The 230,686-nt window shown below is 45.5% G+C and carries 205 protein-coding genes, 2 tRNA genes, 3 rRNA genes and 3 pseudogenes (2 of these 213 only partly in view); 82 read left to right on the forward strand and 131 right to left on the reverse strand.

Features of this window, described 5'->3' with window-relative positions; genetic code table 11:
• From PGW99_RS08600 to dapE, 3 genes are all read left to right on the forward strand, one after another.
• Positions 1–570, forward strand: the 3' portion of a protein-coding gene (locus PGW99_RS08600; protein ID WP_273777267.1) for a DUF1853 family protein. Its footprint begins 315 nt before the window's first position; the window shows 570 of its 885 coding nt (coding positions 316–885); its start codon lies off the left edge, out of view; the stop codon is at positions 568–570.
• A 91-nt stretch (positions 571–661) separates the two neighbouring features.
• Positions 662–802, forward strand: a complete 141-nt coding sequence (locus PGW99_RS08605) for an entericidin A/B family lipoprotein (RefSeq protein WP_273777268.1) — start codon at positions 662–664, stop codon at positions 800–802.
• 116 nt (positions 803–918) lie between these two features.
• Positions 919–2,052, forward strand: coding sequence for a succinyl-diaminopimelate desuccinylase (gene dapE / locus PGW99_RS08610; RefSeq protein WP_273777269.1), 1,134 nt, complete (start codon positions 919–921; stop codon positions 2,050–2,052).
• Positions 2,053–2,110: 58 nt separating this feature from the next.
• Here dapE and PGW99_RS08615 read toward each other — a convergent pair whose 3' ends face one another.
• The 6 genes from PGW99_RS08615 to pilG all read right to left on the reverse strand — a co-directional run bounded on the left by PGW99_RS08615 (position 2,111) and on the right by pilG (position 10,345).
• Entirely contained in the window at positions 2,111–2,575 is a 465-nt protein-coding gene (locus PGW99_RS08615) for a hypothetical protein (RefSeq protein WP_273777270.1), read from the reverse strand.
• A gap of 4 nt (positions 2,576–2,579) precedes the next feature.
• Positions 2,580–7,118 carry a hybrid sensor histidine kinase/response regulator gene (locus PGW99_RS08620; protein WP_273777271.1) on the reverse strand — a complete coding sequence of 1,513 codons (4,539 nt, stop codon included), beginning with the start codon at positions 7,116–7,118 and terminating at the stop codon, positions 2,580–2,582.
• 166 nt (positions 7,119–7,284) lie between these two features.
• Positions 7,285–8,976 (reverse strand): methyl-accepting chemotaxis protein, encoded by a 1,692-nt coding sequence (locus PGW99_RS08625; protein ID WP_273777272.1) that lies wholly within the window; start codon positions 8,974–8,976, stop codon positions 7,285–7,287.
• Between the two features lie 47 nt (positions 8,977–9,023).
• A complete protein-coding gene (locus PGW99_RS08630; protein ID WP_273777273.1) occupies positions 9,024–9,560 on the reverse strand; it encodes a chemotaxis protein CheW in 537 nt (178 codons plus the stop codon).
• A gap of 3 nt (positions 9,561–9,563) precedes the next feature.
• Entirely contained in the window at positions 9,564–9,932 is a 369-nt protein-coding gene (locus PGW99_RS08635) for a response regulator (RefSeq protein WP_273777274.1), read from the reverse strand.
• Between the two features lie 29 nt (positions 9,933–9,961).
• Positions 9,962–10,345 carry a twitching motility response regulator PilG gene (gene pilG / locus PGW99_RS08640; RefSeq protein WP_273777275.1) on the reverse strand — a complete coding sequence of 128 codons (384 nt, stop codon included), beginning with the start codon at positions 10,343–10,345 and terminating at the stop codon, positions 9,962–9,964.
• Positions 10,346–10,630: 285 nt separating this feature from the next.
• Here pilG and PGW99_RS08645 point away from each other — a divergent pair, with 285 nt between their 5' ends.
• The gene (locus PGW99_RS08645) at positions 10,631–11,275 is read left to right on the forward strand and encodes a hypothetical protein (protein WP_273777276.1); all 645 of its coding nucleotides are present in this window, start codon (positions 10,631–10,633) and stop codon (positions 11,273–11,275) included.
• A gap of 262 nt (positions 11,276–11,537) precedes the next feature.
• Positions 11,538–13,253 (forward strand): proline--tRNA ligase, encoded by a 1,716-nt coding sequence (locus PGW99_RS08650; protein WP_273777277.1) that lies wholly within the window; start codon positions 11,538–11,540, stop codon positions 13,251–13,253.
• Between the two features lie 61 nt (positions 13,254–13,314).
• Here PGW99_RS08650 and dcd read toward each other — a convergent pair whose 3' ends face one another.
• Complete coding sequence (dcd, locus tag PGW99_RS08655; RefSeq protein ID WP_273777278.1) at positions 13,315–13,884, reverse strand: dCTP deaminase; 570 nt, start codon at positions 13,882–13,884, stop codon at positions 13,315–13,317.
• Between the two features lie 274 nt (positions 13,885–14,158).
• Between dcd and PGW99_RS08660 the strand changes: the two genes are divergently transcribed.
• On the forward strand, positions 14,159–14,719 hold the full coding sequence (locus tag PGW99_RS08660) for a DUF2062 domain-containing protein (protein ID WP_273777279.1): 561 nt from the start codon (positions 14,159–14,161) through the stop codon (positions 14,717–14,719).
• A gap of 46 nt (positions 14,720–14,765) precedes the next feature.
• On the opposite strand, the gene apbC is transcribed toward PGW99_RS08660, so the two are convergent.
• Positions 14,766–15,992: an iron-sulfur cluster carrier protein ApbC gene (gene apbC, locus PGW99_RS08665; RefSeq protein WP_273777280.1), complete on the reverse strand. Its 1,227-nt coding sequence runs from the start codon at positions 15,990–15,992 to the stop codon at positions 14,766–14,768.
• 388 nt (positions 15,993–16,380) lie between these two features.
• Here apbC and metG point away from each other — a divergent pair, with 388 nt between their 5' ends.
• Positions 16,381–18,438 (forward strand): methionine--tRNA ligase, encoded by a 2,058-nt coding sequence (metG, locus tag PGW99_RS08670; RefSeq protein ID WP_273777281.1) that lies wholly within the window; start codon positions 16,381–16,383, stop codon positions 18,436–18,438.
• A gap of 38 nt (positions 18,439–18,476) precedes the next feature.
• Here metG and PGW99_RS08675 read toward each other — a convergent pair whose 3' ends face one another.
• Positions 18,477–19,154 carry a DUF1345 domain-containing protein gene (locus PGW99_RS08675; protein ID WP_273777282.1) on the reverse strand — a complete coding sequence of 226 codons (678 nt, stop codon included), beginning with the start codon at positions 19,152–19,154 and terminating at the stop codon, positions 18,477–18,479.
• A 119-nt stretch (positions 19,155–19,273) separates the two neighbouring features.
• Here PGW99_RS08675 and PGW99_RS08680 point away from each other — a divergent pair, with 119 nt between their 5' ends.
• Complete coding sequence (locus PGW99_RS08680; RefSeq protein ID WP_273777283.1) at positions 19,274–20,146, forward strand: 1-aminocyclopropane-1-carboxylate deaminase/D-cysteine desulfhydrase; 873 nt, start codon at positions 19,274–19,276, stop codon at positions 20,144–20,146.
• A 54-nt stretch (positions 20,147–20,200) separates the two neighbouring features.
• Positions 20,201–21,400, forward strand: a complete 1,200-nt coding sequence (locus tag PGW99_RS08685; RefSeq protein ID WP_273777284.1) for an NAD(P)/FAD-dependent oxidoreductase — start codon at positions 20,201–20,203, stop codon at positions 21,398–21,400.
• Between the two features lie 4 nt (positions 21,401–21,404).
• On the opposite strand, the gene PGW99_RS08690 is transcribed toward PGW99_RS08685, so the two are convergent.
• The 3 genes from PGW99_RS08690 to PGW99_RS08700 all read right to left on the reverse strand — a co-directional run bounded on the left by PGW99_RS08690 (position 21,405) and on the right by PGW99_RS08700 (position 24,220).
• The gene (locus PGW99_RS08690) at positions 21,405–21,578 is read right to left on the reverse strand and encodes a hypothetical protein (RefSeq protein WP_273777285.1); all 174 of its coding nucleotides are present in this window, start codon (positions 21,576–21,578) and stop codon (positions 21,405–21,407) included.
• A 373-nt stretch (positions 21,579–21,951) separates the two neighbouring features.
• Entirely contained in the window at positions 21,952–23,685 is a 1,734-nt protein-coding gene (locus tag PGW99_RS08695; RefSeq protein WP_273777286.1) for a mechanosensitive ion channel, read from the reverse strand.
• A gap of 250 nt (positions 23,686–23,935) precedes the next feature.
• Positions 23,936–24,220 (reverse strand): hypothetical protein, encoded by a 285-nt coding sequence (locus PGW99_RS08700; RefSeq protein WP_273777287.1) that lies wholly within the window; start codon positions 24,218–24,220, stop codon positions 23,936–23,938.
• Positions 24,221–24,376: 156 nt separating this feature from the next.
• Between PGW99_RS08700 and PGW99_RS08705 the strand changes: the two genes are divergently transcribed.
• Positions 24,377–24,799, forward strand: coding sequence for a hypothetical protein (locus PGW99_RS08705; RefSeq protein ID WP_273779485.1), 423 nt, complete (start codon positions 24,377–24,379; stop codon positions 24,797–24,799).
• Positions 24,800–24,887: 88 nt separating this feature from the next.
• Here PGW99_RS08705 and PGW99_RS08710 read toward each other — a convergent pair whose 3' ends face one another.
• Complete coding sequence (locus PGW99_RS08710; RefSeq protein WP_273777288.1) at positions 24,888–25,649, reverse strand: ferredoxin--NADP reductase; 762 nt, start codon at positions 25,647–25,649, stop codon at positions 24,888–24,890.
• 85 nt (positions 25,650–25,734) lie between these two features.
• On the opposite strand from PGW99_RS08710, the gene gigC reads away from it, so the two are divergent.
• On the forward strand, positions 25,735–26,622 hold the full coding sequence (gigC, locus tag PGW99_RS08715) for a LysR family transcriptional regulator GigC (protein ID WP_273777289.1): 888 nt from the start codon (positions 25,735–25,737) through the stop codon (positions 26,620–26,622).
• Between the two features lie 55 nt (positions 26,623–26,677).
• Here the strand turns inward: gigC and PGW99_RS08720 are convergent, their stop codons facing one another.
• The 16 genes from PGW99_RS08720 to ndhC form a co-directional block, all read right to left on the reverse strand.
• Positions 26,678–27,385 carry a cold shock domain-containing protein gene (locus tag PGW99_RS08720; RefSeq protein WP_273777290.1) on the reverse strand — a complete coding sequence of 236 codons (708 nt, stop codon included), beginning with the start codon at positions 27,383–27,385 and terminating at the stop codon, positions 26,678–26,680.
• Positions 27,386–27,472: 87 nt separating this feature from the next.
• A complete protein-coding gene (locus PGW99_RS08725) occupies positions 27,473–27,766 on the reverse strand; it encodes a cold shock domain-containing protein (RefSeq protein WP_273777291.1) in 294 nt (97 codons plus the stop codon).
• Positions 27,767–27,849: 83 nt separating this feature from the next.
• On the reverse strand, positions 27,850–28,485 hold the full coding sequence (gene upp, locus PGW99_RS08730; RefSeq protein ID WP_273777292.1) for a uracil phosphoribosyltransferase: 636 nt from the start codon (positions 28,483–28,485) through the stop codon (positions 27,850–27,852).
• A gap of 110 nt (positions 28,486–28,595) precedes the next feature.
• The gene (nuoN, locus tag PGW99_RS08735; RefSeq protein ID WP_273777293.1) at positions 28,596–30,089 is read right to left on the reverse strand and encodes an NADH-quinone oxidoreductase subunit NuoN; all 1,494 of its coding nucleotides are present in this window, start codon (positions 30,087–30,089) and stop codon (positions 28,596–28,598) included.
• Between the two features lie 3 nt (positions 30,090–30,092).
• Positions 30,093–31,700, reverse strand: coding sequence for an NADH-quinone oxidoreductase subunit M (gene nuoM, locus PGW99_RS08740; RefSeq protein WP_273777294.1), 1,608 nt, complete (start codon positions 31,698–31,700; stop codon positions 30,093–30,095).
• A gap of 1 nt (position 31,701) precedes the next feature.
• Positions 31,702–33,591 (reverse strand): NADH-quinone oxidoreductase subunit L, encoded by a 1,890-nt coding sequence (nuoL, locus tag PGW99_RS08745; RefSeq protein WP_273777295.1) that lies wholly within the window; start codon positions 33,589–33,591, stop codon positions 31,702–31,704.
• Complete coding sequence (gene nuoK / locus PGW99_RS08750; RefSeq protein ID WP_004987386.1) at positions 33,588–33,896, reverse strand: NADH-quinone oxidoreductase subunit NuoK; 309 nt, start codon at positions 33,894–33,896, stop codon at positions 33,588–33,590. Before nuoK ends, nuoL begins: the two co-directional genes overlap by 4 nt.
• A complete protein-coding gene (nuoJ, locus tag PGW99_RS08755; RefSeq protein WP_273779486.1) occupies positions 33,896–34,414 on the reverse strand; it encodes an NADH-quinone oxidoreductase subunit J in 519 nt (172 codons plus the stop codon). Before nuoJ ends, nuoK begins: the two co-directional genes overlap by 1 nt.
• Positions 34,414–34,956, reverse strand: a complete 543-nt coding sequence (nuoI, locus tag PGW99_RS08760; protein WP_273777296.1) for an NADH-quinone oxidoreductase subunit NuoI — start codon at positions 34,954–34,956, stop codon at positions 34,414–34,416. Before nuoI ends, nuoJ begins: the two co-directional genes overlap by 1 nt.
• 18 nt (positions 34,957–34,974) lie before the next feature.
• Positions 34,975–35,991, reverse strand: coding sequence for an NADH-quinone oxidoreductase subunit NuoH (nuoH, locus tag PGW99_RS08765; RefSeq protein WP_273777297.1), 1,017 nt, complete (start codon positions 35,989–35,991; stop codon positions 34,975–34,977).
• 2 nt (positions 35,992–35,993) lie between these two features.
• A complete protein-coding gene (nuoG, locus tag PGW99_RS08770; protein WP_273777298.1) occupies positions 35,994–38,684 on the reverse strand; it encodes an NADH-quinone oxidoreductase subunit NuoG in 2,691 nt (896 codons plus the stop codon).
• A gap of 11 nt (positions 38,685–38,695) precedes the next feature.
• Complete coding sequence (gene nuoF, locus PGW99_RS08775) at positions 38,696–40,027, reverse strand: NADH-quinone oxidoreductase subunit NuoF (RefSeq protein WP_273777299.1); 1,332 nt, start codon at positions 40,025–40,027, stop codon at positions 38,696–38,698.
• On the reverse strand, positions 40,024–40,533 hold the full coding sequence (gene nuoE / locus PGW99_RS08780; protein WP_273777300.1) for an NADH-quinone oxidoreductase subunit NuoE: 510 nt from the start codon (positions 40,531–40,533) through the stop codon (positions 40,024–40,026). Before nuoE ends, nuoF begins: the two co-directional genes overlap by 4 nt.
• Before the next feature lie 14 nt (positions 40,534–40,547).
• The gene (gene nuoC, locus PGW99_RS08785) at positions 40,548–42,335 is read right to left on the reverse strand and encodes an NADH-quinone oxidoreductase subunit C/D (RefSeq protein WP_273777301.1); all 1,788 of its coding nucleotides are present in this window, start codon (positions 42,333–42,335) and stop codon (positions 40,548–40,550) included.
• An 85-nt stretch (positions 42,336–42,420) separates the two neighbouring features.
• Entirely contained in the window at positions 42,421–43,098 is a 678-nt protein-coding gene (locus PGW99_RS08790; protein WP_273777302.1) for a NuoB/complex I 20 kDa subunit family protein, read from the reverse strand.
• 6 nt (positions 43,099–43,104) lie between these two features.
• On the reverse strand, positions 43,105–43,656 hold the full coding sequence (gene ndhC, locus PGW99_RS08795) for an NADH-quinone oxidoreductase subunit A (RefSeq protein ID WP_273777303.1): 552 nt from the start codon (positions 43,654–43,656) through the stop codon (positions 43,105–43,107).
• A gap of 435 nt (positions 43,657–44,091) precedes the next feature.
• Here ndhC and PGW99_RS08800 point away from each other — a divergent pair, with 435 nt between their 5' ends.
• Both PGW99_RS08800 and PGW99_RS08805 read left to right on the forward strand, forming a co-directional pair.
• Positions 44,092–45,513 carry a GGDEF domain-containing protein gene (locus tag PGW99_RS08800; protein ID WP_273779487.1) on the forward strand — a complete coding sequence of 474 codons (1,422 nt, stop codon included), beginning with the start codon at positions 44,092–44,094 and terminating at the stop codon, positions 45,511–45,513.
• A 91-nt stretch (positions 45,514–45,604) separates the two neighbouring features.
• Positions 45,605–45,961, forward strand: a complete 357-nt coding sequence (locus PGW99_RS08805; protein ID WP_273777304.1) for a hypothetical protein — start codon at positions 45,605–45,607, stop codon at positions 45,959–45,961.
• A gap of 26 nt (positions 45,962–45,987) precedes the next feature.
• Here PGW99_RS08805 and bfmS read toward each other — a convergent pair whose 3' ends face one another.
• Both bfmS and bfmR read right to left on the reverse strand, forming a co-directional pair.
• Positions 45,988–47,640, reverse strand: a complete 1,653-nt coding sequence (bfmS, locus tag PGW99_RS08810) for a sensor histidine kinase BfmS (RefSeq protein WP_273779488.1) — start codon at positions 47,638–47,640, stop codon at positions 45,988–45,990.
• Between the two features lie 47 nt (positions 47,641–47,687).
• A complete protein-coding gene (bfmR, locus tag PGW99_RS08815) occupies positions 47,688–48,404 on the reverse strand; it encodes a response regulator transcription factor BfmR (protein WP_273777305.1) in 717 nt (238 codons plus the stop codon).
• 575 nt (positions 48,405–48,979) lie between these two features.
• Between bfmR and PGW99_RS08820 the strand changes: the two genes are divergently transcribed.
• The 4 genes from PGW99_RS08820 to PGW99_RS08835 all read left to right on the forward strand — a co-directional run bounded on the left by PGW99_RS08820 (position 48,980) and on the right by PGW99_RS08835 (position 53,686).
• The gene (locus PGW99_RS08820) at positions 48,980–51,808 is read left to right on the forward strand and encodes a ribonucleoside-diphosphate reductase subunit alpha (RefSeq protein WP_273777306.1); all 2,829 of its coding nucleotides are present in this window, start codon (positions 48,980–48,982) and stop codon (positions 51,806–51,808) included.
• 130 nt (positions 51,809–51,938) lie between these two features.
• Positions 51,939–52,112, forward strand: coding sequence for a hypothetical protein (locus PGW99_RS08825; protein WP_273777307.1), 174 nt, complete (start codon positions 51,939–51,941; stop codon positions 52,110–52,112).
• 17 nt (positions 52,113–52,129) lie between these two features.
• Positions 52,130–52,267 carry a preprotein translocase subunit YajC gene (locus PGW99_RS08830; protein WP_273777308.1) on the forward strand — a complete coding sequence of 46 codons (138 nt, stop codon included), beginning with the start codon at positions 52,130–52,132 and terminating at the stop codon, positions 52,265–52,267.
• A gap of 135 nt (positions 52,268–52,402) precedes the next feature.
• Positions 52,403–53,686: a ribonucleotide-diphosphate reductase subunit beta gene (locus tag PGW99_RS08835; protein ID WP_273777309.1), complete on the forward strand. Its 1,284-nt coding sequence runs from the start codon at positions 52,403–52,405 to the stop codon at positions 53,684–53,686.
• Between the two features lie 151 nt (positions 53,687–53,837).
• Here PGW99_RS08835 and PGW99_RS08840 read toward each other — a convergent pair whose 3' ends face one another.
• On the reverse strand, positions 53,838–54,761 hold the full coding sequence (locus PGW99_RS08840; RefSeq protein ID WP_273777310.1) for a DUF4231 domain-containing protein: 924 nt from the start codon (positions 54,759–54,761) through the stop codon (positions 53,838–53,840).
• Between the two features lie 9 nt (positions 54,762–54,770).
• A protein-coding gene (locus tag PGW99_RS08845) for an IS3 family transposase (RefSeq protein ID WP_100223103.1) occupies positions 54,771–55,909 on the reverse strand; the annotation gives its coding sequence in 2 pieces (ribosomal slippage) (positions 54,771–55,651 and positions 55,651–55,909; 1,140 coding nt in all).
• Positions 55,910–55,959: 50 nt separating this feature from the next.
• Between PGW99_RS08845 and PGW99_RS08850 the strand changes: the two genes are divergently transcribed.
• The 3 genes from PGW99_RS08850 to PGW99_RS08860 all read left to right on the forward strand — a co-directional run bounded on the left by PGW99_RS08850 (position 55,960) and on the right by PGW99_RS08860 (position 58,654).
• Positions 55,960–57,255, forward strand: a complete 1,296-nt coding sequence (locus PGW99_RS08850) for a helix-turn-helix domain-containing protein (RefSeq protein ID WP_273777311.1) — start codon at positions 55,960–55,962, stop codon at positions 57,253–57,255.
• A 224-nt stretch (positions 57,256–57,479) separates the two neighbouring features.
• Entirely contained in the window at positions 57,480–58,076 is a 597-nt protein-coding gene (locus PGW99_RS08855) for a hypothetical protein (protein ID WP_273777312.1), read from the forward strand.
• Between the two features lie 14 nt (positions 58,077–58,090).
• Positions 58,091–58,654: a 3'-5' exonuclease gene (locus PGW99_RS08860; protein ID WP_273777313.1), complete on the forward strand. Its 564-nt coding sequence runs from the start codon at positions 58,091–58,093 to the stop codon at positions 58,652–58,654.
• A 103-nt stretch (positions 58,655–58,757) separates the two neighbouring features.
• Here PGW99_RS08860 and lysM read toward each other — a convergent pair whose 3' ends face one another.
• From lysM to PGW99_RS08890, 6 genes are all read right to left on the reverse strand, one after another.
• Positions 58,758–59,267, reverse strand: a complete 510-nt coding sequence (gene lysM, locus PGW99_RS08865; RefSeq protein ID WP_273777314.1) for a peptidoglycan-binding protein LysM — start codon at positions 59,265–59,267, stop codon at positions 58,758–58,760.
• A gap of 196 nt (positions 59,268–59,463) precedes the next feature.
• A complete protein-coding gene (gene acpP, locus PGW99_RS08870; RefSeq protein WP_273777315.1) occupies positions 59,464–59,700 on the reverse strand; it encodes an acyl carrier protein in 237 nt (78 codons plus the stop codon).
• Positions 59,701–59,784: 84 nt separating this feature from the next.
• Entirely contained in the window at positions 59,785–60,519 is a 735-nt protein-coding gene (gene fabG / locus PGW99_RS08875) for a 3-oxoacyl-ACP reductase FabG (protein WP_273777316.1), read from the reverse strand.
• Positions 60,516–61,502: an ACP S-malonyltransferase gene (fabD, locus tag PGW99_RS08880; RefSeq protein ID WP_273777317.1), complete on the reverse strand. Its 987-nt coding sequence runs from the start codon at positions 61,500–61,502 to the stop codon at positions 60,516–60,518. The genes fabG and fabD overlap by 4 nt, the downstream gene beginning before the upstream one ends.
• Positions 61,503–61,652: 150 nt before the next feature.
• Complete coding sequence (gene rpmF / locus PGW99_RS08885; RefSeq protein WP_000290730.1) at positions 61,653–61,838, reverse strand: 50S ribosomal protein L32; 186 nt, start codon at positions 61,836–61,838, stop codon at positions 61,653–61,655.
• Between the two features lie 76 nt (positions 61,839–61,914).
• On the reverse strand, positions 61,915–62,475 hold the full coding sequence (locus tag PGW99_RS08890) for a YceD family protein (protein ID WP_273777318.1): 561 nt from the start codon (positions 62,473–62,475) through the stop codon (positions 61,915–61,917).
• 97 nt (positions 62,476–62,572) lie between these two features.
• Here PGW99_RS08890 and PGW99_RS08895 point away from each other — a divergent pair, with 97 nt between their 5' ends.
• From PGW99_RS08895 to rluB, 5 genes are all read left to right on the forward strand, one after another.
• Positions 62,573–63,235, forward strand: coding sequence for an elongation factor P hydroxylase (locus tag PGW99_RS08895; RefSeq protein ID WP_273777319.1), 663 nt, complete (start codon positions 62,573–62,575; stop codon positions 63,233–63,235).
• A 93-nt stretch (positions 63,236–63,328) separates the two neighbouring features.
• Positions 63,329–63,946 (forward strand): L-threonylcarbamoyladenylate synthase, encoded by a 618-nt coding sequence (locus PGW99_RS08900; protein ID WP_273777320.1) that lies wholly within the window; start codon positions 63,329–63,331, stop codon positions 63,944–63,946.
• A gap of 231 nt (positions 63,947–64,177) precedes the next feature.
• Complete coding sequence (locus tag PGW99_RS08905; RefSeq protein WP_273777321.1) at positions 64,178–64,969, forward strand: segregation and condensation protein A; 792 nt, start codon at positions 64,178–64,180, stop codon at positions 64,967–64,969.
• On the forward strand, positions 64,966–65,556 hold the full coding sequence (gene scpB / locus PGW99_RS08910) for an SMC-Scp complex subunit ScpB (RefSeq protein WP_273777322.1): 591 nt from the start codon (positions 64,966–64,968) through the stop codon (positions 65,554–65,556). The genes PGW99_RS08905 and scpB overlap by 4 nt, the downstream gene beginning before the upstream one ends.
• 41 nt (positions 65,557–65,597) lie before the next feature.
• A complete protein-coding gene (rluB, locus tag PGW99_RS08915) occupies positions 65,598–66,578 on the forward strand; it encodes a 23S rRNA pseudouridine(2605) synthase RluB (protein WP_273777323.1) in 981 nt (326 codons plus the stop codon).
• Positions 66,579–66,629: 51 nt separating this feature from the next.
• Here rluB and bioD read toward each other — a convergent pair whose 3' ends face one another.
• The 6 genes from bioD to ftn all read right to left on the reverse strand — a co-directional run bounded on the left by bioD (position 66,630) and on the right by ftn (position 71,885).
• A complete protein-coding gene (gene bioD / locus PGW99_RS08920; RefSeq protein WP_273777324.1) occupies positions 66,630–67,283 on the reverse strand; it encodes a dethiobiotin synthase in 654 nt (217 codons plus the stop codon).
• Positions 67,280–68,047, reverse strand: a complete 768-nt coding sequence (gene bioC / locus PGW99_RS08925) for a malonyl-ACP O-methyltransferase BioC (RefSeq protein ID WP_273777325.1) — start codon at positions 68,045–68,047, stop codon at positions 67,280–67,282. Before bioC ends, bioD begins: the two co-directional genes overlap by 4 nt.
• Complete coding sequence (locus PGW99_RS08930) at positions 68,044–69,201, reverse strand: 8-amino-7-oxononanoate synthase (protein WP_273777326.1); 1,158 nt, start codon at positions 69,199–69,201, stop codon at positions 68,044–68,046. Before PGW99_RS08930 ends, bioC begins: the two co-directional genes overlap by 4 nt.
• Positions 69,188–70,483: an adenosylmethionine--8-amino-7-oxononanoate transaminase gene (gene bioA / locus PGW99_RS08935; protein WP_273777327.1), complete on the reverse strand. Its 1,296-nt coding sequence runs from the start codon at positions 70,481–70,483 to the stop codon at positions 69,188–69,190. Before bioA ends, PGW99_RS08930 begins: the two co-directional genes overlap by 14 nt.
• A 96-nt stretch (positions 70,484–70,579) precedes the next feature.
• Positions 70,580–71,305 (reverse strand): alpha/beta fold hydrolase, encoded by a 726-nt coding sequence (locus PGW99_RS08940; RefSeq protein ID WP_273777328.1) that lies wholly within the window; start codon positions 71,303–71,305, stop codon positions 70,580–70,582.
• A gap of 115 nt (positions 71,306–71,420) precedes the next feature.
• On the reverse strand, positions 71,421–71,885 hold the full coding sequence (ftn, locus tag PGW99_RS08945) for a heteropolymeric bacterioferritin subunit Ftn (RefSeq protein WP_273777329.1): 465 nt from the start codon (positions 71,883–71,885) through the stop codon (positions 71,421–71,423).
• Positions 71,886–72,409: 524 nt separating this feature from the next.
• Between ftn and otsB the strand changes: the two genes are divergently transcribed.
• Together otsB and PGW99_RS08955 are read left to right on the forward strand one after the other, a co-directional pair.
• Entirely contained in the window at positions 72,410–73,255 is an 846-nt protein-coding gene (gene otsB / locus PGW99_RS08950) for a trehalose-phosphatase (RefSeq protein ID WP_273777330.1), read from the forward strand.
• Complete coding sequence (locus PGW99_RS08955) at positions 73,243–74,652, forward strand: alpha,alpha-trehalose-phosphate synthase (UDP-forming) (RefSeq protein WP_273777331.1); 1,410 nt, start codon at positions 73,243–73,245, stop codon at positions 74,650–74,652. The genes otsB and PGW99_RS08955 overlap by 13 nt, the downstream gene beginning before the upstream one ends.
• A gap of 52 nt (positions 74,653–74,704) precedes the next feature.
• Here PGW99_RS08955 and PGW99_RS08960 read toward each other — a convergent pair whose 3' ends face one another.
• The 6 genes and pseudogenes from PGW99_RS08960 to PGW99_RS08985 form a co-directional block, all read right to left on the reverse strand.
• Positions 74,705–75,898, reverse strand: a complete 1,194-nt coding sequence (locus PGW99_RS08960; protein ID WP_273777332.1) for an MFS transporter — start codon at positions 75,896–75,898, stop codon at positions 74,705–74,707.
• Positions 75,899–76,164: 266 nt separating this feature from the next.
• Positions 76,165–78,195 carry an NAD-dependent DNA ligase LigA gene (ligA, locus tag PGW99_RS08965; RefSeq protein WP_443098191.1) on the reverse strand — a complete coding sequence of 677 codons (2,031 nt, stop codon included), beginning with the start codon at positions 78,193–78,195 and terminating at the stop codon, positions 76,165–76,167.
• Between the two features lie 83 nt (positions 78,196–78,278).
• Positions 78,279–79,229 (reverse strand): cell division protein ZipA C-terminal FtsZ-binding domain-containing protein, encoded by a 951-nt coding sequence (locus PGW99_RS08970; RefSeq protein WP_273777333.1) that lies wholly within the window; start codon positions 79,227–79,229, stop codon positions 78,279–78,281.
• Between the two features lie 4 nt (positions 79,230–79,233).
• Positions 79,234–82,686 carry a chromosome segregation protein SMC gene (gene smc, locus PGW99_RS08975; RefSeq protein WP_273779490.1) on the reverse strand — a complete coding sequence of 1,151 codons (3,453 nt, stop codon included), beginning with the start codon at positions 82,684–82,686 and terminating at the stop codon, positions 79,234–79,236.
• A 10-nt stretch (positions 82,687–82,696) separates the two neighbouring features.
• Positions 82,697–83,367: pseudogene (locus tag PGW99_RS08980) on the reverse strand (GntR family transcriptional regulator).
• Positions 83,368–83,551: 184 nt separating this feature from the next.
• The gene (locus PGW99_RS08985) at positions 83,552–84,355 is read right to left on the reverse strand and encodes a sulfite exporter TauE/SafE family protein (protein ID WP_273777334.1); all 804 of its coding nucleotides are present in this window, start codon (positions 84,353–84,355) and stop codon (positions 83,552–83,554) included.
• Between the two features lie 28 nt (positions 84,356–84,383).
• Here PGW99_RS08985 and PGW99_RS08990 point away from each other — a divergent pair, with 28 nt between their 5' ends.
• Positions 84,384–85,133, forward strand: coding sequence for a biotin--[acetyl-CoA-carboxylase] ligase (locus tag PGW99_RS08990; protein ID WP_273777335.1), 750 nt, complete (start codon positions 84,384–84,386; stop codon positions 85,131–85,133).
• A 17-nt stretch (positions 85,134–85,150) separates the two neighbouring features.
• Positions 85,151–85,897 carry a pantothenate kinase gene (locus PGW99_RS08995; RefSeq protein WP_273777336.1) on the forward strand — a complete coding sequence of 249 codons (747 nt, stop codon included), beginning with the start codon at positions 85,151–85,153 and terminating at the stop codon, positions 85,895–85,897.
• A 55-nt stretch (positions 85,898–85,952) separates the two neighbouring features.
• Here PGW99_RS08995 and ffh read toward each other — a convergent pair whose 3' ends face one another.
• Complete coding sequence (gene ffh, locus PGW99_RS09000; RefSeq protein WP_273777337.1) at positions 85,953–87,365, reverse strand: signal recognition particle protein; 1,413 nt, start codon at positions 87,363–87,365, stop codon at positions 85,953–85,955.
• A 147-nt stretch (positions 87,366–87,512) separates the two neighbouring features.
• Here ffh and PGW99_RS09005 point away from each other — a divergent pair, with 147 nt between their 5' ends.
• The 3 genes from PGW99_RS09005 to PGW99_RS09015 all read left to right on the forward strand — a co-directional run bounded on the left by PGW99_RS09005 (position 87,513) and on the right by PGW99_RS09015 (position 90,151).
• Positions 87,513–88,319, forward strand: a complete 807-nt coding sequence (locus PGW99_RS09005) for a cytochrome C assembly family protein (protein ID WP_273777338.1) — start codon at positions 87,513–87,515, stop codon at positions 88,317–88,319.
• A 227-nt stretch (positions 88,320–88,546) separates the two neighbouring features.
• Positions 88,547–88,978: a hypothetical protein gene (locus PGW99_RS09010; protein ID WP_273777339.1), complete on the forward strand. Its 432-nt coding sequence runs from the start codon at positions 88,547–88,549 to the stop codon at positions 88,976–88,978.
• A gap of 228 nt (positions 88,979–89,206) precedes the next feature.
• Positions 89,207–90,151 carry a tRNA-dihydrouridine synthase gene (locus PGW99_RS09015; RefSeq protein ID WP_273777340.1) on the forward strand — a complete coding sequence of 315 codons (945 nt, stop codon included), beginning with the start codon at positions 89,207–89,209 and terminating at the stop codon, positions 90,149–90,151.
• Positions 90,152–90,242: 91 nt separating this feature from the next.
• On the opposite strand, the gene PGW99_RS09020 is transcribed toward PGW99_RS09015, so the two are convergent.
• The 12 genes from PGW99_RS09020 to PGW99_RS09075 all read right to left on the reverse strand — a co-directional run bounded on the left by PGW99_RS09020 (position 90,243) and on the right by PGW99_RS09075 (position 99,029).
• On the reverse strand, positions 90,243–90,833 hold the full coding sequence (locus PGW99_RS09020) for a LysE family translocator (protein WP_273777341.1): 591 nt from the start codon (positions 90,831–90,833) through the stop codon (positions 90,243–90,245).
• 339 nt (positions 90,834–91,172) lie between these two features.
• Entirely contained in the window at positions 91,173–91,529 is a 357-nt protein-coding gene (locus PGW99_RS09025; protein ID WP_273777342.1) for a ribonuclease E inhibitor RraB, read from the reverse strand.
• A gap of 77 nt (positions 91,530–91,606) precedes the next feature.
• Positions 91,607–91,957, reverse strand: coding sequence for a DUF488 domain-containing protein (locus PGW99_RS09030; protein ID WP_273777343.1), 351 nt, complete (start codon positions 91,955–91,957; stop codon positions 91,607–91,609).
• Positions 91,958–91,975: 18 nt separating this feature from the next.
• Positions 91,976–92,422 carry an SRPBCC family protein gene (locus tag PGW99_RS09035; RefSeq protein ID WP_273777344.1) on the reverse strand — a complete coding sequence of 149 codons (447 nt, stop codon included), beginning with the start codon at positions 92,420–92,422 and terminating at the stop codon, positions 91,976–91,978.
• Between the two features lie 166 nt (positions 92,423–92,588).
• Complete coding sequence (locus PGW99_RS09040) at positions 92,589–92,957, reverse strand: ribonuclease E inhibitor RraB (protein ID WP_273777345.1); 369 nt, start codon at positions 92,955–92,957, stop codon at positions 92,589–92,591.
• A 177-nt stretch (positions 92,958–93,134) separates the two neighbouring features.
• Positions 93,135–93,851 carry an SIMPL domain-containing protein gene (locus PGW99_RS09045; RefSeq protein WP_273777346.1) on the reverse strand — a complete coding sequence of 239 codons (717 nt, stop codon included), beginning with the start codon at positions 93,849–93,851 and terminating at the stop codon, positions 93,135–93,137.
• 162 nt (positions 93,852–94,013) lie between these two features.
• Positions 94,014–94,679 carry an RluA family pseudouridine synthase gene (locus PGW99_RS09050; protein WP_273777347.1) on the reverse strand — a complete coding sequence of 222 codons (666 nt, stop codon included), beginning with the start codon at positions 94,677–94,679 and terminating at the stop codon, positions 94,014–94,016.
• A 307-nt stretch (positions 94,680–94,986) separates the two neighbouring features.
• The gene (locus PGW99_RS09055) at positions 94,987–95,670 is read right to left on the reverse strand and encodes a DUF421 domain-containing protein (RefSeq protein WP_273777348.1); all 684 of its coding nucleotides are present in this window, start codon (positions 95,668–95,670) and stop codon (positions 94,987–94,989) included.
• A 101-nt stretch (positions 95,671–95,771) separates the two neighbouring features.
• Entirely contained in the window at positions 95,772–96,086 is a 315-nt protein-coding gene (locus PGW99_RS09060) for a hypothetical protein (protein WP_273777349.1), read from the reverse strand.
• A gap of 95 nt (positions 96,087–96,181) precedes the next feature.
• Entirely contained in the window at positions 96,182–96,433 is a 252-nt protein-coding gene (locus tag PGW99_RS09065) for a hypothetical protein (protein ID WP_273777350.1), read from the reverse strand.
• A 403-nt stretch (positions 96,434–96,836) separates the two neighbouring features.
• Positions 96,837–97,544: a DUF1003 domain-containing protein gene (locus tag PGW99_RS09070; protein ID WP_273777351.1), complete on the reverse strand. Its 708-nt coding sequence runs from the start codon at positions 97,542–97,544 to the stop codon at positions 96,837–96,839.
• Positions 97,545–98,141: 597 nt separating this feature from the next.
• Complete coding sequence (locus PGW99_RS09075; RefSeq protein WP_273777352.1) at positions 98,142–99,029, reverse strand: DMT family transporter; 888 nt, start codon at positions 99,027–99,029, stop codon at positions 98,142–98,144.
• A 423-nt stretch (positions 99,030–99,452) separates the two neighbouring features.
• Between PGW99_RS09075 and ygfZ the strand changes: the two genes are divergently transcribed.
• Together ygfZ and PGW99_RS09085 are read left to right on the forward strand one after the other, a co-directional pair.
• Positions 99,453–100,175 carry a CAF17-like 4Fe-4S cluster assembly/insertion protein YgfZ gene (gene ygfZ, locus PGW99_RS09080; protein WP_273777353.1) on the forward strand — a complete coding sequence of 241 codons (723 nt, stop codon included), beginning with the start codon at positions 99,453–99,455 and terminating at the stop codon, positions 100,173–100,175.
• Between the two features lie 195 nt (positions 100,176–100,370).
• Positions 100,371–101,177, forward strand: coding sequence for a tetratricopeptide repeat protein (locus PGW99_RS09085; protein WP_273777354.1), 807 nt, complete (start codon positions 100,371–100,373; stop codon positions 101,175–101,177).
• Between the two features lie 72 nt (positions 101,178–101,249).
• Here PGW99_RS09085 and PGW99_RS09090 read toward each other — a convergent pair whose 3' ends face one another.
• Positions 101,250–102,368 carry an NADH:flavin oxidoreductase/NADH oxidase gene (locus tag PGW99_RS09090; RefSeq protein ID WP_273777355.1) on the reverse strand — a complete coding sequence of 373 codons (1,119 nt, stop codon included), beginning with the start codon at positions 102,366–102,368 and terminating at the stop codon, positions 101,250–101,252.
• 232 nt (positions 102,369–102,600) lie between these two features.
• Between PGW99_RS09090 and mutM the strand changes: the two genes are divergently transcribed.
• Both mutM and PGW99_RS09100 read left to right on the forward strand, forming a co-directional pair.
• Entirely contained in the window at positions 102,601–103,455 is an 855-nt protein-coding gene (gene mutM, locus PGW99_RS09095) for a bifunctional DNA-formamidopyrimidine glycosylase/DNA-(apurinic or apyrimidinic site) lyase (protein ID WP_273777356.1), read from the forward strand.
• Complete coding sequence (locus tag PGW99_RS09100) at positions 103,452–103,736, forward strand: peptidylprolyl isomerase (RefSeq protein WP_273777357.1); 285 nt, start codon at positions 103,452–103,454, stop codon at positions 103,734–103,736. Before mutM ends, PGW99_RS09100 begins: the two co-directional genes overlap by 4 nt.
• 49 nt (positions 103,737–103,785) lie before the next feature.
• On the opposite strand, the gene PGW99_RS09105 is transcribed toward PGW99_RS09100, so the two are convergent.
• The 3 genes from PGW99_RS09105 to typA form a co-directional block, all read right to left on the reverse strand.
• On the reverse strand, positions 103,786–104,118 hold the full coding sequence (locus PGW99_RS09105) for a gamma-glutamylcyclotransferase family protein (protein ID WP_273777358.1): 333 nt from the start codon (positions 104,116–104,118) through the stop codon (positions 103,786–103,788).
• Positions 104,119–104,241: 123 nt separating this feature from the next.
• On the reverse strand, positions 104,242–104,676 hold the full coding sequence (gene mscL / locus PGW99_RS09110) for a large conductance mechanosensitive channel protein MscL (RefSeq protein ID WP_273777359.1): 435 nt from the start codon (positions 104,674–104,676) through the stop codon (positions 104,242–104,244).
• Between the two features lie 165 nt (positions 104,677–104,841).
• Positions 104,842–106,677: a translational GTPase TypA gene (gene typA, locus PGW99_RS09115; RefSeq protein ID WP_273777360.1), complete on the reverse strand. Its 1,836-nt coding sequence runs from the start codon at positions 106,675–106,677 to the stop codon at positions 104,842–104,844.
• Positions 106,678–107,352: 675 nt separating this feature from the next.
• Here typA and PGW99_RS09120 point away from each other — a divergent pair.
• On the forward strand, positions 107,353–108,372 hold the full coding sequence (locus tag PGW99_RS09120; RefSeq protein WP_273777361.1) for a class I SAM-dependent methyltransferase: 1,020 nt from the start codon (positions 107,353–107,355) through the stop codon (positions 108,370–108,372).
• Between the two features lie 199 nt (positions 108,373–108,571).
• On the opposite strand, the gene omp38 is transcribed toward PGW99_RS09120, so the two are convergent.
• The gene (omp38, locus tag PGW99_RS09125) at positions 108,572–109,672 is read right to left on the reverse strand and encodes an outer membrane protein Omp38 (protein ID WP_273777362.1); all 1,101 of its coding nucleotides are present in this window, start codon (positions 109,670–109,672) and stop codon (positions 108,572–108,574) included.
• A 347-nt stretch (positions 109,673–110,019) separates the two neighbouring features.
• Between omp38 and PGW99_RS09130 the strand changes: the two genes are divergently transcribed.
• The gene (locus PGW99_RS09130; RefSeq protein WP_273777363.1) at positions 110,020–110,541 is read left to right on the forward strand and encodes a GspH/FimT family protein; all 522 of its coding nucleotides are present in this window, start codon (positions 110,020–110,022) and stop codon (positions 110,539–110,541) included.
• 115 nt (positions 110,542–110,656) lie between these two features.
• Here the strand turns inward: PGW99_RS09130 and PGW99_RS09135 are convergent, their stop codons facing one another.
• From PGW99_RS09135 to PGW99_RS09145, 3 genes are all read right to left on the reverse strand, one after another.
• Positions 110,657–111,148 carry a DUF934 domain-containing protein gene (locus PGW99_RS09135; protein ID WP_273777364.1) on the reverse strand — a complete coding sequence of 164 codons (492 nt, stop codon included), beginning with the start codon at positions 111,146–111,148 and terminating at the stop codon, positions 110,657–110,659.
• A complete protein-coding gene (locus PGW99_RS09140; RefSeq protein WP_273777365.1) occupies positions 111,141–112,784 on the reverse strand; it encodes a nitrite/sulfite reductase in 1,644 nt (547 codons plus the stop codon). Before PGW99_RS09140 ends, PGW99_RS09135 begins: the two co-directional genes overlap by 8 nt.
• A 179-nt stretch (positions 112,785–112,963) precedes the next feature.
• A complete protein-coding gene (locus PGW99_RS09145; protein ID WP_273777366.1) occupies positions 112,964–114,085 on the reverse strand; it encodes a CaiB/BaiF CoA transferase family protein in 1,122 nt (373 codons plus the stop codon).
• A gap of 217 nt (positions 114,086–114,302) precedes the next feature.
• Between PGW99_RS09145 and PGW99_RS09150 the strand changes: the two genes are divergently transcribed.
• Both PGW99_RS09150 and PGW99_RS09155 read left to right on the forward strand, forming a co-directional pair.
• Positions 114,303–115,313: an AraC family transcriptional regulator gene (locus tag PGW99_RS09150; RefSeq protein WP_273779491.1), complete on the forward strand. Its 1,011-nt coding sequence runs from the start codon at positions 114,303–114,305 to the stop codon at positions 115,311–115,313.
• A gap of 280 nt (positions 115,314–115,593) precedes the next feature.
• The gene (locus PGW99_RS09155; protein WP_273777367.1) at positions 115,594–115,857 is read left to right on the forward strand and encodes a hypothetical protein; all 264 of its coding nucleotides are present in this window, start codon (positions 115,594–115,596) and stop codon (positions 115,855–115,857) included.
• An 89-nt stretch (positions 115,858–115,946) separates the two neighbouring features.
• On the opposite strand, the gene PGW99_RS09160 is transcribed toward PGW99_RS09155, so the two are convergent.
• Together PGW99_RS09160 and PGW99_RS09165 are read right to left on the reverse strand one after the other, a co-directional pair.
• Complete coding sequence (locus PGW99_RS09160) at positions 115,947–116,516, reverse strand: hypothetical protein (protein ID WP_273777368.1); 570 nt, start codon at positions 116,514–116,516, stop codon at positions 115,947–115,949.
• A gap of 84 nt (positions 116,517–116,600) precedes the next feature.
• Entirely contained in the window at positions 116,601–117,824 is a 1,224-nt protein-coding gene (locus tag PGW99_RS09165) for a class I SAM-dependent methyltransferase (protein ID WP_273777369.1), read from the reverse strand.
• A gap of 93 nt (positions 117,825–117,917) precedes the next feature.
• On the opposite strand from PGW99_RS09165, the gene trhA reads away from it, so the two are divergent.
• Together trhA and PGW99_RS09175 are read left to right on the forward strand one after the other, a co-directional pair.
• Positions 117,918–118,565, forward strand: coding sequence for a PAQR family membrane homeostasis protein TrhA (gene trhA, locus PGW99_RS09170; protein WP_442784377.1), 648 nt, complete (start codon positions 117,918–117,920; stop codon positions 118,563–118,565).
• A gap of 80 nt (positions 118,566–118,645) precedes the next feature.
• A complete protein-coding gene (locus PGW99_RS09175) occupies positions 118,646–119,959 on the forward strand; it encodes an MFS transporter (RefSeq protein ID WP_273777370.1) in 1,314 nt (437 codons plus the stop codon).
• A 59-nt stretch (positions 119,960–120,018) separates the two neighbouring features.
• On the opposite strand, the gene PGW99_RS09180 is transcribed toward PGW99_RS09175, so the two are convergent.
• Entirely contained in the window at positions 120,019–121,029 is a 1,011-nt protein-coding gene (locus tag PGW99_RS09180; RefSeq protein ID WP_273777371.1) for a metallophosphoesterase, read from the reverse strand.
• A gap of 103 nt (positions 121,030–121,132) precedes the next feature.
• Between PGW99_RS09180 and PGW99_RS09185 the strand changes: the two genes are divergently transcribed.
• On the forward strand, positions 121,133–122,764 hold the full coding sequence (locus PGW99_RS09185) for a phospholipase D family protein (protein WP_273777372.1): 1,632 nt from the start codon (positions 121,133–121,135) through the stop codon (positions 122,762–122,764).
• Here the strand turns inward: PGW99_RS09185 and PGW99_RS09190 are convergent.
• Entirely contained in the window at positions 122,757–123,599 is an 843-nt protein-coding gene (locus PGW99_RS09190; protein ID WP_273777373.1) for a lysophospholipid acyltransferase family protein, read from the reverse strand. The genes PGW99_RS09185 and PGW99_RS09190 overlap by 8 nt on opposite strands.
• A 379-nt stretch (positions 123,600–123,978) precedes the next feature.
• Between PGW99_RS09190 and hflX the strand changes: the two genes are divergently transcribed.
• Genes hflX through PGW99_RS09205 form a run of 3 tightly spaced genes read left to right on the forward strand, consistent with a single transcriptional unit; the run spans position 123,979 to position 126,407 of the window.
• Entirely contained in the window at positions 123,979–125,319 is a 1,341-nt protein-coding gene (hflX, locus tag PGW99_RS09195; RefSeq protein ID WP_273777374.1) for a ribosome rescue GTPase HflX, read from the forward strand.
• Between the two features lie 35 nt (positions 125,320–125,354).
• Complete coding sequence (locus PGW99_RS09200; RefSeq protein WP_273777375.1) at positions 125,355–125,726, forward strand: hypothetical protein; 372 nt, start codon at positions 125,355–125,357, stop codon at positions 125,724–125,726.
• A gap of 12 nt (positions 125,727–125,738) precedes the next feature.
• Positions 125,739–126,407, forward strand: a complete 669-nt coding sequence (locus tag PGW99_RS09205) for an LrgB family protein (protein ID WP_273777376.1) — start codon at positions 125,739–125,741, stop codon at positions 126,405–126,407.
• 48 nt (positions 126,408–126,455) lie between these two features.
• On the opposite strand, the gene PGW99_RS09210 is transcribed toward PGW99_RS09205, so the two are convergent.
• Genes PGW99_RS09210 through pdxA form a run of 3 tightly spaced genes read right to left on the reverse strand, consistent with a single transcriptional unit; the run spans position 126,456 to position 129,098 of the window.
• Positions 126,456–127,295 carry a symmetrical bis(5'-nucleosyl)-tetraphosphatase gene (locus PGW99_RS09210; RefSeq protein WP_273777377.1) on the reverse strand — a complete coding sequence of 280 codons (840 nt, stop codon included), beginning with the start codon at positions 127,293–127,295 and terminating at the stop codon, positions 126,456–126,458.
• A 1-nt stretch (position 127,296) separates the two neighbouring features.
• Positions 127,297–128,109 (reverse strand): 16S rRNA (adenine(1518)-N(6)/adenine(1519)-N(6))-dimethyltransferase RsmA, encoded by an 813-nt coding sequence (gene rsmA, locus PGW99_RS09215; RefSeq protein WP_273777378.1) that lies wholly within the window; start codon positions 128,107–128,109, stop codon positions 127,297–127,299.
• A gap of 20 nt (positions 128,110–128,129) precedes the next feature.
• Complete coding sequence (pdxA, locus tag PGW99_RS09220; protein WP_273777379.1) at positions 128,130–129,098, reverse strand: 4-hydroxythreonine-4-phosphate dehydrogenase PdxA; 969 nt, start codon at positions 129,096–129,098, stop codon at positions 128,130–128,132.
• A 219-nt stretch (positions 129,099–129,317) separates the two neighbouring features.
• Here pdxA and rplM point away from each other — a divergent pair, with 219 nt between their 5' ends.
• The 5 genes from rplM to PGW99_RS09245 all read left to right on the forward strand — a co-directional run bounded on the left by rplM (position 129,318) and on the right by PGW99_RS09245 (position 132,080).
• Entirely contained in the window at positions 129,318–129,746 is a 429-nt protein-coding gene (gene rplM, locus PGW99_RS09225; protein ID WP_273777380.1) for a 50S ribosomal protein L13, read from the forward strand.
• A 12-nt stretch (positions 129,747–129,758) separates the two neighbouring features.
• On the forward strand, positions 129,759–130,145 hold the full coding sequence (gene rpsI, locus PGW99_RS09230) for a 30S ribosomal protein S9 (RefSeq protein WP_273777382.1): 387 nt from the start codon (positions 129,759–129,761) through the stop codon (positions 130,143–130,145).
• Positions 130,146–130,314: 169 nt separating this feature from the next.
• Positions 130,315–130,965, forward strand: coding sequence for a glutathione S-transferase N-terminal domain-containing protein (locus tag PGW99_RS09235; RefSeq protein WP_273777384.1), 651 nt, complete (start codon positions 130,315–130,317; stop codon positions 130,963–130,965).
• A 12-nt stretch (positions 130,966–130,977) separates the two neighbouring features.
• Positions 130,978–131,406 (forward strand): ClpXP protease specificity-enhancing factor, encoded by a 429-nt coding sequence (locus PGW99_RS09240; protein ID WP_273777386.1) that lies wholly within the window; start codon positions 130,978–130,980, stop codon positions 131,404–131,406.
• Positions 131,407–131,426: 20 nt separating this feature from the next.
• The gene (locus PGW99_RS09245) at positions 131,427–132,080 is read left to right on the forward strand and encodes a hypothetical protein (protein WP_273777388.1); all 654 of its coding nucleotides are present in this window, start codon (positions 131,427–131,429) and stop codon (positions 132,078–132,080) included.
• A 102-nt stretch (positions 132,081–132,182) separates the two neighbouring features.
• Here PGW99_RS09245 and PGW99_RS09250 read toward each other — a convergent pair whose 3' ends face one another.
• The 6 genes from PGW99_RS09250 to PGW99_RS09275 form a co-directional block, all read right to left on the reverse strand.
• Positions 132,183–133,544, reverse strand: coding sequence for an MFS transporter (locus tag PGW99_RS09250; protein WP_273777390.1), 1,362 nt, complete (start codon positions 133,542–133,544; stop codon positions 132,183–132,185).
• Positions 133,545–133,917: 373 nt separating this feature from the next.
• Positions 133,918–134,032: ribosomal RNA gene (gene rrf / locus PGW99_RS09255) — 5S ribosomal RNA — on the reverse strand.
• 170 nt (positions 134,033–134,202) lie between these two features.
• Positions 134,203–137,089: ribosomal RNA gene (locus tag PGW99_RS09260) — 23S ribosomal RNA — on the reverse strand.
• Positions 137,090–137,461: 372 nt separating this feature from the next.
• Positions 137,462–137,537, reverse strand: a tRNA-Ala gene (locus PGW99_RS09265).
• A 38-nt stretch (positions 137,538–137,575) separates the two neighbouring features.
• Positions 137,576–137,652, reverse strand: a tRNA-Ile gene (locus tag PGW99_RS09270).
• 61 nt (positions 137,653–137,713) lie between these two features.
• A 16S ribosomal RNA gene (locus PGW99_RS09275) occupies positions 137,714–139,250 on the reverse strand.
• The 16S, 23S and 5S rRNA genes sit together here with 2 tRNA genes alongside, the layout of an rRNA operon.
• Positions 139,251–139,753: 503 nt before the next feature.
• Between PGW99_RS09275 and PGW99_RS09280 the strand changes: the two genes are divergently transcribed.
• From PGW99_RS09280 to PGW99_RS09310, 7 genes are all read left to right on the forward strand, one after another.
• Positions 139,754–140,674, forward strand: a complete 921-nt coding sequence (locus PGW99_RS09280; protein ID WP_273777392.1) for an MlaA family lipoprotein — start codon at positions 139,754–139,756, stop codon at positions 140,672–140,674.
• Positions 140,675–140,786: 112 nt separating this feature from the next.
• On the forward strand, positions 140,787–141,755 hold the full coding sequence (gene gigA / locus PGW99_RS09285; protein WP_273777393.1) for an RsbU family protein phosphatase GigA: 969 nt from the start codon (positions 140,787–140,789) through the stop codon (positions 141,753–141,755).
• Between the two features lie 113 nt (positions 141,756–141,868).
• Entirely contained in the window at positions 141,869–142,390 is a 522-nt protein-coding gene (gene gigB, locus PGW99_RS09290) for an anti-anti-sigma factor GigB (protein WP_273777394.1), read from the forward strand.
• A 21-nt stretch (positions 142,391–142,411) separates the two neighbouring features.
• Positions 142,412–143,236 carry a carbon-nitrogen hydrolase family protein gene (locus PGW99_RS09295; RefSeq protein WP_273777395.1) on the forward strand — a complete coding sequence of 275 codons (825 nt, stop codon included), beginning with the start codon at positions 142,412–142,414 and terminating at the stop codon, positions 143,234–143,236.
• 8 nt (positions 143,237–143,244) lie between these two features.
• Complete coding sequence (locus PGW99_RS09300) at positions 143,245–143,634, forward strand: DUF4951 domain-containing protein (RefSeq protein WP_273777396.1); 390 nt, start codon at positions 143,245–143,247, stop codon at positions 143,632–143,634.
• 321 nt (positions 143,635–143,955) lie between these two features.
• Positions 143,956–144,759 carry a hypothetical protein gene (locus PGW99_RS09305; RefSeq protein WP_273779493.1) on the forward strand — a complete coding sequence of 268 codons (804 nt, stop codon included), beginning with the start codon at positions 143,956–143,958 and terminating at the stop codon, positions 144,757–144,759.
• A gap of 9 nt (positions 144,760–144,768) precedes the next feature.
• Positions 144,769–145,692 (forward strand): mechanosensitive ion channel family protein, encoded by a 924-nt coding sequence (locus PGW99_RS09310; protein WP_273777397.1) that lies wholly within the window; start codon positions 144,769–144,771, stop codon positions 145,690–145,692.
• On the opposite strand, the gene PGW99_RS09315 is transcribed toward PGW99_RS09310, so the two are convergent.
• Positions 145,682–148,516, reverse strand: a complete 2,835-nt coding sequence (locus PGW99_RS09315) for a DUF2339 domain-containing protein (protein ID WP_273777398.1) — start codon at positions 148,514–148,516, stop codon at positions 145,682–145,684. The two genes, PGW99_RS09310 and PGW99_RS09315, sit on opposite strands and share 11 nt — an antisense overlap.
• Positions 148,517–148,694: 178 nt before the next feature.
• Between PGW99_RS09315 and polA the strand changes: the two genes are divergently transcribed.
• On the forward strand, positions 148,695–151,457 hold the full coding sequence (gene polA / locus PGW99_RS09320; RefSeq protein WP_273777400.1) for a DNA polymerase I: 2,763 nt from the start codon (positions 148,695–148,697) through the stop codon (positions 151,455–151,457).
• Positions 151,458–151,512: 55 nt separating this feature from the next.
• On the opposite strand, the gene PGW99_RS09325 is transcribed toward polA, so the two are convergent.
• The 5 genes from PGW99_RS09325 to ppx are packed head-to-tail and all read right to left on the reverse strand — an operon-like array spanning position 151,513 to position 156,636.
• Positions 151,513–152,082, reverse strand: coding sequence for a YggT family protein (locus PGW99_RS09325; RefSeq protein WP_273777402.1), 570 nt, complete (start codon positions 152,080–152,082; stop codon positions 151,513–151,515).
• Between the two features lie 26 nt (positions 152,083–152,108).
• Positions 152,109–152,942: a pyrroline-5-carboxylate reductase gene (proC, locus tag PGW99_RS09330; protein WP_273777403.1), complete on the reverse strand. Its 834-nt coding sequence runs from the start codon at positions 152,940–152,942 to the stop codon at positions 152,109–152,111.
• A gap of 24 nt (positions 152,943–152,966) precedes the next feature.
• A complete protein-coding gene (tilS, locus tag PGW99_RS09335) occupies positions 152,967–154,322 on the reverse strand; it encodes a tRNA lysidine(34) synthetase TilS (RefSeq protein WP_273777404.1) in 1,356 nt (451 codons plus the stop codon).
• A complete protein-coding gene (locus tag PGW99_RS09340) occupies positions 154,259–155,080 on the reverse strand; it encodes an acetyl-CoA carboxylase carboxyltransferase subunit alpha (protein ID WP_273777406.1) in 822 nt (273 codons plus the stop codon). The genes tilS and PGW99_RS09340 overlap by 64 nt, the downstream gene beginning before the upstream one ends.
• Before the next feature lie 35 nt (positions 155,081–155,115).
• A complete protein-coding gene (gene ppx, locus PGW99_RS09345) occupies positions 155,116–156,636 on the reverse strand; it encodes an exopolyphosphatase (RefSeq protein WP_273777407.1) in 1,521 nt (506 codons plus the stop codon).
• Between the two features lie 274 nt (positions 156,637–156,910).
• Between ppx and trxA the strand changes: the two genes are divergently transcribed.
• The 3 genes from trxA (at position 156,911) to PGW99_RS09360 (ending at position 159,464) form a co-directional block, all read left to right on the forward strand.
• On the forward strand, positions 156,911–157,237 hold the full coding sequence (gene trxA / locus PGW99_RS09350; protein WP_273777408.1) for a thioredoxin: 327 nt from the start codon (positions 156,911–156,913) through the stop codon (positions 157,235–157,237).
• A 319-nt stretch (positions 157,238–157,556) separates the two neighbouring features.
• The gene (gene rho, locus PGW99_RS09355) at positions 157,557–158,819 is read left to right on the forward strand and encodes a transcription termination factor Rho (protein ID WP_273777409.1); all 1,263 of its coding nucleotides are present in this window, start codon (positions 157,557–157,559) and stop codon (positions 158,817–158,819) included.
• Positions 158,820–159,224: 405 nt separating this feature from the next.
• Positions 159,225–159,464: a hypothetical protein gene (locus tag PGW99_RS09360; protein ID WP_273777410.1), complete on the forward strand. Its 240-nt coding sequence runs from the start codon at positions 159,225–159,227 to the stop codon at positions 159,462–159,464.
• A 172-nt stretch (positions 159,465–159,636) separates the two neighbouring features.
• Here the strand turns inward: PGW99_RS09360 and PGW99_RS09365 are convergent, their stop codons facing one another.
• Genes PGW99_RS09365 through pheS form a run of 3 tightly spaced genes read right to left on the reverse strand, consistent with a single transcriptional unit; the run spans position 159,637 to position 163,326 of the window.
• The gene (locus tag PGW99_RS09365) at positions 159,637–159,933 is read right to left on the reverse strand and encodes an integration host factor subunit alpha (protein WP_273777411.1); all 297 of its coding nucleotides are present in this window, start codon (positions 159,931–159,933) and stop codon (positions 159,637–159,639) included.
• On the reverse strand, positions 159,930–162,311 hold the full coding sequence (gene pheT / locus PGW99_RS09370; protein ID WP_273777412.1) for a phenylalanine--tRNA ligase subunit beta: 2,382 nt from the start codon (positions 162,309–162,311) through the stop codon (positions 159,930–159,932). The genes PGW99_RS09365 and pheT overlap by 4 nt, the downstream gene beginning before the upstream one ends.
• 34 nt (positions 162,312–162,345) lie before the next feature.
• On the reverse strand, positions 162,346–163,326 hold the full coding sequence (gene pheS, locus PGW99_RS09375; protein ID WP_273777413.1) for a phenylalanine--tRNA ligase subunit alpha: 981 nt from the start codon (positions 163,324–163,326) through the stop codon (positions 162,346–162,348).
• A gap of 156 nt (positions 163,327–163,482) precedes the next feature.
• Here pheS and PGW99_RS09380 point away from each other — a divergent pair, with 156 nt between their 5' ends.
• Positions 163,483–164,547: a hypothetical protein gene (locus tag PGW99_RS09380; protein ID WP_273777414.1), complete on the forward strand. Its 1,065-nt coding sequence runs from the start codon at positions 163,483–163,485 to the stop codon at positions 164,545–164,547.
• 59 nt (positions 164,548–164,606) lie between these two features.
• Here the strand turns inward: PGW99_RS09380 and rplT are convergent, their stop codons facing one another.
• Entirely contained in the window at positions 164,607–164,966 is a 360-nt protein-coding gene (rplT, locus tag PGW99_RS09385; RefSeq protein WP_273777415.1) for a 50S ribosomal protein L20, read from the reverse strand.
• A 12-nt stretch (positions 164,967–164,978) separates the two neighbouring features.
• Positions 164,979–165,173 carry a 50S ribosomal protein L35 gene (gene rpmI, locus PGW99_RS09390; protein ID WP_001096359.1) on the reverse strand — a complete coding sequence of 65 codons (195 nt, stop codon included), beginning with the start codon at positions 165,171–165,173 and terminating at the stop codon, positions 164,979–164,981.
• A gap of 236 nt (positions 165,174–165,409) precedes the next feature.
• Between rpmI and PGW99_RS09395 the strand changes: the two are divergent.
• Both PGW99_RS09395 and PGW99_RS09400 read left to right on the forward strand, forming a co-directional pair.
• Positions 165,410–166,670 (forward strand): annotated as a pseudogene (locus PGW99_RS09395) (MFS transporter).
• Between the two features lie 132 nt (positions 166,671–166,802).
• A complete protein-coding gene (locus tag PGW99_RS09400; RefSeq protein WP_273777417.1) occupies positions 166,803–167,567 on the forward strand; it encodes an energy transducer TonB in 765 nt (254 codons plus the stop codon).
• Between the two features lie 50 nt (positions 167,568–167,617).
• Here the strand turns inward: PGW99_RS09400 and PGW99_RS09405 are convergent, their stop codons facing one another.
• Positions 167,618–168,238, reverse strand: coding sequence for a glutathione S-transferase N-terminal domain-containing protein (locus PGW99_RS09405; RefSeq protein ID WP_273777419.1), 621 nt, complete (start codon positions 168,236–168,238; stop codon positions 167,618–167,620).
• Positions 168,239–168,571: 333 nt separating this feature from the next.
• Here PGW99_RS09405 and PGW99_RS09410 point away from each other — a divergent pair, with 333 nt between their 5' ends.
• On the forward strand, positions 168,572–169,045 hold the full coding sequence (locus PGW99_RS09410) for an Hsp20 family protein (RefSeq protein ID WP_273777420.1): 474 nt from the start codon (positions 168,572–168,574) through the stop codon (positions 169,043–169,045).
• A gap of 57 nt (positions 169,046–169,102) precedes the next feature.
• On the opposite strand, the gene infC is transcribed toward PGW99_RS09410, so the two are convergent.
• Both infC and thrS read right to left on the reverse strand, forming a co-directional pair.
• Positions 169,103–169,654: a translation initiation factor IF-3 gene (infC, locus tag PGW99_RS09415; RefSeq protein WP_273779494.1), complete on the reverse strand. Its 552-nt coding sequence runs from the start codon at positions 169,652–169,654 to the stop codon at positions 169,103–169,105.
• 5 nt (positions 169,655–169,659) lie between these two features.
• On the reverse strand, positions 169,660–171,582 hold the full coding sequence (gene thrS / locus PGW99_RS09420) for a threonine--tRNA ligase (protein WP_273777421.1): 1,923 nt from the start codon (positions 171,580–171,582) through the stop codon (positions 169,660–169,662).
• A gap of 401 nt (positions 171,583–171,983) precedes the next feature.
• On the opposite strand from thrS, the gene PGW99_RS09425 reads away from it, so the two are divergent.
• Positions 171,984–173,642 carry an acyl-CoA synthetase gene (locus PGW99_RS09425; RefSeq protein WP_273777422.1) on the forward strand — a complete coding sequence of 553 codons (1,659 nt, stop codon included), beginning with the start codon at positions 171,984–171,986 and terminating at the stop codon, positions 173,640–173,642.
• A gap of 154 nt (positions 173,643–173,796) precedes the next feature.
• On the opposite strand, the gene yjgA is transcribed toward PGW99_RS09425, so the two are convergent.
• The 13 genes from yjgA to cysM form a co-directional block, all read right to left on the reverse strand.
• Positions 173,797–174,333, reverse strand: coding sequence for a ribosome biogenesis factor YjgA (gene yjgA, locus PGW99_RS09430; protein ID WP_273777423.1), 537 nt, complete (start codon positions 174,331–174,333; stop codon positions 173,797–173,799).
• Positions 174,334–174,335: 2 nt separating this feature from the next.
• A complete protein-coding gene (locus tag PGW99_RS09435) occupies positions 174,336–174,605 on the reverse strand; it encodes an HPr family phosphocarrier protein (protein ID WP_273777424.1) in 270 nt (89 codons plus the stop codon).
• Entirely contained in the window at positions 174,602–175,453 is an 852-nt protein-coding gene (gene rapZ, locus PGW99_RS09440) for an RNase adapter RapZ (RefSeq protein WP_273777425.1), read from the reverse strand. The genes PGW99_RS09435 and rapZ overlap by 4 nt, the downstream gene beginning before the upstream one ends.
• A gap of 23 nt (positions 175,454–175,476) precedes the next feature.
• Positions 175,477–176,325 carry a pantoate--beta-alanine ligase gene (gene panC, locus PGW99_RS09445; RefSeq protein ID WP_273777427.1) on the reverse strand — a complete coding sequence of 283 codons (849 nt, stop codon included), beginning with the start codon at positions 176,323–176,325 and terminating at the stop codon, positions 175,477–175,479.
• Positions 176,326–176,328: 3 nt separating this feature from the next.
• Positions 176,329–177,138 carry a 3-methyl-2-oxobutanoate hydroxymethyltransferase gene (gene panB, locus PGW99_RS09450; protein WP_273777428.1) on the reverse strand — a complete coding sequence of 270 codons (810 nt, stop codon included), beginning with the start codon at positions 177,136–177,138 and terminating at the stop codon, positions 176,329–176,331.
• A 44-nt stretch (positions 177,139–177,182) separates the two neighbouring features.
• Positions 177,183–177,671, reverse strand: a complete 489-nt coding sequence (gene folK / locus PGW99_RS09455; RefSeq protein WP_273777429.1) for a 2-amino-4-hydroxy-6-hydroxymethyldihydropteridine diphosphokinase — start codon at positions 177,669–177,671, stop codon at positions 177,183–177,185.
• A complete protein-coding gene (gene pcnB, locus PGW99_RS09460; RefSeq protein WP_273777430.1) occupies positions 177,668–179,128 on the reverse strand; it encodes a polynucleotide adenylyltransferase PcnB in 1,461 nt (486 codons plus the stop codon). Before pcnB ends, folK begins: the two co-directional genes overlap by 4 nt.
• 134 nt (positions 179,129–179,262) lie before the next feature.
• The gene (locus tag PGW99_RS09465; RefSeq protein ID WP_273777432.1) at positions 179,263–179,598 is read right to left on the reverse strand and encodes a ComEA family DNA-binding protein; all 336 of its coding nucleotides are present in this window, start codon (positions 179,596–179,598) and stop codon (positions 179,263–179,265) included.
• Positions 179,599–179,632: 34 nt separating this feature from the next.
• Positions 179,633–180,448, reverse strand: a complete 816-nt coding sequence (gene mazG / locus PGW99_RS09470) for a nucleoside triphosphate pyrophosphohydrolase (protein WP_273777433.1) — start codon at positions 180,446–180,448, stop codon at positions 179,633–179,635.
• A gap of 121 nt (positions 180,449–180,569) precedes the next feature.
• Complete coding sequence (locus tag PGW99_RS09475; RefSeq protein ID WP_273777434.1) at positions 180,570–182,876, reverse strand: RelA/SpoT family protein; 2,307 nt, start codon at positions 182,874–182,876, stop codon at positions 180,570–180,572.
• 32 nt (positions 182,877–182,908) lie between these two features.
• Positions 182,909–184,300, reverse strand: a complete 1,392-nt coding sequence (rlmD, locus tag PGW99_RS09480) for a 23S rRNA (uracil(1939)-C(5))-methyltransferase RlmD (RefSeq protein ID WP_273777435.1) — start codon at positions 184,298–184,300, stop codon at positions 182,909–182,911.
• Between the two features lie 9 nt (positions 184,301–184,309).
• The gene (locus PGW99_RS09485; RefSeq protein WP_273777436.1) at positions 184,310–185,125 is read right to left on the reverse strand and encodes a 3'-5' exonuclease; all 816 of its coding nucleotides are present in this window, start codon (positions 185,123–185,125) and stop codon (positions 184,310–184,312) included.
• Between the two features lie 15 nt (positions 185,126–185,140).
• Entirely contained in the window at positions 185,141–186,070 is a 930-nt protein-coding gene (gene cysM / locus PGW99_RS09490) for a cysteine synthase CysM (protein WP_273777437.1), read from the reverse strand.
• A 154-nt stretch (positions 186,071–186,224) separates the two neighbouring features.
• Here cysM and PGW99_RS09495 point away from each other — a divergent pair, with 154 nt between their 5' ends.
• From PGW99_RS09495 to rsfS, 5 genes are all read left to right on the forward strand, one after another.
• A complete protein-coding gene (locus tag PGW99_RS09495) occupies positions 186,225–189,035 on the forward strand; it encodes a GacS-like sensor histidine kinase (RefSeq protein ID WP_273777438.1) in 2,811 nt (936 codons plus the stop codon).
• A gap of 114 nt (positions 189,036–189,149) precedes the next feature.
• Positions 189,150–189,938, forward strand: a complete 789-nt coding sequence (locus tag PGW99_RS09500) for a crotonase/enoyl-CoA hydratase family protein (RefSeq protein ID WP_273777439.1) — start codon at positions 189,150–189,152, stop codon at positions 189,936–189,938.
• A gap of 10 nt (positions 189,939–189,948) precedes the next feature.
• Positions 189,949–190,815, forward strand: coding sequence for an NAD(P)-dependent oxidoreductase (locus PGW99_RS09505; RefSeq protein WP_273777440.1), 867 nt, complete (start codon positions 189,949–189,951; stop codon positions 190,813–190,815).
• Between the two features lie 27 nt (positions 190,816–190,842).
• Entirely contained in the window at positions 190,843–191,637 is a 795-nt protein-coding gene (locus tag PGW99_RS09510) for a hydroxypyruvate isomerase family protein (protein ID WP_273777441.1), read from the forward strand.
• A gap of 78 nt (positions 191,638–191,715) precedes the next feature.
• Complete coding sequence (rsfS, locus tag PGW99_RS09515; RefSeq protein ID WP_273777443.1) at positions 191,716–192,117, forward strand: ribosome silencing factor; 402 nt, start codon at positions 191,716–191,718, stop codon at positions 192,115–192,117.
• Between the two features lie 67 nt (positions 192,118–192,184).
• On the opposite strand, the gene PGW99_RS09520 is transcribed toward rsfS, so the two are convergent.
• The 5 genes from PGW99_RS09520 to PGW99_RS09540 all read right to left on the reverse strand — a co-directional run bounded on the left by PGW99_RS09520 (position 192,185) and on the right by PGW99_RS09540 (position 197,223).
• A complete protein-coding gene (locus PGW99_RS09520; protein WP_273777444.1) occupies positions 192,185–192,808 on the reverse strand; it encodes a hypothetical protein in 624 nt (207 codons plus the stop codon).
• 10 nt (positions 192,809–192,818) lie between these two features.
• On the reverse strand, positions 192,819–194,153 hold the full coding sequence (locus PGW99_RS09525; RefSeq protein WP_273777446.1) for an ammonium transporter: 1,335 nt from the start codon (positions 194,151–194,153) through the stop codon (positions 192,819–192,821).
• A 152-nt stretch (positions 194,154–194,305) separates the two neighbouring features.
• On the reverse strand, positions 194,306–195,757 hold the full coding sequence (locus PGW99_RS09530; protein ID WP_273777447.1) for an NAD(P)(+) transhydrogenase (Re/Si-specific) subunit beta: 1,452 nt from the start codon (positions 195,755–195,757) through the stop codon (positions 194,306–194,308).
• Between the two features lie 12 nt (positions 195,758–195,769).
• Positions 195,770–196,084 (reverse strand): proton-translocating transhydrogenase family protein, encoded by a 315-nt coding sequence (locus PGW99_RS09535; RefSeq protein WP_273777448.1) that lies wholly within the window; start codon positions 196,082–196,084, stop codon positions 195,770–195,772.
• A gap of 11 nt (positions 196,085–196,095) precedes the next feature.
• Complete coding sequence (locus PGW99_RS09540; protein WP_273777449.1) at positions 196,096–197,223, reverse strand: Re/Si-specific NAD(P)(+) transhydrogenase subunit alpha; 1,128 nt, start codon at positions 197,221–197,223, stop codon at positions 196,096–196,098.
• 236 nt (positions 197,224–197,459) lie between these two features.
• Here PGW99_RS09540 and PGW99_RS09545 point away from each other — a divergent pair, with 236 nt between their 5' ends.
• Positions 197,460–198,386 (forward strand): DMT family transporter, encoded by a 927-nt coding sequence (locus tag PGW99_RS09545; protein WP_273777450.1) that lies wholly within the window; start codon positions 197,460–197,462, stop codon positions 198,384–198,386.
• 157 nt (positions 198,387–198,543) lie between these two features.
• Positions 198,544–199,734, forward strand: a complete 1,191-nt coding sequence (locus tag PGW99_RS09550) for an MFS transporter (protein WP_273777451.1) — start codon at positions 198,544–198,546, stop codon at positions 199,732–199,734.
• Between the two features lie 13 nt (positions 199,735–199,747).
• Here the strand turns inward: PGW99_RS09550 and PGW99_RS09555 are convergent, their stop codons facing one another.
• Positions 199,748–200,389: a hypothetical protein gene (locus PGW99_RS09555; RefSeq protein ID WP_273777452.1), complete on the reverse strand. Its 642-nt coding sequence runs from the start codon at positions 200,387–200,389 to the stop codon at positions 199,748–199,750.
• Positions 200,390–200,596: 207 nt separating this feature from the next.
• On the opposite strand from PGW99_RS09555, the gene dusA reads away from it, so the two are divergent.
• Positions 200,597–201,601 carry a tRNA dihydrouridine(20/20a) synthase DusA gene (gene dusA, locus PGW99_RS09560; protein WP_273777453.1) on the forward strand — a complete coding sequence of 335 codons (1,005 nt, stop codon included), beginning with the start codon at positions 200,597–200,599 and terminating at the stop codon, positions 201,599–201,601.
• Between the two features lie 120 nt (positions 201,602–201,721).
• Here dusA and PGW99_RS09565 read toward each other — a convergent pair whose 3' ends face one another.
• The 9 genes from PGW99_RS09565 to PGW99_RS09605 all read right to left on the reverse strand — a co-directional run bounded on the left by PGW99_RS09565 (position 201,722) and on the right by PGW99_RS09605 (position 215,177).
• Complete coding sequence (locus tag PGW99_RS09565) at positions 201,722–202,162, reverse strand: hypothetical protein (RefSeq protein WP_273777454.1); 441 nt, start codon at positions 202,160–202,162, stop codon at positions 201,722–201,724.
• A gap of 118 nt (positions 202,163–202,280) precedes the next feature.
• Positions 202,281–203,051 (reverse strand): tRNA threonylcarbamoyladenosine dehydratase, encoded by a 771-nt coding sequence (locus tag PGW99_RS09570; RefSeq protein WP_273777455.1) that lies wholly within the window; start codon positions 203,049–203,051, stop codon positions 202,281–202,283.
• 113 nt (positions 203,052–203,164) lie between these two features.
• Complete coding sequence (gene acnA, locus PGW99_RS09575) at positions 203,165–205,921, reverse strand: aconitate hydratase AcnA (protein WP_273777456.1); 2,757 nt, start codon at positions 205,919–205,921, stop codon at positions 203,165–203,167.
• Positions 205,922–206,043: 122 nt separating this feature from the next.
• Entirely contained in the window at positions 206,044–206,868 is an 825-nt protein-coding gene (locus PGW99_RS09580; RefSeq protein ID WP_273777457.1) for a TatD family hydrolase, read from the reverse strand.
• Positions 206,869–206,871: 3 nt separating this feature from the next.
• Positions 206,872–207,810, reverse strand: coding sequence for an RsiV family protein (locus tag PGW99_RS09585; RefSeq protein ID WP_273777458.1), 939 nt, complete (start codon positions 207,808–207,810; stop codon positions 206,872–206,874).
• A gap of 85 nt (positions 207,811–207,895) precedes the next feature.
• A complete protein-coding gene (locus PGW99_RS09590) occupies positions 207,896–208,702 on the reverse strand; it encodes a hypothetical protein (RefSeq protein WP_273777459.1) in 807 nt (268 codons plus the stop codon).
• A 71-nt stretch (positions 208,703–208,773) separates the two neighbouring features.
• Positions 208,774–210,366 carry a peptide chain release factor 3 gene (locus PGW99_RS09595; protein ID WP_273777460.1) on the reverse strand — a complete coding sequence of 531 codons (1,593 nt, stop codon included), beginning with the start codon at positions 210,364–210,366 and terminating at the stop codon, positions 208,774–208,776.
• A 98-nt stretch (positions 210,367–210,464) separates the two neighbouring features.
• Positions 210,465–212,567 (reverse strand): putative bifunctional diguanylate cyclase/phosphodiesterase, encoded by a 2,103-nt coding sequence (locus PGW99_RS09600; protein ID WP_273777461.1) that lies wholly within the window; start codon positions 212,565–212,567, stop codon positions 210,465–210,467.
• Between the two features lie 426 nt (positions 212,568–212,993).
• Positions 212,994–215,177: a carboxy terminal-processing peptidase gene (locus tag PGW99_RS09605; protein WP_273777462.1), complete on the reverse strand. Its 2,184-nt coding sequence runs from the start codon at positions 215,175–215,177 to the stop codon at positions 212,994–212,996.
• A gap of 199 nt (positions 215,178–215,376) precedes the next feature.
• Between PGW99_RS09605 and nagZ the strand changes: the two genes are divergently transcribed.
• The 5 genes from nagZ to pta all read left to right on the forward strand — a co-directional run bounded on the left by nagZ (position 215,377) and on the right by pta (position 222,182).
• Positions 215,377–216,396: a beta-N-acetylhexosaminidase gene (gene nagZ, locus PGW99_RS09610; RefSeq protein WP_273777463.1), complete on the forward strand. Its 1,020-nt coding sequence runs from the start codon at positions 215,377–215,379 to the stop codon at positions 216,394–216,396.
• 272 nt (positions 216,397–216,668) lie between these two features.
• On the forward strand, positions 216,669–217,934 hold the full coding sequence (locus PGW99_RS09615; RefSeq protein ID WP_273777464.1) for a glutamate-5-semialdehyde dehydrogenase: 1,266 nt from the start codon (positions 216,669–216,671) through the stop codon (positions 217,932–217,934).
• 103 nt (positions 217,935–218,037) lie between these two features.
• A complete protein-coding gene (locus PGW99_RS09620) occupies positions 218,038–218,457 on the forward strand; it encodes a hypothetical protein (protein ID WP_273777465.1) in 420 nt (139 codons plus the stop codon).
• A 313-nt stretch (positions 218,458–218,770) separates the two neighbouring features.
• Positions 218,771–219,988, forward strand: coding sequence for an acetate/propionate family kinase (locus tag PGW99_RS09625; RefSeq protein WP_273777466.1), 1,218 nt, complete (start codon positions 218,771–218,773; stop codon positions 219,986–219,988).
• 49 nt (positions 219,989–220,037) lie between these two features.
• Complete coding sequence (gene pta, locus PGW99_RS09630) at positions 220,038–222,182, forward strand: phosphate acetyltransferase (RefSeq protein WP_273777467.1); 2,145 nt, start codon at positions 220,038–220,040, stop codon at positions 222,180–222,182.
• Between the two features lie 49 nt (positions 222,183–222,231).
• Here pta and PGW99_RS09635 read toward each other — a convergent pair.
• Positions 222,232–222,868, reverse strand: a pseudogene (locus PGW99_RS09635) (class I SAM-dependent DNA methyltransferase).
• Positions 222,869–223,052: 184 nt separating this feature from the next.
• Here PGW99_RS09635 and PGW99_RS09640 point away from each other — a divergent pair.
• Positions 223,053–224,579 carry a fumarate hydratase gene (locus tag PGW99_RS09640; RefSeq protein ID WP_273777468.1) on the forward strand — a complete coding sequence of 509 codons (1,527 nt, stop codon included), beginning with the start codon at positions 223,053–223,055 and terminating at the stop codon, positions 224,577–224,579.
• 133 nt (positions 224,580–224,712) lie between these two features.
• Here PGW99_RS09640 and clpX read toward each other — a convergent pair whose 3' ends face one another.
• The 3 genes from clpX to tig form a co-directional block, all read right to left on the reverse strand.
• The gene (clpX, locus tag PGW99_RS09645; protein WP_273777469.1) at positions 224,713–226,026 is read right to left on the reverse strand and encodes an ATP-dependent protease ATP-binding subunit ClpX; all 1,314 of its coding nucleotides are present in this window, start codon (positions 226,024–226,026) and stop codon (positions 224,713–224,715) included.
• A 29-nt stretch (positions 226,027–226,055) separates the two neighbouring features.
• The gene (clpP, locus tag PGW99_RS09650; protein ID WP_273777470.1) at positions 226,056–226,661 is read right to left on the reverse strand and encodes an ATP-dependent Clp endopeptidase proteolytic subunit ClpP; all 606 of its coding nucleotides are present in this window, start codon (positions 226,659–226,661) and stop codon (positions 226,056–226,058) included.
• Between the two features lie 185 nt (positions 226,662–226,846).
• Positions 226,847–228,181: a trigger factor gene (gene tig / locus PGW99_RS09655; RefSeq protein WP_273777471.1), complete on the reverse strand. Its 1,335-nt coding sequence runs from the start codon at positions 228,179–228,181 to the stop codon at positions 226,847–226,849.
• 825 nt (positions 228,182–229,006) lie between these two features.
• On the opposite strand from tig, the gene PGW99_RS09660 reads away from it, so the two are divergent.
• On the forward strand, positions 229,007–230,686 hold the 5' portion of the coding sequence (locus PGW99_RS09660; RefSeq protein WP_273777472.1) for a TonB-dependent receptor. The gene runs 588 nt beyond the window's last position; the window shows 1,680 of its 2,268 coding nt (coding positions 1–1,680); its start codon is at positions 229,007–229,009; its stop codon lies off the right edge, out of view.

Consider the following 230,686-nt stretch of genomic DNA (forward strand, 5'->3'; position numbering starts at 1 on the left):
TATCATCCCTATCAGCTACTCGGACACAGTATTCAGAAAATAGAAGGTGCCAAAACACGAGGAGAGCTGGATTTTCTGTTATTGAATCAGGACAGCAAATGTATAGAACACTGGGAAGTGGCGCTCAAATACTATCTGGCCGAGGGCAATTTTTTACTGCAGCAATGGTTCGGCCTGAATCGAAATGACACCTTAGCCAAAAAGCTGCGTCACTTCACCGAAAAACAATTCCAGTTTACCGATGCATTAGGCTACAACATTGAACGTCGTGTTGCAGTGATGAAAGGTCAATTATATCTGCCCGATCATCCCAACATTTCAGCCATTGAAACGATTGCTCCCTGGATCAATCTGCAGCGGCGTGTAGGCTTATGGGGTACAAGCATTCCAACACAGTCTTTTTACCGCCTGCAACGACACGAGTGGTTATGTCCAAATGCAACTGCCACAGCATTGCCTGCCAAATGGTGGACAGATGGACTGTATTATCAACCCGAGCGACAACAATTTTATATGTACCGTCATCCAAATTTATTACTGCCGGGTCGAAGCCAACTGAACAACATTTGATAACGTTTTTATAATCAAAAGTGTCTATTTTCACTGCTGGGTTTTTCTTAACCTGAAGTAACAACACAATAAATCCAATGTGGAGTTGATCATGAAAAAAATACTTGTTGCATCGATGCTCATGGCTTTTGTATTGACGGGTTGTAATACCTTTAAGGGTATTGGTGAAGATGTTTCCAAAGCCGGCCAAGCCGTCACCAATACGGCGGAAAAGACAGAAAATAAAATGTAATCTGTGTCTTGTGCAAAGAAACCTTATCAAACCGATAAGGTTTTTTTCTAGGAAAATTCCCATTCCTGACTATATTCCCCTATCATATCCGGCAAATTGTTAATTCTTTTTCCGGTATGAACCACTCAGACACACTAGAATTTAGTCTCCAGTTACTGCGCCAGCCTTCAGTAACACCTGTTGATCATAACTGCCAGAACATGATGGCAGAACGTTTGGCCAAAATTGGTTTTCACATTGAACCGATGCGTTTTGAAGATGTGGACAATCTATGGGCACGTCGTGGTACTGCATCACCAGTGTTCTGTTTCGCAGGTCATACTGATGTCGTTCCTACAGGTAATTTAGAGGCGTGGAACTCTGATCCATTTGCCCCTGAAATTCGTGACGGCAAATTGTACGGTCGTGGTAGTGCGGATATGAAAACTGCTCTGGCCGCCATGGTCGTGGCTTCTGAACGTTTTGTCGCAAAACATCCCGATCACAAAGGTTCTATTGCCTTTTTGATCACTTCAGATGAAGAAGGTCCATCTATCAACGGAACGGTCAAGGTGGTTGAAACCCTAGAAGCCCGTAATGAAAAAATGACCTGGTGTCTCGTTGGGGAACCATCGAGTACAGCACAACTGGGGGACATCATTAAAAATGGCCGTCGTGGTTCATTAAATGGTGTGCTAACCGTCAAAGGAAAACAAGGGCATGTGGCCTATCCACATCTTGCCATCAATCCGATTCACACGGCATCGCAAGCGATTGCTGAACTGTGTGACACAGTTTGGGATCAGGGTAACGAATATTTTCCAGCCACCTCTTTCCAAATCTCCAATATTCAAGCCGGCACCGGAGCGACCAACGTTGTACCGGGCAACATGAAAGTCACTTTTAACTTCCGTTACTCAACCGAAGTCACCGCTGATCAGCTCAAAGCACGCGTACTTGAACTGCTCGATCGTCACGGTGTTAACTATGAGATTGAATGGACGCTTTCTGGCTTACCGTTCCTGACCCCGGTGGGTGAACTGGTAAATGCTGCTAAAACAGCGATCAAGAATGTGACGGGTGTTGATGCTGAACTATCAACCAGTGGCGGAACTTCAGATGGTCGCTTTATTGCACCGACCGGCACACAGGTTCTTGAGCTCGGTGTACTGAATGCGACCATTCACCAGATCGATGAACATGTAAATGTGGCTGATTTGGAGCCGCTCGCGGAAATCTATGAACAGATTTTACAGCAACTGCTCACCTGATTCGTAGAAGACATAAAAAAGGAACTCTACGGAGTTCCTTTTTTATTGGAGAATTCGGTTATTCTCCCAAACCCAAATCTTTTTGAATCTGACTCAGGTTCGGAACATGAAAAATCTGATCTGCCATACGTACGTATTGGTAAATGCTTGGATCATCACTTTCACGTTCGTCGTCAACCACTTCCGAAATACGGATACGGATCGTATTTGGCATCGCATCACAGAGTAATGCGAAACGTTGACTTGCCTCTTCTCCTTCAACCACCAAGGCCACCCCGGTGGTATTAGCAGGATCATTGACCGCATACACAGGAAGTTCAACATCATGCCAAGTGACACTATCAACCTGTGTAGAGGTATCAAGTGCTGACAAAACAATGTTTTGTGGTAGCAACATCGGTTCCTTGTCATAACAATGAATGATATAGGCATCGATAAATCCGGTGGATACCGTAATCAGGTGTTGCAATTCTTGCTGGTTAATCTGCTTGAGTGCCGAATTAAGCGTCGGTGTTTGGCTCATCGTCTTATCCTCGTGCAACGGCTAACAGTGTTTCAATATTTTCCAGCAATTCATCTTCCTGGAACGGTTTACCCATATAGTGTGACACGCCTAAGCTGAATGCCCGCTCACGGTGTTTTTCACCGGTACGCGAAGTAATCATGATAATCGGCAAATGCTGGTGAATGTCATGGTGACGAACCAAGTTGGTCACTTCAAAACCATCCATCCGTGGCATTTCGATATCTAACAACATCAGATCAGGTTTGACATTTTCTAGCTGCTCAATCGCATCCACACCATCTTTGGCGGTCACCACATCATAACCATTACGCTCCAACAGACGTGATGTCACCTTACGTACAGTCACCGAGTCATCCACAATCATGATCAAGCGGCGTTCATCATGATGACGGTGTAACTCACGCACATCACCCCCCTGTTTAATACGCTGTGTCGTTTGAATCTGACGCGCAATATTCTGACCGTCGAGAATCAAACACACCTGACCATCACCGAGAATTGTCGCACCTGCAATGGCACCAATACTATCAAACTGCTGACCTATCGGTTTCACTACGATTTGCGCACGTGAACCAATCAACTGATCAACGAGCAAGGCGATGGTTTGTCCTGTGGATCCTTTAATCAACAACACCGGCAAGGAGTGCATCACGCCACCCAAACGTGGTGTTGAATGGTTGCCGACAAATTCCGACAAGTAACGTAATTTGTAACTGGTCTGGTCGATCGTGAAGAAGTCATCTTTGCTCTGGAAGTACTCTTCCAGTGCTGCAGGTGAAATACGTACAATACGTTCAATTTGCGCCAATGGTAAGGCAAATTGCTGATCACCTGCTTTCACCATCAAGGCATCACTCACCGCTACCGTGGTTGGTACACGAATGGTAAAGGTTGTACCCTGACCGAGTACCGATTCAACAGAAACGTGACCACCCAGCGCCTTGATATCGCTTTGTACAACATCCAATCCCACACCCCGTCCAGAAATCTGGGTAACAGCTTGTGCGGTGGTAAAACCTGGATGGAAAATTAACTGTAGAATCTCTTGTGATTCAAGATGTTGATCCGCTTTAATCAAGCCAAGCTGTAAGGCTTTTTGCTTGATTTTCTCGACATCAATCCCTTTACCATCATCACTAAAGGTCACCACAACATCCGTGCCCTGACGGGTAATGTTCAGCTCAATCAAACCAGTTGCCGGCTTGTTCAATTCTGCACGACGAGGTTGATCTTCCAGACCATGGTCGATCGCATTACGTAACATATGCTCAAATGGTGTTACCAGACGCTCGAGAATAGTGCGGTCCAATTCACCTTCGGTATTCTGTACCACCAACTCTGCTGGACGGTTTAACGTCGAGGAAGTTTGACGCACAATACGTTGCAAACGTGGCAGTAAACGCGAGAATGGAACCAAGCGGGTGCGCATCAGACCTTCCTGAATCTCAGCCTGAATACGTGATTGTTGTAATAACAGACCTTCAGTATCACGGATTTTTTCCGCCAAAGTGGTCTTAAAGTCGACTAAGTCCGAAGCTGATTCCGCCAATGATTTTGACAACTGGTTCAAAGAGGAATATTGGTCCATTTCCAGCGGGTCAAAGTCTTTGTAACGTGAAGCCTCATCACCGTGCTTGGCAATGATCTGACTTTCCAATTCGCCTTCCATACGACGCAACTGATCCGCCAAACGCTTGATGGCCAATTCCATATCGTTCAGGGTATTGCCGAGTTGCCCCAGGTCCATCTCGATACGCGAACGGTTAATTGCATTCTCACCGGACAAGTCGATCATTTTTTCAACCAAATCAGCTGAAATACGGATCATCTCATTATTATTGTCCAGTTGTTGTGTGCTGTCCCATTCACCCTGCATCGATGGAGGTTCTGTACCATCTCCCTGCACGAATTCAATATTGACTGGTGTATTCAGCAAGTCCGCCTGCGTTACTTTGCTCGGCAGCTGCACGCTAATATCTACAAACTCAATACTTTCAAGGTTGTGTTTAAGCGGATAGAAATTGTTGTAATCCTGCTGGAAAATTGCCTGTCTAAGCCACTGCAGCGTGGTTTCCAACAAGGCATCGTAGGCATTCGAGTTAAAGTTATGTAAACCAATTTTCTCAAATACAGTTTCTAACTGATAACCAATAACGGCGATTGGCTCAAGTCCAACCATCCGTGCACCACCCTTCAGGCTGTGAGCTGTACGCTGTAACTGTAGCAACAGACTACGGTCATTACGCTGTTCAAACCATTGCTGTAACAAGCTCTCTGCAGCTTCTAGCAATTCTTCTGCTTCTTCATGGAAACTTTCTTCCACAATCGAACGCATCTGCTGATCTTCAGCAAATACCAGAGAAGCAGCTTCCGTGAATTCTTCATTCACTCGATCTTCAGGCTCATCAAGCAGAGCATCATCAGCAACAGGGGTTAATGGCGTAAAGCCACCCATATCAGCCGTTTCAGTAGCGAATAAGGCTTCAGCCTGATGAATCTCTTCAATTTGCTCGATTTTCTCAGCTGGTTCAACAAGGCATAGCTCATCCAGAATCTCATGCACACTGGACAATTCTGCAACAGCAGCAATACTGTTCTCAGTCGCAATACCATTGACCACAACCGACTCAATATTTTTCAGAATCTCAATGCTATAGGTTGCTGGATAATCAACCTTTTCATCACGAATGGTCTGAATACGATCCGCCAAGTGATCCTGTACTAGACGGATGATTTGAATCAACGGCTGTGAAACCTGAATTTGTCGGTGAATCACTCGCTCATAAATCGTTTCCAGTTCATGAGCAATCAAACCGAGGTGTGTCGCCTGAATCATATTTGCACCACCTTTTAAGGTATGCAGATAACGCATCAGGTTATTTAAAGCCGGAATATTGCTCTGATCTTGTGACCAACTATTGAGATCCTGGTCAATGCCGACCAACAGTTCTTCTGCCTCTTCAAGGAAGATATCCAGCAAATCTGGATCAAACTCACGGTTGGCTTCAGCTGCATCGATCAACTGCTGGTCCTTCGCCACTTGTTGTGAAATCGCAGAAAGGTCAAATGCTGTTTCTGCGGCATCCTGATCTTGTTCTGGAACCAATGTATCCGCTTCAAGTTCAGGTGTTTCACTATCGGCAAATTGCTCAAGTTCCTGATCTACAAACGCATGCAGGTCATTCAGGTCTTTTTGCAGCTCTTCGGTCAAGACCACACGCTGGCCAGCTGCCAAAGTATCAAACAGGTAGATAAAGTCCTGATGAATTTGTGCATATAAATCATAAGCATAATCAATATGTAACAGTTGAGGCTTGGCCAAAAGTTGGTCATAGCTGGCTTTCAACTGCACAACAAAATCATGGATACCTACTGCCGCACGATTATTGGTATGCATAATCAACTGCGCAGCTTGTGCACTTAACTGTTCAATATAGATCGGGAATTCGTGACGAGCACGTTTCTCAAATTCAAACTCAGCATCTAGCAACTGATCAATATTCAGTTCGATTAACTGTGAAATCAAACCTTGCGGTGCGATTTCTTCACTACGTTCTTCCACTTGGAAATCATAGCTATCCCAAGCGGCATTGAAAGTTGCATAGATGTCAGCCAGTTGTGCCGATTCGCCCTGACGTAAGGTATGTAAATAATCACGTACAAACTCGGCATAGTTGGTCAGCAAAGCGGTTTCTTGCGAAGTAGAAAGGAGCTCATCCTGCAATAAATTCTTGAATAGGTTTTCCACCTTAGAGCTGGCTTCAAAGATTTCTTCAATATGCGCCATTGAAGAACTGCCACGCAATGTGTGAAGTGCACGAATCAAACTGTTGTAATCTCGTGCATCCGGTTGCATTTTATTCAAGAACTGATCAATCACAGCTAGGTGTTCATCAGATTCTTCAAGGAAAATACTCAGCGTTTCAGCCTGCATATCTGAAGATACTTGCTCAGCCGTAAGCATGGTGTCATTGCTTTCTTCTGCAATTACGCTTTCAGATTCAGCCTCATCCAACAATTCGAGTCCAGTTTTGGCCTCGGTATTGTTGAGCGTATCTGCCAATCCGAGCAGTTCTTCAAGTGCGGGCTCGACACTTTGCTGTTTTTGTAATTGTTGGCCTAAAAGCACCAATGGTCGAAAATCGATCTGGTGAACCGTAACACTCTTAAAATTGTCATACAGTTTGTACTTGAAAATCTGATAAACCGTTTTGACATACTGCTGCACAGCGGGGGTCAATTCGACACCACCAGCCAAAACACGGTTTAAAGTATCTTCTACAGTCCAGGCCAATTCCCCGGCAGATTTAGCACCAACCATACGCCCTGAACCTTTCAGCGTATGAAAGTGACGGCGGATACTAACAAGGCTGTCATGGTCAGCAGGATCGCTCATCCACTGTTCAAGTAGCTGATCGAGTTCAACAAAAATTTCTTCTATTTCTTCAACAAAAATATCAAGAATTTCTGAATCTTGGTCGAGATAACTGTCTTCTGGAAGCGTCGTCGTTTCAACTAAATTTTTTAATATTTCTTTCATAGCTAAGGCTTCTTTGGTTCTGTGCCACAAAGCGCTGGCTCAAACTAAATGATCATCATCACATCAGTAGCAACTCGATTATTGTCTATTGATGAGATAATTGACCGTAACTGGAACAGATACCTGTCGTCTGACAGGCATCCCAGTCCAAGCTTTGTCAGCTGACTTATTCTGGTAATTTAAAGTCAGTCACAGACTCACGTAATGACTCTGCCATATGGGCCAATTCAGAAACCGAACGTGCTGTATCGAAGGTTGCTCCAGTGGTTTGCGATGTAATTTCCTGTACGACGTGCATCGTATTGGCAATGTGACCAGCTGATGCAGACTGTAGCTGTGCTGCATCGGAAATGCTTGCAATCAGTTTTGCCAAGTCGCCCGATACCTTTTGAATTTCATCCAGTGCAACACCCGCATCTTTTGCCAAGTTGGCACCACGAACAACCTCAGACGTGGTTTGTTCCATGGAAATAACCGCTTCGTTCGTATCGGCCTGAATCGTTTTTACCAGAGTTTCAATCTGCTTCGTTGCAGAAGCAGAACGTTCTGCAAGACGCTGTACCTCATCCGCAACCACGGCGAAGCCTCGACCATATTCACCTGCCATCGATGCCTGAATCGCGGCATTCAAAGCTAGAATGTTCGTTTGGTCGGCAATATCGTTAATCAGGGAAACGATGTTACCAATCTCTTGTGAAGATTCACCCAGACGTTTAATACGTTTAGAGGTTTCCTGGATCTGCTCACGAATGGTATCCATACCTTCGATCGAACGGTTTACGACATCCGCACCATTCGATGCGATTTGTACAGAACGCTGTGCTACCTCAGCAGATTCAGTAGCGTTAGAAGATACTTGGTCAATCGAATATGCCATTTCGTTAATCGCAGCAGAGGCACCGGCAATCTCTTGTGCTTGGTGTTCAGAAGCTTCAGCTAACTGGTTGGTAATATTCTGGGTATCTTGGGTATAACGTGCAACTTCCTGCGATGTTTCATTGATTCGAGATACCAAGTCACGTAACTGGTCAATCGCGAAGTTAATAGAGTCCGCAATCGCACCCGTAAAGTCTTCAGATACCGTTGCATACGAACGCAAGTCACCATCTGCCAAGTCAGCGATCTCGTCCAGAAGACGCAAAATCGCATTCTGGTTACGGTCATATTCTTCTTGTAAACGTGCTACACGTTCTTTATCGGCATCACCACGTAAGCTTAGCAGGCGATACATTGACCATACGAAACCCGCCAAGAGCATGAACATTGCCAGTAGAGCTACCGGAATCAGGTTCAGCATGGTTTCTTCAATCTTGTTCTTTTTCAGAACATTCAACAAGTCAGCCGACTGTTTTTGAACCTGTGCTGCAGCATTACGTGCAACTACCAATTCAGCAGGATTTTTTAATACTTTCGCTTTAGCCGCAATGGTATCAATATCCTTTGACATCATGTTCCATTGTTTTTCAACAGCAGTGACATCCGCCGTTACACCGGCAATATCTTTCACCATTGCCAAGTTCTTATCAAAATCTTTTTGCGCAGCTAACAAGGCCGTCATTGCATCAGGAGAACCATTGGTTGCCACAGCAGCCTGATCCGGAAGAGTTACGGATAATAAACGCAATTCACCCAAACTACGGGTCAAATCATTATTACGAGGAACGTTATAAACCAGGTAAGCCAAGAAGAAAACAACTGAAAGTAAACAGGCGATCGCAATATAGATCAGTGGTTCGGATTTTTTTCGGTCGCCGAACACTTCAGAAATCTGGTTCAGTTTAGAATTTTTGCCAGAACCTTGTTCACCAGACTGATCCAATCCTTCAGTCTTGTTTTTCTTTTTCAATGTAAAGCCCATGCAGCTTCTCCCCAGAATTGCCTTAATTCGTTCGTAATATGCGTTATTTAATTTTTGAGTTTCGCGGATGCGTTCATATAATTTGGGTTTTTCAGTAAACGACTGAATAAGAACACGTGCCAGTATTGATTATGTTGATGAAAATAGCCTTGGCAATATTCTTGTAATCGGTTATCCAAGTCGTCATTTTTTGAAAAGAAACTTTTCTTATTAAAATGCTGAATCCCCAGAACCTGATCTACGACTAAACCGACATATTGGTCATTGTGACTAATGCACAATACTTTTTGAGTAGGTGAAAATGAGCTACGTTGCCCCGAAATAAACTGTGACAAATCTGACACAGAAAGTAGACGTCCACGAATATTTGCCAAACCCTTAACCCAAGTCTGAGTATTCGGAACTGGCGTACTCTTTGGTGGATAAATTACCTCAGATACTTCACCTAAAGGGGCAACAAAATATTGCCCCAACATCTCAAAAGCAATGCCTGACCATCGGTTTACTTCGTTGTCTGACGTAACGTAGTTTTTATTACCACGCTTCGCTAAACGGAGTAATTCGATAAATCCATTTGCTGCCATACACTAACCTGCATTGAGCTGCTGTTTAATCACTTCGATTAATTGATCTTCATCAATTGGCTTGGTGAGATAATCACGAGCGCCCTGACGTTTACCCCAAACACGGTCAGTCGCCTGATCTTTGGTACTTACAATCACGACTGGAATGTGCTTCGTGGTGCTGCCACGTGAAATCTCACGAGTCGCCTGGAAACCATTCACGCCGGGCATGACCACATCCATTAATACCAAATCTGGCAATTCTGCTTGTGCCATGGTCACACCATCTGCACCATTGGCAGCTTCAATCACTTCATAACCATGTTTGGTCAGAATTTCTCTGAAGCGGAAAGTTTCTGTTGGCGAGTCATCTACTACTAAAATTCGAGCCATTTTTATTCCCCTGACTGACGCAAATACGCTTAAGCGGTGACGTGGTTACGTATTGCGTTTAACAATTCATCTTTACTAAATGGCTTGGTCAAATATTCATCTGAACCGACCACTCGCCCTTTGGCTTGGTCAAACAAGCCGTCTTTACTCGACAACATAATCACTGGGATATTTTGGTAGTTTTGTGAGTTTTTAATTAATGCACAAGTTTGATAACCATCTAAACGCGGCATCATAATATCCACAAATACGATATCAGGATTTGTTTCGGCAATTTTTGAAAGTGCTTCAAAACCATCAACGGCAGTGATGACCTCACATCCTTCACGTTGCAACAAGGTTTCTGCTGTACGGCGAATGGTTTTTGAATCATCGATTACCATGACTTTTAGATTTTGAAATTTTTCTTCCATTGCATGGCCCTTCCCATTTCATTTATTAAATTTACAACCTAATTTTAAGCGGATTGTTTTTACAGATTATGAACCTTTTTTAACATATATTTACTTGCATTTTCAATGAACAAATTCTGTTCATCACCGCAGTATTTTAGTAAACTGATAACCAGTTCACACTTTAATATTTACAGTGACTTATTTTTGATATCAGGCTATTTTCAAAATGCTAGAAAGTTTTTAATCTAGCAGAAAAGCCATATAAAAATAAGTAAATTGGTCAAGTTTATAAGGGGAAAAGTCATGATTGCATTACGCCATAAAACCACCCCAACACGACAATGGCTCAGCTCCTCCCCTCCAGCATTATTGGCTATTTTATTTAGTTTTGCTTCATGGTCTCTTCAGGCAGCTGAACAAGCGCCGAAAGCGGTGTGGTATCGCTATTACGACAGTCAAGGCGTTGCCAATCTCAGCACGTCGGTAACCCCTGCACATATCCGTCATGGCTATGATGCGCTCGATAGCAATATGCAGGTGATCAAACGTAGTCCGTCCTACAACACTGAAGCAGATATTCGTCAATCTTCCAAACGTGCTGCTCAGGCGAAACAGCAAGCTGAAGACATCAAACTTAAAAAAGCATATAGCAATGTCAAGGTCGCCGAGTTTAAACGCAATGATGCCTTACAAGGCATACGCAAACAAATTAACTTTCAACAGCAACAACTCAAGCAACTACAAAGTGACCGTAGCTTTTTTAAACAGCAAGAAGCAGATTACTTAGGTCAAGGTAAAACCGTACCTGCTACGCTGAAACAACAACTTGATTCTAATGCGGGGAATATTCTCAGAGGCCAACAAAGCATTAAGCGTTTACAAGCAGATTATCAACGTACAGAAAAGCATTATCAGCAAATCATTGAGCGTTTGAAAGCTCTCGAATAAAGACAAAGCATCGCCTAGTGCATCGGCAGAATATGAATAGATGCTGGGTAATTTTTGATGCCTTGAGATTTTTAATTTTTTGTCGATCCAAGCAGGGTACTAAACCGCTAATGGTAGGTGGTTAAGATTCTTTGCATCGGCACAATTAAGCCAAAAAACAAAAATAATGGCATAATGCCTGCACGCAAAGCAGGTGCAATCCTCACCTCATTTTTTTATCATAGCGTTTTTATTTTATTCTCTTGCTATTAGGACATTTTCCATGCGCGCGAGTCGCTTTTTATTTGCAACGTTAAGAGAAACCCCAAACGATGCCGAAGTTATTTCGCATCAGCTCATGCTACGGGCTGGGATGATTCGTAAACTGGCTTCCGGTTTATATACCTGGTTACCGATGGGTGTACGTGTGCTCAATAAAGTTGAAGCGATTGTGCGTGAAGAAATGAACCGCTCTGGCGCGCTTGAAGTCTTTATGCCAGTGACGCAACCTTCGGGTCTTTGGGAAGAATCTGGACGTTATGAACAATACGGTCCAGAATTACTCCGTTTCAAGGATCGCCATGATAATTCTTTTGTACTGGGCCCTACCCACGAAGAAGTGATTACTGACCTGGCGCGCAACGAACTGAAAAGTTACAAGCAGTTGCCAATGAATTTCTACCAGATTCAAACCAAATTCCGTGATGAAATCCGCCCACGCTTTGGTGTGATGCGTTCACGTGAATTCATTATGAAAGATGCCTATTCTTTTCATGCCAACCAGGCCTCACTGCAAGAAACCTATGATGTCATGTATGACACCTATTGCCGTATCTTTAGCCGTCTAGGCTTGAACTTCCGTCCAGTACAAGCGGATACGGGTTCGATCGGTGGCTCTGCATCGCATGAATTTCACGTCTTAGCTTCTAGCGGTGAAGACGATATCGCCTTCTCAACAGAATCAGACTACGCAGCGAATGTGGAAATGGCAGAAGCCGTCTTGGTCGGTGAACGTGCAGCACCAACACAGGCCTTGACCATTGTTGACACGCCAGATCAGAAAACCATTGCCGATGTTTGTGCTTTCCTGAATGTGGAAACCAAACAATCCGCAAAAGCCTTACTCGTACAAGGTGTCGCCGATGACAAAGGCCATGTACCTGTCATCGCACTATTCCTGCGTGGCGATCATGAACTCAATGAAATTAAAGCAGAAAAACACCCACTGATTGCTGCTCCATTAACCTTTGCCACTGAAGAGCAATTATCTGCATTAGGATTAACGGCTGGTTTTGTTGGCCCGCAAGGCTTAGTGGAAAAAGGCATTACCGTGATTGTCGATCGTGCAGCTTCAGTTTTATCTGACTTTGTCGCGGGTGCCAATGAAGCTGGCAAACATGCCACTGGCGTGAACTGGGAACGTGATGCCCAATTCACTGAAGTCTATGACCTGCGTAATGTGGTTGAAGGTGATCCATCTCCAGATGGCAAAGGCACTTTACAGATCAAGCGCGGGATCGAAGTTGGCCACATTTTCCAATTGGGACAAAAATACTCTGAAGCTCTTGGCTGTAAAGTCCTAGGTGAAGATGGCAAACCATTCGTCGTTACCATGGGCTGTTATGGCATCGGGGTGACACGTGTGGTCGCTTCCGCGATTGAACAGAATTTTGACGAGAAAGGCATTATCTGGCCAGCCGCGATTGCACCATTTGAAATCGCCATCGTGCCAATGAATGCACACAAGTCACCACGCACGCTAGAAGCCGCTGAAGCATTGTATGCGGAACTGACTGCTGCCGGTTATGATGTATTGCTCGACGACCGTAATGAGCGTCCAGGGGTGAAATTCTCCGATCTTGAATTAACGGGGATCCCACACCGTATCGTGATTGGTGAAAAAGGATTGGATGCGGGTACATTTGAGTACAAAGGCCGTCGTGATGAAGAATCAGTAAATATCAGTAAAGAAGCGTTATTGGCAAAAATCGCGCAATAATCTTTGACCATAAAAAATCCCGCACTTGGCGGGATTTTTTTTATTTAAACAAACGAACAACTTAAGCTTTAGGCAAAGTTACACCCATTTGTCCCTGATATTTACCACCACGGTCTTTATAAGACGTTTCACACACTTCGTCGCTTTCAAAGAACAACATCTGTGCAACCCCTTCACCGGCATAAATACGCGCTGGCAAATTGGTGGTATTCGAGAATTCCAAAGTCACGTGTCCTTCCCACTCCGGTTCAAGTGGTGTGACATTCACAATGATACCGCAACGTGCATAGGTCGATTTACCCAAGCACACCGTCAATACATTACGCGGAATACGGAAATACTCCACTGTACGTGCCAAAGCAAAGGAGTTCGGTGGAATAATGCAGACATCGGAATGAATGTCGATAAAACTCTTTTCATCGAAATTTTTCGGATCAACAATTGCAGAATGCACATTGGTAAAAACTTTGAATTCTGGTGCACAGCGGACGTCATAGCCATAACTGGACACACCATAAGAAATTAGTTTCTCACCTTGTTCATTGAAACGCACTTGATTTGGCGCGAAGGGCTCAATCATTCCGTGCTTTTCGCTCATCTCGCGAATCCAGCGATCCGATTTAATCGACATGGTTTTTAATCCCAACAAAATTTTCTAGCTCATATAAGGCGATTACTTTAACTGAAATACCCAGCAAATTAAATCTTTTCTCATCGGCCCTTCATCGTGAGGCAGTGCAAGGGTAGATTGGGAAGAACCGATCTCTTGAAAATGCTTTAACGATCAAAATCATCAAATCTTCCCATCAACAATTTACACACTATGTCGCAAATCAGCCCAAAGTTCGGTAGCAAGTTGCTATAATTTGTGCAAAATAAGGCTGATTGCCCTGAATAATTGCGCCATGTTTAAAAGTCTGCTGAATAAACTGATCCCGACACCGGACCAAATTGCATCGATGAAAATCATGCGCTTATTTGGCAAGCGTGCCATGGCTCCGCAATTGTGGCAAATGAACCGCCGCTCTGTCAGCAAAGCGATTTTTGTTGGAACTTTTTGGGGAGCGTTACCGATCCCTTTTCATAGTCTCCTCATTTTATTGAGTGCAGTTTTTTTACGTGTCAATGTCCCAATCAGTTTGGCTTTAGCCTGGCTACTCAATCCTTTAACCATTTTGCCCATCTTATATACGGGTTTTTGGTTTGGCACACAGCTGTTCCAAATTCCGATGGTCGATCAGGATACTTTATGGCTATTGGTACATGAGCTGGCGGACTGGGTAAGTTCATTCGGCAAAGCCAATCTGGATGTAAGTTTACTCGAACCCTTGATGCTGGGATTGGTACTTGAGGCCTTGCTTTTGGCCAGCGGGTTTTATCTACTCAGCCATGTGCTCTGGCGTTGGCGGATTATCAAACGCTGGCAAAAGCGTAAACATCGCCTACCCTCACACCAGTTACAGTAAAACAAAAAGCTCCAGACCTGCTGGAGCTTTTTTATCATGCCAAGCATTAAAAAATGCGTTTGTCATCGCGTGCGGGCTGTGGCAGTTTTGAAACTTGTGTCCAGACTGCTTGCGCAATTTCTCTATAGCTGTCTGCCGCTTCATCCATAGCAACAACACTCGGCTGGCCTTTATCGGCATTTTCACGAATCTGAGCATTTAGAGGCAAACGCCCTAACAACGGAATATCATATTGCTCAGAAAGTTTATCACCGCCCCCTTTACCAAAAATCTTCTCCTCATAACCACAATTGGAGCAGATATGCGTAGACATATTTTCTACAACGCCTAATACTGGAATTCCCACTTTATTGAACAGTTCGATCCCCTTGGTTGCATCTAGCAATGCCACGTTTTGCGGGGTCGTTACAATCACCGCACCGGTGACTGGGATACGCTGTGCCAAAGTCAATTGAATATCGCCGGTTCCCGGCGGCATATCAATCATCAACACATCCAGATCCGGCCAGAGTGTCTGGTTAAACAATTGCATCAAGGCACCCGTCGCTTTCGGACCACGCCAAGCCACTGGGGTATTGTTGTCGCCAGTTAAATGACCAATCGACAGCACCGCCATACCATACGCTTCAAGCGGTACAAAATGTTCATTTTCAATCAACGGGGTCTGCCCTGCATTACCTAGCATGGTCGGAATACTCGGCCCATAAATATCGGCATCCAGTACGCCGACTTTTAAGCCCTGCTGCTGTAATGCCAAAGCCAGATTGACCGTGGTGGTTGATTTACCGACGCCGCCTTTACCTGAGGAAACCAAAATGACATTTTTAATGCGTGGATGTGGCGCCAGATCACGCTGCTGCGGCGCTGCTTTCTGAATCGGTGGATTATTTGGATCGCTTTCAACTTTTTCAGCTGCAGGTGAAGCATTCACTACGGGAGGCAACTGCGTATTTGCAGTAGTCGGTTGACTGGAACAGCTGTCACTGGCCGCTTTCTTCTGTTGTACGACATGCAGATTGAGTTCCTGAATACCACATTTTTCCAGTGCATCGGCTAAATCATCATGGATCTTTTGCAGATGATCAGCTTCTTCCGGATAAGTTTTGATACTAAGCTGTAGCACTCGGCCCTGCACCTGTAACTGGGTAATCCGATCCTGCAAGCGGTCATTCGACTGAGGCAGATGATAGCCTTGCAGCACCTGCTGGATTTCTTCCTCTTTTACCTCCTGTGCAGGAGAAAAGACCGATTTTAATGAAGAAAACCACGACATAACTTTCGCTCCAGATCCGGAAAATGCTATTCAACTGCATATAGTGTACAGTCAAGCTGAGGTAAGGTTAAGCAAAGTTGTATCAGGCTTTTTAAATCTTGATATAAAGTTGATTGATTTGCTTGGTTTAACGCCAAATTCATGCTAATGCGGCTGCCATACATCTGTAAAATGCTCGATGTTGTGATTTTCAGTTTAAAACAGTTTTTTGCTTCCCCCTGATGGGTACAGCCCAGCTTGCATATTCATGGTTTGTTATTTTTCATCTTAATTGACAAATGCTGTTGCAGCTTAAGCGAGGTTGAAGCCTTGCTTTGTTTTCCCCGATTGATCAGGTAAAATCACGGGTCTTGCGTAAAATGCCAACCACTATAAGAGAGTCACATCCGTGCGTAAAATACTCGTCACCAATGCCCTACCTTATGCCAATGGTCCAATCCATATGGGTCACTTACTCGGTTATATTCAGGCGGATATCTGGGTACGTGCCATGCGTGCAATGGGTCACGAAGTGACATATGTATGTGCGGATGATGCACACGGCACGGCGATTATGCTGCGTGCCGAAGCCAATGGCATTACGCCGGAACAGCAGATTGCCAATGTGCAGCGTGAACATGAGCGTGACTTTGCCGGCTTTGGCATCAGCTTTGACCACTATGACTCGACCCACAGCGATACCAATAAAGCCCGTGCTTCAGATATTTATTTGAAAAACCGCGAAGCCGGTAATATCGCAGTGCGTCCCGTGACACAATTGTTTGATCCAGAAAAACAGATGTTCCTCTCGGATCGTTTCATTCAAGGCACCTGCCCGAAATGTGATGCGGAAGATCAGTACGGCGATTCCTGTGAAGTGTGCGGTACCACTTACAATGCGACCGAATTAAAAAATCCGCGTTCCACCCTGAGCGGTGCGACGCCAGTTGAGAAATCATCGGATCATTATTTCTTTAAACTGCCAAACTTTGCAGAATACTTGCAGCAATGGACCCGTGATCAGGGCCGTTTACCGGTATCGATTGCGAACAAACTAGATGAATGGTTTGAAGCGGGCTTGACTGATTGGGATATTTCCCGCGATGCGCCTTATTTTGGTTTCGAAATTCCAGATGCGCCGAATAAATACTTCTACGTTTGGGTGGATGCCCCGATCGGCTATATGTCGAGCTTTGAAAATTACATCAAAACCAAGCGTCCAGACCTGAACTTTGCAGACTACTGGAAAAAAGATTCTGATAAAGAAGTCTATCACTTCATCGGGAAAGACATCGTCTATTTCCATGCCCTATTCTGGCCAGCGATGCTGGACGGCGCAGGTTATCGCACGCCTACCGGACTGTTCGTGAACGGTTTCTTGACCGTGAACGGTCAGAAAATGTCAAAATCACGCGGTACGTTCATCAAGGCTGAGACCTATCTCGAACATTTGAATCCGGAATACTTACGTTACTACTTTGCCTCAAAACTTTCCGACAAAGTAGAAGATTCCGATCTAAATCTGGATGACTTTATCCAGAAAGTGAACTCGGATCTGGTGGGTAAAGTGGTGAACATTGCCAGCCGTTGTGCCAAATTCATCAATAAAGACTTTAACAGTACCTTATCTGCCACTTGTGCTGAGCCTGAACTGCTACAAAGCTTTATTGCTGCCGGCGACTCGATTGCTCAAGCCTATGAAGCACGTGAATTTTCCGCTGCCATTCGTGAAATCATGGCACTGGCGGATAAAGCTAACCAGTACATTGATGAAAAGAAACCATGGGCTCTAGCAAAACAGGAAGGTCAGGAACAGCAAGTACACGAGGTTTGCTCTGTCGGGATCAACCTGTTCCGTCAGTTGGCCATTTACCTTGCACCGGTATTGCCAAAACTGGCTGAAGATGTACAAGCATTCTTGCAGCTCGATAGCTTTAACTTTGCTTCACGCGAAACGGTACTGACCAATCATGTGATTGCACAGTTCCAGCCATTGATGCAACGTGTTGACAAAGCCAAAGTGGATGCGATGGTTGATGCATCGAAAGATTCCTTAGCAGCGCCAGCAGAACCAGCCAAAGCTGAAAAGAAAAAAGAGAAAGCCAAAGAAAAGAAAGCTGAACCTAAGGTCGGTGAAGCTGAAATCATTGGTATTGAAGACCTTATGAAGGTTGATCTTCGTGTTGCAGAAGTTGTTGAAGCTGCAACCGTTGAAGGCTCTGACAAGCTGCTGCAACTCACGTTAAATGTCGGTGAAGCTGAGCCACGTAATGTGTTCAGTGGGATCCGTGAGTTCTATCAACCAGAAGACCTGAAAGGTAAACTGGTGGTTATGGTCGCGAATCTTGCTCCACGTAAGATGCGTTTTGGGATCTCAAACGGGATGGTGTTAGCCGCGGGCAATGGTGAAGGTGTTTGGGTGATTTCGCCGGATTCTGGTGCTAAACCAGGCGATAAAGTGTCATAAGACTCCCCTTAAATCAAAGGCTTCTTCGGAAGCCTTTTTTATACCCCTAAAAATCCTGCCGTCACATTAATCGTAATGGCCAAAATCACCGTATTAAAAGCAAATGCCAATACACAATGAAAAATATTTAAACGGCGCATCAACTGGCTGGTCACAGCGATATCTGCTGTTTGCGCGGATGTACCGACAATGTAGCTAAAATAAATAAAATCAAAATAAACCGGATCTTCTGTTTTGGGAAACTCCAGTCCCGGTTCTTCATGACGGCTTTTGGCCAAATAATAGTCATGCGCATAATGAATGGCAAACATGGTATGAATCAGCAGCCAGGTGGAAAAAATGGTGGCAATCGTCAGGCCAATATCCGCCAGCTCCATACCCAACTGTTGCTTGGGAGTTTGACTCAATTGCACGACAATCGCCACCAGACACACCAATACCGCGACCAGAACTGCGGTCATAATCACCCATTTGGATTCATCCTGATCACGGGCACGCTGCAAAATGTTATCCGTACGGGTGTTAAGCATCATGTGTAATGTGTTCAACAAATAACTCCAGGTAGCAATATTCCAACCTATTAATAAACAGGTCGACCACTGCCAGGGTGTCATGAAACGCAAGAGAACATACACGGAAATGCCCAGTGCGAAAGCCCCAAAGAGATAGGGACGGTGAACAAAACCGGTATGCAAATGTTGCAGCACTTTTTTCATGTATTATTTTCCGGCATAGATAGCAAATAGCCCTTTGCTCCATCATACCGAAATTGACATAAAATACAGATGCTCTTCAGATGACCTCTGCAGAATCCCAGTCCTCAAGGTTTATTTCCATGTTTCAATTCAGCGATCAGGCAGTTCCCTATCAATCGATTGCACTTGCAGCAGATCTAGAACTGCAGATCAAACGGCTTGACCTGATCCATCCGCTGATTTCAGGTAACAAATTCTATAAGCTGAAAGATAACATCCGCACTGCACAACAACAGGGGTATCAGCAACTGCTCACTTTTGGAGGGGCTTATTCCAACCATATTGCAGCGACTGCTGCAGCCGGAAAATTACTCAACATACCGACCATTGGAATCATTCGTGGAGAGGAGCTAGAGCATCAAGCACTGAACCCAACACTGACAACAGCACAGCAGAATGGTATGCAGCTACATTTTGTAAGCCGTCAGGAGTATCGGCAACGCCATGATGCAGAATATCTGGCAGGACTCAGCGCAAAATTCCCATATGCCTATATCATTCCTGAAGGGGGAACCAATGCCCTCGCAGTCCAAGGCTGTCAGGAAATTTTGTCAGAAAAAGACTTGCAGACTTATGATGTGATTTGCTGTGCAGTCGGTACAGGGGGGACAATCAGTGGCTTGATCAATGCCAGTGCAGAGCAGCAACAAGTGATCGGCTTTCCAGCCTTAAAAGGTGATTTCCTGATCCAAGATATTCAGCATTGGACTCAAAAAAGCAACTGGCAACTGGTTCAAGATTACCATTTTGGTGGCTATGCCAAAGTCACACCTGCATTACTCGATTTTATCCAATGCTTTGAACAGCAATACCAGATTCCACTGGAACCTATCTATACCGGAAAAATGCTGTTTGGCCTATTTGAACTGATTAAGCAAAACTACTTTGTCAAAGGCAGCCGGATTCTGGTGATCCATAGTGGTGGACTCCAAGGCAAAACGAGTTTGTCCTGAAACAGCCGTTAAAATCAACTATAATGCCCCGCTGTGCTAGATTGAGAGAAAGTTATGGCTGCTGCTTTTTATGATGTGATTGTATTGGGAGGTGGTGCTTCCGGACTGATGCTCGCATCCATGGCAGCGAAACGGGGCCGCAAGGTACTGGTTCTGGAAAAAGCCAACAAAGTCGGCAAAAAAATCCTGATGTCCGGCGGTGGGAAATGTAACTTTACCAATCTGTATGTCGAGCCTGACAACTATATTTCACATAACCCACATTTTGTCATTTCCGCCCTGTCCCGTTATAGCAATTGGGATTTTATCGGGATGGTCTGTGACTATGGCATCGAGTATGAAGAACGAAAACACGGTCAGCTTTTTACCCTGAACGGCGCCAAAGAAATTCTCGCCATGCTGTTACAAGAATGCGAAAAAGCAGGAAATGTCGATATCCGCACCAGCTGTGAAGTAAAGGCGGTTAATGCGCTAGAAGGCAACGGTTTTCAGGTGGCGACCGTACAGGGCTATTTTGAGTGTGAATCGTTGGTGGTTGCCAGCGGTGGATTATCGATTCCCACTTTAGGAGGATCTGGTATTGGCTATGAAATTGCCAAGCAATTTGGCCACCACGTTTATCCGACCCGTGCCGGACTAGTTCCCTTTACTTTTACTGACCAATTCAAGGAAGTGACCACACGTTTAAGTGGTAATGCCTTGGAAGCTACACTTAGCAATACACGTCACGCATTTACTGAAGCTTTATTGTTCACCCATCGAGGACTCAGCGGACCGAGTTCTCTACAACTGTCCAACTACTGGAACAGTGGGGAAAGCTTCCAGATTAATTTCCTGCCTGGTTTAGATGTACTGCAATGGCTAAAAGACAAAAAACAGCGCCAACCTAAAGTCCTGTTGCGCACTTTACTGAATGAGCACATGGCCAAAAGCATTGTACTGGAACTGCAAACACTGATCTGGCCAGCAGAAAGTGAAACGGCGATTGGAAATTTAAGCGACCAACGCTTAGAACAGATTGCGGAGCACTTACAGCATTTTGAAGTTAAACCTTCAGGAACCGAAGGCTATCGGACAGCAGAAGTCACTTTGGGTGGTGTGGATACGACAGAAGTTTCATCCAAGACGATGGAAAGTAAAAAGCGGAAAGGACTATATTTTTTAGGTGAGGTACTGGACGTCACAGGACATTTGGGCGGATATAATTTTCAATGGGCATGGGCATCAGCCCATGCAGCCAGTCAATTTGTTTAAGAAATTATTCCAAGTAATCAGTACGCAATAAAGCAACTTGCTGGTTTTGTTGCGTACGTGCAATCGCGTTTTCCATTTTTGCGATACCGCTTTTCAATTCATAAGATGTGCGCTGAGATACGACTTTAGTCAAACGTTTTACAACTGCAAATACTGGAAGTTTGAAGTTAAGGTTCATCCTGATTTCCCCTTTATAATTAATCTTATGGCAACATTAATCCATAACTGTTGCATGTATATGAAACAATCTCATTCTATAACAAATATTTATTCTGTATAGAGGGTCTGCCTTAGAACAATAACTACTAACTTATGTCGAAATAAAGAAAAGCCTTATTACACAAGGTGTTGCAGGAAAGAAAAAACCACAGATTAAAATTACTAGACCTTAGTCTAATTTAATCCTGTCTTTTTCCCTTCAAGTCAGCATAAAATTCCGCATAACTCATAACAGTTGGCACTTCTCAGCTAATATTTTCCTCAATCCTCACATTTCAGGTATAAAAAGTGACTACCTAGGTGTAGTCACTTTTGCATGGGATTAGCTGCCCCTAAGTATCATTATTGCTCTTTGGCGGATGAGAAATATCCACGTCCTGTTCCACTTCACCCGTTGAACCAAAAGGTTTATTCACTGGTGGATGTTCTGGATTGACCTTAAATTCTCTGAGGTCGCCTTCCTCAGGTTTGTTAGTAGAAGCATGCTGCTCTGCTGAAGCAGACTCTGTCACCACTGCAGGTGCCATACTAGGTTGAGCAGAAGAAGCAGCCTTTGGCTGATGTAAAGGATTAGATTTTTTGGCATGTTGCTTGGCTTGATCAAGCAAATCTGTCAATAATCGCTCGGCAGGCTGACGACCGCCGAGACCAAAGGCCAGAGCAAAAGCAACTGCAACCGCTCCTAAAGTTAAACCGAAGGCCAGATTCACGATCGAATCCGCGATGCCCATGGCTCGGAGTCCCATGGCGATCACCAAGCCCATAATCAGAATACGGACCAAGTTCGCCAACCAGCGTGAATAATTGTATTCACCGCGCTCTAAGACTTTGGCTACCAGATTGGCCAACCAGAAACCGATCAGCAGAATCACCGCACCGAGCAAGATACTGGCACCAAACTGGATAAACATCGCGATCAGACCACTGATCTGTTCAAAACCTAGACGGTTCGCCGCCTCAGCAACTGCAAATAGCATGGTGAAGAACACGATCAATGTGCCGATCATGACCGAAATTTTGTTACTGCCTAAAAAGCGTTGTAAGTCCAGTTTAGCTGGCAGTTCATCAACACCTGTACCAGCGAGCAACTCGCTGACCAGTCGAGCAACAAAACGTGAAACCACGTAGGCAATGATCAGGATCAAACCGGCAGCAATAATGTTTGGAATCGCGTTCAGGATTTCATACAACATCGCCGTCGCGGGTTGCGAAATGGCTTCAATCCCCAGAGCTTCAAACGCGATGATCAATGCAGTGATCATGATTAAAGTAAAGACAAAGGTACCTAACAAGCCTGGTAAGTTGCCAGTCTTGAATAGACCAATCTTTTGCGCCTGTGATTGTACATTCAGGCTACCGAGTAAACCCTCCACAATACCGCGCACAATTTTTGCCAGAATATAACCGACAAAAATAATCACACCGGCAATAAACAGATTTGGCAGGAACAGAATGGCTTCATTCAGCATGTTCTGCACCGGCATTAATAATCCATTCAGACCAAGGATCGAAAGGACGATTGGCAAGAACAATAACAAAATCAGCCAGTACACAATATCTGCAATATTTTGGCTAATCGGTCGAACACCCACCTCGGTACTAAGCTTCTCATCCAGCTGAGTACGGGCCAAAAGCCGTTGCAATCCCATACGTACCAGTTTGGCTAGAATCCAACCGATGAAACCCACCGCAATAGCCGCAATCAGGTTCGGAATAAAAGCCAATACCTGTGCTAGCATGTCACTGAATGGTCCACTAACACTATTGATATTCAAAACATTTAATGCTGCGACCACCGCAATAATCAGAATAAACCAGAACACCACACGCGAGATAATCTGCTCAATATCAGGGAATTTTCCCGCCGTAGTAGTGGTTGCAGTAGAAAGATGATGGTTGGTGCCGATTTTTTGCAGTAATTTTTTAACACCGGCGGCGATGATCAGAGCCACAACCCAACCGAGCAATAAAATGACCACAGCCGCAATAATCGGCTGGAACTGATCCCAATAATACATGGCACCATAATTTGATCCTCTCGGACCTCCAGCAAAAAAGTCATTCATAATTCTTCGCCCTCTTATCTTTATCAGGTTTGTATATGCAAATTGGTCTAAATCTGCTTTTTACTTTTTTCTAATCGTTACCTGTATCACCTTAAAACTCGGTGTTTTTTGAATCAATTCAAAGCAGCATAAGAGCAACAAAAGCGCTGCATAAGTTTGCAAAACAATAAAGCCCGTCGTGATTCACTTCGGGCTTTGTTTTAGGAATCAGGGAAATGATTCATCCTAATGAGGAAGATCACGTTCTTCCTTAACGGTTGGCTGCGGTTTTCGCATTATCCGTTGCTACAGCATCCTGCTCGCTGACTTTGGGTGCACTATTGTTCATATTATTCATAGTGGCAGGTTGCATAGCAGGATTAGACTGATCCGGCGGGGCTTCTCGTGGAGAAGGATTACGTTCAACGAACATATAGATCAGTAGTGCAACAAGGAAAAGACCAACTGCTACCAGCATATATACCGGTAAACGTTTTTTTTGCATATTCTCTTCTGCACTGGTCACATGCGCCGGTTTACTAAAATCGTGCTTCATGGTCTTCCCTCTCTTATTTTTTTTTTGATAAGAACAGTTTAACAAGAGGCCATGTATCAATGTGTGAAGAAGCTTAGTGTAATCGTGACGATCGGTTTTAATGTTGTATGCAAAATGCGCTATACTGCATGTCCGTTTTTTATGTGCTTTACCATTATGGCGTATCGTCAGCAAAGAGTAACGCTTGATCTTGACACTGACGTCACTCATCAATGTGGCTTACATTATACCCGCGATCAACATCTGATCGGTATTATTGAATTCGATAAACCCAGTTATGTACTGCAATGGGGCGACTTAGAATATTTTCGCCGCCGTACCGAAGAATTTTCTGTCATGCCTTTCCCCGACTGTATCAATGCTATGGTGATTGATATTCGTAATGTCAGTGCATTTTTAGACAATGAAGTACCGATTATTCCATGGCGTTTACTCGAAGAGGAATGTCCGATTCGTCTAGTGGTACCCCAGGATCGTCTGGAATACTATGCAGGATTTTTTGAACCGACTTGGCTCAGCACAGATCTAGAGAGTGCCATTCAGGAAATTCGTGAATTTATGGACATGTTTGTGCATTAAAGTTCTTTCATTTCCATACAGTGCCCTCGATTGAGGGCATTTTGAATTCTGGTTGATTCAAGTCACATCATTGCAACTTGCAAAGGGATTACCAGTAATTTTCTACTGCGATATTGCCTTCCCCACGGCGATTCATGCTCAGACCACGGCGTTTTAAGGCTTCTTTGGTATCCTCGACCATTTCAGGGTTACCACACAGCATAATATGACTGCTATTTGGGTCAAAAGACATGCCCACCGTCTGCTCCAAAGCTCCATTCTCGATCAGTCGTGGTAAACGCTCATGCAAATCAGCCGTTGCATCACGGGTAATCACCGGCACAAATTTAAAACCACTGTGCCCTTCCCCAAAGGTTTGAGCAATTTCTTGAATACGATCGACGTAGGCCAATTCTGCTCTGGTGCGAACACTATAAACCAAATGAATGTGCTGATATTTGGACCAAGTCTCAAAATCTTGCAGCATTGATAGGAAAGGAGCCAAACCGGTTCCGGTCGCCAATAACCAGAGATCTTTCGGTAAAGGTAACTGATAACGTGCCAAGGTCAGAAAACCATAAGGAATTTTTTCCAGATACAGCTCATCACCGACTTTCAGGTGTTGCAGATTAGAGGTAAATGCCCCATCCGGCACCACAATCGAAAAGAACTCCAACGTTTCATCATAAGGTGATGAGACAATCGAATAAGCGCGCACCACCAGCTCCTCTCCGACTTTTAAACCAATCCGTGCGAACTGGCCTGCCGTGAACTTGAAATGTGCTGGACGCGTCAGGGTAAAGCTAAATAAGGTGTCCGTCCAGCGATGCACAGACAGAACCGTTTCTAGGCTAAATTTTTCAATTGACATGATTTCAACGTGGCACGATACGGTGTGCTCATGTTAGCATGACGGGTCAATTTGTTCATATTTTTTAAACCTTAAGGCTTCATCCATGCGCATGACTTTACGCCAACTGGCGGTTTTTGTAGCAGTCGCTCAAGAAGGGACCGTCACCAAAGCAAGCGAGGCGGTCAAACTCACGCAAAGCGCAGCAAGTATGGCCTTGGCGGATTTAGAAGATGGCTTGGGTGCACCACTGTTTGACCGTTTGGGTAAACGTTTGCAACTTAATGATCTTGGGCGTTTTTTGTTGCCACAGGCACTGGAAATTCTGGGCCGTTGTGAAGCCTTTGAACAGGCTGCTAAAGGTGAATTACAGAGCATTGATTTACGCTTGGGTGCTACGCTTACGATCAGTGATTATTTGATGCCAGATCTGATGGCGGGTTTCTTACAAGTTCAACCCCAAGCACACTTACAATTACAAGTTGGTAATACCAGGCAAATGATTGAAGCAGTCAACCAGTTTCAGCTGGATCTCGCCCTGATTGAAGGTTCCTGCCATTTACCACAATTACAATCGATTCCATGGCGTGATGATGAGCTTGCTGTGTGCTGTGCACCCAATCATCCGCTGGCCCAGCTAGACCGTCCCTTGAATGCGGTGGACTTTCTTAATGTTGAATGGATTTTGCGTGAAGAAGGTTCTGGTACACGTGAAGTGTTTGACCATGTGATCTTGCAGGATTTGCCCGATGCCAATATCCGTTTGACCCTCGGGCATAATGAAGCCATTCTGAAAATTGTCGCAGGTGGTTTGGGCTTGTCCTGTATTTCCCGACTGGCCATTGAACCTTTACAGGAAAAGGGCCAACTGGTGATTTTAGAAACCCCTTTCTGGCAACTGACACGCCCGTTGTTTATGCTGGTTCATCGTCAAAAATACCAGGGACCCGGCTTGAAAGCCTTTATGAAATTCTGCGAAGATCAGTTTCAGTAAGCTACTGCCTACTCAGCACCTGAGAGATTCAGCCAATTTACTCAGGTAGTCTGGTCTATCGACCAAACTGCCGTTCACAAGGTTCACCATCATTGTTTCCGTCCATTTGCGTGCCTGGGCAGTTTTTCAGGAAGAAAACTGCTTCTTCATAGGAACGCATTTGGCTGCAATGCGTACGGCCATCACAACGAAATTGTGTTTGTGCACTGGCAACCACAGGACTAACAGAAACAGGCGTCACTGTAGCAGCAGGTTTTGTAGCCTCAGCCTCGATTCTTTTTTCTTTGACAATAATTTCATCAGACACCTTATCGCCTAATGCTGCACGTTGCTGAGCAATAATCTGTTTTTGTAACTCTGCCAATTGCTGCACTTTTAGTTGCTTAACGAGCTGGGTACGCTGATATTGCTGATAGCCCAACACTGCGATGATTATCGCGAGCAAACAGGTAATGCAGATTCCCCAGACTAACTTGCGCTGTGATGCCTTAATTCGATCAACAGGCGTCGTTATCCCTGTATAAGGTTTACTATCGGGTTGAATCAATTCACACTGATGGTCCAAACGAAGGAGATTATCCGCTTTAAATTTACCGTCTTGTTCGACAACCATGAATTTCAGTGATTCACCCAACTGAGGGGCAAGATCTGCATTCGGCATATCACGGATATGAAAAAAAACCTCTTGACCGTTTCCATCTAGCTCGATAAAACCAAAACCGCGCATGGCATCGTAGCTTTTAATTTTCCCCTTGTTAAACATGTATGGCTCTTTTATTTTTTAGTGCTGGTATTCTAATAAAAAAGAGGTTAAAAAACCTCTTCTATATTTTTAAAAATAATTAAAAAATTAACGCTTTAAATTAGACAATAAGGCTGAAGTGATTGATGTATTCACGGCTACCGCTTTCGCTTTCTTGGCTTTTTTTGATTTGTCCTCGACGCGCTCAATTTTAATGGCTTTATATCTTTCACCATTTTGCACAACGTTAAACTTTACCCGATCATTGCGCTTTGGTTCGCCTGTCTCTGTAGGGAAATCCGAAATATGAAAGAAGACTTCTCCTTCAGGTGAGGAAATAAAACCAAATCCTTTGTCTGAATTATACTGCTTTACTTTTCCTTGATATTGCTCGGAAGTCATACCTATCCCCAGTCTGTATCTGTCATGCATTTAGTATATAAAAAAAGAGGCTGTAAAAGCCTCTTTTCTGACTTCAATTATGCTTAGTCTTTCTGCACACTACCAAAAATCTTGTCACCTGCATCTCCCAGCCCAGGAATGATATAGCCATGCTCATTTAAACCCTCATCAATAGATGCAGTAAAAATACGGACATCGGGATGTGCAGCTTCTACTTTAGCGATCCCTTCCGGAGCTGCTACTAATACCATGACACGGATATCCTTACAACCACTAGCTTTGAGCACATCAATTGCCGCAATCAGGGAGGAACCGGTCGCGAGCATCGGGTCAATGATCATGGCAATTCGGTTTTCCACATCAGGAACCAGTTTTTTGTAGTAGGTGCGGGCTTGCAAAGTCTGCTCATCACGCTCTAAGCCCAAAACGGAAACCTTAGCGCTTGGAATCAGATTCAGGAAACCATCCAACATCCCAATACCGGCACGTAAAATCGGAACAACGGTAATTTTCTTCCCGGCAATCCTTTGCGTCACTACGGGTCCTGCCCAACCTTCAATTTCCTGATCTTCAACAGCAAGATCTTTCGTCGCTTCGTAGGTCAGCAACATTGTGACTTCTTGAGCCAATTCACGGAAATTTTTGGTACTAATTCCAGCACGGCGTAATAGGCCTAGTTTGTGACGGATCAGCGGATGACGAATTTCTTGGATGGGCACGGGAGAACACCTAAATAACGAAAAGCATATTTTTCATTATAAAGGTTTTTAACAATTGGTATAAGAAAAGCCCCCAATTTTGGAGGCTTTTTTATAGTATCAAGTCAAACTTATCGTTGCGTCAACATGAAATGTAATGGCGATAAGATCTCAGCCTGAAGGGCTAATTTGATCAGTGGATCTGGATAAATACCAATCACCAAAACCAAAGCTGCCGCTGCAAGCACCATGATACCGCCCACTTTTTGACCCCAATGCTTGTCAGCATCGATACGTGGCGTTTCTGGTGGTGTCATATACATGACGATCATCACGCGTAGGTAATAGTACAAACCAATACCTGAACCCACAATAATCATAGCCGCCAAGAACCAGTGTTGTGTAGTCACTGCAGCCATCACCACCAAGAACTTACCAATGAAGCCCGCAGTGAGTGGAATACCGGCCAATGACAACATCATCACGGTTAAAGTCGCAGTCAACACTGGACGGCGCCAGAACAAACCACGGTAGTCAGCAAGGGTTTGTGCTTCATCCAAGTTATTATATGGACTAGACATCAACGCAACTGCACCGAAAGCACCGATCGTAGTCAACACATAAGTCACGACATAAACGCTTACGCTACCTAAACTTGCATAAGTCATGCTGATAATTGCAATTAACAGATAACCAAAGTGTGCAATTGAAGAGTAAGCCAAAATACGTTTCAAGTTGACCTGACGTACTGCAAGCAAGTTACCGACCAGGATTGAAAGCACTGCAATGATCGTAATAATCGTTACGATCGAATCAACCATGATGGCACCTGAAGTTAACAGGTAACGCACAAACAGACCAATGGTTGCCACTTTCGCAGCGGTTGCCAAGAAAGTTGCGATTGGTGCGGGTGCACCTGCGTACACATCTGGCGTCCATTTGTGGAATGGTGCAAGTGATAACTTGAATGCTACAGCGAAGATGATCAAGCCTAGACCTAAAATCACCATTGGCTGCTTTAACGCTTCCATAAATGCTTGTACAGAGTCATAGAATGACAATGAACCGGTATAGGCATAGATGTATGCCATACCCATCAGCAACATCGCTGAAGCGGTCGCAGAAAGTACCAGATATTTAACACCGGCTTCGAGCGATTGGCTACGTTGATGCGTATACGCCAATAGACCATAGACTGGAATAGACATCAATTCCAGGCTGATGAAGAACGCCGCATAATGTGCACTCGCCACCATCAACATGGCACCTGCAACCGAACATAGCATCAATAGATACAGTTCTTCACGGTTATCTTGATACGATTCAATATAAGCATGTGACAAGGTTGAACATGCCAATGCCGCAATCAGAATGACCAACTGGTATAGCAAGGTGAACGGGTCAATCATAAACATGCCCATCACGTTGGCTGGTGCAAAAGCACCGCCAAACATGGTGAGTAAGATATAAAGACCGGCAAGGTTTAAGCCCACCACAGACGCTGTTGCAATTAAATTATGGTTACGTTTAATTGAGGTGAGAATCATCACCACGACCGCGGTTAACGCCACGATCATCACAGGCGCCAATGGCATGAGCTGTGCAAAAGACATTGTGAAGTTCATGGCTTATTGGATCTCCACATTTTCGAGTTGAGTTGCGGTTTGTTGTACCGCTTCAACTACTTCTTGAACTGGAATGTAGCTATTCGCTAACCACGCCATACTTGAGTTAGACACATCAAGGAAGGTTTGTGGGTAGAGACCAAGCCAGACTAAACCAAACGCACAAATCAGTAGGATACCCAATTCACGTGCATTGAGATCTTTTAACGGGTTAGCATGATGCTGTTTTTGCTCTTCATTTGGTGTACCAAACAAAGCACGATGGATCAGGATCAAACCGTACAAACCAGCAAACACTAAGCTAACTGCAGCAATGATGGTAAAGGTTGGGAACTTCGCGAATGAACCCATCAAGATCAGGAATTCACCGATAAAGTTACCTAGACCCGGAATACCAACTAATGCAGAGATAAAGAACATCAAGAAGAATGCAAGATAGCCAAACTGACCACGCATACCGCCCATCAAACGCATGTCACGGGTATGAACACGTTCGTAGATCTGACCACACATGATGAACAATGCTGCGGAAGACAGACCGTGCGCCAACATCATGATCATCAAACCTTGATAGGTCAGGATGTTTCCTGCATACAACGCAAGCAGTACAAAGCCCATGTGCGAAATTGACGTGTAAGCCAAGAGGCGTTTCATGTCGGTTTGCTGGAAAGCACACCATGCACCGTAGAACACACCGATCAGACCAAAAATGATCGCGATGTCCGCAAATTGCGCAGAAGCCGCCGGGAAGAATGGCATGACAAACCGTAATAAACCATAAGCCGCTGTCTTGATCAGGATACCTGCCAAGTCGACAGAACCCGCGGTAGGTGCCTGTGCATGCGCATCAGGTAACCAGCCATGTAGCGGGAACACTGGAAGCTTTACTGCAAAACCGATGAACATACAGATCATCAAGGCATACGCGACTGATGGAACTTGTGCATCAAGCGTATTCGCTACACCTAGCAAGTAGTTGTAATCGAAGCCAATCATACCGGTCATCATGTAACCATAGATCACTAGACCTAGGATACCGATCAGCATGATCAGACCTGCAACTTGTGTATAGATGAAGAACTTGGTCGCTGCATATACACGTGACTTGCCATCTGCTCCCTTATGACCCCAAAGGGCGATCAAGAAGTAGATTGGAACCAGCATCATCTCCCAGAAGAAGAAGAACAGGAACAAGTCGATCGCCAAGAATACGCCAATCACGCCACCCAATGACCAAAGTAGGTTCAGGTGAAAGAAGCCCACATGCTTCTGGATCTCACCCCATGAACAGCCTACTGCCAGTACACCGAGTAATGCAGTCAAGCCCACCATGAGTAAAGAAAGGCCATCCAGCGCAAGATGGATGTTAATCCCTAAAGTTTGAATCCATGGTAGATAGAATTCAGCCGACCAGGTTGGAACTTTTTGTCCCAACTCATAATTAAAGTTACCACTTTGCCATAATGAAATGGTTAAGCCCAAAGTCACGAGCATACCAATCAAGGCAATCCAACGAGGGAGATGTTGGTCAACCTTGTCGACCAACCAGCATACAAAACCTGCAATGAACGGAACGAGGATCAGCGCGGGTAAAATCAAATTGTTTTCCATTTTATTTCCCCACTACCTGAATCACGATCAAGATCATCAGTAGAACGACGACACCAAATGACATGCTTGAAGCATATTCACGCAACGAACCCGTTTGACGTGAACTGGTAAAGCTGTTGCCACCTTTGACAAGTGCTGGTAATACCAACCACAAACCGTCAATTGGGTCACGACCCAAGATCTTCGCGATGAGCAAATAAGGTTGAACAAACACGATGTTATACAGTGCATCAAAACCAAGTGCATTACGGCAAATATTTGCAAGGCCTGCACCCAATGACGTTTGAGCAAAGCTCTTCACTGCATTGTAGGCAAAAGCAAACAGAATGATGCCGACCACAAGACCTGCAAGAGCAATACCAACAGCAGTATATTCAGCCGTATGTACGCCTGCTTCTAATGCTTCAGGAATAACAAATGCTGGGATTTTAGCCGAATTCAGGATCGCTTCTACCGGCGCTTTTAACACATATGCGAGACCAGTTGAAAGTACCGCCAAGATCGCAAGAGGACCCCAATAAGTAACGCCCTTGATTTCGTGATAATGGGTTTTTTCTTCGCCGAAGAATACCACCCAGATCAAACGGAAAGTATAAATTGAAGTTAAGAATGCACCCGCAACACCAACCCAGTACAAGCTGTTATACACAGCAACGGCTTGACCTTGTGCCCAAACTGCACCCAAGATCGCATCTTTCGAGAAGAAACCGATGGTAACAAACGGAATCGCAGCAAGTGCACCGCCACCAATCGCGAAGCAGGCAAATAGGAATTTATTACGCTTGAACAAACCACCCATTTTGAAAATGTTCTGTTCGTGATGGTAAGCCAGAATCACCGCACCTGAAGACAAGAATAACAATGCCTTGAAGAATGCGTGAGTGAGCATATGGAACAGACCCGCTTGATACGCTTCAGCACCAACCGCCATGAACATATAACCCAGCTGACTCATGGTTGAGTAAGCCAAGATACGTTTGATGTCGGTTTGTACCAACGCCGCAAAACCTGCAACCAGCAAAGTCACTGCACCAGTAATCGCAATGAACTGCAAGACTTCAGGTGCCATTTCAAACACGGTGTAAGTACGGCAAGTCAAATATACGCCCGCAGTTACCATGGTCGCTGCGTGGATCAATGCAGAAACTGGTGTTGGACCAGCCATTGCATCAGCCAACCAGGTTTGCAGTGGAATCTGCGCTGATTTACCTGCAGCACCCAAGAACAACATCAACGCTGTCCAGATGGAAAGCGATGAGCTTTGAGTCATCACGGTCGCTGCATTTTCTACGATGTACTGGATGTTCAAGGTACCAAACTGTTGGTAAAGCAAGAACAAGGCAATCAGCAAGAATACGTCACCGATACGGGTCACGGTAAATGCTTTGATTGCAGCCCATCCATTCGCAGGATTTGAATAGTAGAAACCAATCAATAGGTATGAACACAGACCTACGCCTTCCCAACCGAGGAACAACAACGCCAAGTTGTCACCTAGCACCAATAACAGCATGCTGGTTACGAACAGGTTGAAGTAAGAGAAGAAGCGCGCATAGCCCTCTTCGCCACGCATATACCAAGAGGCAAAGATGTGGATCAAGAAACCAACACCAGTGATCATGCCCATCATCAATAAGGACAAGCCATCAAGGTGCAAGCTGAATGCAGGTGCAAAACCACCGACATTGAACCACGTCCAAAGATGTTGAACGTGCGTCACTGAACCATTATTAACGAAGTCCATACCGGCGATCAGCGCAAATAGTGCTGAAAGACCAACGGAACCCACACCAATAATCGCTGCCACTGTTTCAGGCAGCTTGTCACGCCCTGCCGCTAATAAAAGGAAACCGATTAGCGGAAATAATACTGTTAAATATAAATAACTCATCCGCGCATCTCACTAGCAGCATCCACATCCAGGTGATGGAAGCGATGGTAGAACTGGAGGACGATCGCAAGACCAATACATGCCTCTGCTGCAGCCAAGGTCAGGATCAGGATGAACATGATCTGTCCATCCGGTTGTGCCCAGGCACTGCCTGCCAGAACGAATGCCAACGCAGCAGCATTCATCATGATCTCAAGGCTCATTAACATAAACAAAAGGTTACGTCGCACCATTACACCGTAAAAACCGAGTGCAAAAAGAATGGTTGCAACGATCAAACCATGTTCTAAAGGGATATTACCCATTATTCTTTTTCCTCTTCTGCACTTGGTTCACGTTTACCTAGATGGTATGCCGCTACTAGCGCAGCTAGTAACAACATTGCGGCAACTTCAACCAATAATAAATAGTGTGTAAAGAGTGCTTGACCAACGGCTTTAGGACCAATCACTTCTTTGCCCAAAGTGAGACCCGCAACGGTATAGTCTGAGCCAAGCATCCAAACCAAGACCAAGCCTAACAAGAAGCTCATCAAGGCTGGATAAGCCCACGCCGAAGAATTCAACCATTTCGATTCCTGCTCGACGGTTTGCTGCCCCAAATTCAGCATCATCACCACGAACACGAACAACACCATGATTGCCCCGGCATACACAATGATCTCAAGCGCACCAGCAAATGGTGCACCCACGATCATGAAAATACCCGCTACAGCAAGCAGCGATACAATCAAGCTCAATAATGCATGGACTGGATTCGTGTTAGTCACAACACGAACAGTCGAGATAATGGCCACGAGAGCCATCAGATAAAATGGCCACATCATGGTAATAAACTCCGTACATCCACAGGTGCACTTTCTTTTTGTGCTTGACCTTTGTCCTTACCTGTAACTGCCATACCGGTTACGCGATAGAAGTTATAGTCTGGATATTTACCTGGACCTGAAATAAGCAAGTTTTCTTTTTCATAGACCAAGTCTTGACGAACATATTCACCCAACTCGAAATCTGGAGTCAGCTGAATCGCAGTCGTTGGACATGCTTCTTCACACATCCCGCAGAAAATACAACGTGAGAAGTTAATACGGAAAAATTCCGGATACCAACGACCATCTTCTTTTTCTGCTTTTTGTAATGAAATACAGCCTACTGGACAAGCAACCGCACACAGGTTACAAGCCACACAACGCTCTTCGCCATCTGGGTCACGCGTCAGGATAATACGACCACGGTAACGTGGTGGTACGATTTCAGCGGCTGGCACTTCTGGATAAAGGATGGTGTCACGTTTACGTGTCACGTGGGTAAAAACCATCCACAATGACCGTACAACGGACCCAACTCCAGCTAGAAACTTAAACATTCTGTTCTCCCTGCTGTCTTAGGCCGCTTGATTCATAAGAATCACAGCACCAGTCACCAACAAATTGACAAGCGCCAGTGGCAAACAAATCTTCCAACCAAAGTTCATGACCTGGTCATAACGTGGACGCATTAAAGAACCACGCGCCAAGACAAACATCATCACGAAGAATGCTGTTTTAATCACGAACCAGAACACTGGTGGAACAAACGGAATTTCAATATTGAATGGTGCCAACCAGCCACCAAAGAATAACGTTACGATCAAGGCAGAAATCAGCACCACGTTGACGTATTCGGCAACGAAGAACATCCCCCATTTCATACCGCCGTATTCGACATGGTAACCTTCGGCCAATTCTTGTTCCGCTTCCGGTTGGTCAAATGGATGACGATGCGTGACCGCTACCCCTGCCACGACGAAAATCATAAAGCCGATGAATTGTGGAATAACAAACCAAACATCACGTTGCGCTTCAACGATTTCACGCAGATTGAATGAACCCGCAATCGCGACCACGCCCATGAGCGAGATACCCAAGAACACTTCATACGAAATGGTTTGAGCCGCCGAACGCAGACCACCTAACAGTGAGTATTTGTTGTTTGAAGACCAGCCACCGAACAGCACGGCATAGACCGCAATACCAGCCATTGCCATAAAGAACAATAGGCCAATGCTCATATCCGCCACACCCAAAGATGGTGATACCGGGATCACCATAAATGAGAGCACTGCAGTTGCCATCGCAACAGCAGGTGCCAAACGGAAAGTTAATTTATCGGCAAACTTTGGTGTCCAGTCTTCTTTGAACATGATTTTCAACATGTCCGCGACGATCTGGAACATACCGCCAGGACCCACACGGTTCGGACCGTAACGGTCCTGCCACCATGCCAGTAGACGACGTTCAATGAACGACATCAATGCAGCAACCAGTACCACCACTAAGAGGACAACAATCGCTTGTACGACCAGGAATGTCGTTTCCCAACCTGTTGCCCATTCTGGTAGAACGCGTAAAGATTCATTCATGATTACACTCCTACCGCAGTTTCTACTGATACAGGCTCAGCAAGAGAAACCGTTGGTGCTAAACCAATTGGGTAACCAATATAACCTGTAGGTAAATATTCGATCACTTGTACAGGAAGGCTCACAGTGGTGTCACCGGCTTTCACTGTCACGCGTTGACCATCTTTCAGATTCAAACGAGTTGCATCCTGTTCACCCACTGCGAACACCGCTTCAGGAATACGTGATTCCATAGCTGGAGTCTTGATCGTGAATTCACCAGATGCAAAGATGTGGTGCATTGGAACCAGACGGAAACTTGCTGGATTTGCTACAACCGCACTTGGTGCTACATAAGAACGTGCAGGACGTTTTGGTAGACGGTCAAATAAACGGATACCTGAATCACCACCTTTCAAATGGCCGCCCACTTCATCTTGGTATTTGTTCCAAGATTGTGGAGAGTTCCAGCCCGGTGCCCATGCAAATGGAACCAGTGAGGCTTTGGTTTCTGGACCCACATAACCTTCCATCGAGAACGTCAATGCCGAGTCTGGATCGGTCGGTTGTTTTGGCTCATGAATCGACAATGGCGCACGCATCGCAGTACGACCTGAATAACGGCGTGGTTCACGCGCAATTTTCAAGCCATGAACACGGTAACCCGCATCTGGTGCAACATCTTGAATGGCTTCAAGAACCGGTACATTACGCACCACAGATTCGATCACGTCATCCAGTACAGTCCAGTCAATCGCTTTACCCTGGATACCGGTTTCAATGGCATGCAACCAGCGCCAAGATTCTTTGATCGCCAATTCAGGTTTGTAATAGCTTGGGTCATACACTTGATAGAAACGCTGTGCACGGCCTTCTTGGCTCACTACCGTACCGTCACCCTCAGCAAAGCTTGCTGCTGAAAGTACGATGTCTGCTGCTTTAACCGTTTCAGTTTCAGAATGATCCAATACAATCACGGTATTGGCTTTATTCAATGCAGCTTGTACTTGTGATGCAGGTAAACGACGGAAGAGGTCATTTTCTACGATCACCAGCGTGTCATAGTCTTGTGCAAAGGCCTGTTCTAGGCTTAAACCACCGAGCAATGCCAAGCCCATTGAGTTCACTTCCGGAACAACCAGAGTTAAACCTGCATTGGCACCCAAGCTTTGGGTCAACTGTGCAGCCGCTTCCATGATCGCTGGATCTTGTAAGCTAGTACCAGCAATCACCAATGGTTTTTTCGCTGCTTTTAACGTATCTGCGATGGTTTGAGCAAAGGCTTTTGCATCATCATCCAAACCAAGCACGGTTTCACCTGCCACGGCTGCTGCAACAGCAAAGCCCAAGCGAGCGATGTCATTTGGAGAAGCAACTACTTCACCGGTTGCCACATCAGACAGACGGGTTTGTGTTGCCGCCAAAATGTAGATTGGTGATTTTGCATCTTGGCCAATACGCTGAACAGGTTCAGCCAACCATTCTTGCGTACGACGTTCAGCTGCCATTTCTTTGGCTTTGTTTTTCGCTGCTTGACGAACAGACAAGGCCATACGTGGTGCGGTTTGGGTTAAGTCTTCACCCAAGATCAACACAGCATCATAGCTCTCGATTTCACGCATGTTGGGGTTGTAAATACCCTCGGTTTGCATGATCGACGCTGCAAGCTCAACTAGGCTCTGCTCTTTTTGAGCCATACCGGTTGAGAAGTTGTCCTGACCGACCAATTCACGAAGTGCATAGTTCGATTCAAGGCTGGCACGTGGCGAACCGATACCCAAGACTTTTTTGCCTTGAATTGTGGCGATCACCTGATCCAATGCCTGATCAACCGATACTGTTTCAACTACACCGTTGCTACGGAATTGCGGCTGACGTGGACGATCTTCACGGTTGACATAACCGGTACCGAAACGGCCTTTATCGCACAGGAAGTATTGGTTCACTTCACCGTTGAAACGGTTTTCTACACGACGCAACTCGCCATAACGCTCACCTGGAGAGATGTTACAACCTGAAGAACAGCCTTGGCATACGCTTGGCGCATACTGCATGTCCCATTTACGGTTATAGCGTGCAGAGTGAGTCTTATCAGTGAATACGCCTGTTGGGCAGATCTCGGTCAAGTTACCGGAGAATTCTGATTCCAAGGTGCCTGATTCCGGACGACCAAAATACACACGTGACGCATTGGCATACACACCGAAGTCTGTACCGCCCGCATAGTCCTTGTAGTAACGGACACAACGGTAACATGCGATACAACGGTTCATTTCATGTGCAATGAACGAACCCAGTTCTTGGTTGTAATGCGTACGCTTGGTGAAACGGTAACGACGACGGTCATGCTGTGTCATTACAGTCATATCTTGTAAATGACAGTGACCACCTTCTTCACAGACTGGACAGTCATGTGGGTGGTTAGTCATCAAGAACTCGACCACAGAAGCACGAAAATCCACTGCTTCTTTATCTTCAATCGAAATATAGGTATTGTCAGATGCCGGTGTCATACATGACATGACCAAACGACCACGCGTATCTTCTGCGTTTGCGTACTGGGTCACAGCACATTGACGGCAAGAGCCGACAGAACCTAAGGATGGATGCCAACAAAAATATGGGATGTCGATGCCCAGACTCAAACATGCTTGCAGCAAGTTTTCCGAGCCATTGACTTCGTACGATTTTCCATCGACATGAATGGTAGCCATAGTCGAATTCCTTAAGCTTGTTCTACGTTGCTAGCTTGAGCGGCCGCATTTACGACTTTTGCTTCAAACTCGCCACGGAAATGTTTGAGTGCGCCCATGAGTGGTTCCATCGCACCTGGAGCGTGGGCACAAAAAGTTTTACCAATCCATAATTTACGAGTCAGTTCTTGTAAATGATCGATATCTTCCTGTTTTCCTTCACCATTTTCCAGCGCTTTTAACGCTTTCACGGCCCAAGGCAGACCATCACGGCAAGGTGTACACCAGCCACATGATTCACGTGCAAAGAATTCTTCTAAGTTACGGGTTGCTGAAACCATACATTGGGTTTCATCAACAACCATCAACAAACAGGTCCCCAAACGTGATCCTGCTTTCATGATACTTTCCGCATCCATTGGAAGGTCGATGTGTTCAGCAGCCAAGAAGTCTGTTGATGCACCACCTGGCAACCACGCTTTGAGTTTTAAACCATCGCGCATACCACCAGCATGTTCTTCAATCACTTCACGTGCTGTAGTACCAAATGGCAATTCCCATAGACCCGGGAATTTCACCTTGCCTGATGCACCATAAATTTTGGTGCCTGGATCTTTCGATTTACCCGCAGACAAACCGATATACCATTCAGGACCGCGCAACATAATCGCTGGCAAGTTATTGTAGGTCTCTACGTTGTTGACAATCGTAGGACGACCCCAAGCCCCTGCAACCTGCGGGAATGGTGGTTTGGTACGCGGGTTGGCACGGCGGCCTTCAAGCGAGTTAATCAATGCGGTTTCTTCACCACAGATATAACGGCCTGCACCGGTGTGTACATACATTTCGAAGTTCCAGCCAGTGCCTAGGATGTTTTCACCCAAGTAGCCTTTGGCACGGATCTGCTCAAGCGCTTCATTTAAATATTGCGCTGCTTCAATGTATTCACCACGGATAAAGATATAACCATGAGTTGCTTCAAGGGTATAACCCGCAATCAGCATTCCTTCGATCAATTGATGTGGAAGTTTTTCCATCAACAAACGGTCTTTGAAGGTTCCTGGTTCCATTTCATCGGCATTACAAATCAGGTAACGAGGACCTGAGTTGTCATTCGGTGCCATCAATGACCATTTAATACCTGCTGGGAAGCCTGCACCACCACGACCTTTTACCGTTGCCGCTTTAATAATTTCAAGCACATCTTTCGGTGGCATGGTCACGGCTTTTTTGAAGCCTGCATAACCTTCTAGTGCTTCATAATCGTCCGCACTACGCACATGTTCTTGTTTGCTCAAACGCCAGGTTAATGGATGGGTTTCTGGGTTACCGTCACCATAAATTGGTTTTGGTTCGGTATTCATACATACTTCTCCAGTAACTGTTTAATTGATGTCACTTCAACCAAACCGTGAGTATCTTCATCAATCATCAAAGTCGGACCTTTGTCGCAGTTGCCTAGACAGCAAATCGGCAGCAAAGTGAAGCGGCCATCGGTCGTGGTTTGACCGAACTGGATCCCCAATTCACGCTGGAATGCTTCAGCCAAAGTTTCCGCACCCATCAGGAAGCAGGCAATCGAATCACACAACAGAATTACGTGACGGCCAACCGGCTGACGGTAAATACGGTTATAGAAAGTAGCAACACCTTCTAAATCCGCAACACTAATGGTCAACAGTTGTGCAATCGCATTCAGCTGCGCGTCATCTACCCAACCATTACGGCGTTGTACACACTTCAAGGCATCTAGCGATGCCGCACGTGGGTACGGATAGTGACCAATGTGATGTTCAATTTCATGAATTTCGTCCGCAGTCAAAATCCCTTCAACATTCACGCGTGGCTTTTTATCAGTCAAAATCATCATAATGCTTTTACCCCTTAGCGATCCACGTCAGCCATAACCACGTCAATGGTCGCTAAATAAATGATCAAGTCAGATACCAGACTGCCGTTAATCACGGAAGGCATTTGCTGCAAGTGCGTGAAGGTCGGTGTACGGATACGGGTACGATAACTCATGGTCGACTTGTCAGAAGTCAGATAATAAGTACTCGCGCCTTTCACCACTTCAGTCATGAAGGATGACTCACCTGCAGGCATGACAGGACCCCAAGAAACGCTCAAGAAGTGCGTAATCAAGGTTTCAATATCTTGTAATGTCTTGTCTTTCGGTGGTGGAACAGCCAGTGGGTGATCCGCTTTATAAGGACCCGATGGCATGTTATCCAGGCACTGCTGAATGATCTTCAATGACTCGGTGATTTCACGGAAGTGCACCAAGACACGCGCATAGGCGTCACCTTCGTATTCCACTGGAACGTCGAAATCAAAGTTTTCATAGCCACTGTACGGACGGTATTTACGTACGTCGAAGTCAATACCTGTTGCACGTAAACCAGTACCAGTGACACCCCATGCCAATGCCGATTTTGCATCGTATTGTGCAACATTACGGGTACGACCGATAAACACCGAGTTTTTCAATGCCGCAGTATAGTATTCGTTCAGACGTTTTGGCATCCATTCGAGCAGTTCACGCACCAGTTTTTGCCAGTTGTTTGGCAAGTCGTGTGCAGTACCACCGATACGGAACCAAGCTGGGTGCATACGGTAACCAGTGATCGCCTCAACGATGTCATAGACTTTTTGACGGTCTGCGAACATGTAGAAAACTGGCGTCATACCACCAGCATCCTGAATCGCCGTACCACAGAACAACAAGTGGTTATTAATACGGAACAATTCGTTCAGCATCACACGGATGACCTGTGCACGTTCAGGCACTTTAATGCCTGCAAGCTGCTCAACCGCCATCACATATGGCATGTTTTGCGCACAACCACCGAGATAATCCACACGGTCGGTATAAGGAATGAAAGAATGCCAGGTCTGACGCTCAGCCATCTTTTCCACACCACGGTGGTGATAACCGATATCAGGCACACAGTCTTTAACTTCTTCACCATCCAACTGCAAAACCACACGGAACGCACCGTGCGCAGATGGGTGGTTCGGACCCAAGTTCAGGAACATGAAGTCTTCATCAGCATTGCCACGTTTTAGACCCCAATCTTCCGGTACAAAACGCAGATGCTCTTGTTCGAAATCCTGTTTGGCTTGGTTCTGCATATACGGCGTATATTCTGTCGCACGTGCAGAATATTCTTTACGTAGCGGATGACCTTCCCAGTAGGTTGGCAACAAGATACGACGGAGCATTGGATGCCCTTCGAAATTGATACCAAACATGTCATAGGCTTCACGCTCGTACCAGTTGGCATTTGGCCAAATATTGGTTGCAGTTGGAATGTTCAGATCATTCTCGTTTAACGCAACCTTGATACGGATGTCACTGTTACGCTCTAGCGATAACAGGTGATAGAACACGGTAAAGTCAGATGCTGGCAAACCGTCACGATGAACACGTAAACGCTCATCCATCGCCGACAAGTCAAACAGCATGACATAAGGACGTTCCACTTTACGCAGGAACATGAGGACTTCTTGCACGCGTGCGCGCTCAACCCAGACAGTTGGAAACTCTTCACAAGTTGCCTGCACGTAAAAGTTCTCACCAAATTTGGTTTTGAGCTCTTCTACAATTGCAAATGCTGGGCGTGAGTCAACAGTCGTCGACTCTGGCATAGCAATGTCAGTTTCAGCCATTGGCTTGGCTTCCTATTTAATACAAATTCATTCAACTCTAACGACAAGTACACCCATACGGGTGCCCTAATACCTTTCGTTAAAATTATTCAATTTCATCCATAGAGCGTAAGTTTTTCACTGCGATACGTTCAGCATTCTTACGGTCACGTTCTGGCATCATCTTTGGCTTATACACTGGCTGAAGATCATCACCAATCACCGCAGAAAGCGGACGACGCTCTAATTGAATTTGGTCTTGTAACAGCATTAATGCCTGGATTAATGCTTCAGGACGCGGTGGACAACCCGGAATATACACGTCTACAGGAATGATTTTATCGACCCCTTGTACAACAGAGTAAATGTCGTACATACCCCCGGAGTTCGCACAAGCACCCATAGAAATGACCCATTTCGGCTCCAGCATTTGCTCATACAGGCGCTGAATAACCGGTGCCATTTTCACAAAGCAAGTTCCGGCAACAATCATCAAGTCAGCCTGACGCGGTGAAGCACGGATAACCTCGGCACCGAAACGTGACAAGTCATGCACACCCGTTAAGGTGGTTGCATATTCAACGTAGCAGCACGATGTACCAAAGTTAAAAGGCCATAATGAATTTTTACGGCCCCAGTTCACAGCTGTGTGTAACACGTCCTCTAAACGAGTCATGAACACATTTTTATTCACTTCTTCCTCAAGCGGATCCGTCACAATTTGACGATCCTGAAGTGGATATTGCTCAGCATCTGGATTCGCACGGGTTAGGGTATATTTCATCCCGAGTTACTCCTGTTCCGATGACAAGGCAGTCGTAGTTTTGGATTTCACACGACCAGAAGATTGAGCTGGAATTTGACCCGTAGGATCAGTCACCAACTCTTCAATGGAATTGAATCGGGTAATATCCGCGATATTCATATTTGGCGCGCCAATTTTCGGCAAGATACCAGCTGATTTACGACGATCGGCTGGAGCCCAATTCAACGCTCCAACAGAAAATGCATAAACCAAGGCAATTAATAAATCGACAACGAAAATCACCACAGTGGTATAACCCAACCACCCAGCCTCGCGCACAGACGTCGCCCATGCGTAAAGATAAAGTGCTTCCAAGTCGAAAACCACGAAGAAAATAGCAACCAGATAGAATTTTGCAGATAAGCGAATGCGTGCACCACCCGCACTCACCACACCTGACTCAAATTGCTCTTGCTTGGCACGGCCCCATGATTTACCCCCAAGGAGTAAAGGGACAGTGAGCATAAAGACGCAAAGAAATGTAACGCCGATCACGAAGGCAATAATTGCCCAATCGTATGGAGTAATGGCACTCATGCGGGGATAACTCCTGGCAGGCCTATTATTAACAAAGAATGTATGTATTGGCCTAAAATACACCAAACATAAAATTAATCCCGCCAATTGTACCTGATTTATGATTTCTCTTGCTAGCGAAAGCGTCTTAGTCTTTTGGCTGATTTTTTATTCAGTATTATGAATGTAGAGAAGTTTGTAAGCCGAACCGCCCTCTTTATCGTTTTATTAAATTAAAAGCCAAATTTCTATTAATTTTTTTAAAATTGGCATTTTCTTATCAGTGCTAAGGTGCCGTTCACATATAAAAAATTATGGGCAGGATTCACAAATTAAACCCATTAAGCAAACAATTTGTTGTTTTTTTGATACAAAATGTTATGATTAATTAATAAACAAAATAATAAATCCGTTTAGCCCTGCTGATGTAATCTGCACTTCCACACGAGCGAAATGATGTCACCCACGTTAAGAGAATCACGTTTCTCCCCCTTAACGCTATTTTGTTTATTCACAGTCATTCTTTTGACATTCGCTTGGCTTGGAATTGCGACGCGACCCAATGAATATCTTGCTTCATTCTGGCCAGCCAACTCCATTCTGCTCGGCCTGTTAGCCCGCTACCCCAAAACCCGCTCAATTTACAGCCTGTTGGGAGCATTTTGTGGCTATGTTTTAGCTGACTTGAGCAATGGTAGCGACGTATTACTCAGTTGTGTGCTGACCACTGCCAACATGATTTATGTCGTTACCACACTGGCGCTTTATCAGTATTTTCGCGAATTCATCCATTCATTACATCGTGGATATTTTTATCTTTTTGTGTTTACGTTCTGCACCTTGGGGGGGCTGTTAGGTGCATCGTTTGCTGCGCTGGCTGTGCCGTATGTCACTACAGCCTTTATGAACGGACCGTTCCTGCTCGAAGTCGGTGACTGGTTTACTGCAGAGCTGCAAAATGCCCTGCTACTTTTACCGATCATGCTCAATATTCCGCGCTGGAAAAAGAAAAAATTTATTCTGGCGCCGATTGCGCATGGGCACAACCCCGTGATTCACAGCCTACCCTTGCTGGCACTCATTTTCTCATTGTTTATGAGTTATATTGATTCAGGTCCCGGCTCTCTCCTCTATTCAATTGCAGCCTTGATTTGGTGTGCGCTAACCTATCGGCATTTTTTTGTTACCCTGATTACTTCATTTACCTGTGGCTGTATTATTTTTTGGTTTACCCAAGAATATCTAGTGGTCTACCCGCATCTTTATACACAAAACAGCATTTCACTGCGTTTAGGCATCATCATGATGGCGATTGCACCACTGACTGTCTCTAGCATCAATGAAGTGCGATCACGGCTCATTCGCCAACTACAATACAATCTGGCTTATGATGATTTGACAATTTGTCTGAGCCGTCGCCAATTTATGGAATCCGCTGGCTCACTATTAGAACAAATGCAGAATAAACAGCGTTATGCGGCTGTTCTGATGCTAGATATAGACCACTTTAAAAAGATCAACGACAGCTATGGCCATCAGGCAGGTGACCGTGCATTGCAGATTTGCGCAGAAACCATTCAGGAAAATCTACGTAGCTATGACTTACTCGGCCGTCTAGGTGGCGAAGAGTTCGCAGCACTTCTGATTGACATTCATCCTCAGCACGCTTTACAGATTGCCGAACGCATCCGCCATAATCTGAGCAAGAAACAGGTAGAAATTGCACCGGGTACAGTGATTCAGATTCAAACCAGTATTGGCTTACACATCTGCGAACCACAACAAACCGACTCGATTGAAGTATGCTTAAAAGAAGCAGACGATGCACTTTATCAGGCAAAACGTAGTGGGCGAAATCAGGTCATTACGACAATCTAACGGATTGTTTTAATTGCGTATCATTCCTTAACTTTGACCAAAATCTGTGTTATTGCTTTATACAGAACAAGTAAGAATAAGGAATAAAACAATGAACCTCCCTATCACTCATCAGCCTGATTATTTTTTATTTGCTCAATTATTAATGAAGCATATTCAACAATATGCCCAACAACAACCTCATGAGAATCAAGCCATTTTCATGCTGGGGGAAATTTATCAACTATTTCAGCAGGACCTTGCCTCAACCACCATCAACTTGGATGGGATCATGAATATCGCTGATGAATATCAGGTTGAAACTTTAAATGGCGACCAGAAAATTATTCAAAATTATCAAATTGATGTCGAACACAATCAGCTATTGATTACATTCCCTCCATTGGTCTTGCAGAGTTTAGCGGAAGGTAAAACCTTGCTCGCACCCGCCCCAACCATTCAGCAATAATTCTATAAAAAGAAAACACCTCTTGCTTAGGTGCTTTCTTTTTGTTTCTCTGTCTTTGCTGCTGGCTTGGTTCGCTGCTGGGCTGGCCAAGTCATCATAAATCGTGCGCCCCCTAAAACTGGACTTTGATCGACCTGTACTCGTCCCCCAAACCAGTAGGCAATCCGGCTCACAATTGACAAACCTAAGCCATAGCCTCCTGATGCACGAGTACGACTATCATCTAAACGTGAAAAAGCCTCAAAGATACGTGCACGGTCTTGCTCAGCAATCCCTGGGCCATCATCCTCGACACAGACATATGCCTGCCCATCTGCTTGAATCCCTCCAGTGATCCGCACTTTATGATCACAGTAACGCACAGCATTGCCGACCAGATTTTGTACCACCCGATGCAGATAACGGCGTTCTGCCTCCACAATCACATAAGGTGGTGGCGGGATCAACTCAATCTCTTTTTGGGTTTTCAATGCTTCTGTTTCGGTGGCTACCTGCTCAAGGACATCAGTCAGCATAATCTGCTCAAAATCCAGAGATGGCATCCCCTGCTCGAGTTTGGCATAAGTCATGATCTCATCAATCAAGGTATTTAAGGCCTCAATGTCTTTATCAATCATTTCCATTTGCTGGACACGATAATCATAATCATCTTCATCAGTCAGCATTTCCATGCCAAAGCGGATACGTGCTACAGGAGTGCGCAACTCATGAGACACTGCTCGCATGAGTTCACGCTGCGCCTCAATCAAGCGCTGGATATGATCAGACATGCTGTTATAACTGGAAGCCAAGCCTGCTAACTCATCGGTTCCTTCAACAGGTAAACGTACCGACAAGTTACCAGACTTCATTTTATTCAAAGCGTAATTGACCTGACGCAGCTTACGTTGCATGGGTAAAATCAGACCATAAATCCCTAGACTCAACAAAAACAGACTCAGTAAGGTAATGCCAGCGGAAAGCTGGAATGGCATCCAGTTAAACAGTGGAATGGGACCGATGACCAACACTTCGGCTGGATTATTCGGCATCGGTGAAACAATCGAAATCGTGGTTCCACGCACACTGGCATTATCACGATATAAAATAACGCTATTGTCCTGGCGCAAACGCCCCACCTGTTCAGGATCCAAGCCTAAATCACGAATGGACTGAATGTTGATCGGGTAAGAGAAGTATTTTTGAATTTTTTCCAGATATTCCCGTTCCTGTCCAGGATAGTAAATCAGGTAATCCAGAATAAAAATCGGCACCGCCTTCATTTGACGTTCGCCGATCTTATCAACTTTCACATAGAGGTAATGTTGAAGATCATCTTGTAACCCCAAGATTACATAGGCTGTTGCGGTTTTGGCGTCATAGCGCACAGCGGATTTTTGTTCTTTAATTCGCTTTTGTTCGGCACGCGTCAGATCAACACGATCAGCTCCAACATAGTAAATCGGTAACTCAAGCAGATCTGAAGCGTCAGAAATCCAATCACGTTTTTGCTGGTCAGTCTGCTGCCGTGCAACCCCTTGGCTAATCACAAAAGAGAGGCCGTCTGTCAAAGACTCACGATATTCCTGCGCCCGTTGGTAATTAATAATCTGCACCAGCAAATAACTAAAAATGGCGATCAGCACAACGAGGATCACCAGTCCTGCATAAATGCGCAGAAATATGCTGTGTTTAAACAGACGAATATCCCGAGTAAGAGGATTTTTCAGCAGACTGTCTAGTCGCATTAGAGACCGTTCGTTTCCTTAACAAATAAATAACCCTTACTGCGTACGGTTTTAATACGTTTCGGGTTTTCAGGATCATCACCAATTTTCGGACGAATACGTGAAATACGCACATCAATTGAACGGTCTTGACCATCATATTCAATACCGCGCAGACGTTCAAAAATGTCTTCACGAGACAGGATACGACCCGCATTTGAAGCCAATAGCCAGAGCAAGTCATATTCTGCACTGGTAAAATCGACCAACTCACCATTCAACGTCACGGAACGGCCACCGTTATCAATCACCAGATCATCAAATTCAATGCGTTGCAGCACTTCATCTTCAGGGGTTTTATCGGTACGGCGCAATAAAGCACGAATTCGAGCCAACAGGACACGTGGCTGCACAGGCTTCGCCACATAATCATCCGCACCCATTTCCAGGCCCAATACCTGATCCATATCTTCAGTACGTGCTGTCAGCATCAAGATCGGCTGGTGATAATGTGGGCGCACCTCACGGCATACTGTTAAGCCATCCGCCCCTGGCAACATGACATCCAATACCACCAAATCTGGCTGTTCAGTGATGATACGGCGGATCGCACGGTTACCATCAGGCTCTACCCCCACTTCCAATCCATTGCGGATTAAATATTCTTGTGTTAAACGCGCCAAACGCTCGTCATCTTCAACAATCAGAATCTTGGGTAACTTTTCTTCTTGACTCATTTACATGCCCCTATTTTAGTTGGGCGTATCCTTATAAATCTGAGGGATACGTCACTCATAGTTTGCAATATACACACGTTTACATTGTAAACAAGAGTGCGTTCACGAAACCAATACATGCCTGTAGCATTTTGTTAAATTTCGCAAAACTTCCTTCACATTCATTTTTTATCAATTTTTACCCTGCGCTCATGAATTACTTCCTGCTCACGATAAATTTTAAAAAGTGACAATTTTTGGCAGTCAATAAAGCATCGAGAAAGACCGTTTTTCACTTATCCACAAGGTTATCTATAAGGGCTAAGAGAGGGCTTTGCTATGCTATAGCCCTATCAATTCAGACATCTCAAAATAACAAGAAAAAGTATGATTGCAGCCAGCTTTAACCAGCCGGAGCCAATCAAAATTTTTTGCAAAATGTCAATATTGATCTGACCTAAAATTTCCCGTATCTTGTGTTCAATTCAAATTTAAACCACTAAGTCTTGTGTTTATTCCTCAAACATCGTGACGACTTTTCGTGCGATTCAAACGGTCCATAAACATAACAATGAAGACAATGGAGCTATGCCAAAATGAGCGTAATTACATCCACTCCCGGTCAATTGCAGGTGATTAAACGCACCGGTGATGTTGCCGCTTTTGATGCAGAAAAGATTTCAGTTGCGATTGGAAAAGCTTTTTTAGCTGTTGAAGGGCAACAAAGTGCAGATTCGAGCCGTATTCATGACCGAATCAGCCAATTGACGGAAATGGTGTTAAATACGTTCAAGCGTCGTTTACCTTCTGGCGGCACGATCCATATTGAAGAAATTCAGGATCAGGTTGAACTGGCATTAATGCGTACAGGTGAACAAAAAGTTGCACGTGCCTATGTCATCTATCGTGAACAACGCGCCACAGCACGTCAGCAAAACAACGCCAATCATCATCCAACCCTGCAAATTACCGATGCGAATGGCCAGCTCCAGCCACTCGACTTGAGTAAGCTACAAGCCACCATTGAAAAAGCGAGTGAAGGTCTAGAAGGAATCGATGTACAGGCCGTGATCGATGAAACCGTCAAGAACCTTTACAACGGTGTCAAATCATCCGACATCGCGACGACCATGATGATGGCAACGCGTACCCGTATCGAACAAGAACCGAACTATACTTATGTGACGGCACGGTTGTTACGCGATGAACTGGTCGCGACAGGTCTTGAATTCTTGGGTTTACCAACAGATACACTGGAAAATGATGCCCTTGCCGCATTCCTGACCAAAGGTGTTGAGCTAGAGCTCCTTGATCCGGAACTACTGAATTTTGACTTGGCAAAACTGGCTGCTGCCATTCAACCAGAACGCTCAAACCAGTTTACCTATTTAGGCCTACAAACCCTGTTTGACCGTTATTTCTTGCACTCTAATGGCATCCGCTTTGAATTGCCACAATTGTTCTTCATGCGTGTTGCAATGGGTCTTGCCGTTCAGGAAGACGACCGTGAAGCGCGTGCAATCGAGTTCTACAACCTGCTTTCTAGCTTCGACTACATGGCGTCTACCCCAACCCTGTTCAACTCAGGAACGTTACGCCCACAACTTTCAAGCTGCTATCTGACCACAATTTCTGATGACCTTTACAGCATCTATGGCGCAATGCGTGATAATGCCATGCTGTCTAAATGGGCGGGTGGTTTAGGAAATGACTGGACACCAGTTCGCGCCCTGAACTCTTACATCAAAGGGACCAACGGAAAATCACAGGGTGTAGTTCCATTCCTGAAAGTAGCGAACGATACCGCTGTTGCCGTCAACCAGGGTGGTAAACGTAAAGGTGCCGTGTGTGCTTACCTTGAAACCTGGCATCTCGACATCGAAGAGTTCCTGGAACTGCGTAAAAACACGGGTGATGACCGTCGTCGTACCCATGACATGAATACCGCAAACTGGGTACCTGACCTATTTATGCAACGTGTGATTGAAGATGCTGAATGGACGCTTTTCACGCCATCAGAAACACCAGATTTGCACGATTTAACCGGTCAAGCTTTCGCAGAGCGTTATGCATATTACGAGTCTGTAGCAAAAGAAAACAACATGCTGCACAAGAAAATCCGTGCGAAAGACTTGTGGCGCAAAATGCTTTCCATGCTGTTTGAAACAGGTCACCCTTGGATCACATTCAAAGACGTATGTAACTTACGTTCGCCACAGCAGCATGTGGGTGTTGTTCACTCCTCAAACCTGTGCACCGAAATTACCCTGAATACCAGCGAAGATGAAATCGCGGTATGTAACCTCGGTTCGATCAACCTGGTACAACACGTACAAGGTGGTAAGCTGGATCGCGAAAAACTGGCACGCACTGTCAAAACTGCAGTTCGTATGCTCGACAACGTCATCGACATCAACTACTACGCAGTACCACAAGCGAAGAACTCAAACTTAAAACACCGACCAGTCGGTATGGGTATCATGGGCTTCCAGGATGCTTTGTATGAAATGAGCCTTGCGTACGGTTCAGATGCAGCTGTTGATTTTGCTGATGAATCGATGGAAGTAATCAGCTACTACGCGATTCAGACGTCAAGTGATCTAGCAGTAGAACGTGGCACCTACTCAACGTTCAAAGGTTCATTGTGGGATCAAGGCATTTTACCAATCGACTCACTTGAGATCGTGGCAAAATCACGTCCAGAACGCATGTTTGAAGTAGACCGTACACAGCGTCTAGATTGGGATACTTTGCGTGCTAAAGTTCAGAAAGACGGTATGCGCAACTCAAACGTGATGGCGATTGCTCCGACTGCAACGATTTCAAATATCTGTGGCGTATCACAATCGATTGAGCCAACTTTCCAGAACTTATATGTGAAATCAAACCTGTCTGGTGAATTCACAGTGATTAACCCTTACCTGGTTCGTGCACTCAAAGAACGTGGTCTGTGGGATACCGTGATGGTCAATGACTTGAAACACTTTGAAGGTTCTGTGCAGAAAATCTCACGCATTCCGGATGAGCTTAAAGCGATTTTTGCAACGGCATTTGAAGTTGAGCCACGCTGGATTGTCGATGCTGCATCACGCCGTCAAAAATGGATTGATCAGGCACAATCATTAAACCTGTACATTGCGGGTGCAAATGGTAAGAAACTTGATATTACCTACAAAATGGCTTGGTTACGTGGTTTAAAAACCACTTATTACCTCCGTGCTTTAGGTGCAACCTCTGCAGAAAAATCCACCATTAACACCGGTGCATTGAATGCAGTAAAACCGGCAACCGTAGCGCAGGCTCCAGTGGCTGCAGCACCAGAAGTGAAGCCTGAAGTAACAGCGGAAGAAGAAGGTTTTGCTCAAGCAGCACCAGTACCGATGGCCTGCTCGATTGACAATCCTGATTGTGAGGCATGTCAGTAATCACTGATTAGACAATTGATCCATTAGGTTCAATAAATACTTGTTTATTGAACCGCTTAAAATAGTCGATTCGACTATCTGGATTGTTGTTTAGTCAGGGATAGTCGAATCCCTTTAATTAGGTGATTCAATGACCATTGAAAGCATTATTACTATTATTGCTATTGGTTTTGTTGTAATTGGATTGGTGGCTTATATCGGTTGGTCAGTGAAATGTACTTTGCAGAATATTGCAAATAAAACAAATTCACACAACACGTATATCACTAATAATTATTACGGAACAAAAGAACCGAGAGAATAAATTTTAAGGAAAAGACCATGCTGCATATGACACCGAACTATGAATTAGGACTTGCAGTGCTGGTCTTATGCTTTGTTTCATTCTACATCCCTATGGTATATGCCTTCGTCAAATTTCGCGGGCAGCAACGTGAACAAAATCAGTCCAATCGATAGCCCACTGATAAAAGCATAAATTTACAGCAGCCATCGACAAAACTTAATTTTGTTTAAACAGAATCAGCGTATAGTAATGACATCTTCGCTTGCGAGATGTCGCTCACACAGATAAGCAACGAAGCGAGAACAGATATGTCTATCCTTAGTTGGGACGATTTCGAAGATGATTCGCAAAAACCGGCTGTTACAGAGTCCAAGCCTACGCCCGTCGAGCCGCAAGAAGCGCCTCGTACACAGATGGTATCTGATGCACAACAATCGTCGTCGAGTGTGGCAGTTCCTCAATCCACTGGAACCACTTCCGTGCGATCAACAGATCCAACCGATTCGTTGGCTCGAGCATCTGAATCCCTAAACAATCTTGATGTTGCCCCTGGCTTGGAAGAGCTAGAAATGGGTGCTGCACGTGTGCAAGTTGATGATAAAGCCATGATCAACTGCCGTGCTGACTTGAACCAGTTAGTACCATTCAAATACGAATGGGCTTGGCAGAAGTATCTGGATGGTTGTGCCAACCACTGGATGCCGCAAGAAGTGAACATGAACCATGACATCGCGTTATGGAAATCAGAAAATGGCTTGTCAGAAGATGAACGAACCATCGTGATGCGTTCACTCGGTTTCTTCTCGACCGCAGACTCACTGGTTGCAAACAATCTGGTATTGGCAATTTACCGTCACATTACCAACCCTGAATGTCGTCAATACTTGTTGCGTCAGGCTTTTGAAGAAGCAATCCACACGCATGCTTACCAATACTGTATCGAATCTTTAGGGATGGATGAAGGCGAAGTCTTCAACATGTACCGTGAAGTTCCTGCCGTTGCACGTAAAGCAGCGTGGGGCCTGAAATATACTCAGTCCTTGAATGATCCAACCTTCCAAACCGGTACACCAGAGAACGACCAGTTGTTACTGCGTAATCTGATTGCGTTCTATTGTGTTCTTGAAGGAATTTTCTTCTATTGTGGTTTTACCCAAATTCTATCCATGGGTCGCCGCAACAAGATGAATGGTGTCGCAGAACAGTTCCAGTACATCTTGCGTGATGAATCAATGCACCTGAACTTCGGTATCGACATGATCAACCAGATCAAGATCGAAAATCCACATCTATGGACGGCTGAATTCCAGCAGGAAGTGGTTCAAATGATTCTTGAAGGCACCATGCTTGAGATTGAATACGCACGTGACACCATGCCACGCGGTGTACTCGGCATGAATGCTGCGATGATGGAAGAATATCTGAAATTTATCGCCAACCGTCGTTTGGCCCAGTTGGGTCTTCCAGAACAGTTTGCAGGCGTAAACAATCCATTCCAGTGGATGTCTGAGATGATGGACTTGCGTAAAGAGAAGAACTTCTTTGAAACGCGTGTTACCGATTATCAAACTGGCGGTGCATTAAGCTGGTAAGATTATCAGATGCCAGTAAATGACATCGGATGTGAGATTTTTGACACATATTTCGAGATTGTTACATTAACTAAAAAATAGAGCCTATATGGCTCTATTTTTTTCGATGGTTAAATAATTTATCTTATTTTAATTTCAGGAAAATACTACTTTACGAAAAGTGATCCTTTCTTGCATACCATTGAGTATGCTCTCTAGAAAATGCATTCTCTGTATCACCCACAAAATTGGAAAATGTTTTCTCATCATTTATTGGGTATAAGAAATAGTCGATATGTATCTGTGTGATCTCTGAAGCCGTTAATGAATAAGATGCTGATAACTCTGAATATTTTTTTACTTGTATCCAACCCACCAAACCTATCGCAATAGTTACTATTATATCTGTTGGCCATATCTTTTCCTCAATATAACCTAAACGTGAAGCAGCTAAAATAATCGCAACAATATTTAATAAGATTACAAGAGAAAATAAAATATTAGACATTAAATTGTTTTTTCTCGAATTTTTCTTATACCACTCTAATTGAGATTCAATCCTATCAGATAAATAAGCCGACTTTCTTCTCTGCAATGTTCCATTTCTTAAACCTTCCATTTCATATGAAATTAAATTTTCATTAATATCACATTTAATTAAAAGTTTAAGATCTTGATTTTGGTTAGTTATTTTTTTAATAGCATTAATAAACTTTACTTTCGCAATATTTGAATCTTCATGAAATGGTTCTGCTTTGGTCACATAACGCCATGTGATCGTTCTAATAGATTCAGCTAAAGCTCTCGCTGAATACCATTTTCGATCAGGTTTATTTAAAAATAACCCTAAAGATGACAAAAGAGTTCCTACAACAATAATAATTTGAATTGAGATAGTCCATTTTGAAATATCTGGATAAAGAGATAATGTAGTAAGTGCCACTAAAAATATGAGATGCAAAAAGTAAAGACAATAAAACTGATTTTGATATTTTCTTGAAAGTTTATCTGCAACTTGAAACCAACTGGGAAAATCTTTATCTTTCATAAGCGGGATTTTGTATAAACCTTGGACTGCTCCCAGTATCCTAGACATGAGACCGCCTCATTTTGAAGCTGTCTCAAATGCTTCTGGGCTCATCCCATCGAGATGCGAATGACGCCTGATTCGATTGTAAAACATCTCGATATAATCAAACACATCCGCACGGGCCATTTCTCGTGTTTTATAGATCCTCTTTTTAATTCTTTCCTTCTTTAAACTACTAAAAAAGGATTCAGCAACAGCATTGTCCCAACAGTTTCCACGACGACTCATACTCGGAACTAAATTATGCTTTTGACAGAATTTCTGCCAGTCTCCGCTACTGTATTGTGAGCCTTGGTCTGAGTGTATGATCACAGGTTCATTGGGTCTGCGTCGCCATACCGCCATTAAAAGTGCATCCAAAACGATATCCTTGGCAAGCGTAGGTTTCATTGACCAACCGATGACTTTCCTTGAATATAAATCGAGAACCACAGCCAGATATAACCAGCCTTGCCAAGTACGGATGTAGGTAATATCAGTCACCCAGGAAGTATCAGGGGTGCTCACAGCGAACTCTCGATTTAAGTGATTTGGTGGCACAATCGGAGGACGGCCACAACCATAACTTTTATGCTTTTTATATCCTCGAACAGCGGCAATGCCATTGTTCTTCATGATCTTCAGCACACGATTGGGGCCACAGCTTTCACCTAGCTCTTTAAGATCCAGCGTGATGCGACGATAACCATAGATGCCATAACTGGCATCATAAGAAGAGCGGATCAGTTGTAATAACCGTTTGTCTTCAATTGTTCTGCCTGATTCGGGTTCATGTAGCCAGGCGTAATAGCCAGCACGAGCAATCTTAAGAACCCGACACATCGTTTTAATCTTAAATTGATGGCTGTACTCAAGGATAAACTGATACTTTACTCGGGCAGGCTTGCAAAGTACCTTGCGGCCTTTTTTAAGATATCTCGCTCTTCTTCAGTTTGCTTAAGCTGACTTTTAAGACGAAGGATCTCTTTCTTTGCTTCGAGTAGTTCATGTTCATCAGGGTTGTTGCGTAAAGGCTGTACGGCCTTTAGCCATTTATAAATGCTGTGCTGTGATACACCTAAACGTTCAGCCACATCAGTGACAGAATATCCACGTTCGGTAATCAATTTAACAGCTTCATCTTTAAATTCTGGGGTGTATCGTTGTCCACTCATAATGTTCTCTCCTATGCAAAAAGAATAGACGAAATTTGTCTAGGAGAGTGGTGGCAGTCCAAAATATGATCAAAAATAACCTAGATTACGCTCTTCCAAGAATTCAACTTCTTCCCTTTTTAGAAAATAAATCTAGATTTAAACCTATTCTCGATAAAATTCTAAGTTATTTTAGAGATTATAACTCTACTTCCTCAAAATGTATTAAACGGAAATTTAATAAGAAAGAAGCTACTCATATACTTGGGGTTAGTTTTGCAGCATTTCATAAAAGACTGAAGGCGGGAATTTTATATCACGATCAACTCAGTGTGAGTGATAGAACTAATTTTCCTGCTTCTATACTTGAGGAATGGCTAATTAATGAAAAGAAAAACATCAATGGCACCTATACATATCATCGTCCACCACCACAAGCCGATGAATCTAATGATTATTTTACTATTCCGGAAATTATGGAAATACTAAATATTAATAATCGTAATGCACGTTTATTTCTTAAAATACCAGATACTCCAACGACTAAGAAATATCTAAATCATTATACTCAATATTGTCTTTCCAAAGAATTTGTTAATAGTTTTCATAAAAAATATATTTTTTTAAGTCCACTTGCTGAACACTTAGACGTTTCTCATCTCACACTAAGAGCCAAACTTTCAAGTTTAAATATTGAACCAATATATATAAACAAACTTTATCCAGCCTATTATGCAAGAAAAGATATAAAGCATTTAGATAATTCCATGATTGAAAATATAGTTACTTATAAAAATAATTCAGGGCGTAAAAAAGCTGGAATTGTAGATAAGAGGAAAAAAGATGCTTATATAAGCCTTAGTGAAGCAGCTAAACTTCTAGGTATTTCCCCATCTCAAACAGCTCAACTTATTCAACATAAATGGCTTAACGTAGAAAATTTAGAGATACGTCCTTATCGTATTCCGAGAAGAAGTATCGACAATTTAATTCAACAAAAGAATGATCCTTCTTTTGTGGATATAGATGTAGTCCTCAAAGCACTAAATTGCTCATCTAACCAGCTACAAAAAAATTGGATTATGACAGGCTATTTGAAACTCCGGCATATAGGATATTGGCAATCATTCTCCAAAACAGAATTCAATCATGTATTAGAAATTCATAAAGAGTTTTTTACAGCTTCGGAGGCCAATAACTATTTAGGTATGCATAGAACTCACATTACTAATTTAGTAAGACGTGGGTTAATCAAACCACATTTTTATGGCAATCATAATTACTCCATAAGATTATTTAAAAAAGAAGATGTGAAAAAATTACTAAGAGAAGGATATGGTGTTCAAACACCATCAGAAAAATCTTAACTTATGTGTCATAGATTTCAAGAAAATCTTAACTTATGTGGCAAAAACAAGTTGAGATTGAATGTCATAAAAACTTAAATGGCTTTGATTTAATTAAAAAAATCAATCTCATATTATCTGTCTTTTACTGGATGCAAAAACCCACTTCGGTGGGTTTTTTATTTTCTTGATTAAATCATTTTAAATCTGTAAGTTACATTTATTACTTAATCAAAAAAATAAATATGAACCGCAGATTCCCTTCTAAACAGCACAATAAAACCAAATCACTCCTACAAAATAATGTATTTGGCATTGTGATTGCTGTCAGTATTATCACAGTAATTTTTACTTTTCAGGATAAAAAAGTCCCGAACTCAACGTTACCAGTTATGCAGCATGCTGTCCAAGCGGAAACTCGGAACCTACCTGTACAACCTTTCACTCAAGGCATCGATAAAATTTATACCTCTGCACCACTAGAAGCTCCTTTTACGCTGCATACTGCGCAACAAAATATTTATCTCAAATTACTGGATAAACACACCAAACAAATCATCATGACGATTAAGGTACCCAGCCATCAGACCATCCAGGTCAAGGTTCCTCTAGGTGAGTTCATCATTCGGGTCGCTGCAGGGGATGAATGGTATGGTGACGAACTTTTATTTGGAACTACAACACGCTATAAAGAGTTTGAACATCTTTTTAATTTTTACAGGTCAATAGAAACTTTATCTTCAAATACAACACGTACGAGGATTATGGGCCATCAAATCTATTTCCAAGAGAATATTGAGGGTAACTTGCATTCTCGCTCGATTAACTCGGCTGATTTTTAGAAAAAAGCAATCATATGAGTAAGCGCCTAGAATGTTACGTTTCTGTGGATATCGAGGCTTCTGGTCCCGTTCCCGGACTGTACAGCATGCTTTCAATTGGAGCTTGCCACGTTGGTGACCCGACAAAAACCTTTTATCGTGAATTATGTCCACTGAATGATAATTTCATCGCTGAGGCACTTAAAGTCAGTGGTTTTTCACTCACCGAATTACAGCATCAAGGTGTGGCTCCAACTCAAGCCATGCATAGCTTTGAGCAATGGCTCACCTCCTTAACACCTAATAACGAAAGATTGGTCTTTGTCGGTTTAAATGCAACGTTTGACTGGTCCTTTATTAATTATTATTTCTGGGCATTCCTTGGCCGTAATCCATTTGGTATCAGTGGACTAGACATTAAAGCGTATTATAGGGGTGCAACAGGTTGTAACTGGGCTGAAACCACTTCAAGACATATGGATCAGCAGCTTCACCCCCAGCAGACAAAAAGCCACCATGCCTTGGAAGATGCTTTATATCAGGCAGAATTATTCAGAGAAATTCGCCAACAACTGCTGAATTCAAGCCAGAAGAAATAATTACACCAACCCTTTGTGGGTACATATATTTTTAAATACCGTAATTTACTAATTAAACTTGTTTATCAATACAGGATAAAAGGCGCTCATCGCACCTTTTTATTTATTGAGGGATACGCAAGGTTTGTCCAGGAAAGATTTCATCGGGATCTTTCAACATCGGCTGGTTGGCCTTAAAGATTTTTTGGTATTGAGCATCATCCCCATAAAACTGTTGGGCAATTTTCGATAGCGTATCCCCTGCTTTCACCGTATAAAATTGGCTTGCTGGCGCAGATTCCATCACCGTCATCTGATCATCAACTTTGGCCACATGATCCACATTGCCGACAACCAAGACGATTTTTTCACGATCTGCCTGGCTTTTGACCTGCCCTTTAATCGTGGCAAGGTCTTGACTGCCATTATAGGTTACAGAGAGCCCCTCTACTGCAAATCCTAAACTCTTGATCAATCCTAACAGCTTGTTTGCCATTTCCTGGGCGGTGGGTTCATCCGATTGCACAGGTTTCGCTGCAGGAGCAGGTGTAGGCTGTGCTGTGTTATGAGGTTGCTGGACAGGTGCAGCAGTATTTTTCTTACCAATACCTTTGACGAAATCAAAAAGACCCATAATCTTCTCCTGTATTTTTTGAAGTAAAGAGTTTCACAGCTGTGATTATTTTTATAAAAGAGAATTGGGCAGCAATATAAACAGCATTGGTGCAAAAACAGTAAGCACAGGTAAATTATGTTTTTTTATGCATAAAAAAACCGCCTTCAACAGGCGGCTTTTTATTTTTCAGTGAATCACTGAAAATTTCGACGCATTAACCAAGTTTCTTAGTTACGTAGTCGATTGCTGATTGAACAGTTGTGATTTCGTTAGAATCTTCATCAGGAATCGTGATGTCGAAGTCATTTTCGAAAGACATAACAAGTTCAACTAGGTCTAGAGAGTCTGCACCCAAATCATCCATGAAAGACGCTTCATTTTTGATGTCTTCAGCTTTCATGCCAAGTTGTTCTGCAACCGCTTGTTTAACGCGTTGTTCGATATCGCTCACAGGAATTCTCCTCATTGCTTGTGGCGTTTTAATTGCCGTTAGTTTAATTGAATCTTAAAGATTTTGAAAGTTTATCCGTCGGCCTTAAGCCATGTATAAACCGCCATTTACGTGTAAAACTGTACCGGTGATGTAACTTGCCTTATCACTTGCCAGGAAACTCACGGCATTCGCGATATCTTGTGGATCACCTAAACGTTGAAGTGCCACTTGTTCACTCATTTTTTTACGTAAGTCTTCGCTTAATGCATCTGTCATTTCAGTTGCGATAAAGCCAGGTGCTACGCTGTTCACGGTAATTTGACGGCTACCCATCTCTTTTGCCAATGAACGGCTGAATGCTTCGATACCCGCTTTTGCAGCAGAGTAGTTCGCTTGACCCGGGTTGGCAAAATGCGCAACTACTGAACTGATGTTAATAATGCGGCCAAAGCGTGCACGGGTCATACCTTTTAACACACGCTTAGAAAGACGGTAAACGGCTTTCAAATGGATGTTAAGGATGTCATCCCAGTCATCTTCTGACATACGCAGTAACAAATTATCTTTGGTAATGCCGGCATTGTTTACCAAAACCAAGATTGAGCCGTATTTTTGCTCAATATCAGTGACTAATGCTTCGATCTCGTCGCCATTACGAACATCGAGCACTGCACCCGCACCGTTTTCCCCAAATTTTTCAGTTAATTTCGCAGCGCCAGACTCAGAAGTCGCGGTACCTACGACAAAATAACCATCCTGAATCAGTTGCTGAGCAATGGCAGCACCAATGCCTCGACTTGCGCCTGTTACCAATGCGACTTTGCGTTCTTGTGTCATGCAATTTTCCCTTCTGCCACTAAAACGGCATTTAAGGCATCTTCCATACGACTCTTGCTGTCGATTGGGAATGCTTTTTCAATATTAGGTAAACGCTTCGCAAGATTGGCCAATACGTTACCTGGACCACATTCAACCACATACTGGATCCCCTGATCTTGCAGGTACTGCATGGTATTGGTCCATTGCACGGATTGATACAATTGCGCCGTTAATGCCTGGCGTAATTGCGCCACATCTGTCGCGATTTTTGCGTTGACATTTTGTATTACAGGAAGGCTAGGCATCACAATGGCAGTTTGTTCCAATGCTTCAGCAAATTCTTCCGCTGCAGGTTTCATTAAAGAACAGTGTGATGGAACTGAAACTGGTAGTGCAATCGCTTTACCGGACTGTTCTTTTGCTGCAGCCATAACCGCCTCAACCAGGATCTTGTCACCTGCGATCACAACTTGACCTTGCGCATTGTAGTTCGCAGCTTCAACAGAACCACGACCCTCATTGTTTACTTGCTCGCACAGCTCAATGACTTTTTCATCTGCCAGACCCAAAATGGCTGCCATCGCACCTTGACCTTGTGGTACAGCGCTTTGCATCAATTTGCCACGCAGGTTCACCAACTTAACCGCATCACCTAAGCTCATGGATTCAGCTGCAACCAAGGCACTGTATTCCCCCAAAGAGTGACCTGCCAAGAATTTTGGTGCCAAACCACCTAATTCGAGCCATACGCGCCATAATGCGATGCTGGCTGTTAACAATACAGGCTGAGTATTTTCAGTCTGATCCAGACCTTCACCACTTTGTGCAATGTGCCATAAATCAAAACCGATCGCATCAGAAGCTTCAGCAAACGTGTCACGCACACCACTAAACTGTTCTGCAAGTTCAGCGAGCATGCCGACTTTTTGCGAACCTTGGCCTGGGAACACAAATGCTGTTTTTGTTGCTTGGGCCACTTGCTCGAGTCGTTTAGCAGACATATAAAAATCCTTTATTTTCGTCTTCGCTCATTTATGGAGCGGAAATTTAACATTTAATAAGGCGATTAGTAATTGCGAAATACAACAAAAAAAGGGAGCGAAACGCTCCCATTTTTTCCACTAAGCTTTAAGCTTAATGCGTATCAACAATTATTCAGCATCAGCTGCTTTAGCGAATAATTGACGACCACGGTAGAAACCATCTTTAGTTACGTGGTGACGACGATGAGTTTCACCAGTAGCTTGGTCTACAGTTAATGCATTCTCGGTTAAAGCGTCATGTGAACGGCGCATGTCACGGCGAGAGCGACTTTTACGGTTTTGCTGAACGGCCATGATGGCTCCTTACAAAAATCGAAAACAATGGATCAGAACAAATTCAGATGTCTTAACTCTACAAGTATAACATGTTTTACGAGTTAAGTTTACCCTTCAAACTTGCCAAAACGTCAAACGGATTATCCCGTTTTTCTTCGACAATGTCCTGAATGGCAGGCTGATGCTTCAGTTCACAAGCGTCATGCTTAGGTGAAAGTGGCAACAGCAATAACAGTTCATCTTCTAGCAGTGCGAGCAAATCTATGGTCGACGGCGTGAGATAATCTCCTTTCGTCGTAGACTCGCTTTCACCTAAAACGATGAAATCAGCATCCTCATCCAAGCGCTCTATCAGTGACTCGTCATCGACAAGCGCAAGATGAAAGTCTGAAACGAGAGGAACTTCAACAGGATCCAGACAACGCTGGCATTCCATTGGTACTTTCGTTTCAACGTGACCATCTAACCACACGATTCGATGATAAGCATCCATTGATAGCTTACAGTCTATGTTGATCAATTTATCATCAATTGATCCAACAGCTTCACGAGCAATACGAGCAAAGCGAGACAATGGCAGGGTACCTGACCATGTAAAGCCCTGTTCAGCCCATTTAAACGGCTCAATCTGTGCCGGAAAGGTATTTGCTGACATAATTAAGGCGGCAATTCTACAAATTCATCAGTACTCTGTCAAAGATTAAGATACAATTTTGCACTTATTTAGACAGAACATTTGGGTTTATTTCGTTATGCATCCGTTGCAACCGCAACCAGAAGTCACAACTTCGTCTCTCGTTCGCATCTTGCCAACTTCTGATTCTGGAGCGGGTTTAGAACCGGTGCAACTTTCGGCATGGTCTAGTTTGCAAACAGAAGCAGAGCAAGTTGACTGGCTTATCTTACACTTTAATCACTGGTTTTCCCACCACAATGTCGTTTTAGTCAAAGGCTGTGGTGAACCCGAGTATTTCCCTGCACAGGATGGCCAGCCTGCAAGGATTGAATTTGCTCATGGCTTTTTTAATAGTGCCCTGCATGAAATCAGCCACTGGACGATTGCCGGTGCACAACGCCGCCTGTTACCAGATTTGGGATACTGGTATGCACCCGATGGCCGCAGTCAGGAACAGCAGGCGGAATTCGAAAAAGTCGAGATTAAACCGCAGGCGATTGAATGGCTGTTTGCCCAAGCCTTTGGCCGCAAGTTTAGAGTTTCTTTAGACAATCTCACCGGTGAGGGAGGAAATGGTCGTAGCTTTAAAGACAATGTCTATACACAGCTACAAGCCTACTTTAACGGAACAGCAAAATTACCACGTGATGCTGAACGCTTGATTCAATGTATCTGTTTATGTACACGACAGGGAAAAATGCTACAAGCAGATGAATTTCAGCGCGAGTTACTGGATTAAATCACAGAAAATCAACTTGCTAAAGATTGCATCACACTAAGGCCTGGTTCCATAATAAAACTATAAGCATGTTCAAAAATACCGGAGGCACCGATGCTACATTTGAGAGTACACCCGGATAATCCTCAACCGCGCCTGATCCAACAAGCCGTTGAGCGCATTCGTGCGGGCGATGTGGTGGTCTACCCGACAGATGCAGCGTATGCCATTGGCTGCCAGATTGGGAATAAAAACGCCATGGAGCGTATTGCGCATATCCGTGACTTGGGCCCAAAACACCAGTATGCAATTTTGTGCTGCGACTTATCGGATATTGCCACCTATGCCAAGGTAGACAATGCCATGTACCGTTTGCTGAAAGCGAACACGCCTGCTATTACCACCTTTATTCTGCCGGCAACGAGTGAAGTACCCAAACGTTTGATGCACCCCAAAAAGAAAACCATTGGTCTGCGTATCCCCAGCAATCCGGTTTGCCAAGCCTTATTGAAAGAATTAGGTGAGCCCCTACTGACCAGTACATTAATTCTACCTGGACAGGAAGATCCGCTGGATGACCCTTATGAAATTGAAATGCAGTTAGGCAAACGCATTGATGTGTTTATCGACAGCGGACTTGGCACACTTACCACCACGAGTGTTGTGGACTTATCTGGTGAGTATCCACAAGTGATCCGTCGTGGTGTTGGTGATGTCAGTGCTTTTGAATAAATACGCTACTCAGCCATAGCACCGTATCATCGAAATAAATAACGGGTATTTATTTCGATGTTTTTTTACTTTTCCCTGTATAAGTCATGTTTTCAAACCGGCTTTTCGGTTACAATAAACGCACTCTATCTGTGCTCTTTGGTTCCTTTTCATCTGTGTCACTCTGCACCACAAGATGTGCCAAAGTTGCTTCCAACATGCCTTTGAAAATTCGCGTGGCCTATAACTGTCATGAATCAAGCTATCCAGCCTCTTATGGAACAAGCTCCTCACATCCGTGTTTTGGATGCATGGCAAGAAACCCTGCCGGAGGACTTATACATCCCTCCCGCCGCGTTCGAAATTCTGCTTGAGCATTTTGAAGGCCCGCTTGATTTCCTGATTTACCTGATTCAAAAAAATGGTTTTGACCTGCTGCAACTCGATATTGCACCAATTGCAACGCAATACTTGTCCTATATGGACAGCATGAAGTCGCTGAATATTGAACTCACTGCCGATTACATGGTCATGGCTGCGCTGCTGGCAGATCTCAAATCCCGGCTGCTCCTCCCCAAACCAAGTACGATCCAGCTGGAAAAAGACCCGAAGCAGCAGCTGATTGACCGTCTAGAAACTTATCTGCGTATTAAACAGGCTGCTGAACGTCTGGGACAAATGCCCGTTCTAGATCGCGATATCTTTAGCACCCATGTCCATTTAGGACATAACACGCCGGTGTATGAAGGCTATGATGTCAACAGCCTGCGCGATGCGCTGTTTTGTGTGTTTAACCGTCCGGAACCTGTTGTTCACCAAATCCACCAGGAACCTGTTCTGCTCGAAGAACGTCTGGCATTTATTGAAGACAAAATAGCGTCCGGTGAGGTTTTAAGCTTCGTAGAATTACTGAAACCGAGTCAGGGTAAAATGGGCATGGTTGTGACCTTTATGGCCGTTCTCGAACTCACCCGCCAGCAAAAAATTCGTATTGTGGCGAGTGGCGTAGAAGCACCTCTAGCAATTCAAGGAGCGGCTGCATGAGCATTGACCAGAATGCCGCATTGTCTTTAGGCGATTTACATCATGAAGTATTGATGCAGATTGAGGCGATTGTTTTTGCTAGCGATGCGCCTGTCTCTCTCGCTCGTCTGAAAGAAGCTTTTCAGAACCAATACAACAAACAGCAATTACGTCAGTATTTACAGCAACTTGCAGTATTACAACACGGCCGCTCGATTGAGTTGGTAGAAACCGCACAAGGATTTCGATTCCAAGTACGGGCAAAATATCGTAATGTAATTGCACAAACCTGGCCGGAACGTCCGACCAAACTGTCCCCATCATTACTGGAAACTGTTGCCGTGATCGCTTATCACCAGCCGGTCACTCGCGCAGATATTGAACAAATTCGTGGAGTTTCGAATAATAGTCAAATTCTGAAAACATTATTTGATTGGAACTGGATCAAGGAATCTGGCTTCCGTGAACTCCCGGGAAGACCTGCGTTGTTAATCACAACGCCACAATTTTTAAATGCGTTTGGCCTGACCTCTTTAGGCCAATTGCCTCCCCTGCAGGATGCCAAGGAAGTTTTCATGGCGCTAGATGCACATGCATCCAAGTCGTGAATAGGTGAACTGTTGATGATTATTTCTAAGGTTATGCTGTCATGAGTGAAAAATTGCAAAAGGTATTAGCGCGAATTGGATTGGGTTCTCGCCGCTATATGGAAGAGGTCATTGCCGCAGGTCGCGTTAGTGTCAACGGTCAGATTGCTCAAGTGGGTGAACGGATCGAACCCGGTGATGAACTTCGCATCGATGGCCGTAAAGTTCAGTTCCAGATTGAAGATGAAATTCGTCGTCGTGTGCTGATCTATTACAAACCTGAAGGTGAAATCTGTTCACGTAACGATCCGGAATCACGTCCAACCGTGTTTGATCACCTTCCTCCGATTTCTAATGACCGTTGGGTCATGGTGGGTCGTCTGGATATCAACTCCACTGGTCTTTTACTGTTTACCAATGACGGTGAAATGGCCAACCGCCTGATGCATCCATCGAATGAAATCGAACGCGAATATGCAGTACGTGTGATGGGTGAAGTGACACCACAAATTCGCAACAACATGCTCAATGGCGTAGTACTGGATGATGGCCCGGCCAAGTTTGAGTCTTTCTCTGAAATTGGCGGTGATGGTATTAACCGCTGGTATCAAGTGGTGGTAAAAGAAGGCCGTAACCGCGAAGTCCGTCGTATTTTTGAATCTCAGGGTCTGAAAGTCAGCCGCCTGTTGCGTACCCGTTATGGTACTGTAATTCTACCGCGTGAATTGCGTACCGGTCGCTGGATGGAACTGGATAAAAATGACATTGATGCACTGACCAAACTGGTCGAGCTGAAGCCACGTCAAGGCACAGGTCTGTACGGCATGGCAAAACGCCGTAATGAACGTATGCAAGAAAAACCAATGGCTGCACGCCGTGGTGGTTTTTTACGTCAGCAACGCCGTGACACTGATGAAAATAACCAGAATGGTTATGCTGGCAATCGTGAACGTCGTAATGAGCAGCAAGGTTTTAAGCCGCGTCGTGATGAAAATGCACCACGCAAGCCATTCGGCACCAATAAGACCTTTAAAAAGTTCTGAGTTGAATGCTGTAATAAAAAAGCCGCGAATTGCGGCTTTTTTATGCCAAGTTTATTCGGCTACTGCCAACACGGGAATATCGATCCATTGTGCCTCTGGAAAATGACGAGCCACATAATTGTGCAAATACTGACGCGTGTCGTCCGAGATCAATTTGTCTTGTGATTCATCTTTCAGGTTATAGGCCAAAGCATGCAATTTCAAACCACGGGCCAGCATGGCTTCCAGACTCAGTAAGGTATGGTTAATACTCCCCAAACGTCCTGAACTGACCAGAATCACAGGAAAATCATACTGGGCAATATAATCAATCATCAGCATGTCTTGTGTAAGCGGCACCATCAAACCGCCAGCACCTTCCAGCAACACTGCATCATAACGTTGGGCCAACTGCTCTGTCGCGGCGCTGATTTTGCTAAAGTCAATCTCACGACCATCAATCTGGCTGGCCAAATGCGGTGAAGCCGGATAACTAAAGATCTCAGGCATGGTCAATTTTTCCTGGTCTTCCACAAACCAGCCCATTCCCATCACCTGGCGGTGAACTTCAATATCCTCAGACACATCGATATTGCCCGTTTGCACCAGTTTTTGCGTAATGGTGCGCAGCCCCTGCTGATTCCATAATTTGGCCAAATAGCCGGTGGTATAGGTTTTGCCAATTCCGGTATCAATTCCACTGACAAAATATAACTGCGCACTCATACACGTCTCCGGGCAATACAATAAATCGGATGATAAGTCAGTGGATACAACACCTCTCCCTGATCACCGGTAGTACTGAATTGCTGATAACCTCGATAAAACTGTTGCAGACTCTGTTTAGTCCAGCGATAGCTGCGGTTGGTTGCCGTCACACCCGTCGCCTTGAGATGCTGCAATACCGCTTGTGGTTGAGCAAAATACAGCTGCTGTCGCTGTTGCTCTAGGTACAGAATTTCAAAACCGGCTGCCTGTAGCTTTTCACGCAACTGTTCCAGAGTGAAATAATGCAAACCCTGTCCCGTCAACTGCTTGATTTGCAGTAAATTTTCCGGTCCAAAGCTAGAAAAACACAAAGCTCCTTGCGGCAGCAAACTGGCATAACAATGACGGAACACCGCATCCAGATCAGCCATCCACTGCAAAGCCGAAGTGGAAACAATCGCATCCAGCGCATCAGGCCAGCGGATTTGCTCAATGTCACCGAGATACCACTGTACGGATGAAAGGTCCTGGAAATGCAGTTGTACCTGTGAATAGAGATCATTCAAGTACAAATGAGGAAGGCTGCGTTGGTTCAGCAGTTGCCGGGTGAGGTATCCGGAACCGCAACCCATTTCAAATACCTTCGACCAAGACTCGGGACAAAACACGGCAATCTGCTCTGCCAGATGCTGGGCAATTTTCTGCTGTACGACAGCCTGGCGCTGATAACTCTGCCCGGCACGCGCAAAACGTTGCGCGATGTTGTGTTTATCCAAAATCACAGGCAAGTAACCAAAGCTTCTAGGTCATGTGGCTGGATCAAGGCGGTTAAACAGATCCTTAAACGGGCGCTATTTTGTGGCACAGTCGGTGGACGTACAGGCATGACGTAAAAGCCCTGTTGCTGTACCTGTTTGGCATAGTCCACGGCTTTTTGGCTATCCCCAATAATCACCGGTACGATGTGAGAACTGGCCGGACAGGCAAATCCCTTATGCTGAATGGATTGAATTAACTGTTGGCTGAGTTGGGCCAGATGCTGACGTTTTTCTGGCATGTGCTGCATCTGCTGAAAAATAAAATTGCCCCAGGCCATCGATAAAGGCGGCTGTGCGGTACTAAAAATCAGCGGGCGCATTTTATTAACCAAATAATCACGGATGACTGGCGCTGAAATCAGATAGCCACCGACCGAAGCCAATGCTTTACCAAAGGTGCCCACCAGAAAATCAATCTGATCCATCACCTGATATTGTTCAGCACAGCCCAGTCCACGCTCGCCACGTACCCCGATAGCATGCGCTTCATCGACATATAACATCACTTTACTATAGCGCTGTTTGAGCTGAGCCAGCTGAGCCAGATCAGTTTCGTCACCATCCATACTAAAAATACTTTCAGTCGCCACGATAATACGGTCAAAACTGTCATCATCCTGATAGCGCTGTAATAACTGTTCCAGATGTACCAAATCGTTGTGACGGTAACGTACATATTTGGCTGCAGATAAACGAATCCCATCAATAATGCTGGCATGCACCAACTTATCAGCCAAAATCAGGGTTCTAGCATCCGCCAACGCTGGCAAGATGCCGATATTCATGTGATAGCCACTGTTAAACAATAATGCGGCGCGCCCCTGAAATGCCTGGCTGAGCTGTTGCTCGAACGCCTCATATTCCGGGAAATTACCGGTCAGCAAACGAGATGAAGATGAGGTGAGACGGCGCTGTTCCACAGGCAACTGATCAAAAAACTGCTCACGTAACTGGAGGTCTGCTGCCAGTCCTAAATAGTCATTGGATGACAGATTCAGCATGTCTTGCCCGGCAATCCGGATCTGCTTGCCGGCCTGTTGGTGCGGCGTAAACTGACGGAAATTCCCCTGCTGTTTCAGCTGATCAAGCTGCTCTGCATAATGATCAAGCAGACTCATGGATGACTTCTCCTTGCATATCTTTTACCACCGCCACGAGCTGCTGCAGCAGCTTGTCCAGCTCAGCTGATGTAATCACATAGGGTGGCATCACATAGACCAGTTTGCCAAATGGGCGCACCCAGATTCCACGCGCGACAAATTGCTGTTGCAACGTTTTCATCTCTACGGGAACCGTGAGTTCCACTACCCCAATTGCCCCCAAAATGCGGACATCCGCCACATGTGGCAGTTGAGCCAAGGCGGTTAGGCCTTGCTGTAACTGTTGTTGAATGCGTTGAATATTGGCTTGCCAGTTTTGTGACACTAACAATTGCGTGCTTTTCAATGCCACTGTACAGGCCAGTGGATTGGCCATAAAGGTCGGGCCGTGCATAAACACACCGGCTTCGCCCTGACTGATGGTTTCGGCCACATGTTGTGTTGTCAAGGTTGCGGACAGGGTCATGTATCCCCCGGTGAGTCCCTTGCCGATACACATAATATCTGGCTCAACCTGGGCATGCTCCCAGGCAAACAGTTTACCGGTACGACCAAAACCGGTAGCAATCTCATCAAAGATCAACAGAATATTGTATTTTTCGCAGAGCCGTTTGGCCTGACGCAAATATTCAGGATGATAAAAACGCATCCCGCCTGCACCTTGCACAATCGGCTCAATAATCAGCGCTGCGATACTGTCATGATGTTGGGCTAGAGTTTGTTCCAGCTCCAGAATATCCTGAGCATTCCAATCACCATGAAACGGGCTTTGCGGTGCAGGCACAAAAAACCGGTTCGGTAGGCTTGAGCCAAAAATCTGGTGCATGCCAGTCACAGGATCACATACTGACATAGCATTCCAGGTATCACCATGATAGCCGGAACGTGTGGTGATGAAATTACTCTTCTGACTGAAACCCCGTGCAGCCCAGTATTGCACCGCCATTTTCAGGGCAACTTCAACCGCTACAGAGCCAGAATCGGCATAGAATATTTTGTCTAAACTGGGCGGGGTAATTTCCAGGAGTAGTTTGCCGAGTTCAATTGCAGGATCATGCGTCAAGCCACCAAACATGATATGTGCCATGTTGTCTAACTGGTCACGTACTGCCTGATTCAGCTCAGGATGGTTATAGCCATGAATCGCACACCACCATGAGGACATGCCATCAATTAAAGTAGTGCCATCCTCCAGTTCAATTGTCGCACCATACGCCTTTTTTACCTTAAAGGTCGGCAAAGGATTCAGCATCGATGTATAGGGATGCCATAGATGGTTCTGGTCAAATAGATCGGTCATCCTTAACCCACACGCTGCTTTTCAAGACATTTATTCATGCCATACATCTTAAACTTGCAGGATAGGAAAAGAAATTGCCAGAAACTCCAAGCCATATCAATTTTTCTGCCAATCTGCACAAAAAGCCAAAATTTGCTGTACTGTCCAGTCAGTTTCAAAGCAGGGAAAACTGTGTGCAGCCTGTTTAAGAACTTTTACCTGCAGATTTTTTGCAGGCAATTTCTGCATTTTCGCGACGATCTGGTGAGGAACCAGTGCATCCTGCTCGGCATATAAATGAAGTTGAGCACCCTGATAATGTTCGAGTTTTTCCACCAGATTTAACTGAGCCAACAGTTCAAGCCCATCCTGTAACAGTTGATGATCGGGTTGATCCTGTAATTGTTGCAGCATTTTCTGCTGTTCTTTAGCACTAGCACTGCCCATAGCGACTAGGGCAATAAAACGCTTCAGGGTTTGTGCCGGTAAGCGCCGGAAGGATTCCTGAAAGGTTTGAAAGGTCTCTTTGGGCATCGCACAATGCCAATGCGAATGGGCCACAAAAGAAGGGTTGCTGGCCAGAGTAATCAGTGGCTTAGCCTCCCCATGCTGTTGATAGATGGCATCGGCCAAAAGCATGGCCAACTCGCCCCCCAACGACCACCCCATAAGCACATCGGCACCGCGCGCTTTCTCGATATATTGTGCGAGAACTTCAGCCTTTTGTGCAGGAAAAATATCGATCAGCTCAACCTGAATATCATGTTGTTCCAGTGCCTGTTTTAAGGGATGTAACACAGCCGTTCCCATTCCCCAACCGGTGATCAACAAGATATTTAGCATGTGCTCTCTTCCTTTCTTGCGGCGCATTTTTATTGGGACTATACGCTGTTTTTTGCTAAAACGCAGCCGTAAAAAAGCCCAATACAAGATTGGGCCTGAATTGCAAAAAACTGGATTAAATCTGGGACTGAATATAGTTTTGTAATCCGATTAACTCAATGAGACGCAACTGTTTTTCCAGCCAATAGGTATGATCTTCTTCCGTATCAGATAACTGTTGTTTCAGCATATCACGACTGATGTAATCGCCTTTTTCTTCACATAAGCGAATACCGGTGACCAGTTTTTCACGCACGTGATATTCGAGTGCCAAATCAGCATTCAAACAGCTCACAACATCGGTACCGACTTTAATGTTTTCACGCTTCATATTGGGTGTACCACCCAAAAACAGCACACGGCGGATGATCGCATCAGCATGGGAAGCTTCTTCCTGCATCTCATGATCAATACGTTCAAAAATTTTAGTGAGACCCCAATCTTCATACAGGCGTGAGTGAATCAGGTATTGATCCCGGGCTGCCAGCTCGCCACCGATCAACATATTTAAATAGTCTATGACCTCTGGATTGCCACGCATAAGCTCATCTCCAAACTGTTTTGCTCTTTATTATGAGTAAGTTCAAGCACAAATGCAAAATTAAAATTATGTAAGTTTATGATTTTTATAAAATTAAAATGAGAAACATACGCATTTAGATCGGCAACAAGCTTTTAATCATTTGTTTTTGCATATTATTTTACTCAGGATTTTTTTGTAGCTAATTTATCAGGATGACATCGTGTTACACAAACCCATCAAGAATGTGGAAGAAATATAGCATTCGGTCGCAGCCGCCATATAAATGTAAGTAAATTTTAAATCGGTTACACAACTTAACCTGATCCAATTTCTATTCAATCATGTTTAATTCCTTCATTTTCCAAGCATATTTTAAAAAGCTGACACTCACATCCCGAGTTCCTCAAGCAGGATGTTATGAATATGAACCGACTATGTAAGGCTAGTTAATATTGTGTAGGCGAAATACTAAATTCTGACCTGAGCACATTTTCTAATGCTAAAAGAAATCAACAGCTTTAGAAAATGATCAGGACAATTTTATGGCTAGCCCGCTGGATGATACGTTTTTAGCGCCAAACTGTTCTCATCCTCTCGATCTGATTGACACCCTAAACTTTACTACTCAGACCTATTGCCTGTTTTTAGACCTTGATGGCACCTTGGCTGCTTTCCAAGATAATCCGCAACACAGTTTTATTCCACCGGCAACGTTACAGCTCTTACGACATTGTATCGAACTGGCTACCCCGGTGATTGCGGTGACCGGACGTGATCTCAGGACAGCCGAGAAACTCTTGGCCTCATTACCCATTCCAATTGCCGGTTTACATGGTGTAGACATCAAAATTGATGCCCAAAAATTACTGCGTCCGGATTTAAGCGCTATCAATTTTGACCGGCTGAAACAACAGATCAGCAAGGCTTGTGTGCCCTACCCTGATTTACTCATCGAAGATAAAGGCCATGCCATAGCGCTGCATTACCGACAGTGTCCTGCATTGGCAGCAATTGCCGAACAAATCATGCGTGAGCTTCAACCCGAATATCCACAACTGAAACTGCATCAGGGCAAATGTGTGGTGGAGTTACTACCGCTTCAAGCGAGTAAGGGTTATGCCATTAAAACCTTGATGCAGCATTTACAGCTAGAAGAATACTTACCCATTTTTATTGGCGATGACCGTACGGATGAACCTGGCTTTGCGGTGGTTAATGCCTTGCAAGGGATCAGTATCAAAGTAGGTTCCGGCGCAACCGAAGCGCATCATCGCCTGCAGGACATCAGCGCAGTCGCACAATTTCTCGAATTATTCGTACAACAATTAAAAGCGCGTGTTTGCTCAAAGAATCGCGCCAGTGAGGGAGAACAAGCATGTCTAAATTAATCGTCTTATCCAATCGGGTCAGCTTACCTAACCCGGAAAAACAAGCCGCGGGTGGTTTGGCTGTCGCATTACAGGATGCTTTACAGGAAAGCGGTGGCATCTGGCTGGGCTGGAATGGAGAGAAAATCAGTCATGACCAGTCACCTGAATTTAACGAACTGGTGCAGGGTCAGGTACAGTATCTCACCTGTCCCCTCACCGAACAGCAATATCAGGGCTATTACTGTGGTTTTGCCAACCATACTCTGTGGCCGGCCATGCATGAACGTCGGGATTTAATTGAATACCAGCACGAAGAGTTTGAGATCTATCAACAGGTTAACCGTCTATTTGCAGAAAAATTGCAACAAATTGCCGCTGTGGACGATATGATCTGGGTACATGACTACCACTTTCTGAGTGTGGCACATTACTGTCGCGAGCTGGGCATGCCAAACAAAATCGGCTTCTTTTTGCATATCCCCTTTGCGCCACTCAGCATCTGGTCAGCGATTCCGAGTGCACAAAAACTGATTGAGGATCTCTGCTGTTATGATGTGATTGGCTTACAAACTGAACAAGACGAAAGCCGTTGCCAACAGGTTCTCAGCAGTTATTTAAAAACCGCCACGATCCAGCAATTACTGTTCAGTGAACAAATTCATGTTAAAACCATCAAATGCTATCCGATCGGGGTAGATCCTGAAAAACTGCAGCATGTGGCCGAGCAGCAAGTTGAGCAGCCACAAGATATCTTTGACCCAGCTCTGTTGCAACAGCAAAAAACGATTATAGGGGTAGATCGAATTGATTATTCCAAAGGTCTCTTAGAACGCTTTCAGGCCTTTGCCGGTTTTCTGGAACAATACCCCGAGTATCGGAAACGCGTGACAGAATTACAGGTCGCTTGTCCCTGCCGAATGGAAATTCCGGTCTATCACCAACTGTATGATCAACTGACGGAAACTGTCAGCCAGATCAACAGTGAACTGGGACAGGACTATTGGCACCCAATTGAATGTACCCATCAAACCATCCAACATGAAAAATTGATGGGATTGTACCGTCTGAGTGATATTTGCTGGATCAACTCCTTGCGTGACGGCATGAATTTGGTCGCAAAGGAATATATTGCTGCACAAAATCCAGAGGATCCTGGCGTGCTGATCCTGTCAAAATATACCGGAGCAGCAGAACAAATGTCGCAGGCACTGATTGTCGATCCGCAAGATCCAAACAACATGATCCAGACCTTGAAAAAGGCACTGGAACTGTCCAAAAAAGAACGTATACGCCGTTATGAACAGTTAATGCAGGGTCTGAAAGCATTTGATATTCATGACTGGCGAAACAGTTTTTTACGCGATTTAAATCAGGCAGCGGCATTACCCCATCTGTTTATTCCACATGCCAGTTAACCCATTCCAATAAAAAACCGGTCAATTAACCGGTTTTTTTCATCATTAGTTGTTAAGCATGATCTACCTGGGTGAATTTATTCAGCAATGCAATCACCAAGAGTAACAGAGCAATCAGGCTGAACATAAACATCAGACTGGTCAACTCACCAATCATACCAATCAATGCTGGCCCCATAAGTGAACCACTATAAGCCATGGTAGAAACACAAGATAAAGCAGCGGCTTTACCCATCAAATTCTGTCGTCCAACCCGTGAAAACATCACAGGAACAATATTCGAACAACCAAGCCCTACTAATGCATAGCCCAATAACACCACCATCCAGTGCGGTGCAGTGACCACCACCAATAGTCCAACCGCAGCACAGATAGCGCTATAGCTGACAATTTTTTGCTCACCCAACAGTTGTAACAGATGGCGTCCGGAAAAACGCCCCAAGGTCATGGTGATGGCAAAAAAGGTATAGGCTAATCCAGCGAAAGCCGTGCTGACCTGATACTGGCTGGTGAGATAAATACCACTCCAGTCCATCGCAGCGCCCTCGGACAAAAAGGCAATAAAACACATCATGCCGATCAGTAGAATCGTCATTGGCGGCAGACCACGTGCGGGTTTGGCCTGCTGGCTCCGAACATTTTCCGGCTCTTTTTCGATACGACTCAAACAGCCTGGCAATGCTATAACAGCGATGAGTAACAGCAGACCACTGATCAGTAACGTCGCCAATAGCGGTGAGATTCCTGCGGCCAGCAATCCGGTCATCAACATCACTCCAGACAGCCCCCCCAAGCTGCACATGCCATGAAAGCCCGACATGGATGGACGTGCACTGTTCTTTTCAACAATCACTGCCTGCAAATTCAGCGCGACACCAAAACTGCCGGCTGCAGTACCAAACAGGAATAAAGCCACGGCCATAGGCACTGGGGAAGACAGGACGGCCAGACTTGGCAAAAGCGTCAGTAAAATCAAGACAGCCAGACCAATCATGAAGCGGCTACCCAAACGCTGCACCAAGGCTCCGGTTGCCGGCATCGCCAGCATTGAACCAATCCCCATACACAACAGCAATAAACCCAAATCAGCATGATTGAAATGCAAACGACTTTGCGCATAAGGAATCAGAGGTGCCCAGGCAGCCGTAGCAAATCCCAAACTAAAAAAATTCAAACGGGTCGCCAGCCGTTGCGTACCGATTTGTGCGGTTTGATCGACTAGCGTTGTTTTAGAAGAGAAGATCATGGCTGCCACCATCTTGACTTTGCCTCAGCGACTGAAGCAGAAAATTTCCATAGAAAAACCCCTACTGTCCTGCAGCCTCAAATAGCTACATCCCAGCAAGGGTTGATGGCGAAATTATACGCAATTACAAACTTAATACATCAATCAGTTCACAAATTTTTAGACTTTTTTGTAACCACGAAAGCCTTATGGAATAAGGCTTTGAAGCTTATAAAGTTTATTGAAAAGTGAAGAAATTATGTAAGACTCGGGTAACAGGAATTACATTAAAGTTCTTGACCATAAGTTTTCATCAACTCGATAAACTGATTTTCATCGAGTACGGGAATATTCAGTTTTTCAGCTTTTTCCAGTTTGGATCCCGCCTTTTCACCCGCGACCACACATTTGGTTTTACTGGATACACTACCACTAACACGTGCCCCTAAAGCCTGTAGCATTTGCGTTGCCTGATCCCGGGTCATGAGCGCTAAAGTTCCGGTCAATACCCAGCTTTCACCATTAAGGGGCTGGCGGCTCGGTGCCGTTGGCGCATCCCAGTGAATCCCGGCAGCCAGCAGACGTTCGATCACTTCCAGGTTATGCGGTGCCTGGAAGAAGTCGACAATCCACTCCGCCGTAATATCCCCCACATCGGGGGTTTTTTTCAAAGCATCAATATCCGCCTGCTGTAAGGCTTCAAAGGTCTGGAAGGTATTGGCCAACATGCGTGCCGTGGTTTCCCCGACACCGCGTATTCCGAGCGCATAGATAAAACGTGCCAGCGTGGTTTTTTTACTGTTCTCAATGGCATCGATCAGGTTCTGAACCGATTTCTCTCCCATCTTTTCGATGCCGAGCAAAGTCTGGCGATGCTCATGCAAATGATAGATATCTGCAACATTATTCAGCAAGTTAAGGTTGAGTAATGATTCCACCCAACGATCACCCAACCCTTCAATATCTAACGCCTTGCGCGATACAAAATGGCGAATAGCTTCAATACGCTGTGCCGCACAGTACAAACCGCCGGAGCAGCGCGCCAATGCCTCACCTTCAGGCATCACCACCGGAGAAGCACAAACCGGACATTCAGCCGGCAAATGGACCACCTGTGCATCATCTGGACGGAACTCTGGCCAGATTTTTTCCACTTTGGGGATCACATCACCGGTACGGTAAACACTGACCGTATCGCCCACGCGCACATCCAGACGATGGATTTCACCGATGTTGTGCAAGGTCACATTGGACACTGTAACCCCACCGACAAATACCGGATTGAGACGTGCAACTGGTGTTAACACACCGGTACGCCCAACTTGCCAGTCAATCTGTTCAACAATGGTCAAGGCTGCAACAGCCGGAAATTTGTAGGCGGTGGCCCAACGTGGCTCTCGGCTTAAGTAACCGAGCTGCTGTTGTTGTTTCAGGCTGTCGACCTTAATCACCATGCCATCAATTTCAACCTGCAGATTTGGCCGTTCCTGATGAATCTGCTCATACAACCGCTGCACTTCAACAATCGAAGGACACAGGAACTGGCGCTCCGCAATCTCGAAACCAAGTTGGGATAGCCACTGCAAACTTTCATGCATGGACTGTAAACCATTCGAAGGTTCACATTGTGCAATGCCATAGGCATAAAAGGCCAATGGGCGTGCAGCAGCAATCGCAGGATCAAGCTGGCGCAAACTTCCTGCAGCGGCATTACGCGGATTGGCAAAGGTTTTTTCACCTTTGGCCTGCTGATCCGCATTCAGCTTTTCAAAACCGGACTTTGGCATCAGTACTTCGCCACGTACTTCCAGTAAACGCGGGATTTCGATGTCAGTCGAAGTCAGCACTTTCGGCAAGTTACGGATGGTTTTGACATTCTGGGTAATGTCTTCTCCGGTTTCTCCGTCACCACGGGTTACCCCACGCACCAGCACACCATTTTCATACCACAAGGAAATGGCCAGCCCATCGAGTTTCAGCTCGACATCATAAGTCACCTCTTGCCCTGGCAGCCGTTCTTCTACGCGGCGGGCAAAAGCAAACAGTTCATCCTGATTAAAGACATTGCCCAATGACAGCATCGGTACGGCATGGGTCACACTTTCAAATTTCGACAGCGCTTTACCCCCAACTTTATGCGTTGGCGTATCGGCTTGGATTAGTGCTGGATATTGCTGTTCCAGAGCTTTCAACTGCTGAAACAGGGCATCATATTCGTGATCGGAAATAACAGGCTGATCCATGACATAGTAAGCGTGATTGTGCTTGGCAATCAGTTGAATCAGTTGGCGCATTTGCGCGACCACAGCGGATGTCATGATAGTGTTCCCCATACAAAAGGGCGGATAATCCGCCCTCAATTTGACTGCCCAGCATTATATAAGAAGATGCTGTGAACTGTTTAAACGTTTTCCTGAGCTGGTCGATAATCAATCACTTGATGACGCCAGTGTTCTTTCAGCTGTGGCGTGAATTCCAGATTATTCTCATCATACACCTTGCCCTCAATTTCACGGGCAATCAGACCGGCAATGCTGGCCATCATATCAAAACCGGTTTGTGCATGCGGGTTTGGTAACGCTAGAAAGAATGCCAAGCCTTGTACCTGTTCGGTCGACAGGGTTTCCAAATCAAAACCAGCCGGGCCTTCATCAGTAATACGCAAGACCGAGAACATTAGCGGGCTTGGCTCATTCGTTTCCAGATAACGATGGAAACAGGACATCTCGCCATAACGCAGGCCATATTTCATCAAGACTTTCAGCGTCTTATCACCCGATAAAGCACGACGTGGGTTCGGATAGACATTCAGCGCGATAATGTACTGGGCATTGGCCAAAGCGCTTTCATCATCCTGGCGTTGTTGTTCATGCAAATGCACATCCAGAATACTGCTATCACCATCAAAGTCAGAGATTTGTGCTGTTTCCAACTCGGGATTGAGGCTAAGTTCCGGCTCAACTTTTTCGCTCGCGCTTTTTTTCACCGCTACATCTGGTTCTTGATCTACAGCATCTGCTTTGGCTGGTTCAGTCTCTGGGGTATAGCCTTCGACGGTTGCTGTAGAAGACGGAGCAACTGGCGTTTCAGTCTGAACAGAGGCAGGTGGAGCAGCTTCTTCTGTTTGTTTGGTTTCGCTGAGTACCGGTTCAATGTGGTTCTCCGGCTGCTCGGCAACCGGCAGCTGATCACGCACATGACGCGGAATCACCGGCTGGTTACTGTCAGGATCAACGTATAATTCAGAATCAAGCGAAGGGGCGGCATCATTCGGCTTTTTCAGTATCATCCTCAGACCCAGCAGAATGATGATCACTGCGATCACAATGCCAATGATGGTGTTGATTTCCATTTTTTTATGCCTCCACGACTAAACCGTATTCTTTTGCCTGTTCCAAATTTACAGTGACTAATTTTGATGTTCCCGGTTCAGGCATGGTAACACCCAATAAATCGGTTGCCATCGTCATTGCAAGTTTATTATGTGTAATGTAAATGAATTGTACCTGTTCAGAAAGTTCTTTTACCAAATTACAAAACCGTTGTACGTTGGCATCATCCAGTGGAGCATCCACCTCATCCAGTACACAGAACGGTGCCGGATTCAGCCGAAAAATAGCAAACACCAAGGCCAGTGCAGTCAATGCTTTTTCTCCACCTGACAGTAAGGCCAGGGAACTGTTACGTTTGCCTGGAGGACGGGCCATGAGTTTTACCCCGGATTGCCAATCATCTTCTAGTGTCAGGCTGGCTTCTCCGCCATTAAAAACTTTCGGGAACAGCTGTTGTAGTTCGGCATTCACCTGCTCAAACGTTGACATAAACAGCTTACGGGTTTCCTGATCAATACTTTTCATGGCCTGTCTCAGCTGCTCAACCGTATTTTCCAGATCCTGAATCTGATGGTTCAACTCGTCATAACGCTGAGCAACTTCTTCATATTCCTGCGATGCGGCCAAGTTCACCGCACCGAGTTTTGCGAACTGTTGCTGGGCTTTTTCCAGTTGTTGCTGATGCTGGACCAGATCAATCTTGCAGTCTGGCAGAATTTCACTTTCGAGTGCCTGCAGCTGTTCGCGATAATGTGCCAGATCTGATTTGCTGGCTTGCCAAGCCAGACGCTGCTGTTCGAGTTTTTCACGCAGCTGTTCATCCTGCTGCTGATATTGGTGGCGCTGTTCGGTCAGCTGTTGCTGTTTTTCCTGCACGCTGTTCAGTTCAAGCTGCCATTCCTTCCAGTGTTTTTGCAATTTTTCGGTTTGCTGGTACTGCTCGGAAAACTCACCTTGCAAGGTAGGTAATTCCAGCTGAATCGGGTCAACAAATTTTTTCGCCTGCTCCATTTGCAGCAAAATCTGTTGTTGCTGGGCGTGCAGAAAAGACTGGTCTTTTTCCAGCAATTCAATCTGCTGTTGGATCTGACTGAGCTGACGGCGCTGCAGTTCGACATTCTGTTGCAGTTGCTGGTAATCCCGCTGTTCGGACTCAGCCTGTTCACTGAGCTCGTCAACCTGATACTGCAGGGCTTTATAATCTGGCAGTTGCTGTTCCAATTTTAAAGCGACTGCATGCAGATCAATCTCCAGATCATCACGTTGCATGGCATCTTCTTCGTACTGCACATCCAACTGTTGCAACTGTTCGATCAGCTGACGTTTTTGCACGCTAAAGGCTTCGGCACTGGCCTGCCATTTCACGATTTGCATTTCGAGCTGCTGTACAGCCTGCTGTTGCTGTTGCAAGCGGGCCTGCTGGGTAGTGAATGTCTGCTGAGCTGCTTTAATTTTCTCAGCATAGTCGGGGAGGCCTTGCTCAGCCTGTTGCCATTGCGGTTGCTGCTCGGTCAGCGCCTGCTCGATTTCCTGCAGGCGGATGCGGTGGCTGAGAGCACCCTGCCCAGCTTGGCTATTTTCATCATAAAGCAAGCCAATCACCCAATCCGGCCCCACCTGATAACCATCCAAGGTTAAAATGGACTGGCCAGCCTGTAGCTGATTTTGCCAGGTCAAAGCGTGTTGCAAAGTGTCTGCCACCCCAATCTGCTGCCACAGTGAATGGGTAGGTTCAGCAATCCAATCCGCTAGACAGGCCAAATGACCCAGTTGCAGCCTTTGTTCAGTCATGCCAGGTTTTAACTGGCGTGCGACTTGCGGCTGAAAAGGCATTTCAATATTTAGCACCTGTGCCGCCAGCCATTGTGCCAATAGTTTTTCAATCAGCGCTGCATGCGGTTTGGCTACCTCTTGCAGTTTCAACACCTGTATCAGTTGTGTGGCCTGCTGTTGCTGTTGTGGACTGCTCTTCACCACTAAACGCTGCAGATTTTTCTGTTCAGATTGCAGTACCTGAACAGCAGCTTTCAGATCGGCACAGCGTGCTTTCTGCTGGGCATAGTCTGCCTGTAATTGTTCTAACTGTTGCTTATCCTGCTGTAGCGTCTGTTCGAGTTGTTGCACTTGCTGGGTCAACTGTAGCTTTTCATCCATCCACTGCTGCAGTTCTTCCGGCTGGTATTGCTGTTCGAGCTGACTGCTTTGCTGTTGTAAGGTCTGCTTTTGTTGTTCCAAGCGCTGCATATTTTTACTGAGCTGTTCGATCTGAGCCTGCATCTGCAGTTTCTGCTGCTGATACTTTTCAACCTGAGCCTTGATCTGCTCGAATTGCTGCACTGTCTGCTGCTTTTGCACATTCAGTATCTTCAACTGCTGTTCACGTTGTTCACGCTGCTGTTCCTGATCTTGCACTTGCTCGGCCAATACTTCCTGCTGCTGTAGCAGTGTTTCAAGCTGTAGATCAATCAGTTGGCGCCGCTCTTTGCTTTGGGCTTTTTGTTGTTCCAGTTGTGCTAGCGTTCCAGTGTTCTGCTGCAGCAAAGACTGTTTCTGCTCCAGACTCATTTTCAGTTCAGCCAGCTTTTTCTCGGCTTGCTGCCACTCGCTTTGTAAGGGGGTGGATTGCTGAATCAAACGCTGAAATAGCGCATTGGTCGCGGCCAAGTCATGCTCAACGGTATTCAGCTCGGAACGAACCAATTTGAACTGCTCACCGCTTTCTGTCATTTGCAGGGTATATTCCTGCTGTAAACGCTGGCTCTGCGTGCATTGAAAGGACAGAATTTCAATTTTAAAGCTGCGAATCTGCTGCTCAAGCTGTTTGTAATGCAGTGCTGTTTCTGATTGACGTTTCAGGGTTTTCAGCTGCGACTTCAGTTCCTGGGCAATATCTTCCAGACGCGCCAGATTCTGCGTGGTATGTTCCAAATGCTGCAGGGTTTCACGGCGACGTGCCTGATAGCGCGATACGCCAGCAGCCTCTTCAATAAATACTCGTAATTCTTCAGGTTTGGCATCCACCAGACGGTTAATCATGCCCTGCTCAATAATTGCATACGAGCGTGGCCCAAGACCGGTCCCCAGAAAAATGTCGGTAATATCACGACGGCGGCAGCGTGTCCCGTTCAGGAAATATTCAGACCTACCATCCCGATTGACCTGCCGGCGTACTGCCAGCTCGGTATAAGCATTATAGGCACCCCCCAATTGACCATAGGTATTTTCAAAACGCAGTTCAACACTGGCCATGCCAACCGGCTTGCGTTTGGCTGTCCCAGTAAAAATGACATCCTGCATGCTGCCACCGCGCAGCTGCCGTGCGCTGGACTCACCCATCACCCAACGGATGGCATCAATGACATTCGATTTACCACAACCATTCGGGCCAACGACAGCGGTCCGGTTATCACGGAAATGTAAAGTCGTACTGTCCGCAAAGGATTTGAAGCCCGAAAGTTTTAAACTGCTTAAACGCATAGTGTCCAGATCATTGGCGCGCACAACGCGCCCAAGCCAATTCAATTTGTTTCATTCGTGTCAGGGAGTCCAACACGAGGTTACGCAAGTGTCGGCAAAAATCCTGCATAAATAAAGTGGCTTGAGCGGTTTTTCGGATCAAAATTGCATCAATTACCTGCTGGAACAGATGAAATGATCGTTGCAAGTCACGCCGTGCCCTGTTCAGGGTCAAAAAATAACTACGGCGTAGGGAGGGTAACAATTGCTGATAAAACTGCATCATGTACGGATTATCAATCAGCTGAGCCTGCTGCTGTAGATACTGAAAAATCGCATCGTAGAAAAATTCACTTTGGCCGGCCTGCACATACTGCTGCAATTGCAGCCGAAGCTGCTGTAGATCTGGCACATGCACAGGACTATAGCCCTCACTCAACCTTTGCACCATATAACCGAGCACAAGAGCACTACTGTCAAACAGCAGATGCACCTGCTGCAGTGACATTTCCGACACCATCGCACCGCGGCGCGGATAAATCTGGATCAGATGGGTACGTTCCAAGAGCAGCAAGGCTTCCCGTACCGAACCCCGACTGACGTTCAGCGCTTGCGCAATCCGCAGTTCTGGAATGCGTTCACCTTCCAGCAATTCACCGTCATGATCTGTTCACTGATCTGCTGGGCAATCTGTTCGGACAGACTTGCTACGTCTTGAAATTACATCACTACTCCGCTCAATTCGATGTGCTATGAACTATTTCAGTATTAGCGTGAGAAAAGGTGTTGTAGCTGATTTCAGAGTGGGTGAGCTATGTCTTTGTCACATCAGTTTTGTGTGTTTTTGGTCAATGTGCTGGCACATTGCGCACCAGCACTACCCTCATTATCGAGTCAAACCTTGGTAGACCAGATAACTGCCCACGGTCAGCAGCAAACCTGCAAAACATCTTTTCAACATAACGGGTGATAAAGCATGTGCAACTTTTGCACCAAATTTCGCCGTAATAAAGCTCATCACGCTAATGCCGATAAAGGCATAAATATGCACATAGCCAATCACATTCGGCACATTAATTGGCTCATTGGAACCAAACCACATGAAGCCAATTGCACCAGCGACCGCGATTGGCAAACCGCACGCTGCTGAAGTGGCCACGGCATTTTGCATAACCACGCCATGACGGTTCAGATACGGCACTGTCAGGCTACCGCCACCAATACCAAAAATCGCAGAAGCAATACCGATTCCACCTCCCGCCAGGGTTTGCATAGGTGCAGAGGGTAAATGACGGCTCGTGTCTACAGCCGCTTTGGCGCCACTAAACATCCGATAAGCCATCCAGACGGCAAATGTTCCAATGACCAACTGCAGCTGTTGCCCACCCATCCGGTCGGCAATCCCTGCGCCAATAAACGAACCAATGACCAGACCAGGAGCCAGATTGCGAAACACCGTCCACATAACAGCGCCACGTTTATGGTGAGCCAAGACTGAACTGATCGAGGTGACGATAATCGTCGCGAGTGAAGTCCCCACGGCCATATGCATCAGCACGGAAGGATCGTAATTCAACTGGGTAAAAACGATATACAGAATAGGGACAATGATCAGGCCACCACCAACGCCAAACAAGCCTGCGGCAAAACCAGCGATTGCACCAATCAGTAAATATATGATTAACTCCATAAATATTTTCCACTATTCTCAGATTCAAATGGATTTAGAGACCCGCCAGCTTCGACAATTACTGAGTGAGCAGCATCAGCTTCCTGAAGTCTTATTACTCAAACAAACCACCACCTCCACCAATGATGATGTACGGGCGTTTGCACAAAAAGGAATCACATCTGTACTCGTCTCAAGTGCCCAGCAGACTCAGGGACGAGGACAGCGACAACGACAATGGGTGTCACCGGAAGGGAATATTTATTTAAGCACATTGCTGTCCTTAGGAACACCCATAGACGGACGCCTCGCATTGGAAATTGCCTTAAATATTCTACAAATGCCGAGTCTGCGGCCCCTCAACTTGCAAGTGAAATGGCCAAATGACCTGTACAGTCCACAAGGCAAATGGGGTGGCATCCTGATTGAACCACTCTCCCCGCAGCAGGTGATTGTCGGTGTCGGAATCAATACTGCCCCGATGTCAGATCATCAACTGGATCAGCAAGTCAGCTCACTGACTGAACTTGGACTGTTGCAGCCCAACCGGGTAAAACTGATTGCCGAACTATATCTGGCGATTCAGCAGGCCGGTCAATGGTTTAATCATGGCTGCCCGAATCTGGCACAACGTTTCAATCATCATGCCAGCTTTATGGGAGATAGCGTAGAATTTGAACACCATCACGGCCTCAGCACCGGCATTTTCCGTGGGATTGCGGATGATGGTGCGGTACAACTCGAAACCACAAACGGAATTGAACTGTTTTATCAGGGTCGCCTCCGCCGGCTAGCCTGAACTGAATGGATACACAGATGAAAAATTTATGGCTGGATATCGGCAACACTCGCCTCAAATACTGGATTACTGAACAGCAGCAAGTCATCGAGCAGGGTGCAGAGCTGCATTTACAATCCCCTGCTGATTTACTGCTGGGTCTAATTCAACATTTTAAAACTCAGCATTTACAAAATGTTGGCATCTCTTCAGTTCTGGACAGTGAAAATAACGAGCGCATTCGCCTGATTTTAAGCCAGCTGAATATTCCTGTGGTGTTTGCCCAAGTGCATGCCGAATATGCCGGCCTACACTGCGGTTATGCAGAACCACAACAACTGGGGATTGACCGCTGGCTACAGGTATTGGCAGTCGCTCAACCAAACCAGGAATTTTGCGTGATTGGCTGCGGCACCGCTTTGACCATTGATCTGGTACAAGGTTTACAGCATCTCGGCGGTTATATTTTACCCAACCTGTACTTGCAGCGTGATGCACTGATTCAGAATACCAAAGGCATTAAAATTCCGGATTGCGCTTTCGATGATCTTAGCCCTGGTCAAAATACCATTGATGCCGTGCATCATGGCATCTTGCTGGGTCTGCTGAGCACCATCGAACACATCATGCAGCAATCCCCGAAACAGCTCGTGCTCACCGGTGGTGACGCCACACTGTTTGCCAAATTCCTGCAACCGTATCAACCTCGGGTTGAATCCGATTTACTGCTCTATGGCTTAAAGCATTATTTGCGCCATCATCCACAATTCAACGAAATCAGCTAAATTCAGCCCATAAAAAAGGCGCACATTGCGCCTTTTTTATGGGGAAGAACTGGGCTTATTTTTTCGGTTCGTTATTACCGAACAATGGACCCATTCCTGCACCACCACCGCCAAACTGTTTCTGCAGATTGCCCAGTCCACGCATCATTTTGCTCATGCCTGATGGATTGGCAAATTTCTTCATCATCTTGGCCATCTGGCTGTGCTGTTTCAACAGTTTGTTGATTTCCGACACATCCATACCACAACCCGCTGCAATCCGTTTTTTACGGCTTGGGTTGATGATGTCCGGATTACGGCGCTCTTTCGGCGTCATCGACTGGATAATCGCTTCCATTTTTTTCACTTGCTTTTCTGGATTCGCCTGCTCAAGTGCCTGCTGAATGCCGGAATTGCTCATGCCTGGAAGTTTGTCCAGGAAGCCCATCATGCCGCCCATTTTTTTCATTTGCTCAAATTGCATCAGCATGTCTTCAAGATTGAAGCTGCCGCCTTTCTGCAATTTTTTCGCCATTTTTTCGGCTTTTTCTTTGTCGATTTTACGTTCAACTTCTTCGACCAAAGAAAGTACGTCACCCATGCCGAGAATACGTTGTGCCACACGTTCCGGATGGAATGGCTCTAAGGCATCGAGTTTTTCCCCCATCCCCAGGAACTTGATTGGCTTGCCAGTAATCGCACGCACAGACAGTGCAGCACCACCACGCGCATCACCATCAGTTTTGGTCAGGATCACACCGGTTAAAGGCAAGGCGTCATTAAAGGCTTTCGCAGTATTGGCCGCATCCTGACCAGTCATGGCATCGACCACGAACAAGGTTTCAGTCGGCTTGATCGCGGCGTGTAATTCCTTGATTTCACCCATCATGTCTTCATCGACATGCAGACGACCTGCAGTATCGACAATCAGGACATCGGCAAACTGGATTTTGGCCTGTTCAATCGCACGATTGGCAATCGTGATCGGTTGTTCATTCGCGCTGGATTCAAAGAAAATTGCGCCGACTTCACCGGCAACGGTCTGTAGCTGCTTGATTGCTGCAGGACGGTACACGTCGGCAGACACCATCGCTACTTTTTTCTTCTGACGCTCTTGTAGGAAACGGGCTAGTTTCGCTGCCGTGGTGGTTTTACCCGCCCCCTGCAAACCGGCTAACAAGATCACTACAGGAGGTTTAGCTGCAAGATCAAGTGTTTCGTTGGCTTCGCCCATCATCTTGGTCAATTCGTCATAGACGATCTTGACAAAGGCCTGGCCTGGAGAAAGCTGACTCATCACTTCTTGGCCCAATGCCTGTTCCTTAACTTTCGCGATGAATTCACGAGTTACAGGTAACGCCACATCGGCCTCAAGAAGGGCCATACGTACTTCACGTAACGTATCTTTAATATTATCTTCGGTCAGCTGCCCTGAGCCAGTAACATTTCTTAAACTCTGCGTGAGTCGTTCTGTTAAGGTATCAAACATTGCAAAATCCGCTTAAAATGGCTAGTTGCAAAAAAATCTTTCTTCAATTAGAAAATTTATGCATAAGATGCTATAGGATACTTTAGTTCGCGTAGAATTTATATCTTCTAACATCACGAATCTTCATCATCCCGCAAAAGGTTTGACATGATCAGTCTCCCCTTGGTTTATCTCGTTTTGGCCCTTGTTGCCTATAGCTCTGCATTTTGGTACTTGTTAATGCAACTGATGTCAAAACGTCATCCCCACCATGGACTGATCAGTATCCTGTTAAGTTTGGGTCTCATTTTACATGGCCTGATCTTATCTGGCGATATGCTCACCCCGTTGGGCGTAAATTATGACGTTTTTAACCTGATGTCATTTACCTCAGGGTTGATGTTGCTGCTCAGCCTATTGTTCAGTCATTACCGCCCGGTGATGGCACTGAATTTGATCGGTATTCCGGTGGCTGCACTGGGCCTGATTCTGGGCTTTGGTCTGAGTAAATCCAACCAGTTGATGAGTGAAAACTCACTCAGTCTGGACATTCATATTCTGCTGTCGCTTTCTGCCTATGCCATTTTGCTGATGGCTGCTTTGCATGCCCTTCTGCTTTGGGTACAAAACCGTGAGTTAAAGAAAAAGCAAAAACGCCTCTGGGTCAATTTATTACCCCCCTATCAGGCCATGGAATCCTTGTTATTTGACATGCTGGGGATTGGTTTTGCCCTGCTGACCATCGCACTCGGCTTCGGTTTTTTCACCATTGATAATTTCTTTGCCCAGCATCTGGCACATAAAACCACCTTCAGTATTCTGTCCTGGTTTGTTTTCGGTATCCTATTGATTGGTCATTACCGTTTAGGCTGGCGTGGGCAAAAAGCCATCCGGTTTACCCTCAGTGGCTTTATGCTGTTGGCGATCGGCTTTATTGGTAGCAAATTTGTCTTGGAAATGATTTTGGGACGTTAATTTGCTTTCTTTAATTTTGTGATAGATTGACCTTGGAACACTGATCAATTATCAATCATTAAATACAATCAATTCATAAAAAAGCCCCATCGGGTTGGGTTGATTAATAAAAAATCATAACCAATTGATTTAAAATAAATAATTAAAAATATTTCGCATAACAGGTATTATATTAATTTGCGTAATACCTAATAATCTGAAGCTTAAACGTATAAAATGAGATAAAAATGCAGAATAATATGAGTGATAATAAAAAAGTTGGAATTACTTGGATTGCTTGGTTAACCACACTTCCCTTTTTTTATATAGCTTTAACAGGTGGTGGACCTAAACGAAATATTTATATATTTTTTGAGCATCTCACCAACTTATCACATCTTTCAGAGCTTACATCCAAGCAACTATTTGAAGAATTTTATTTTCCATTAAGTGTTTGGATTTCCATCCTAGTATTATTTGCTATGAATATTGGCTGGTTACTGAATAAAAGAATTAATCCTATTATTGTTTGCATCGGATCTTTTTGTGGAATTCTGCTTTCATCGTTAGCTCTCTCCTTGACACTGGCATTCGGTTTAGGGCTGCTTTTAATTCCAGGAATTTGGTTTGCTGGTTATTTAGCGATGTGGCATTTGAACTATAAATCAAAAAATATGTAATTGAACAACTATCTGTAACCTATATTCTTTGATTTTAAGACAAGTATTAAAATCATTTTTTATTCAAAAAACCCCTATTTAATACCATGGGCATTATCTGAAAAAAGTCTGTCGGCACCAAGTAGAAATGTCCACTTTACCATCCCTCACTGAAAGCACCCTACTGAACTTGCCATCCCTGTTAAAAAAACGTATAACGCTGTTTTTTGATCGCTAGGACAAACTGTCTTGAAACTCATCCTTGCACCCATGGAAGGTTTAACCGATCCCATCATGCGTGACGTGCTGACGCATGTCGGCAGTTTTGACTGGTGCGTGACCGAGTTTATCCGGGTTACAGATACCGTATTGCCCGATCATATTTATTATAGCTACTGCCCTGAACTAAAAAACGCAGGCAAGACAGCAGCAGGTACTCCGGTTCACGTACAGTTTCTCGGTAACAACCCGGAAATGCTGGCAGCAAATGCCGTCCGTGCAGTCGAACTGGGTGCACCCGCAATAGACCTGAATTTTGGTTGTCCAGCAAAAACCGTCAACCGTCATCGCGGTGGTTCGATCCTGCTGGATGAACCGGACGTTGTACACCTGTTAGTCAAAGCGGTCCGTGATGCAGTTCCAGCGCATATTCCTGTTTCGGCTAAAATGCGTTTGGGCTACCTCGACGAAAATCATACGATGGAGAATGCCTATGCCATTCAGGCAGCAGGTGCCAGCTGGCTGACGGTGCATGCCCGAACCAAGGCAGATGGCTATACTCCCCCGGCGTATTGGGAAAAGATCCAACCCATCCGTGAAGCATTAAACATCAATGTAATCGCCAACGGGGAAATCTGGAACAACCAGCATGCATTGAAATGCTTACGCGATTCAGGTTGCGAAGACCTGATGCTGGGTCGGGGAGCCGTCACCACCCCAGACCTGAGCCAATGTATCCGGCAAAACCTTGATGAGCCAGTACTGCACTGGACTGATCTCATTGAATTGCAAATTCGCTTTTTGAGTGGATCGAGCAAAACTGAAATCGGGATGGTCGGCCGTTACAAACAGTGGCTGGGGATGATGAGCAAGCATTATCCGGAAGCCAAAGCCCTATGGGATGAGATCAAACGGCTGAAAAAGCTGGACGAAATTGTTGAGAAACTGCACTTTAGCCGTGGGATGGCCGGCTAATGCTGAGACGGTCTAGCAGCTGCCAAGTATCTCCAAAACAGCATACTGAGCGTTAAAGAAAACGCTCAATTTTTTATGCAGCCTTGCGTTATTAAAGTGAGGTCATCGCTGAATAGCTGAGTGGAACCGAAAAACTGATCAGAATCAATGATGCTGTACGCTGCAGGTTGCGCTGGTTCAGCCAACTGATCCTGTTTGAGGTCAACAGATACCCCATAAAGACCCAGAAAAATGCAATAGGAACCAACAGCAGCAGAAATACCACCATATTCTGCATATAGACAGGCACACTATTCCAGGTCGCTAACGGAAAAACCGCTGAAGCAAATAACAGAGCTTTGGGATTGAGTAACGTAGCCAGGAACAATTGACGCGGCCCAATGATAGTGACTTTATTCAGGTCGGTATTCGCTGCACTTTTCCACAGCTTCACAGCGAGAAAAAGAATATACATTGCGCTCAGTAATTTCAGCAGGGCGGGTAAAAAGGGCAAAGTTTCAGCCACACGATCCACAAAAATCCCCCAGATACTAATCGCGATCAAGTAGCCTAGTGCTTCTGCAGGAATAAGATGTAAAGATTTTTGAAATCCCACCTGTATTCCAGAAGAGGCCAATAAGGTATTGGTCGGTCCAGGAGTGAGCAGGATTGTCATGACTAAAGCAATAAACATCCAAGACATAACTTTTGCCTTTTCCTTTTTGAGCCGCACAAAATTAATCGAATATGACAGTTTTGTCACGTTCTATCTTGTTTTACGTTCACATTGAGGCATTTTGCTATGAATTTAAAGGTTTAAAACGTAACCATTTTTTACTGAGAAAACAAAAAATTAAAAACCTAACCTACTGTTTATTCATAATTTTTTAAAATTTTGATGTTTTTAATAAGTAGAGCTTGAGCAGATCAAACCCGATCTGACGCAACAGTCTAAAATTATATTTTTCACGGATTTGAATAGGATGCACAATCAGATCACTTCGAGTTGATGTGAGAGGCCACATCAACTCTTTTTTTATTTTTAGGATTCAATATCTACCCAAGCCATACAGCCCCAGCCATCATATTGACCGGAGAACTGTAGCGCCACCTGCTTTAACCAGGTTTCAATTTCCACAATTTCAGCATAGTCCGGTGGCATCGTGATATGAACCACCACTTCCCACAGCAAGTCGCCCTCTTCATCTTCCTGATAGAGTGAAACCTTCTGTTCCTGACGCAATAAATGCAAAGCGCTCTGCTCAGCCTGAGATTGATCAGGAAAAATCAGGGTAAAGTCAATTTCTCGGATTTCGGTCAAGTCATCGCCATCGAGTGCCATCTGCCATAGCACATCACCATTTTCATCTGCAGGAAATTGTTGCGGATCTCGTTGCATGATCATCCTTATTGTTGTGTGTTTATTATAGGTCTTCATACTAAGCCAATTTTATGACCGAACGTCAATAGTGCTGTCTATTTAACTGCTTCAATCACCTGTTTCAACACCAGCGCATGATTATATTGCTCACTTTTAGCAGCGGTAATCAGACTGATCTTTTGTTTTTGCGCCATCTGTTGCAGCTGCTGTATCAGCTCAGGATAACAGGCCAATTCGGCCTTATAGCGTTGCTGGAATTCAGCCCAGCGTTCAGGATCGTGTGCATACCATTTCCTGAGTTCTGTCGATGGAGTCAGTTCCTTCGGCCACAAATCAATATGTGCCTCAGCCTTACTCACACCTCTAGGCCATAGCCGATCTACCAGGATACGTTGACCATCAGATTCATCTGCAGCAACATAAACACGTTTAATCACAATATTCATCCATGATCACCCATCTGGTTACGCATCCGGAATAACCGGTGTCACCAAGAGCTGTAGCAGCTGCAAGGATTCTTGCCACCCCAGATAACAGCCGTCCAAGGGAATCTGCTCGGGTATGCCACTTTGAGTAATATAAAGGGCTGTTCCGATGGGAACTTCTTTAAAATCCACTGTAACCTGGATGCTTCCAGCAAGACTTGGGTCATCAAACTGGTCGCTATAGCATAAGCGCTGATGAGGAATAATCTCGTGATACACGCCAGAAAAAGAGATAATCGTGCCGGTAGAAAAATTACGAAAAGACATGTGATAGCCACCCCCAATTTTTAGATCAAAATGACTGACTTTGGCGACAAAACCATGCGGTGCCATCCATTTCACCAGAGCATCAGGATCAACAAAAGCCTGAAACACTCGTGCTGGAGGCGCAGCGAATACACGATGTAATTTGACCGTATTCATCATTTTTCCTTTTATTATTCTTTTCAGTTGTCGTGTAGGACAGCCCACCGTTTGCTGTGTAGCGCTTTGGTATATCCCTCTGCCGTGAACCACAAAATGAAATGAAAAAGCATGTTCAAATGAACATGCTTTTTCATTTGAACATGCTTTTGATGAGAAGAGGTTGTGTTTAGTCTTCTACTTCTTCGTCTAAATCATAGAGATAAGTCATACAGCCCCAACCATCATATTCACCTTGAAACTCGGTCGCGATGCGAGTAAACCACTCTTCGAGATCCTGAATGTCCTGATATTCAGGAATCATGTTGACATGTGCATTCAGCACCCACAATTTACTGCCTTCGGTTTCCTGAAATAGAGAAATCTTTTGTTCCTGCTGTAATAAATGCAGGGCACATTTTTCTGCCAACTCTAGCGTTTTAAAAACAATCGAAAATTCAATTTCATGTGGCTCATTCAGGTCATCACCATCTTCGTACATTTCCCAAAGCAGGTTGCCGTTATCGTCATCAGGATATTGGGTATAGTCACGTGTCATTGCTCTATTCCTTGTTGTTGTTTACTAATTTTAAATTTTGTTTGTCCTGATACTAGCAGAGTTATATGTCAATTGTGTGCCCGGTTCCTGTTTATTTTTATCGATTAAATCTGTACCCACAATTAAGCAAGATTCAGCCAAATCATGAATACAAATCATGATCTGCAACGCCTCTAATTAGTCGGACAGATAATAGTCGACTGTCGAAACTACCCGGACTTTCTTCAGGTAAGGGGTATTGCTGTCGCGATCTTCAATACTGAACTGCCCCTGATTGGCGGATTTGATTTTGCCCAGTTGGCTGTTGGAATCAGCAGCAAATTTTTCAGCCACCTCACGCGCCTTACGTGTTGCTTCTTCAATCATCACGGGCTTAATGCTGTTGAGCTGGGTAAATAGATATTCGGTTTTCTGACCGTATTCTTCACCGCCAAAGGCAATGCCTTTTTTACCTAACGTTACCAAACCATTTTGCGCAGATCGAACAGCATCAATACGATGGGTATAGACCGTGACGGTTTGATGTGCGGTATAACGTAATGCGACATTACCCTCTCCACCATATTGCTGTGCATATTTATCGGTCACGACAGGCACGGCGGTCGTAATTTCACTGGGTTTAAAACCCGAATTCAGCAAAAATTGCTGCACGTCACGGGCATGGCTTTCCATCAGGGCATACAGTTCTGTTAAATCCTGACTAGCCGCAGAGAAACGGATCGGCCAAACCGCAACATCGGCCCGCACTTCCCGCTCGGAAAGCCCTTTTACCGAAACCACCCGCTCATATTCTTTGAAACGCAGCGCACTGTTTCCCAAGATCCAGCCCATGACGATTAATCCGAGGCTGATCAAAACACCCAAAATCAGGGCAGCTTTTGGCTCGTGATTCATTCTAGACTCCTTGGACGTTAGCGTTGGTGAAGCCCGGTTGCTTGTTGTTATCTGGATTATTTTCTGCTCATCTATCCAGCATAAGGAGTGCCCAGCGCGAGATCAATCAGCAACATGCAACAAACTGATACTATCGCTAAAAATAAGCGATTGAGAATGAATTTAAAATGGCAACGGTGACTGCAATTTCAGCAAATTTCCCTGCAGGGGATGTTGAAAAACCAGATCCCAGGCATGTAGAGCCAAACGTTGTAATGGACTACGGGTAGGTTCCGGGTGATAGAGTTTATCGCCAGTAATCGGATGGCCAATATACTGCATGTGCACGCGGAGCTGGTGTGAACGTCCGGTAATCGGCGTTAAAAGTACCCGGCTGATGTCCTGCTCAATGCCATAATCGAGTACCTGATACAGCGTTTTCGCGGGCTTACCCAATTCAAAGTGCACGATCTGTCGGGGGCGATTCTCCCAATCGGTAATCAGGGGAACCTCCACACTTCCCTCTCCTTCAAGCTGGCCTTGCACCAGCGCAATATAGTGCTTTTCAACCGTTCGGGCCTGGAACATTTTACTGATCGCGACCTCTGCCGTACGGTGTTTGGCAAACATCAGCAAGCCTGAAGTGGCCATATCCAAACGGTGGGTAACTTTGGCCTCAGGGTGATCACGCAGAATACGCGCATAAGCACTGTCATGATGCTCTGGTAAACGCCCTGGCACGGACAACAGTCCAGCGGGTTTATCAATCACGATCAGATCATCATCTTCATAAATCGTACAAAGCGCATGTTGCGGAGGTGCGTAGACAAATGAAGAATGGGCGGACATTAACGGTTTAATCCTAAAAACTGAAAAGCGCATGGACGTTAGCAATGTGGCTACGGGCTGTCAACAGTGCAGCACGCCTGAACAGCTCTCCTATAAGGTTAGGATGGCAACTGGAAAACCGCATAATTCTATTTTATGGATGACTCATATAATCAGTCTTTTACTGCGTGTGTCTAGCTGAGCCTATCAGGGTCATAAGCATCTGCCTAGAAATGTAAACCATTCAGAATCAAAGGCTGAGTTGCAGAGGTGACCGTTATTTTTGCTCTCAAGTCAAAAGTTGTTGCCATCCGAAAATTATCAATCATTACAGGCTCCAGTATGCATCTCTAATCGCTTGAGCCCAACTGGTATGATTGCAGCGTGGACAACGTTGCCCCTGAATCTGTTCATAAATTTGTGTACAGCCACAAAACATGCAGGCATAAAAAGTATAGGGATGAAATTGCTCAACTTTGACATAGGCCTTAGGAAAAATTGGCAATCCCCATTTGGCGGTCTCAGCAGTGTAAAACAGCACACTCAGACTACCATCAGTTTCCAGTAGAGCCGCCCGAACTTGCCCCAGATGTTCAATGTTGTACTGACGCATTTCAGCAAAGAATTCATCATGGGAAAATTTTTCTTTTGCGACATCATCAATGACCAGCTTCCCCTCTTCCACAATATAAAGGGGCTTTCCTTCAAGTAACTCCTCAATTTTCTGGTTTTTCATCATGCTCCAGGTGGTAAACCGGTAGAGCAACAGAATGGTGAAAATGACCAGAAAGGCCTGAACAATCGGCAGATCTTCAGTAAACATAGGATCGCCCGCAGCCGACCCCAGACATAAAATAATCGCCAGCTCAAAAATAGAAAGCTGGCGAATTCCTCTTTTTCCAGAAATGCGTAAAAAGAGCAAAATTAAAATATACATGACACAGCTACGAACCATTATTTCCAGAATAAAAGGCCAAGTAGTGTCATGTATAAATAATTTAAAAACATCCATGTAAATAAACCTATTCTCATTTAACTATTATTTATTACGTATTATTAGTTAGGTTTATCATAAAGTTATAAAATGTTTAAGTTGAAATAACAAAATAGCAACTACATTCTGTCCCATGCATCTTTTACTGCATGTTTGGCGTGTTCCCATTTTAAACGAGATTCCGCCTTAAACTCTTCCCATTTTGAACGTAAACCTGTCTCTTGCTCTTCGAAACGGGCATCCTGACCTGACTCTGCACGAGCACGGCTCCCTAAAGCATAGGCTGAAGATAGATCACGGTCATAATCCAGATCAGGAATTTCTTTTTGAAAATCGCTGTAATATGGGCGATCGACATAGTTTTGACGCCAATATTGTTCAGAATCTGAATTGTTATATGACGGACTTGGATTATTGGTATTAATGTTATTCATAATGAACTCCAAATTTTTTGTTTTGAAGTTAAGGAGAAGCATCAGATATTCTCCTTAACTTCAGATCGAAATTAAGACAAAATTTTTACCAGTACTTATTTATGCTGGTTATTTTGCGAATTTGACTGATCACGCTGATTTTGTTGCGTATTTTTCTGGTTAGAGCCAGATTGACGACGGTTTTCATTTTGCTGCTGTTGTTGATTACCCATACCACCATTATCTTGGTCACGTTGCTGCCCAGGCTGCTGATTTTTCTGGTTCTGTTGATTCTGCTGGTTGAACTGATCATTCTGTTGTTGCTGCTGGTTATTTTGCTTTTGCTGCTTTTGATTTGAATTCATCATTTTCACTACCTCATCAAGTGGAACACATAAGATCTGAATCGTTCAGACATTCATATAAGTAGCATGGAAAAATTCAACTCCCCACCCATCGGCTGTTACAGTCTTTTTAAATGTAAGCGGGCAGAAAAATTATGTGTTTTAAATCAAGAGAATCACGTTCATTAGCAATTTAAATGATTACATTATTGATCTTATTTAACATAGCTCTCTAGAAAGGCGTTTATCTTTTAGCATTTTTTATAATGGCGTGACTTTTTCCAATTTTATTTATCTTGATGATTATAACTAGCAGTAAATTCTTAAATATATCCGTTAAAGAATAAATAAATTCATCTTTAAATCAACACAAACACCACATTTTTGATTTTAAATTACATTTTCACTATAAAGAAAATAGTATTCTTTATTTATTTTGCTTTTTACTCATCTCTTCCAATAAATCGAGTTGAATTTCCTGAATTTGCGCTAGTCGTTCCCATTGATGTGACAACAGATGGTCAACTTTTTCATGTAAGTGTCGAATTTCCAACTCAGCTTTAAGGTTAATCTGGTAATCATACTGAGAACGTAAACGGTCTTTGGCTTCCTGCCGGTTTTGGCTCATCATGATGATCGGTGCCTGAATGGCTGCAAGACAGGACAGTAATAGATTGAGCAGGATAAATGGATATGGATCTGCGGGATGAACTTTCATCACCATGGTATTGATCACAATCCAGATCAGCAAAAACAAAGCAAAACAGATCAGAAAGGCCCAACTTCCACCAAAAGTCGCGATTTTATCCGCCAGCCGTTCGCCAAAACTCCACTGCTCATCAAACTCTGATTCGGCATTTTTCGTAATGAGCTCATGCTTTTGCATGCTTTCAACAACTTCTTTTTCCAGATCCGTCAGTTCACCTTTTTCAGACTTCAGTAAGGCATGCACGTACTGAATCCGGTATTTGGCCAAATCCGACTGACAGATATAACTGTCCAGAGAACCTTCGGGATAATCATGAATAATCCGTTCTGCAATCACCTCACGAATCGCCTCAATTGGCATGAGCTGATCACGCTGAAACTGTTTCTTGCAAACCAAACATTCACGACATTCAACCTGGCTGTCCATGAGCATTCTCTGGGCATAAAAAGAATGAAAAAGATTATATAAGGTTTCGCAACAATTGCGATGGTAGGCTGACTCAAATGGTGAGTAGTCGAAGTCCAGAAGAGTGTTCTTATTCTTGCAGGATGTGCACTGCTACAGCGGTTTTACGGTCAGATTCTCGATCTCAAAAGATCATGAATTGCCAAACGAAAGTTATAAGGGTGTATAGAAGATTGGGGTTGCGTCACAACCCGTTTTGCTGGATAAACAAAACTTTCGGCATTCTGATGGATCACATCATTGGCCTGTCTGCCGAATCGAGACCTTGTGGGTCAATACACCTGCACGGGATCAGTGCTGGTGCATATTCATCTTTTCGGTTTCTATCTCACCCTCAAGTATTAATTTAACTAAACTTTACCGGGATTGTTTCCCGAAAATTAGCCAATCAACCCAAAACCTCAAAAAATATTTTCACACAGACATTAAAAAATGGAAAAATCAACAACAATAAACCAATTCACTGATTGATCTTCCGGATCTCATCACTTTTTCTGGACGTACTGCGTCATAGCTTAGCGCTGAGTGATTCCAAAGAAAAAGATAGTGAAAGGCCGTCTAAGCCCAGATCACCATGATGGCCGCCATAATCACGAGCAATAAACCCAGATGGTCAGATCGGGCCAGTTTTTCCTTAAAGAAGAATGCCGAGATCAATAAGCTAAACAAAATCTCGACTTGACCTAAGGTTTTCACAATCGCAACGGTCTGCATGCTCATGGCACTGAACCAGCCTAATGACGCCAGAAAACTGCAGACACTCACCTTAAAGGTCAAGCCCAGACGTTGCCACATGTGATATAGCGTTTTTCGGCTAAAGAGAGCTAAATACAGCAACAAGGCCACACATTGAAAACTGATCAGTGAACACAACACCCATGCCGCACGATGCAAAAAAGGTAGCATATTCAGTTCTAAACTGGCTTCACGCACCAGCAAAGAAGTAACAGCAAAACACAGCCCGCTCCCCAATCCAATCATGAGCGTTTTAACAGATAACTCAGTATGTCGGCTGCCTTTACTCAACAAGAAAACCGCAATCGCGCCGATCAACACCCCAAGCCAGCCCCAGCCGGTTAAATGCTCCTGTAGAAACACAACCCCAATTAAGGCAGCCAGAATGGCTTCACTTTTCGCCAAGCCAATCCCAATTGCATAATTTTTTTGCTGGAATAATTTGACCATCAAGGCCGTAGCATAAATCTGGCTCATGCCGGCAATTACCACATACAGCCAGAATTTATTTGAAAAAGTCACATGGGCTGTAATCGGTTGCTGGCTATATAAGATTGCCAAATAGCTAAAAGCAAAAATTGGCGCAAACAGGAAACGTGCCAGCGTTGTTCCATAAATATCGACACTAGTACTGAGCTGTTTTTGAAATGCATTGCGCCAGGCCTGCATAAATGCCGCCATCAGCGTAAAAAGAACCCAACTGATTGCCATAACTTGAAATGCTGAGAGCAAAAGAAGTGGCTAATTTACGCCTTTGCAGGATGTTTTTCGAGTGATGAACGTCCTTATTTACATTTGATGTGTTTATTTTTCTTCTTACTCAATGGGTTCAGTTAAGCATGACATTTTTATATCTATCACGGTTTATGAGAGGTGTTATTTATAACGTAATTGCTGTTAGAAGCCTTTTCCGGCTATTTCAATATCATTGAGTGGCTGATTTCATCATTTTCATGCTGAGACTCGCTATTTGAAAAAACAGCATAAATTTTCATGGGTTAAAAGCTAAAACCAGTGGTGTAGTTTTACTGGCCTGGAGATCTGCCATTTGCAGTCTAAACAGTGTTTTTTTTGTCAAAATAAAGCAAAATAAGCCTCATTGTTTAGTACTAGATTGACATTCGAGACCATCCCATGAACGACTTTGCTTTCTCTCGTTTCACCCTGAACGGTGTTGATGCCCAAAAATTTCTGCAAGGCCAAGTTACGTTGCATGTTGAACGTTTAGAAGAAAATGTCACGCGTTATACTGCAATCTGTGACCTGAAAGGCCGGATTCAGTTCGGTTTATGGCTGAAAAAAGTAAGCCCTGAAAGTTTTGAAATTGTGGTTATGCAGGATCAGGCGGAAGAATTTGCCAAACATATCCGCAAGTTTGGGGCCTTTTCTAAAATGAAACTGGAAGAAGCAGGTACGGTATTCCCTATTCTCGAAGGAGAGAGTACCTACTTTACTGAAAGCTCGACAGATCTCGTAAACTGGCAATTACAGGCGATTGAACAAGGACAGGCATGGATCAGTCAAGCTACCGAACATGAGTTTCAGCCCCAGGAATTACGTTTGCATCAGCGTGAAGGCGTGCATTATGACAAAGGCTGTTACCTTGGACAGGAGATCGTGGCGCGTTTATGGTTTAAAGCCAAACCAAAACACTGGCTGCATCTGGTACAAGGCACAGGTGAAGTTCCAGCTCCTGCAACAAAATTACACAACGATATCCAAGTCGTGAATAGCGTCGCGATCGAGGCTGGCTATAAAGCCTTGGTGGTTGCCAAGCCAGCTGCACTGGAAGAGCTCGGTTTAGTGGTCTTGCCATTACCTGAAGCCCTCAACGGAGACGTGGCACGCTCACAATAACAGCACAATTCATATCGATAGAGAGCGGTTTTGACCGCTCTTTTTTATAGTTTAACCCTTCGATCCTCCTACCTGATTTTATTGTGCTTTCGACCACTGGCGATATTTACATTCTACAAAAAGCTCTTATGATGAATGAATCATCTTCTCTACCCATCAATGGAATGATGCGGGTTATTCTCAAGGTTTTACACGATGAAAAAAATTCTATTGGCCGCCCTGATCAGCATTTCCAGCACACTCACCTTTGCAGAAACGGCTGCTCCAGCACAAAATCCTGTCTTTGCTTCAGTCGAAAAATTGGTTCAAGCCAAAGATTATGCGGGAGCCTATAAAGAACTGGAAAAGATTGCCAAAACAGGTAATGCGCAAGCGCTTTATCATCTAGCGGTGCTCACCCAGATCGGTCAAGGCACCACAAAAGACGAGAAAAAAGCACTGGATCTGTTCCAACAAGCTGCTAAAAAAGGTGATCCACTCGCCAATTATACCTTGGCGAAAAGCTATATGATGGGTGGCAATCTAGGATTGAAACCGGATGTACAAAAGGCCAAGGAATATTTCCAGGCCTCAGCCAAAGCCGGTTTTGAGGATGCAAATGTCGATTTGGCCGTGCTATTCTTCTCGGAAAATAAAGCTGAGTCAGATAAACAAGGTCTGGCCAAACTTGAACCATTGATCAAGAAAAATCACCCTCAAGCAATTTATGCCAAAGCACTGTATGACATCAATCTGGGTTTTAAAAACAAAGATGAAAAGAGTGTCAAAAGTGGTTTAACTGCTATCCAGCAGTTGGCTGAAAAAGGTTACATTCCGGCCCTAATGGCCGTCGGCAACATGTTTACCAATGGCAATATCATCGATCAAGATCTAGTGAAAGCCAAAGAAATCTTTAGCTTACTGGCACAAAAAAATGTCCCGAATGCCAAAGAATCTTTAGCCCTTGTAGAAAAAATGATGGCAGAAAAAGCCAAACCGGCAGCAGCCAAAAGCAAAAGTTAATTTTGATAACAGAATTGCAAACTAAATGGGCTGAATCATGCAGCCCATTTTTATATTGAAAACAACAACTGTTTAATTCCCTTCAAAAGGGACAAACAGGTTTTTCAGCTCATGTGGCTGGCAACGCAAGTACTGGGGTGCAATTGCAATCTGTTCCCCGAGTTGTGCCGCAGCATGCCAAGGCCAGCGTGGGTCATATAAAATAGCCCGTGCCAGTGCGATAGCATCGGCTCTGCCCTGCTGCAAGACCTGTTCTGCTTGTTCAGCTTCCGTGATCAGTCCAACGGCAATGACAGGGATCTCGACCACCTGCTTGATCGCTTCAGCAAATGGTACCTGATAATTTGGACCAATCTGGATCTTTTGTGCTTCATGCAAACCTGCAGAGGAAACATGAATATAAGCAACACCTAACTGTTGCAATGCTTTGGCCAGTTCAATACTAGACTCAAGATTCCAACCGTTTTGCTCATCCATCCAGTCAGTGGCAGAAATCCGAATTCCGACCGGGAAGTTTTCCGGTACTGCTGCACGGATTGCCTGTACTACCTCTAAAGTCATCCGCATCCGGTTTCCCAGAGAACCTCCATATTGGTCATGACGCAAATTGGATAAAGGGGACAAGAATTGGTGCAGTAAATAACCATGTGCAGCATGAATTTCTATGAGCTCAAAACCGGCTTCTACTGCACGTTTTGCGGCTGCTGCAAAATCCGCCTGAACCTGCTCGATCTGTTGCAGGGTTAATGCTTGTGGTGCCAAATCATCCGAGCCAAAGGCAATCTCACTCGGAGCCACGGTTTGCCAGCCATGCGGATCATCCGGTGGCAATTGCCCTTTCCCTAGCCATGGCTTATCGGTTGAGGCTTTGCGCCCCGCATGTGCCAACTGGACGGCAAATGGCATCGGTGACAGGCTACGTACTTTTTGTAACAATGCTTTGATCTGATCTCGCTGCTGGTCATTCCAAAGCCCCAAATCGGCATAACTGATTCGTCCCTCTGGCTGTACGGCTGTCGCCTCGACAATACACAAACCTGCCCCGGATAAGGCATAATTCGCCCATTGCTGTTCATGCCAGTAACTTAGCTCTCCTTGCAGATTGGCCGAATATTGGCACATCGGGGCAATCACAATCCGGTTGGCAACAGCCAATTCCCCATATTGAATAGGTTGAAAAAGTAAGCTCATGATCCTTCACTCATTAACGGGCCTGATTGTCTTCTGTTATAGCACTTTTTAACGGTCTAGAAACTGGATTCACGTGAGTCGGTTGTGTCATTGATGTTTGGCAAAGCGAGGGAATGAGCAAATCCTCTGCATCTACTACAAATAGGCACAGGACTGCAAAATCGACTATATTTTCTTGTAAAATAAGCTTTCCGCCCCAATTTTCTCTGCATCCTCGCTTGCTGAACTGATCATGCCTGAATTACCTGAAGTCGAAACCACGAAAACCAGTTTATTGCCCCTGCTTGAACAGACCGTTCAGCATGTTCAAGTACGTGAATCACGTCTACGCTGGCCGATTCCGGAGGATCTAGACAAGCTGCAAGGACAAAAACTGCTGAAGTTAACGCGTCGCTCCAAATATATTCTGGCCGAGTTTGAACAGGACAGCATGCTCTGGCACTTGGGCATGTCGGGCAGTTTTCGCTTATGTGCGGCAGAGGATAAACTACGCAAACATGATCACTTGATTCTGCAATTTGATGATATCCAGCTGCGTTATCATGACCCGCGACGCTTTGGTTGCATTCTCTGGCTCAATCCGGAAACACAGCACAAGCTGTTGGATACCTTGGGGCCAGAACCTTTATCTGAATCCTTCAATGCTGGCTATCTAGCCGAGAAACTCAAAAACAAACAGACGGCGATCAAGGTTGCCATCATGGATAACCACGTCGTGGTCGGCGTAGGCAATATCTACGCGACCGAGAGTCTATTTAATTTGGGGATTCACCCGGCACAACCGGCTTCCACGCTCAATATGCAACAGATTGAACAGTTGGTGCAGGAAATCAAACGTATCCTGAAATTCGCGATTGAGCTCGGTGGTTCAACATTACGCGATTACACCAATGCCATGGGAGAAAATGGCTATTTCCAGCAAACCCTACTGGCCTATGGCCGTGCCGGAGAGATGTGTGTGAACTGTGAAACCATGCTAGAAAACCTAAAACTGGGCCAGCGAGCCAGTGTGTTCTGCCCGCAATGCCAACCCTTAAAGAAAAGCAAAACACTGGCCGTTAAATCCAGCCGAGGAAGAAAAGCATGAAAACCGCAATTGTGCGTCATATCTTGGTCAAAGATAAAGAACTTGCGGAACAGCTGAAAAAGAAAATCAGGGACGGCGCAGACTTTGCCAAAATGGCCAAGCAGCACTCGACCTGTAACTCAGCCAAACGTGGTGGCGAACTGGGTGAAGTCAAAAAAGGGCAACTGGTTGGCCCGATCGACAAAGCCGTGTTTAGCTTAAAGGAACGCGAACTGCATGGCCCGATCAAAAGCCAGTTTGGCTGGCATTTACTGGAAATCAAATTCCGTATGGATTTTTAATCACAAAACTTAACAGCCATCAGTGGATGGCTGTCTTTACGGACTGTTTTTACTTCATCTCTTTCATGACATAAATCCAGGCATCGGTCTTTTCACCCGTGTCGAGTTCAACCTGTACCGGTACACGTTCATATTGTGCCCCTTCAAACGCATCAATCCGCTCCCAGTGCTGAGCCAGCTGTTCAGTCGTTAACAGATCACCCTCCACTTTACCGGCTTCAGGATCCAGCACGATCGCTGGTAAACCTTGATCTGGTCCCCAATCCAGAATATGCACCTCACCCCGCACAGAACCTTTCCTCCAGGTTCCGCCAATCGGCTCTAAAATATGGGCGTTCTCACGACCTGGACACAGTGTTCCATAGACAAATAATCGGTTCATCAACAACTCATCCCTTTGCGAATCGGCCGCATGTTAAAATGGAATCTGTCTAAACACCAGTCCTACAATCATCCGAAGAATAAAAAACGGTGCTTTGAGCACCGTTTTTCAACGTTAAAATCATTAAGCCTTTTTCTTCAACTCATCCCGGATTTCGCGCAACAACTGGATGTCTTCGGGCGTTGCTGCGGGTGCTGCCGGTGCTTCTTCTTTAGTACGACGCATGCGGTTCAACATTTTCACCATCAGGAATACCACCCAAGCCAAAATGATGAAATTAATTAAAATGGTCAAGAAGTTTCCATAGGTCAATACGTTGATACCCGCTTTGCTCAATTCATCCAAAGACTGCAAATTATTCGGATTATCCCCAAGGACAATAAATTTTTGGGTAAAATCCACGCCGCCGCCAGTGATCAGGGTAATGATCGGCATGATAATGTCTTTCACCAGAGAGTCGACGATTTTACCAAATGCCCCCCCAATGATGACCCCGATGGCTAAATCCATCATATTGCCTTTAATAGCAAATTCTTTAAATTCTTGAATGATACTCATAGAAACTCCAGACACCATTTTTCAGTGTTTTTATAGGGTGATGATTAGTCAGTAGTTATTGTTACTTTAGCAATTTTTTATCACACGCCAGTTTCATTTTGTAACTTATGTTCACAAAAAAACCGCTAACGGCTGTTAGCGGTTTTTTCAACTTCACTGAATAACTTATTTGTCGCGGTTACGCTTACGTTCGTTTTCAGTCAAATAACGCTTACGGATACGGATCGATTTAGGTGTTACTTCCACCAACTCATCATCCTCAATAAATTCAAGTGCTTGTTCAAGCGTGAATTCGATTGGCGGAGTCAAGGTCAATGCATCATCAGTACCCGATGCACGAACGTTGGTCAACTGTTTCGCTTTAGTTGGGTTAACCACCATATCGTCTGAACGCGAGTTAATCCCCACGATCATCCCTTCATAAACTTCCAACTGTGGCTTAGCAAATAGACGACCACGGTCTTGCAAGCTGAACAATGCATAGCCCAAGCAAGTACCTTGAACCATCGAAATCAATACACCGTTTTGACGTTTCGCAACACTACCTTGTTTTACAGGGCCATAATGCGAGAAGCTTGACGTCATGATCCCTGTACCAGAAGTCATGGTCAAGAATTCAGAACGGAAACCGATCAAACCACGTGAAGGAACAGTCGCTTCAATACGGATACGGCCTTTACCGTCCACTTCCATATTGGTCATTTCACCTTTACGGTGACCCATTTGCTCCATTACAGCGCCTTGGTGCTGTTCTTCAACGTCAAAGGTTACGTTTTCATAAGGCTCTTGTTTTTCACCATCAACTTCTTTGATGATTACTTGCGGACGAGATACGCCCATTTCGAAACCTTCACGGCGCATGTTTTCAATTAATACTGAAAGATGCAGCTCACCACGACCAGAAACCTTGAAACGGTCTGGACTGTCAGTATCTTCTACACGAAGCGCCACGTTATGAATCAATTCACGATCCAGACGTTCACGGATGTTACGTGAAGTCACGAACTTACCTTCTTTACCCGCAAATGGTGAGTTATTCACCTGGAAGGTCATCGATACGGTTGGTTCGTCTACAGAAAGTGCTGGTAATGCTTCAACATTTTTCGGATCACAGATCGTGTCAGAAATATTGAGTGCATCAATACCGGTAATACATACGATATCACCCGCAGCAGCAGATTCAACATCAACACGCTCTAGACCATGGTAACCCATGATTTTCAAGATACGGCCGTTACGTGTATTGCCATCTTTATCAATCACAGTTACAGGTGTGTTGGTTTTTACAGAACCACGCTGAATACGACCCACACCGATAACACCCACGAAGCTGTTATAGTCGAGCGATGAAATCTGCATTTGGAATGGACCATCAACATCCACCGCTGGTGGCTCTACGATGTCGACGATGGTTTCAAACAACGGAGTCATGTCTTCAGCAAGTTCTTCTGGTGCTGGACCAGCCACACCACGTAGACCTGAAGCATAGACAATCGGGAAGTCTAACTGTTCGTCAGTCGCGCCCAAGTTGTCAAACAAGTCAAATACTTGGTCGATTACCCAGTCACAACGTGCACTTGGCTTGTCGACTTTGTTAATGATCACGATTGGTTTCAAACCACGAGCAAACGCTTTTTGTGTTACAAAGCGAGTTTGTGGCATTGGACCTTCTTGTGCGTCTACAAGGAGCAGTACACAGTCTACCATCGACAATACACGTTCTACTTCACCACCGAAGTCGGCGTGTCCCGGGGTGTCCACGATGTTGATACGGTATTCAGTATCAGTACGCTTGTCTAACCATTTGATGGCCGTATTTTTTGCAAGAATCGTAATACCACGCTCTGATTCTAGCGCGTTTGAGTCCATGACACGCTCAATCTCGCCCGCTCGTTCACCGAGTGCACCTGATTGTTGAAGAAGTTTATCGACAAGAGTGGTTTTACCATGGTCAACGTGCGCAATAATTGCGATGTTGCGGAGAGTTTTGATATCTGACATGAAATTCGATACGTTTAAAATTTTGAGGGCAAATTATACAAAAAAACACTACTCTTGAGTAGTGACAGTTTATTGACGAAACCTGATTTTTTTGCTGAGGTGTTTAATTGCCTAATTTGTCTTATCTTCAGGACAGTTAACATCGATATTTTGATCGAAATGTCTGTTAATGCTTGGGATTCAACAAAAAATAATCTGACTCCCCCTCCTCTGTTTATCAATCTCCTTCGACTTTGATCATAATTTAAGCCAAAAATGCTGTAACATCTCCTTGCAATTCAGAAAATAAAGATCATAACTCGGCTGCGTTCAACAGCAAATTTTTAAATCCCTTGCCTGGCAAATTGAATGGCCACCTTCAAAAATGATCAACAAACATACGCTGTACATCCAAACAGGTATATAACGTCAGCCCTTCTTATGCTTCAACAGACATATGAATAAAATGAGGATACCTCATAAAAACAGGCTACTCATCCAATCTTTGTTGAATGGTCTAGATCATCTCATCGGCCATTTGGCTCAATCTATTTACAATCCTGAAGCGGTTCATCGCACAAATGAATAGAATCTTGCACTTATCCCTTCCCGCCTCTGTCAATTCAAATTAAGCTATTCAGCGAAAAGAAACCTTATATGCCTAGCACAGGCCGTTAGATGAAAGAATGGAAAAGTATGGATCCTCGAAGTGAAGTGGTGTTGCGACAAATTGATCTGCTTGATGGAGAGGTTTTATTTATTAATCCGCCTCGTGATAGCTTGCTCAAACAATTGCCTTTGCCGATCACTGGGCAAGTCTGGACCTGGAATTTTGCCGATCACCAATACTTTCTTGGCCAGCAAATCACCTCGCATTTTTTGATTGAATGTCCAACAGCTGATTTCAATCAGGCTGTGATTTTTGTACCCAAATCACGAGAACTACTCGACTATCTGCTCAATCAAGTTTTAAGCCAAATTAAACTAGGTGCCCAGATTTTTCTCATCGGTGAGAAGAAAGGGGGGGTTGAGCGTGCAGCCAAACAGCTACAGGTATTTGGCAAAGCCATCAAAATCGACAGTGCTCGACACTGCCAAATGTGGCAAATGCAAAGTGCTCAGCAACCTGAAAGAAAGGCTCTACAAGACTGGTTAAAAACCTATACGGTACATACGGCGCATAAAGAATTATCCATCTGTACCTTGCCGGGGGTATTCAGCCAGAAACAGCTCGATATCGGAACAGCAGTCTTGTTGCCTTATTTGACTCAGGTCAAAGCTGGAAAAATTGCGGATTTTGGCTGTGGGGCGGGTGTCATCAGTTGCTATCTGGCCAGTTTGAATCCGGAAAACCAGATTTATGCGCTCGATGTGGATGCCTTTGCGCTGGCATCGACTCAATTAACCTTCGAAATCAATCAACTAAATCCAGAGCGTTTACAGGTACTCCCAGTGACGGGAATTGCAGATGCACCTGATGATCTGGATGCAATTGTGAGCAATCCACCGTTCCATCAGGGAATTCATACCGATTATGATGCCAGTGAGCAACTGTGCCAGCAGGCCAAACAGCATCTCAAGCCATCTGGTGAACTTTGGATTGTCGCTAACCGATTTTTAAATTACCCACCTTTATTGGAGCGTAGCTTCGGTCAATGCCAGATCTTGACTGATACACAGGGCTTTAAAGTGTTATATGCAAGTATCAGACACTAAAATAATCGGTGCTCTCATTTTCTGAAATTGATGGACAAGAATAAGTTCCATCATCCACCTCTAGCGATGCCCTGTGAATTTTAGCTTTACAACAACCGATTAAAGCTTTTGATTTTATAAAATTGGCAAGATCACGTTTTGCCTGATCCACAATAAAAAAACGGCTCCTAAGAGCCGTTTTTTATAATCTCGTTAGAGATTATTGAGCTGGTTGTTGTGCTGCTGGTTGAGCAACGACAGTACGGCTACCAGTGATGGTCGCGAATACACGACGGTTCATCGCACGACCTTCTTTAGTGCTGTTGTCAGCAATTGGTTGATCCCATGCGAAGCCTTGAGTAGACAAACGAGATGGATCAACATTGTATTCGTTTACAAGTGCAGATTTCACAGAGTTTGCACGTGCAAGAGATAAACGTTCGTTCAATGCGCGTGGACCAGTGTTGTCTGTGTGACCTTCGATACGTGCAGTTGCATTTGGATATTCAACCAATTTTTCAGCAACTTTCGCGATTTCAGGCTTGTATTGTGGCTTGATGTTTGACTTGTTGGTATCGAAGAATACACGGAGTTCCATGTTCAAATCTTCAGTCAACTGTTGTGGTTGTTGTGGTTCAACTACTGGTGTTGGCGCAACTACTGGAGTTTGTTCAACTACTGGTGCAGCCGGCTTCAAATGACCGCCAAGCACAACGTTTAGACCAGCAAGCGTAGTATAATCCCAGAATTTATTATCAAAATTATAAGTACCACGTGCTTCGGTACGTAAAGACAGTGCATCGTTCAAACGCCAGAATGCACCTACACCAGCATTACCAATGGTGCTTTCCTCTTCCCATCCTGCATAGTCAGTATAACCATTTGCAGCTTTGCCTTCATATTTTACATGACCTGCGCCTAATAATACGTAAGGTTTGATCTTGCTGTCATAATTTTTAGTAATAAGATCAGACGTTACATAAAAGTTACCAGCCAATTGCTTTTTCTTATATTCACCATCGACGTCATTGTTGTTGGCAGCCCATTTAATATCGCCTTTAACCTGCGAATATTCAGCCTCAAAACCTAACCATGGAGTCAACTCTACGCCTAGAGCAGCGCCAACAAATACATCATCTTGTAATTCATCAATATTTGACCAATCAACCCCATTTACATCGGATAATAATTTTCCACCATTATTATGCTGAGTTTCGTTCCAAGTATAACCAGCCATTAACGGAGTAATGGTAACGCCTGCATTCGCAGCAGCGAATGGTGCAGCAACTAATAGAGCAAGTGCAATACGATTCATTTTCATGGATTATCCTCCAGAGATAACATTTGTTTTCAAGCTCGGCCTAAAATTTTTCTTTACATTCTGAGATCACTTTCGCATCTCAGTATTATTTTTAAGCTACTCACTTTGCATCATACAAACACTTAAAAGGTTTTCCAAGTGTTTGATAATTCTAATCAAGCGAATTATTGACAAAATTACTTACAATTTCCGTTGTATTTCAGTAAATATTCACTCAATTTCAGCCGCGAGTTCACTTATTGTTTTTGCAGCTCTATCTTAACAGTATCTCTGACGAATAAAAGATAAACAGTAAAAACTCAACAATTCATCTTTCTTTTCTTGTTTTTTATAATCAGGTCTCGACCATGTTAAACAATAAGAATAATGGTTTTACGCTTATTGAACTCATCGTTACGATTGCAGTGATTGCAATTATCGCGAGCCTTGCAATGCCGTATTACCATCGGTTTATGGCGGAAGCAGAAGCAAAAAATATTACTCGCCTACTGGATTTTCATATTCAAAAAGCCAAGAACTCAGCCGCTATCTATCGCACCAATGTCGTGATATGTTCATCACCTGATCAGAGCAGTTGCCAAAGCAACCACTGGAATCAAGGTTTTTTGGTTTTTATCGACTACAACAAAAATCGGCAAGTCGATACAAATGAACCCGTTCTAAGTCAACATCAGGATCCATTGAAATATGGTGCATTAAGCTGGCAAGGAACACTCAATAGCAGTAGTGTCACCTTTCAAGGAGATAGTGGTTTACCACGCGGCTCCAATGGCAGCTTTTATTACTGTGCACATCAAATCGAACAGCATCAGAAGCTGGTGCTCAGTATGATGGGGCAAACACGTGTCGAACACCCCACAACATGCTAAAAGATGTGAATATGGAGTATTTCAATATATGAGTTTTAAATAGAAACATCACTTTAAAAAAGTTTAAAGTATAAAAAACCGGACAGTAGTCCGGTTTTTTATTGAGGCATCACTATTAAGCAGAAGCACCCGTTTGATAGTGTGCTTGCTGTACGGCTGTTGAAGCCTGATAAGGATGAGTAAAGTCAGAGAGACCAGCAGCGGCTTCGACAATATCTTTACCTTCTTTGATCACAAAGCTATCAAACCCTGAACGCTTCATATAATTCAAGACATCTTTGAAGACATCACCGATCGCACGCAATTCCCCTTGGAATCCCTGACGGCGTAGTAGCGCAGCAAACGAATAACCACGACCATCATTGAATCCAGCAAACTCAATAAAGATCGTATCCAGCTGATCAAGTGGGTATTGATGGTTTTCTGGTGAATCATTCACAGTCAAGTACAACGCTTTTTTAGCTTGTACTTGTGGCAACAATTCCAACTGCGCTGTGGTGAGTACCACATCACCTTGTGGCAATACCGCATCTTCTGGCACTGCTTGGTAAGTATTCTCGAGAACCGTGCCATCTTTATACAGCACAGGCAATGCAATATTAAGCATATGCACGCTCCTTGAATGGTTGAATCCCGACACGGCGGTAAGTGTCAATAAAGCTTTCGCCTTCCTGACGTAAGTCAAGATAAGTATTCAAGATTTCTTCGACCACATCCGGTACGGCTTCTGCTGCAAATGATGGTCCAAGAATGTCACCAATTGAAGCATCGTGGTCTGCATTGCCCCCCAAGGTAATCTGGTAGAATTCAGCACCTTTTTTGTCGACACCGAGAATCCCGATATTTCCGACATGGTGATGGCCACAGGCATTCATACAACCTGAAATATTCAGATCCAGTTTACCCAAGTTATAAATGGTATCCAGATCATCAAAACGGCGGCTAATGGCCTCTGAAATTGGAATCGACTTTGCATTCGCCAATGAACAGAAATCACCACCCGGACAGCAAATAATATCGGTCAAGAAGCCAATATGAGCACGTGCCAGATTAGCCTGTTCCAGAGTCTGCCATACGGTGAATAGATCTTTTTGCGGAACATCCACCAAAGCAATATTCTGCTCATGGGTGGTACGCAACTCACCGAAGGTATATTGATCAGCCAAATCCGCAATCAGGTTCATTTCTTCGGTAGAAACATCCCCTGGGGCAACCCCTGCACGTTTCAGTGAAATGGTGACAATACGATAACCCGTCACTTTGTGTGCGTGAGTATTGATATTGAACCATTGCTTGAATTTCGGATATTCAGCAAATAACGCACTGAAATCTTCATCAGGTAAATCTTGATAAGCAAATGGTGTGAAAACATCATCCAATTTCTGTAAAACTTCTGGCTGAATTTTCAGGCTTTCACGCGTATAGGCGAATTCAGCCTCAACTTTCTGTGCAAAGACTTCAGGGGTTAAGGCTTTGACCAGAATCTTAATCCGCGCCTTGTACTTGTTATCACGACGACCATGCAAGTTATAGACACGCAATACCGCTTCAAGATAAGCAATCAGGTCTTCACGCGGCAAGAACTCTTTGATGACTGAACCAATAATCGGAGTACGGCCCAAACCGCCACCTACTTTGATTTTATAGCCCAACTCGCCTGCCGCATTACGCACGATATAAACACCAATATCGTGGAACGATGTTGCAGCGCGATCAGTTTCTTCGAGTGCAGACACAGCAATCTTGAACTTACGTGGCAAGAATGCAAATTCCGGGTGGAAGGTACTCCACTGACGGATCAATTCACAGGTTGGACGTGGATCGGCAATCTCACCGGCAACCACTCCTGCATACTGATCCGTTGTGGTATTACGGATACAGTTACCCGAAGTCTGGATGGCATGCATCTGAACCGTAGCCAGCTCTTGCAGCATATCAGGCACATTCTCAAGCGCCGGCCAGTTAAACTGGATGTTTTGACGGGTTGAGATATGGGCATAACCACGGTCATAGTCTTTCGCCAGTTGTGCCACTTTACGCAACTGTTTGGCATTCATCAGGCCATACGGCACTGCAATACGCAACATTGGTGCATAACGTTGCACATAAAGACCATTTTGCAAACGCAGCGGACGGTATTCGTCTTCTGTTAATTTACCCGCTAAATAACGTTCTGTTTGATCACGGAACTGGGCAACTCGTTCATTGACCAGTTGTTGATCGAAATCTGTATATAAATACATGGCGTACAGCTAGATTCATAATAATGATCGCTAGCATAACGAGCTTTTACTCATCAATAAAATGCGTTTTTTACATATTTAATAGCGGTTTTACTGATAAGCATAGCTAGACTTCATTTCCATGAAAAAACTCCTGATCAGTTCCCACTGAAATCAGGCAACAGGTAGAGCCTATCTTGCTATTCCCACTGCCCTTCACCCAGTTTTTGGCCAATAAACTGATAACGTGACTGAGAGCGGGAAAATTTAATCGGACAGGCCAGTTGTGCTTCCGTTTCTTTGCTGCCCGGATGCAAGGGTACTTGCACTACCCAGCCGCGTTGCTCCGCCAATGGAGAATCTAAAGCTTCTTCCAAACTTAAAACCGGTTCCACACAGACATCCAAGGCCTGAAAAATATGCCGCCATTCTGCCCAGGTCTTTTGTCGGATCTTTTCAGTTAAAGCCTGTTTCACTAGTTGCCGATCATGGGTTTCGGTTGAGGCTGCTTTTTCCAGTAAAATCGGCAGATCCAGCACAGCGGCCAACCCCGAGAGAAATTGTGGCTCCAAACTGGCCACTGCCAAATAGCGGCCATCCTGGGTTTGATAATAGTCATAAAACGAACCACCATTCAGCAGTTCCTGTTCAGGCTGTTGTGGAACCTGTCCAGCCAAACTTGCAGCTGCAGCCATACTGTTGAGACTGGCCACACAGTCCGTCATAGAAATATCGAGATATTGCCCCAGACCACTGTGCTGCCGCTCTACCACGGCGGCAAGAATACCGACCAAGGCATGCAAGGAGCCACCTGCCACATCTGCCATCTGGATTCCCATCGGAGGGGGGCCACTCTCTGCACGACCGCAATGCCCGGCAATGCCCGAAATGGCGACATAATTAATGTCATGCCCGGCACGGTCTTTATACTCTCCGGTTTGTCCATAACCGGTAATCGAACAGTAAATCAGGCGTGGATTCAATTTCGCCAAGGTGGCATAGTCCAGCCCCAGACGCTGCATCACACCCGGACGAAACTGTTCAATGACAATATCAAACTCCGCGATTTTCTGTTTAATGCGTTCGATATTTTCAGGTTGCTTAAGGTCCAAGGCAATCGACTGTTTATTGCGGTTCAGATAACTATGCGACGTTGCTTGACCATTTGCATAGGGTGGAAACAGGCGAATTAAATCCGGCCGGGTCGGTGATTCAATATGAATGACTTCGGCACCGAGATCGGCCAGATACATGCTGGCAAAAGGCCCTGGCAATAAGGTTGAAAAATCCAGTACTTTGAGTCCATTTAATGCGCCTGTCATTGTATTTTTCCTTTTTTAATCCTGTTTTTTTAGACATCTTATAAAGATCACTGTGCCTCGACAATGCCCGCTTCTGCCATTTGCCTTGAACATTTTGGCAAATTGTTGTAAAAGCATCATCGACATCCTGGCAAAAAATGCCAGCCTGTTATTCATCATTTTTAAGCGTCATTTAGGTCAAACAGCAGTGAACATCAAAGAGACTGAAGGATTAAATATGAGCCGTGACACGATCAGTATCCATTTTGTCAACGCGGCTTTAACTGGCGTCAAACGTCTCGGTATGGATGTCGAAACCCTGCTCTCGCATGTCGGGATTGAGGCGGAGCTGCTGCGCCAACCGAAAGCCCGCATCTCGCCAGAACAATATACCCGTTTTGTGAAAATGCTCTGGATGGTCACGCAGGATGAACATGTCGGTTTTGCCGATCAACCTCGCCGTCTGGGCACGTTTGCCATCATGTGCCAGCTGATCATTCATGCCAAAACCCTCGGTGATGCACTGGATCTGTCTTCTCAGTTTTATAAACTGTTTGGCGATGACTGGAATGTCAATTTAGAACGTGACAAACACGAAGCGCGTTTTGTACCACAGGTGCCCGTTGATCGCGATCCTGACCACTTTATTACTGAAAGTATTCTGATGATCTGGCATGGCTTGGCCTCCTGGCTGATTGACCGTCGTTTACCTCTGGAACGTGTACACTTTGGCTATCCACGTCCGGCACATGCAGATGAATATGATGCGCTATTTTTTGCACCGGTCATGCAGTTTGATGCCCCGCGCACCGAAGTCACCTTTGCCGCGGATTATCTGGATTTACCGATCCGCCAAAACGAAGAAACACTGGAAGAATTTTTAAAAACCGCCCCTGCCGATCTTTTGGTGAAATTTAAAAATACCAATTCCCTGACCTCACGGATCCGTGATGTCCTGAAAAGCCAGATTGGCGAAGAAATGCCAACTTTGAACGACGTTGCCTCAATGCTGTATCTGTCACCGCAGACCCTACGTCGTCGTCTGGCCGCTGAAGGCAAAAGCTATCAAGGCGTGAAAGATGCCTTACGTCGTGATGCGGCGATTCATTTATTGCTGAATCCAGAGCTCACTTTAGAAGACGTGGCACAGCAAGTCGGTTTCAGTGAAACCAGTACCTTCCATCGCGCATTTAAAAAATGGACAGGAGTGACGCCAGGACTATATCGCCAATTGCACGGTTACCACTAAATCAGCCTGAGCAAACCGCAAAAGCCCAAGTGAAGATCTTGGGCTTTTTTTATCGGTTGCCTGATCTACTGCAGCCTATTTTTTCAACACAAAATACGCGTTCAATGACTCCTCCCCTTTGATCAGATCCTGAAATTTCCATCTGCACACAGGTGAGTCGAATTCTATTTTTCCAGCTGCATGCCCGATTACACTAAAATTATGCTATAAATTGCAGTGTTCTTATTTTGCTCAATTTGAATACCTTCAGATTTTGCCATTTCTTTTCAGGTGTACTGGTATGTCAAACGCTCCTACTTCAACTGCTAAAAAATTCCCTTGGATCTCGACAGGCATCGTCATTTTGTTAGGTTTTGTATTCCTTGGCTTTTTCTATCTCGCTGTCAGCAATGAACCCGACTACATGCCAAGCCAGCAAAAGAAAAAAGCGGCTGAAGCTGAAATCGCGATGCCTGCTTCACATGGCAATATGAGTGCCGAAGAACATGCCAAACTTGAAGCGGCAGAACAGCACACCGCACCGACATCACATGCTGGTCACTAAACCCAGCTAAAATCACCCTAAAATCTCAGATTTCATCATCACAGGCAGCTGCATTTAGCACTGCCTTTGTATTTTATGCAGCTCATTTTTCACTTTCCCGATGCGGAAAGAATATTCCATTCTGACACGGTAAAACCGAAAACGGATTTTCTGCTGGAGAGCCTCACTGGCGTTGCCTGTGCAGGGAAAGCCGAATATTGCGTACTTGAGATACAAACATAGGTGGGATGGTCAGGCTGTAATGCTATAGCACGCAGCTGATAACGACAATTTTTTTGGCTAGTGTGCTGACGCTCAACCACCATCTCGATATGTGCCGGTTGGCCAACCGCCTGATGCAAGATCGCCCCAAGACCATGTGTCAAACCCGCCCAAAGAATTAGATAAAGCAAAAAGCTCAAAAACAGATAAAAGCCCTGGCGTAACACCCAGGACGGTATTTCTTTACGGCAAGTGATCTGTCGCCGCTTCAGATAAATCACACTGACCACCACGATCAGACCATTGAGGATCATGGCCGTATAAAAGCTAAAGTCTAGCCAAGCTGCAGAGGGGATAAAATCCAGCCAACCAATATACAGTCCAAGTCCGACCACACAGGCATACCACCAAATCGAATAACGAGAGCGCTGTGATTGTTCTGCTGTTTTTAATTGCATGATTGCGTTTATTTTTTAAATATATTTATCTTCAATATCATACAAAAAAAAAGCAGCCCGCAGGCTGCCATTGGTCTGTTGAGATCAGCATTTACAGCCGACATCCTGAATCTCCAACTGATCTGCCAGTAGTAATTCCAGTGAATGCTGTTGAATACCGTACATCTCTTTTAAAGCCTGAATTTGTGCCAGAATTTTGGCATCAGGTGCCTGATAATCTCTGCGCTTAATTGCCAGAATCATTTTATTCTTGCTGGTATGCTCCAGAGATACAAATTCAAAGACTTTAGTTTCATAACCATAGGCTTTGAGTAACAGTGCACGAATGGTATCGGTCAGCATCTCGGCCTGCTGTCCAGCATGAATCCCAAATTGCAGCATCGGCTGCAACACTGCCGGGCTTTGCAGTTGTGGGCGCAATTCTTTATGGCAACACGGCGCGCACATGATCATCGAGGCGTTCAGGCGGATACCGGTATGAATGGCAAAGTCAGTCGCTATGTCACAGGCATGCAGCGCAATCATCACATCCAGCTTCTCCGGATGGTAGGTGCGCACATCGCCCTGGAAAAAGTCCAGACGGCTAAAACCTTCAGCCTCGGCAACTTTTTGGCAAAATTCCACCAGATTCGAACGTAGCTCAACGCCGGTCACGTAGGGGGTTTTATGTTGATGCTGCAGATAGTCATACAGTGCGAAAGTCAGATAACCTTTACCGGAACCAAAATCCACCACATGAATGTCTTGCTGTTCTAACTGTAATTGCTCCCAGGCATTGGAAAAGATTTCTACAAACTTGTTAATCTGCTTCCATTTACGTGCCATGCTCGGAATGATCTCGGCTTTCTCGTCAGTAATGCCCAAACGTTGCAAGAACAGACGGTCCTGCTCGACATAACGCTGTTTGATGCGATCATGTCCCTGCACGGGAGTATTCGAAGCGGCTTTCACGGTTTTGATTTTGGATTGAGTCAGTATGGCTTTTTTCTTGTTCTTTTTCAGTTGCCATTCCTGATCCAGGCTGAATAAATTGGCTTGCTTACAACACTGTAATAGCTGCTCAATCTGGCTAAGGGCTTCTTCAAGCGGATAATTTTTGGTGACATCTTGCGTTTGGTAACGATACACACAAGACAAAACCGTTTGTCCTTGCAGTTCAATCAAGCGCCAAGTCATTTTTTCCAGCTGCTCCAGCTCTCCTTTGTACTGGCTTAACACCAGCCGATCAAAATTTTGTGTTTCAATTGCTTGTTGTAGGGCTTGCAGAAATTGTTGTTCTTGCAGTGAGGGAGAAGCGCCTTGAGACATAATCAGAACCTGAATAAATTTGCGACTAAATTTTAAAGCTTCTTACCCTAAAAGCAAAATTACATTACTATACAAGTGTATTTTTATATTTTAATGTCTATGAAATCACCTCTACAACAGAATTATGACGCATTAGAAGAACGACTCAACGTCATTACCCATGCGATCGGAGCAGTGCTGGCCATCATTGCCGGTATTTTTTTGCTGGTCAAAGGGTCTTATCTTTCGACCGGACTGTGGATTGGTTTGTGGGTCTATGCCCTGAGCCTGATTCTGTTGTTGAGCAGTTCAACGCTTTATCATTTGGCACAAACCGAAGACCGTCGTTTCTGGCTGAAAAAACTTGATCACACGGCGATTTATTATTTGATTGCCGGAACATATACCCCTTTCCTCAGTATTGCTTTGCCTACAGCCAAAGCGCAGTATCTGCTGATTGCCTTATGGGTGATTGCCCTGATCGGCACCCTGTTTAAGCTGGTATTGATCCACCGTTTTCATAAAGTTTCATTAATTGCCTATATTGTGATGGGCTGGCTGGCTGTGCTAGTGATTGACGACATGCAGCGTTACCTTTCCAAAGAAACTTTAACCCTGCTGATCATAGGAGGACTGGCCTATACCATCGGTGCAGTGTTTTATGCTTTGAAACGGATCAGATATACTCATGCCATCTGGCATGTTTTTGTCCTCATCGGCGCAGCAGCACATTTCCTCGCGATCTATTGTTACGTCATTTAAAAACAGCCTCACTCTTCGCTTTAGCCACCAGAATTTCCAGTTCAGGTGGCTTTTGTTCTTATACAATTTAAGGTTCTCCCATGACAGCCTCTTCTCCTGACGCGATGCCTGCGGGTGTTGCGACCAACTCCAAGGCACGTGTGTTATTTGCCAGCCTGGTGGGTACCACTATCGAGTTTTTTGATTTCTATATTTATGCGACTGCTGCGGTAATCATTTTTCCGCATCTGTTTTTCCCGGCCAGTAGTGACAGTGCAGCGGTCTTACAATCCCTCGCCACTTTTGCAATTGCATTCATTGCGCGCCCGGTTGGTGCAGCCCTGTTCGGCCATCTAGGGGATCGTATCGGCCGTAAAGCCACACTGGTCGCTGCGTTATTGACCATGGGGATTTCAACTGTGTGTATCGGTTTGTTACCGACCTATGCACAGATTGGCTTGGTTGCCCCGCTCTTATTAGCCTTATGCCGTTTGGGGCAAGGTCTCGGCTTGGGGGGTGAATGGAGTGGTGCAGTGTTATTGGCCACTGAAAATGCACCAGAAGGCAAACGTGCCTGGTACGGGATGTTTCCGCAGTTAGGTGCACCGATTGGTTTTATTCTGGCAACCGGTTCTTTCCTCACGCTGGGTGCACTCATGTCGGAACAAGCCTTTATGCAATGGGGCTGGCGTATTCCATTCCTGGCCAGTGCCATTTTAGTCATGGTCGGACTTTATATCCGTTTAAAACTGCATGAAACGCCGGCCTTCCAGAAAGTGCTGGATAAACAGAAAGAAGTGAATGTGCCGTTTAAGGAAGTCTTCAGCAAACATTTACGCATGCTGATCCTCGGTACCATTGCTGCGATTTGTACCTTTGTGGTGTTCTATCTGACCACGGTATTTGCGCTGAATTGGGGAACCACCAAACTGGGCTATGCACGCAGTGAATTCTTGCGTTTACAATTGATCGCCACTCTGTGCTTTGCGGCTTTTATTCCGCTGTCTGCCGTCTTTGCAGAAAAGCTCGGCCGCAAAACCACCTCAATTTTAGTCTGCCTGATTTCGGCTATTTTTGGGCTGTTCTTTGCCGACATGCTGGAATCCGGCAATACCCTGATCGTCTTTTTGTTCCTGTGTATTGGTCTGGCGATTATGGGTCTGACCTATGGCCCGATTGGCACCGTGTTATCTGAGATTTTTCCGACCTCGGTTCGTTATACCGGTTCGGCACTGACCTTTAACCTGGCCGGGATTTTTGGTGCCTCATTCGCGCCCCTGATTGCAACCAAACTGGCCGAAACCTATGGCTTATATGCCGTGGGTTATTATCTGAGTGCTGCTTCATTGCTTTCCCTGATCGCCTTTTTAATGATCCGTGAAACCAAAAATGAAGATGTCAATAATCAGATTTAAGCTGATCTGACACAACAAAAAGGCAGTCTTCATGACCGCCTTTTTGTTTTTTACAATGCTTATACCAGCTCAATAATGTCAATAGTCGGCGGTACCCGAAAACGAAATGGCACTCCGACCATTCCGGTACCAACCGTAACAAACACATCGGCATGCTCATGCTGATAGAAGCCATGTTTATGACCTAAAATGGAAACTTTTTTCATAATGTAATTGGTGACAAACGGCAACTCGACCTGCCCCCCATGCGTATGCCCTGACAGCATCAATGGACGTGTCGGGAGCTGCGGCACCATATCCACGGTATCCGGGTTATGCGACAGAATCAGCCAGGGCTTATCTTGTGGCAAGCCAGGCATATGGCGCATATCGGTTTTTCCCGCCCATAAATCGCCAATACCAATCAGACGAAACTCAGCAAAATCGATGACTTTTCCTTCAATATCGATGACCTCATTGACGTCAAGAGCATGACACAGTAGCTCACGAATCGGTGGGCCTGGATATTCTTCATCATGATTGCCGAGCACTGAATACACGGGAGCCTCAATCTGCCGCAGAATCCGCAGCTCATCCGCCAGCTTGTTTTCCGGTTCATAGGTCCAGTCACCGGCAACCACGACCAGGTCAGGGTTTTGCTGGTTAATCTTTTCTACAATAATTTTCAGTTGCCGCTCATGGCCGGAGAACAACCCGATATGCAAATCGGCGATCAAGGCAACTTTCACCGGTTTCTGAAAAGGCTGCTGCGGATTGAGCTGATAACGGTGTTTCTGAATCCGCACGCTATGCGGTTCAATAAACCGTGCATAGATCAATACACTGGTGAGTAGAAATACAAATACGGTCTGATGGCCAGAATAATAACCACTCCAGCCGGCATATAAACTAAAAAAGAACAAAGGAAACAATAAATAAGACAGATAAAATGCCAGAAGATGGACAAAGGCTTTAAATGGATGAATGGTCTCGGTACGAGACTGACTGATCCAGGCCTGACTCACGGCCCATAGCGCCAACAAAATAAAACTAAAGTAAAAGTACAAAATCACTGAATTGGCTGCCCACATATTTATTCTCTAAAGCTGATGCAGACGTCGGTGCTGTCATCAATATTTATCTTTGCACAACACCTGATTATACTCTAGCTCTATTTTTGACCTGATCCGCATTATGTCGCATTCCGCTGAGCACTTCACTGCTGCCAACCGCTCATCATTTTCCCGGTTCCGTTCCCGTCAAACGGCACTGGTGCTCAGCTGCAGCTTGGTCTTGGGTATTCCGGCCTGTAGCACCTTACCGACACCCGGACCTGAAAGACCTCACTACGCCTATCAAGTCGATACCTCACAAGCCTCTCTGTCCAAACTGATTCATCCGCTTCGCAGCCAGAATCCAGGATTGACCGGTTATCATGTCCTGTATGATCCACTCGAAGCACTCGCAGCGCGCTTACGCCTGATTGACCGTGCTGAAAAGACTTTGGATCTGCAATATTACATCTGGGATAACGATAAAATCGGTGCCCTGGCTTTACATTCGATTTTGAAGGCAGCCGACCGCGGAGTAAAAGTCAGGATTCTGATGGATGACAATAACAGTAAAAAAATGGAAGGCATCTATCTGGCGTTGTCCCAACATCCGAACATTGAGGTCAAACTGTTCAACCCTTACCGCTTCCGCAAATACCGTGCAATGGACATGCTGCTCGATCTGAAACGCATCAACCGCCGCATGCACAATAAAAGCTTTATTGCCGATAACCAGATCGCCCTGATTGGCGGGCGCAATATGAGTAACCAGTACTACAATGCCAGTGACAATTATCAGTTCTCGGATGTCGATGTCATGCTGGTTGGGCAGGCAGTGGATGAGATTATTCACTCATTCGATGAATACTGGAATCACGACTATGCCTATTCAGTGCAACATATTGTGCATCCCGAACAGCACCGTCTGAGCTATAACAGCCTCAGACAACAACTGGATGCTCACGCTCAGGACATTACCGTACAGAATTATCTGGATTTGGCCAAACGCTCGAATGCCTTTGAACAATGGTTAAACCAGCGTCTTCAGTTCGACTGGGTTAAAGCTGAAGTAGTAAAAGACTCGCCTGAAAAAATCAAATCGCGTGCACGCAAAGAAGACTACCTGAATTTCCAGCTAATCAATCACTTAGACACCCCGGCTCACAGCGTGGATATTATTTCAGCCTATTTTGTCCCTGAGAAAAAAGGTACAGAAATGCTGAATCAGATCGCGCAAAAAGGGGTCCAGGTACGGGTATTGACCAATTCTTTTGCGGCCAATGACGTTGCCGTTGTACATGCCTACTATGCCAAATACCGTAAACCGCTCCTGGCCAACGGTGTGCAACTCTATGAATTCTTGCCGGTGCTGGCAGCTGAAGACCTGAATGCAAACACCGAAGAGATTGCCAAGAAAGCCAAGGTCAGCCTGAAAGGTTTAAGTCATTCCAGTCTACATGCCAAACTGATGGCACTGGATGAAAAGCAGGTGTTTATTGGCTCTTTTAACTTTGACCCGCGCTCGTCCTATCTCAATACCGAAATTGGCGTGCTCCTCAATAGCCCGGCACTGGCCAGTCAGGTGCATCAGACCATGGATCAGAATCTCAGTAAATATGCCTATCAACTGCTGTTAAATGCTGAGCAGAAAATCATCTGGCGGCAAGAAAACGCACAACATAGTAAGATTTATAAAAAAGAACCGCATATGAAATGGTGGCAAAAAGCCAGTATGAAAGTGATTTCCTGGCTGCCTTTCGAAGGATTTATGTAAAACTGGCTTCCGACTCCGGCTCTGCCGCCGGAACGGGTTTTAACACCTTGCGATGTAATTCATTCAACCCCTGCACCATGCGCTGATGCACTTCTTCGGTCAGGGTTTCAAGCGTATGGCCAGCAACCTCAATTTCTGGCATCACCATCAGATGTGCCGTTACCTGCGGCATTTCCAGCACCCGCTTAATATGATCAATAAAGGTCATCTCATCAATAAATGGTGCGATCATATCCAGTTCACACTGCTGGTTCACATAACAGATCAGCGTGACCTGTACTGGACGTTGGGCCTCTATCGCAGCGGCGAGCAGGCGTCCATGGATTTTTTTGATCGCTCGACCATTTGACGTGGTCGCTTCAGGGAAAAATAGAACCGGCACATCTTTTTTCAGGAAATCCGTAATCTGCTCACGAATCCGGCCAGAATCCCCCGAACCGCGTTTAATAAACAGGGTACCGCCACCTTTGGCCAGTTTACCGAGTAAGGGCCAATCGGCAATTTCAGCTTTCGCTAAAAAGAACACACGTGCACCAGACCCCAATACTGCAATATCCAGCCAGGACACATGATTACTCACCCATAAAGATGGGCGGTGAGAAATCTGCCCATGCATTTCGACCTGAATATTAAAGACTTCACAGAGACGGCGGCAAAAATGCTGCACATAACGTGTGTTATGCGGATTGTTCGGCTCTTTATACATGCGATGGCGAAATACCAGATAAAATCCTTCCAGAATTACCGACACGGTCATGAACAGCTTTTTACTGTAGAAAAAAAATCGCGTGATTCCATGCAATTTAGACGAGAAAACCGTTGGGGTTGGATTCATAACACTGTCAGGCACAAAGCGGGCGAAGGATCATGGCTACATATCTTATACGTTTTACCTGCAAGATGCATTGATCATAAAAACCGAATATCTGCATTAAAATTCTCCATTTTTCTTTAATCTCCACCTCGCCTAACATCATCAATAAGAACAAAAACTGTCAATCCTGTATTAGTTGACTGAAACAAGAGGAGTCTGTACATGAAACCTACTCGTCTTTGTAAAGTTTTGATTGGCGGTAGCATCCTTTACCTCGGTGCACTGCTCCTCACCTCACGTATATTTGTTTACTTCCTATAAACAAACAGGGAAAAGCTCCTGAACAGGCTGCTTTTCCTCTAGAATAAGATTTTTCACCTCGTACAGAGTCTAAACATCCGTGGAACCAATTGAGCAACCTCAAGGTGTAGAACGCGCTATCCTGGTCAGCGTATCAGTACAAATGCTGGAAGATATTGATGCAGAAGAATTCAATCTACTGGCACAGTCTGCAGGTGCAGAGGTCATCGAGCATCTGCAGGTGCAACGCATCAAGCCGGACCCAAAACTGTTTATTGGCTCGGGCAAGACCGATGAAATTGCCGAATTGGTGAAACAGCAGGAAGCCAGTCTGGTCATTTTTGACCACACTTTGTCCCCTGCACAAGAGCGTAATCTGGAACGGGTATTGCAATGCCGCGTCATTGACCGTACGGGGTTAATTCTGGATATTTTTGCCCAGCGCGCCCGCACCCATGAAGGTAAACTGCAGGTCGAACTGGCACAACTGGAATATCTGTCGACGCGTTTGGTCCGGGGCTGGAGCAATCTAGAGCGACAAAAAGGCGGGATCGGCTTACGCGGTCCCGGTGAAAAACAACTGGAAACAGACCGACGTCTGTTAAGGATTCGTGTCGGACAGCTCAAAGAACGTCTGGAAAAAGTCCGGAAAACCCGTATTCAGGGCCGTGCAGCACGACAAAAAGCCGCTGTGCCAACCGTCTCACTGGTTGGTTATACCAATGCAGGTAAATCTACCCTGTTTAACACCTTGGCCAACAGCAATGTCTATGCCGCTAACCAGCTCTTTGCCACGCTTGATCCAACGCTACGCCGTTTGCAGTGGGATGGGATTGGTACCGTCGTACTGGCCGATACCGTAGGCTTTGTCCGCAACCTGCAGCACGGTCTGGTCGAATCTTTCAAAGCCACTCTGGAAGAAGTACTTGAGGCGACACTGCTCCTGCACGTGATTGATAGCAGCAGTCCAGACATGCTGGAGCAGATTGAAGCCGTCGAAAAAGTGCTAAAAGAAATTGGTGCGAATGTTCCGGTACTACGCGTCTATAACAAGATTGACCAGAGTGGCGAAGAAGCAAAAATCGTCTATCGTGGTCCGCACCTTCCTGATCGTGTCTATGTTTCTGCCCATAGCGGTCAAGGTCTGGATTTACTGCGTCAGGCCGTGCAGGAATGTCTGCTTGGCCAGTTGCAGACCTTTGATCTGGTGCTGCAACCCGCTTATAACAAGTTACGTACCCAACTCTATACGCTAAACGTCATTCAATCCGAACAGTATGATGAGGTTGGCAATCTGCATCTGCAAGTCAGCATGGCGCCCGATAAATTGCAGCAGCTGATCCGGCAGGCCAATTTACCGATTGATGAAATTCTTGGCACGGCAGCACAGCAATTCAAAAGACCACTAGAAGAATTTGAAATCCAGGATCAGATCGGTTAAAACGTGAAACGTCAGGTTTAAAAGTAGCAGCAGACATGGATGCAATAAAAAAATTGGATTGGCCAGCCTGGATTGGCACACTGGCATTGATCGTGATTTTTCGCGAAGCAGCAGTGGCATTGATGGGGTTATTTCATCATCCTGAACTGGGCAATCTGGTCGGGCTGATCAGCTTACTGATCGTGCTCGGCACATGGCGTAAATTCAAAAAACTCCCGCTGCGTCTGGTCGATACCAACAACCGCCTCATGAAAGAAAGTGGCTTTGCCTTTTTACCGATCTGTGCTGGCTCATTGTTGATGCTGGTGCAGATGGGCAAAGAAATTCCCTTGTTCCTGCTGGTCATGTTTGTCAGCACCTTAATTCCGTTGTGGCTGTATGCGCGCATGGCGAAACAGTGGTTATAGGAAATATCCCTCATGTTGACAATTTTTTCCGGCTTTCTGATCACCCTCGTATGTTATCTGCTAGCCAAACCGGTAAACCGTAAGTTTCCGCAAATTCCTTTAATCGTGATCGGCATGTGCCTGGTCATTCTGGCTCTTTCCCTACTGGGCATTCCGTATCAACAATATATGCAACAGGTCGATCCGCTGTTTAACCATCTGCTGGGTTATGTCACGGTGGCTTTGGCTATTCCGCTGGCCGCCATGCGCTATGATGATTTGCCCTTGAAAGCACTGGCGGGAATTCTGGTCTTTGCCAGTATCAGTGCAGTTGCCCTGCCGATGGGACTCGCCTATCTGCTACATATGTCTGAACCAACGATTTTGGCATTCGCCACCCGTGCCGTCACGACACCGATTGCCATCAATATTGCAACCTTGCTACATGCCCCATTGGCCATGGTGACCTTGATCGTGATTTTATCCGGCGTGATTGGGGCCGCATTTTCACCGTGGATTTTACGTCATATCAATGATGAACGTGCCTCGGGGCTGGCCTTGGGCTTGGCGGCACATGCGATTGGTACGGCACAAGCCTGGCAGCGTGGAGCCGTTGCCGGTCGTTATGCCGCTTTTGGTATGGCACTGAATGGCGTCTTTACTGCCATCTGGCTGCCCACCTTTATGCTCTCGCTGGGATAAAAAAACCCGTTGCTCAGCAACGGGTTTTTCTTATTCATCCATTTCACATCAAGCCAGTGGGTTACTCACTTTAAACAGCTGCTGATCTTCCAAACGATAGGCAATCAAGTCTTTACCCCAGACACAGCCACCATCAACATTCTGGATTTGTTCATTAATGGTTTTGCCTTCAAGTGCAGCCCAATGACCAAACACCAGTTGATGGGTTTTGGCTGCACGATTGTCGAATTCAAACCAAGGCTGGAAACCTTCTGGCATTGGGTCATCTAGAGATTCTTTAAAACTGAATTCCAGACGGCCTTCGGCATCGGTTAAACGCATACGGGTCAAATAATTGGTAATGACACGTAAGCGCTCGTTACCTTTCAGGTCATGCGTCCAGACGTTCGGTTGTGACCCGTACATTTCTACCAAGAAACGGTCTAAAACCGATAAATCCTCATGTCCGATATGTTGCTGTACTTCGCGAGCTAGCTCAGCAGCTTGATCCGCCGTCCAGATATTGGGTACACCGGCATGGGTCAAAATTACATTATCTTTCGGAAACAGGCACAACGGCTGGCGACGCAACCAGTCAATCAACTCATCACTGTCTATCGCATCAATCACATCACGGGTATTGTCTTTGTCCTTGATGTTTTTCAGTCCACGTGCGCAAGCGATCAGGGTTAAATCATGATTGCCGAGTACGGTGGCCGCTGCGCCCTGCTCGGACAGTTTTTTCACAAAGCGCAAAGCCCCCAAAGAATTCTCACCCCGTGCCACCAGATCACCGGCAAACCAGAGAAAATCCTGGGCGGGATCAAAGCGGATTTCTTTCAGCAAGGCTTTGAGCGCTTCGAAACAGCCTTGCAAATCCCCAATCACATAATTGTAGCGTGCTGCCATGTTAAGCCACCATTTGATCTGAAAGTGCCACGAACTGGCTCAAGCTCAAGGTTTCCGGACGCGCCATTGGGTCTACCCCTGCTTTTTCAAAACCATCTTCCACCAGCATACCTTTCAGGCTATTACGCAGCGTTTTACGACGCTGGGTAAACACATGCGCTACCAAACGGGCCAAGGCTTTTTCATTTTTGGCCACCACCGGTTTCACTGCATGCGGTACCAGGCGGAACACGGCACTGGTCACTTTCGGTGGTGGATTGAAAGAACCCGGAGGTACTTCAAATAAAAACGTTGGCTGGCAGAAATACTGAATCATCACCGATAAGCGACCATATTCTTTGGTATTTGGTTCTGCGGTAATGCGATCCACCACTTCTTTTTGCAGCATGAAGTGCATATCTTTGACTTTGTCACCAAAGTCCAAAAGATGAAACAATAGTGGAGTAGAAATGTTATACGGCAGGTTTCCTACGATACGCAGTGGACGGCCTTCCTGATACAGCTCGGAAAAATCATATTTCAACGCATCGGCTTCCACGATGGTCAAACGCTCTGGATAAGGCACACGTCCCGGCAAACCCGCCGCAAGATCACGGTCCAGTTCGATCACAGTCAGGGCATCACATTCACCAATCAGTGGTGACGTCAATGCAGCCAGACCGGGGCCGATTTCCACCACATTATCCCCCGGACGAGGGTTCACCGAGCGCACGATCTTGGCAATCACCCGCTGGTCATGCAAGAAATTCTGGCCAAAACGTTTACGAGCCTGATGCCCTTCATCTTTAGGGTTTAGGGCATTAATCTGATACATACAACATTTCCAACATGAAATTAATGACGGGCAAGATCCAAAGCCAAATCAACAGCCACATTCAGACTAGAACTTTTAGCCTGTCCACTCCCTGCAAGTGAGAGTGCTGTGCCATGATCGACCGAAGTCCGGATAAACGGCAAGCCGAGGGTAATATTAATTGCTTCACCAAAGCCTTGCGATTTTAGCACAGGTAAACCCTGATCATGGTACATGGCCAAAACAGCATCTGCATGTTTTAGATTTTCTGCAGTGAATAGGGTATCAGCTGGCAGACTCAAGCTCAGATTCATGCCTTGTTTACGATAGGCTTGCAGTACCGGATTGATCACTTCGATCTCTTCACGGCCCAGATAACCGCCTTCTCCTGCATGTGGATTCAGGCCACACACCAGAATTCGAGGCTGCGCAATTTTAAATTTGGTTGTTAAATCATGCAGCAAGATATCAATCACCTGATGCAGACGCTCAGACGTAATCGCATCAGGAACTGCCCGTAGCGGCAAATGGGTGGTGACCAGTGCCACACGCAAGGTTTTGGTGGCCAGCATCATGACCACACGTGGTACACCGGCAAATTCCTGGTAATACTCGGTATGACCACTAAAAGCGATCCCTGCCTCATTAATCACCGATTTTTGTACCGGCGCCGTTGCCACCCCGACACTTTTCCCGGACATGGCATAGTCTGCTGAACGATGCAGTTGTTCTAATACATAAGCGGCATTTTCGGCATTTAATACCCCAGCTTGAACCGGTTGTGCCAAAGCCACATGCTCCACATATAACGTGCCCTGTGCTGCGGATTCAGACTGGCCAACGTAATCGATCAGCTCAACCTTTAAACCCAGTTGTGCCGCACGCACGTGCAGCAAGTCCCGGTCTGCCAATACAACGATTGGGCGTTCATCGACACGTTGTGCTAGGCTCAAACAAATATCTGGACCGATCCCGGCCGGTTCCCCGCTAGTAACATAAAGTGGCAGCACGACTTGATTCCGTGAATTCTCTAGACTATTTTATTATACGGCTGAATAGAAAAGAATGCGGTGTCGAATGGCTTCCTTTTGTAGCGTTAGGCTTTTATAATAACCGACCTGAAAATGTGATATTTTCGTTGTGATTCTACCGATTATCGGGTAGAATTCGCTCTCCTTTTTGTTTGGACTGTTTCCTTGTCCAAACCAACTATAATAGGTAGTGGTTGAATGAAAACTCTCAGCGCGAAGCCAGCTGAAGTACAACACGACTGGTATGTTGTTGATGCTTCTGGCAAAACTCTTGGTCGTTTAGCGACTGAAATCGCTCGTCGTTTACGCGGTAAGCACAAAACTTCTTATACTCCTCACGTTGACACCGGTGACTACATCGTTGTAATCAATGCTGAGCAAGTTCAAGTGACTGGTAACAAAGCACTTGATAAAAAATACTATCGCCACACTGAATTCCCAGGCGGTTTAAAAGAAACTAATTTCGAAAAATTAGTTGCTCACAAGCCTGAAGAAATCTTCCAACGCGCTGTGAAAGGCATGTTGCCAAAAGGTCCTCTTGGTTATGCAATGATCAAGAAGATGAAAGTGTACGCTGGTAGCGAACATCCACACGCGGCTCAACAGCCACAAGTTTTGGACATCTAAGGGATAAAGCACATGGCAACTAATTATGGTACAGGTCGCCGTAAGACCGCAACTGCACGTGTTTTCTTATCAGCTGGTACTGGTAAACTTGTTATCAACAACCGCACCCTAGAGCAATATTTCGGCCGTGAAACTGCTCGTATGGTTGTACGTCAGCCTCTAGAACTTCTAGACGTAGCTGAAAAGTACGACCTTTACATCACTGTTAAAGGTGGCGGTATCGGTGGTCAAGCAGGTGCAATCCGTCACGGTATCACTCGTGCATTGATCGCTTCTGACGAAACGCTAAAACCAACGCTTCGTCAAGCTGGTTTCGTTACTCGTGATGCTCGTGAAGTTGAACGTAAGAAACTTGGTTTACGTAAAGCACGTAAACGTCCTCAATTCTCTAAACGTTAATTCGTTTACCGAATCGGACCAAAAAAGCCTTGGATTATTCCAAGGCTTTTTTTATGGCTGAACATCATTGCACTACTCGTACAGCCTGATCTCCCCCTCAGCAATCTAAGATGATTTTATCGCTGATTTTTAGTATCCTAGTGTATTGATTTTTCGGCTCCTTTGGATTATGTCTTTAGAAAACACCCCGGTTCAAGGAATTACCCTGTATAGTCATGCAGATGATTTTCGTTGCCACTGGATCCGTTTCCTGCTCGCTGAAAAACAAATCAAATTCCAGCTCATTCTGGTCGATCATGAAGATGAAGACCTTGCCAGCTTAAACCCTTACAATCAGCTGCCGATGTTGATTGAGCAAGACCTTAAACTGTTCAACACCAGTATTATTGCCGAGTATATCGACGACCGTTACCGACAAAACAAACTCTATGCTGATGCGCCAATGCCACGTGCAGAACAACGTCAGTATATCTGGCGCCTAGAGCAAGATTGGCTGCGTCTTGCAGATATTATGCTCAAACACCGTGACAGTCTTGATCCTATTGCTAAAAGCCAAGCACAAAAAGAATTACGCGATACACTCATCTCACTGACCCCCTTATTTCAGCATTATCCTTACTTTATGTCAGAAACCTTTACAATTTTAGATTGCATGCTGGCACCCATTTTTCTACGTTTAAAAGAGATGGGCATCGAATTGCCTGCACAACACTGTCGCCCGATTCTGTTGTATTGCCAACGGGTATTTCAACGTCCGGCTTTTATCAAATCCATGACCCTGCAAGAAAAAAACCGCTATAGTGATCTATTAGCTTCGTAAACGAGTAACCTCATGTCAGAACAAGAATTCAATCTCAGCCCAACCCGTCCTTACCTGGCACGTGCAATCTATGAGTGGATCTGTGATAACCAGCTCACCCCCTATTTACTGGTTGATGCTACACAACCCAACACCATGGTACCTGAACAGTTTGTGAAGGATGGTCAGATTGTCCTCAACATTGCCCCTCATGCCGTACATCAATTCCACATAAGTAATGAAGCCATCAGCTTCTCAGCACGCTTTGGCGGCGTTGCACGTGATCTTTATATTCCGATCCAGGCAGTACTCGGTATTTATGCCCGGGAAAACAGTCAGGGACTGTTTTTTGATCCTGAAGAATATGCACATATTCAGTCAGAAGAAAATCCTCTACAATCAGAATCAGCCGAAGAGACTGATACAGCAAAGAAAAAACCAAATTTAAGAATTCTCGATTAACAATAACAGCGGAGTAAATGATGGCTTTTGATTTAGTACAATATTTTGCGGAGCAGATTAAAATCCAAAAGCCTCAGCTGCTACGTGATTTCACACCTGAGCAACAACATCAATATGTATCTGATATTAATGCCCTAACTTTAGGCAAACTGATCAGCCTATGGCGACATGATGAAAATGCTCTTTATCAGGAGATTCGCTCACAGGATCAGCTCTACATTCAGGAAATTGCGCGTCGCTTAACAACAACCCCTAAAAACCAGTCATCTCTGGATAAAATCCAGCTTGAGCATCTGATCTCTGAAGTCTTGACCTTGCAATTGGCCGAAATCAAGCAACTTGATGATACCGCCCACTTTGGTCCAGCGGGTTTAGCGGAGCTGCTGCTTGGACAAATCGAACATCTTGCTGGCCAAGCAGATGACTGGGTTTGGTCAACAAATGAACTAACCGAACTGATCGGCTCTAAACCGATTGCTCAAGAAACGGTATCATTGGAAGAAACAATGAAGGAGTTTCATCAAATGGTTCAACAAGCCGATACCCACCACGAAGAAGTTAATTCAACAGAAAACAGCCCACTTGTACCTGTTTGGTCAAATATCCTGGCTCCTGTTGTCGCTTTAGCCATTATTGCCTATTTGTATTGCCAAATGAGCCAGTTGTTTAACTAAAAATATGATGGCTCAAAGGCTCCTCAACAGGAGCCTTTATTTTTGTATAAACAAAAAACCAGTCAATGATGACTGGTTTTTGTTTGATATCAAAACTACGGATTATTTTTCAGCAGAATAACTCACAACATGCGGTTGAGCTATGGGTGCTTTACCATCTTCAAATGCTTTACGTTTGATCAGGATCACAGCCGCTGCAGCCAAGATACATGGAATCGCAATTGCCAAGAAATTCATCTGGTGTGGCAGTTTCATCGCAAGTAAAGCACCGGTCAAAACTGGACCAACAATCGCGCCAATACGGCCTACCGCAGATGCCCAACCAATACCGGTTGAACGCACGCTGAGTGGATAGAATTGCGCAACATAGCTATATAGTAGAATTTGTGAACCGATACTTGCAGCACCAGCAATTGCAACCAAGAGATACAGTACAGGTTGTGGTGAATTGAAACCGAGACCAACCAAAGCAAGTGCACCAGAGATTAACATGGTGATAATCACTGGCTTAAGATGGAATTTGTCTGCCAAGATACCACCACCCACTGCGCCTAACATCGCTCCAACGTTTAGTGCAAGCAAGAAAGACAAGCTTGTTCCTAAAGAATAACCTGCTGCAATCATCAATTTTGGCAACCAACTGCCTAGTGCATAAACGATCAATAAGCACATGAAGAAGGAAACCCAGAACAAGAATGTACTGATTGCACGACCATTTTGGAATAATGCTTTTACTGGTGCACCTTCAGGAGTCTGCTCTTCATTCAGTACAAGTTGCGTATCCTTCGCCACAACTTCTGGTGTAATTTTCTGGAAAATAGTATGCGCTTTCTCTGTATGACCTTTTTTCACCAAATAGGTCAGAGATTCAGGCAAAAATTTCCAGATGATTGGCAAAAGCAGCAATGGAATACCCGCAAGATTAAACATAATTTGCCAGCCATGATCTGCAATTAATAATTTGCCTAATACTGCAGATAAAATACCACCTACAGCATAGCCACTAAACATCACAGCAACGAGCGTTGCACGCATCTTTTTCGGTGCGTATTCTGAGGTTAGGGCAACAAGGTTAGGCATTACCCCACCAATCCCTAAACCAGCTACAAAACGCAATAGACCGAACTCAACAGGACCTGAAGCAAAAGATCCTAAAAATGTAAAACCACTAAATAGGGCCACACAAATCAAGATCACATTCTTACGGCCAATTTTATCCGCAAGCATACCGAAGAGCATGGCACCAAACATCATCCCGGTTAATGCGGCACTTGCCAACATACCCGCTTGGACTGAGGTTAATGCCCATTCTTCCATTAACAGAGGTAATGCAACCCCATAAATAATCAGATCATAGCCATCAAAGATAATAATCATTAAGCACCATAAAACGACACTTAAGTGAAATGGCGTGAATTTGGCCTTATCAATTACAGCATTTACATTTATTGTTTGAGCTGTCATATGCACTCACCTCCTATTTGTGAGAGTTTATTATTTATCTAACAATGTGCGAACTGCTACACACTGTCTAAAACCTTAAAGGTATATTTTTATACTTTAAATGCATAAAGCTGTTTTATCCTGATAAACAGCTTCATATCATCTGATATTTTTTAACCAATTTTAGAGAAAAACACAACCAAAATAATGAACCATGATTTATTTTTTTTAGGAATCCTAAGCTTATGAGAAACTTAAGGGATCAATACAACTAAAGTTAGCTTGAATAATTTCTTAATACACAAAATTAGACTTGATTTTAATTATTTTCTAAATAATTTCCCAAAATAAAAACCCCCACCATATTTAATGGTGGGGGTTTTTAGGAATAATGAGCTGGCGATGACTTACTCTCACATGGGTAACCCCACACTACCATCAGCGCGAAGAGGTTTCACTTCTGAGTTCGGGAAGGGATCAGGTGGTTCACTCTTGCTATTGTCGCCAGCACAACTGTTATGGTTTTCAGTGGTCTTACTTGATGCCACTTAGTTACCAAATCTTGAACAGATTGGGCTGTATTGAATCTTACTTTAAGGTGTTCATTTTAGCTTTAGTTTTAACTAAATCAAGTATTTATGATGAATCTAGCTTGATACAACAACTGTTTGGGTGTTGTATAGTCAAGCCTCACGATCAATTAGTATTGGTCAGCTTCACATATCACTATGCTTCCACATCCAACCTATCAACGTCCTAGTCTTGAACGGATCTTTAGAGGACATAAAGTCCTAGGGAAATCTTATCTTGAGGTAGGCTTCCCGCTTAGATGCTTTCAGCGGTTATCCCTTCCGAACATAGCTACCCGGCGATGCGACTGGCGTCACAACCGGTACACCAGAGGTTCGTCCACTCTGGTCCTCTCGTACTAGGAGCAGATCCTCTCAAATTTCCAGCGCCCACGGTAGATAGGGACCGAACTGTCTCACGACGTTCTAAACCCAGCTCGCGTACCTCTTTAAATGGCGAACAGCCATACCCTTGGGACCTGCTTCAGCCCCAGGATGAGATGAGCCGACATCGAGGTGCCAAACACCGCCGTCGATATGAACTCTTGGGCGGTATCAGCCTGTTATCCCCAGAGTACCTTTTATCCGTTGAGCGATGGCCCTTCCATACAGAACCACCGGATCACTAAGACCTACTTTCGTACCTGCTCGACTTGTGGGTCTCGCAGTTAAGCGCGCTTTTGCCTTTATACTCTACGCGTGATTTCCGACCACGCTGAGCGCACCTTCGTACTCCTCCGTTACTCTTTAGGAGGAGACCGCCCCAGTCAAACTACCCACCAGACATGGTCCTCGACCCAGATTATGGGTCAGAGTTAGAACCTCAACATTACCAGGGTGGTATTTCAAGGACGGCTCCATTGGAACTGGCGTTCCAACTTCAAAGCCTCCCACCTATCCTACACAAGTAAGGTCAAAGTTCAATGTCAAGCTGCAGTAAAGGTTCACGGGGTCTTTCCGTCTAGCCGCGGGTACACTGCATCTTCACAGCGATTTCGATTTCACTGAGCCTCTGCTGGAGACAGCGCCGCCATCATTATGCCATTCGTGCAGGTCGGAACTTACCCGACAAGGAATTTCGCTACCTTAGGACCGTTATAGTTACGGCCGCCGTTTACTGGGGCTTCGATCAAGAGCTTCGCTTACGCTAACCCCATCAATTAACCTTCCAGCACCGGGCAGGCATCACACCCTATACGTCCACTTTCGTGTTTGCAGAGTGCTATGTTTTTAATAAACAGTTGCAGCGGCCTGGTTTCTGTGGCTGCCAGCAGCTCAAGGAGCAAGTCCTATCACCGCCGGCAGCGTACCTTCTCCCGAAGTTACGGTACCATTTTGCCTAGTTCCTTCAGCAGAGTTCTCTCAAGCGCCTTGGTCTACTCGACCTGACCACCTGTGTCGGTTTCGGGTACGATTCCTGTGTAACTGAAGCTTAGAGACTTTTCCTGGAAGCATGGTATCAGCCACTTCACTGTACAAGTACAGCTTGCTATCAGATCTCAGCATAGAGTACCCCGGATTTGCCTAAGATACATGCCTACATCCTTTCACCTGGACAACCAACGCCAGGCTGACTTAACCTTCTCCGTCCTCTCATCGCATTACACAGAAGTATTGGAATATTAACCAATTTCCCATCGACTACGCCTTTCGGCCTCGCCTTAGGGGTCGACTCACCCAGCCCCGATTAACGTTGGACTGGAACCCTTGGTCTTTCGGCGAACGGGTTTTTCACCCGTTTTGTCGTTACTCACGTCAGCATTCGCACTTCTGATACCTCCAGCAGACTTCTCAATCCACCTTCATCGGCTTACAGAACGCTCCCCTACCACGCATACAAAGTATACATCCGCAGCTTCGGCACATAGTTTTAGCCCCGTTACATCTTCCGCGCAGGCCGACTCGACTAGTGAGCTATTACGCTTTCTTTAAAGGGTGGCTGCTTCTAAGCCAACCTCCTAGCTGTCTATGCCTTCCCACATCGTTTCCCACTTAACTATGATTTTGGGGCCTTAGCTGGCGGTCTGGATTGTTTTCCTCTTGACTACGGACGTTAGCACCCGCAGTCTGTCTCCCGGATAGTACTCATAGGTATTCGGAGTTTGCATCGGTTTGGTAAGTCGGGATGACCCCCTAGCCGAAACAGTGCTCTACCCCCTATGGTATTCGTCCGAGGCGCTACCTAAATAGCTTTCGGGAGAACCAGCTATCACCGAGTTTGATTAGCCTTTCACCCCTATCCACAAGTCATCCCCCGGCTTTTCAACGACGGTGGGTTCGGTCCTCCAGTTAGTGTTACCCAACCTTCAACCTGCTCATGGATAGATCACCCGGTTTCGGGTCTATACCCAGCAACTAGACGCCCTATTAAGACTCGATTTCTCTACGGCTCCCTATACGGTTAACCTCGCTACTGAATATAAGTCGCTGACCCATTATACAAAAGGTACGCAGTCACACCACGAAGGTGCTCCCACTGCTTGTATGCATGCGGTTTCAGGATCTATTTCACTCCCTCACAGGGGTTCTTTTCGCCTTTCCCTCACGGTACTGGTTCACTATCGGTCAGTCAGGAGTATTTAGCCTTGGAGGATGGTCCCCATATTCAGACAAGGTTTCACGTGCCTCGCCCTACTCGACATCATTATCTAAGCCCTTTCGTGTACAGGACTATCACCCACTATGGTTGCACTTCCCAGAGCATTCCACTAAAACTTAGATAACTTAATGGGCTAGTCCCCGTTCGCTCGCCGCTACTAAGGGAATCTCAATTGATTTCTTTTCCTAAGGGTACTGAGATGTTTCACTTCCCCTCGTTCGCCTTGCATGACTATGTATTCATCATGCAATACCTATCTTATGATAGGTGGGTTCCCCATTCAGATATCTCCGGATCACAGGATATTTGCCGCCTCCCCGAAGCTTTTCGCAGGCTATCACGTCTTTCTTCGCCTCTGACTGCCAAGGCATCCACCACATGCACTTAATTACTTGACTATACAACCCCAAACAGTCGTTAATCCCTACAAGTAGGATCAAGACAGATTAACTAATTACTTAGTCAATCCACAGTTTGTTGCCCGTGCATTTAAGCACTGTACAGCTTCAATCTAAATTCATATACCAAAACGCTTGATTCAGTTAATTTGCTAGTTCTCAATTTCATTCAACATTCACAATTGCTTGCTACTGTCTTCTGAATTGAGTGAACAATTTATTTTAGACTCAATTTTGCCAATCTGTTAATGAATAAACACGCCTTCGTCAGGTCATGCTTAATACCGTGATACTTAAATCACAGAAATTAATAAACATCATCGTATTCATTAAGTTCTGCAATCTTTAGCTTTAGCCTCGTACCGAAATACGTGGTGGAGACTAGGAGAGTCGAACTCCTGACCTCCTGCGTGCAAAGCAGGCGCTCTACCAACTAAGCTAAGTCCCCAGCTATATCATTAGTCAATGTATCGTATGAGTATGTCATGGTGGGTCTGACAAGACTTGAACTTGTGACCCCACGCTTATCAAGCGTGTGCTCTAACCAACTGAGCTACAGACCCTCAGATACATCGTCATGAAGAACAACTTGTTGTGGATTCTTACTAATCGTCAATCTTTCGTTAAGGAGGTGATCCAGCCGCAGGTTCCCCTACGGCTACCTTGTTACGACTTCACCCCAGTCATCGGCCACACCGTGGTAACCGCCCTCTTTGCAGTTAGGCTAGCTACTTCTGGTGCAACAAACTCCCATGGTGTGACGGGCGGTGTGTACAAGGCCCGGGAACGTATTCACCGCGGCATTCTGATCCGCGATTACTAGCGATTCCGACTTCATGGAGTCGAGTTGCAGACTCCAATCCGGACTACGATCGGCTTTTTGAGATTAGCATCACATCGCTGTGTAGCAACCCTTTGTACCGACCATTGTAGCACGTGTGTAGCCCTGGCCGTAAGGGCCATGATGACTTGACGTCGTCCCCGCCTTCCTCCAGTTTGTCACTGGCAGTATCCTTAAAGTTCCCACCCGAAGTGCTGGCAAATAAGGAAAAGGGTTGCGCTCGTTGCGGGACTTAACCCAACATCTCACGACACGAGCTGACGACAGCCATGCAGCACCTGTATGTAAGTTCCCGAAGGCACCAATCCATCTCTGGAAAGTTCTTACTATGTCAAGGCCAGGTAAGGTTCTTCGCGTTGCATCGAATTAAACCACATGCTCCACCGCTTGTGCGGGCCCCCGTCAATTCATTTGAGTTTTAGTCTTGCGACCGTACTCCCCAGGCGGTCTACTTATCGCGTTAGCTGCGCCACTAAAGCCTCAAAGGCCCCAACGGCTAGTAGACATCGTTTACGGCATGGACTACCAGGGTATCTAATCCTGTTTGCTCCCCATGCTTTCGTACCTCAGCGTCAGTATTAGGCCAGATGGCTGCCTTCGCCATCGGTATTCCTCCAGATCTCTACGCATTTCACCGCTACACCTGGAATTCTACCATCCTCTCCCATACTCTAGCTTCCCAGTATCGAATGCAATTCCCAAGTTAAGCTCGGGGATTTCACATCCGACTTAAAAAGCCGCCTACGCACGCTTTACGCCCAGTAAATCCGATTAACGCTCGCACCCTCTGTATTACCGCGGCTGCTGGCACAGAGTTAGCCGGTGCTTATTCTGCGAGTAACGTCCACTTATCCCAGGTATTAACTAGGTAAGCCTCCTCCTCGCTTAAAGTGCTTTACAACCAAAAGGCCTTCTTCACACACGCGGCATGGCTGGATCAGGGTTCCCCCCATTGTCCAATATTCCCCACTGCTGCCTCCCGTAGGAGTCTGGGCCGTGTCTCAGTCCCAGTGTGGCGGATCATCCTCTCAGACCCGCTACAGATCGTCGCCTTGGTAGGCCTTTACCCCACCAACTAGCTAATCCGACTTAGGCTCATCTATTAGCGCAAGGTCCGAAGATCCCCTGCTTTCTCCCGTAGGACGTATGCGGTATTAGCGTTCCTTTCGAAACGTTGTCCCCCACTAATAGGCAGATTCCTAAGCATTACTCACCCGTCCGCCGCTAAGCTAAGGTGCAAGCACCCTCGCTCCGCTCGACTTGCATGTGTTAAGCCTGCCGCCAGCGTTCAATCTGAGCCATGATCAAACTCTTCAGTTTAAAATCATTTGCCACTTTTTCGAAGTGGCCAAATCTGGCTCATTAATCTTACTGACTAAAAATTCGCTCAAATAAACTTCGAGTAATTTCTACCAATTCAATCAATGATAATATATCGATCAATCAACCAGTAAAAATCCACACAAGTTGTTCTTCATAATCTCTTAATGATCTTCTCGATGCTTCGTCAGCATCAAGCTAGGTCGGCTATACTACTCTGTTTATCCAGAATGTCAACTCTTAAATTTAACTTATTTCCAATCGATTGATTTTCAACAAGTTTTATTCAACAGCGCCGCCGATGGATTCGCATTATAGACGATAAAATCAGGAGCACAACCCCTTTTTGAAATAAAAGTTCTTTTTGTCTTTTTTTTGCACATTTTCCGTTTTTTTCCTACCAATCTTGCTCTATTTTGCTTTTAATAAGCTGAAATGCTGCTCTCACGCGGAACCATTTTGAGTACCATGATTTGAATATGAAAAAAATTTCAGGAATTCCTATGCGTTATTCTTCTTTATTCGGGGTGGGTTTATTGTCTACAGGATTGCTCAGTCCTGCCTTTGCCCAAGAAAGTTCAGATCATGTTCAAGTGCCATCTGCATCCACGGAAATATCTTCCACTACTACAGTCGTTGAAAATAAGCCTTCTCGTTTACAGGCAATTAAAGAATTAAGTACGCTTAAAGCAGCACAACTCAAAGTAGATGCAAAAGCTTCTCAACCCGAGGAAGTCAAGGATCCTTTACAACCTCTTAATCGTCAGGTGTACGAATTCAATGATTTCCTAGACCGCAACTTCTTACGTCCAATGGCTGTGCAATATAAAGAAAAAACACCAGAGCCTGTACGCAATTCTTACCGAGCCTTTCGTGACAACATGAGCGAACCGTGGAATGCGATCAACCAGTTGATCCAGGGGCGTCCGGGTCGTGCAGCCAAAACGCTTGGACGCTTTAGCATTAACACACTCACCAGTTTAGGTTTTGCCGATCCGGCAAGACGCCTAGGCCTGCCTGCCGAAGAGGAAAATTTGGGTACAACGTTGGGTTATTATGGTGTCGCCTCAGGACCCTTTGTCATGCTACCTTTCTTTGGTCCAAGTACGTTCCGCGATGGTCTTGGTCTGGCCATAGACCGCCAAGCAAAACCTCAAAAATATTTGCTTGAAGATGATCCAGAGCTTTATTGGGCAGACAACCTGACCGCTGTTGTGGATTTAAGAGCACGCTTGCTCGATGCAGAAAGCGTGTTGCAAGGTGATAAATACGCCCTCATCCGCGACATTTACCTGCAACGCAAACATTTTGAAATTTCACAGAAGAAAGGCATCTCTCTAGAGGAAATCGCGTTTCAAGACGATGAATCTGAAATAGAAGAAGAACCAGAACAAACTGATGAATCCAGTACACCTGAGGAATAATTTGTAAAAAAATCAACTAAGAGAAAATGGACTTTCTCTAGCAATAGTTTGATTTATAGGGTACATCTACTATTATTGCTTTCTGCTTTTATTCGGGATACACGACCTTTCTATGTATTTCATTCAGCCTAGTCGCACCATTCCTTATTTAGACCAGGTTCTAAATGCATTGCCGAGTCTGCAACTGATTCACATAGAAGACCTTGATCTATATGATCCCACGATCATCGCAATTGGCGATGTACAGGATTTTTTAACCCATCAATGGCGTTTTCCCACTGTCGTCATGGCCTTTGAAAATGAAGGCACAGCCTTAGCACAAGCGTGGGAAGCAGGCGCACTTGCAGGCTGGGTATGGAATCATTTACCCACAGAACCCGCTCAAGCGCTATTAAAAATTGATGCACAATATAAACGTAATCAAGACAGTCGCGATTTACCCGCAGCAGCAGAATTACAAAAACGCTTACTCCCAAATCCCATCGATTTACCTAACTATAAAGTCGAAACTCTATTTAAGCCTTCAGCTTATTTATCAGGCGACTGGTACGATTACTGGAAATTGAATGATCGAGAAGTCATTTTTTACCTGGCTGATGTGTCAGGTCATGGAGTCACCAGCAGTTTATTGACCTCCTGGATGGCTGCTTTCCATGGCCGTTCCAAGACCCCAAGACAGCTGATCCAGAAGCTCAATGGGATGCTGATGCAGGAAAACATTGAAAAGCATATCACCATGATTGCCGGTATCCTGAATTTCGAAACACATACCGTCCGTTGGTCCAGTGCTGGACATTACCCTCCTGCAATTATTTTTGAACCCAACCAACCACCACGCATTTTAAAAACCAGTAGCTTCCCACTCGGTTTAACCGAAGATTTGCAGGTTGAAGAATATGAATGCACCTTAAAACCGAATGCGCGGTTTATTATTTGTTCAGATGGAGCCTTAGAACCTTATGATGGTGGGTTGAATGAACAGTTTGAACAACTCCTTTATCATTTGCAGCACCAGTCTTTTCAGGCACCCGAACATGTAGCAGACGACATTGCGATCCTGAGTTTGCGTCGAATGAATTAATCAAAAAATCAATTATTTAATTCTTCTACAGAAAATCTAAGACTCTCGGATACTTGAGTCTAGGTTTCCCGTATGTGATAATTTTCACATCCTTCTCTGAAAATGGCATTTATATGTCAACAGGTCATGTTGAATATGCAAGTTTGAATGGAACGCATATCTTCAAACTTATTGGCGAAGTACGCGCCCAATCTTGTATTAGTCTAGACAAACTACTGGGAAAAATTGAACAGCAAGCCAATGTTATTGGTGCAATTGTTGATTTAACCAAAACCACGTTTATTGACAGTACAGTACTCGGCATACTCGCGAAACTCGGCTTGAAACTGAAACAAGCTCATCACATTCAAGCCGTAATGCTATCGACCAATCCCGATATCACGACGCTAGCCAATAGCATGGGTCTAGGACAGGTTTTTGTCATTCTGGATTACTGTGGTGATCCTAACGTTTGCACACTCAAACTAATGGAAGAACATGTGACCCATCAAAACATGCTCACCACAGTGCTCGATGCGCATCAAACCTTGATGAAGCTGAATGAGAACAACCAGAATATGTTTGAACCGCTAGTGAAACAATTGCAGAAAGAACAGGATACTTTGGAAAAGGTATCTGACAAGCAAAACGCTTAGCTCATTAGATCAGGATCAAGAATGACTTTACTTTCTGTTGCGCAAATGAACTCGCAAAATGATATCGAAGAAAACTTCGTAACCATCGAGAGCCTCATCCAGCAAAGTAAAGCACAAGAGGCTGAACTGATCGTTTTCCCCGAAAATTTTGTCTGCTTCGCTGCCGGAAAACAGCGCGAAACAGCAGCACAATTCGAAGTACTGCAACAACGTCTGGAACAACTTGCCCATCGATACCAAATCTGGATCATTGCCGGTACATTACCTTGTCCATTTCGCCCAGATGGTTCTGTAATTCAGGATGGACGTGTACGGACCGTCAGTTTGTGTATCAGCCCAGAAAAAACAGAAGCACGCTACGACAAGATTCATCTGTTTGATGTACAGGTCGGTGATGCAGTGGGTGGTTATCAGGAATCTCAATTTTTTGAACCCGGTACGGATCTTGTGATCGCCAGTACTCCTTTTGGTCAGATTGGTCTGATGGTCTGCTATGACTTACGCTTCCCGGAACTTGCCCTTAGCTTGCGCCAGAAAGGAGCGAATTTGCTCACTGCCCCAGCAGCATTTACCTATACAACCGGTCAAATGCATTGGCAATTATTATTGCAAGCACGTGCTATGGATAGCCAGTGTTTTTTTCTAGGCGCTGCACAACAAGGGTGGCACGGCCCGAAACGCCAAACTTGGGGACATGCTGCAGCGACCAATAGCCAGGGGCAACTACTAGATATGGTCAATCATGACGGTGCCGGACTGATTACCGTTGAATTTGATCTGGCTCAGCAACAGGCTGTACGTCAATCTATGCCTTTAATGCAACATCGCAAAATTATTCAGTACTAAACTTTTTTATGATTCAGTTTCTCCTGCGCTGTGCGATTGTTTTCAGCTTGGCGTCTTCTAGTTATGCCGAAGTCAAAATCGCAGAACCCACTTACCCGATCCATAGCTTAATCAACCCTCGAATCGCAGCGTTACCCGTTCCCCTCACTCCGAAAGGGATGTCTGTTACAGAATTTGGCCTGCAAGTGATTGGTTGGGGAATTGGTGCAGAGGCTGCACGCCATCGCATGGATCATCTCGACAGTGATGATGTAGAAACAATCAAAAAGCAAGGCACAAGTTTAGAGATGGTTCGCGCCTGGCAAACCTATTATGAAAATGAAACCATCCGCAATCTCAGCAATCCAGCAGCTAAGTCTCGGGCACGCTTACTCAAAAAGATCGCCGAGCTTTGGTAAGCTAACCAATCCAATCTATCTTCGACTTCAATAGCAGCAAAAATATTGCGAAAGCACAGGATTTACTTCAGTATCAAATCCATCATGACAGCCGATCTAGCCGTTTGTGAGATTGCTGTGTAGCATCCTCCTGTGCACAATTTTTTGTTAACCCATGGCTTAGCCATACCGAGCGATGCAAAGGATGCGTTTATCCAAATGCTCAGAACTCATGATGCTGAAGCACAACGCGCGGAATAACGCTTCGATGATGGGTAGATTCGAATCCATCCCATCTGATCCATTGATGAGAGAAATGTACAGTTGTCTACTATAAATGAAATGATTGAGCGAGATAGCCCGGAGTTAAAATGGTGGGGTGATCAGCATTTTGATCTCAATCAATCTCGTGCCTGGCAATTTGGTTCGCTATTGTTTCGCCTGACCCGTAGCCTGCAAGAATGGCGTCTGGAGTATCATCGCCCTCAGGTTCAGTATGATTATGAGCAGCAATGGCAGGCCATCAATGAAACCGATATGGCATTTCCGGCACCGATCAAAATTGAACGGTATATGTTTGCGCAAACTGAACCAAACTTCCAACTAATGCCTCGGTTGGCTGACCGGTCAGTAGTCATCAAACCTGTCGATCCGATTTATATCCCGGCAGGACAACGTGGCACACTGTATATCAGTACCCCTTTATGGATTGCCGGTTTTGTTGCAGGACAGCGCGATCCCCTGTTCGATTTACCGGTGATCCTGCCGAAAGATACCTGGTTTGGCCCCAACCATCGAACCGGTGAAATGTGTTATGCCACTTCGGTTGATGGTCGTACCGATTTGAAATTACTTAAACCTCGGGCCTTCCGTGCGATTACCCCGGTTGATTTCCACAACGTCAGCAGCCAGCAATTGCGTTTTGACCGCATGAACGTGCCGGTTCCAGCACTACCGCTGTTTTATAGTCCAGATACTGGACGACTCTGGACCTCACAAATCAAGGTGTTACATGAAGGCTCTGATCGCCCACCACGAATCCGTATTGAAAACCGCACACCACCTTTGGCTGGTGAAGTGATGTATGTCCACCCACCACGCGACCCAGGCAGTCCGTTGTTCAATATGTTTGATTCATTCTTCTAAGAGGCGATCATGGCAGAATCAAATTTAAGTAAAGATCTTATCGACAGCCTGAAGAGTGTTTTTACCGGGATTAATACCGAGCGCTTCAGTGAAATTCTGGTCGCACTGGTCCTGGCTCTAATCGGTTTTTTGTTGGCTCGGGTCGTCTCCAATACCTTTATCCGCACCATGGGGATGCGCTTTAATGCCCACCAGCGTTTGGTTTGGCGCCGCGGGATTTTCTATTTTATTTTCCTGCTGTTTGTGATGGCCAGTCTGAAAGAAGCCGGATTTAAACTCAGTGTCTTCCTTGGTGCAGCAGGCATTCTGACTGTGGCTCTGGGTTTCGCCTCACAAACCTCGGCAACCAACCTGATCAGTGGCCTGTTCCTGATCGGTGAAGGCTCCTTTGAAGTGGGCGATACCATCCAGATCACTTTAATCCGTGGTCATACCATTGAAGGTGAGGTCATTTCCATCGATCTGCTGTCGGTCAAGCTCTTAACACTGGATAACGTTTACGTACGTTTGCCGAATGAACAGCTAATTCGTGCCCCAGTCCACAACCTGTCTAAATTCCCCATCCGGCGTATTCCGATTACACTGTCGATTGATTTTCATGAAGATATTATCAAAGTCCGTGAAGTCTTGCTGGATGTCGCCAAAAAACATCCTTGGGTCTTGGATGAGCCTAAACCTGCGGTTACCGTGACCGCATTTCGTGAATCCTCGATTGAATTGCTGTTTGCCATCTGGTGCCGTAGAGAAAATTTTCTGAAAGTCCGTGATGAGATGCAGGAGCGTATTCGTAACGGCTTTCTCGACAATCACATTGAGATTCCCGTACCGAAAATGGGTTTTGTCGATCGTCCGCCTTTACCGCCCCGCTTAAGTAACGAAGAACTGGATCTATATGCGAATGCGGCAGAAATCAAGCGCGAACCTAAGCTTTAGGCTCGCGTGAAACAGGCGGTGGAAGGGGTGCCAGATACGCGATGACTAGCATTACGCCCCCCGCACCAATAAAAGAAATCACCCGAGTTAAAGTGGCGCTTTGTGCAAAATCCAGCAAGACCAGCTTGGCCACCACTAATCCCAGCAATCCAGCGCCTACAAACCAAACTTCCCGAACCATTTTGCGACTTGCGAAGGTCATCAAAAGAAAGGCCAGTAAGATCCACAGCAAGGTAAAACTCAATTGTACCGTACCATTATCCCACACCGCGGAGCTCCATAAGGGGGTCTGCAGATAATGGTGCAAGCCGCGCAGCAGCGCACTGCTCAGTACAAATAGACTGATGATTAGCATAGTGAACTTAAAGCCCCAAGCCAGACGATCCTGATCAAAATGATGACGGTAAATCATGATGAGCATGCCTAAGGTCATCGAGAGGGTCATAAAATCCGTTAAGTTCAGTAAAGGAAAAACATAACCGGAACTTGCTGCGTGCAGATCGAGATTGGCCATAATTAACCACAAGGCAGTCAGTAACCAAACGGCGGGTTGTTGCAAAAGCTGAAATTTCGCCGTTTTGATTTCCCAGCCCCCATACAGCAAGGGGATGAGGCTCAAGGCAATCACGGGATTTTCTGGTAACACCGCCAGCCCAACAAATGCCAGCATCAGCCAGAGCAAACTGGCGGTCCATGTCATCGCCCAGGTGTGTTTCGGTAAGAGCAAACTGCGTATCAGCAACAGACTATTCAAGGCCGTGGCCAAAAGAAAACAGATCTGCGCGAAAGGATGCTTCCATCCCCAATTCGTCCACACCTGCTGATAAGCAAGCTCCGAGACAAAAAACAGCAAAAGCAAGCTGTGTACCCACAACTGGAGAAAAATCCAGCTGATTTTAACCTGTTTTTGCATGACGGCATAAAATAGTGCGAACAATACCGTTGCAATCATCAGGTAAGGACTAAAACCTTGAGCCTTCCAGTTGAATAACTCTACCCCTGAAATCGCCCCCGCATACAGCCCTAAAGGCAGAAAAATACAACTGAGCGAAGTTGCAGTAAAGGAACGCTCAGCATCCTGACCAGCCTGTGACAGATAGAACACCGTAACAAACTGACAAAACGAATAAATCGAAGTACTGAACAGCGGAAATTGGGGCTCATTCCAGACCTGATAAAAGAGCGTGATTGAACTGAATAGTAACAGCACAACACCACTGTACAGACTGAGCCTTTCACGCTCACTACTTCCCCAGACCAATAATGCCGTACCTTGTACTACCCAACCGATTGAACTCCAATGTGCACCCTGTGCTAAAGGAAAAATAAGGGCCGTAAACGCTACTGCTAAAATAAAAAAGATTTTTGACAATAAGGACAATACAGGTTGCTTGTGGCGAATCCAGAGCATTAAAACACTATAAATAAGTGCCAGCCCCGCCGCTCCCGAGGCCATGGCGAACCTTGAGTCATGCATCAAGAAGGCATGTAAGGAAAAACCAACGACCGGAACACTAAAAATCAGGCTCACATCCAGTACAGGTTGCCAGCGCGTCAGTTCCTGCTGAAGACCAGACATGAGCTGGCTATAGCGCACACTCAACCAGATAAATAATATGATGTGACACCACAAAATGCCATCTAGCCAGACTTTTTGCGCTTGTTGCAGATAAAGTCCCATCATGATGCCGCCAATCAGCATGCTGGCAAAGAAAGCGATATGGTTCAAAATGCGCCAAGGCTGGATAAAGTTGACGATCGCAACGGCAATATTGACCAACAGATAATAGCTGAGCAAAAACAAGGCATCCGGATGCGTTTGCGGAATCAGTAACGGTGCCAGATAGGCCATCCCCAGGGCCAAAATGGCCAGAGATAAACTCTGCTGCTTTAAACTGAGGAAGGTTGTTAACAGTAACAAGAGCACAAATAAAAAACCAGCCAATGTCAAATCAGCCACTACGGCATAGTGATGTGCAAACACCAGAGTTAAAAATTTGATTGCCAGTCCCAGTCCTTGCAAGCTGACTGCGAACAAAGCATTACGCTTAGTCAGATAATAGCCCAGCCCCGTCAGACCGACACCCGCCATTGCCACAAACAACAGTTTAATACCCAAACTCAGCTGCCAATGCTCACTGGCAAAACGTAGTAAGAGGATGACCCCGACCAATAACACCAGCACTGCAATGCGTAAAATGGGATTGCCATGTTGAAACCAGTGCAGCGTTTTCTGCACCCAACTAGGGAATGTCATTCGTGCAGAAGCCTGCATGGAGCTGACATTCGGTTGCACAAGGTCTTCCACTCCAACCTGATCTTGCACCAAAGGTTGTTGCATCCATTCCGGTGCTTTCGGTCCTGCCACCTGTGTGGCTAAAGCGGGTATATCTTGCTGCCTTGGGAGATCAGTCGCTAGAATATGCCCCTGTTTCTCAACCGGGGTTTGCTGTTCCAGTTGGGTAATTCTCAGATGTAATTGCGACAAGGTCTGTACCAGGCAGATCGCAAATACCAGCAGACCGATACTGCTCAACCAGAAATTCAAGAAAAAATAGCCCAGCATTCCAATCAAAAAACTGCTGTAGAAAATAATGTTTTGACCCGTCAAATCCGTGATTGGATACGGCTGTGTCTGAAGCTGTTCCAGTCGCATCACGCGCTTTTGTAAGGCAGCAATAAATTGAATGATTGCGATCGCCAAAATACTCAGTACCACAGCAGCAATCTGATAAAAATTCGGTTTTATGGTTAAACCAAAACTGATGACAACAGTAACAGCACAACAAGTAGCAACAATCCAGAGATGGCGATGATGCTCCAAAGTCCCAATTTATCTTTGTTATACATGGGGTGGGTTCGCTTCTATCCATTTGATTCTATCTTAGCGCATTCCATGCCTAGCGCATCATCTCGACACGATGCACTACGCTAAATTCCTGTTCAGCAGGCAAACAAAAAATCACGTAGAATAAGCCCATTCGATAGTCAGGAAAGTTGCAATGCCACCATTTGTTTTGGTCGATGGGTCTTATTTTTTATTTCGTGCATATCACGCCCTGCCCCCACTCACCACTTCAACCGGATTACATACCAATGCCATCCGTGGCGCGATTTCCGCTATTCAAAAATTAATGCGCCGCATGCAGCCAACCCATATGGCAGTGATTTTTGACACGCCAGAACCCACCTTTCGTCACGAGCTGTCTCCGATTTATAAAGGCGACCGGCCAAGTATGCCCGAGGAACTCGCCGAGCAAATTCCTTATTTGCATGCCTTGATTCGTGCGTTAGGCATTCCGCTGTATATGTTACCGGGTGCAGAAGCCGATGATATTATCGGAACGCTCGCCAAACGAGCTGTGCAGGAAGGTCATGATGTGCTGATCTCCACCGGTGATAAAGACATGGCTCAACTGGTCAATGAGCATGTCAAACTGGAAGACAGCTTTAAAGATAAGGTCACGGATATTCAGGGCGTCTATGACAAGTTTGGCGTGTGGCCGAACCAGATCATTGATTACCTGACCCTGATGGGAGATGCCTCTGACGGTATTATGGGTGTACCGGGCATCGGTGCCAAAACTGCAGCCAAATTACTGAATGAATATGGTTCAATCGGCGGTATTCTGGAAAATGTCGACAAGATCAAAGGTAAAGTAGGTCAAAACATCAAAGATAATACCGATGGTATTGCGATTGACCATCAACTAGCCAGTATTGTCTGTGATCTGGATTTGGCCCTATCGTGGGAAGACCTAAAACTTGGCCATCCGAATGTCGAGCAACTGCGTCATCTATATACTGAACTGGAATTCCGAAACCAGCTGCAATCTCTCGATCATCCAAATAACCCGAATAACAGCACCTATCAACAAAGTGCTCAAGCCATTGAACAAGCCTCTGCTCCAGCGCCCATCCAAACTGAAGATCACGCCAGCCTGAGCAGTCAGGATGATCATCTGGGCAATGCCAACTATCATACCGTCCTGACCCAGGAAGCTTGGGAAAGCTTGTGGCAACGCTTATCCAGCAGTTCACGCTTTGTCATTGACACCGAAACGACCAGTCTGGATTATCGCGTGGCCGAACTGGTCGGCTTCTCGCTCGCATTCGATGCTCAGGATGCCTATTATGTTCCGCTGGCACATGATTATGCCGGTGCGCCCGTGCAACTCGATCGTGCAACTATTCTGGCTCAAATCAAGCCTGTACTGGAAAATGAGCAGGTCGAAAAGATTGGTCATCATCTCAAATATGACGCTCATATTTTTGCCAACCATGGAATTGAGCTACGCGGCTGGTACTTCGACAGCATGCTGGCGTCTTATGTCCTGAACTCAGTCGCCACCCGTCATGGCATGGATGATGTTGCCCGTCTGTACCTCAGCCACCTCACGACGACCTTTGAACAGATCGCCGGCAAAGGTGCCAAACAGAAAACTTTCAACCAGATTGAAATTGAAACTGCAGCGCATTATGCCGCGGAAGATGCACATGTAACCTATCGCCTGTATGAAGTACTGTCGGAAAAATTGCAGACTTTCCCGGAACTGGTAAATATCCTACACAATATCGAAATGCCGGTCGCACGCATCCTGACGGATATGGAAGAAGCCGGGATTAAACTGGATCTGGCCTTTTTGGATCAGCTCAGTGTGGAATTTTCCAAAAGCATGCAAGGACTGGAAGATCGGGCGATGCAACTGGCTGGAGAGCATTTCAATATTGCCTCGCCAAAACAGGTCGGTGAGATCCTATTTGACAAACTGGGGCTGAAAGGCGGCAAAAAAACCGCAACCGGACAATACAGTACCAGTGAAAGTGTACTGGAAAAAATCGAGCATCCGATTACCGAAGTCATTTTGGAACACCGTAGTTTGTCCAAGCTGAAAAGTACCTATACGGATGCACTGGTTAAACAATGCCATACTGAAACCTGCCGAGTACACACCAGCTATCATCAGGCGCTGACTGCGACCGGCCGTTTATCATCTTCTGATCCAAACCTGCAAAACATCCCGATCCGCAATGAAATTGGCCGCCAGATTCGTAAAGCCTTTATCGCACCTGAAGGTCGTGTATTGCTGGCAGCCGACTACTCGCAAATTGAACTGCGCTTGATGGCCCATTTTTCACAGGATGATGCCCTAGTCCATGCCTTCCAGCATGGTCAGGATGTACACCGCCGTACTGCTGCAGAAGTATTGGGGATTCCCCTCGAACAAGTGACAGCCGACCAACGCCGTCAAGCAAAAGCCGTCAATTTCGGTTTGTTATATGGTATGTCAGAGTTTGGTCTGATCCGCCAGCTCGGTTTTACCCGTGAAGAATCGCAGAACTATATCAAACAGTATTTTCAGCGCTACCCGGGCATTTATGAATATATGCAACGTACCCGCCAGGTTGCACTGGAACAGGGTTTTGTTGAAACCATCTTGGGTCGACGTTTATACACCCCAGACATTGCTGCACGCAATATGATGGTGCGTAAAGGTGCGGAACGGGCTGCAATTAATGCGCCGCTGCAAGGCAGTGCCGCAGATATTATTAAATTAGCGATGATCGCCGTTGATAAAATGCTGCCTAAGTCCCAAGCGACGCTTTTGCTGCAAGTCCACGATGAATTGGTGTTTGAAGTGGATGAAGCGATTGCCGATGAATTGGCACCACAACTGGCCGATGTCATGCAATCGGTACTGGAAATTTCCGTGCCGCTGGTGGTCGAAGTCGGTAAAGGCCGAAATTGGGATGAAGCCCATTAAATTCCACCCATAAAAAAGGACCTCAATTGAGGTCCTTTTTTATGTCTTCAATCAATCAAAGTCCGGTCAACAGCACCTTAGCCACTTCATTCATCAGAATCTCGGCGATATAGAGCGCCAAAAATGCCAGAATGGGTGACAGGTCAATCACCCCCATATTCGGAAGTAAACGACGGAAAGGTGCCAATAAAGGCTCCGCCAACTCCTGAATCACTTCAATATACGGTGAACGTGATTGCGTCAATATCACCACCCAGCTCAAAAGAATGGTGGCGAAAATCAAATAGCGACAGAAACGGATCAGATCCTGAATCATGGTCACAAAAGTCAGGATCAATAAATGTACCGGACTGCTTGGCATCGCACCATTGAGATACATCACCCCAAAGATTTTCAGCAGATACAGCACCACCAACAGTACCAAAGCCGCCAGATTAACTCGGCCCTTCCCAACGGTTGGCAGAATGCGTCCAAAAACATCTACAATCTTGGTGGCTTTCACTGTGGATAACACAACCGGATTATAAGGACTGACTGCGGCCAGTTGCATTAAGAAACGGAAGAATACGAGCAAAATCGCTACGTTAATGATGATGCCAAAAATTAGCGCAGAACTTGCACCCATATCTGAACTTTCCTAATTAAATCAATTTATTTGCTGCTGTCACTCAGCTCTTGAGCAAGTTCCTGACTGCGTTTTTGTGCTGCAGCCAAAGCAGCCTGAATATTTTGTGAAATCTGCGCACGGTCGAATACTTCCAAAGCCGCTTGCGTGGTGCCATTTGGAGAGGTGACATTTTTACGCAGTTCTGCCGGTGTACTGGCACTGGTAATTGCCATTTGTGCCGCACCAAGTGCCGTTTGCAGGGTCAAAGCGGTCGCTACTTTTTCATCCAGCCCCAAGTTTTTGCCCGCACGGATCATGCTTTCCATCATATAGAAAAAGTAAGCTGGGCCTGAACCGGAAACGGCAGTCACTGCATCAATTTGTGCTTCTGAATTCACCCAAATCGTCAAACCGGTCGCTGCCAGGATTTGCCCTGCTAGTTCACGGTCTTTGGCTGAAACTGCATCAGTCGCATATAGACCATGCGCACCAGTTTGCACCAATGCTGGGGTATTTGGCATAACGCGAACAATACGCTCAACCCCACCGACCAACTGAGAAATGGTGTCAATCTCAGCACCCGCAACAATTGAAACAATCAATTTATCATTAAACAAACCTGCTAATGGTTTCAGTACACTGGCCAAGACCTGTGGTTTGACTGCCAGTACGACCACATCAGCATCACGAATAGCTTCCGCATTATTATCCGTCACGTGCACATCTTTTTCTTTTAATAACTCACGGACTTTCTCGACCGGATCAGCCACTGTAATACGGGTTGCTGGCAAGCCTCGTGACAACAAGCCACCAATCAAAGCCTGCGCCATATTGCCGCCGCCAATAAAACCAATATTACAATTTAATGCTGTACTCATGATGAACGCTCGAAACTTACTTTCTTATGGCTGAGAGATTAAATTCGGTTGCCAGCCCCCAGCCTCACAATATACCGATTGGGCCAACCAGAATCCTTTGGGTGTGAAGACACCAAGCATAACATTATCTATGCTAATTATTTGTATTGTATGACGCAACCAGGGGAAAATTTGTGCCTCTTGAATCGCCTTCTTCAGGGGCCAACGCCCGACCCGACCATGCAGATGAATTTTTTCTCCCCCCTGCCGGAAACTCAACTGTAACTTCTGACCCAATAAATTCCATGCCAAGCCCACCTGCGCGGACTGAATCTGAAAATTACCAGCAGGCAAGCTGATCATCTGCTCTGGAGAAAAACAGATTTGCTGCTGATCTGCGGGTGGCTGTTGTTTTGAGGCCAAATAACAGGATTGAGCCAAACGGTAGATATGCCCCTGGAAGCGTACAAAGTAATATTGATTCCAATGCAAGGCTGCCTGTGCATCAGCTTGAGCCTCAATCACTTCAGCCTGAAGGCACTGTACCATCTCAAATGGAGGTCGATATTGTCCCTCACCTTTCATCCAGGCCGATAACAGTTGCCGCCGCCTTGCTACAGACAGTTGATCAAGCATCTGTAAATTCAATTGATTCGAATCACCACACCGTTGCCAGTCGTCTTGCAATACGTCTTGCAAAATGTCTTCAGCATCTTGCATCAGGTAACTGCTACGGGCCACAGCCTGTTGCATCTGGGGAAAACGTGACTGCAGCATGGGCCAAAGGTCTTTGCGGCACCAGGCACGGTCATAATGCGTGTCCTGATTACTCGGATCGTCGACATAAGGTAAATTTAACTGGGCCGTCCAAGCAGCAATCTGTTCCCGCGAAAGGGACAAAAAGGGACGCCAGAGCGTGTAATGATCACGCTGCTCAACCTCACGCATCGCAGCCAAACCATGAATGCCTGCGCCCGAGAACAGTCTGAGCAGTACGGTTTCTGCCTGATCCTGCTGATGATGAGCCAACACTAAAACCTCATGCGATTTTAAATGTTGTTGAAAGGCCTGATAACGTGCTGAACGTGCTTGATTTTCCAGATTACCGGAAGCGACCTGAACAGGCTGAATAATACAGGGAATATTGAGTTGCCGGCATTGCTCGGCCACCAATTGCCCCCAAGCCTGACTCGGCTGCTGTAATTGGTGATCCACATAGATCGCACGAACGTGCTGTGGACAGAGGATTGCCATAAAATGCAAGAGGAGCATGGAATCCATGCCCCCGCTACAGCCAATCAGGAATGCAGTTCCCGCTGGAAACCGCTGTAACTCGCTTAAGAAGAGAGTCCTAAATTGTGACTGCCAAATTTCATTAAACGTTGATAACGCGCTTCGCATCGCTCATCCGCATCCATCGCTTTTAATTCATTCAGGGCTTCGCGCAATACCAAGCTTAGGTTTTGCATGACTTGCTCAGGGTTGAGATGAGCACCTTCGCCTTCATCTACAACATATTCTACAATCCCGATCTGTTGTAAACGGTCTGCTGTCAATGCCAAGGCATCACTCGCCTGTTCGGCTTTTTCAGCAGTTTTCCACAAGATCGATGCACAACCTTCAGGTGAAATCACCGAATAAATACTGTGAGACAACATGATTACACGGTCTGCAACACCAATACCGAGTGCACCACCCGAACCACCTTCACCTAGCACAGTTGCAATCACAGGCACTTTCAGGCTAGACAATTGTGCCAAGCTCGTCGCAATCGCTTCTGCCTGACCACGTTCTTCCGCACCCACACCCGGATAGGCACCCATCGTGTCAATAAAGGTCAGTACAGGTATATTGAAGCGTTCTGCCATGTCCAGCAAACGCTGTGCCTTACGATAACCTTCTGGATTGGACATACCGAAATTGTGATGTAGTTTTTCACGTGTACTGCGGCCACGATGCTGACCCACGATCATTACCGGCTGACCTTCAAAACGGGCAAGCCCACCCACCATGGCACCATCATCACCGAACAGACGGTCACCATGTAGTGCGTCAAATTCTGTGAATAATTCATTCACATAATCCAAAAATTGCGGACGCTCTGGATGACGGGCGATTTGAACCGTTTTCCATGCTTTAGATTGAGCTTTGTTTTTCATAGGTCGAGCACTATCCCTAAATTCATCAAATCGAGTTAATCGATAAATTGTTCCGACTGAATATTCAATTCAATGTCCCAATGCTTAAATTGCACTTGCTCATCATGTAGATCGGCAACGAGCAATGGCCATTGTTTGGCATCACCAGAAACGCTGAGTTGCCATTGTTGCGCATTGATCACACTTAATTCAATGGCAGGAAGCATCTGATCACTACGACTATGATTGAGCAAAACCGCTAGGCGCAGTAACAGGCAAAGGTAAAGCAATTTCTGACCACCGACCTTTAACACATCAATTTTAGCATCACTACGCAACTTGCGACGGTGATGAGCAACCAGATGGGATAAATGGTTTTGGTCAATTTGTGAAAAGCCTGGAATATCGGAATGTTGTAACAAATATGCACCATGACGGTGGTATCCACCATGACTGATCGCCAGACCAATTTCATGTAGATAGGCCGCACGACGTAGTAAATCACTGTCTTCACTGGTTAAATTCAGTGACTTTGCGACATTTTCAAATAAGTGCTGAGCTGTATTAACGACACGTTCTGCCTGTTTTGGATCCGCGTTATAACGTCCCATCAGGGCTTGGACACTGCGGTCACGAATGTCTTCATGTTTGAAACGGCCCAGCAGGTCGTACATGACCCCTTCACGCAAGGCACCATCCGAATAAGTCAGTTTATCAATCTGTAAAACTTCAAAAGCAGCGTACAAAATGGCCAATCCGGCTGGCAAAACTGCTCGGCGGTCATCTTTCAGGCCTTCGAAATTGATTTCGGCAACATGCTTAAATTTCAGTAGCTTGTCTTTGAGTTTTTCCAAACCTTCACGTGTGACATTTTCCTGTTCGTCACTGAGGCCCATATTCACCATAATCTGGCGGCAGGCCTTGATAGTACCACTCGAACCAACCACGGTGTCCCAACCTTCAGCTTTATATAAGGCAGCGATTGCGGTCAATTCTTTGCGTGCAGCCACAACGGCCTTATCAAAAGCTTTGGCACTGATTTCACCCTCGGGGAAATACGCCTTGCTATACGCGACACAGCCCATCTGCAAAGATTCGGTCTGGATCGGTTCAAAATGTTCACCGATAATAAATTCTGTTGAGCCGCCTCCGATGTCGATTACCAGGCGGCGGCCGCCATTGGCAATGGTATGTGATACACCGAGATAAATCAGACGGGCTTCTTCACGACCCGCAATAATTTCAATTGGTTTAGGTAAGATTTCTGCGGCTTGTTGAATAAATTCATGACCATTTTTTGCCTGACGCAAGGCATTGGTGGCAACAATACGCAAGCGATTCGGTTGTACCGAGCCCAAACGACCAACAAAACGTGCTAAGCAAGCCAGTCCTCGTTGTTGCGCCGCTTCAGTTAGATTTTTATTTTCATCTAGCCCAGCTGCCAACTGTACTTTTTCTGACATTGAAACAACTTTTTTAACCTCGCCGTGATCCACGCGCGCAATCGCAAGGTGGAAACTGTTGGACCCCATATCAATCGCAGCAAGGAGTTCTTCATCAATCAAAAAATCAGACATTACTCAAACAAACCCATACAGAATTGTTGCCTAGAGTAATTCACCCGTCCTGAATTGAAAAGTCATTTACCCTAAGATTTGCATGTGTTTTTTATCGGTATTATTACCGATCATTACATAACACGATCAAAAATATCGTCAACATCAATTGGACAAGCGATCCGCGAAACAGGAAAATTTAGATATCCCTCTACTATATTGTTCTAGATGGCTATGTAATACTTATATTTAAGAGATCATCTCCATCTTTGAAAACCATTCTCGGAGCCACAGCATGTCTGCCAATATCGTAAATACTACCGATGCCAACTTCCAAGCTGATGTATTAGATTCAGAAGTTCCTGTACTTGTTGATTTCTGGGCAGGTTGGTGTGCCCCTTGTAAAGCGATCGCTCCAGTATTGGAAGCTTTAGCCACTGAATATGAAGGTAAAGTCAAGATCGTTAAAGTTGACGTGACGTCTTGCGAAGCAACCGCAGTAAACTACAACATCCGCAACATTCCTGCTTTACTGATGTTTAAAAATGGTGAAGTTGTCGCTCAGCAAGTGGGTGCTGCACCGAAATCAAAATTGGCGGCGTTTATTGACCAAAACATCTAAGTCAATACCTCCCGATCCTGCGCCATACCCTGTATGGCGTATTTTTTGTCGATTATTTGACAAATTTCCCTGAGTCACTTATATTCAACCCTCAAGAAAGCTAAAGGCTTATCCCTGACTTGCCTTTCTTAAAAGACACAACACATAAGATCGCCGCTCGGCAACAGAAATTGTTTTCAACATTTCTCTTCGAAACAATGAATCAGATATTTGAGTTTGTAATCGTGCCTACACGATGCTCAACTTCATATTGCATGCGGCCGACTTTTGCATTTTTCCCATCTGTCATCTACACGTCCTTATATCACCTTGACCACCTATGAACTTAACTGAACTCAAGAAAAAACCGATTGGCGAACTCATCAAAATTGCTGAGTTTATGGGCCTAGAAGGCATGGCCCGTAACCGTAAGCAAGACATCATTTTTGCCATCTTGAAACGCCACGCCATGAATGGCGAAGAAATTTTTGGTGATGGCGTACTGGAAATTCTCTCTGATGGTTTCGGCTTCCTTCGTTCAGCTGCAGGTTCGTACTTGGCAGGTCCGGACGATATTTATGTCAGCCCATCACAGATTCGACGTTTCAACTTACGTACAGGCGATACCATTACCGGTACCATTCGCCCACCCAAAGAAGGTGAACGTTATTTTGCCCTCTTAAAAGTGAACCAGATCAACTACGATACGCCTGAAAACTCGCGTAACAAGATTCTGTTTGAAAACTTGACACCGCTGTTCCCAACTGAGCAATTGGTCATGGAACTCGGCAATGGCACAACTGAAGATTTAACCGCACGTGTGGTTGATTTGGTCGCACCGATTGGTAAAGGTCAACGTTCTATTATTGTGGCGCCGCCAAAAGCCGGTAAAACCATGCTGTTACAAAACATCGCGCAGTCGATTGTACGTAACAACCCAGAAGTTTTTCTGATCGTTCTATTGATTGACGAACGTCCAGAAGAAGTGACAGAAATGGAACGTACCGTGCGTGGTGAGGTTGTGGCTTCCACTTTTGATGAATCTCCAGCACGTCACGTACAAGTCGCTGAAATGGTCATCGAAAAGGCCAAGCGTCTGGTTGAACACAAAAAAGACGTGGTGATCCTGCTCGATTCGATTACCCGTTTGGCACGTGCCTATAACACCGTCATTCCATCTTCAGGTAAGGTGTTAACCGGTGGTGTGGATGCTCATGCGCTTGAACGTCCAAAACGCTTCTTCGGTGCGGCACGTAATATCGAGGAAGGTGGCTCATTGACCATTATTTCCACTGCACTGATTGAAACCGGAAGCAAGATGGATGATGTGATCTATGAAGAATTCAAAGGTACAGGTAACCAGGAAATTACCCTAGATCGCCGTATCGCTGAAAAACGTGTTTTCCCTGCCATGAACATCAAGAAATCAGGAACACGTCGTGAAGAACGTCTAATGGATGAAGATAAATTACGCAAAGTCTGGATCCTGCGTAAATTGCTGCACCCAATGGATGAATTGGCCGCAATGGAATTCCTGCTTGATCGTATGAAAGAAACCAAGACTAATGATGATTTCTTCGATCAAATGAAGCGCAAGCAATAATTCACCAAAAGGCCATCTTTCAAGATGGCCTTTTTATTGGGTTGACAAGATTTACCGAAATCCAACAGTTGACTGCACATCATGTTAAGTTTATGTGCAAGTTTTTGATTATAAAAAATTTGAAGAGTAAAAATTTAAGGCTTTTTATAGACTTATTTAGCATTTAACCAATATAAACCAATTTTTTAATTGTTATTTTCTGTTAAAAAATAGACTAATTTACCGATTTTTTTGCATTTTTTTCACTCTCCCTAGTGGTATTTCCGCATGTGCAGTGATAGCATATTTGCAGACCAGTTAGCCTGCTCCATGCGTTGTTTACCTATCGAACGTTAGGAATAATAAAAGCACAAACAGTCTGACTCGGGTTTTTTTTAATCTCAATTTTTTTATGAGAGTGATGCCATGTTATTCAAAAAATTCGCTGTTGCTGCTGCAGTTGCTACTACTCTAGCTTTCGTTGGCTGTGCTAAAAAAGAAGAAGCTCCTGCTGCTGCTGCTTCTGAAGCTGCATCTGAAGCTACTGCTGCTGCTTCTGAAGCTGCTTCTGAAGCTGCTTCTGCTGTTGACGCTGCTGCTGCTGCATCTGAAGCTGCATCTGAAGTTGCTACTTCTGAAGTTGCTACTTCTGAAGCTGCTAAATAATCATTACGATTATTTAGTCAAAAAAGAGAGCCTTCTGGCTCTCTTTTTTATTGTCTCAACATTAGAAAAATTACGTCTTTTCTTATTACTTCAACTCAAAAACATCCAGATCATAAAAATTAATTTTATAAGCCAGAGATTGCTACAGAATTCTGCTGATAAAAAAAGCAGATCAATCGATCTGCTCTGTTCCAACGCGCTGTCTAAATTTTTGTCCAGCTCGGAACGTCACAACACGTCGAGCTGAAATTGGAATTTCTTCTCCAGTCTTTGGATTTCGACCCGGACGCTGACGCTTGTCACGTAATTCAAAGTTACCAAAACCGGAAAGTTTGACGTGTTCACCCGCGATTAATGCCTGGCTAATCTCGTCAAAAAATAGCTCCACCATCTGCTTTGCTTCACGACGATTTAAGCTCGTGAGCTCGCTTAAATGGTCCGCCATTTCTGCTTTTGTTAATGCTGTCATGAGGCCCTCAATGTCGCTTGGTAAGTGTTTTGCAACACTTCAATAATTTGATCCATACCCGATTTAATTTCAGCATCTTCGAGCGTACGTGATGGGTGTTGCCACAGTAATGCAAATGCAAGTGAACGCTTGCCTTCTTCAACCCCTTGTCCAGTATACACATCAAACAACCAGGTTGAATCAAGAAGTTCACCACCAGTTTGTTCAATTAACTGCTGAATATCTCTCACATTAATCTTATCATTGATTAAAAGCGCAATATCACGTCTAACCGACGGAAAACGTGATAATTCTGTAAAATTAGATACATAAGATTGCAAAACAGCATCTTTGTCCAGTTCAGCCACCCAAGTTGTACCCAAATCCAGATCATTTTCCAAAGAAGGGTGTAAACGACCGAGGTAACCTACAGACTGACCATTCACCAGGATCTCTGCTGATTGGCCCGGATGTAACCAAGCACGTTCCGAACGCACATACTCTACCTTGACACGACCAGCAGCCAAAATCTGTTCCACTTCGCCTTTCAGGTCAAAGAAATCCATCGCCTGAGCCTTGGCATGCCATTGCTCAGGAACACGTGAACCAACTGCAATTAAAGCCAAGGTTGGAATCTGTTTAAGATCTTCAACACCCTGTGCATTCTGGTAATCAAAACGTAGGCCCAACTCAAAGAAGCGTACACGGCCTTGCTGACGGTTCAAGTTATATTGCACACATGGAATCAGACTTGACAATAATGTGCTACGCATCGCTGCTAGATCGCTGGAAATCGGATTGGCCAACATCAATGGCTGTACCGCTGGATTAAGTTGTTTTTCCAGTTTTGCATCCGCGAAGCTAAAGCTGATCGCTTCTTGATACCCCAAGGTTGCAACCGTTTGACGCAATTGTGCCACTTCAAAACGGTCTTGATATTTTGCTAACTGTACATCGATCTGTGGCAAGCTGATCTGGATGTTGTCGTAGCCATGAATACGCGCAACTTCTTCAATCAGGTCTTGATAAATCGCCATGTCAAAACGGTGTGATGGAGGCACAACCAGCCATTCACCTTCAGCTTTGCTCTCCACCTGACAACCTAGGCGTTGTAATGCATCACCAATAAAGGCACTGTCCACTGGATAACCCAGCAACTGATCCACTTGCGCCTGGTTCAAGGCAATCGCTTCACGCTTTGGCAAAAGCTCAATTTGCTCAACCGTGGTAATCGGACCGAATTCACCACCTGCCAGTTCTTGGATAAGTTGTGAAGCACGATCCATCGCCAGTTGAGGCAATTCAAAATCAACACCACGCTCATAGCGCTGTGAGGCATCGGTATGTAAGCCGAAACGGCGCGCACGTCCTGCAATCGCAAGCGGTGCAAAGAATGCTGACTCCAAGAAGATATCTTGAGTCTCATCACTCACGGAAGAAGCCAAGCCACCCATGATTCCTGCGATTGCCAAAGCTTTGGCATCATCCGCAATCACCATCACATCGTCAGACAACTCAACTTCTTGCTCATTCAGCAATTGCAGTTTTTCTTGGGCTTTGGCTTGACGCACCTGTACGGCACCTTCGATTTTAGCCAAATCAAAGGCATGTAGCGGCTGACCAAGCTCCATTAATACGTAGTTAGTGATGTCGACCAATAGACTATGCGTACGGATACCTGAACGAGATAAAGCTTGCTCCATCCATTCTGGAGTTACTGCTTTCACATTGACATTCTTGATGACACGGCCCAAGTAACGCGGTGCACCCGGTGTGGTCACAACCACAGGTTTTTCATCTGCAATAGTCGCAGTAACTGGTGTGATGACCGGAGCATTGATAGGCAACTGGTTAATCACCGCAATTTCTCGCGCCACGCCACGGATACTGAAACAGTCACCACGGTTCGGGGTAATGCTGATGTCAATCACGTGGTCATCTAATTTGAGGTATTCACGGATATTTACACCGACTGGAGCATCAACCGGAAGCTCAAGCAAACCATCAATTTTGTCTTCTAAATCGATTTCTGAAGCACCACAAAGCATACCCTGTGATTCAATACCACGTAGTTTGCCTTTTTTGATTTTGAAATCGCCCGGCAGAACCGCACCAATCAAAGCCACTGGTGCTTTCATGCCTGGACGTACATTCGGTGCGCCACAAACGATTTGCAACGGTGCTTCTAAACCAGCGTTCACGGTCGTGACACGTAAGCGGTCTGCATCTGGATGTTGTTCAACCGTCAGGACTTCACCGACTACCACACCGGTAAACGGTTTGGCCACGGGTGCCATGTCATCCACTTCCAGTCCGAGCATAGTGAGCTGATTGGACAACGTGTCGCTATTAATGGCTGGATTGACCCAAGTGCGTAACCAATTTTCGCTAATTTTCATATCTATTAAACCTTATACAATCCTGGAAAATGTCTTAAGCAAATTGGCGTAAGAAACGCACATCATTCTGGTAGAACATTCGTAGATCATTGATGCCATAACGCAACATGGCAAAACGCTCAACCCCTAAACCAAAAGCAAAGCCTTTGTATTTATCTGGATCAATACCCGCAGCGCGTAGTACGTTTGGATGCACCATACCGCAACCCAAAACCTCTAACCAGCGACCACGTTCATCCATAATGTCCACTTCCGCACTTGGTTCAGTAAACGGGAAATAAGATGGACGGAAACGGACTTTAAGATCCTTTTCAAAGAACTCATTCAGCAAGTTCACCAACAGACCTTTTAATTCAGCAAAGCTGGTATTTTCAGCCACATATAAGCCTTCGATCTGATGGAACATCGGCGAGTGAGTCTGATCCGAGTCACAACGATAGACACGGCCCGGGCAGACAATACGGATTGGCGGCTCCGAGGTTTCCATGGTACGGATTTGCACACCCGAAGTATGGGTACGCAGCAAATGCGTCGCATCAAAGTAGAAGGTATCGTGCATCGCGCGTGCCGGATGGTGACCCGGGATATTCAGTGCTTCAAAGTTGTGATAATCATCTTCCACTTCAGGGCCAGTCGCTACGGTAAAGCCTGCTTTGGTAAAGAACTGGCAAATCCGTTCTTGAACCTGAGTGACTGGATGGATACTTCCCATATTTTGGCCACGGCCAGGCAAAGTAATATCGATGGTTTCACTGGCCAATTTTTCTTGTAATGCGGCTTGTTGCAATGCACTTTGACGCTCAGTCAAGGCACCGTTAATCGCTTCACGCACGGCGTGAATTGCGGCACCTTGAACTTTACGCTCTTCGGGATCCATTTTTCCGAGTGCTTTTGACTGCTCTGCAAGCTGGCTTTTTTTGCCCGTAAATTGAACTCGCACTTGATCGAGTGTAGCAAGGTCTTGAGCCGCTGCAATTGCAGCTAGCGCTTCAGTGGTCAGGGCTTCCAGTGACATAGTAACTCTCAAAGCAACAAAGTTAGAAATATAATAAAACTCTACATTCTAACAGTTTTTCTGTGCTGTGATGAAGATTCAGCAGTAGGAAAATTTATTAGCACGATGATTTATAAACAGGATAAGATACGTACAATCTTGCTTTCATGAAACACTATGGCTCTCGATCAGATCTGGAAACAGCAACTCACGCTAGTGAGTTATGGCAATGAATATCTGCAACAAAATTTACCGTTCAGCCGCTGGTTACAACATGCGATCTTTTTTCAGCATACATTTGAATTTCGCGACCTGCTCTCCCAGCATTTACTGGCACAGCATTTTCAGGTCTGGCTGGAAGGCTTAAAAAAACAAGGTGTATCACGTTTAAGCCTGCATTTGTCAGCCATTTTAAATGAAGAAAAAAATCCAAATGGCAATGTCGAGCTGTTACCCTTTTCTCATTTTATTGTCAGTCATCAGGGCAATAAAAAAACTGCCTGGATTCTCGGACAAGAACTGGCGGAATGGTACAGCGCAGAAGAAGCGTTTGTGGCTCCGCTGCATCAACGTAGCAACATCCAACAATCATGTTTTTGGCGTTTTGAATTAAACCAAAAATTAGCCAAAAAAGTGGATGCTGACTTAGAAACCGCTGCTTGGGCAGAGATTCAAAAATATACCAGCCAAGAATTGTTCCAGCATCCTTTGGCACAAGGTTATCAGGAGCCTGAACAATGCTATTTGCCCTACTACGGAATTTCACGTGAGCAGATAGAGGCCGTTCTAGGACAAGTTCCGGAACAAATCCAATTTCTTGCCGTATTACCGACAGACTACTCAGCAGACTTAGCCCATCAATTGCTGCATCGTATAGAAACCCTATCGATTTTCATTGAACACAAGAAACAACATCCTTATAGCGAAAATGGAGAAATCCTTGCTCCCGAGGTACAGCTTAACCTACGACATTTTGCACAAAGAATTGATGATCTGTTTGCCAAACTCATTGTGAAGGCAGCGAATCACTACCAGTCTGCAGGTCTAGTCAAAGTGGAAACCCCAATCCCACTCGATACAGAAGTCACCACCAATCTTTCTGCACAACCTGCTGTTGAGAGTACTGCAATATCCTCAGCGCAAGCCACTCCCCACGCACACAAAGTAGGCGCCTCAGGAGTGATCAAACTGATCTTAGTCACGATCATCATCTGTGTAGTGGCTTATTATTTTGGCCTTTAAAGCTGATTTTCAGGCATAAAAAAGACCGCATGAGCGGTCTTTTTTAATTCTATACAGAATTATGCAGCAAGAGCAGCTTTTGCTTTTTCAGCCAAAGCAGCAAATGCAACTGCATCATGCATAGCGATGTCAGCAAGTACGCGACGGTCGATGATCACTTGAGCTTTTTTCAAGCCATCGATCATACGGCTGTAAGACAAACCGTTTTGACGAGCACCCGCGTTGATACGCGCAATCCATAGAGCACGGAATTGACGTTTTTTCTGACGACGGTCACGGTAAGCGTATTGACCTGCTTTGATTACTGCTTGGAACGCTACACGATAAACACGTGAACGCGCGCCATAGTAACCTTTAGCACGAGCAAGAATTTTTTTATGACGGCGATGAGCCTGTACACCACGTTTTACACGAGCCATTTATAAATCTCCTTAGATGTATGGGCACATACGGCGAACTGAAGCAACGTCACTCACGTGAACCATTACACAGCCGCGTAATTGACGAATACGCTTAGCAGATTTTTTGGTCAAAATGTGGCGTTTGAACGCTTGTTTACGCTTGAAACCGTTAGCAGTCGCTTTAAAACGTTTAGCTGCACCACGGCGAGTTTTTAACTTAGCCATAACAACCTCTTTAAGCACCTGTTCGGCTCGTTTGCACCATTGCAAAAACGACCTGCAGGTAAGGGAGGAAACATTTTATAGCAAGTTTGTATAAAACAAAAGCATATCTGGACAATTTTACAATGAACTTTTCAGCTCAAGAGACAAGTGTTTCAGGATACATCTGTAATTTATCTAAAAGCGTATAGAGCTTCGGGCCTATAATAGCAACACGCATTTATCCGTTGAATTTTTTTATGTCTGCCCAACATGACGCGTTTGCGGCCTTACGCTTTCGCGATTTCTCGATCATTACGTTCAACCAATTCTGTTTGACTATCGCTGTCCTGACTCAGGAAATCATTGTGGCATATTCACTGTATCAGATGACCAAGAATCCGCTCACTCTGGGTTTGATTGGCTTGGCGGAAGCCATCCCTTTTATTGGTCTCGCACTTTGGGGTGGTTACTTTGCGGATCGCTTTAACAAACAGACCATTATGAAAATCTGTCTGTTTTTTGCCATTCCGCTTCCTCTTGTGCTGTGGCAACTGTTCCACCGTCATGCTTTAGGACACATCAGCACCGATAGCTTATCTTGGGGCATTTATGCGGTGATTTTTGGGCTAGGCACCATACGAGGTTTTTACAATCCTTCTGTGACCTCACTTAAACCTTTTTTAATTCCTAAAGCACTCTATACCAACGGTGCCACCTGGACCACGATTGGCTGGCAAAGTGGCGTGATTTTGGGTCCTATGCTGGGTGGCTTCATGTTGGCATTTTTAGGCCGGGAAACCAGCCTACTCAGTGTGGCATGCTTACTAGTGATCTGTTTTGTGCTGATCAATCTCTTACAGAAACGTTCATTTCCTGCCATCGAAACCACTAAAGTTTTTGAATCTCTTGGTGATGGCTTCCGCTTTATCTGGAACAGCAAAATTGTGCTCTGGGCCATTTCACTTGATTTGGTTTCAGTGCTATTTGGTGGGGTAATTGCGTTATTGCCTATTTTCGCCGAAGATATTTTAAAAGTAGGGCCGGAGGGTCTCGGATATTTACGCGCCGCTCCTTCGATCGGAGCACTCCTTACCATGATTGCATTAACCCGGTTCCCTCCCACAACACATGCCTGGCGTAACATGTTGCTCGCGGTTGCCGGTTTTGGTGTGTTCACCATTATCTTTGCTTTTTCAAATACGCTCTGGCTCTCTTTGTTTGCACTTGCAATGACCGGTGCCTGTGACAGTATTTCCGTGGTGGTACGCCAGACGATTTTGCAGCTTTATCCACCAGAGAACATGCGTGGCAGGGTCGCTGCTGTGAATGGTATGTTTGTGTCTTCAAGCAATGAACTCGGTGCTTTTGAATCTGGCCTTGCGGCGAAATACATGGGAACCATAATGGCCACGGTGTTTGGTGGTTGTACCACTCTTTTGGTCGTCGCATTCAGTTGGAATGCGTACTTCAGATCTGTTCAAAGTGGATATTAGCCAAACTTTAGAGACAAAAAAATAATCAAAAAAATCAAAAAAACAGGCGCCTTCGAGTGCCTGTTTATATTGCTCAATATTTGAAATCAGTGAATACTTAGCAACCTGATCTAGGCCAGCACAATGTAATCTTGCATTCTCAAATATGAACAACTATATGAATTTTATGAAACCTGTCCTTGCTTTTTGCTTTTTGTCCAGCATCCCCCTTTCGGTGTTACATGCAGCTGAGCCGAACACAACAAAACAACTCAGTATACAAAAAAGTACAGCACTTCCTGCCCATCTGACCACCCGGATCCAATGGAACAAGTTTCCCAAGCCCCAGTATAAAAACGAAGATTTAAAAGAACAAAATCGTGCCGCAATCGTGCGTATTGTGACAGATGAAGAAGGACAGATCAGCAAGGCCACCGTGCAGGAAAGCACAGGGCTCACACAATTGGATCAGCTATTAGTCAATGCCGTTATGCAAGCTGAGGTTAAACCTTATCTGCAAGATGGCATCGCTTTACCTATCGTTGGCTATCAGACCTTTAGCCTGAATTTACAGAATGAGGACAATGCTGCACTCCCTGCCGTTTGTAACACCCCTTTTATGTCTCGCAATTGGCAGGCACAACAAGATAAAAAAAACCGGACTTTTGTATATCTGACTCAACCACAGAATTTACAAATTCAACGCAGCCTGCTTGAAAAAAAGCCGCGTCTGGTTAAATTCAGCTTCAAGGTGAATGATCAAGGATACATCCGCAAAGTCAAACTGGATAAGCGTTCAGGCGATGTGCAGCTGGACCAACAGATTATCCAGTCACTCCAACAGCAGCAAGTACAGGTTGCTCGCAAATTCTGGATCTATCGTCCCTCTACCCTGAAAGACCAAATCACATTTAACCTGCAAAACTGTCAGGCTGAAAAATAATTTGTTCTAAACCTAATGCTCTTCCAGCGGATTGCTGGATGAGCTGAATCTTAGCTCACTTGAATAGATAGAGCTTTCTGAATGGCGGGACGTGCGATTAAACGCTCCACATATTCTTGTACATAAGGATAGTCTTCCAGTTGGATACTTTGCCATTCATGCCGCAGAATCCACGGTAAAATTGCCATATCGGCAATCGAATATTCGCCCGCCACAAATTTCTGTCCAATCAACTGTTTGTTCAGTACCGCATAAAGGCGCTTGCTTTCGTTAACATAGCGTTCAATCGCATAAGGAATCTTCTCAGGCGCATAACGGCTGAAATGATGGTTTTGTCCGAGCATCGGACCAAAGTTACCCATCTGCCACATCAACCATTGCTCGACCTCGACCCGTTCCTGCTCATCTTCAGGATAAAATAGCCCGGTTTTCCGGCCAAGATATTGCAGTATTGCTCCAGATTCAAAAACTGAAATCGGTTCACCACGGGGACCCTCCTGATCAACAATCGCAGGGATTTTATTATTGGGAGAGATGTTTAAAAAATCTGGCTGAAACTGGTCATTTTCCTGAATATTGATGGGGAAAATTTGATAGTTGAGTTTCATTTCTTCCAGGGCAATGGTGATTTTATGGCCATTGGGGGTGCCCCAATAATATAAATCGATCATGTAGATTCCTTATCACACCGTATTTTTTAATATGCATTGATTGTTCTGTGAGATTTTATACCATGAATCAGTATGGCTTCGCAGTGCTTTCCCCATTGATTTTTTTAGAATTCAGTGCAACTTAAATATTAATAATTGATATAAAAATCATATATTTACAATAAAGAACAAATTACAACATCCAGCCTATTGAAAATTTTCCCGCATATTGAATAGTAGAGATTAGGTTCAGTTGTCATTCAGAGAACCGCTCATCAAGGTGACCGTGAAACCTTACCTTAAACCTTCCTTGTTGTTGACTCTAGGCTGAACATTGATCAGGAGGTCATATCAATGAATAACACCCATTTACCCCCACTGTTTCGACGCAGTTTAGGCTTTGACCGCATTAATGATTTTTTTGACTCGATCATGCAAAGCGACAATGCCCATTACCCTCCCTACAATATTGAAAAAATTGGAGAAAATGACTATCGCATCAGTGTCTCTGCTGCTGGTTTTTCGCCGGAAGATCTCGAAATCAATCTCGATAATCAAGTGTTAACAGTCAGTGGAAAAGTTAAAAATGAAAGCAGCGATAAGACTGCAGAATATCTCTATAAAGGCATCTCTAACCGTTCGTTTCAGTTATCTTTACGTCTAGATCCCCATATGGAAGTTGAAGATGCCGATTATGAACATGGCTTGCTCAAAATCCAGTTAAAACGTGTGGTTCCTGAAGGTCAAAAATCCCGACAGATTCCGATTGGTCGTAAAATTGAAATTGATACTTCCGAGAATCATGATGAGGCACCACAGGGCCAGTAGGCAATTAACCCACATAAAAAAAGCACTGCAAATGCAGTGCTTTTTTTAATGAGAACGTTACTTTTTCTTTTTCGGTCCAAGCAACATGCCCATCTGACGACCTTCCATTTTTGGTGCCTGTTCAACTACACCAATTTCAGCGACATCCGCTTCAATTTTTTGTAATTGAGCAAGACCTAGCTGTTGGTGCGCCATTTCACGACCACGGAAGCGTAAGGTAATTTTCACCTTGTTACCTTCTTCAAGGAAACGAATAATGGCACGCAACTTCACCTGATAATCGCCTACATCCGTTGCCGGACGTAATTTGATTTCCTTGACTTGCACCTGATGTTGCTTTTTCTTGGCATCTTTTTGCTTTTGCTTTAGGTCAAACAAATGCTTGTTGTAATCCATGATCTTACAAACAGGTGGCTCGGCATTTGCCACGATCTCAACAAGGTCAAGATCGGCATCTTCTGCAGCACGCAACGCTTCCGCTAAAGAAACGATCCCTTTTTGTTCGCCATCCTCAGCAACGAGGCGTACTTCTTTTGCACGGATCTCGTCGTTAATCGCAGGACGGTTACTCTTAACACCTTGTTGCTGGTTACGGTCAGGCTGTTTAATCTTTCTTACTCCACAATGTACCGGCCGCGTTCGGCTACGGCGACTTTCACTAGGTCAACGAATGCTTCAATTGACATAGTACCTAAATTTTTTCCTGAGCGAGTACGGACATTCACGGTGCCCTCCTCAACTTCACGGTCTCCAAGTACCAATAGGTAAGGAATTCGCTCGAGTGTACGTTCACGAATCTTAAAGCCGATTTTCTCATTTCTCAAGTCAGAAATAGCGCGAATGCCATTTTCTTTGAGTTTAGCGACCACCTGTTCACAGGCTACACCTTGAGCATCAGTAATATTCATGACACAAGCCTGTACTGGCGCCAACCATGGCGGCATAAAGCCTGCGTAGTGTTCAATAAGTATACCAATAAAACGCTCAAAACTGCCAAGAATTGCACGGTGCAACATGACTGGTTGATCACGGTCATTGTCTTCAGTCACATAAGAAGCATCCAAGCGTACAGGCAGGTTGAAGTCACATTGGATGGTACCGCACTGCCATACACGGCCCAAGCAGTCTTTCAATGAGAATTCAATTTTAGGACCATAGAATGCACCTTCACCTGGTTGCAGCTCCCATTCTAGATCGGCAGCATCCAAAGCATCCGCTAAAGATTTTTCCGCCAAGTCCCAAAGTGCATCATCACCCACACGTTTTTCCGGACGTGTCGAGAGTTTCATTTGCACATCTTCAAAACCAAAGTCTTTATAAACGTCCAAAGTTAACTTGATGAAGTCTGCCACTTCCTGACCAATCTGTTCTTTGGTACAGAAGATATGCGCGTCATCTTGGGTAAAGCCACGTACACGCATGATCCCGTGTAATGAACCTGATGGTTCGTTACGGTGACATGAACCAAACTCGGCTAAACGGATTGGCAAGTCACGGTAAGATTTTAAGCCTTGGTTAAATACCTGAACGTGACATGGGCAGTTCATCGGTTTTACCGCATAGTTACGGCTCTCTGAATGCGTGGTAAACATGTTTTCTGCATAGTTGGCCGCATGACCTGATTTTTCCCAAAGAGAGAAATCCACGATCTGTGGCGTTTTGATCTCTTGGTAACCATTGTCCTGCTGCACTTTACGCATGTACTGCTCAAGTACCTGATAAATCGTCCAGCCATTGGCATGCCAGAACACCATGCCCGGCGCTTCTTCCTGCATATGGAACAGATCAAGTGCCTTACCGATTTTACGATGGTCGCGTTTTTCCGCTTCTTCAATGCGTTTGATGTAGGCAGCCAGCTGTTTCTTGTCTGCCCAAGCTGTACCGTAGATCCGTTGCAATTGTTCGTTTTTCGCATCACCGCGCCAGTAAGCGCCAGAAATTTTGGTGAGCTTGAACGATTTTAAAAATTTGGTATTCGGTACGTGCGGACCGCGGCACATATCCAAATAGTCTTGATGATAGTACAAGCCCATTTGGGTTTCATTTGGCATGTCTGCGATCAAGCGTAATTTATATTCTTCACCACGCGCCGTGAATTCTGCAATTACTTCGTCACGTGGCGTCATTTTTTTGATGACATCATAATCTTGATCAATGAGCTTTTTCATGCGCTCTTCAATCGCAGCCATATCATCTAGCGTGAAAGGACGTGGCATCCAGATATCATAGTAGAACCCTTCCTCAATAACTGGGCCAATCACCATTTTTGCTTCTGGGAACAGTTGCTTTACTGCATGGCCAACCAAGTGTGCACAAGAGTGGCGAATAATTTCGACACCTTCGTCATCTTTAGGGGTAATGATTTGCAGGGTAGCATCTTCAGTGATCAAGTCACATGCATCAACCAAACGGTCATTCACACGGCCAGCGACCGTATTTTTAGCAAGACCTGGACCAATGCTTTGAGCAACGTCCATCACAGATACAGCATGATCAAATTGTTTTTGATCGCCATTTGGCAAAGTGATAATTGGCATAAGAAAATCCTTAAGGAGTGATGCCCCGTACCATGGAGCATGTCACCGCGAGATTATGATCGAGGAGAACCTCAAAAGATAAAAACGGTGGATAGAGAACATATCAATTAGAATTTTACACAGGTTAACAGGGGGATGAAACTCTTTGACTATGAAAAAGCCAAGAAACCTAAAACTTAAACTTTGACAAGCAACTTGACTGAACTGACGGGTCGCCGCTCATTTTAGGTATCAAAAAATCAAAAAAAGATATTAACCATATAATTTTTAAAATTTTTATAAATTTACCAGTTACAAAAATAATATCGAACCTAAGACTAAAGCCTAAATGCTCTTATCCCGACGAATGAATATCTTTTAGCCAAGGGTAATAAATAATAATGAACATGGAGTAAATAAAAATGGTGAGTGCTTACGACGAATTACCGCGTACACCGGCAAATTTTGTGACTTTATCGCCTTTGCGCTATTTGGAACGTGCAGCATACATCTATCCAAATCAAGCTGCGATTATTCATGGTCAACGCGTGATTAGCTGGCGTGAAAAATACCAACGCTGCCGTCAGTTTGCTCATCAATTACATAAAATGGGAATCGGCCGTAATGACACCGTATCCGTACTGTTGCCAAACATTCCCGCAATGCTTGAGGCACATTTTGCCGTTCCAATGATTGGGGCGGTACTCAATACCCTCAACACCCGTCTCGATGCCAAAACACTGGCATTTATGCTGAACCATGCAGAAAGCAAAGTCTTGCTGGTTGATCCTGAATTTTCAGTGTTAGCACAAGAAGCCCTATCGATGGTCGATCACAAGATTTTTGTGATTGATGTCAATGACCATGAATATAACGATGGCTTGACTCCGCCAATTGGGCAAATTGAATATGAAAGCTGGCTGGCCGAAGGAGACATCGAATTCGAATGGCACTTACCAGCAGATGAATGGGATGCGATTAGCCTGAACTATACTTCTGGAACCACAGGCAATCCGAAAGGTGTGGTCTACCATCATCGGGGAGCCTATATCAATGCAGCGAGCAATATCATTGCTTGTGGCATGATGCCACGGGCCACCTATTTATGGACACTTCCCCTGTTCCATTGTAATGGCTGGTGTTTTGCCTGGACCATCGCTGCCAATGGAGGCACCAATGTCTGCTTGCGCAAGGTGGATGCTGAACAGATTTTCAAATTGATTGCAGAACATAAAGTCGATTATTTCTGTGGTGCACCGATCGTGTTATCTATGTTGATCAACACCCCAGCTGAGAAAAAAACTGCATTTGATCACCGTGTTGAAGTGATGGTTGCTGGTGCAGCACCACCGGCTGCGATTATCGAAGGAATGCGCCATATTGGCATTAATGTCACGCATGTTTATGGTTTGACTGAAACCTATGGCCCATCTGCACTCTGTGCGTCTCAAGCAGGCTGGAGCGATCTGTCTATTCAGGAACAGGCGCAGCTACATTCACGCCAAGGGGTGCCTTACCCATTACAAGATGGCATGAAAGTTCTGGATCCAGAAACCATGCAACCTGTTCCTCACGATGGTAAAACCCTGGGGGAAATCATGTTCCGCGGCAACATCGTGATGAAAGGCTATCTCAAGAATCCGGAAGCTACGGCAGAAGCCTTTAAAGGTGGCTGGTTCCACACCGGCGATCTGGCCGTATGCCAACCGGATGGCTATGCCAAGATTACTGATCGTTCTAAAGACGTGATTATTTCAGGTGGAGAAAACATTTCCTCACTTGAAGTAGAAGAGGTGTTATACCAACATCCAGCTGTACTCACTGCTGCCGTGGTAGCAAAACCTGACCCGCGTTGGCAAGAAGTCCCTTGTGCCTTCATTGAACTCAAAACCGGTGTGTCTGCAACACCAGAAGAACTGATTGAACACTGCATGAAAGGTCTGGCACGTTTTAAAGTTCCGAAAGATATCATCATCACGGAGATTCCAAAAACGTCGACCGGAAAACTGCAAAAATTTGTCCTGCGGGAATGGGCTAAAGAACGTGCCAACCGCCAGTTTGCAGAAAGTATCGTTTCTTAAATCAAAATCTCAAATAAAAAGCGGGCGCTCAATGCTCGCTTTTTTTATGTTCAGACCAGCAGATCTGTCGCATCCAATACGTCGGTTTTTTAGTGGGTTTTAACCAATAAAAAACGGCCATGTTTGGCCGTTTTGATGGGATCGAATCTGGTACTTAGGTATTATCGGAAATCAAAGCGACCTGCTGCACATAGTTAAATAATTTCAGCTTAGATGCAGCCAGCTCTTCTTCTGGCAGCTCCTTGGTCATATCTCGGTGAATACGTAACAAATGCTGACGTAATGTATGACGTTCTGCAGCATTATAAATTTTGGCAAATTCATTAATTACTGGATCACCCTGAGCAATAATACGGTCTACCCAGCGCTGCAGTTGTGCGGTTTTTTTAGCGCCTTGCTGTGGTGTCAGGTACGACAAAATCACCGTTTCATCTTCGTTACGCAGCAATTTACCTACACGCTGAAATTGACGACGACGTGCTTCATGTGAGCTGATATTCTGCACTTCAATCAATGCATCAATCAGACGCTCATCGACCGGAAGTTTTTGAATCTGTTTGGGATTCAGCATTGCCAGCTGCTCCCCTAAAGCTGCCATACGTTGCACAGCTTTTTTTTGTTCCGTTTTACTGGCCCGCCCTTCTAAAATTTCGAAATCTTCATCAGTAAAACGTTTTGGACGACGCGCCACAGTTATTCAGCCTCATAAAATTTTGCTGCAAATAATGCTTGAATCTCAGCCAAAGCCTGCGCTTCATCCGATCCCTCAATCACAATTCGCAAAGTAGTTCCTTTGCCGGCCCCGAGCATAAGCAAGGACATGATATTTTTCGCATCAACTAATTTATCGCCCTTACCAATCTGGATGGTAGAACGAAACTTGGTGGTAACTTCAATCAGTTTGCCAGATGCGCGTGCATGTAAACCGAGTTTATTAATTACGTCAATCGTTGTGTCAATCATGACCAGTGCTTCATTTCTCTATGTAAGACCTGAATAGACCATTTTGCCTCAAGAGCCTTTTTGAGTCTATCCACAATATATACTGAACGATGCTGTCCACCCGTACAACCTACCGAAACCGTCATATAATGCCGGTGACCTTCAGCGAATGCCGGTAACCATTTATCCAGAAAGTGATAAATATCATGAAACATATCATTGGTCTGTGCACTGGCTTGTAAAAAATTGCGAACCGGTTCATCCAAACCGCTGTATTTGCGCAATTCTAAATCCCAGTGCGGATTCGGCAGATGGCGGACATCAAACACATAATCCGCATCCAATGGAATCCCGTGTTTATAACCAAATGACTGTAAGATCACAATCAGATTATCGGACTGTCCCAATCTGGACAACAAGGTATGCTTGAGATCATGCACACTCTTGCTAGTGGTATCGATATGCACAGTTGCACGCAACTGAATCGGCAGTAGTAGTGCCTTTTCCTCATGGATACATTGTGCCAGCGTGTTAAAACGACTGGTGAGCGGATGAGGCCGGCGCGATGCACTAAAGCGTGCAATCAACTCTTCATCCTTAGCAGTCAGATAGATAACATCAACCGAGCCATGCTTCTTGAGCTGTTCAAAGACATGATCGAATTCTTGCATATCCTGACGGGTACTGCGGACATCGACCCCTAGGGCAAGCTGTTCCAGATTATTCTCACGGTCCAGCTTATCAACAATTTCGGGAAGCAGGGCCAATGGCAAATTGTCGATACAGTAGTAGCCTAAATCTTCCAAGATCTGCAATGCAGAGGATTTTCCCGAGCCGGACTGTCCTGTAACAATCAAAATGCGCTTCATGGCCGCATATTCCTTTTTTAGTTTTAAGCAGGTTGTAATTTCACCTGCAAATTATCAATCAAGCGTGTCGTGCCCAATTTAGCAGCCACAAATAACACAAGATCTTGATTAAACTCATCAATCGGTTTTAAGTCTGGGGTACGTGCTTCTACATAGTCCACAACAAAGCCGGCTTCTGTCAACTGCTGTTTTATCGTTTCGAGCACTTCGGCTAAAGCCATACCTTGCTGCAGTTGTTGCTGTGCATTTTTCAAACTTTGATAGATGGTCGGAGCGATCTGGCGTTGCTCTGTAGTCAAATAGCCATTACGCGAACTCAAAGCCAAACCGTCTTCTGCGCGAGCAATCGGCACACCAATCACTTCCAGCGGCAAATTCAGATCACGCACCAATTGGCGAATTACAGCTAACTGCTGATAGTCTTTTTGGCCAAAAAAGGCAAATTTTGGCTGTACAATATTAAACAGTTTGGTCACCACAACCGCGACCCCATCAAAATGCCCCGGACGCGATTGACCACATAAATCATCCGTAATGCCGCTGACGCTGATGTTGGTCAGACGCGGCTGATTGCCATACATCTGCTCAACACTTGGGGCAAAAATAATATCGCAACCTACATCCGCTAACAGTTGACTGTCTTGCTCCAAGGTACGTGGATAGTTGGCAAAGTCTTCATTCGGTCCGAACTGGATGGGATTGACGAAAATGCTCACCACAACCACATCACAAATTTTACGTGCTTCACGGACCAGATTCAGATGACCTTCATGCAGGTTCCCCATGGTCGGCACAAAGCCAATAATTTTTCTAGCCGTACGAGCCGGATTAAGTGAAGCAATAAGTCCCTGAATGGTCGTTTCTGTTTTCATCTGTTACAGCTCAACTTGGAAAGTATGTTCTTTTGCGGGAAAACTCTGATCTTGTACCGCAGCATGGTAGGCTTTAAAAGCATCCAGAATGGCAGTTTCTCCCGCCTGTTCTTTCATAAAATTACGCACAAAACGTGCTACACGACCGAAAGTCAATCCCAGCATATCCTGTACGACCAGCACCTGACCGTCGGTGTCAGCACCTGCACCAATACCAATCACCGGCACTTGCGGGAACAGCTCGGCAATTTCTTTGCCCAACTGCGCGGGCACACATTCGAGCAACAGCAAGGCAGCACCCGCCTCCACTACAGCCTGACAGTCAGCAATCAGACGGTCTGCAGCTTCACGGGTACGCGCTTGCAACTTGTAGCCACCAAACATGTGAACCGATTGTGGTGTCAAACCCAAGTGCACACAGACAGGAATCCCATTGCGTGCTAGCACTTGAATGGACTCACTGAGCCAAGCACCACCTTCCATTTTGACCATTTGAGCACCGGCTTGCATGACTGTCTTGGCACTGTTCAGAGCATCTGTCAGCGTGGCATAACTCATAAAAGGCAGATCAGTCATGATAAAGGCATGCTGATTACCACGGCGTACGGCTGCCGTATGGTACGCCATGTCGGCAACAGTGACCGGGAGGGTAGAATCGAGTCCCTGTATTGACATCCCCAAAGAATCGCCAATTAAAATACTGTCAATTTGCGCAATTTCCATGGCTTTGGCCATGCTTGCATCATAGCAAGTCAAACAAGAAAATTTACGTCCTTCAGCTTTGAATTGTCTTAAGTCACTGAGACTAATCATGAAGATGTTCCTCTACAGGATTTCCTTCCAACATTGGAAATATTTTAGCAATCAGTCCAATCCTGCTCAGCAATCACCTGAAGTGTCGAGTGCTGAACGGGTGCCAAGTTTTGTAGTGTATGTCCTTGAATCTGAAGACCGGGGTTCAATTCAAGCAATGGGATGAGTACAAAATCCCGTTGTAAAATGCCAACATGCGGTACCGTTAGACGTTCATGCTGGATCTGCTCATCGCCATAAAGCAGCAAATCCAGATCCAAGGTGCGCTCACCCCAATGCCGCAGTCTAACCCGCCCCGCTTCCTGCTCAAAGCGCTGTAGCTGATCGAGCAGGTCAAGTGCTGGTAGCGTCGTATCCAGCTGCACAACAGCGTTGAAATAGTGGGGTTGATCTTGTGGCCCCATCGGCGGACTTTGGTAGAGTTTAGAGACCTGTACGGATCCTAAGGTGGCCAACTTGGCGACAGCTTCTGCAAGAATCTGGCGTGAATCCCCTAAGTTACTACCGAGTCCGATGTAGCTACGAATACTCATTGAGTCGGTCCAAAAATCACTTGGCTAAGATCACGCTGAACACGCTTACGTTTTAAAATTGGATGATCCGAACGGATGCCCGGTGCAACTTCAACCGACTGAGTAGGTTGGCGTTCAGAACGCTGCTGCTCATTTGCACGGGCTTTACGCGCACGACGGCTGCGTGGCTCAGGCTCATTCACCAATGGTTCCAATTCTACTGCTGCTGGCAGATCCGGAATTTCTTCGCTCGCTTTACGGCGTTTCTTGGCACGTTGGCGGTTATATTGAGCAATCGCCTGTTCTTTCTGGTCGCTGCTCATTTCCTGATAATTTTCCCACCATAGCCCCATGCCTTGAGTGGTCTCATCGCCAGATTTTTCGCGCAATAATAAAAAGTCAAATCCGGCACGGAAACGTGCATGGCCAGCCAGTGCTTCAATCTGTTGTGGCTTTGGATTGAGCAATCGGGTCTGCATTTCCCAGACTTCGCGAATAAAGGTTTCAGCAAAGCGCGGAATAACGGTTCGAGTCGCCTGGCGTTTGAGCACATCCAGACCCGCCTGGGCACGTGCTTCAGCAGGCACAATCCCTTTACTCAAATAGAAATCACAGCGTTCCAGGAAAGGTTGCCATAACAGCACTGCATAGAAAAATGCCGGGTTAATGGTTTTACCGATCTGGATACGTTGATCGGTATTTTTAGCTGCACGCTCGATAAACGGCGTAATATCAGGACGAATATCGGCAAAAAGTTGTTTCCAGATATCAAACTGGATCAGCATCGGCAAAACCCGATGCAAATGCCCCATCGTGAACAGTTTTTGTGACTCATCATAAAGGCGATGTGGCGACACATCACGTAATAACTGGGTCATTTCCGGGGTGAAAATTTTGAGAATTTCAGGGTCAATATCAAAATTCAATTTTGCTGCAAAACGCAATGTGCGCAGCATGCGTACTGGATCTTCTTCAAAACGAACCGTAGGATCACCCAGTAAACGCAAGGTTTTGTTTTCAATGTCCTCTACAGCATGACAAAAGTCCAGCACGATACCTTTACGTGGCTGATAGTACAGAGCATTGATCGAGAAATCGCGACGTGCAAAATCCTGTTCGATGCTTCCCCAGTTATTATCACGCAGAATCATGCCTGCAGCGCTGGTCATGGTCTTTTTCGGTGGTGCACGGAAAGTTGCCACTTCAATCAACTCTCGCCCAGAGTAGACATGGGCCAGCTCAAAACGACGTCCAATAATCCGGCAGCGGCGTCCAAACACCTCTTTGACCTGTGCCGGGGTTGCATTCGTCACAGCATCAAAATCCTTGGGATTAAGCCCAAGCATCATGTCACGGACACCTCCACCGACGATATAGGCTTCAAAGCCCGCTTTGGTGAGGGTATCAATCACATCTAAAATGGAAGAAGGTAATTGAGCGGTTGATAAACCACATTTTGACGCGCGCAAAGTTTGCAAAAGACGCTGTCTCCTACGTCTGGACGTAAAATTCAAGATGCCTAATCATATCTCTAACACAATCAAAGGGCAATTTGATTCTGGCTTCAATCCGTATTTGTTCATTAGGTGACTGCTGTTGCAGCTCTACCTATTTACAGGCTTAAACGGTCACGGTTTTTAGCCAATAATTTTGGCCCAATTCCCTTAATATTCTGCAACTCATCGACACTTTTAAAACCGCCATTTTTTTGCCGGTAATCCAAAATGGCTTGTGCTTTCTTCTCACCAATCCCGCTTAACTGCTGCAGCTGCTGCAAAGAGGCCTGATTCAGGCGAATTCTGTCATTGGAGCTGCTTTGCTGGGTCGGTCGAGCGAGGTAATGGTCCTGCAGCTGTTTTTGTTTTAAGCGTTCATCATGAGCCAACTGCTCAGCTTTCCATTTCAGATAAGATTGATCAAAGGATTGGGCGTATACGCATGTCCCCATCAAACTCCATCCAAAAAGAATTAGTAGGATGAGGCTAGCTGTGGGTGTTCCCCATAAGATTTGGTAATTTTTCATGTTCTGTCGCCTTTGTTTTTAATTGTTGTTTTGCTTGCTCCCAAAGCTGATCCATGTCTTCTAAGCTCATGTCCTCTAAATTTTGTTTTTGTTGTTGAGCCTGTACTTCCATCAATGCAAAGCGACTGCGGAATTTATGGATCGTTCCCAAGAGAGCCTGTTCACTCGACAAACCCAGTTTACGACCAATATTCACTAAAGAGAACAAACAATCACCAAATTCCTCTAGCATTTCATCGGAATTTCCTGTCTGCATAGCGTCACGCAACTCTGCCAGCTCTTCTTCCAGTTTGTGATAAGCCCCTTGGACATCAGGGAAATCAAAGCCGATTTTTGCCACATTTTTCTGAATCTGCTCGGCCTGAGAGAGTGCTGGTCCCGGCTTAATTTCATCCAGACGCGCACGCGGTTTGCCCTGTTTTTCTTGCTGTTTGATGCGTTTCCACAATGCTGCGACATCTTCAGCACTCAAATGAGCAAACTGTTCTGCCTGAAACACATGGGGATGACGGCGAATCAATTTCGTACTGATCGCCTCAACAACATCCTGAAAATTAAAGGCGCCCTGCTCCTGATACATTTGTGACTGGAACACCACCTGCAACAGGAGATCGCCCAACTCATCGCGCACATCATCGCTATTGCCAGAACGGACTGCGGCTTCTACTTCATAAGCTTCTTCAATGGCGTATTTGGTCAGACTCTCAGGCGTTTGTGCCTGATCCCATGGGCATTGTTCACGCAACTGCTGCATAATCTTTAATAACTTTTCCATGGAGTCCTCTTGTTCTTTATAGGCTTTAAAATGATCGGGATAGCGCCATCGATGATCTTTTGACAATCATCCCGTGATAAAAAAACCTGCCGCAGCAGGTTTTTTTTAGACTGAACTAATTCTAATTCCCTTGTACCAGGCGGCGGGCACTGATAATTCCGGGCTGCTGTTCTAAACGAGCCAACAAGCGTGACAACTGCGCCAAGCCTTTGACTTCAATCAGCAACTTCATATTGGCAATCCCATCCGCTTCAGAGATGGTATTCACCTGACGGATATTGATCTGGTCTGAGAAAATCACCTGAGTCAAATCTTTGAGCAGACCACGGCGGTCATAAGCCTCAATGACAATCTGCACACTCTGACCACGGGTCGGCTGCATTTCCCAATCCGCTTCGACTGCACGTTCTGGTTCCTGCCCGATCATACGCTGATAATCAGCACAGCCAATTTTATGGATGCTCACACCACGATTTAAGGTGATGTATCCCGCGATGGATTCGCCGTGCACCGGTTGGCAACATTGCGCGATATGCAGCTCAACATTGTCCAAACCATCAATCAGAATCCCATGCGCGGACAAGGTATGGCTCGCACGTGGATTCAACGTTGGCTTCAGCACCAGTTCAGGCTCATCCTGATCCAGATGCATATGGCGGTTCACCTGATTGATCAGAGAATGCAGGCTAATATCACCATTGACCAGTCCAATCAGGATATCCTCCCCCGTTTTCACATTGAAATGATTGCAATAATCACTCAAATCGATACTTTTCGGGTGAATGGCTAAACGGGACAATTCCTTGTTGAGAATTTCACGTCCGACTTCCAGATTCTTGCTGCGGTCCTGCTGGCGGAACCAGTGGCGCAACTTGTCACGTGCCCGTGCGGTCTTGATGTAACCCAGCGAGTTGACCAACCAGTCCCGGTTCGGCTCACGGTCTTTCTTGGTCAGGATCTCAACCTGTTCGCCAGTTTTCAGGGTATAGGTCAGCGGCACATAACGTTGGTTGACCCGTGCGGCATAGCATTTATTACCCACTTCGGTGTGCACATGGTAGGCAAAATCCAGAACGGTCGAGCCACGTGGCAACTCTTTAATGTCACCATCACGGCTAAACACATAGATTTTTTCAAAATCTTCGAACTCCTGAATCTGCTCGAAATTTTCGCCTTCCTCTTCAATCTTGTGGGCACTGGCCTCGTTGCGCTCCTGATAGTGCTCCAGCACTGCACGCAACGAATGCAAACGATGGTTAAAGGAGTGGTCGGTGTTCTTGGCACCTTCTTTATAGTTGAAGTGCGAACACACACCCAACTCGGCTTCTTCGTGCATTTCCTTGGTGCGGATCTGCACTTCCAGCGATTTGTTTTCCGCAATGACAGCAGTATGTAACGAGCGGTAGCCATTGGCTTTAGGATTGGTAATATAGTCATCAAATTGGTGCGGAATATGACGCCAGATCTGATGTACAATCCCCAGCGTGTGATAGCACTCGGGTACAGAATTGACCAATACGCGCACGGCACGAATGTCATACAGTTGATCAAAACTCAGGTTCTTGCTTTTCATTTTTCGATAAATCGAATAAATGTGTTTCACCCGTCCGGTGATTTCCGCCTCAATGCCATAATTGGCCAGCTCATTTTTCAGTTTATCAATGACAAACTGAATATATTGCTCGCGTTCCAGACGTTTTTCATTCAGCAAAGAAGCAATTTCTTTATAACGATCCGGTGCCAGATAACGGAATGCCAGATCTTCCAGCTCCCATTTCAACTGTGCGATGCCCAGACGGTGCGCTAACGGCGAATAAATCGTCAGAATTTCACGGGCCACACGTTCCTGACGTTCACGACTAGATTTGGCCAGTTCACGCAGGGCAAAAGTACGTTCTGCAAGCTTGATCAGGACGACACGAACGTCTTCTGTCACCGAAATCAGCATCTTATAAATGCCGGTTAAATGCTCACGCTGGTTATTATTAAAATGATCTTCGAGACGTTTATTTTTTTCGATCAGTTCAGAGAGTTTACCCATCGCCAGAGTGCCCTTGACCAGGTTATAAACCTGCTCACCAAACAGGGCTTTGACCTCTTCTAATGGGGTAATGCCTTCGCGCACACTGCGGTACAGCACAGCCGCGGACAAGGTGTCTTCATCGACATATAAATGTGCCAGAATATCGGCCATACCGATTCCGGTGGTAAAGGTGTTGTTACGATGACTGACGGTGGTTTCTAGCTCTTTTTTTAAGGTCAGTTGCGCCACTTTTTCTAAACGCTGTAGGGCTGCCCCTTCATAGATTACGCGCACTCGGTCTAACCAAGAAGCCAATCCCATCTGGGCTTCTGCGGCATGTTCTACAGTCGCGTCCTCAGACAGCTCAGTGAGTTGTCCAGGCAATTGTTCACGTACTGTGACCATACCATTCTCCTGTCAATTTAAAACTCATATTTTTAATCGTTTATCTCTTGGATTTTTTCGAATAAAGCAATCGATTCAACATGTCCGGTATGTGTAAACATATCCATGACCCCTGCTTTTTTTAACTGGTAACCATGCTGAACCAAAATCCCTGCATCTCGCGCTAGTGTAGCTGGATTACATGAAACATAGACGATTCTTGTGGCGGAAAATTGCGGAATATACTGCATTACTTGCTCCGCGCCTGAACGTGGCGGGTCAATCAATAATGCATCAAATCCCTGATTGGCCCAAGAATGATGCGAAAAGTCTTTTGTTAAATCTTGTGAATAGAAACTCACGTTCGACAACTGATTCTTTTGAGCATTTTCCTGACCTCGCTGTACCATGTCATCGCTGGCTTCAACTGCCACCACCTGACCGGTTTCTCCCACACAACGTGCAAGAGGCAAGGAGAAATTACCCAAACCACAAAACAGATCCAGCACCCGTTCGCCTTTTTTCAATTCAAGCAATTCACATGCCAGCTTCACCATTTGTGGATTCACTGTGGAATTGACTTGGGTAAAATCGAGCGGCGAGAAGCCAAATTCAATATCAAAGGCATCCAGACGGTAATGCAGACGCATCGCGGCTGTCGGATCATCTACACGATGCAGCGTTTCTGCAGCACCGGGCTGCAAATACAGTTGCCACTGCCTTTGTAACGTAAATTGTTTTAATTGGTTGACATCCGATGTCGACAATTTTTCAGTATGCCGCACTAGCAGTGCGACTTCACGATCTCCCATCGCCAATTCTATATGACCGATCGCCGCTTTGCCTTTAAGACTTTCGAGTAATAGCTTCAGCTCAGGAAGTGACTGACTCAGCACCGTATCGAGTACAGCACAATCCTGAATTGGCGTCAGCCGGTTGCTTTGCCGCTCACGAAACCCCATCAGCAACTGCTGTTTCTGCGGTAGATAGCGCACCCCGATACGTGCTCGACGGCGGTAATCTTCCCGGGTTGAACGCAAGGGAGCAAGCCAGGTTTCTGGGCAAATTCCGGCGAAATGTTGCAGGTGTGAAGCCAGAACCTGCTGTTTCAGCTGAATCTGCTCATCTGCCTGTAAATGCTGTAAATTACAGCCCCCACAGAGCGTAAAATGCGGACAAATTGGCTCAATACGCGTCGCTGCAGGCGCACTGAGCAGTTCAATGCAGTCAGCTTCTTCTAGGCGTTTGTTGACCTGGGTGATTTTGGCACGAACCGTTTCACCGGGTAATGCATAGCTGATAAAAACCTTCTTGCCCTGCTTGTCTGCCGGATGTTCAGGATGACTGCCATAATGTGCAATTCCGCGACCTTCATGAGAGAGTGACTCTACCTGAAAGGTATAAACGGAGGAAGGAAGCCGACGAGATGGGGCACGGTGTTTCAAAGCAATAACCTAATCCGGCAAAGAGGAAAGAAATGTTTGGGTAAACGGTGTGTGTGCTGCACTTTGCCGCCATAAGGACAAAAATTCAGCATGTTGCGGTTGCGTGGTTAAATACTGCCAGGTGGCTTGCAGCCAAGCCTGATGATCCTCACTCAGCAACTGTCCTTTCAGCAACAGCCACCGCAGATAAACCAGCCAGGTATTCAGCACATCCCCTTCACAATAAGAGGTTAATTGCTGCCATTGTTGCTGTCGAACATATTCCGGCACCTGATAACCTAAACCACGCTTGCCAGGAAAACCGAGCAGTTGTGCAATATCATCCAGTTTCTGGAAGTTACGCCCATTAAACATCGCCATCACATCCATCAGATCCACATGGCGCTGATGATAACGATTCTGGTAGTTATTATAGCGTTTTTGCGTATCAATTTCGCCCTGGTCAAACAGTGCAGGCGCTGACAGGCCATGATACATGGCACGGAACAGAATCACCGGCAAATCAAATTGCGAACCATTCCAGCTCACCAACACCGGATGACGCTTGTCAAAAATCGACAGGAACTTCCTGAGCAGTTCTGCTTCAGTATCGTGCTGCTGACTAAAAGAAAACAGCTTCATGCCGTTTTCATCAATCCACAGCCCGGAAATACAGACAATTTCATGCAGCGGAAGACGCTGAAAATCGGTTCCAGCTTCTTGGCGGCGCAATTTGATCAAGGCCTGTTCCAATGCCGGCTCAGGCAAATCCAGATCATGCAAATGCGCCCCGGCCTTAAGATCCGTCAGGGTTTCGATATCAAACACCAATACAGGGAAACGCATTTGCTCAGATTTCCTTTATTCTGGATCTTGAACCGAGAACAGACCGGTCGAAAGATAACGATCACCACGGTCACAGATAATGCAGACAATCACCGCATCCGGCTGTTCATGCGCAATTTTGAGCGAAGCCCAAACTGCGCCACCGGATGAAGTTCCCGCGCTGATGCCTTCTACCTTCGCCAATTTACGCATGGTCTTTTCCGCTTCGATTTGTGGAATATCAATAATGCGGTCAATGCGGCTACGATCAAAAATGGTCGGCAAATACGCTTCTGGCCAACGGCGGATTCCCGCAATACTTGAACCTTCCGATGGCTGTAAACCAACGATTTGAATATCGGGATTTTGTTCTTTTAGGTATTTTGACACACCCATAATGGTGCCTGTCGTACCCATCGAACTTACGAAGTGAGTAATTTTACCACCAGTTTGCTGCCAGATTTCAGGACCTGTAGTCAGATAATGCGCCTCAACATTGTCCGGATTACCAAACTGGTTTAACACTAGTCCTTGACCTTCGCTTTGCATTTTCGCAGCCAGGTCACGCGCACCTTCCATGCCCTGTTGCTGGGTCACTTCAATCAGCTCGGCACCATAGGCCAACATGGCATCTTTACGTTCCTGACTCATGTTGCTTGGCATGATGAGTTTCATTTTATAGCCACGCATCGCCGCTACCATGGCCAACGCAATCCCGGTATTTCCACTGGTTGCTTCGATCAAGGTGTCACCCGGTTTAATCTGACCACGCTTTTCCGCCTGCATGATCATATTATAGGCAGGTCGGTCTTTCACGGATCCGGCCGGGTTGTTTCCTTCTAATTTTGCCAGAACCGTGGCCTGGGTATCTGCTGCCAGTCGCTGTAAACGGACTAAAGGTGTTTTGCCAACATAATGGTCTAACAAAAATTCATCTGCGAGGAAATCAGGATGTGTATTACTCATTATATGCACCGATATCGAGGTGACCGGTATTGTATGAAAAAATGACTAAAGCTGCACACATTTCCCGGGCTTTATTTCAAAACTGCTTAAAGCATCATCAGTTGGCAACAAAGCATGTTAAGATGCGGCGCATAGGGATCCAATTGCTTTAACCATGTCAAATTTCGATAAGAAACTACTAAAGCGCCTGCACTTAAATCATGCCTATGGACAGCTGATTGCCTTGATTTTTGTGCCCATTATGATTCTGGCCGCCGTCGGGACGGAACTGGTGCTGAGCGAGACGTCTAATGCCGCACGTTCCCAGCAGCGGCAAACGGCGCTGGTCATTTTGACCCGCTATCAGGCCACGGCAACTCAGTTGCTCAACATGCTGGATAGCCAACCCGAGCGCCGCCGTGATGCTGAAATCGCATTACAAAATATGTTGCACGAACAGTTCCTGTCACGTGCCGCCATTATCGATCAGCATGGAAAGAACCGGGTCAGTGTCGGATTACAAACTCAACGCTTATGGCCACTATTTAAACAGGATGCAACTTTTTTCGGTCCGATAGTTTCACATGGCAACCATGTTTACGGCATCCGCATCAACAATAAAATTCCGCATCCAGCCTGGCTGGTGATTGAGCTGGACAACCAGCCCCTGACTATCTCACATTATCGAATTTTGATTGTCCTGATCGCGACCGGTCTGATTACCCTACTGTTGTTACTGCTGTGTCTGAATTTTTACTCACGGCGCTGGATTGCCCCGATGTACGAAATTCGAATGCAGTTACAGCGGGTCAATGCCGACACCTTGGATCAGCACATGGTGATTAACAGTACCGGTGAGTTACGCCTGCTGCAGCGTGATATTGCCAATCTGGTTAAACGCCTGCATTACAGTTTTCTGGAACTGAAAGAACATACCGAACAGACTGAAGATGACCTGCGTCGCACCCTCGACACCTTGGAAGTGCAAAACATTACCTATCGTCAGGCACGGGATCAGGCGATTTCAGCCAACCAGTCCAAATCGGTTTTTCTGGCCAATATCAGCCATGAATTGCGGACACCACTAAACAGTATTGATGGCTTCATCCATCTGATGCTACGCCAGGGTAACCTCAGCAATGAACAGAAACTCTACCTGCAAACCATTCGCAAATCCTCAGCACATCTGTTGGCTCTGATCAATGACGTCCTAGACTTTTCAAAGATTGATGCTGGCAAACTGGAACTGGAAACTGCACCATTTGACCTGGAAGAAGCCATTTTTGATGTGATGGACATGCTGTCACCGCTGGCAGCACAAAAACATATCAATATGGCATTCTATTATGCCGATGATGTCCCACAAGAAGTTATTGGTGATGCCTTACGTTTCAAGCAGATTTTAACCAACCTGATTTCCAATGCCATCAAGTTCACCCCGGATGGTGAAATTATTGTGCGTGCGCGGATGGAACATGATGATATCGGACAATGCCTACTACACTTTAGTGTGCAGGACAGCGGTATCGGTTTAAGCGGAACAGATCGCAAGAAACTGTTTGAATCCTTCTCGCAAGGAGATGCGTCTGTAACGCGTCAGTTTGGCGGTACCGGCTTAGGCCTCGCGATTTCAAAACAACTGGTGCAGTTGATGCAGGGGCAGATTGGTTTTGAAGACAATCAGGAACGTGCGCCAACGGCCAAAGGCTCAACCTTCTGGTTTACCGCCCGGTTTGCAGTAGATGAAGATCACGGCATCGAGCATCCAAGCTTTGCCGAATTAAAAGTGATTTCTTATCTGGCCCATCCGGCAACGGCGAATATTTTGCGGCATTATTTGGAAGATTATCAGGTACAGCATATTGAAAGTGCATCTATTCTCGACCTATTCAGCCGTCTCAACCAGCTCCCGCAACAGGTTGAAAATACCTGGTTGATTGTTGACCACAGTGGTGACAGTGAGGCTCTGCTGCGTGAAATTCGTCACCGTTATACGGGCAATCTGGCGGTATATGGCTACCAGATGGAATTGTCTCCGACTATGCTGAATGATTACCGTGCACGTGCACTGTATCAGCCACTGAGCCGTCATGCGCTGATTCAGTTACTCGGCAATGAACCGGTCTTCGATGAACTTCAGCAAAAGGCCTTTGATGGTCAGGGCTTACACATTCTGGCCGTCGACGACCATTTGCCCAACCTGATTGTCTTGGAAGCTTTGCTGGGTGAACTGAATGTCACCACCAGCAAGGCACAAAGTGGCCAAGAAGCCTTGGCGCTGATTGAACAGCGTCTAAAACGTGGTGAAGCAGCATTCGATCTGATCTTTATGGACATCCAAATGCCGGTCATGTCGGGTATAGATACCACCCGCGCCATCCGTTCACTCGAATCGACGCTGGAAAATGTCCGTCATCCGATTATTGCCTTAACCGCCCATGCGCTGGCTGATGAAAAACAGAAATTACTAAAAGTCGGTATGGACGATTACGTGACCAAGCCAATCCAGATTGAACAGATTATTCAGATTCTGACCGAATGGACACATAACAGTTTTAATCAGCAGCAAAAAAATAATGATCATGCTGTGATGATTGCCGCGCTCGACCCCGACATTCTGGATTGGCAGCAGTCGGTACAGCTGGCGGCCAACAAGGAAGAGTTGGCACTGGATCTGCTCAAAATGCTGATTGACAGCTTCGCCACGGAACTGACGGAAATGCAGCAATTGATCGAACTGGAAGATTTTCCTCAACTTGAACACGTCCTGCATCGCTTATATGGCGCAACACGTTATGTTGGAACGCCAAAATTACAACGGATCAGTGGGGAGTTTGAGCAGTTTATTTCTACCTTACGCAAAGAACGCCGCCGTGCCGATGAGGCCTTTATTCAAGAAACCCTGCGTCGTCTGGACGACCTGCAACTGGTCATTCAACAAGTCACCGAAGCTGCCCAGCACCTGCTTTCCAAACAGGACGCCTAAGACCACGACTCGACTAAAGTCAGGTGAGTCACACATTTATCGTGACTCGCCTGTCATGTATGCTGTTCTTGCTCATGCTATGCTCAGGCCTGAGAAGAATAAGAGTCGCGTCCCATGGCATTATTAAGAATTGAACAGCACAACGGCATTGCGACGGTTTATCTGAACCGACCGGAAAAACGCAATGCTATGAGTTTCGCCCTGTTGCAGGAATTGATCCAGACCGCCCAACAATTAAAAAAAGACCGCCACTTACGCTGTGTCATCCTCACCGGTGAAAGCCAGGTTTTTAGCGCGGGGATCGACCTGAGCGATCTGAATCATCCGAAAAATCGTGCTTATGCCGCATGGGAATTATTAAAACCCGGCACTAGCCTCTTTCAAAAAGCCTGTCTGATCTGGCAGGAACTTCCCGTACCGGTGATCGCCGCCTTGGAAGGCTTCTGTTTTGGTGCAGGCATGCAGTTGGCGTTGGCTGCAGATTTACGGATTGCCCATCCCCACACCCAAATGTCGATCATGGAAAGCCGCTGGGGACTGGTGCCCGACATGGGATTGACGCGTTCGCTGCAAAGCCTGATCGGCATTGACCAGGCCAAAGAACTGACATTTACCGGACGTACATTTAACGCAGAATATGCTCACAGCATTGGCTTGGTCAGCCATCTGGACACAGCACCCTTAAACCGTGCCTATCTGCTGGCAGAAGAAATTGCCCAACGTTCGCCCGATGCAATTGTGGCGGCCAAGCAGGTATTGAATGCCATGCTGTTGCAACCACAACGTGCCCTACGCCTAGAAAAAATTTGGCAGTTCAAATTGTTGCTGGGAAAAAACAGCCGTCGAGCCAGACAAAAAGACCGTCAATCCGACCTGACATTTTTTCCACGCCAATATTCATAAGAGAGGCCATATGATTTTCGATCGTCATACCAAAATCGCATTTTTAGGACTTGGCTTGATGGGAAGCCGCATGGCCAGCCGTCTCGTACAAGCAGGATTTCAGGTGGGCGTGTGGAATCGCACGGCTTCCGCCTGTGATCCACTGGTCAATATGGGGGCGGAAGCCATTGACCTGTCCAATATTGGCAAATATCAGGTGATTTTACTTTGTCTGGCAGATGATCACGCTGTTGAATCTGTTTACCAGCACATGCAACCTCACCTCAAACGCAATCAGGTGATTGTGGATTTCTCCAGCTTATCTGTGGAAAAAACCAAACAACTGGCACAAGCCGCCCATCAACAACACGTCACCTGGATTGACTCACCCGTTTCGGGTGGCACGGCAGGTGCAGAACAAGGGACGCTGGTGATTTTCGCCGGCGGTCATGCAGCTACAATCGACAATTTAAGCCTGATTTATAATGTCCTGTCACAACGTGTGACCCGTATGGGCGACAGCGGGACAGGACAGGCGACCAAAATCTGCAACCAGTTGATCGTCGCAGCTAACAGTACCCTGATTGCTGAAGCGGTGGCACTGGCTGATCAAGCTGGCGTGGATACCCGCCTGCTTGCTCCGGCCTTGGCTGGTGGTTTTGCCGATTCCAAACCTTTCCAGATTCTGGCACCTCGTATGGCGACCCATACCTTTGAGCCAGTTCAATGGAAGGTACAAACTTTATCGAAAGATCTGAACAATGCAGTTCGTCTGGCGCAAAGTTATCAGTTGTCGATTCCAGTCGCACAGCGTGCATTGCAGCAGCTACAGGCCCATCAAGACAGCGGCAACGGTCAAAAAGACCTCGCCAGCATCATTGAATACATCGAACAATAAACTCACCCTCACAATGGAGCGCGACACATGAGTAAACTGGCAGTCAACTTGTCCATGATCTTTACTGAAGTTCCCCTCATTCAGCGTTTTCAGCAAGCGCATGAGCACGGTTTCAGACATGTAGAAATCCAGTTTCCTTATGAGTTAAGCATTGAAGAGATCCAGGTTCAGTTGATTCGTTATGACCTGAGCCTATGCCTAATCAATGCACCTGCCGGGGACTTGATGCAGGGGGGTAACGGACTGGCTGGTGTCTCAGGGCAAGAAGCTGCATTTTATCAGGCCGTTGAGAAAGCGATTGCTTATGCCAGTGCACTCAAGGTCCCGAATGTGAATATTCTCGCCGGCAAGCAGCCACTCGATGCCGACCTGCTCCCTTGCCTCAATACCTTAGCCAAAAATCTCAAGCTAGCGACCCATATGCTCAGCGATGTTGGAATTCAGCCGGTCTTTGAAATGATCAACGGCACTGATATGCCCCGTTTTCTGGTACAGAATATTGCCCAGGCACAAGAAATGCTCGAGGCTGTTAATCATCCGGCGTTAAAAATGCAATATGACTGCTACCATATGGCCATGATGGGAGAGGATGTGTTAGCAGGATTACAGGAAAACATCGAACAGATTGGACATATCCAGTTTGCTGACTGCCCAGGTCGCCATGAACCAGACACCGCACAAATCGACTTCGCAACAATTTTTAACTGGCTCAAGCAAAGCAATTATCAAGGTTATATCGCAGCAGAGTATCGTCCACAAGCACACTCCAGTCATTCTTTCGCCTGGAAACAGAAATATTTTGCCGATCATTTACAATTTTAATGTCGGTGCTTGATTTGAAATTTAAGGGTAAAGACGCTATATTAGATCATGAGTTATTGTCAGGAAATTACCACCTTTATGAATTTAGAACCATCGCCCAGCGCTTCTAATTCTTACGATCTCGCCATGAATGCCCAAAATCAACACGTTCAAGCTTGCCTCAATGTCGTGCGTGAAGCTTTAGTTGATGTAAAAGCCAAAGATATTATCGAACTTGATGTCAGCAATATCAGCAATGTTGCCGATGCGATTGTAATCGCCAGCGGTACCTCTACCCGTCACGTCAAAGCACTTGCCGACAATGTAGCTGAAGAAGCACGCAAAGCCGGTTTCCGCCCGATTGGCGTAGAAGGCGAACGTGATGCTGAATGGATCCTCATCGATCTCGGTTTCGTTGTCGTTCATGTCATGTTGCCAACAGCACGTAAATTTTACGATCTTGAAAGCTTGTGGCGTGTCGCCCCGGAATCCGTGACTTAAGGACCCGACACACTTCAAATGAATAGAAAAGCGACCATCAGGTCGCTTTCTGTTTTTTAAGGTCTCGCTACAACAGCTGGTGCAGGTCAACATCGGGAAAGGTATTTTTCACCTGCAACCTAGTGCGTGCATATATCTGGTCAGCCTTGGCAGGTCCATAAAACTCACAATAGACTTCATATAACGCCGTAATCACTTTGGCATAACTGCTTAACGGCACAAACTCCAGAAAATCTAGCGCATCCACTCGCTGTAACGGATCAACCGAGAGCTTGAGTAAGCGCAGCTGGGCTTTCACTTCAGCATCAAATTCTGCACGATCCACATCAGTGACAGTGTGCACCACCTGCTGGATAAACTGGATAAAAGCATCTGTCAGATAACCGGAAACCAAGGTTTCGTGTTTCGTTTGCCCTTGCTCAGCTGGAGACTTTCCTTGAAGACGTACCTGTTTTTCCACTTCTGCAATTTCAAACAGCAGCTCCCGCAGCATTTCTTTACGCTGCTGTTTTAAGAGGTCCGTCGTACAAATGTCTTGCAAAAAACGGTTCAGCACAAAGGATGGCTGATTGCCATAGCACTGTTCCCAATATTGTACGATCTGCTCCAGAACACTGCCCTGCACAAAACGGCTCAGGCCTTTGGCAATCGCCTGCTTCTTTTGTGCAACCGATAAAACGTCTACAGACATCTTGACCTCCTTAATGTCGTGTTGTCATATCGTCGGTTTCAAAGGTCACGTCACGCTGAAATTCCGGATAGCACAGCTCGGCATGCTCGGTATAGTCTAGACCACGTTGTTCATGCTGTTTACTGACCCGCAATCCACCGAGCACTTTATCAAGAATCTTGAATACGATGAATGCCACCCCAAATCCCCAAACAAAGGCCGCGCCCACACCTAACACCTGCACACCAATAATTCCAGGATTAAACATCTGCTTCTCAAAGAAGATCCCGGCAGCCAGTGTTCCCCACACACCACAAAAGCCATGAACCGCTACAGCATCCACCACATCATCAATCTGAAATTTCTCTAAAATGGTGGGCAATATACTTACCAGCAGCCCCGCCACCAACCCAGTCACAATCGCGAACAAAGGTGTCATGGTGGCACAGCCAGCTGTCACTGCAACCAAACCACCCAGTGAGGCATTAATACTCGAACGCATCAACATGGCTTTGCCACGCAATAATGCCCAGAACATATATGCTGTTGCTGCTGCACAGGCCGCCAAATGGGTGTTTAATGCAATCCGGCCAATACTGACATCTGCACGCACAGTAGATGCTGCATTAAAACCAAACCAGGCCAACCATAAAATGAATCCCCCCAAAGCTACCAATGGCAGATTATGCCCTGCCAAATAATGGCTTTGACCATGTCGACCAAAACGCCCGAGACGCGGTCCCAAGACCATAATGCCTGCCAGCGCTACCCAACCACCGATTGAATGCACTACGGTTGAACCGGCAAAATCGATAAAACCTAAGGCTTTCAACCAGCCTTCGCCGCCAAACAAGCTGCCCCATGCCCAGCTGCCAAATATCGGGTAAATCAAGCCACTGACTATAATGGCACTGACCACATAGGCTACAAAATGAATCCGCTCTGCCATCGCCCCACTAGCAATCGTGGTGGCTGTAGCAGCAAACATCATTTGAAAGAACAACAAATTCCAGTGCCAGTCATCCAGCTGATTCGGTGCAAAATGGCTCATGCCCAGCCAACCAGTCTGATTCAGACCAAACATCAGGCCAAAACCGAACAACCAGAAAATCAACCCACCCAAGCAGGCATCCATATAGTTCTTCATCAATACATTGACGGTATTCTTACTGCGTACCGAGCCGCTTTCAACTAAGGCAAACCCGGCTTGCATAAAAAACACCAAGATACCGCCCACCACCACCCAGACACTATCCAGTGACAAGCGGATTTCCTGAATATTGGCTGCTGGTGTTAGATTTCCTTCAGCCCATACTGGACGGACCACCCCAAATAAAAACAACATGAGATAAATTATTTTTTTCATATAGCACCCCTAAGCTTAATTAGGGAAATGCAAGTAAAATGCCAACTTATTAAAATATCATCAGAATATTGCTAAATCCCTCTCTCAAAAACCAATCAAATGAGCGCAATAAAAAACCACCCGAAGGTGGTTTTAGATCAGCTCGAACAATCTTAGTGCCCAGTTCCATTAATGGCTTTGGTCATATCTTCCACCACTTTTTTGGCATCACCAAAAACCATCATGGTTTTATCATGGTAGAACAAATCATTGTCCAGACCCGCATAACCGGTTGCCATCGAACGCTTGATCACCATAATCGTGCGTGCTTTATGTGCTTCCAGAATCGGCATGCCATAAATTGGTGAACTTGGATCATCTTTGGCAGCCGGATTCACCACATCATTCGCCCCAATCACCAAGACAACATCGGTTGCCGGGAAGTCTGAGTTGATCTCATCCATCTCCAGAATGTCTTCATACGGTACATCCGCTTCTGCCAACAGCACGTTCATATGACCTGGCATACGACCAGCCACCGGGTGGATAGCAAAGCGTACAGTCACACCCTGCTCTTTTAGCAAGTTGGCCAACTCTTTCACGGCATTTTGTGCACGACCTTGTGCCATACCATAACCTGGCACAATAACGACACTGTCCGCATTCGACATCAGAAAACCTGCATCATCTGCTGAACCGGAACGATAGTTACGTTGTACCTGCGCACCTGCTGCAGCCACAGGTGCAGCAGCACCCATGGTGCCACCAAACAATACGTTGATAATGGAACGGTTCATCGCCTTACACATAATGTAAGACAAAATCGCACCCGAGGAACCGACCAAGGAACCTGCAACGATCAGCATGTTGTTTTCTAGAGTGAAACCGATTCCTGCGGCAGCCCAACCCGAAAATGAGTTCAGTAAAGACACCACCACCGGCATATCACCACCACCCACCGGTGCAATCCAAACCCAACCAAAAGCTAATGCCAGTGCGGTCATGGCCCAGAATGCAGTCATATTGCCTGTAGTAAAGAAGTAGAAACCACACGCCAGCATGGCAATAAAAATCGTTGCCTGCACAGGTTTAACCCAGGCACCCGCAATGGTTTTTGCCCATTTTTTAGCCGCCAGTTTACCGTAGGCAAACACAGAAGCCGTAAAGGTAATCGCACCAACAAAACAGCCCACAAAGAGTTCAAACAAATGCACTTTGCTCATATGTGCAGCTTCAACCCCTGCAGCAGTCAATGCTTGTGGATTCTGTGCAAATAGAGTCGTGAGCTGATTGTTATGCAGGATTGCGGCAATCGCAATCAAGACGGCTGCCAAACCGACCAGAGAGTGCATCAGTGCCACAGTTTCCGGCATTTGTGTCATCGGGACGGTACGTGCACGTGTAACCCCCACCACAGCACCGAGCACCATTGCACCAACAATCATCCAGATCACCGGATGATTCGCGACAAAAAAGGTCGTCAGGACAGCAATCGCCATCGCGATCATGCCATAACGGTTACCCGCAATCGCGGTTTTAGGCCCCGACAGTCCACGTAGCGTCAAAATAAACAGGACTGCACCAATCAGGTAGAACCAATCCGCGTTCGCTCGAATAAATTCCATTGTGTCGTCCTCTTATTTCTTCTGCTTTGGCTTGAACATTTCAAGCATGCGGGCAGTCACTGCGAAACCACCAAAAATATTAATGCTCGCCAGGAACACCGCAATCGCGCCTAAAACGCTGACAACATTGACACTCTGAAACTGCACATTGGCATCCATACCCAATACAGGCAGACCGACGGTCTGGATCATGGCTCCTACAATGATGATCGAGGAAAGTGCATTAGTGACAGCCATCAACGGCGTATGTAACGCAGGCGTCACTCCCCAAACCACGTAATACCCGACAAAAATGGCCAGGACAAAAATCGTAATCGTTTCAACCATGGTTGTTCTCCTTAACCACGCTTCAACAGCACTTGACCCGCATGGGTCACTAATAGGGCTTTCTGAATTTCATCATCCTGATTCAGGACAAAGTTTTTCTCCTGATCAAACAGGGTATCGACAAAATTCAGTACATTACGCGCATACAACGCAGATGCCTCTGTCGCGACAGTTGCCGGAATATTCGGAACCCCTAAAATCTTGACACCATTCGCAGTCACCACGGTTTCGCCCACTTGAGATCCTTCCACGTTACCGCCCGTTTCCACTGCCATATCCAGAATGACCGAACCCGGTTTCATCTTGGCCACGGTTTCTGCCTTGATCAGGCGGGGTGCATTACGTCCTGGCAATAGTGCCGTGGTAATCACGATGTCTGCATTGGCAACAGCCTTATCCACAATCGCGGCTTGATCCTGAATGTATTGCTCACCCGGCGTCCAGCCATAACCATTCTTGGCCGCATCCGCAGCACGCTGCTGTTCTTCAGCAGACATGGGCACATCGAGCCATTTCCCTCCGAGGGATTCCACCTGGTCTTTAGCCGTTGGACGCAAATCGGTCGCTTCAACCACCGCCCCCAAACGTTTCGCCGTTGCGATCGCCTGCAGACCTGCCACGCCAACCCCCATCACCACCACACGGGCCGGTTTTACCGTACCCGCAGCAGTCATCAGCATCGGAAACATGCGCTGGTATTCATTGGCTGCCAGTAACACGGCTTTATAACCCGCCAGGTTCGCCTGAGAAGACAACACATCCATGTTTTGTGCACGTGACAAGGTTCGAGGCAACAGCTCTAATGCAAACGCAGACACCTGCTGTGCCGCAAATTGCTCAAGCTCAGGGTTGCGATAGGGATCAAACATCGCAACCACCGCAGTTTGCGCTGCCAGTTTCGCAATCTCGTCCCCCTGTGGAGCACGAACTTTCAAAATCAGCTGGCTACCGGTATAGGCATCCTCGGTGATTTTGGCACCCATCTGCTCATAGGCACTGTCCAGGTAAGCGGCTTTGACTCCAGCGCCGCGTTCAATCAAGACACTATGACCGGCGCTAATTAACTTCTTGACTGTCTCTGGTGTTGCAGCAACGCGGTGTTCACCAGCGACAGTTTCAACAGGTATTCCAATCTGCATGAGCATTCCTCAAGCTTGTGTTTTCTCAAGTAAACATCGCGCTAAGCAATGTTTCCCCCAGGATTATTCTTATTGACTCACTTGGATTCTAATTAAAGTTTTTGAAAATGCTACCCAGTATTTATTTAATAAATGATGACATTTTCAAACAATGATTCTTAAAAATTATGATGCGATATATAATTTTTTAGTTAAGCTTTTTATTTTTAAGCAAACACCACCCTAATTTTCTGTGCATGAAACCAGCTCTCTCTAGCACGCAACTCGGCTCGTTGTTTGCCTTATCCGCTGCCTTTTTGTTTAGCAGCAAAGCCATCCTCATCAAACAAACCTATGCCCTATCTCCTCTGGTCGATGCCACAGTTCTGATGGCACTTCGTATGGCCAGTGCTTTACCTTTTTTCCTGCTTATCTGCTGGTTCTGCCGTCACCGCAACCGGGGCATTCAGGCTAAAGAATGGGGGTTATTAGTGTTGTCTGGCCTTCTGGGCTATTACTTTGCCAGCTGGCTGGATTTCTTGGGTTTGATGTTTATTAGTGCGTCGTTAGAACGGATTATTCTGTTTTTGTACCCGACCCTGACCGTTCTGGGTTCGAGTGTTATTTATAAACAAAAATTAAATGTAAAAACTTTGTTTGCCATTTTGTTGAGTTATGGTGGAACGCTACTCGTGCTGTTGCAGGAACACAATAACGCACCAATTCAGGGCAATTTCTGGTTGGGTGCCAGTTTGGTGTTTGCCAGTGCGGTGGCATTTGCGGTGTATTTACTGCTGACACCACGGCTCATCCAGGAATTTGGCTCCTGGAATTTTACCGGTTTAGCCCTGAGTGTGGCTTGTATCGGCACGCTGCTGCATTATGTCGTGGTAACTCCCGACCCACTGCATCTATTGCTCAAGTTACCGGCAAGCGTGATCTGGTATGGCGTTGGATTAGGCTTTATGGTCACCGTTTTACCCACTGTGCTACTTATGCAAGGCATTGAACGGTTGGGGGCGGCTCAATCTGCCATGATTGCATCCATCGGTCCGATCCTGACCATTTTACTGGCGGTGGCATTTTTAAATGAGCATCTGAATGGCTGGCAATGGCTGGGCTGTATTTTGAATATTGTCGGGGTGATGATGGTAACCCTGAATAAAAACAAACTGAAACATTAAGCACCCGGTAAACTCTGATCCAAGCCGTTATATTTGCTCAGGTTATATAAACTCAGTATATATTCCACCAATCCAAAGCAGTGTTTATCCTGCGGTTATTTTTGCTATAGTTCCGCACACTCTATTTGACCAGTTGGTTTATTTTTCAGGAGTTCTCATGTCCGTAGCCTACGATATTAGCCACAACAAAGCATTACTGTGGCTGATGGCTATTGCCTGTGGTCTCTGTGCCGGATCCAACTATTACTGTCAGCCACTAATCCATTCAATCCAGCAGTATTTTTCGGTCAGCGCAGCTTCAGCCGCTCTCACGGTCACTTTTGCCCAAGTTTCTTATGCCTTTGGACTGCTACTCATCGTCCCGCTGGGTGATGTGAGCAACAAACGTAAATTAATCCCGGGACTGATGGTGCTGACTACATGTGGTTTGTTTCTCTGTGCCTTTGCAATCAATTTACCGATGTTATGGATAGGGACTATTCTCACTGGGCTGTTTTCTGTGGCGGCCCAAGTCTTGATTCCCCTAGCAACCATGGCAGTTAAACCGGAAAAAACCGGTGAAGTGGTGGGCTTCTTAATGAGCGGCCTGCTCGTCGGCATCTTGCTATCTAGTACTCTGGCCGGCCTGCTGTCCGATCTGTTGCACTGGAAAGCCATTTACGCACTGAGTGGCATACTGATGTTATGGCTGGCGTTCCTCCTACACGGCAAACTACCTTATGTGCTGCGCCTGAATCTAAGCTATGGCCAGATTTTTCACTCCATGGCCAATTTACTGCGTCATGAAAAACGCTTAATTCTGCGTTCTTTACTGGGTGCCTGCGCCTTTGCCTCGATGAGCAACCTCTTTTCGACTTTTGCCCTGCTGTTATCCAACAAGCCTTTTCAGCTCAGTGATTTCTGGATTGGATTGGTACCTCTGGCTGGTATGCTCGGTGCCCTATCCACTTCATGGATTGGCAAATGGGCCGATCAGGGTCATACTGAACGTTTGACCTGGATCGGTGCAGCGATCCTGTTACTCAGCTGGCTACTACTTTATTTTTCACAACTGGGTTTACCGTTCTACCTACTGGGCTTTGCACTGATCAATTTAGGGCTGGCGATGCTACACAGCTGCAACCAGAACGTAATTTTCCGCCTGCGTCCCGATGCAAAATCTCGTTTAAATGCCATTTACATGACCTTATATTTTGCCGGTGCAGCTACCGGTTCAGCACTTGGCGTCTTTGCCTGGCAGTATGGCGGCTGGCAAGCAACCTGCTTAACCGGTTTCATTTTGGCGCTCTGTTCTGCCGGTTTTGCCATGATGGACCGACTCATCAAACCTGTCACGAAACCAGCCTAACAACCCAAACATGTCAGGAAAATTGCACAACCGGATAAAAGGGTTGCGGTTGATCCAGCGCTTGAGCATTTTCCAGCAGGATAAACATAAAGCCCGAAAGCAGACCCGATAAAACACTACAGGCTTCCGACAACTGTGTCCGGTTCACACTGCTGTGGTAACTACTACCACCTTGCAACAACTGTTGTCCTAAAGTCTGCAGGCAGTGGAACAGACGATGCAAAATATGCAAGGCGTCTTGTTCTTGCCAAGCTTGTTGCCATTGTTGCTGATCGCGCTCAAAAGCCTGTTGCCAGGCCAGTTTGCTAATCTTTTGGTTCTGATAATCCCAATAAGACTGAAAGGCATAAGGAGACTGCAATAAAAAACGGATTGCTTGTGGAAATCGGCTCCAAATCATGTACTCAATACGGTGCGGTGCATCATGCTGGAACATCTGATCCAAAAAAGGCTGCAAGGTTGTTTCTTCAGCGTCTGTTTCGCGCGCACACATGGCTTTGAATGCCACCCACAAACTGATAAATTTTAAATCCAGTTGTCTCGCATCTAACTGCAAAGCCTGCTTAAACCAGCTCAGCGTACGTTGCATGCGCAGATTAAAATACTCAGAATGTTGCGCTTTCTGGCTGCGGAACACCATTTCTAGCACTAACATGAACACCTCTATCTTCTTTATTTTTCTAGTTTGATGCAGCATAGACATCAAAAAAATTACACTTAAATTTCAGCAAAAAACCGCTTTGAAACATCTACGGGTTACCATCCAATCACCACCCGATCAGCAGTTTTCAGGATCAGGCTATTGTATTATAGCCAAAGTCCGTATAATTTCGCCCTCTCCTTTCGCGGTTTAGGTTTTCGCATGCAATCCACATCAGTTCTTCAGCCTCGTATTTCAGTTGCCCCGATGATGGATTGGACCACCAAGGATTACCGTTATTTTGCCCGCCTGTTTAACCCGAATGTCGTCCTGTACACCGAAATGGTCACAACGGGAGCGATCCTGTTCGGTGATGCCAAACGTCATCTAGATTTCAATCAGGAAGAACATCCGATTGTGTTACAGCTAGGTGGATCAAATGCAAAAGACCTCGCCACCTGTAGCAAAATGGCGGAGGATTGGGGGTATGACGAAGTCAACCTCAATGTTGGCTGTCCAAGTGATCGGGTACAAAATAACAAAATTGGCGCTTGTCTGATGGCGGAACCGGATTTGGTGGCGGAATGTATTGCCGCCATGCAACAGTCTGTACAGATTCCTGTCACGGTCAAACACCGCATCGGCATTGACGATATGCATTCTTATGAAGAAATGCTGCACTTTGTAGATACCGTAGCAAAAACAGGCTGCAAGCACTTCATCGTGCATGCGCGAATTGCCTTACTGCAAGGCCTCTCACCGAAAGAAAACCGTGAAGTCCCCCCGCTGCGTTATGAAGATGTATATCGTTTAAAACAGGATCGTCCACAGCTCACCATCGAAATTAACGGTGGCATTAAGACCTATGCTGAAACCGTCGAACACCTGAAACATGTCGATGGTGTGATGATTGGCCGCGAAGCCTACCATAACCCGTATTTGCTGGCAGAGCTCGGGCAATTATGGCATCTGCCGATGCCAGACCGCTTCGACATTATGCAGCAGATGATGCCTTATATTGCGCAACGGGTTGCAGAGGGTGCGCCATTGTCGATTATTACCCGGCATATACTTGGTCTGTTCCAGAATTTACCCGGTGCACGCAAATGGCGTCAGGCGCTGAGTGGTGGCAATGCCAAAACCTTAAAAGATGTGGAAACCGCACTCGTCAATATTCAGGCCGCGATGCAACGCACTGAAGACTATTTACGCGAGCATCAAGTTTAAGTTGCAGATTGACTCACGACACCACAGCAATCTTAAGTTGCCTGAAAGATGGTTTCAGGCAACGGATCAGGCAGTATCAACAGCATTAAAAGATGGCTTACGGCTAACCTTAATCAAGGCTTAGTAGGCAGTCAAATTTATATTGGCCTGGCCCACACAAGGGGTTTCTGCCAGAACCTGATCGCCACGGCTCACCCGAATACCCGCTTCTTCTTCGCCACTGGCACGATGATAGGACCACCAGCCGGTATAGGTATTACCATTAAATTTCAGTATGATTTGCTGGGTCATCCACCAGCTCCCACTACCCAAATTTTCACTACCATCATCAATGGAACTGGCAGAACGAGGAACGGAAAATGCCAAATCTGGTGCTGCCACTGACTTTCCATATCGATAGTGAATGACTTTACCTGCATTTAAAAACTGTACTGTTTTGCCGCTGGCAGTTTTACAGGAAAAAATCACCTGATCAGCTGATGCTGCCTGAGTCAGGCTAGACAGGAAAGAAACCAGACATGTCGTGATCAGTGTCGCCGCAACTCGTTGCAATCGTGCCATAAATACTCCAAATCCATTGTTATTCTCATCAGATCAGTCTATCGGGATTTCAATTATTTGAATAGCATCACATTTTATAAAACTGAATGCGGCTTGCCTCACTAATCTATCTAGGGCATTAAGCTCTAGCTTTAAGACTATCCAGTTTCTTCAGCACCTCGGCAACGGCAATCATGGCGAAACTAGATGTCACCACCACGGCAGAACCATATCCCCCACAACGCAAACCAGCACTTGCACACACCTCAGCACTGGAAAACGGATTGTCGATGGAATAGACACAGGTAATACCAAATTTGTCTTTGGGCTTTTTACAAATGCCTTTGGCACGCAACTGGGCACGCAACTTGGCCAGCATCGGATCCTGTTCCGTTTTGGATAAATCGGCCACTCGAATTTTTAATGGATCAAGCTTACCACCTGCACCGCCAGAAACGATAAGCGGAATTTTATTAAAACGGCAATGCAACATCAGGGCCAGTTTAGCTTTCACATCATCAATACAGTCCAGTATCAGATCCGGCTGACCTGCCAATAAGGTTTTGACATTGTCCGGTGTCAGGTAATCATCAATCAGGTTGACCTTGATACGCGGATTAATCTGTCGGCAGCGCTCCGCCATGATTTCAATTTTTTCACAACCCAAGGTCGATGTCAGTGCAGGCAGCTGACGATTGATATTGGAAGCCGCCACCACATCCATATCGATCAGGGTCAATTCACCAATACCCGTACGGGCCAGTGCTTCAACCGCCCAACTGCCCACGCCACCGATCCCGATCACCATTACATGACTGTTTTCATAATGGGTAAACGCATTTTCCCCATAGATTTTGGCAACTCCGGCAAAACGGCGTTCATATTCATCATCTTGAAGAAGGTCTGTCATGGTGCATATCAGCATAAGAAATTCGCTGCTATTTTACTGATTTTCCCTCTAAGCGTCTTGTCTTTCATTTCATAAATAAGCCCAGCATTCGCTGGGCTTATTTATGAAAAATATCAGGATGCAATCAAGTGGCGCAGCACATAATGCAAAATACCACCCGACTTGAAGTATTCCACTTCATTTAAGGTATCGATACGGCATAACACCTGAAAACTGCGTTGCTGGCCCGTGATATCTTGCACATCCACTTCCAAAACCTGATGTGGCTGTAACTGATCCGACAAACCACGGATCGACAGGATTTCATTGCCCGTCAAGGCCAAACTCTGCCGGTTTTGTCCGTCCATAAACTGCAAAGGCAAGACTCCCATCCCGACCAAGTTAGAGCGATGAATCCGCTCAAAACTTTCCGCAATCACGGCTTTCACCCCTAACAGGTTGGTTCCTTTCGCAGCCCAGTCACGTGACGAACCTGTTCCGTACTCTTTTCCGGCAATAATCAGCAAAGGGGTCTGGTCAGTCTGATAGCGCATGGCAGCATCATAAATCGACATTTTGCTTGCGGTTGGAATATGAATCGTATTGCCGCCTTCTTCGCCACCGAGCATTTCATTTTTAATCCGGATATTGGCAAAGGTCCCGCGCATCATGACTTCATGATTGCCTCGACGCGAACCATAGGAGTTAAAGTCCTGCGGTTCCACACCTTGCTGCTGCAAATAGCGCCCCGCCGGACTGTCTTTCTTGATGTTACCCGCCGGAGAAATATGGTCTGTGGTGACCGAATCTCCCAATACCGCCAGAATGCGCGCGCCTTCAATATTCTGGATCGGTGGAGCTGGCTGATCGATGCCCTGGAAAAATGGAGGATGGCGGATATAGGTCGATTGCTCATCCCAGAGATAGGTTTTGCTTGGTGGAATAGGAATGGCTTTCCACTGGGCATCCCCCTCAAAGACTGCCGCATATTCCTTATGGAACATTTGCGTATTGACACTTTGCAGGGCCGCCTCGATTTCAGCCTGAGTTGGCCAGATATCTTTCAGATAGACCAGTTCACCATTGAAGCCTTCGCCAATTGGCTGCTGGCTTAAATCGGTACGGATATTGCCAGCCAAACCATAGGCAATCACCAATGGCGGTGAGGCCAGCCAGTTGGTTTTAACCAGCGGATGCACCCGTCCTTCAAAATTTCGGTTACCCGAAAGCACCGCTGCCACATTCAGATCAAAACATTGCACCGCCTCTTCAATCGCGGGAGGTAAAGGACCTGAGTTCCCGATACAGGTGGTACAGCCATAACCGACCAAGTGATAACCTAGCTGTTCCAGATAGGGAGTTAAGCCGGCAGCATTCAGATAATCGGTCACCACTTTGGAACCCGGTGCCAGTGAGCTTTTTACCCATGGTTTACGCTGCAGACCTTTTTCTACTGCCTTTTTGGCCAGCAAGCCGGCAGCCAGCATGACACTCGGGTTAGAGGTATTGGTACAGGATGTAATCGCGGAAATCACCACATCACCATGCTGCAAGGGGTATTTTTTCCCTTCAATCATGCAGAAAGCTTCTTCATGGGGCAGATTGGCCTGTTTAGCTTCTACCGCCGTTCCACCGCCGCCTTCATTTTCCAGACGCTCTTTTTCCTCTTTAGCAGGTTTCAAGGTCAACTCCATTAAGGCTTTAAAGGTCTGTGGTACATGTGAGAGTGGCACACGATCTTGTGGACGTTTAGGTCCAGCCAGACTCGCTTCCACGGTACTCATATCCAGTTCCAGTGTGTCAGTAAAGACGGGTTCATCGCCCGCATTACGCCACAAGCCTTGTGCCTTGCTATACGCTTCAACTAGGGCAATACGTTCCGGCTGACGTCCAGTTAAACGTAAATAACCTAAAGTGATATCATCAATCGGGAAGAAGCCACAGGTTGCCCCATATTCCGGAGCCATGTTGGCAATCGTTGCACGGTCAGCCAAAGGCAAATCTGCCAAGCCATCGCCATAGAATTCGACAAATTTTCCAACCACGCCTTTTTGCCGCAGCATCTGAGTGATGGTAAGCACCAGATCGGTTGCAGTGATGCCTTCGTTCAGTTTTCCAGTCAGTTTAAAACCGATCACTTCTGGAATCAGCATGGAAATCGGCTGCCCTAGCATCGCAGCTTCTGCTTCAATCCCACCTACTCCCCAACCCAACACACCCAAACCATTAATCATGGTGGTGTGTGAATCTGTACCTACCAGCGTATCTGGAAATGCAAAGGTCTGGCCTTCAACGTCATCCGTCCAGACGGCTTGTGCCAAATACTCCAAGTTGACCTGATGGCAAATCCCGGTTCCCGGAGGAACAACCCTAAATTGGTTTAACGCCGATTGCCCCCAACGCAAAAACTGGTAACGCTCGCCATTGCGCTGCATTTCGATGGCCACGTTCTGTTCAAAGGCTTGGGGTGTGGCAAAATGATCGACCATAACCGAGTGGTCAATCACCAGATCAACCGGTGACAACGGGTTAATTTTGTCTGGGTCTTTACCGGCTTTGGCAACGGCAGCACGCATGGCTGCGAGATCCACCACAGCAGGCACACCGGTAAAATCCTGCATCAGGACGCGTGCAGGGCGATATTGAATTTCCTGTTCCGAACTTCGGGTGGCAGGCCATTGCAGCAGCGCATGGATATGTTCGGTTTTTACGGTCAGCTGATCTTCAAAGCGCAATAAATTTTCCAGCAAAACCTTAAGTGATTTCGGCAAGCGTGTCACATCCGGACACTGGGTCTGTAATTTATTGAGGTTATAAATCTGATAATGTTTAGAATCGACTGTCAGTGTTTCTAAGCTATTAAAACTATTTAGATTACTATACTTGGCCATCGAGTTACCCTCCGGCTTGGCATGTTATTTTTCTGTGCCCAGCGAACTACGTCTGTATTTACTGTATGCCAACTGGGTGAATGGATTGTTATTGATTGGTGAATATTTATTATTCGATTATGTTAGCGTGTTAAATGCAAGGCCGCCAATGAATTCTGCCACAATATATCCGCCAAGTCCGTTTCCGGCATCGCGAGCGTTTCAGCCAGTCCTTTCAAGACATACGGTAAATTCACCGGGGTATTACGCGTGCGCTGTTGGTCAGACAGCTGGCAGCATAACGGCGTCATATCCGGACAATCAGTTTCGAGTACCAGATGTTCAGCACCCAGCTGTTGAACGACGTTACGCAGCTTTTTGGCATTTGGATTGGTAATTTGCCCGGTCACACCAATCATGAAACCCAGCTTAACAAAAGCCTTTGCTTCTTCAATACCACCGCTAAAGGCATGAGCAATACCGCCGAGCTGAAAGCGTTGCTGCTTAAGTAGTTGCAGGCTTTCAGCATGTGCCTTACGAATATGTAACAAAACCGGCTTGTTGTATTGTCGTGCCAATTCAAGCTGTGCAGCAAAATACTCGCGTTGCTTAGCCAAATTTTCCGGCTGTTTGTGCTGTGGCAAAAAGGTATCCAGGCCAATTTCGCCCACTGCAACACACGCTTGTGTTTGCAGAATCTGCTGCAATTGATCCAGATGTTCGGGCTGATGCTGCTCGATATAAACCGGATGTAATCCCGGTGCCAGATAACTTTGTGGAGCCGTGTTGAATTGCTGCAATTCGCGATGGACCGCCAACAAGTGGGGAAAGCGCTCTGCAACAAAGCCTATCAAGATTAAAGCTTCTACCCCCACCCTCTTGGCCTGTCGTGCCAGTTCAATCCGATCTGCATCAAACTCAGCGACATCAAAATGGGTGTGGGTATCAAACAGGGAGCAAACGGACATCGTTTAGGACGCTGCCTTTTGGTCTGCGGCTTTCGCTGCTTGCGGCAAATATTGGGGTTTTAGAATCTTCTGCAATTTCTCATACGGAACCACCAGACGTGGCAACCCAACCACATAAGGACCAATTTCATATTCGCCATATTGCAGAATTAAACCCTGCTGACTCAGGAAAAAATTATCGGACAACTGAAATGGCCAGACCTGTTCATATTCTTCAACACTTGTGGCCAATTTAGAATCGACAACCCAACGTTGAAAGACGCGATGAGCTTCCTGTCTGAGGGCTGCTCGCTGGTTCGGTTGCAGAATGTCCTGCAATTGCAGCTGCCTTTGCTGTTTTAAATCAAAATTATAGTACTGCTGTGCCGCAGCACCATGTGCTCCGCCCAGATAACTACTGCTATTCATGACCACGGTGGCTACCGGACTTTGCGCAATCAGGATTTTGGGTTTAATCATGAGGTTGATGGAGTGACTCGCACCCAACTGCTTGAGCTCCTGATCCATCTGCAGAAATGTGCGCAGATAAGGTTGTACCTGCGTTTCCAGGTTTTGCTGAGGTGTCGCCGGTACACTGGCTTCTGCCACCGTTGCACTGGCGGCAATCGCACTGGTAGGTTCACTCGCAACCTGCTGATCTTGTGGAGCAAGATCTAACGTTTGTTGTAGCTGTTTTAAAATTCCCTGATCAATCACCCGATCAATAAAGGGCTGATTACTCTGCAAACGCTCAATACTAATTTCTGGGCAACTGTGCCCCTCACATTCGGGAAGCGCCAATTGCAACTTCACGATCTCGCCTTCCAGGCTCGGTAGCTTCGCTGTTTCAACAGCAGAGGCTTCCGGTTTTTCCGGTTCGGGATCTGCTTTAGGTTGACAAGCACTCAGTCCTAACGTACTCGCCAAGATCGTCAAAGCCAAAAGTTTTGCAGAATTCGACATTACACCAACCTTAGTGTAGAGCATTTCATAATGCTTTAAGCCTAAAACGATGTGCAGTCAGACTCAATCATGTTTTGTATCTAAATCAAAACATTTGTTGATAAATTTCGGGTTTCAGGACTTGCTTGCTTTGCTCGGCACTCAAATAGATATCCAGTTGGCTGGCATCTGGGGCGATCTGAGCGGCACGATAATGTAATCCAATGCCTTCAGAATCAAAAAACCAGTCCGTTTGCCCCCAATACAGTTTTTTCGGTGCCTGCTGTTGAATTTCTGGCGTTTGTTTCTTTAACCATGCCTGATAATGTTGCTGCACCCATTCATTGACCAGAGTCTGCTGCTGCGGTTGCAAGACATCCAAAATGGCCAAGTTTTTTTGTGCCTGACGATCCGCCACAAAAAAGTAATGCCGCTCTTTTACGGTACGTTCTTCCTGCTTGGAGTCTAAGGCAATCTGCAGCAATACATACTGATGGCGCTGTGAAGCAATCCGGGTTCGCATATGCAATTCATAGGCACGATGCGCGCTATATTCATCCTGCCATTGATCAGATTTTTTTACATAAGCATCAATCGCCTGCTGCAAATTCAGGTTCTGTTTCAGCCCGATCTGCTGTTGAATAACATTGGCCTGATTACGGCTAATCCAGTCATTCAGCCAGTGATCCTGTGTTTGCAAGCTCTGGATATCGATTTCAATACAGTTTTTATTTTCACAAAATGGCAAAGCATATTCAGCCGGACGTTCCTGAATCTTCAGTGCAGGTAACGCCTGACTGTTCTGCTGCTGTGCTTCTGGTTTGCCCGAATCTGCTTGCTGCGAGGAATCACAGGCCGTCAATCCACTCAGTACCAACACAATCGCTGCAGTGATCAGTATCGGTTTAAACATGTATTGCTCCTTTGACTTGGAATACATCCAGCATAAAACAACAGCTTCACGAGGAAGCTGTTGGAGATGGCTTAGTGCTCTCGAGTGGCACGGAACTGAATATCGGGATAACGTTCTTGCATCAATTGTAAATTGACGCGGCTCGGTGCCAGATAGGTCAAGTGTCCGCCGCCATCCAAAGACAGCTGATCATGTGCTTTTTTCTTGAATTCGTTAAATTTCTTCTCATCATCACAATGCACCCAACGCACGGTATTAATGCTGACCGGCTCGTAGATACAATCCACTTTGTATTCTTCTTTCAGACGGTAAGCCACTACCTCGAACTGCAGTACACCAACAGCACCAACAATCAGGTCATTGCTGTTTTGTGGCATAAAGACCTGTGTCGCACCTTCTTCAGACAGTTCTTTCAGGCCTTTTTGTAACTGTTTAGATTTCAGAGGATCTCTCAGACGCACACGACGGAACATTTCCGGTGCAAAGTGCGGAATCCCGGTAAATTGCAGTTTTTCACCCGAAGTAAAGGTATCACCAATCTGGATGGTGCCATGGTTATGCAAACCGATAATGTCACCCGGCCAAGCTTCTTCCAGATGCTGACGATCCCCTGCCAAAAAGGTCAGTGCATCACTAATCCGCACGTCCTTGCCGATCCGCACGTGGTTCATTTTCAGGCCTTTTTCATACTTGCCTGAACAGATCCGCATAAAGGCAATACGGTCACGGTGTTTCGGATCCATATTGGCCTGGATTTTAAACACGAAACCACTAAAGCCTTCTTCTTTGGCATCGACGACACGATCCTGCGTAGGATGGGCTTTAGGTTCTGGTGCCCATTGAACAAAGGCATCCAGCACATGATCGACACCGAAATTCCCTAAAGCAGTACCAAACAGGACCGGGGTTTGACGACCCGCAAGAAACTCCTCACGATCCAAAGGCTCATTCGCCATTTGCACCAACTCTAGAGATTCTTCAAAAGCGGCCCATGCCAGATCACCGACTTTTTCACGGATGTCCGGATAATCATAGCCTTCACGCACTTCAATATCCGTGATGGTCGAACCAAAGCCGGCTTTATACACATATAACTTTTCTTCGAGCAAGTTATACACGCCAGCAAAGTCACGACCTGAACCCAATGGCCAGGTCAACGGAACACATTTGATTTTTAGAACGTTTTCAATTTCATCTAGCAGCTCTAATGGTTCGCGAATTTCACGGTCCATCTTGTTGACGAAGGAGATAATTGGTGTGTCACGCATACGACACACATCCATCAATTTGATGGTTCGTTCTTCGACCCCTTTTGCCCCATCAATCACCATTAGCGCGGAGTCCACAGCCGTCAGGGTGCGATAGGTATCTTCCGAGAAGTCTTCATGCCCTGGAGTATCCAGTAAGTTGATCACATGATTTTTATAGGGGAACTGCATGACCGATGTGGTAATCGAGATCCCACGCTCTTTTTCCATTTCCATCCAGTCTGAGGTGGCGGCACGATCTGATTTACGGCTTTTTACCATCCCCGCCACCTGAATCGCCTGCCCCCATAACAGCAGCTTTTCGGTCATGGTGGTTTTACCGGCATCGGGGTGGGAAATAATCGCAAAAGTACGACGCTGCGCGACCTGCGCCGCTAATTCATCTTTAAAACTCATGAAAGACACCTACTGCAGAAGGCAGTGTAGAGGATCAAGATTTGATCAATAGCAAAAATTGGCGATATTGTAGCAGATCGGCATGTTTTTGAAATGGATCAACTGCTCTGCAACAGCGCATAAGCACCAGGATCAGTCTCAGCCAGATACATATCCAGACGTTCGACATCTACCGGCATACCGAGTAGAAAGCCCTGTAATTGCTGGCACCCCAAACGCGTGAGAATTTCCGCCTGTAGGGGTGTTTCCACCCCTTCTGCCGTTACGGTCAGGCCAAGTTTCAGGGCTAGATGAATAATACTTTCCAGAATCATTTCATCCTTGGAGCCTGGCTTTAACTCATTGATAAATCCACGGTCAATTTTTAGTTCATCCACGGGTAATCGTTTCAAATACATAAAACTGGAATGTCCGGTGCCAAAATCATCAATCGCGATACGAAGTCCCATCTGGCGTAAACGTTCAAAACTGCGAATACTCAGTTCAATATGATGCATGGCGGTAGATTCGGTAATTTCAATCACCAGATGCTGCGGTTGTACCTGATACTGTTTCAGCAATTTTTCCAGGGTCGTAAACAGGTGTTTATGTTCAAACTGAATCGCGGAGAGATTAACCGCAATCGGATAAAAAGGCTTACCCAAGCGTTGCCATTGCTGAATTTGCTTGCAGGCCTGTTCCAACGCCCAATAACCCATCCGAATAATCAGGCCGGTCTTTTCCGCTCCCTGAATAAATAGGTTGGGGGTGAGTAATCCCAAGGTGGGATGCTTCCAGCGAATCAGGGCTTCTACTCCACAAATCCGGTAATCTGTGGTGAATTTGGGCTGATAGAACAGGACAAATTGCTCTTCTTCAACCGCCTTATAGAGATCATTCATCAGCTTGCTCTGACTGTGACTCTCTTGCTGTTCAAGCGTGGAATGAAACACGGAATGGGTATTGCGTCCCTGTTCTTTGGACATCAGCATCGCGGCATCGGCATGCATCAGCAAGTCTTGCAGCTGCGTGCCATGTTCCGGGTAAATGGCAATCCCGATACTGGCCGAAATCTTGATCTCTTTGCCAGCAATCAAAAAACCATCCTGCAAATGCTGCAAGACTCTCTCGGCCAGCACACTCGCACCATCCGCATCAGTTTGTTCGACAACCAACAGAAACTCATCTCCACCGATTCGCAGCAGTTTTTGCTGGGCGGTTAAATGTCGCTGAATCCGGTTGGCGATCTGCACCAATAGCTGATCCCCCGCGGAATGACCAAAGGCGTCATTGATGCTTTTAAAGCGATCCAGATCAATATACAACCAGGCAATCTTCTGCGCACAAGCCTGATGCTGCTGAAACAGCATCTGCGCATAATCCAGCAGAAACAGCCGATTCGGCAGTTTGGTCAGATTATCCTGTAAAGCCTGCGTGGCCAGTTCCTTACTGACTTCGGAAAGCTGAAAATCACGCTGCTCAAGGCGTAATTCCAGGGAAGCGACAGCCAAAGCCATCAAAATAATCAAACTGGCAATCACGATAATGGTCAACAGTAACAAGCCTTTGCTTAACTGGTAGGGACTGAGGACTGAAACGACTTCTGCCATTTCAGGATGATAATAGGCAGCTCCCATCCCCAGGTAATGCATCGCCACAATACTCATAGCCATGATCAGGGTGACCATCATTTTCAGAGCCACATGATGATTTGATTGAGCGATTTTATATTTAAAGGTTAGCCAGAACGCTAATGCTGCACCGGCAATTGCGGTCAGAACCGACACCACAACCAAGAACAGATCATAATGCAAATGATAGCCTGGGATGATCAGCCCCATCATACCCACATAATGCATCCCCGACATGCCGAGTCCCATTAAAATGGCACCCGTCAGCAAGCGGGCTAAAGGTAAAGTTGGACGTGTTGTTAGCCTAATAGAGAATATCGAGGCAATCGCCGCAATCAAATAAGATAAAAATGTCAGCGCAGGATCAAAATAAAAATCTTGCGGTAAATGACCCGCCAGCGTACCAACCAAATGCATCGACCAGACAGCAAACCCTAAGATCATGCCACTGATTGTAATAATCATTTTCCGGTAATTTTTATAAAATTTTTGGAATAGCAGCTGTTCCACAGAAATGGCGAGATAGCTGGCTAGAAATGCGACAAAAATCGACGCAATCACCAGGTTGCTATCATAATGTATTTCCACCATATCCCAATTTCCAAAACCCGATCTATTTTCTTTTTTTTTAATACACTGCTTTAAAAAGTTAGTATTTTACATAAGGATAGAGGGAAAAAAGTTTCCCCCTATGTTGTTCTGCTACGAAAATAGCATCATCTTCTTGCAGGTCAAGGTTTATTTGCCGATTAGCACTGAAATACATCACACAAAAATGAGTAATAATTCTCATTTCTTGATTTTAGCGTGACCTTCATTAAAACCACCTTATTTTATAATTCAAAAATACTTTCCTGTTCACGTTATTTTTCATCATCGAGTTATTATTCTTCACGCTAGTGACTTTTTCACTGCATTCCAAAATAGCTTTCAAACACACGTTCAGTATTTTGGACGCCGATAGGTCAGACATAAAAAAAGCCTATCAAAATAGGCTTTTTTATCACGGCTTAATCATCAGGATTTGTGCAATTGAGCATAATCCAACAGCACTTGAGCCGCTTCGGTCACGAAGGCTTCTTCTTCTGGCAGTGCCGGACGTTGTGCAGCTTTCATCTTGGCCCGAGCTTCAGCAAGGGATTCCAACGCCGCCTGATAACTTTCCCAATTGGCATATGGTTTTTGTCCAGATGCCTGACGGCGCTTATTCTCCGCCTCTAGACTCTGCTGCTCTAGACGGTGCAATTCTGCACGGCGCTGATCAATATCCAGCACCAGACGTTTTTGCTCAGCTGTTTCTTCAGCAATCTGCTTGCGTTGATTGAGATAATTAAATTGCGGATCTTGCATCACCCGCTGTGCCGATAAAGTACTCAACTGTTTTACATAAGGTTGCACCACACCCTCTCGTTTAAACGGTGCTGTCGAGATGGTATCCCACGCCAGTGCATTTTTAGATTTCCGTTCACCAAATTCATCGTTGTAGATATCGACCAGCTGGATATCCGGCACGACGCCTTTGTTCTGGGTACTGCCACCGGTCACCCGATAGAACTTTCGCTGAGTGAGCGTTGCTTGACCATGCGCCAAGGTATCCAGTTGCACTTGTGCCGTGCCTTTACCTGTTGTGGTACTGCCAATCACAATACCACGCTCATAATCCTGAATCGCCGCAGAATAAATCTCGCTCGCGGATGCAGAGGCCAAATTCACCAGAACTGCCAATGGCCCGGCATAGGTCTGTGCACCACCATCGTTATCTTCAAACACGCTGACATTGCCATTGCCATCACGAATCTGCACCACAGGGCCGGACTTAATGACTTGCCCCAACATACGAGCCACTTCTTCTAATGAGCCGCCTGGATTATTACGCAAATCGATGATAATCCCTTCAACTTTTTGTGCAGCCAGTGCTTTCAAGGCATTGTTAGTGTCTTCAGCGACAGAGCGGTATTCTGCTCCGGCACGACGTGCACGGTAATTTAAATAAAATGAAGGAATTTCTATTACACCAAACTGATGGTCTTTGCCATTACGATTCACCGTGACGGTACGTGCACGCACGCCGGCATCTTCTTCCTTAATCACATCACGCACCAATGTCACGCTGCGTACCTGTCCCATCGATGCACCTGGACCTAAAAGTCTCAAAGTGACTTTGGTGCCGCGTTTACCCCGGATCAATCCAACAATTTCCGTGCTTGGCCAGCCAATCACATCAACCATTTTCTCGCCATCTTGGGCCACTCCAATAATCCGGTCACCCGATTTGATCTGGCCGGACTTGCTGGCCGGACCACCTTCTACGATGGTCTCGATCTTGGTGTAGTCTTCATTGCCACGATCCGGACGAATCGAAACCCCAATTCCCTCAAGTTGCAAGGTGGTTTGACGGTTCAGCTCCATCGCATCCACTGGTGGGAAATAGTTACTGTGTGGATCATAAGTCGCCATCATGGCATTTAAGGTTTTATCAAGCACATCATCACTCTTAATTCGGTTAATCCGTTCGAGTTGACGGGTATAACGTTTGACCAAAGTTTGTACCGGGGTTAAATCTTCCGGACTGACCACATCCTGACCATTGGCCAATTCTGGATTGTCTTTCAGGGCTTGCTGTTTGGCCAGTTCTTCTTCTTTGGCAATGGTCAAATTGATCAGCTGCGAGACCAGCATCTTGCGCCAGTGTGCGTGCTGTTCTGTTGCACTTTTAAAATAAGGTGCTTTTTCACGTTCTGCGTCAATATACACATTGGTTTGTTTTAGATTTTGCGGCTTCTGCAATTCGGCCAACATAAAACGGTTATATTCTTTTAAACGCTGACGATACTGCTGATGAATCGCATACGGACCAGACAGGTCACCCGCCTTTAAGGCTGCACCAAATGTTGGACCATATTTCTTTTTATATTGTTCTACATCGGCAGCCAGGAACAAGGAGTGATCCGGATCAAGACTGTCCAGATACATATCCAGAATACGCTGCGATGTCGTTGCGTCCAGGCGCATGTTTAAATAATGCTGACGGTCAACAAGGGTTGCCAACTGGCGGGAAACTAAAGCCTGTTCTGGACTCGGTTGAATCGACTGGCTAACTGAAGCAGCATTGGTTGCTGCAATCGCCTCATTCATCGCATGGCTAAAGAAAAGTCCACCTGTTGCGATGGCAACCGCACAAGCTATAGTTTGAAGTTTCATAAAAATTCGTACTTCCTGGGTTTTTCACCAATAACACAACACGCTGTGATGGAGATACATCAAAAACGATGATTCATCTTAACCTGTTGATTCTGTTTATCTCGTGTAGTTTTATCATATTCTGTACTGACAAAATGTAGCAAATCATTGCAAAATTCGGGTATTGTTTTTCTTTAAAAATTCGAACACGGATACCGATATGATTGGCGCATTGATGCTGGACATCGCCGGCACAGCCCTTACCCAAGAAGATATTGAACTCTTACAGGCTCCGCAAGTCGGCGGCATGATTTTATTTGCGCGTAATATCGAATCTCCAGCTCAGGTGCGTGCTCTAACCGATCATATGCGCCAAATCCGCCCGGATATTCTGATTGCTGTCGATCAGGAAGGCGGTCGGGTACAACGTTTAAAACAGGGCTTTACCCTGCTCCCCGCCATGGGACGTTTCGGTGAGTTATATCAAACCCAACCAGAACAGGCTCTGCAACTGGCTGAACAATGTGGCTGGTTGATGGCCACAGAAGTTTTGGCGGTGGGCATCGACTTTAGCTTTGCCCCGGTTCTGGATCTAAATGCGATCAGCGATGTGATTGGTGACCGTGCTTTTGCCAAGACCATACAAGCGATCATTCCACTCGCAGGGGCTTTTTTAAGCGGCATGCGTCGTGCAGGGATGGCCAGTACAGGCAAGCATTTCCCAGGACATGGTTCAGTCAAAGCAGACTCACATATTGCAGCGGCCATTGACTCGCGTTCATACGAAGAGATTTATCAGCAAGATATGCAGAGTTTTATCCAGTTGATGCCACAACTCGATGCACTCATGCCAGCCCATGTGATCTATGAGCAGGTCGATCCAAACCCTGCGGGCTTTTCTCCCTACTGGATTCAGCAAATTCTCCGTCAACAGCTCAAGTTTGATGGTGTGCTGTTCTCTGATGACCTCAGTATGCAAGCCGCTTGTGTCGCCGGTGGTGCCGATGCCCGTATCCGTGCAGCACTCGATGCCGGCTGTGATATGGGACTGGTCTGCAATGACCGTGCTGCAGCCTGCCTGGCTTTGGATGCCATTCAAAGCTATGCGCTACCCAACCAAGGCCGTTTAGAACGTATGCGGGGGCAAATTCCTGCCATTCGTATCGCTGATACATTGGAGCTTGGCCAAGAATGGCAACAGGTCAAAGCAACGATTGAAGCATTTAAAAATGCAGTTTAAGCAGGAGATTGTCGCGGACTGATACTCCTCACATTTTTCCAGCAAATCAACCCGAGCCAGATTGCTCGGGTTTTTCTTTATAAATTAATCTATGATTTTTAGCTGTTAAATTCTATTGATCATGCTTTTGATCCGAGATCACGACCTCAAACACAGCAGAGCCCGTTGCTGCATTTTACAAGCGAATACGCGTTTTTTCCGGGAAGTGCTTTATGGTCTGCCGAGAGGCTGCTACTATCGTTCTGTAAAAATGTCTAAGTGATCAAACCGCTATGCAAGATTCGATTGAACAGTACATGCAAACGGTAGGACAACAGGCACGTCAAGCGTCACGCGTGTTGGCCAGTGCCTCTACCCTTGTAAAAAACAATGCTTTGTCTGCTATTTATACCGCTTTGGAAAATAGCGAAACCCAGATTCTGGCTGCTAACCAGGTCGACATGACCAAAGGCCGTCACAACAATCTCGACAGTGCCTTGCTTGATCGCTTAGAACTTACCCCCGCACGCTTTCAAGGCATGTTGCAGGGCTTAAAAGATGTGATTAGCCTGATCGACCCGATTGGTGAAATCACCGACCTGGCATATCGTCCTTCCGGCATCCAGATCGGCAAGATGCGCGTACCGTTGGGTGTCGTGGGCATGATTTATGAATCTCGTCCAAATGTAACCTTGGAAGCCGCTTCGCTCGCACTAAAATCGGGAAATGCCATTATTTTACGCGGCGGCTCTGAAGCACTCGAATCCAACAAAGCAATTGCCGAAGCCATCCAGCATGGTTTGAAAACAGCGGGACTGCCTGAAGCCTCCGTGCAGGTGATTGCGACAGCTGACCGTGCAGCAGTGGGTCACCTTATCACCATGACTGAATATGTGGACGTGATCGTACCGCGGGGTGGCAAAGGGTTGATTGAACGGATTACCAATGAAGCCCGTATCCCGGTGATCAAACATCTTGATGGCAACTGTCATGTGTTTGTGGAAGCACAGGCCGACCTGCAGAAAGCGCTGCCGATTGCGCTGAATGCCAAAACCCATCGCTATGGTGTCTGTAATGCCATGGAAACTTTATTGGTGGATGAGAAAATCGCTGAAATTTTCTTGCCTCGTATTGCCGAACTGTATGCTGAAAAACAGGTGGAACTGCGCGGCTGCCTGGAAACCCGCCGTATTTTAGGCAGTAGCGTAATCGCGGCCAGTGAAGAAGACTGGTATACCGAATACCTCGGGCCGATTCTGGCAGTGAAAGTGGTCAGTGGCATGGCCGAAGCGATTGAACATATCAACAAATATGGCTCACATCATACCGATGCCATCATTACTGAAAACTTTAGCCTAGCACGTCAGTTCCTTGCTCAGGTGGACTCCAGCTCGGTCATGGTGAATGCCTCTACCCGTTTTGCAGATGGTTTTGAATATGGTTTGGGCGCTGAAATCGGTATCTCCACTGATAAGATTCATGCTCGTGGCCCCGTCGGTCTGGAAGGCCTGACCTCGCAAAAATGGATCGTGCTGGGCGATGGACAAATCCGTAAATAAGCCTCATATTCAAGCGTAAATATTCCGATCCGGTTTTTCGCAGTAGAAGCCGGATTCCCCCAACCAACAGGGCTCTCAATTAAAATAATAAAAGGAGAATCCGATGTTCTTCTATCTGATTATCAGCACATTTATTCTAGCTTTTGTGGTTTCATTGATTGTGATGCAGCTATTTTCCGGCTCGATCAACAATATTCTGGCCCGCATTATCCATGATCCGATTCATAGCTCATGGGCGAAATACACCAAATTCGCGGGCATGGTCGTTGGTATTTCCTCAGGCGTGCGGATTTACGATATGGAAAAATATATCAATCCCATCACCTACAATGCCAAAAATGAGCAAGGCATGATTATCCAGCTCACCACCGAACGCTGGTTTCTGGAAATCTACCGAACGATTATCGAAACCCTACAAGGTCTGGCCTGGATGATGTTGGTATTTTTTATGGTTGCTTTGATCGCTTATGTCATCGTACGCTGGTCAGAAATGAAATATCATCGCGCTAACGAACAAAAATAAACATGATCCAATGAAGCAAAATGAGGTGAGAAAACTTAGAATAATGAGCAATAAGAAACAGCAGGCAACAACTGATTAAACTGAATGAATAGTTGATTTTTAAAGCTTTAATAACTAAAAGTGATCAACTCATAAATATTAGCTATGAAGCCTTTTCGGGTCGATAGTGCTTAAGTCTAATCTGCTAAAGTCTAGCTTGGACAGAAAAACAACACATGATACAACATCATTAACTGATCTAGATTGCATCCGTTTGCACTGCATAAAAGATCATCTAGGACGACTATTTCAATTAAAATTTGGGTAATTTAACGTGTCTACATCAGTATTAGTAATTAATTGCGGATCTTCTTCTCTCAAATATGCATTGGTATCTGAGAACTCTGATGATCGAATCTATGGTTTGGCAGAAAACTTAGGTTCTGCTGATGCACGTATCAAAGGTGTGACTGTCGGTGGTCAACCGCTCGAGCTTGCTATTCCAAATGCCGATCACGAAAAAGCGCTCGAAACCATCTTGGAACGTTTAGCACAATACAAACCACAAGCGATTGGTCACCGTGTTGTCCATGGTGGCACGTTAACCAAAGCAGAACTGCTTACCCCAGAAATTGTTGAACGTATTCGTGAAGCAACACCCCTTGCACCACTGCACAACCCTGCTCACTTGGTAGGTATTGATGCAACCATGCGTCTGTTCCCAGACCTACCACAGGTTGCAGTATTTGATACAGCGTTCCACCAAACCATGCCAGCACATGCTTACCGCTATGCTGTACCAAAATTCTTATACACTGAACACAATGTTCGCCGTTATGGTTTCCACGGTACAAGCCATGCTTATGTTTCAGAGCGCGGTACGGAGTTGGCAGGCAGCTTCAAGCAAGGTGGCTGGCTCACAGCTCACTTGGGCAATGGTAGCTCAACTTGCGCGATCTGGAATGGTCAAAGCGTAGACACCTCTATGGGCTTGACGCCACTTGAAGGCTTGGTTATGGGTACCCGTAGTGGTGATGTAGACCCTAGCCTGCACAGCTTCCTAGCTTCTAATTTGGGTTGGGATATCTACAAAATCGACAAAATGCTGAACAAAGAAAGCGGCTTGCTTGGTTTGTCTGACAACCTGTCAAACGACATGCGTACTCTGATTGAAGCATCTGAAAAAGGTAATGAAGACGCAACGCTCGCGATTGAAGTATTCTGCTACCGTCTTGCAAAATCACTTGCTGCGCTCAGCTGTGGTTTACCACGTCTTGATGGCTTGATCTTCACCGGTGGTATTGGTGAAAACTCGGCGTATATCCGTGAAAAAACCATGAGCTACTTGCCACACTTCGGTTTCAACCTCAGCAAAGAGCAAAACAGTGGCCTGAAACGTGGTACTGAAGGCCGTATCGATGCAGGTACAGGTCCACAAATCTGGGTGATCCCAACCGATGAAGAAGGCCGTATTGCCAAAGAAACCAAACAAGTGGTTGAGCAAGAGGTTCTCGCTGCAAAAAAGCCTGAAGCAATGGTTACCTCTGCGTAACCATTGACCACGACGATCAAATTAAATTACAGCGATATTTAAGGTCATTATGAATACAATTCTATTGATTCCAACCGGGGAAGGCGTAGGTTTAACCTCTGCATGTCTGGGCATGATCTATGCCCTAGACTGTAATGGCATCAAAGCCGGTTTCTTAAAACCTTTTTCTCAAAGCCCGCAGCACACCCGTGATGGCACAACGGCTTTGTTTGAACACCTGTTCCAAGGTAAAACTGCAACACCAATCGCCCATAAAAAATTATCGCAATTGATGGCACTCGGTGAGACTGACGAGCTACTTGAAGAAGCCGTGAGCCTGCACCGCGAGGTTGCACGCAATTATGACCTAATCATTGTTGAAGGCCTGATGCCGAACAGTGAAGATCACTTTGTCAATGAAATGAATGCCTGCCTCGCGCAAGCACTCGATGCCAAAGTCGTTTTGGTCAGCACAGCAGATATTCAAAATCCACGTAAAACCGTAGAAAAAATTGAAGCGAATTTACGTCAGTTTGGTGGCGCAACCTCTACCCGTACTGCCGGCGTACTATTTATGCGTACCAAAGGCTTACCAGAAGAGTCTGCCCAGATTCCAGTCACCATGGATCCATCTTTACGTCTGACTGCAGAAATCGAACGCTTCACAACTGAACTACAGCAACATAACCGTTATATCGGCAGTGTGGATTTACCAATTATTGGAATGGTTCCGTTCAGCAACACTTTAAGCGTGCCGCGTACTTTGGACATTGCCCCGCTCATTCAAGCTGAATGGATTTATCAAGGTGATGCAAAACACCGCCGCGTACTACATACCAGCCTGATTGCATCCAATATTGAAAACGAATTGGATAAATTTGTTGCCGGTGAATTGCTGATCAGTGCTTCAGAACGTACCGATGTGTTGCTGGCCAGTAGCTTGGCAACCAGTAATGGTATCCCATTAGCGGGCGTTGTGTTGAGTGACCGTGATGCACCAAGCAGCCAGATTCTGGACTTCTGCCAAAATGCCATCAAGCAAGGCTTGCCAATTTTGCATACCGCATTAAGCCCGCTTGAAACTGCGCTTCGTTTAAACAACTTCTGCAGCGAAATCCCGACCGATGATATCGAACGTGCTGAACAAGTGACACACTTTGTTTCCAGTCATCTTGATTCTGCCTGGTTACAACGTTACAGCGAGAAAGGTGCTAAACCTCGTCTGTCTCCTTCAGCTTTCCGCCATGAGTTGGTTCAAAAGTCGATTGCAGCGAAAAAACGTATTGTATTACCGGAAGGTGATGAACCTCGTACCATTGAAGCGGCAGCGATCTGCCAGTCTCGTGGTATTGCACACTGTATTCTTTTGGCCAAACCAGAAGCGGTATTTGAAGTGGCAAAAGCTCGTAATATCGAGTTGCCAGAAGACTTGGAAATTATTGATCCAGATACGATTCGTGACAACTATGTTGCACCGATGGTGGAATTGCGTAAAGGCAAGTTAAACGACTTACAAGCCAAAGACCAGCTCCAAGATACCGTTGTATTAGGCACCATGATGTTAGCGCTTGATCAAGTGGATGGTTTGGTTTCTGGTGCAGTGCATACTACAGCAAACACTGTACGTCCTGCCTTCCAGCTGATCAAAACTGCACCGGATTATTCTCTTGTGTCTTCAGTATTCTTCATGCTGCTCCCAGACGAAGTGTATGTCTACGGTGACTGTGCGATCAATCCGGACCCAACAGCAGAACAGCTGGCTGAAATTGCCATTCAATCAGCAGATTCTGCAAAAGCCTTCGGTATTGATCCACGCATTGCGATGATCAGCTACTCAACCGGCACCTCTGGTGCGGGTGCAGATGTTGAAAAAGTCAGCGAAGCGACTCGTATTGCACAAGAGCGTCGTCCTGATCTATTAATCGATGGTCCATTGCAGTATGACGCAGCCTCTGTGGAAAGTGTGGGCCGTTCTAAGGCACCAAACTCTCCAGTAGCAGGCCGCGCCAACGTATTCATCTTCCCAGATTTGAATACCGGTAATACCACCTATAAAGCAGTTCAACGTTCTGCGAATGTGGTCAGTGTCGGCCCGATGTTACAAGGTCTGAACAAGCCTGTGAATGACTTGTCTCGTGGTGCATTGGTGGATGACATCGTGTTTACCATTGCATTGACTGCGATCCAATCAGAACAACAAGCCGCAGCAAAATAATCTTTAACTCCGCTGATAGCCATTCAATTTTGCAATTGAATGGCTTTTTTTATGGCACTCCCTCTACTCTCAACCTCTCGACAGCTTGTGCCAGCCACACCGTATGTCCGGCACATTCAGGATCATCTATTCGCAGCTCAACCAGCTGAAAACCATGTTGATAAAGTAACTGCTCATATTCTGCTGGTGCCAGACTCGCATGGTATAACAGTCCTCCTCCAAACTCGCCAATCGCTTCACCATGTTCCGGACCACTGCTAAACATCAAAACTGTACCTGTTTTGGCATGTTGCTGAAAAATGCCAAACATTTCTCTTTGATCCTGATGAGTGAGATGAAAGAAACTGTCCCAAGCCAGAATGCCGTCAAATTGCTGTACTAAATTCAGACTCCGCATATCGGCCTGCTGCCAACTATGCTGAGGAAAGCGTGCTTGCGCCAATTCCAGCATGGCCGGCGCACTATCAATGCCTGTCAGCTGAAAATGATGCTGAATCAACACTTCTGGATCGGCAATCCGGAACCGCAGCCCACACCCAGAACGCTCCCCGTGCAGGCAACAAGGCCATAAATCTCTCCAGCCAACCCTGCTGATAATCCTGTTCACGACGTACGTCATCCCACTGCCGGGCATAGCTTTGATACAGTGGAATGATCTGTGCGGCAAGTGCATTATGATCTTGCATTTTTATCCATTTATTCCTTTTCTTTAGATACCGACGCGCCAGCTATTTCCAGGCTTCTTGGTCACTTATCAGTCTGATTAATTTATTAAACTTTTGCCCAAAAAGCAGTTTAAACGCCCACAAATCCTGCTTTTTATCTTATAATTTGCCCGCTAGCTTTCAGCCCGCTCAAGAGAATTCTGATATGACCACTATTATCAAGCAAGATGACTTGATCACATCGATCAAGGACGCGCTACAGTTCATTTCGTACTATCACCCACAAGACTTTATTCAAGCAATGTCTCGTGCCTATGATCGCGAAGAGAACCAGGCGGCCAAAGACGCAATTGCACAAATCCTGATCAACTCTCGCATGTGTGCAGAGGGCCATCGTCCGATCTGTCAAGATACTGGTATCGTGAACGTATTCCTTGAAGTGGGCTTAGACGTTAAATTTGATTTAACTATGAGCTTGGATGATGCGATCAACGAAGGTGTACGCCAAGGTTACCTCGAAAACAGCAACGTACTTCGTGCTTCTGTTTTGGCAGATCCTGCTTTTGGCCGTAAAAACACCAAAGACAACACGCCTGCAGTGATCCACTACAAACTTGTTCCAGGCAACAAAGTGGATATTACCGTTGCAGCCAAAGGTGGCGGTTCAGAAAACAAATCTAAACTGGCGATGTTGAACCCATCTGATTCCATCGTGGATTGGGTATTGAAAACGGTTCCAACCATGGGTGCAGGTTGGTGTCCTCCTGGTATGCTCGGCATCGGGATCGGTGGTACTGCAGAAAAAGCCATGATGCTTGCGAAAGAAGCATTGATGGAAGAGATCAACATGGACGAATTGCTTCGTCGTGGTCCACAAAGCAAGATGGAAGAACTTCGTATCGAAATCTTCGAGAAAGTGAATGCACTCGGTATTGGTGCACAAGGTCTCGGTGGTTTAACGACTGTTCTTGACATCAAGATCAAAGATTACCCTTGTCACGCGGCAGGCAAACCAGTCGGCATGATCCCGAACTGTGCGGCAACCCGTCACGCGCACTTCCAGCTTGATGGTTCAGGTGTTGCGCATATCCAAGCGCCTAAACTTGAAGACTATCCACAAGTGACTTGGGATGCATCTAAATCTAAGCGTGTGAACCTGGATACCATCACTCAAGAAGAAATGAACTCTTGGCAGCCAGGTGATACCCTGTTGCTCAGCGGTACCATGTACACTGGCCGTGATGCAGCACATAAACGTATGGTGGAAATGATCGACAATGGTGAAGAGCTGCCTGTTGATCTGAAAGGTAAATTCATTTACTACGTAGGTCCAGTTGATCCGGTCCGTGACGAAGTGGTTGGCCCTGCAGGTCCTACAACTGCAACACGTATGGACAAGTTCACTCGCAAAGTACTTGAGCATACAGGTCTGTTCGGTATGATCGGTAAAGCGGATCGTGGTCCTGCTGCGATTGAAGCAATCAAAGACCACAAAGCCACTTATTTGATGGCCGTGGGTGGTGCAGCTTACCTGGTATCTAAAGCAGTACGTCAGGCTGAAGTTGTTGCCTTTGCTGACTTGGGTATGGAAGCCATCTACAAATTTGTCGTAGAAGATATGCCGGTTTCTGTTGCTGTAGATGTGAATGGTACTTCCATCCACGCGATTGCACCAAAAATCTGGCAAGCCAAGATTGGTAAAATTCCAGTCGTAGATGCTGCTGCTCAGTAATCATTGAGTAGATATAAAAAAGCACCTGAATCAGGTGCTTTTTTATTGCAGAGAAATATTTTCTTTCTACAAGAAAGAAAAAACGTGTAGCATCCTTTCGACACTACACGTCCTTTCAGCACACAATCAAAACTTAAGCCGATTTAGAATCAATCACTTTAAGATCTGATTTGACTGCTTCTTCAGTTTCTACTTTGGGCAAACGCTCTGGCTTAAATACTGGCTCAGCTGTTCCATTGATCACCGCTTCATTGATCACCACGGTGCCAACATCGCTACGGCTTGGTAAGTCATACATAGTTTCAAGCAGGACATTTTCCAAGATAGAACGCAGACCACGTGCACCTGTATTACGTTCGAGCGCTTTTTTCGCTACTGCACGCAATGCAGAATCTTCAAATATTAGGTCTACATTTTCCATGCTGAACAAATACTGGTACTGACGAGTCAAAGCATTTTTCGGCTCAGTCAGAATCTGCATCAAGGCTTCTTCGTCCAGCTCTTCAAGCGTTGCAATCACCGGTAAACGGCCAATGAATTCAGGAATCAAGCCAAATTTGACCAGGTCATTCGCTTCAACCTGACGGAACAGCTCAGTGACTTTTTTGCTTTCGTCTTTTTTCTTCACTTCAGCATTAAAGCCAATTCCGCCTTTTTCCTGACGCTGCTGTACGATTTTCTCCAAACCAGAGAAAGCACCGCCACAGATAAATAGGATGTTTGAGGTATCAATCTGAATGAACTCTTGCTGTGGATGCTTACGGCCACCTTGTGGTGGAATAGAAGCCACAGTTCCTTCAATCATTTTCAGTAAGGCTTGCTGCACCCCTTCACCCGATACGTCACGGGTAATCGATGGGTTTTCCGACTTACGGGTAATCTTGTCGATTTCATCGATATAGATAATCCCTTTTTGAGCCTTTTCGACATCGTAATCGGCTTTTTGTAACAGCTTCTGTACGATGTTCTCAACATCCTCACCGACATAACCGGCTTCGGTCAAAGTCGTTGCATCCGCCATGGCAAAAGGCACATCCAGCAAACGTGCCAGTGTTTGTGCCAATAAGGTTTTACCTGACCCGGTTGGACCAATCAGCAAGATATTACTTTTTGCGATTTCCAGCCCATCTTCAGCTTTATGATGGCCATGATGGGAAACTTTCAAACGCTTGTAATGGTTATAAACTGCCACAGACAGGGTCTTCTTGGCCAAGTCCTGACCAATCACATATTGATCCAGTGCAGCACGGATTTCATGTGGTTTTGGCAGAGGACGGCTCGCCCAATCTCCAGATTCCACCTGCTGGCTGGTTTGTACCAAGTCTAAGCATACGTCCACACATTCGTTACAAATATATGCGTCCTCGCCTGCAATCAGTTTCCCGACTTCGGCCTGCGTTTTACCGCAAAATGAACAATGCTTTTGTCCTTGAGGATGTTCGGACATACTTTCTCCAATAATCTAATCTTTTGAGCTTACAGACGTTTGCTTAATACGGCATCGACCAGACCGTAGTCTTTCGCTGCCTGAGCCGTCATAAAGTTATCACGGTCGGTATCACGTGCGACCGTTTCGTAATCCTGACCACTGTGCTCTGCCATCAAGCGGTTTAGACGCTCTTTAATAAACAGGATCTCACGCGCATGGATTTCGATGTCTGATGCCTGACCACGAAAACCGCCTAAAGGCTGGTGAATCATGACACGGGCATTTTCCAGGCAATAGCGCTTGCCTTTGGCACCTGCATTCAACAGGAAAGCCCCCATAGAAGCTGCTTGACCCATACAGATCGTGGATACATCAGGTTTGATGTATTGCATGGTATCGTAAATCGCCATACCTGCGGTCACAGAACCACCCGGTGAGTTAATATATAAATGAATATCTTTATCTGGATTTTCTGCTTCTAAGAAGAGCATTTGTGCGACGATCAAATTCGCCATGTTATCTTCGACTTCACCAGTCAAGAAAATAACCCGTTCACGCAACAAGCGAGAAAAAATATCAAATGATCGTTCACCACGAGATGATTGTTCAACAACCACAGGAACTAAAGCATTTTCAATACCTGGAACATACATACGTTTATTTATTCCTAAATTTTTTGTGACTCAACCCATCGCAACAATATGCGGGATAATGCGCAAAATTGCAAAATTATTCCGAGTAAAATGTCAGATAATTTGTGCATATGCTAGAGGCAGTTACAGTCACAAACAATCCTATAAAAAAAGGCGCTTACGCGCCTTTTTTCATTCAAGTCAAATTAACCTTGTTGACGAGCTTGTTGCTCTTTCAATAGGTCTTCATAACTTACTGCTTTGTCGCTGACTTTAGCTGCTGCCAAGATGTGGTCAACAACTTGGTCTTCAAGTACAACAGCTTCAATTTGCGCGCGTTGTTGCTTGTCATTTTTGAAGAATTCGATCACTTCGTTTGGATCTTCGTAAGAAGAAGCCATATCTTCGATGTAAGCATCTACACGGGCTTGATCTACTTCAAGTTTCGCATCAGCCAAGACCTTGCTCACCAATACGCCAAGTTTTACAGATTTTTCAGCTTGTTCTTTGAACAATTCATCTGGAAGCATGCTTGAATCAAATGCTTTCGCACCTTGTGCACCAAATTGTTGGGTGAACTGTTGGATCATTTGTTGACGTTGACGGTCGATTTCTTGAGCAACCATTGCAGCTGGAAGTTCAACTTCGTTTGCTGCTACAAGCGCGTCAAAAGTAGCGCCTTTCACTTGGTTACGTAAGCCGTTTTTCACTTCACGTTCCATGTTTTTACGAACGTCAGCTTTTAACTTTTCAACGCCGTCTTCTTCAGAAAGACCAAACAATTTCAAGAATTCAGCATCGATTTCTGGAAGTTTTGCTTTTTCAACCAACTTCACAGTGATCTTGAATTGTGCTTGTTTACCTGCAAGATTCGCAGCTTGGTAGTCTTCAGGGAAAGTTACATCAATAACTTTCTCTTCGCCTTTCTTCATGCCTACGATGCCATCTTCAAAGCCTGGAATCATACGGCCTGAACCCAACACAAGTTTGAAGTCTTCAGCAGAACCGCCTTCAAATTTTTCGCCATCGATTGAACCTTCGAAGTCGAAAGTCACTTGCATGTCTTTTTTCGCCATACCTTTGGTTTCAACCCAAGTTTGACGTTGTTTCTGCAAGTTCTCGATCATCTGATCAACATCAGCATCTTTTACTTCAGAAGATTTACGTTCGATTTCAAGAGCATCAAACGCTTTTACTTCAACTTCAGGATAAACTTCAACAGTTGCTTCAAAAGTCAATGCGTCTTCTTTATGCTCAACTTTCTCAATGTTAGGCATACCTACAGCATTGATTTTTTCTTGTTGAATCGCTTCAAATACAGTGTCACGAATGATGTCATTCACCACTTCTTGGTAGATGCCGGCGCCATATTCACGACGTACAACATTCACTGGCACTTTACCAGGACGGAAGCCGTTGATCTTCACAGTTTTGGCAGTGCGTTTCAAGCGAGCTTCAAATTGCTCGTTAATACGGCTCGTCGGTACAGATACGTTTAAACGACGGGCAACGCCCGAAACCGCTTCAGAAGTTACTTGCATGGCTTCCTCGATATGTTTAGTAATAACAGTTTATAAAAAAGTGCCATATTATATGCCAACATTTCAAGATATACAAAATCACCTGATTTTTAGTGTTATTTTTGTTTATAAGAATCGTTGAATTAGATTCAAATCTGAATATCACTGCAGATATCGAGATTAAACAACAAGTTAAACTTCCGTCTTATGCTTTGAGCAAAACTCATTTCAGCCCTGCTCAACCACATAACAGCAAACTTCCCTCCCAAACACTCTAAAATCCCCAAAATCTTCTCCAGTTCATGCAGAGATAACTGAGAAAAACATCAAGAGATTAAAAATATTCACTTAAAATCAGAGCATGATTGAATAACGCCTACAGGACTTAAGCCAAAGATGTGGATGAATCAGCCTCACAACGTGAAAACTTCCCTTGATCCCTGTACTAAGTAAAGCAGGCATAGGCACTTTTAGCATACGCTTTGTTTCATTCCATTATGAATCGACTGCAACGGCCAAATAAAATGATGCCCTGGGATTTTGATTAGTTTAGGCAAGTAAAATAGGACTTTGAAACAAGACTTAACGTTTTTAAATGAAACCGTAATGAAAATCTTTCTCAAAAAGATGCTTACATTTGAAATACTGATCAAAAACAAACAATACAAAGTTTTATCCTATTTATAATTAAAAACAGTAAGTTACTTGTTTTTTGTTACAACATATCATTTGCAAAAATGATCAAGACCAAAGTATCCATCTTTAGTTCCAATAAAAAGCAATTGGTATTACAAATAAGAATTACTATTATTTGCAACATCAACTGATTCTCATTTAGAGCCAATTATGTCATTCATCAAAACACGCAAAAAGATTGTATCTTCAGCGATCGCTTCTTCACTTTCAGTGATGGCAACAGCCGCAATTGCGCAGGAAGATGTTACCCAGCTACCAACAATTCAGGTGGCTGCAAATGCTCAGGAACAGCAAACTTTAAAAGTAGACACTTCTGCAAATGCGAAGTATGTCGCACCCTTAAAAGATACACCTAAAACCGTGTCAATCTTGTCGCAAAAGCTATTACAAGAAACCAATGCCAATACATTACTTGAAGCATTACGCAATGAGCCAGGCATTACTCTAGGAGCTGGTGAAGGGGGTATTCCTTATACGGATATCCCTTATATTCGTGGCTATAACGGTCAAAGTGCCATTTATGTCGATGGTGTACGTAACTCAACAACACAATCACGTGACATGTTTGCGATTGAGCAAGTTGAAATTACTAAAGGTTCTAGCTCTGCCCTCACCGGAGGTAGCGGCGTGGGTGGCAGCATCAATCTGATTCCTAAGTTGGCACATGAAGGTGACCAATATCAAGGTACGGTCGCTGGTGGTACGGACAATTACAAACACATTTTACTTGATGCAAACAAAGACTTGGGCAATGGCATCGCCGGTCGTATTATTGCCATGGGTCATGAAAATGAAAAACCCGGACAAGCGGATGGTGCAGAATATGCCCGTGTCGGTCTGGCACCTAGTATCGCTTTTGGACTAGGCACTCCGAACCGTGCAACCTTGGGTTACTACTTCCTAGCCAGCAATGATGAGCCGGATTCAGGTATTCCATTTAACAACCCGAATATTCCAGGGACAGCACCTGAGGGCACCGTAAAGGGTGATGGTAAACCTGTTGCCGTTAAACAAGGCAGCTACTATGGCTGGAAAGCACGTGACTTTGACAAACGTGAAAACCATATTGGCTCACTCAAATTAGAACATGATTTCAATGATGATCTAACCCTGAGCAATACAACAACGTATAGTCATTCAGAAGCTGATTATATTTATACCAATCCGGATGACTCTAAAGGTAACATCTATAATGGCAAGGTGTACCGTCGTGCAACTCAGTCCATCCGTGAAACTGATGCTTTCAGTAACCAATTGTCTTTAGCTGGTAAATTCAAAACTGGTTCACTCGCACATAGCTTCAACGTCGGTGCAGAATATAGCCATGAAGAAACGGACCGTGGTACTTACACCATCACCTACCCAGGCTATACAGGTACAACAACATCCGGTTTTAACTCAAACTGTGCAAATACTGATGGCTGGTGCACAAGCCTGACCAACCCGAATGCGAATGATGCCTGGTTAGGCACAACCACACCGAATACCAAGCAAAGAAACTCCATCAATGAAACTGTTTCTTTATATGCATTGGACAGCATCGAATTTAACAAATATTGGTTACTGAACCTTGGAGCGCGCTGGGATAAATTCGATTCGGAATTAAAATTCAACAAAGATTACACGGCTGGCAGTACCACCACCCCTGCAGGAACTTTTTTTAGCAACGACTCAGATTTCTTCTCTTACCAAGCAGGAGTGGTCTTCCGTCCAACCGAGCATGGTAGCATTTATGCAAGCTATGCCACTTCAGCCAACCCTGTCGGGATGGATGCAGATGTTGACGGTCTTTCAGTATCCAATCAGTCTTTAGATCCAGAAGAAGCCCGT

Origin of the sequence: Acinetobacter sp. GSS19 (assembly GCF_028621895.1) — a bacterium.
Taxonomy (GTDB): domain Bacteria; phylum Pseudomonadota; class Gammaproteobacteria; order Pseudomonadales; family Moraxellaceae; genus Acinetobacter.

Excerpts from the sequence above, each read along its gene's own strand:
- rpmI (WP_001096359.1), bottom strand. The coding sequence starts at position 165,173 with ATGGCTAAGTTAAAAACTCGCCGTGGTGCAGCTAAACGTTTTAAAGCG.
- fabD (WP_273777317.1), bottom strand. The coding sequence starts at position 61,502 with ATGTCTGCTAAACGACTCGAGCAAGTGGCCCAAGCAACAAAAACAGCA.
- PGW99_RS08690 (WP_273777285.1), bottom strand. The coding sequence starts at position 21,578 with ATGAACCTTAACTTCAAACTTCCAGTATTTGCAGTTGTAAAACGTTTG.
- apbC (WP_273777280.1), bottom strand. The coding sequence starts at position 15,992 with ATGTCGTGGTTTTCTTCATTAAAATCGGTCTTTTCTCCTGCACAGGAG.
- nuoE (WP_273777300.1), bottom strand. The coding sequence starts at position 40,533 with ATGATGATTTTGACTGATAAAAAGCCACGCGTGAATGTTGAAGGGATT.
- PGW99_RS09200 (WP_273777375.1), top strand. The coding sequence starts at position 125,355 with ATGGATGCAATAAAAAAATTGGATTGGCCAGCCTGGATTGGCACACTG.
- gigA (WP_273777393.1), top strand. The coding sequence starts at position 140,787 with ATGTATTTCATTCAGCCTAGTCGCACCATTCCTTATTTAGACCAGGTT.
- nuoJ (WP_273779486.1), bottom strand. The coding sequence starts at position 34,414 with ATGTGGCCATTTTATCTGATGGCTCTCGTGGCCATTATCTCGACTGTT.
- nuoI (WP_273777296.1), bottom strand. The coding sequence starts at position 34,956 with ATGTTTAAGTTTCTAGCTGGAGTTGGGTCCGTTGTACGGTCATTGTGG.
- PGW99_RS08830 (WP_273777308.1), top strand. The coding sequence starts at position 52,130 with ATGCTGCATATGACACCGAACTATGAATTAGGACTTGCAGTGCTGGTC.
- thrS (WP_273777421.1), bottom strand. The coding sequence starts at position 171,582 with ATGCCAATTATCACTTTGCCAAATGGCGATCAAAAACAATTTGATCAT.
- clpX (WP_273777469.1), bottom strand. The coding sequence starts at position 226,026 with ATGTCCGAACATCCTCAAGGACAAAAGCATTGTTCATTTTGCGGTAAA.
- PGW99_RS09190 (WP_273777373.1), bottom strand. The coding sequence starts at position 123,599 with ATGAATCCAACCCCAACGGTTTTCTCGTCTAAATTGCATGGAATCACG.
- PGW99_RS09605 (WP_273777462.1), bottom strand. The coding sequence starts at position 215,177 with ATGAAACTTCAAACTATAGCTTGTGCGGTTGCCATCGCAACAGGTGGA.
- PGW99_RS08860 (WP_273777313.1), top strand. The coding sequence starts at position 58,091 with ATGAGTAAGCGCCTAGAATGTTACGTTTCTGTGGATATCGAGGCTTCT.
- PGW99_RS09495 (WP_273777438.1), top strand. The coding sequence starts at position 186,225 with ATGTCAAATTTCGATAAGAAACTACTAAAGCGCCTGCACTTAAATCAT.
- PGW99_RS09600 (WP_273777461.1), bottom strand. The coding sequence starts at position 212,567 with ATGGTGGAAATACATTATGATAGCAACCTGGTGATTGCGTCGATTTTT.
- PGW99_RS09165 (WP_273777369.1), bottom strand. The coding sequence starts at position 117,824 with ATGTCTCAAGGCGCTTCTCCCTCACTGCAAGAACAACAATTTCTGCAA.
- PGW99_RS09400 (WP_273777417.1), top strand. The coding sequence starts at position 166,803 with ATGAATTTTATGAAACCTGTCCTTGCTTTTTGCTTTTTGTCCAGCATC.
- PGW99_RS08630 (WP_273777273.1), bottom strand. The coding sequence starts at position 9,560 with ATGGCAGCAAATGGATTTATCGAATTACTCCGTTTAGCGAAGCGTGGT.
- PGW99_RS09100 (WP_273777357.1), top strand. The coding sequence starts at position 103,452 with ATGAAAACCGCAATTGTGCGTCATATCTTGGTCAAAGATAAAGAACTT.
- PGW99_RS08615 (WP_273777270.1), bottom strand. The coding sequence starts at position 2,575 with ATGAGCCAAACACCGACGCTTAATTCGGCACTCAAGCAGATTAACCAG.
- scpB (WP_273777322.1), top strand. The coding sequence starts at position 64,966 with ATGAGCATTGACCAGAATGCCGCATTGTCTTTAGGCGATTTACATCAT.
- PGW99_RS09640 (WP_273777468.1), top strand. The coding sequence starts at position 223,053 with ATGACCACTATTATCAAGCAAGATGACTTGATCACATCGATCAAGGAC.
- PGW99_RS09520 (WP_273777444.1), bottom strand. The coding sequence starts at position 192,808 with ATGTCTGTAGACGTTTTATCGGTTGCACAAAAGAAGCAGGCGATTGCC.
- PGW99_RS09535 (WP_273777448.1), bottom strand. The coding sequence starts at position 196,084 with ATGGTTGAAACGATTACGATTTTTGTCCTGGCCATTTTTGTCGGGTAT.
- PGW99_RS09595 (WP_273777460.1), bottom strand. The coding sequence starts at position 210,366 with ATGAGTTTTAAAGATGAATTAGCGGCGCAGGTCGCGCAGCGTCGTACT.
- PGW99_RS09040 (WP_273777345.1), bottom strand. The coding sequence starts at position 92,957 with ATGACACGTGACTATACCCAATATCCTGATGACGATAACGGCAACCTG.
- rluB (WP_273777323.1), top strand. The coding sequence starts at position 65,598 with ATGAGTGAAAAATTGCAAAAGGTATTAGCGCGAATTGGATTGGGTTCT.
- PGW99_RS09485 (WP_273777436.1), bottom strand. The coding sequence starts at position 185,125 with ATGCGTTTCCCTGTATTGGTGTTTGATATCGAAACCCTGACGGATCTT.
- ygfZ (WP_273777353.1), top strand. The coding sequence starts at position 99,453 with ATGAACGACTTTGCTTTCTCTCGTTTCACCCTGAACGGTGTTGATGCC.
- ffh (WP_273777337.1), bottom strand. The coding sequence starts at position 87,365 with ATGTTTGATACCTTAACAGAACGACTCACGCAGAGTTTAAGAAATGTT.
- nuoF (WP_273777299.1), bottom strand. The coding sequence starts at position 40,027 with ATGAATACCGAACCAAAACCAATTTATGGTGACGGTAACCCAGAAACC.
- pilG (WP_273777275.1), bottom strand. The coding sequence starts at position 10,345 with ATGGAAGAAAAATTTCAAAATCTAAAAGTCATGGTAATCGATGATTCA.
- PGW99_RS09565 (WP_273777454.1), bottom strand. The coding sequence starts at position 202,162 with ATGGCACGATTGCAACGAGTTGCGGCGACACTGATCACGACATGTCTG.
- PGW99_RS09530 (WP_273777447.1), bottom strand. The coding sequence starts at position 195,757 with ATGGAATTTATTCGAGCGAACGCGGATTGGTTCTACCTGATTGGTGCA.
- omp38 (WP_273777362.1), bottom strand. The coding sequence starts at position 109,672 with ATGAAAATGAATCGTATTGCACTTGCTCTATTAGTTGCTGCACCATTC.
- ligA (WP_443098191.1), bottom strand. The coding sequence starts at position 78,195 with ATGACATCCGCTGTGGTCGCGCAAATGCGCCAACTGATTCAACTGATT.
- rsfS (WP_273777443.1), top strand. The coding sequence starts at position 191,716 with ATGAATTTAGAACCATCGCCCAGCGCTTCTAATTCTTACGATCTCGCC.
- PGW99_RS09325 (WP_273777402.1), bottom strand. The coding sequence starts at position 152,082 with ATGGGTGCAAGTTCTGCGCTAATTTTTGGCATCATCATTAACGTAGCG.
- acnA (WP_273777456.1), bottom strand. The coding sequence starts at position 205,921 with ATGGCCAAGTATAGTAATCTAAATAGTTTTAATAGCTTAGAAACACTG.
- nuoL (WP_273777295.1), bottom strand. The coding sequence starts at position 33,591 with ATGAGTTATTTATATTTAACAGTATTATTTCCGCTAATCGGTTTCCTT.
- PGW99_RS09045 (WP_273777346.1), bottom strand. The coding sequence starts at position 93,851 with ATGAATCACGAGCCAAAAGCTGCCCTGATTTTGGGTGTTTTGATCAGC.
- PGW99_RS08905 (WP_273777321.1), top strand. The coding sequence starts at position 64,178 with ATGAATCAAGCTATCCAGCCTCTTATGGAACAAGCTCCTCACATCCGT.
- pheT (WP_273777412.1), bottom strand. The coding sequence starts at position 162,311 with ATGAAAATTAGCGAAAATTGGTTACGCACTTGGGTCAATCCAGCCATT.
- dusA (WP_273777453.1), top strand. The coding sequence starts at position 200,597 with ATGCAATCCACATCAGTTCTTCAGCCTCGTATTTCAGTTGCCCCGATG.
- PGW99_RS09550 (WP_273777451.1), top strand. The coding sequence starts at position 198,544 with ATGTCCGTAGCCTACGATATTAGCCACAACAAAGCATTACTGTGGCTG.
- PGW99_RS09545 (WP_273777450.1), top strand. The coding sequence starts at position 197,460 with ATGAAACCAGCTCTCTCTAGCACGCAACTCGGCTCGTTGTTTGCCTTA.
- PGW99_RS08970 (WP_273777333.1), bottom strand. The coding sequence starts at position 79,229 with ATGGAAATCAACACCATCATTGGCATTGTGATCGCAGTGATCATCATT.
- dapE (WP_273777269.1), top strand. The coding sequence starts at position 919 with ATGAACCACTCAGACACACTAGAATTTAGTCTCCAGTTACTGCGCCAG.
- PGW99_RS09085 (WP_273777354.1), top strand. The coding sequence starts at position 100,371 with ATGAAAAAAATTCTATTGGCCGCCCTGATCAGCATTTCCAGCACACTC.
- folK (WP_273777429.1), bottom strand. The coding sequence starts at position 177,671 with ATGAGTATTCGTAGCTACATCGGACTCGGTAGTAACTTAGGGGATTCA.
- nuoM (WP_273777294.1), bottom strand. The coding sequence starts at position 31,700 with ATGGAAAACAATTTGATTTTACCCGCGCTGATCCTCGTTCCGTTCATT.
- panC (WP_273777427.1), bottom strand. The coding sequence starts at position 176,325 with ATGAAAACAGAAACGACCATTCAGGGACTTATTGCTTCACTTAATCCG.
- PGW99_RS09155 (WP_273777367.1), top strand. The coding sequence starts at position 115,594 with ATGTCAAACGCTCCTACTTCAACTGCTAAAAAATTCCCTTGGATCTCG.
- PGW99_RS09570 (WP_273777455.1), bottom strand. The coding sequence starts at position 203,051 with ATGACAGACCTTCTTCAAGATGATGAATATGAACGCCGTTTTGCCGGA.
- PGW99_RS08660 (WP_273777279.1), top strand. The coding sequence starts at position 14,159 with ATGTTTAAAAGTCTGCTGAATAAACTGATCCCGACACCGGACCAAATT.
- panB (WP_273777428.1), bottom strand. The coding sequence starts at position 177,138 with ATGATTAGTCTCAGTGACTTAAGACAATTCAAAGCTGAAGGACGTAAA.
- mutM (WP_273777356.1), top strand. The coding sequence starts at position 102,601 with ATGCCTGAATTACCTGAAGTCGAAACCACGAAAACCAGTTTATTGCCC.
- PGW99_RS08685 (WP_273777284.1), top strand. The coding sequence starts at position 20,201 with ATGGCTGCTGCTTTTTATGATGTGATTGTATTGGGAGGTGGTGCTTCC.
- PGW99_RS08890 (WP_273777318.1), bottom strand. The coding sequence starts at position 62,475 with ATGTCAGCAAATACCTTTCCGGCACAGATTGAGCCGTTTAAATGGGCT.
- rplT (WP_273777415.1), bottom strand. The coding sequence starts at position 164,966 with ATGGCTCGTGTAAAACGTGGTGTACAGGCTCATCGCCGTCATAAAAAA.
- trxA (WP_273777408.1), top strand. The coding sequence starts at position 156,911 with ATGTCTGCCAATATCGTAAATACTACCGATGCCAACTTCCAAGCTGAT.
- gigB (WP_273777394.1), top strand. The coding sequence starts at position 141,869 with ATGTCAACAGGTCATGTTGAATATGCAAGTTTGAATGGAACGCATATC.
- PGW99_RS08995 (WP_273777336.1), top strand. The coding sequence starts at position 85,151 with ATGAAAAATTTATGGCTGGATATCGGCAACACTCGCCTCAAATACTGG.
- PGW99_RS09410 (WP_273777420.1), top strand. The coding sequence starts at position 168,572 with ATGAATAACACCCATTTACCCCCACTGTTTCGACGCAGTTTAGGCTTT.
- PGW99_RS09135 (WP_273777364.1), bottom strand. The coding sequence starts at position 111,148 with ATGCTTAATATTGCATTGCCTGTGCTGTATAAAGATGGCACGGTTCTC.
- rapZ (WP_273777425.1), bottom strand. The coding sequence starts at position 175,453 with ATGAAGCGCATTTTGATTGTTACAGGACAGTCCGGCTCGGGAAAATCC.
- PGW99_RS08855 (WP_273777312.1), top strand. The coding sequence starts at position 57,480 with ATGAACCGCAGATTCCCTTCTAAACAGCACAATAAAACCAAATCACTC.
- PGW99_RS09310 (WP_273777397.1), top strand. The coding sequence starts at position 144,769 with ATGGCAGAATCAAATTTAAGTAAAGATCTTATCGACAGCCTGAAGAGT.
- PGW99_RS08645 (WP_273777276.1), top strand. The coding sequence starts at position 10,631 with ATGATTGCATTACGCCATAAAACCACCCCAACACGACAATGGCTCAGC.
- smc (WP_273779490.1), bottom strand. The coding sequence starts at position 82,686 with ATGCGTTTAAGCAGTTTAAAACTTTCGGGCTTCAAATCCTTTGCGGAC.
- PGW99_RS09510 (WP_273777441.1), top strand. The coding sequence starts at position 190,843 with ATGAGTAAACTGGCAGTCAACTTGTCCATGATCTTTACTGAAGTTCCC.
- PGW99_RS09060 (WP_273777349.1), bottom strand. The coding sequence starts at position 96,086 with ATGAATAACATTAATACCAATAATCCAAGTCCGTCATATAACAATTCA.
- lysM (WP_273777314.1), bottom strand. The coding sequence starts at position 59,267 with ATGGGTCTTTTTGATTTCGTCAAAGGTATTGGTAAGAAAAATACTGCT.
- PGW99_RS08625 (WP_273777272.1), bottom strand. The coding sequence starts at position 8,976 with ATGGGCTTTACATTGAAAAAGAAAAACAAGACTGAAGGATTGGATCAG.
- PGW99_RS09305 (WP_273779493.1), top strand. The coding sequence starts at position 143,956 with ATGATTGAGCGAGATAGCCCGGAGTTAAAATGGTGGGGTGATCAGCAT.
- ppx (WP_273777407.1), bottom strand. The coding sequence starts at position 156,636 with ATGTCTGATTTTTTGATTGATGAAGAACTCCTTGCTGCGATTGATATG.
- PGW99_RS08720 (WP_273777290.1), bottom strand. The coding sequence starts at position 27,385 with ATGTTTAACAAGGGGAAAATTAAAAGCTACGATGCCATGCGCGGTTTT.
- PGW99_RS09585 (WP_273777458.1), bottom strand. The coding sequence starts at position 207,810 with ATGTCGAATTCTGCAAAACTTTTGGCTTTGACGATCTTGGCGAGTACG.
- PGW99_RS08620 (WP_273777271.1), bottom strand. The coding sequence starts at position 7,118 with ATGAAAGAAATATTAAAAAATTTAGTTGAAACGACGACGCTTCCAGAA.
- PGW99_RS08700 (WP_273777287.1), bottom strand. The coding sequence starts at position 24,220 with ATGAAGCACGATTTTAGTAAACCGGCGCATGTGACCAGTGCAGAAGAG.
- PGW99_RS08900 (WP_273777320.1), top strand. The coding sequence starts at position 63,329 with ATGCTACATTTGAGAGTACACCCGGATAATCCTCAACCGCGCCTGATC.
- PGW99_RS09300 (WP_273777396.1), top strand. The coding sequence starts at position 143,245 with ATGATTCAGTTTCTCCTGCGCTGTGCGATTGTTTTCAGCTTGGCGTCT.
- mscL (WP_273777359.1), bottom strand. The coding sequence starts at position 104,676 with ATGAGTATCATTCAAGAATTTAAAGAATTTGCTATTAAAGGCAATATG.
- PGW99_RS09150 (WP_273779491.1), top strand. The coding sequence starts at position 114,303 with ATGAGCCGTGACACGATCAGTATCCATTTTGTCAACGCGGCTTTAACT.
- PGW99_RS09360 (WP_273777410.1), top strand. The coding sequence starts at position 159,225 with ATGTTATTCAAAAAATTCGCTGTTGCTGCTGCAGTTGCTACTACTCTA.
- PGW99_RS09010 (WP_273777339.1), top strand. The coding sequence starts at position 88,547 with ATGCAGAATAATATGAGTGATAATAAAAAAGTTGGAATTACTTGGATT.
- PGW99_RS09090 (WP_273777355.1), bottom strand. The coding sequence starts at position 102,368 with ATGAGCTTACTTTTTCAACCTATTCAATATGGGGAATTGGCTGTTGCC.
- PGW99_RS09005 (WP_273777338.1), top strand. The coding sequence starts at position 87,513 with ATGATCAGTCTCCCCTTGGTTTATCTCGTTTTGGCCCTTGTTGCCTAT.
- PGW99_RS09025 (WP_273777342.1), bottom strand. The coding sequence starts at position 91,529 with ATGCAACGAGATCCGCAACAATTTCCTGCAGATGAAAATGGTGATGTG.
- PGW99_RS08680 (WP_273777283.1), top strand. The coding sequence starts at position 19,274 with ATGTTTCAATTCAGCGATCAGGCAGTTCCCTATCAATCGATTGCACTT.
- PGW99_RS09500 (WP_273777439.1), top strand. The coding sequence starts at position 189,150 with ATGGCATTATTAAGAATTGAACAGCACAACGGCATTGCGACGGTTTAT.
- PGW99_RS09130 (WP_273777363.1), top strand. The coding sequence starts at position 110,020 with ATGTTAAACAATAAGAATAATGGTTTTACGCTTATTGAACTCATCGTT.
- otsB (WP_273777330.1), top strand. The coding sequence starts at position 72,410 with ATGGCTAGCCCGCTGGATGATACGTTTTTAGCGCCAAACTGTTCTCAT.
- PGW99_RS09030 (WP_273777343.1), bottom strand. The coding sequence starts at position 91,957 with ATGAATATTGTGATTAAACGTGTTTATGTTGCTGCAGATGAATCTGAT.
- PGW99_RS09435 (WP_273777424.1), bottom strand. The coding sequence starts at position 174,605 with ATGATTGACACAACGATTGACGTAATTAATAAACTCGGTTTACATGCA.
- PGW99_RS09050 (WP_273777347.1), bottom strand. The coding sequence starts at position 94,679 with ATGTCCGCCCATTCTTCATTTGTCTACGCACCTCCGCAACATGCGCTT.
- PGW99_RS09240 (WP_273777386.1), top strand. The coding sequence starts at position 130,978 with ATGTCAGAACAAGAATTCAATCTCAGCCCAACCCGTCCTTACCTGGCA.
- PGW99_RS08895 (WP_273777319.1), top strand. The coding sequence starts at position 62,573 with ATGCATCCGTTGCAACCGCAACCAGAAGTCACAACTTCGTCTCTCGTT.
- PGW99_RS09475 (WP_273777434.1), bottom strand. The coding sequence starts at position 182,876 with ATGGTCACAGTACGTGAACAATTGCCTGGACAACTCACTGAGCTGTCT.
- fabG (WP_273777316.1), bottom strand. The coding sequence starts at position 60,519 with ATGACACAAGAACGCAAAGTCGCATTGGTAACAGGCGCAAGTCGAGGC.
- PGW99_RS09555 (WP_273777452.1), bottom strand. The coding sequence starts at position 200,389 with ATGTTAGTGCTAGAAATGGTGTTCCGCAGCCAGAAAGCGCAACATTCT.
- PGW99_RS09365 (WP_273777411.1), bottom strand. The coding sequence starts at position 159,933 with ATGACAGCATTAACAAAAGCAGAAATGGCGGACCATTTAAGCGAGCTC.
- PGW99_RS09180 (WP_273777371.1), bottom strand. The coding sequence starts at position 121,029 with ATGTGGGCAGCCAATTCAGTGATTTTGTACTTTTACTTTAGTTTTATT.
- nuoN (WP_273777293.1), bottom strand. The coding sequence starts at position 30,089 with ATGAACTTCACAATGTCTTTTGCACAGCTCATGCCATTGGCGCCTGTG.
- PGW99_RS09020 (WP_273777341.1), bottom strand. The coding sequence starts at position 90,833 with ATGTCTTGGATGTTTATTGCTTTAGTCATGACAATCCTGCTCACTCCT.
- PGW99_RS09425 (WP_273777422.1), top strand. The coding sequence starts at position 171,984 with ATGGTGAGTGCTTACGACGAATTACCGCGTACACCGGCAAATTTTGTG.
- PGW99_RS08930 (WP_273777326.1), bottom strand. The coding sequence starts at position 69,201 with ATGAGTCTGCTTGATCATTATGCAGAGCAGCTTGATCAGCTGAAACAG.
- tilS (WP_273777404.1), bottom strand. The coding sequence starts at position 154,322 with ATGCGAAGCGCGTTATCAACGTTTAATGAAATTTGGCAGTCACAATTT.
- PGW99_RS09295 (WP_273777395.1), top strand. The coding sequence starts at position 142,412 with ATGACTTTACTTTCTGTTGCGCAAATGAACTCGCAAAATGATATCGAA.
- PGW99_RS09065 (WP_273777350.1), bottom strand. The coding sequence starts at position 96,433 with ATGATGAATTCAAATCAAAAGCAGCAAAAGCAAAATAACCAGCAGCAA.
- PGW99_RS08985 (WP_273777334.1), bottom strand. The coding sequence starts at position 84,355 with ATGGAGTTAATCATATATTTACTGATTGGTGCAATCGCTGGTTTTGCC.
- bioA (WP_273777327.1), bottom strand. The coding sequence starts at position 70,483 with ATGACCGATCTATTTGACCAGAACCATCTATGGCATCCCTATACATCG.
- PGW99_RS09075 (WP_273777352.1), bottom strand. The coding sequence starts at position 99,029 with ATGGCAATCAGTTGGGTTCTTTTTACGCTGATGGCGGCATTTATGCAG.
- nuoC (WP_273777301.1), bottom strand. The coding sequence starts at position 42,335 with ATGGCTGAAACTGACATTGCTATGCCAGAGTCGACGACTGTTGACTCA.
- PGW99_RS08820 (WP_273777306.1), top strand. The coding sequence starts at position 48,980 with ATGAGCGTAATTACATCCACTCCCGGTCAATTGCAGGTGATTAAACGC.
- pta (WP_273777467.1), top strand. The coding sequence starts at position 220,038 with ATGAATACAATTCTATTGATTCCAACCGGGGAAGGCGTAGGTTTAACC.
- PGW99_RS08940 (WP_273777328.1), bottom strand. The coding sequence starts at position 71,305 with ATGCTAAATATCTTGTTGATCACCGGTTGGGGAATGGGAACGGCTGTG.
- PGW99_RS09210 (WP_273777377.1), bottom strand. The coding sequence starts at position 127,295 with ATGGCAGCACGCTACAATTATGTGATTGGGGATTTGCAAGGCTGTTTC.
- PGW99_RS09105 (WP_273777358.1), bottom strand. The coding sequence starts at position 104,118 with ATGAACCGATTATTTGTCTATGGAACACTGTGTCCAGGTCGTGAGAAC.
- PGW99_RS09120 (WP_273777361.1), top strand. The coding sequence starts at position 107,353 with ATGGATCCTCGAAGTGAAGTGGTGTTGCGACAAATTGATCTGCTTGAT.
- PGW99_RS08650 (WP_273777277.1), top strand. The coding sequence starts at position 11,538 with ATGCGCGCGAGTCGCTTTTTATTTGCAACGTTAAGAGAAACCCCAAAC.
- nagZ (WP_273777463.1), top strand. The coding sequence starts at position 215,377 with ATGATTGGCGCATTGATGCTGGACATCGCCGGCACAGCCCTTACCCAA.
- PGW99_RS08840 (WP_273777310.1), bottom strand. The coding sequence starts at position 54,761 with ATGTCTAGGATACTGGGAGCAGTCCAAGGTTTATACAAAATCCCGCTT.
- PGW99_RS08635 (WP_273777274.1), bottom strand. The coding sequence starts at position 9,932 with ATGGCTCGAATTTTAGTAGTAGATGACTCGCCAACAGAAACTTTCCGC.
- ftn (WP_273777329.1), bottom strand. The coding sequence starts at position 71,885 with ATGCGTGGCAATCCAGAGGTCATAGACTATTTAAATATGTTGATCGGT.
- PGW99_RS09615 (WP_273777464.1), top strand. The coding sequence starts at position 216,669 with ATGCAAGATTCGATTGAACAGTACATGCAAACGGTAGGACAACAGGCA.
- PGW99_RS09160 (WP_273777368.1), bottom strand. The coding sequence starts at position 116,516 with ATGCAATTAAAAACAGCAGAACAATCACAGCGCTCTCGTTATTCGATT.
- PGW99_RS08805 (WP_273777304.1), top strand. The coding sequence starts at position 45,605 with ATGAACCTCCCTATCACTCATCAGCCTGATTATTTTTTATTTGCTCAA.
- polA (WP_273777400.1), top strand. The coding sequence starts at position 148,695 with ATGCCACCATTTGTTTTGGTCGATGGGTCTTATTTTTTATTTCGTGCA.
- PGW99_RS08955 (WP_273777331.1), top strand. The coding sequence starts at position 73,243 with ATGTCTAAATTAATCGTCTTATCCAATCGGGTCAGCTTACCTAACCCG.
- bfmR (WP_273777305.1), bottom strand. The coding sequence starts at position 48,404 with ATGAGTCAAGAAGAAAAGTTACCCAAGATTCTGATTGTTGAAGATGAC.
- PGW99_RS09465 (WP_273777432.1), bottom strand. The coding sequence starts at position 179,598 with ATGGGGACATGCGTATACGCCCAATCCTTTGATCAATCTTATCTGAAA.
- PGW99_RS08695 (WP_273777286.1), bottom strand. The coding sequence starts at position 23,685 with ATGAATGACTTTTTTGCTGGAGGTCCGAGAGGATCAAATTATGGTGCC.
- PGW99_RS09175 (WP_273777370.1), top strand. The coding sequence starts at position 118,646 with ATGACAGCCTCTTCTCCTGACGCGATGCCTGCGGGTGTTGCGACCAAC.
- PGW99_RS09145 (WP_273777366.1), bottom strand. The coding sequence starts at position 114,085 with ATGACAGGCGCATTAAATGGACTCAAAGTACTGGATTTTTCAACCTTA.
- dcd (WP_273777278.1), bottom strand. The coding sequence starts at position 13,884 with ATGTCGATTAAATCGGATCGCTGGATTCGCGAGATGAGCGAAAAGCAC.
- PGW99_RS08605 (WP_273777268.1), top strand. The coding sequence starts at position 662 with ATGAAAAAAATACTTGTTGCATCGATGCTCATGGCTTTTGTATTGACG.
- tig (WP_273777471.1), bottom strand. The coding sequence starts at position 228,181 with ATGCAAGTAACTTCTGAAGCGGTTTCGGGCGTTGCCCGTCGTTTAAAC.
- proC (WP_273777403.1), bottom strand. The coding sequence starts at position 152,942 with ATGAGTACAGCATTAAATTGTAATATTGGTTTTATTGGCGGCGGCAAT.
- PGW99_RS09205 (WP_273777376.1), top strand. The coding sequence starts at position 125,739 with ATGTTGACAATTTTTTCCGGCTTTCTGATCACCCTCGTATGTTATCTG.
- bioD (WP_273777324.1), bottom strand. The coding sequence starts at position 67,283 with ATGAGTGCGCAGTTATATTTTGTCAGTGGAATTGATACCGGAATTGGC.
- PGW99_RS08835 (WP_273777309.1), top strand. The coding sequence starts at position 52,403 with ATGTCTATCCTTAGTTGGGACGATTTCGAAGATGATTCGCAAAAACCG.
- PGW99_RS09405 (WP_273777419.1), bottom strand. The coding sequence starts at position 168,238 with ATGATCGATTTATATTATTGGGGCACCCCCAATGGCCATAAAATCACC.
- PGW99_RS09245 (WP_273777388.1), top strand. The coding sequence starts at position 131,427 with ATGGCTTTTGATTTAGTACAATATTTTGCGGAGCAGATTAAAATCCAA.
- mazG (WP_273777433.1), bottom strand. The coding sequence starts at position 180,448 with ATGGAAAAGTTATTAAAGATTATGCAGCAGTTGCGTGAACAATGCCCA.
- PGW99_RS09580 (WP_273777457.1), bottom strand. The coding sequence starts at position 206,868 with ATGTCCGTTTGCTCCCTGTTTGATACCCACACCCATTTTGATGTCGCT.
- PGW99_RS09035 (WP_273777344.1), bottom strand. The coding sequence starts at position 92,422 with ATGATGAATACGGTCAAATTACATCGTGTATTCGCTGCGCCTCCAGCA.
- PGW99_RS09140 (WP_273777365.1), bottom strand. The coding sequence starts at position 112,784 with ATGTATTTATATACAGATTTCGATCAACAACTGGTCAATGAACGAGTT.
- PGW99_RS09380 (WP_273777414.1), top strand. The coding sequence starts at position 163,483 with ATGGCTCTCGATCAGATCTGGAAACAGCAACTCACGCTAGTGAGTTAT.
- PGW99_RS08960 (WP_273777332.1), bottom strand. The coding sequence starts at position 75,898 with ATGATCTTCTCTTCTAAAACAACGCTAGTCGATCAAACCGCACAAATC.
- PGW99_RS08725 (WP_273777291.1), bottom strand. The coding sequence starts at position 27,766 with ATGACTTCCGAGCAATATCAAGGAAAAGTAAAGCAGTATAATTCAGAC.
- PGW99_RS08990 (WP_273777335.1), top strand. The coding sequence starts at position 84,384 with ATGGATTTAGAGACCCGCCAGCTTCGACAATTACTGAGTGAGCAGCAT.
- rpmF (WP_000290730.1), bottom strand. The coding sequence starts at position 61,838 with ATGGCCGTTCAGCAAAACCGTAAAAGTCGCTCTCGCCGTGACATGCGC.
- PGW99_RS09235 (WP_273777384.1), top strand. The coding sequence starts at position 130,315 with ATGTCTTTAGAAAACACCCCGGTTCAAGGAATTACCCTGTATAGTCAT.
- PGW99_RS09070 (WP_273777351.1), bottom strand. The coding sequence starts at position 97,544 with ATGGACAGCCAGGTTGAATGTCGTGAATGTTTGGTTTGCAAGAAACAG.
- pheS (WP_273777413.1), bottom strand. The coding sequence starts at position 163,326 with ATGTCACTGGAAGCCCTGACCACTGAAGCGCTAGCTGCAATTGCAGCG.
- PGW99_RS08790 (WP_273777302.1), bottom strand. The coding sequence starts at position 43,098 with ATGAAATATACCCTAACCCGTGCGAATCCAGATGCTGAGCAATATCCA.
- PGW99_RS08800 (WP_273779487.1), top strand. The coding sequence starts at position 44,092 with ATGTCACCCACGTTAAGAGAATCACGTTTCTCCCCCTTAACGCTATTT.
- PGW99_RS09250 (WP_273777390.1), bottom strand. The coding sequence starts at position 133,544 with ATGACAGCTCAAACAATAAATGTAAATGCTGTAATTGATAAGGCCAAA.
- PGW99_RS09055 (WP_273777348.1), bottom strand. The coding sequence starts at position 95,670 with ATGGATGTTTTTAAATTATTTATACATGACACTACTTGGCCTTTTATT.
- cysM (WP_273777437.1), bottom strand. The coding sequence starts at position 186,070 with ATGAGTAATACACATCCTGATTTCCTCGCAGATGAATTTTTGTTAGAC.
- nuoK (WP_004987386.1), bottom strand. The coding sequence starts at position 33,896 with ATGGGTAATATCCCTTTAGAACATGGTTTGATCGTTGCAACCATTCTT.
- PGW99_RS08705 (WP_273779485.1), top strand. The coding sequence starts at position 24,377 with ATGGCGTATCGTCAGCAAAGAGTAACGCTTGATCTTGACACTGACGTC.
- PGW99_RS09620 (WP_273777465.1), top strand. The coding sequence starts at position 218,038 with ATGTTCTTCTATCTGATTATCAGCACATTTATTCTAGCTTTTGTGGTT.
- rplM (WP_273777380.1), top strand. The coding sequence starts at position 129,318 with ATGAAAACTCTCAGCGCGAAGCCAGCTGAAGTACAACACGACTGGTAT.
- PGW99_RS09340 (WP_273777406.1), bottom strand. The coding sequence starts at position 155,080 with ATGAAAAACAAAGCTCAATCTAAAGCATGGAAAACGGTTCAAATCGCC.
- PGW99_RS08825 (WP_273777307.1), top strand. The coding sequence starts at position 51,939 with ATGACCATTGAAAGCATTATTACTATTATTGCTATTGGTTTTGTTGTA.
- nuoH (WP_273777297.1), bottom strand. The coding sequence starts at position 35,991 with ATGAATGAATCTTTACGCGTTCTACCAGAATGGGCAACAGGTTGGGAA.
- PGW99_RS09280 (WP_273777392.1), top strand. The coding sequence starts at position 139,754 with ATGCGTTATTCTTCTTTATTCGGGGTGGGTTTATTGTCTACAGGATTG.
- PGW99_RS09505 (WP_273777440.1), top strand. The coding sequence starts at position 189,949 with ATGATTTTCGATCGTCATACCAAAATCGCATTTTTAGGACTTGGCTTG.
- PGW99_RS09540 (WP_273777449.1), bottom strand. The coding sequence starts at position 197,223 with ATGCAGATTGGAATACCTGTTGAAACTGTCGCTGGTGAACACCGCGTT.
- PGW99_RS09590 (WP_273777459.1), bottom strand. The coding sequence starts at position 208,702 with ATGTTTAAACCGATACTGATCACTGCAGCGATTGTGTTGGTACTGAGT.
- gigC (WP_273777289.1), top strand. The coding sequence starts at position 25,735 with ATGCGCATGACTTTACGCCAACTGGCGGTTTTTGTAGCAGTCGCTCAA.
- rho (WP_273777409.1), top strand. The coding sequence starts at position 157,557 with ATGAACTTAACTGAACTCAAGAAAAAACCGATTGGCGAACTCATCAAA.
- rpsI (WP_273777382.1), top strand. The coding sequence starts at position 129,759 with ATGGCAACTAATTATGGTACAGGTCGCCGTAAGACCGCAACTGCACGT.
- clpP (WP_273777470.1), bottom strand. The coding sequence starts at position 226,661 with ATGTATGTTCCAGGTATTGAAAATGCTTTAGTTCCTGTGGTTGTTGAA.
- rsmA (WP_273777378.1), bottom strand. The coding sequence starts at position 128,109 with ATGTATCAGATTAATGCCCTAAACCCTAAAGATGAAGGGCATCAGGCT.
- PGW99_RS08675 (WP_273777282.1), bottom strand. The coding sequence starts at position 19,154 with ATGAAAAAAGTGCTGCAACATTTGCATACCGGTTTTGTTCACCGTCCC.
- PGW99_RS08710 (WP_273777288.1), bottom strand. The coding sequence starts at position 25,649 with ATGTCAATTGAAAAATTTAGCCTAGAAACGGTTCTGTCTGTGCATCGC.
- PGW99_RS09185 (WP_273777372.1), top strand. The coding sequence starts at position 121,133 with ATGTCGCATTCCGCTGAGCACTTCACTGCTGCCAACCGCTCATCATTT.
- PGW99_RS09525 (WP_273777446.1), bottom strand. The coding sequence starts at position 194,153 with ATGAAAAAAATAATTTATCTCATGTTGTTTTTATTTGGGGTGGTCCGT.
- ndhC (WP_273777303.1), bottom strand. The coding sequence starts at position 43,656 with ATGAGTGCCATTACTCCATACGATTGGGCAATTATTGCCTTCGTGATC.
- typA (WP_273777360.1), bottom strand. The coding sequence starts at position 106,677 with ATGTCAGATATCAAAACTCTCCGCAACATCGCAATTATTGCGCACGTT.
- nuoG (WP_273777298.1), bottom strand. The coding sequence starts at position 38,684 with ATGGCTACCATTCATGTCGATGGAAAATCGTACGAAGTCAATGGCTCG.
- trhA (WP_442784377.1), top strand. The coding sequence starts at position 117,918 with ATGTCTATGAAATCACCTCTACAACAGAATTATGACGCATTAGAAGAA.